Genomic DNA, 228,701 nt, shown 5'->3' with positions numbered 1-228,701 from the left:
CGACGGCCGGCTGGACCACGAGGGCCATGACGCGCGGCCAGACCTCGTCGATGCCGTGCTGGGCGAACGCCTTGCGGTGCTGCTCCAGAGTGGTGCGCGCCGCCTCGGGCGTGGTCGGGACGAGCGCATCGAGCGTCTCGTGCGCGCCGCCGGGTGTGGGCACCTCGGTACCGATCACGTACCGGATCCGCTCGGCCCGCTCGGGGCCGGCCGTCTCCTCGGCCACCCGGATCAGCCGCGCGGCGCGTTCGGCGACCACGTCGTCGGTCAGCGGCACGGGGTCACCGGCGCAGGCGAAGCTGCAGTCCAGGTGGATCTTGGCGAAGTCCGCCGCCACATAGGCGGCGACCAGGGCGTCGGCCCGCTCCATCGCCTCGTCGGGCGTCAGGGACTGCCACCGGTTCGGTCCGAGGTGGTCGCCGCCGAGAATCACGCGGTCCAGTGGCAGACCACTTTCGGCGGCGATGCCGTACACGAGGTCGCGGAAGTCCGCGGGCCGCATGCCCGTGTAACCGCCGTACTGGTCGACCTGGTTCGAGGTCGCCTCCACCAGTACATGACCGCCGGTCTCCCGTGCTTGCACCACGGCTGCCTCGATGACCAGTGGATGAGCCGAACACACCGAGGTGATGCCCTGCGGCTGTCCGGCCTTCTGGCGCCGGACCACCTCGCTCAATGGGCTCTGCATTGCCAACCCCTTACTCAACGTGCATATCAAGCCAATGTGCCGTCATGGCCTGCGGCTCATTCCGGACAGTACTGGTCTTATTTGGGGTCGTCAATAGTCTTATTCTGGTATGCATCTGGTATTGCACAGTCGAACCGGCAGAGCCACGGCGATCATCCAAGTCCGGTTGGTGATCGTTTAAGTCTGGTTGGTGATGGAGGCCCGGAACCGGTAGCGGTCCCCCCGGTAGACCTGGACGGTCAGTTCGATCGGGCGTGATTCCTGGTTCGACGTCAGCTGGGTCGCGACGAGCATCGGCATGGTCTCCCCGATCTCGAACAGCTCGATCTCCCGTGGCGTCGGGTGGCGGGCCTCGACCGAATAGTCGGCGATGCGGGGCAGCTGCGGCGGGTCGGCGGCGCGCAGGGTGGCGTAGAGCGAGGCCGTATTGAAGTCGGTCTCGGCCAGGGCAGGGCAGGCCGCCAGCGGAAGCCGGTTGTGCTCGAGCACGACGAGCAGACCGTCGAGGAAGCGCAGTCGGTGGAGGTCGAACAGGTCGGCGCCCGGAGCGATCCGGAGCTGCTCGGCCTCGGACACCGTGGCCGGGCGAACGGTGGCGGAGAGCACCTTGCCGGCCGTCTTCAAGCCGTTGACCTGCGCATAGTCGGCGAACCCCTGGACCTGCGGGGCCGCCGATGCGGACGTCATCGTCGCCTCGGGGAGCAGACCGAGCTCGGCGACGAACCACCCGCGCGACGACGACGGCCGCACGATGCCCCGCGACTCCAATTGCGCGAGGGCCGCTCGCAGCGTCACGCGCGACACGGCGTACCGCTCGACCAGAGCCCGCTCGGAGGGCAGCCGGTCACCGGGGCGGGCGGCAGCGGCGCGCAGGTCGTCGAGCAACTGCTTGGCTGTGCGCTCGTACAACGGGAGGACGTCGTCACCGAACAGGCCTCTGGGCATCGACGCGCTCGCATCTGTCATACCAGAAGCGTACCAATCCGATCGACGGCGCGAACCCTCGTTCAGGAGGCCTGTCCGTTGACATGCCAATCGAATACCGCTTACGTTCTCGAAGCAGACCACCTGATGATGGAGAAGTCGCCCGTGAGCGACCTTCCGTTTCGCCGTGCCCCAGCCACCCGCCGGTGATCGAGGCAGCGTTGTCGCAGGTCACCGAGGATGCCCGCCCGCTACCGCCGGAGGCGACCTCGCACTGGGGTCCCCGTTCGGATGTACGCCGTCCCCCGACCCCAGCCGACCCACTGCGAAAACCGGTAGTAAGACCAGGCATCGACCAGCCTTACGGACGGTCGCTTCGTCGCGAGCGTGCGGCTCGACTTTGACGATCCACAACGACGGACAAAAGGCGGCTGCCCCAGTCGGGCACGCACGACCGAAAGAGAGTTCGACATGACGGACATGAACCGGCGAAGCGTACTGAAGGTGGCACTGGGGGGTGCCGGCCTGGCCGCCTTCCCCGCCGTGGCCATGGGCGCCTCACCCGCGGCCGCCGCACCGAACTCGGATCCTGACCTCGTCGGAGTCGGCGACACCTCCATCACCCTGGAGTTCGACGACCAACTGCGCAGCCGGGTGGCGCTCAAGGGCGTCGACCTCACCCGCTTCGACGCCGGCGAAGCCCTGCTGGTGAGCGACAAGGCCATCGAGGCGTTCGCCTACCGCGGGCACCGGACCCGCACCACCCGGCACCCCCGCCACGGCGCGGGCGTCCGGGTGACGATCGAAGGCACGTCCAAAGAAGGCGTACAGAAGACGGTCGTGCTGACCTCCTTCGAGCGTCTTACCGGCATGATCGTGATGAAGGTGACCTACACCAACAGGTCCTCCACCGCGCTGAAGGTGACCGGGTGGCGCAACGGAGCCCACGAACTCCTGGAGACTCCCGGCGGCTTCTACACCTTCTCCGGTACCACGTACACGGACCGCCGCGACTGGGTGATGCCGGTGAAGGACGGCTATGTCCAGGAGAACTCGTTGGGGATGGACTCCTCCGACTACGGCGGCGGCACCCCGCTGGCGACCATCTGGCGCCGGGGCGCGGGCCTCTCCGTCGGACATGTCGAGCCCGTGGCGACGGTCCTGCGCATGCCGGTCCGCAAGACGGACGCCGGAGCGAGCATCGCCATCCAGGACGACACCGCCCGCACCCTGAAGCCGGGCCGTCGGCTCAGCACCGACACCACGTTCCTGACCGCCCTCCCGGGCGACCACTTCGTGCCGCTCCAGCGGTACCGCGACTACATGAGCGACATCGGCCAGCGCGCCCCCAAGGTCCCCGCCTCGGCCTTCGAACCCATCTGGTGTGCCTGGGGCTACGAGCGCGACTTCGCCACCGAGCAGATCACCGGAGCGCTGCCGAAGGCGCACGAGGTCGGTCTGCGCTGGGCCGCGCTCGACGACGGCTGGCAGACCAACGAGGGCGACTGGGACATCAACACGGCGAAGTTCCCGCGCGGCGAAGCGGACATGCGGGCCTTCACCAAGGAGATACGGGACGCAGGTCTGCGGCCGCGCCTGTGGTGGGCCCCGCTGGCGGCGGACCCCGACAGCAACCTGTTCCGGGACCGGCCCGACATGCTGCTCCTTGACCGCGACGGCAACAAGCAGTACGTCACCTGGTGGGACGCCTACACCCTCTGTCCGGCCTACCAGCCGACGGTGGACTACTTCGTCGAGCAGGCGAAGAGGTTCATCGGCGACTGGGGTTACGAGGGGCTCAAGATCGACGGCCAGCACCTCAACAGCGTCGCGCCCTGCTACAACCCGAAGCACCGGCACGCCCGCCCCGAGGAATCCACCGAGGGCGTGGCCCTGTTCTGGAAAGCGATCCACGAAGCCGCGCACGAGGCGAACCCCGACGCCCTCGTCGAGCTCTGCCCCTGCGGCACCGCCTTCGCCTTCCACAACCTGCCCTACGTCGACCAGTACCCCAGCTCGGACCCGGAGTCCTCCTACCAGGTCCGGAGCAAGGGCAAGTCGATGAAGGCGCTGATGGGCGCGGGCAGCAGCTACGCCGGCGACCACGTCGAACTGAGCGACGGCGGGAACGACTTCGCGTCCTCTTACGGGGTCGGAGCCGTCCTGTCGACCAAGTTCACCCTCCCCGGAACCGGAGCCCCGGACAAGGCGACCGACCTCACCCCGGAGAAGGAGGTCCTCTGGCGCAAGTGGGTATCCCTGTACGCGAAGAACATGCTGTCCACCGGCGAGTACCGCGGTGAGCTGTACGACATCGGCTTCGACAAGCCCGAGGCGCATGTCGTGGCCAAGAAGCGGACCCTCCACTACGCCTTCTACGCCGACCAGTGGGACGGGACGGTCGAGCTGCGCGGTCTGGGCCGCACGCGGTACCGCCTGACCGACCCGTTCACCGGCAAGTCACTCGGAACTGCCACTGCTCAGCACAACACCGTGAAGCTGTCCTTCGAGCGGTTCCAGCTCATCGTGGCCGAGCCCATCGGCTGATCAGCCGGGGCGGCCGGGCGGCCGGGCGGCCGGGCAGCCGGGCAGCCGGGCAGCCGGGGCAACACTCTTGATAATGCGAGTGGCGTGCCACCGGCTTGCCGGGCTCCCGCTTCTCCACCTGTGGCGTGGAGTCCCGCATGCCCCACCTGGTACCCGACACCCAGCCGCAGCGCGTCCTCGCGGCCACGAACTTCGTCTACACCATGGGCTACGGCCTCTATCTGACGGCCGGGGTGCTCTACTTCACCGAGGCGGTCCATTTCCGGCATGTCAGGTGGGACTCGGACTCGGCATGACCGGTGTGGCCGCGCTGGTCCTGGGCGTCACCGTCGGTCATCTGGCGGACCGGCACGGCGCGCGCGGCGTCTACGCGGTGACGCTCACTGTCCAGGCGCTGGCCACCAGCTGCTTCGTAGTGGCGGACACCTTCTGGCTGTTCGTGGTCGCGGTCTGCGCAGCCGCCGGGGCGAGGACATCCGGGGCAGCAGCCCGCTCACCGCCTATCAACTGATGGTCGCCGGCAACGCGATCGTCTTCCTCGTCGCCGCGGCGATCCTGTTCCATCTGCCGCCGGTCGCGCCAGCCCCCGCCCCCTCAACCGGGGACCGGTCCGTCGTCAGCCTGAAAGGCTGGTCCTGTGCCGGGCGGCGACCAGGCGCTCCGCGCTGGCTCGCCTTCGCCGCCTGACATGATGCAACCGGCCGGAGCGGCCGCGCCCGGGGCGCGGACCGCCCTCAACCGGACGGCGCAGACGAACTCCGCACGGACGGCAGGGTCGGGGGCGTCGTACGGGGCACAGTCCTCGACGCCGCCAACGCCCTCATCCTCGGGGCCCGCGAGCAGACAGACGACACGATCGCCCCCCGTGGGCCGCCACGGGGCAGAGCTCAATACACAGGCATTCGGGACCGATTCGCAGCAGGTGGCCGAGCAGTAATGCTGCTCGCGTTGGGCCTTCGAAGTGTCCACAGACGCCGTATCGGTGTAAACGGATCCAGCCCGCTGGCGAACGCTGAGGCCCCCTGCCAGCACCTAGCTAACGGGGGGCCTCAGCGACCCTCACGTGTCACGTTGCTGTCACCAACACCGTCGACGCACCTGGACCACGAAGGCCAAACCTGCATGAACGGCGTCGATCTGGACCACGTGGACATCAAAAGCTGCGGTCCCGAGTGGGGACCAGCGTGATGTAGACGGTGTCCTCCCGTCTCCGGCGAGCCGGAGAGATCGCCAGCAGCGGCGCCAGATGATCCAGGATCCGGTCCGCGGCCGACTTCGAGATCCCGAACAACGGCCCACCTGCCGCAGCGTCAGGTTCATGCGCCCGTAGGTGGCCACCAGCAACACCCGGTCGGCCAGCGGCAACCGCCAGGGCCGGCCCCGCTGGATGTCACCACCCCATCGCCGCACCAACGCGACGAGCCGGTCGAACTGCACCGGGCTCAACCCAACGAACGGCTCGATCCACTTCGGATCATCTGCTGAAATCACCCCACCCATGACAAGGCAACGCGCCAACAGGCACTTCAGTAACGGGACAACCTCTAGCGAGGTGCGCCAGTGGATGCGACAGGTCACGCAAGGCTGGATATCGCATTTATACGGGCAATCGCAATGTTTGTTATGCAGGGGCCGAGTACGAGCTCCGTTTCGGTGGGCCAGTGCCGTGGCTTCATGCCGGGGCCCGCACGAACCCATGGCACACGATCACCTGCGCACCGGCCATCAGCGCCAACTGCCTTACCAGCGAACTGTCCTGCCCCGCACCGAGCAACGCGACACCGTAGAGGGCCAGACCGCGGGGCGGTGACGCACACGAGACTCAAGCACCGATCTCGCCCATGCCTCCATGACTCACGCATGACGGGGCACATGCCACACCCGTGTCACCACCGCCTCCGGCCCCAACCAGCCGCCGCGGCGGGAGCCAGAAGGTCGGCGCAAGGTTTCCGCAAGGTCCTGGCAAGCCTTCCGTCCATCGACAGGGGCAGAGGTCCGGCAGATGGGGGTCGAACCGGCCCGCACAGACAACGGGGGACAACATGTCGGCGTTACGGAAGGGTACAAAGGCGTCGGTCGAGGAGCGGGACTGGCTGACGCTCGTGGAACGCAAGACGGTGCTGGTCGTCGTACACACCCTCACCTACGGAAAGCGGCTGGTGGACATTCTAGCGCTGCTGGAGGCCGACTTCAGGGTGCAGGTGGTGTTCACAGCACCGCCGCACGTCTTCGGCGACGAGGTTCCGCTCTTCCTCCAGGGACTAGGTGGCGCGGTGCTGCCCTGGGACGAGGCGGTGCACATGACGTTCGATCTGGCCCTCGCGGCCGGGCCGCGAGGCGTGGAGAGAATCTCCGCCCCGCTGATCACGCTGCCCCACGGGGCCGGTTATCTCAAGCGTCTGGTCTCGGGACAGCATCCGGGTGTGGCTGGACTGCGCAGACAGGATCTCGTACCCGGCGGCCGGCTGCCTGCCGCCGTCGCGGTGCCCCATCGGGCCGAACTGGCCGACCTGGAACGGCACTGCCCGGAGGTTCTGCCGCTCACCCACGTGGTCGGCGATCCCGCGCACGACCGGATCTCAGCCAGCCTGCCGCTGCGCGCCGGGTATCGCCGGGCCCTGGGCCTCGCCGACGGCGAACGTTTGGTGGCCGTTGTCTCGACCTGGGGTGCACGCTCGTCCTTCGGCCGGCTCGAGGCACTAATGCCCCGACTCATCACCGAGCTGCCCGCCGGGCAGTTCCGGTGCGTTCTCCTCGTACACCCCAACGTGTGGTCGGGGCACGGTTCCTGGCAGATCCGAGCCTGGCTGGCGCACGCTACCGCGATGGGTATCGCGCTCGTACCTCCGGAAGCGGACTGGCGCGCCGTGCTGATCGCCGCGGACTGGATCATCGGCGATCACGGTTCCGTGACGCTGTACGGCACGCTCACCGACGCGCCGATCCTGCTGGCCAGTTCTCCTGAGCAGGAGATCAACCTGGCCTCGCCTGCCGCCGCCCTTGCCGTGACCGCGCCGGCGCTCTCGCCAACCCACCCGCTCGTCCCCCAACTCCATTACACCGCCGCCGAGTACAGCCGGGAGGAGTACGCGGCGATCGCCTCGCGGATCACCTCGGAACCGGGTCGCTTCAACCGCAACATGCGGCGGCTCATGTACCGCCTGCTGAACTTGGGCCAGCCCGCCCATGAACCGGAGACGGTCCCCCTGCCGGAGCCACCGCCTCTGCACACGTGGACGCGGAGGCGCAGTGAGATTCCGGCGTGATGCGCTTCGTCTCCGTCCGGCTACGGGCGTCGCTGCCGTGTCCGTGGGCTCTACAGCGGAACGCTGTGCCGGGCCTGTTGCTCCGTGTACGGGCAGCCGGGAGGGATTACGACGTGCTGGCCTGGGTCGGTCTCACGGAGCCTGGCGGATCCCTGGGGGCCGACGGGACGACGGCCGCCGCCGACGAGCACTTCGCCGCGGACGCCGGCGTGTGCCTCAAGTGCCGGTGGTCGGCCTGTGTCGACGTACTGCACGACCGGCATCCGCGCCCGTTCGCCGACACGGTGCGCCGGCTGCACGACATCACGGCCGCCCATCCGGGATGCCGACTGGCTGCGGCTCCCTTAACCGAGGGAGGCTGGGCGGTGACGGAGGGGACCGACCCTACCGTCGTGCCGCTGGCCCGCCGAGTTCCCCCGGATCAGCCCCTGTTGGCGTCCTGTCTGCACGCCTGGCTGGTGGCAGGACACACGCTCCGGGATATCGAGGACATCCGTATCGTGCACGGCACGTAAGGACGGCTGTGCCTACGTTCGCCGGAGTCGGCGTGCGTCCGGCGGGCTGGTGGTCTCGTACAGGGCGAGGGCGCGTGCGTGGAACTCCTGGGCGGAGGCATCCTCACCCCGTTCACATGCGGTGTCGCTGAGCATCTCCAGGGTGCGGGCCTGCCAGTGGACCGCGCCGGAGGCGGTGAACACCGCGAGCGCCTCCTCCATCTGCGCGGTGCCCGTGGCTTGCTCGCCGGTCCGGGCCCGGGCCCGGCCGAGGAAGGCGAGGGCCCGGGCCGCGTCATGTGGGTCGGCCACGGCCAGGAGCCCTTCCCTGGCCCGGGCAAAGCAGGTGACGGCCCACTCGGGGTCGCGCTCGGCGAGAGCGACCTCGCCCAGCACGATCCGGGCGAGGGCCACCCCTCGCGGGTAGCCGCACCCCTCCCAGATCGTCACCGCGCGGTTCAGGTGCGCCACGGCCTCGGCGAAGCGCCCCGCGTCGTAGTGGCAGCCGCCGAGCCCGAGCAGCGCCTGTCCCTCGTCGCGCGCGTCCCCGGCCTCGCATGCCGCGGACAGGGATGCCGAGTACCACTCGATGGCCTCGTCGGTCCGGCGGGCGGCGCTGAGACCGATGGCTCCGGAGTTGAGCATCTGCCGTTCTGCCTCGCGGTGTCCGTGGCTACGGGCGGCCTCCAGACCGATGCGGTGGGCCTCGATCCACAGGTCGTAGTGGCGCAGCCGGAGGAACAACGGCCACATGGCGTCCACGAGTTGCCAGGCCGTGGCGTGCCAGCCGCGCTCGACAGTCAGGCGCAGGACCGTCATGAGGTGCGTGCGCCGGTCGTGCAACCAGCCGAGGGCACCGCGGTCGTCGGTGAAGGGGTCGGGCAGCTGGGACGGGTGCACGTAGGTCCGGGGCAGGGTGAACTGGATGGGTGTGATGCGGCTTTGGGCCGCGGTCGCGGTTTGGAGATACCAGTCGGCGACCCGTCGCAGGGTGCTTTCGCGGTCCGCTTCGCTGTCTGTCGCGGTCGCGCGGCCCTGGGCGTGAATCCGGACGAGATCGTGGAAACGGAACGCATCCGGGCCGATGTCCTCCAGCACATTAGCCTCGACGAGTTCGTCCAGTCGCTGCTCCGCCCACTCCAGGGACGCCGCGCAGGCCGCGGCGGCCGTCCGGGAGTCGAAGTCGGGCAACGGCAGCAGGCCAAGGGCCCGGTACATCCGAGCGGCCTCCGGGCCCAGCACCGCGTACGACGCGTCCAGGGCCTTTCGCACGGTCGCCTCCCCTTCGACTTCCAGTACGGCCAGCCGACCGGTGTCCGGTGCGAGTGCGTCCGCCAGTGCGGCGACGGGCTGTCTCGGCCGCGCGGCGAGCCGCGCAGAAGCGAGGCACAATGCAAGGGGCAGACCCGCGCAGAGGTTCACGACCTGGCGGACCGCTGCCAGGTCGCCCGAGACCCGGCCCTCGCCAGCACTGCGGATGAACAGCTCCACCCCGGCGGCGGGACCGAACACCTGCAGACGGTGGAACTCCGCTCCGTCCAGACGCAGTCCCGTCAGCCGGTGCCGACTGGTGACGACTACGAGACTACGGGATCCGCCCGGTAACAACGACCGGATCTGTGCCGCGGTGAAGGCGTTGTCCAGCATGACCGCGATCCGCAGATCCGCGGTGACGGACCGCCACAGGGACGCCTGCTCCGCCAGGTCGACGGGCACCGCCCAGGTGCCGAGCGCCCGCAGGAACCGGCCGAGGATCTCACCCGGGCCAGCCGGTCCGTCGGCCACGTGCCCGCGCAGGTCGGCGTACAACTGCCCATCGGGGAAGGCGGATTCGCGCAGGCGCAGCCATCGGGTGACCAGGGTGGTCTTGCCGATGCCGGCCGGGCCGTTCACCACGATCAGCGGATGCCGGACCCCGGCATCCGCGTGCCGTACAAGCACCCCGTCCAGGGCGGCCAGTTCGTCGTGTCTATTGGTGAAGTGCGCCGGCACGGGGAGAAGTTGCCGGGGTGTCGGTGGCGGCGGCGAGGCCGTCTGGACGTGGATACCTCCGTGGACGTCGCGGGCCTGGACCGTGGGTCCGTAGAACCGCGCCGAGCCGCCGATGGCATTGCTGCTCTCGTTCCCGCGGCCGTCGTTCCGTGCCGCACTCATACAGCCCATCCCCCTTCGATCAGTTGCCCGCCGCATCGATCTAGGCGGCCCTACCCCCGCCGCGCCCCGCTCGATGCGGTCACGAATGTCGGCTACGCCAAAGAGAAACGATTCAGCCAGCCCACCGGCATCCCGTCCCAATCAGCATGCAACCGCACCTGGAAACACTCTCCGCTCCCTGTCATGCTCGTCGGTCCATGGCATGTTCATTCCCCTCCGCCATGTTCGTCGAACTGGCCGGACCAGCGGGAGGCGCCGGTGGAGTTCCAGGTACTGGGCCCGGTGGGTCTCGAGGTGGACGGTCGGCGGGTGGAGCTCGGCTCGGACAAGGAGCGGGTCCTCCTGGCCGCGCTTGCGTTGGACCTGGGCCGACCGGTAGCTCTGGACATGCTCATGGACCGACTCTGGGACGGCGAACCGCCGCCGCATGCCCGCGAGAACGCACATAGCTATGTCTCGCGGCTCCGCAGGCGCTTACGGCTGGCCGACCCGTCGTCCGCGAGCGCACCCCGCATCGTCAGTCGAGCGCACACGTACACCTTGGAGGCCGCCCGCGAATCCGTCGACTGGCACCGCTTCCAGGATCTCGTGGCTCAGGCCGGTGCCGTCGCGGCGGGCGACGACGAGCGGACGGCCGCCCTCCTCGACCGCGCCGAACGCCTTTGGCGGGGTGAGGCGTTGGCAGGGCTGCCCGGCCTGTGGGCCGAGACCATGCGCCGGACGCTGGCGGAGCGGCTGCTCACAGTTACCGTCTCCAGGTTCGGCGCCAGTCTTCGGCTGGGCCGGTTCGCGGAGGTGAGCGCCGAGCTGTCCGCCCTCGTCGACCGGCATCCGGGCGATGAGACGCTAGCAGGTCAGCTGATACTGGCGTACTACGGCAGCGACCGGTACACCGAGGCGTTACGAGTGCACCAGGAGAGCCGTCAGCTACTGATGACGCAGTACGGCTCCCGCCCCGGCGCCGAGTTGAACCGCATCCATCGCGGGATTCTCGATCGTATACCGGCCGCCGATCTCGTTCTGGGCCGGCTTCCCTCACCCCGCCCGTCCACGGCCCCGCCGCCTGCACGTCCGCACCGGCCGAGGAACCTGCCGCATCAGCCGCCCCTGGTCGGGCGGCACGCGGAACTGCAGGCGCTGAGCACAGCGGTCGACGCCGCGGCCGGGGACGGCTCGGTGATCACCCTGGAGTGCGTCAGCACCGTCAGCGGCATGGCAGGAATCGGCAAAACCGCCGTCGCCGTGCACGGCGCGCACCAGCTCGCCGAGCGGTACCCCGCCGCCCAGCTTTACGTGGACCTTCGCGGCCACTCCCCCATCGGCGAACCGCTCAGTGCCGGCGCGGCCCTGACCACGCTGCTACGGCTGCTCGGCACACCCGCGGAGACCATTCCCGTCGAGCTCGAGGCCCGTACCGCGCTGTGGCAGACCACACTGGCCGAGCGCCGAGCCGTGATCGTCCTCGACGACGCAGTGAGCACCGACCAGATCCGCCCGCTGCTGCCGAGCGGTTCGCCCTCCCTGACAATCATCACGAGCCGCCGCCACCTGACCGGCCTGCCGCACGCCCGGCACATCCCGCTCGACGTGCTGCCGACCAACGACGCCATCGCCCTGTTCCGCGCGTTCGCCGGCAGGGAACGCGCCCTGGACATCCAGGAGATAACCAGAATCGTCCGGCTATGTGGCCATCTTCCGCTGGCGATCGAGCTGGTGGCGAGCCGCTTCCGCGCACACCCGGCCTGGACACTCACCACACTCACCGATCGCCTGACCCGCACCGAGGGCCGGCTGGGCGAACTCAGGGACACCGAGCGGGAGATGGGCCGTGCCTTCGACCTGACGTACCAGACGCTCACGGAGGAGCAGCGTGCAGCGTTCCACCGCCTCAGCCTGCTTCCCGGCCCGGACCTCACGGCGTACTCGGCCGCCGCCGCGCTCGGCCTGCCCCCGGCTGCCGCAGAACGCCTCCTGGAGTCGCTGCTGGCCTGCCATCTACTCCGCGAGCCGACCCCGGACAGGTATCAGTTCCACGATCTCCTGCGCGAGTACGGCCACCACAGGTCCCTCGCCGACGACACCGAGCAGGACCGCGCCGCTGCCCTCTGGCGTCTGATGGACTTCCACGTCGCCGCCGCCGAGCGCGCCGACCGTCTCGCGTACCCTCGCCGCAACAAGCCCGCGCCGCCGGGCGACAGCGGCCATGTCCACCTCCCCCACTGGCCCGACGCCCCAGCCGCCCGGTCCTGGTTTGCCACCGAGCGCGCGAACCTGCTGGCCACGGAGCTCCACGCCCACAACCGGGGCAACCACGGCACCGCCGCCCGACTCGCCTACGCCATGGCCGGTTTCCTCAACGAGGAGTGCCACTGGCACGACGCCCGGACCGTACTCCAGCACGCTGCCGACCACTGGAGCCGGACCGACGAACAGGCCGCGCTGTGCCGCACCCTGCTCCACCTCAGCGCCGTCCATGCGCACACCGCCCGCTACCAGGAAGCCGCCGAGAGCGGCGACCGGGCACTGCGGATCGCCCGTGCGACGGGAGACACAGAGGCGGAGGCCGAAGTGCTGCGCACGCTCGGCACCCTGAACTGGCACCTTGGCGACCACCGGGCCGCGCTCGCCCTCTTCCAAGATTCGTTCGCGATCAGAGCGCGGTCCGGTGACTCCCTGGACCGTGCGCGTCTGCACAACAACATGGCAGTCACCCTACTGTTTCTCGGGGAACACGACCGTGCACTCGGGCACTTCGAGAAATCGCTCAGCGGGTTCACAGAGGCGAGCGACCACACGGCACTCGGAAAGACACTTAACAATATCGGTGACCTATACATGCGTCGCGGAGATCTGAATTCGGCTCGTCGCTCGTTCGAGGAATCGCTTGCTTCTCTGGAGCACTCAGGCAACCGCTACGACCGTGCCACAGTACGCGGCAGCCTGGCCGACGCCCTCTCAGAATCGGGCGACACCACTGCGGCACTCGCCCTTTACCAAGAAACACTGACGGAATTCCATGAACTCGGTGACCGAAAGAGCCAAGCAGACACATTGATCGGCCTGGGAGAGGCGCATCGAAAAGCAGGTAACACCGAGAAGGCCCTACGGCAGCTTCAGGAGGCCCTAGACATCGCCCGCATGATCGGCGCGGCCCACCAGGAGATTCAGGCACTGCACCGCATCGGACAGGCCCATTTCGACGCCGGCCGATTCAACTCGGCAAGGGAGCACCTGGAGGACGCAGTTTCGCTCGCCGACCATACACACGACGCCGACGAGAAAGCGAAGGCCAAAAGCGTCTTGGCGGCGGTGCGACTGGCGGCGGGGGAGGCCACCGAGACCCAGACGCCAACGCAACGAACGTTCGGGATACCTGGCAGTAATTAAACCTGCAACCACTGGACTCGTTCAATTAGCAATATAAGCTGAAGATCGCTACGCTCCCCTCCGTCATGTTGATCCATCACGAAGGGGAACTTGTCCAGGTGAGCAAGATAGGCCGACTGACCATCGTCGGAGCCAGTTTCGTCGCCCTCGGCATCGTTGGCGTGAACACACCAACCGCTTCGGCGGCCGAACTCGCTTCGACCACAACGGTCACTACGAATCGTTGCATCATGTTCTGACCCTCTGAGGGTCAGTCGGCGCACCTGGGTGGCGGCACAAGCCGCCACCCACCCATCGAACACGAAAGGGCGGTGCGGAAGTTGGAGCCCATATCGGTGGCACTGTTGGCGGCACTGGCGGGGGGAGCCGGCGGCGAGGCGGGGCGGGAAGCCTGGGCCGCACTGAGCACGCTGATCCGCCGCCCGTTCCGGCGGGGCGGCAACGGAGTTGCTCCGACTGCGAGTTCAGGAGAGGCGGAGCTGGTCCGGCTGACAGAGTACCCGGACGACGCGACACGGGCACACGCACTGAGCACGGCACTTGCAGTGCGGGCAGCGCTGGACACGGAGTTCCAGGCCGGGTTGCGGCGGTGGAGCGAGTTGGTCGAGTCGCTGGACTCCGGCGACATCCGGAATGAGATAACGGGCGGCAGCTTCACAGGGCCGGTACTCCAGGGCCGAGACTTCTCCAGTATCACCTTCACGACTCAGCCCCCGCCGAAGGCCGACCCCGAACCGGACACTCCGCCCACGTCCGCGTGAAGCCCCTGGCACGCATCGACACGCGTCCACAAACACGCTCAGCCACACTGCCGTAGTCGGCAGGCCGCTAGTGAACACCGTCGGGACGACAGAACTTGAACCTGCGATCCCTGCTCCCCCGCCTGCTGCTGTACCCACAGCTCGCCTGGCTCAGCCTGTTCACGGAACACACCTGGTTCGCCCCCGGCCCCCGTCCCGTAACGCCGGACCACCTCGGCGACCGGAGCTCCATCGAGTACCTCAGATACCGCCCGGAACCGGTACTCCACCGTCCAGTCCTCGACATCCAGGCCGGTACGCTCCACGCCCTCGTTCATGGCCCGCACAGTGACGCACCGACTGTCACGGATGGGCCAGTACCGTCAAAGACCTCCCGCAACCGTCAAGGAAGACTCCCGACACCCGGGTCAAGCAAGTCCTGGGACTGCACACGTCACGCTCGAAGTGCGCGCCGGAATAGGACAGGTCACCGCTTGACAGTCGTCGGGTGAAGTACTCGACCAGCAGACTCACGGCGTTCTCGTCGTCCCAGTAGATCTCCGGGATCTGCAATCCGATCACTAGAGGCACCCAACTCCCCCGCGCACAGTGATAGGTCGGCGGACTGTACAGCAGTGAGATCAGACGGTGGCTCGGGCGGAATGCGTCCCCGACACGCGTGCCTGCGCTACACCGTTTTGAGGTGTGGGATGGCTTCTTGCACCGATCCCACCCACGCGGCGGCCGCGAAGGCCTGCTGCGAATAGGCTCGCATGTGGCTCGCCCTTGCCGACCAAGTGCACTGTGAGCAGCGGGGTTTCGATACCTATGACCGCATCCTCGGCGTCATCGACGGCGGGCTTTCCACCGGTAAGAGAGTCACCTGATGGCCAGCAAGCAGGCCACGAAGGGCCGGGACCCTGCGGCTCACTCAGTTCGGCACCTCCGGCAGCGCCGGCACCGTCGAGATGGACTGGATGGTGGACTCCCACTCCCCGGTCCGCGAGTTCTTGAACCGAAGATGCAGCACCTCGAACTCGTCTGGCACCCAGTCGAACTCGCCGACCTCGTCCTGGTCGAAGATCTGGTGCTCCGCGAACAGCTTGGCGAGCTCGATGTCCGCGGACGCCTGCAAGATGAACTTGCCAACCTTAACGACGTGCATCACCGGACGACCCTGCGCCTCCGCCACCCGGACGCTCTCCCAAAACGGCTCGTACCTCCTGGCGGACTTGGTCATCCCAACCCGCTCGTCGCGCCTGATCTCGCTCACTTCGGCGCCTCCAGCTTGCTCGTCGTCACCAGCGTCCAGCTCTGCACAGACTCCACCTTCAGCGCCTTCACGACCGCCAGGCGGATGACGTCCTGCACTGACTCCGCTTCCGCCTCCACGCGCAGCGCCGCGTGACCGTGCAGAGCCACCGTGTGTCTCGCGAAGTCTTATGCGGCCCACCGTCGCCTCTCGGAGCAGTGCCGAAGCTGTCATCGTCGTACAAGCACAACATGCGAGCAGCGCTCATCACCACGAACCTTCGAACCAAGATCCGGACCATACCCGGACCAGCCGTCCGCAACTCGTGGCGATCGGAGCTGTTTTCGCGGGTCAAACCGCATCTGAGCCGTGTACCACCAGCAGACGAAAAACCTCCTGGTGTCCTACTCCCCGAAGAAGCTCGGCTTCTTCTAAGCGCATGAGAAAAGGTCCGGCGCTTGGGTCTGCGGGTCCGGCTACCGGCGTCTGCGGGGCGCTAGCGGATCCCCATCGACGCCCACGTCCGCCTCGACGTCCACCCCACTCACTCCAGCGCCGTGACCGGCGTCCTCACCGGGCCCCAGGCCCGCATTGCTCTCATGGGTCTGGAGGCAGCCGAGCACCTGGCCGCCGAGGGGATCAAGCTGCTTTTGAACCTATGGGAGCGGACTCTGAGGGCACATATGCTGCTTTGGGCTGCGATCCAGACCGGTCGGAAACGCCTCATGGCCGGACGCGCCGGCGTCCCGCTCCTCCGGTACCGCATCGTACTGATCGCCCACCTACGCCGCCGCGATGCGGACCGGCCGTGTGACCTGCGGCACGACCACGCGTGAGCCCGTGAGACGGTTGCTGACATGACATTTTCCGCGCCGGGCGGCGAGGTTGCGCTGGAGACGAGTCGCCTGTTGCTACGACCTTGGCGGGTAGCCGAGGCCGTCGTCCAGCGTGAGCTGTGGACCGAACGTGATCCACGAGTGCCGCCGCACCGCCGAATCGACGCGGACGGACACCCCACGGTTGCAGAGCTCGAGGATTCGATCCGTACTGACCAGCTGTGGTCGATCGGGTTGCTGGCGATCGAGCGGAAGGCATCTCGTGACGTCATCGGCTACTGCGGGATGGTCGACAGTGAGCGAGGATCGGCAGGGGAACCAGAACTCGCATTCGAGCTGCTACGCCGAGTTTGGGGTCAGGGGTATGCGACCGAGGCCTCGTTGGCGGTTCTGGAATGGGCGAGATCGTCTGGGTGCGAACGTCTGTGGGCCACGGTCTGGGACTGGAACACCGCTTCTCGCCGTGTCCTGGCCAAGGTCGGCTTCACCGAGACCGGGCGGAAGGAAGTGGACGCGGTGCACGGGACCACCCTGTTCACCATGAGACGGCTCTGACACACCCGATGTTCGGCCTTGCGGACGGCTCCCTGCAGTGGTGGCAGATGGCAGCGGCTGCCGCGGGGATCACGGGACACGGGAGTGGGGCGTGAGCGCGGGGATCACGGGACACGGGAGTGGGGCGTGAGGTACCGGTCCGGAGCCCGCGGGTGGCTGTGGTCAATCGGTTGTGGCAGGCAGGGCGCGGAGCCGGAGGGGTCGCCCGACGAGCCGCAGCCGTTTTGGCTCGGCAGGGATGGGCGGGGGTGCGGGTTCGCGCCAATGGTCGGGGACAGGTTTGACCAAGCGGGCGGTGACCAGGGTGATCGTGGTCCAGGCGAGATGGGCCTCGGCTCCTGGACCACTTCGCACGCCTGTGAAGACGAGGACTCCTCCTGACGCCGTGGCCACGGGCTGCGGCAAGCCGCCGCCGGCCGGAACGGACGCGAGTCTTCCGGCTGCTTCCCCGTCGCAATCCGGCGGTGACCCGGTCAGATCCGACTCCCGGCGGGGCAGTCGCGGCGTTCGCCGGCTGTGCTGCGGCTGCGATGCCAGGCAACGGTTGACGGGCGCGGGTGGGCGCGGTATTTCCGGCGGTCCGGCCACCATTGACACACCGTGAGCCTCTGTCGAATGATGAGGCTTGCCCGGGTGATCCAACAAGGCCACGACCACCACGTCCCGCCGTGCGGCCCTTCTGCTCATGCCACCGTTCCGCTTCACCACGGAAATCCTTCCCTCCCGGCTTCACCGCAGCCGGCGCCGGAGCGTCGGCCGGTCGACCGCCGATCTGCCCGCTCCCGCGCCCCTCCCCCACTGTTCGGCCGCCCGGCCCCTCACCCCTTGGCCGGGCCGTCCGCACCGACGCAGAAGGGACACCCTTGTCGGCGACACGTACACCCCAAGGCGCCACTCCCGGCGGTCAACACTCCGGCTCACCAGCCCCGTTGTCCTTCGGACAGCAGCGCCTTTGGGCCATGGCTCAGGCGGACGGAGGCGGGACCGCGTACAACGAGGCGATGGCCTTCCGCTTGCGGGGGCCGCTGGACCGGGCGCTGCTCGCCCGGGCCCTGGATCTGGTGGTGGCCCGGCACGAGACGCTGCGGACCCGGTTCGTCGACGTGGACGGGGAGGCCCACCAGGAGACCGCTCCGCCGGAGGCCGGGTTCGCGCTGACGGTGGAGGACCTGAGCGGGTCCCCCGATGTGGCCGCCCGGCTGGCCGAACGGCAGCGGGCGGAAGGCGAGATCCCGCTCGATCTACGGAACGGCCCACCGGCCCGCGGACAGCTGCTCGTCCTCAGCCCGTCGGAGCATGTGCTGCTGGTGACCGTGCATCACTCGGTCTTCGACGGCACCTCCATGGCGATCCTGCTGAGGGAACTGGGCGCCCTCTACGGCGCGTTGATGCACGGCGATCCGGACCCGCTGCCCGAGCTGCCCGTCCGTTTCACCGACCACGCGCGCAGGCAGCGCGCCTGGGCCGAGAGCGAGGAGGCCGCCGCGCAGGCCGCCTTCTGGCAGGAGAATTTGCTCGGCGCACCGGCGCTGACGACTCCGCCGGCGGACCGGCCGCGGCCGCGGGAGCAGCACCACGAGGGGGGCAGGGTCGCGGTCCGCCTCGGGCCCGAGCTGATCGCGCCCCTGCGGGCCCTCGCCCACCGGGAGGACACCACCCTCTTCACTGCCGTGCTCACCGGCTGGCACATCCTGCTGTCCCGGCTCACCGCGGAGACCGACATCGTTGTCGGCATTCCAGTGGCGGGCCGCGGCACCGAGACCGCCGACCTGATCGGCTTCTTCGTCAACTCCCTCGCCATCAGGGCCGATCTGTCCGGCGACCCGACGGGGACCGAGGCGCTCCGCAGGCTCCGCACGGCGGTTCAGGGAGGGCGCGCGCACCAGGAGCTGCCGTTCGAACAGGTGGTGCAGGCAGTCAACCCGCGGCGCAGCACCTCCCACACCCCGCTGTTCCAGACGATGCTGGCCTGGGGTCCGGCGCGGCAGAATCCGCTGGAGTTGGCAGGTCTGGAGACCGAGCCGCTCGATCCGCCCTGCCCGCCCGCCAAGTTCGACCTCGCGCTGTTCCTGAACCGGGAGGGCGACGGCCTGGTCGGCCATCTGGACTACGCGCGGGCCCTGTTCGACCACGGGACGGTCCGGCGGTTCGTCCGCTACCTGGAACGGGTGCTGGCCCAGCTCGCGGAGAGTCCGGAGCGTGCCGTCAGCGCGCTGTCGCTGCTCGACGAGGAGGAGCGCGGCGCGCTGCTGGCGCAGGGCAGGGGGCGGGTGACCCCGGCTCCCGCGACCGGACTCGTGGAGCGCTTCGAGGAGCAGGTGCGGGTTCGGCCGGACGCCACCGCCGTGGTCAGCGAGGATGCGCGGCTGGACTACGCCGGGCTCGACCGGCGGGCCAACCGGCTCGCCCACGCCCTGCTCGCCCGCGGTATCGGTCCCGGCCAGGTGGTCGGTCTGCACTGCGGACGCACGGCGGAGCTGATGGTGGGGATCTGGGGGGTTCTGAAGGCGGGCGCGGCCTACCTCCCGCTCGACCCCGGCCAGCCCGCGGGCCGACTCGCCTCCATCGTCGAGGAGGCCCGCCCCGCGCTGATCCTCGGCGACGTGCCCGATCCGCCGGGCCCCTGGCTGTCGTTGACGGCCGTGGAGGCCGAGGGCGCGTCGCAGGAACGGCCGGGCCGCGGAAGCGTCCCGGCCCAACTGGCCTACGTGATCTACACGTCGGGCTCGACCGGCCGCCCCAAGGGCGTCGCCGCCACCCACGGCAATGTGGTCAATCTCCTCGACAACTGGCTTTTCCACTACGGCGCCACGCCCGGGGAGGCGTCCTCGGCCTGGGCGAGCACGGGCTTCGACGCTTCCGTGCACGAGCTGTTCCTGCCGCTCACCACCGGCGCCGCGCTTCATCTCGTGCCGGACGCCCTGCGCGGCGACCCGGCGGCGCTGCTCTCCTGGATGCGCGAGCACGCGATCGTGCACGCCTGGCTGCCTGCCTCCTACATCACCTGGATCGACGAGGACCCGAAGACCCGGCTGCACGGTCTGCGGCTGCGCCAACTGGCCACGGGTGCGGAGCCGTTGCCGGAGACGGCGCTGCACCGGATGCGGGAGGCCCTGCCGGGGCTGCGGATCGCCTACGTCTACGGGCCGACCGAGACCACGGTCTACAGCGTCACGCACAACGACCCGCAGGCGGTGGAGCGGTCGTGCCCCATCGGCCGCCCCGTGGACAACACCCGGATCTACCTGGTCGACGGGCGGTTCGAGCCGGTGCCGCCCGGCGTCGCGGGCGAGGTCCTGATCGGTGGCGCGGGGGTGACGGCCGGGTATCTGAACCGGCCCGACCTGACCGAGGAGCGTTTCCTGCCCGACCCGTTCCTGCCCGGGGAGACCGTCTACCGCACCGGCGACCTGGCTCGCTGGCTGGGGGACGGCGACATCGAGTTCCTGGGCCGGACCGACGACCAGGTGAAGCTGCGCGGGTTCCGGATCGAGCCTGGGGAAGTCGCCGCGGCGATAAAGGAGTTGCCCGGTGTGGTCGAGGCGGTGGTCCTCGCCGACAGTGACGAGTCGGGCGAGCTGCGGCTGGTCGCCGGAGTCGGCTGCGGCGACGGGCAGGCGCCGTCGGCCGACGGATGGCGTACGGCGCTGTCCGGGCGGCTGCCGGACTACATGATTCCCGCGCTGTTCGCCGTCTTCGACCGGCTGCCGCTGAACCGCAGCGGGAAGCTGGACCGCCGGTCGGTCCTCGACCGGGCCCGCGCGTCCAGGACCGACCAGGTCAACACCCTGGCTCCGCGAGACCGGGTGGAGATGGCACTGCACCGGATCTGGCGGCGGGTCCTTGTGCACCCCGGGTTCGGGATCGGGGACGACTTCTTCACGGTCGGCGGCACATCCCTGTCGGCGATCAAGGTGGCGCACCTGATCCAGGAGGAGTTCGGGACCGCCCTGCCGATCCGCGAGATACTCCAGCACCCGACCATCGAGCGTCTCGCCGCCCGGCTGCGGACCCGCGCGCCGGCACGGCCGGACGACGGTCTTGTGGAGTTCCGCGCGGGCCGCGGCGGACAGCGCCTGGTGTGCGTGCATCCGGCCGGCGGTACCGCCTTCTGCTATCTGCCGCTGGCCACGGCGCTCCCGGAGGAGATCGGGGTGCAGGGCATCCAGGCTCCGGGGCTCGCCCCGGGGGAGAGCCCGCTGCTGTCCGTGGAGGCCATGGCCGAGCGCTATCTGAGTCTGGTGCGGCCAGAACCCGGCGAGGCTCTGGTGCTGTGTGGGCTGAGCTACGGCGGCCTGGTCGCGCACGAGATGGGGCGGCGCCTTGCGGAGACGGGGCACAGCCGGGTGGCCGCGGTTCTGCTCGACACCTACGGCACGGACGACGCGGAGCTGCGCGCCGCCCTCGCGCCGGTGGACCGTGCGGAGTTCCGGGACAAGCTCGTCCGGTTCAACGGAATGTACCCGGGCATCGACGATGCGCAGATCGAACGGTACTTCCAGGTCTACAACCACAACCGCGCGGCCGCCCGGGAGTACGACCCGGGGCCGTCCCGCGCCCCGCTGGTGTTCGTCCAGGCAGCGGAGCAGGAGTCCGGCGACGCCGGGGCGGGTGAGGCGGTCCGCGGCTTCTGGCGGGACCGGGCACTGGGCGGCTTCGCCGTCGAGCAGACAGCGGGCGGCCACTGGGACGTGCTGGAGGGCGACGGGGTTCCGCACATCGCCGAACTGATCACCCGGCAGCTGGCGGCGCTGTCCCGCCCGGCGGCCGATACCGATACGACCACCCCGCGCGAGGTCTGATGCCTTCGACCACTCTTTCCGGCGGCCTGGCCCGGGCCGTGTACGAGCAGTCCCGCCGCAGCCCACGGGCGCCGGCAGTCAGCGACAGCGAGGTGACGCTCGACTACGCCGGTCTCGACGCGCGGGCCGCGAGCGTCGCGACCGCGCTCCGGGATCACGGAGTGCGGCCCGGGGACGCGGTCTGCGTCGGGGTGCCCCGCTCCTGGCAGTTGGTCTGCGTGATGCTGGGCGTGCTGCGGCTGGGGGCCTGCGTCGTTCCGGTGGATCTGGCGAGTCCACCGGTCCGGCGCGACCGCATGCTGACCGACTCCGGCGCCGGGGTGTTCATCCACGGCGGGGACCGGCCGCGGGAACTGCCCGCGGGGGTGCGGCCGCTGTTCGCGGAGGAGCTGCTCGCCTCCGGAGGCAAGACGCAGGACGTGCCCGAGCCACCAGTGACCGCTCCCGCCGTCTCCTTCCTCTTCTACACCTCGGGGACCAGCGGCCGTCCCAAGGGCGTGGAGGTCCGGGACGCGGGCATCCTGCGGCTGGCCCGGTCCGGCCTGCTCGTTCCGCGGCCGGGCGCCCGCTTCGGGTGTCTGGCGAACCCCGCGTTCGACGCGCTCAGCTTCGAGGTGTGGGTGCCGCTGCTGACCGGCGGCTGCTGCGTGATCCTCGGCGACGAGGAGGTCCAGACACCGGAGCGGCTGGCTGAGGTCCTGGTGCGCCGCCGGGTCGACGCCGCCTTCGTCACCACGGCGCTCTTCCACGCGGTCGTCGACACCGTGCCGGACTGCTTCTCCGGGCTCGAGCGGCTGTTCGTCGGCGGGGAGGCGCTCAACGCCCGGCTGGTGCGCCGCTGGTACCGGGACAACCCCGGCAGCCGCACCCAACTGCACAACATCTACGGGCCCACCGAGTCCACCACGTTCGCGCTGTGCCATCCGATACCGCGGGACTTCGACGCACCGGTGGTGCCGATCGGAGGCCCGCTGGCGGAGAACGGGACCGCGCTGGTGGTGCCGGACAGCACCCGGCCCGCGGCGGCCGGTGAGGTGGCCGAACTCCTGCTGTCCGGCGCCGGACTCGCCGCCGGATACCGCAACCTGCCGGAGGAGACCGCGCGCCGCTTCGTGACCCTCCCTGGGAACGACGGCGCTTGTGTCCGGCACTACCGCACCGGTGATCTGGTGCGCCGGGACGAGCACGGCGACCTCGTGTACGTCGGGCGTGCCGACCGCCAGGTGAAGATCCGCGGCTTCCGGGTGGAGCCCGGAGAGCTGGAGCAGCACATTACGGAACACCCGGCCGTACGGCAGGCGTTCGTGTGTACCCGGCGCTCCGGCGAGAGCGGTCCGCAGGAGCTCCTGTGCTACCTCGTGGTGGACGACGGGCTGTCCTGGGAGGAGTTCGACCGCCACCTGGCCGCGGGGCTCCCGGCCTCTCTGCGGCCACACCATCTGTACCGGGTGGCGGCACTCCCGCTGAACGCCAACGGCAAGGTGGACCGGGCCGCGCTGCTTGCCCGCACGGACCCGCCGTGGCGGCCGGCCTCCGACAGCACCGAGGCGGTAGGCGGTGTGCGGGGCGAGGTCCTGGAGCTGGCGGGCGCCGTGCTGGGCGTTCCGGATCCGGGAGCGGGTGACCGGTGGATCGCCTGCGGCGGAGACTCGCTCAAGGCCCTCCGGCTGCGCTTCGAGATCCGCCGCCGCTTCGGGCGCGAACTTCCGCAGAGCCTGGTGCTGCACGGCACGCTCGGTGACGTCGCCGAGGCGGTCGCGGCGGCGGACCCGGGGCAGGCGGACGCGGCGGGCCCTCCCCCGGTCACGGTGGCCGGTGCCCGCTCGGCCCCCGCGACGAGCGAGCAGCAGCGGCTGTGGCTGCTCCAGCAGCGGTCCCCGCGCTCGCGGGCGTACGACGTGCTCTTCGCCTTCCGTGTCGAGGGCGCCGTCGATCCGTGCGCGCTGCGGCGGGCGCTGGCCGGTCTTGTCGTCCGTCATCCGGCGTTGCGCACGGGGTTCGAGGCGACGGCGGACGGGCTGCGGCAGACCGTGGGGGAACCGTACGACCCGTGGACGGACCCTCCGGACGCCTGGGTCGCGCGGGAGCCGCAGGAGGTGCACGAGGCCTTTCGCGCCGAGCCGTTCGAGCTGGACAGGCCGCGGATGCTGCGCGCGTGCTGGCTCCCCGCGTCGGACGGGCGGCAAGAGCCCGAGGGCCAGGAAGGGGGCACGCTGCTGCTCCATCTGCACCACATCGCCGTCGACGGCTGGTCGACCAATGTGCTGTTGCGGGATCTGTCGGCCGGGTACGCCGCCGCGCTCGACGGGCGGGACGACACAGCGACGCAGCCGTCCGCCGCACCCACGCCTCTCGACTTCGCCGTCTGGCAGAGCAGTTGGCACTCCGGCCCTGGCTACGCGGCGCAGCGCGACGCGCTGCTGGCCCACTACGCCGCGCTCGGCGAGGACCCCGAACCGCTCCCGCCTGCCTACGGGGACGATCCGGCGTCCCCCTCCCCCGCCGGGCCCTCGCCCGCCACCCTGCTGCGTACATCCGTGGACCCCGCGGCCCGTACGGCACTCGACCGGCTGTGCGGCGAACTCGGCCTGACCCGCTTCCAGGTGCTGCTGGCGGTCTACTCCTGGGCGCTGTACGGGGTGACCGGCCGGACCCGGCCGCGGATCGCGGCGCCGGTCGCGGGGCGGCCGGTGCGGGAGTTCGAGGACAGCGTCGGCATGTTCGCCAACACCCTCCTGCTCCCGGTGACCGTGGCCCCGCGCGAGGATCTCCGGCAGCAGGTGCTGCGGCTGGGCGGGGAGGTCCGGCAGACCATGGAACAGCAGGACGTGGCGCTCGCCGATGTCCTGCGGGAGCGGACCGCGGCGAAGGGCGGCCGGCCGCCCTTCGACTTCCTGTTCGTGCTGGAGAACACGGACTTCGACGCGCTCTCCCTTCCTGGCTGCGCCTCCCGGCCGCTGTGGCCGGTACCGGCCGAGGCGAAGTGCCCCGTGACCCTCTCTGTGGTGCAGCGCCCTGACGGCCTGGAGTGCCTGTGGGAGTTTGCGGCCGAGCACCTCGACGAGGACCGGGCCAAGGCCCTTACGGGGCTCTTCCACCAGGCGCTCGCCGCCCTCACGGAAGACGGCGGCGGCACCCCGGCCGATCTGGTCGCCCCCTACCGCGCCCGCTGGGCCCGGCCGGGCGGCGACCCACCGGCCGTCCCCTCCTGGACGACCGTGGCCGAGGGATTCGCCCGGCAGGTGGCGCTGACCCCATCGGCGCCCGCTGTGGTGTCCGGCGGCGGGACGCTGGACTACGCCGCGCTCGATGCCCACGCCGCCGCGCTGGCGGCGGAACTGCGGGAGACCTACGCACTGCCGGACGGCCAACAGCCCTGCCACATAGCGCTGTTCCTCGAACCGTCCACCGAGCACGTGGTGGCGCTGCTCGCCCTCGCGCGGCTCAACGTCACCGCCGTACCGCTCGATCCCTCCTACCCGGCCGCGCTGCTGCGGCAGGTCCTGGAGCTGACCGATCCAGTCTGCGTGCTGCTGCCGCCGGGTGACCGGCCGGAGTTCGACGCGGTCGATCCGGGCGGAACCGCGCGGCACCCGGTGATCCTCTCGGATGCGGCTGTCCCGCCGCAGCCCGCGCATCAGGGGGCGCGGCCGCTCTACACCCTCTTCACCTCGGGTTCCACCGGAACACCCAAGGGGGTAAGAGTCTTCGACCGCACCCTGTGCAATCTCCTGTGCTGGCAGGCCGAGTCGGACGGTCCGGGTGCCCCGGCCGCCACCCAGCAGTTCTCCATGCTGTCGTTCGACGTGTCCTTCCAGGAGATCTTCGGCACTCTGTGCACCGGCGGCAGACTGCACCTGCTGCAACCCGCCTTGCGGCACGAGATGCCCGCACTGCTCGACCAGTTGGAGTCCGCCGGCATCGAGCGGCTGTACCTGCCCTATGTGGCGCTGCGGATGCTGGCCGAGCACGCCGTGCACCTGGGCCGCTACCCCGCCCGCCTCCGTGAGGTGATCACCGCGGGCGAGCAGCTGGTGTGCACCGACGCCGTGCGCCGGTGGTTCGCCGGGCTGCCGGAAGCCCGGCTGTTCAACCACTACGGCCCCACCGAGACCCACGTCGTGAGCAGCCTGTGCCTGGAGGGCGATCCTGCGCGGTGGCCGGACCGCCCCGCCATCGGCCGCCCGATCGGAGGCGCACTGCTGCGCGTCGTCGACGAGGCAGGGCTGCCGGTGCCGCCCGGCCAGGCCGGGGAGCTGCTGATCGGCGGCGTCATCGACACGCCCTGCTATCTGGACGACCCGCCGCTGAACCGGGAGCGGTTCACCGAACTGCCGGGCGAGGGACTGTTCCACCGCAGCGGCGACCTGGCCAGGTTCGACCGGGCCGGGCTGCTGCACTGGCTGGGCCGTGCGGACGAGCAGATCAAGCTGAGCGGTCACCGACTGGAGCCGGGCCAGGTCGAGGAGGCACTGCTGCGGCATCCCGCGGTCGCCGCAGCCGCGGTGGCGCTCGACGGTTCGGCGCTGGTCGCGTGCTTGGAAAGCCGGGGTACGGCGCCCGGTTCCGCGGCGCTGCGGGAGCATCTGGCGGGGCTGCTGCCCGCGCACGCCCGGGTGGACCGCTTCCGGCTGCTGACCCGACTGCCGCGTACGCCGAGCGGGAAGACGGACCGGCGGGCCGCGCTGCGCGCCCCGGGCACGGAACTGGGCGGCGGCCTGTCCGCCGCCCCGCCGCCCGCCGGGCGCGAGGCAGCGCTCGCCGCGCTGTTCACCGAGGTCACCGGCGCTTCCATCGGCCGGGACCAGACGTACTTCGCCGCGGGTGCCTCCAGCCTCGACCTGATGCGGTTCCACCTGCGCTGCACGACCGAACTCGGCCTGCGCTTCACCGTCGCCGACCTGTTCGAGCAGGTCACCGTCCGGGAGCTGGCCCGGTTCCTGGAGGATGTGCAGCCGGCCACTGCTCCCGACGGCTCCCCCGCCTCAGAGGCCGTGGAAGCCGTGGAAGCCGTAGATGCCGTCGAGGCCATCGCGGCCGGGGATCCGGTGGCGGTCATCGGGATGGCCGTGCGTACGGCGGGCGCTCCGGATCTGGCCGCCTTCTGGGACCTGGTGGTCACCGGGCGCAGCGGCATCGAGCACTTCGAGGCGGCGGATGGCCTGGTGGGGGCCAGGAGCCAGCCGGCCGGTCTGCTCGCCTTCGACCCGGAGCGGTTCGGCATCAGCCGCCGGGAGGCCCGGCTGATGGACCCCCAGCAGCGGCAGTTGCTGATGACGTGCGTCGAGGCGCTCGCCCACGCCGGGATCAGCGATCCCGCCGCCGTGCGGGCCGGGCTGGTGGCGGGAGCCGGGGAGAACACCTACTTCCAGGCCATGCTGCGCGAAGGCGACACCGCTCAGCTCCCGGACGGCTTCCAACTGGCCCTCCACCACGACAAGGACTTCCTCGCCACCAAGGCGGCCTATCACCTGGGGCTCACCGGCCCGGTCCTCACCGCCCAGACGGCGTGCTCCAGTTCGCTCGTGGCCGTGCACCTCGCGGCGGGCCTGCTGCGGCAGGGGGATGCCGGGGTGATGCTCGCGGGCGGTGTGCTCGTCGACACCGGAATGTCCGAGGGCTACCGCTACCGCCCGCAGCACATCTTCTCCGCCGACGGCCACTGCCGGCCCTTCAGCGACGACGCCGGCGGCACGGTCGGAGGCAGCGGCTCCGGAGTGGTCGTCCTCAAGCCGCTGAGCCGGGCACGGGAGGACGGTGACACGGTTTACGCGGTGATCAGCGGCTCGGCCGTGAACAACGACGGTGCGGCGAAGCTCAGTTACAGCGCCCCCTCGCTCGCCGGGCAGCGCGAGGTGATCCGCACCGCGCTGCGCCGCAGCGGCCGCCGCGGCTCCGACATCGGCTACGTGGAGGCACACGGCACCGGCACCCGGCTCGGCGATCCGGTGGAGGCGGGAGCCCTGCGCCAGGCGCTCGACGTCGCGGACACGGACCGCCTCGTCCTTTCCTCGGTCAAGAGCCAGATCGGCCATCTCGGCGCGGCAGCAGGCGTGGTGGGCCTCATCCGGGCGGTCCTCTCCGTCCACCACGGCGTCATCCCGCCGACGCCCGGTTTCCGGGCGCTCAATCCGGAGATCGGCCCCGGTCCGGCGGCGTTCCACGTTCCCGCCGAGTCCGCTCCCTGGCCCGAGGGCAGGGAGCGGGTGGCCGCTGTGAGCAGCTTCGGCATCGGCGGCACGAACGCGCATCTGGTGCTGGAGGCCGCCGACCGGGCGCCAGCGCCCGCTGCCGACGATCCGGTCCCGCTGCTCGTGCTCTCCGCCCCCGACGCGGAGGCGCTGCGCGCGGACGCGGCTCGTATCGCCGGCTTCCTGGAGCGCCGCCCCGACGCCTTCGGCCAAGTGCTGCGGCACCTCCAGGCCGGACGGCCGCAGGCCGGGCTGCGGATCGCCGGGGTGTGCCACGATCCGGCTTCCGCCGCCACTTGGCTGCGGTCCGCCAACCGCACCCCGGCCGACACGACGGGCTCGGCGGGGGCCGCCCAACCGGCCACGCGGGCGGCGGACCAACCCGCTTCCGCGCTCGCCGAGCTATGGCTGGCGGGCGGCACTCTCCTGTGGCCGGACGGTCCCGCGCAGGCTCCCTGGGACTTCCCGCCGCCCGCGTTCCACCTCGACGACTACGACTTCCCGCGCGCGGCTCCGGCGACCGCGGAGCACGCCCCCTCGGGACTTGCGCCGGAGCCCGCGCTCTCGGGACCCGTGCCCTCCCGGGCCGCCCCGGCATCCGAGGCACCGGAGGCCACCGGGGCGCCCGGTGTGCCCGCGCGCCGTCCGGAGCAGGAGTGGTTGCACCAGCCGCAGTGGGTCCGGCTGCGGAGCGCGGGACCGCCCCGCACCGCGACCCCACGGGTGCTGGTCGTCGTCGCCGAGGGGCCGCCCGATCCCGCCGTGCTGGAGGCCTTCCGCACGACGCACCGGCGCGTGATGTGGGTCGGCGCCGCCGAGGGCTACGCCCGGCTCGGGACCGACCTCTTCGCGGCGGACCCGGCCGATCCGGACCAGTTGGAGCGGGTGCTCGACGCCCTGGAGGAGGACGGCGCCGGCGGTATCGACTGGCTGCACACGCTGCCGCTGGGGATCGACGGGCCGGTCGGCACCAAGGCCCTCGACCGGGCGGTGTGGGCCTGTCTGGACACGCCCGCCGCGCTGGTCCGCGCGGTCGCTGGCCGCTCCCTGGCCGCACGGCTGCGGCCATGCTGGCTGTCCTGCGGAAGCCGGCCGGTGCACGGCACGGTCGAGCGGCCCGAGGCGGCCCTGCTCGCCGGCGTCACCGAGGTCGCTCCCCAAGAGGGTGCGCCGCCGGGCCACTGGGTGGACGTCCCGGGCCCGCACGCCTGGGCAACGCCGCTCGCCGCCCTGCTGTCCGAGGAACCGGACGAAGCGGAACCGCTGCCTCGGCAGTTGGCGCTGCGTCAGGGGCACTGGTGGGAATCGGTCACCCTGCCGGTGCGGGCCGCCGCCGACCCGCGGGTGCCTGCCGTGCTGGAGGACGGTGACCATCTGGTGCTCGGCGGCACCGGCGGCCTGGGTACCGCCGTCGCGGGCTGGCTCCTTGAGCACACCAAGGGCCGTGTCCTGCTGCTGGCCCGGAGTCCGAAGCTGCCCGAGGCGCTCGCCCGCTGGGCGGATCGGGTGGAGACGATCGAGGCCGATCTCGCGGCCGAGACCCCGAGGCGGATCGCGGACCGTATCGCCTCCCGCACCGCACGGCCGGTCTCGCTGGTGCACGCGGCGGGCGTCGCCGCCGGCGGGCTGATCGCCCGGCGCGACACCACGCCAGTGCCCGCCGCCCTCGCCGCGAAGCTCCGGGGGGCGCTGCTGATGGAGCTCCTCATCGAGCGGTACCGGCCCGCTCTCGCCCTGTACTGCTCCTCCATGTCCGCCGGTCTTGGCGGAGTGGGTCAGTTCGACTACGCGGCCGCCAACGCGGTGCTCGGCGCCTTCGCCCACCACGCCCCCGGGGAGGAGAGCGGCACCGCGCGGGTCGCCGTCGACTGGGATGTGTGGCGGGAGACCGGCATGGCGGTCCGCGCGCTGCCCACCGACCCCCGGCACCGGGCGCATCTTCAGGTGGGCCTCACCGTCGCGGAGGGACAGCGGGTCCTCGCCCGCGCCCTGGACCTGCGGCTGCCGCATCTGCTGGTGTCCACCACCGACCTGGCGGACTCGCGAGTCTTCTACACCGGAGCCGGTACTTCCCCCTCCCCCGCGGCCGAGGCGGCCGACGCGAGCGCGGACGTCCCTGGTCTGCTGACCGAACGGCTGTCCTCCTGGCTGGGTGTGGAACACCTCGACCCGGACCAGTCGCTGTACGACCTGGGGGCGGACTCCCTCACGCTGCTCAATCTGATCGAAACGGTCGACGAGCACTTCGGCGTCGAACTCGACCTCGCCTCCCTGAGCCACCGGGTGAGCCTGACGGAGGTCGTGACACGGCTGGACGAGGCGCGGAGCGCGGACCCCGGACAGCGGCAGGACCCGCGGACCGTGCCCCTGGAGGTGTGGCAGCGAGGAGCGGGGCGCGATGTGGTGTGCCTGGTGCATCCGGTCGGCGGCGACATCCAGTCCTACCGGTCCCTGGCCTCCGCGCTCAGCCCCGGTACGACCGTCGCCCTGATCGCCGACCCAGGGCTGCGGCAGCCGGACGCGCCCCGGTGGACACTCGCCGAGCGCGCCCACCGGTACGCCGAGGCGCTGCGGGCCCGCTTCCCCGACACCGAGTGGCGGTGGCACCTGGCGGGGTGGTCCTTCGGCGCCTGGGTGGCGGCGGAAATGGCCGCTTGGGCCGAGGCGGCCGAAAGTCCGGCCCGGTCCCTGCACCTCCTTGACCCGCCGCCTCCCGGCAGCGGTGCCGTCTTCCAGGCGTACGACGAGACCCAGTTGAAGACGGTGTTCGAGGCGGAAATCGGCCTCGGCGGCGAGAGTGCCCGCTCCTCGGAGCAGGCCGCAGGCTACGCAGACCGCCTCGCCCGCTGCTGCCGGGACAACCTGCGCAGCATGGCCGGACACCAGGTCTCACCGCTCACGGCGACCGCGACCCGGCTGTGGCTCGCGGAGCAGTCCACCGAAGGTCTCCCCTCGCTCGGCACCCCGCGCGAACAGCTCATGCGCTGGAGGACTTTCCTGCCGAAGACGGCGGAAGCGGAGGTGCTCCCGACGACGCACTACGGCGCGGTGCGGTCACCGCACATCGAGGCCGTGGCGGACGCGATCAACGCGGCGGCCGACGGACCGCCACCGGAGAACTGAGCCGCCGGACCCGCACAACCGCCGAACCGCCCACCACCGAGGAGGAAGCGATGGAACAGTACGAGCTGGACGCGCTCCAGGCCGTCACCACCAGGGAGCCGAGGGACTACCGACAGATCTCGGTGGCTCCGCTCACCCCCGTCATCGGGGCCGAGGTCTCCGGTGTGGACCTGTCCCGACTCACCGACGACCAACTGGCCGAGATCAAAACCGCGTTCCTCGACCACCATGTCCTGGTCTTCCGGGACCAGGACCTCTCCGTGGACGATCACAAGTCCTTCGCCTCGTACTTCGGTGAGCTGCGTCCGGTCAACCCTCCCCCGCCCGAGGGCGACCCGTACGTCCTGGAAATCCGGACCAGCACGGCCGCGGCGAACGTCGCGGGCAACGCCTGGCACGCCGACGGCACCGCCGATCTGGAGCCCTCCCTCGGCTCGATGCTCTACATCACCGAGATACCAGAGGGCGGCAGCGGCGGCGACACCCTGTTCGCCAACATGCACCTGGCCTACGAGATGCTGTCACCCACGATGCGCGGCCTGCTGGTCGGCCTGACCGCAGTGCACGACGGCGCGCAGAGCTTCAAGGGCTACGCCATCCCGCCGAACTACGAGGTCCCGGTCAGCGAACACCCGCTGATCGTGCGCCACCCCGAGACAGACCGGCCGATCCTCTACGTCAACCAGGCGTACGTGGCCCGCATCCCGCAGCTGTCCGCCGACGAGAGCCGGGCCGTCCTGGACATGCTGTTCACCACCGTGGCACAGCGCCCGCTGCTGACCTGCCGGGTCCGCTGGACCCCAGGGTCCCTGGTCTTCTGGGACAACCGCTGCGTCCAGCACCACGCGACGTACGACTACTACCCCCACACGCGCTACGGCCGGCGCGTCGCCATCAACGGCGGCCGCCTCAAGAGCTGACAGGCCATCAGGACGCCCCGGTGTGGTGGTCCAGCAGGCGGATGAGCAGTCCCGCGAGCTGGTCGTGTTCGGCCGGCTCAGCGGCGCGAGCAGTTCGTCGTGAAGGTCATCCCGGACCCGGTCGAGGCAGCGCAGGGGCCCGGTCGAGCCGGAAGCCGTCCTTGTGGTCGGTGCGCATCCGTCCGCCGACCGCATCGGATGCCTCCAGCAGCGTGACGCGCTGTCCGGCGCGCGACAGGTCCATCGCGCAGGCGCGGCCGGCGAGACCGGCACCGATGATCACGGTGTCGGATGCCGCGGGAGGACAGCCAACGCCGCAGCTAGACGCCGCGCGCGAGCAGCACTGATACAGATCGTCAACTGATCGGCTCTCACGGGGCTGGTCGCTGCGCCGGTCCTGCATAGGGTTTCAAGGAGGCGGCAGTGCGGCATTCGCGCACTCCGTCCACTGCCGCGCCGAGTGCTCAGGCGCATCCACGAGAGAAGGAAACACACCCATGCGCGCCCTTGTGGTCGATCACGGCGAGACCGGCCCCGTCCGCTTCGCCGATGTCGATGAGCCCGTGCCGTCCAGCGACGAGGCATTGGTCGAGATACGGCACATCGGTCTCAACTTCGGAGAGCTGAATTACGTGCGCCAGTGGCCGGCCGGCGCTGTGCACGGTCACGACGCGGCCGGCGTCGTGGTGCGCGCCGCATCCGACGGCTCGGGGCCACCCGAAGGTACGCGCGTCGCGCTGGGGATGACTTCCCACGCCTGGGCGGAGCGGGTGGCAGTCAGCCCCGCCTCGCTCGGCATCGTCCCCGAGGGCGTGGATCTGGCCGACGGTGCCGCACTGGGGATCGCCGGAGTCACCGCGCTGCGGGTGCTGCGCAAGCGTTCCCTGCTGGCGCGCGACGTCCTGATCACCGGCGCCAGCGGGGGCGTGGGGCATTTCGCCGTCCAGTTGGCGGCGCTGGCGGGCGCCCGGGTGACGGCACTGGTGGGTTCGCCGGACCGGGCCGCCGGGCTCCGCGAACTCGGGGCCGACAAGGTCCTGACCGACCTGGCCGAGACCGAGTGCCGGTTCGACCTCGTCCTGGACACGGTCGGTGGGCCGCTGGTGGCCCAGGCATGGAGTTCCCTCGCCGAGGGCGGCACCATCCACGTGGTCGGTTACTCCTCGGGGCAGGACACCACGTTCCCGTCAGGGGTCCTGTTCGGCTTCGGCGAACCCCGCAGCATCGCCACCTACGGCGACATGACGCCGACCAGCGGGGAGCTGACGGACCTGCTGAGGCTCATGGCCGCCGGGAGGCTCTCGGCACCGGTCGGACTGCGAGGCGACTGGCAGGACGTGAACGACGCCGTCCAGGCACTGTTCGCGCGGAAGGTGCACGGAAAGATCGTGCTTGACGTGGTCTGACGCCCGTCATGGTCCGACCCCCGTCGACGAGAATGGAACGATGGACGTACTCACGGAGGCCTTGCGTGTAGCGGGTGCGCGAGGGGCACTCGGGGTCGTGCTGAAGGCCGGAGGAACCTGGGGCCTGTGGCTGGACTCCTCTCCGGGAGCGGCACTGCACGTGGTGTCCCGCGGCACGATGTGGCTCCACGTCCCGGGCGAGAAACCCCTGGAGATGCAGGCAGGAGACGCCGTCCTGCTGCCGCCGGGCACCGCCCACGGGATAGCCGACGGGTCCAGTACGACGATGAGTCCCTGTGACCGGAAAGCGACGGACCAGGCCCTCACCGACGGCAGCCCCCTCCACCTGGGCTCGACGCCGGCGCAGACGGAGGTGCTCGTCCTGCGCTATGAGCAGGACCCGGAGGTGAGCACGCCGGTGCTCACCTCCCTCCCTCGGCCGATGCACGTCACGAGCCGGGAGAACACACAGCTCACAAAGACCGTCGAGCTGCTCACGGCGGAGCTCGCGCAGCCGCAGATCGGCACCACCGCCGCCGTCAACAGCATCGTCGACCTTCTGCTCATCCAGTTCGTACGCGTCTGGCTGGCCCGCCACCCGGAGGAGCAGTCCGGCTCATGGCTGGGCGCGATGCGTGATCCGGTCGTACGTGACGCCCTGGCATGTGTCCACGCCCGGCCGGAACACCCCTGGACCACCGAGTCCCTGGCGGCCGCGACAGCGGTCTCCCGCACGACGCTGTCCAGGCGCTTCCGGTCCGCGCTCGGACAGACGCCGGGCGCATACGTGACGCAGTGGCGCATGGACCTGGCGTCCGTCCGGCTCCGCGACACCGACGAGCCGGTCGAGTCGATCTCCGGCGCGGTCGGCTACGCCTCGCCGCACGCTTTCAGCCGTGCCTTCCGACGTGCCCGAGGCATGCCCCCGGGCGAGTACCGTTCCCGACTTCGCCGGCGCGAAGAAGGGGCAGAGCCCGTCGCCCGCCACCGTCATGCGGATGCTCCGCGAGCATGACGAGCAGGCCGCCCCAGCGGCCAGCACGTGATCATCCGGCTGCTTTGCGGCTGGTGTCTGAACTCTCTGTGAAGTGCCCTTTCTCCACTGCCGTGTTGAGCACCTCGCTGAACGCAGCTCGCTTGCGACGTCGTTACGGGCTGTCGCGGAAGACGGCCGCGAACCGGGTGGTGCGGATGCGTGTTCCGTCCAGGGCCGGTCGGCACCGTTCTCATGCCTGCGGAGCGGTCTGCGGCCGCCAGATCCATGGCGTGGTGTCGGGTGACATTCCCATAACCGACAAGGGGCCTCCGTGCGGGGCCAGGAGTGAGGGTGTGCCCACGGTGACCGGGCGGCCCGGGGCGGTCATTGGACGGGCGTCGACGGCAGTCCCGAACTGGATCTGGGCCTGGCCACCGTCGTCCAGGCCGAGCAGTAAAGGCACGGTCCTTCCTCCGCCGGGTTCTGTGGCTACATGTGCGGTGACGGGCTCGTAGCCGGTGAAGTGTGGCAGCGGAGTTCCAGCCGCGTGGGCCGAGGGACCGTATGTGTACGGCGTTGCCGCGGCCGGGGTGCGGTAGATGAGAGCGATGTGTCCGTCCGGTTCGAGCGCCGCGGCCGGCGCGCCGGCCGGGACCTGCGAGCCCGTACGCGGGCGAGCGGTGACCGGTCCGCCCGGCCGGTCCTGGGCCCAGTGGTGCACGGCGTCATGTCCGGCGGCGTAGACATGAATCCGTCCCGTCGTATCGAGGACGACGGTCAGTCCGTCCTGGACCTGTCCTCCGCCAAGGTGGTGCCAGGGGCCCCACCGGCCGGAGGCCTTTCGGATGCGTGTGGCCAGGTCCTGGGCGGCCGTGCGGGCGAAGAGGTGGACGCGGTGATCCGGGGTGGCCACGGCCACCGGGCAGCCGACCCGCCGTCCCCGCTCGGCGTCGGTGTCAGGAGTACCGAGCCGTCGCCAGGGCCCGAAGGTCCCGTCCGGCTCATGTTGCTCCAGGACGACGATCTCCCGTGTATCGGCACGGCCTTGGCCGTCAAGGGCGGAGAAGCGGAGCCCGAAGAGCAGGTGGCGTGCGGCCGCGTCGACCACCGCGGACAGGGTCGGCGCCAGCGGTCCGCCCCCGAGGTTCTGCGGGGTCCCGAAGTGCCCGCTGCCAAGCGCGGTCTCCCGCCAGCGGACGGCCTGGGTGCCGAGCACTCCGTAGGCGACGATCCGGCCTGCGTGGTCGGTGGCCGGCACGGCCAGCGGTCCCGGATAGCGCGGATGAGTGCTGCGGGCCCAGCCCTTGCGACTGGTGAGGGCGTGGGCGCCGCCCTGGCTGTAGTCGCCGCAGCCGGCGGGGTCGTGGCACTCCCACCCCGGGCCGCCCCCGTACGCCGCGATATAGCGAACCTTCCGCGCGAGGACGGTGGGCGGGAGGTTGTGCGGCCAACGTTGGTTGTAGTAGCCGCGGAAGGCCACAGTGGCGAAGCGCGGGGCGTGCCCGTCGCGCCGGTTGGAGTCGGCCACCCACTGGGACAACGCCTTCCAGGTGAACAGGGCCGTCGGGGTGTGGTCGCGGTGATCGGAAAAGTGCGGCTGGTCGCTGCCCTTCGGGTGGCTCGCGTCGTGCACCTGGTAGTCGGGATCGGGATCCATGGTGTGGACGACGGTGGGTCGGAAGCGGTCCATGAGCCGGGCAAGCACGTCGACCAGGGTCCGGTGGTCGTAGGCGTACACCAGGGAGACCGGGGAGTCGGTCGCCTCCACGGTGCGCATGACCGCGCCCGGGGTGTCCCACAGGGCGGGCAGGCGCACACCCCTGTCACCGCGCATGGCGATGTTGAGGAAGATCAGCCGCGCCCGGCGATCGCCCGCCGCGAGCCCGTCCGTCTCCGCTCTTACTCCGTGCGGCAGGGCCAGGACCGTGCGCTGCCAGAGGGTGAAGCGGTCCAGGCCGAGCATCTCTGCGTACGCCTGTCGCATGCCTTGTTGCCGGGCGCCGGAGTAGCCCGGCTTGTCGGTGGCCACCGGGGCGAGCTGATGAGGCACGCGGTTGCGGCCTGAGGACTCCCCTGCCGTGACCACGACGGTGACCACCGGCACCCCCGCGGACAGCAGTTGGCTGCACTGGGGGTTCATGAAGAACAGGTCGTCGTCGGGGTGGGCGATGACTTGAAGCAGCAAGCCCTTCCCCGCCGCGGCAAAGGAACCGGTCGCGTACGGGTCGACGGCGTGGACCGGCGCCACCGGGGCACCGGAACGCCCGCCGGGGCCGCACCCGGCGACCGTGGCGCCGGCGAGAGCACCGAGGCCGCTTGCGAGCACTTGTCGACGTGTCACCACATACGACGGCCCCGGCTTCGCCCCGTCATCCACCATGACCCCACACCCTCACCTGCCGCCGCGCGGCGCTCATCGGCCCCCAGAAGCGATTCCGCATCACAAAGAGGTGTCACCAGACAAGAATGCAAAACAAGTGACTCCCGGAACGGGGAACTTACCCATTTCTCATGAGTTCTTCGGGCCTGTCGGGCGCAGGGGTCCAGTCGGCATCCTGCTGGCGGGCGCGCGCATTTCCGGAATTTATTGCCCAGCGTGCGATCAGGAACGAGAAGGGCGTGGCGAGTACACCTGCTACCAGCGCCGTGATGTCCTTCCCCATTCCCAAGGAGTGCACACCCAGGAAGAGGAGCGCACCGCTGAACACCATATTGACGAGGCCCGACAGCGGGAAGCGGAAGAAGGCATGCCAGGTCGGCCTCGTACGGCAGGTGAGATAGGTATTCAGCAGGAATGAACCGAGGATACTGACCGCGAAGCCGATGCCGTGAGCGAAAAGGTATGGGATCCAACGGTTGAGCGAGACGTACACACCCATGTATACGGCGGTGTTGACGATTCCGATCGACGCGAAGACGAGGAACTGCCGCCGGGCGCGCAGGCCAGCGCGTCCGGGAACCGGGACCTTCGGCCGCGCGGCCGGGTCCACCAGGGGAGGTGGACTGCTTCCGGCGGCGGGAACGGTGCGCGCCCAGTGTGCGTTCTCGTCGGTCTCGCGCACCACGTAGAGCGGGCGGCGTTTCGTCTCCCCGTAGATGCGGCCGACGTATTCACCGATGACCCCGAGTGTCGCGAGCTGGATGCCCCCCAAGGCCACGATGGCGATCAACAGGGTGGCGAAGCCCGGCACTTCCACCCCGTGTACGACGACTTCTGCGGCGATCCAGAGTGCGTACGCGAACGCCGTGAACGCGAGGGTGAGTCCGACGTAGATGACCAGACGCAGTGGGCGGCTGTTGAAGGAGATGAGGCCGTCGATACCGTAGTTGAGGAGGCTCCGGCCGCCCCATTTCGAGCGCCCGGCGACGCGGTTGACGTTGTGATAGCTGAAACTGACAGTGTCGAAGCCGATCCAGGAAAAGATCCCCTTGGAAAACCGGTTGGCTTCCGGCAGAGCGAGCACCGCGTCGACGGCCCTGCGCGACAGGAGCCTGAAGTCGCCCTCCCCGTCGATGACATCGACATCCATGCACCGGCCCATGGAGCGGTAGTACGCCGAACTGACGGCCTTGCGCAGCATGCCCTCGCCCGAGCGGTCACGGCGGGCAACAACCTGATCGTATCCGTGGTGCCGCAGTTCCAGCATGCGGTGCAGAAGTCCGGGCGGATGCTGCAGGTCGGCGTCCATGAGGGCCACGGCGGCGCCGCGTGACATGCGCAGTCCCGCGAGCATGGCCGCTTCCTTGCCGAAATTCCGGCTGAAGGACAGGTAGCGCACGCGCTGGTCCGCAGCGGCGAGGGCACGCAGCTGGACACGGGTCGTGTCGCGGCTTCCGTCATCGACGTAACAGATCTCGAAAGATCGCTGCGTCTCTTCAAGGACCGACGTCAGCGCACAGTGAAAGGTATTGATCACTTCTTCCTCGTTGAAACACGGCACAACGACCGAGATCTGACACTCGTCCATTCGCCCCCCTGCGGGTGTGAGTGCGACCTTGCCGACCGCGACCGCCACGATTCCGTATTTTCTTAAGGGCACTTCAAGACGACGGTAAGAAAATGCTGTGCGTCGACGTGAGATCTGTACGCACGAGGACGCCAGGGGAGAGACTTTTCCTTCATCGGATCGCTGGAGAAGGGGAGCAGCCTGTGGTGCAAGCGCCGGAAAAGGCTGTCCAGGGCCAGCGCGCCGGAGAAATTCCGGATACCCGTGCGATGTGGCGGCGGGCCCCCGCGTGGCTGGGGCTCCTTTCGCTCCTGCCGCTCGCCGTGTTCGCCTTCGCGGTGTGGAACGCCCGGTGGGTGCGTCCCGGCGGAGACGACTGGTGTTTCCTGCCGGTGGTGCGCGACGGCGGACTCTCCGCGATGGTGGGGAAGTTCTACCTCCACGACAACGGACGCCTCGTCAACGCGGTGCTGGTGTGGTCCTACGCGCGGTTCGGCGATGCGGGCCAGCAATGGTTCGCACCCGTCAGCGGCGTGCTCGTACTCGCGCTCCTGTGGGCCCTGGTCACCACCGTGCTGCACGCGGCACGCAGCACAACTCCGCGGGGAGTCCCGCTCCTGGTGGCGTCCATGGTGACCGCCTTGTTCCTGTTCGGCTCGCCCAACACGTACAAGACGTTCTACTGGCCGGCCGCCTCCGTCTCGCACACCCTGCCCCCGGTGTTCGCCTGCGCCGCCGCCGTCCCCGTCCTGCGCGCGACATCTCGGCGGGCGAAGATCCTGGCCCTGCTCACCGTCGTCGTCACAGGAGTATCCCTGGGTCTCCTCTCGGAGGAGACCAGCATCGTCGCCTCGGTCGCCCTGGCGTGCGCGCTGCTGGTGAGCGGCCGTGCCTTCCCGGGAACACGTCGTCGCTTTCTCCGCGTGTGCTGCGCCGCCGGAATCGCGAGCATCGTCATCGGCGGCGTGTTCCTCTACACTTCGCCAGGCTCGCTGCACCGGCGGGAGAGGAAGCACGCGTCGACGATGCTCACCCCCGACTCGCTCCTCGCCTCCTTGCACGGGTTCGGCGAGATCACCTCCCAACTTCTGGCCACCTGGCCGTACTTGGGAGCCATCGCGGTGGGGGTCAGCCTCGGCCTGCTGAGCCGCTTCCCCCAAAGCCGTCCCGCTCCCGGCCGGACGGACGCCCTTGTGGCCGGGGCGGGCATCTGCGTCCTGCTCGTCTCCGGCTATCTCTGCACGGTGATCACCTACCCCGTCTTCGGGGAGACGGTGGTGACGTCGACGCGGCTGTGGAACGACTATCTGCTGCTCTACATCCTGCTCCTCGTGTACGTCGGCACCCTCACCGGCCGCGCCTTGCGGGGCCGAGTCCGACGCACCGGACCGGCCCTGGTCTGCGGGGCCGTGGTGTGCGCCGCCGTCTGTATCGCCCTCACCGTGTCACTCGGGGGCCTCGGATCCGACATGATCACCCATGCCCACGGCTGGGATCGTCAGAATCGCTGGATGCGGAGTCAGGCCGCGGCCGGCATCCAGGCCCTGCCGTACAAACCGCTGCCGCTCAGCAAGATGACCGAACCGTTCCGCCACGGCGGGCGCGCGAAGTGGCCCGCCTCCTGCATCGCCGACTACTACCAGGTGCAGCGCATCACTCAGGCTTCCGAGCTGCCCTGATCAGTGGGCTCTTTCAGCGGTGCCGCTCGTGAGTGAAGACGGCAGCGGCGACTGACGACAGCCGGGGGCACGGTCGGCGACAAGGGCGATCACGGCGGCGGTGCAGGCGTGGGCAGTGTCGACAGGGACCTGGGTGAACGTGTCGTGGCGGTGTAGGTCCATCGGGTCGACAGGGCAGGTTGGTGCGGCGGGAGATTGCCGCGGCGATCACCCTCGCGGGCAACGATGAGCGTGGTGAGCCTTCCCCTTGATCGTGGACACCTGGAGACTGGGGCCCGGACGCCCCAGCGGCGTCCTCGCTCACGCCGGCCCGCGGGATGAACAACAGCAGCGCGAGCGCCGTCCTGTTGACCACGGCGCTACCCGACGTCCTGACCGGTGCCTGCTGTTCCGGAACTGACCACCGATCCGACGGGGACAAGCAGGGTGAACGCGGTGGGCGCCGTGCCCGCCAGGAGGAGTCGGCCGCCGAGGCCGAGGGCCAGGTCGCGGGCGAGGGCCAGGCCGATGCCCGTCCCGGAACCGCCGCGGGTGTGCCCGCGCTCGAACAGTGCGGCCGGATCGCCGCTCAGCGTGCCCTCGTCGGTGACGTCGACGGCGAGGGCGTCATCGAGATCACGCACCGTGACCCGGACGGTGCCGCGCCCGTGAACGCGGGCGTTGTCGAGCAGAACTCCGAGGATCTCGGCCACCGGGCCGCCCGCGACGGCGAGGCCGGTCGACGCAGCGCCGCGCGCGTCGGTCTCCAGGCGTCGGCCGTCTTGGGCGAACCGGCCGTGCCAGTGCTGTGCCACGTCCTCCAGCACGTGGCACACCGCCCGGTCCGGGACCGCCGCGCGGCTCACAGTGGGCGCGTGGGCCAGGCGCAGCACCTCATCGACGGTGTCATTCAGGCGACGGGTGGCGGTGAGCGCCTCGTGCAGGGCAGGGCGTGGGTCGTCGTCGGCGAGTCCGGCCTCCAGGGTGAGTTGCAGGCCGGTCAGCGGAGTACGCAGCTGGTGGGAGGCGTTGGCAGTGAAGTCCCTTTCGCGGCGCAGGAGTTCGGTGAGGCTGTGCAACATGTCGTTGTGGGTGCGGGCCACTTGGTCAACCTCGGCGATGGCGCTGAGGGCGGCCCGCGCCGTGAGATCTCCGGCTTTGACGGCGCGGCAGTGCCGGGACAGGCCCTCCAGCGGGGCCGCGAGGAGCCGCGCCTGGCGGCGGGCCACCCCGATCGCAACAGCCAGGGCGAGCGCGCCGACGCCGAGCAGCACCGCCCAGACGGCCAGGACCCGGTCGCGTACCGCGGCGGCCGGCGAGGCCGCCCGCACCACACCGATGACGCGCTCGGCGTGCGACACCGGCACGGCCACCACGAGGTCGCCGCCTGTGCGGGAGCGGACGGCCTCGGCAGCCAGGGCCTGCCGGACGGGGGCGCCGCCGCTCGCGGGACCGTCCCCGGCGCGCAGCCGCAGGCGCGGGTCGTACAGGCCGAGCCGTCCACCGGCCGGAGCAGTGGGAAGTTCGACGGGGTCTCCGGCGGTGTAGTCGGGGCTGACGTGGACGGCCGCGCCCAGGGCCGCCCGCTCCAGGGCATCGCGCTGATCGGCGTAGAGCGAGGATCGGATGACCAGGGCCAGGGGCACCACCAGGAGGACCAGGGCGACCAGAACGGCCGTCACGGCCACCCGCACCATGCGCTGTCTCATGCCCTCATGATGGGTCGCGGGATCCGGCCCGCCGCAGTCGCGGCACACGGTTTTGCCGTCGTCTAACCCTCGTCGGGCCGGGCGTTGACCGGGCCGCACCTAGCGTCGATGACATGACCGACCCGTCACCTCGATGCCTGGGAGGGCAGTGGTCATGACTCAGCTACGTACGTCCGCGGTCGCCGCGACACTGTTCGTCGCGCTGGCGGCGGCCGGGTGCTCGGGATCGAGCGGCGGCGGGCACAGCACCTCACCCGCGCCCTCGCACACCGGTGGCAGCACGGGCGTGCCCTCACCCACGGGCAACTCCGCGGCGCCCACCGAGTCGAACCCGCCCGGCGACATCCCCGACAACCAGGCATTCGTCGCCTACCGGCCCGCCGGCGGCGCTGTCACCCACTTCACGGTGAAGGTGCCCGAGGGCTGGGCTCGCACCCAGCACGGCGCGACGACACGGTTCACGGACAAGCTGAACACGGTCCGCATCACCACGGCCACCGTCTCCGCCGCCCCCACGCCCGGCTCGGTGACGAAAACGACCGTTACTCAACTCCGCACCCAGGTGGCGAACTTCACCCGACCGCAGGTGTCCGAGGTGTCCCGGCACGCCGGGCGCGTCGTACGGCTCACCTACCAGGGCGACTCGGCCAAGGACCCGGTGACCGGCAAGGTGATCCGCGACGCTTTCGAGCGGTACGCGTTCTACCGGCAGGGCCATGAAGTGGACCTGATCCTGTCCGGGCCGGTCAACGCGGACAACGTCGACCCCTGGCGCATCGTCAGCGACTCCTTCACCTGGCGATGAACGTCGTGTCCCCGCAGCCGTACGACGAGACCCTCCGCGCCCGCGAGCTGTACCGCTTCTTCAGAGCGGGCGAGGAGGAGACGCTCGCGCTGCGCGGCGTCTCCCTGTCGGCGCGGCGCGGTGAGACCGTAGCCGTGGTCGGCCCCTCGGGTGCCGGGAAGTCGACACTCCTGGGCTGTCTGGCGGGCCTTGACGAACCCTCCGGCGGCGAGGTGCGGGTGGCGGGCGTCCGGCTCAGCCACCGGCCCGAGACGGAGCGGGCCAGGCTGCGGGCCCGCCACATCGGCGTCCTGCTGCAAAGCGGCAACCTGCTGGCCCACCTCACGGTGCGCGACAACATTCGCCTCGCGCAGCGCGCCGTACCCGGGCGGCCCGCGGTGTCCGCCCGCGACCTGCTGGACGGGGTGGGGCTCGGCCGCAGGGCAGGCGCACTGGCCCGGCAGTTGTCCGGCGGAGAACTGGCCCGGGCGGGCCTGGCCGTCGCGCTCGCCAACTCCCCCGCCCTCCTGCTGGCCGACGAGCCGACCGGTGAACTCGACGGCAGCACAGAGCAGTTGGTCCTGGACATGCTGCGCGATCACGCCCAGCGCGGCTGCGCCGTCGTGATCGTGACGCACAGCCCGCAGGCCGTACGCGTCGCGGACCGGGTGGTCGCACTGGACGACGGCCGGGTCACCGCCCCGGCGGGGCGGGAGGTGCGCGATGCGCGCCCGTGAACCGCTCGTGGTCTGCACCGATGCGGCGCTCAGCTTCGGCCGGGGGTCCGGCGCCGTGGTGGCGGTGCACGGCGCGAACCTGCGCCTGCGCCGTGGCGAGCAGCTCGCGATCGTCGGGCCGTCGGGTTCGGGCAAGTCGTCGCTGCTGCATCTGCTGGCCGGCCTGGAGCGCCCCACCAGCGGCACAGTGACCTGGCCGGGGCTGCCCGGGCCGGTCGGCATCGGGCTGGTCTTCCAGGCCGACAGCCTGATCCCCGCCCTCGACGTCCTCGAGAACGCCGCGCTGCCCCTCGTCCTCACCGGCCACACCCAGGCGATGGCCAGGGCCGCGGCCGGCCGTGCGCTGGCGCTCGTCGACGGCGCCGAACTGGCGCACCGGTTGCCGGAGGAGATCTCCGGCGGACAGGCCCAACGGGTCGCCGTCGCCCGGGTGCTGGCCCAGTCGCCCGGGCTGATCCTGGCCGACGAACCCACCGGCCGTCTCGACCACGCCACCGGCGGCCGGGTCCTTGACGCGCTGCTCGCCACCGCCCATCGGACAGGGGCGGCCCTGGTCGTGACCACCCACGACCCGGCCGTCGCCGCCCGCCTCAGCATGCGGCGCACCATGCACAACGGCCGTCTGCTGAAGGCCGATGACAGCTGAGGAGCCACCACCGAAGCGAGCAGTCGGCTGCCGCATCCGGCCCTCTACAAGGGCCCAACCCCCTGAGGGAGACGTCATGTTCACCGCATGGGCGAGCGGCCTCGCCCGCCACCGCACCGGACGCCTGCTGACCGCCATGGCGGGGATCGCCCTCGCGGTCGCTCTCATCGCCTCCCTCGGTTCGTTCCTCACCGCTTCAAAAGCCACGATGACCCAGCGGGCCGTGCGCTCGGTCGCCGTCGACTGGCAGGTCGAGGTCCAGCCCGGCGCCAACCCGGCCACTGCGCTGTCCCTGGTGCGCGCCTCGCCCGGCATCCGGACGGCGGTGCCGGTCGGGTTCGCACGGACCACCGGCTTCTCGGCCCGCGTCCACGGCAGCACCCAGACCACCGGGCCCGGCATGGCCCTTGGCCTGCCCGACGGCTACCGCCGCCTGTTCCCGGACGCGATCCGCACCCTGTCCGGTCGCACCGACGGCGTCCTGCTCGCCCAGCAGACCGCCGCCAACCTGCACGTGGCCCCCGGCGACACCCTCAGCGTGCAGCTCCCCGGCACCGGGCCCGCCCCGGTCAAGGTGGCCGGAATCGTCGACCTGCCACAGGCCGACTCGCTGTTCCAGAAGGCCGGCGCACCCGCACAGTCGCAGCCGACCGCACCGCCCGACAACGTCGTGCTGCTACCGGCCACCGACTTCGCCCGCCTGACGCGGCACGCCACCGGCGTCACCGAGCAGATCCACGTGGCCCGCGACGCCCGCTTGCCCGCCGACCCGGCCGCCGCCTTCACCACGGTCACCCGCGCCGCCCGCCACCTGGAAGCCGCATCCACCGGTGGCGCGCTGGTCGGTGACAACGTCGGTGCCGCCCTTGACGCAGCCCGCCAGGACGCTCTGTACGCGCAAGTGCTCTTCCTCTTCCTCGGCCTGCCGGGCGCCGTGCTTGCCGCCGCGCTCACCGCCGCCGTCGCCTCGGCCGGCACGGCACGGCGCCGCCGGGAGCAGGGACTGCTGCGCCTGCGCGGGCTGCGGCCCCGGCAGATTGTCGCGTTGAGCGCCCTGGAGGCGGCCCTCATCGGCGGCATCGGCTCCCTCACCGGGCTCGGAGCAGCCGCACTCAGCGGTCGAGTTGTCTTCGGCAGTGTCTCGTTCGGAGCGAGGGCAGGCAGTTGGGTCGGCTGGTACGGACTGGCATTCGCCCTCGGTGTGGCCGTGGCGGCGGTCGCCGTGCTCGTACCGGCCGTGCGTGATCTACGGGCGGTGACCATCGCCGACACCCGCAAAACGGTCCGGCCCGCCCGCTCCCCGTGGTGGGCGCGCTGCGGTCTCGACGTGCTGCTGCTGACCGGCTCGTGGCTGGTCTTCCGCGCCTCGTCCGGAAACCAGTACGCCCTGGTCCTGGCTCCCGAGGGCGTGCCGAGCATCTCGGTCTCGTACTGGGCCTTCCTCGGCCCGGCACTGCTGTGGGTCGGCAGCGCGCTGCTGCTGTGGCGCCTGATCCTGCTCGCCTTCTCCCACGGCCGCCCCCTGCTGACCTGGCTCGCCCGGCCACTGACCGGCCCGCTTGCCACCACCGCGGCCGCGATCATCGCCCGCAATGCCCGTCCGCTCGCCCGCTCGGTGGTGCTGCTGGCTCTCGCCGTGTCGTTCGCCGTCTCGACGGCCACCTTCAACGCCACGTACCGACAACAGGCCGACGTCGACGCACGCCTGACCAACGGCGCCGACGTCACGGTCACCGAACCCCCGGGCACCCGCGTCCCACCGACCGCAGGCGACTCGTTGAAGATCCCCGGCGTACGCCATGTCGAGCCGCTCCAGCACCGGTTCGCCTACGTCGGCTCCGACCTCCAGGACCTGTACGGAGTCCGCCCCGACACCATCGCGGGGGCGACCTCACTGCAGGACGCCTACTTCTCCGGCGGCAGCACCCGCACCCTGATGCACCGGCTCGCGCAGCGCCCCGACGCCCTGCTGGTCAGCGCGGAAACCGTGAGCGACTTCCAGCTCACCCCGGGAGACACCGTCAACCTGCGCGTCCAGGACGCCCGCAGCAAGGCCCTGCGCACGGTGCCCTTCCACTACGCGGGCATCGTCAAGGAGTTCCCCACCGCGCCCAAGGACAGCTTCTTCGTCGCCAACGCCTCCTACGTCACCCGGGCGACCGGCAGCGACACGGTCGGCGCGTTCCTCCTCGACACCGGCGGCCACCACCAACGCGGCATCGCCGCCCTCCTGCGCGACCACCTGGGCACCAGCGCCACGGTCACCGACCTCACCCAGACCCGCGGCGCCGTCGGCACCAGCCTCACCTCTGTCGACCTCGCCGGACTCACCCGCATCGAGCTCTCCTACGCGGTACTCCTGGCTGCCGGAGCGGGCGGACTCGTCCTCGCCCTCGGACTGGCCGAGCGCCGGCGCACCTTCGCCATCGCCACCGTCCTCGGCGCGCCCCGGCGCCGCCTGCGCGGCATGGTGCTGACCGAGGCCGCCCTGCTGGCCGGGGCCGGGCTCGCCGGCGGCGCGCTCATCGGCGGTGCTCTCGCCCGGATGCTGGTGAAAGTCCTGACCGGCGTCTTCGACCCTCCGCCCGCGACGCTGTCGGTCCCCGCCGCGTACCTGACTCTCACCGTCGGCGCAGCCGCAGCCGCCGTCCTCGCCGCCGCGCTCAACGGCGTCCGGCGCACCACACGCCCCGCGGTCGAAGAGCTGCGCGACCTGTGACCACACCGATCGCCACCACTGCACCGCACGAATCCGCGCACCTCTACGCTGCTCCCATGCGCACGCCCCCGACTCCTGCCCCGGGTCGCCACCGTGTCCTCATCGTCGAGGACGACGACACCATCGGACACCATCTCGAGATGGGGCTGCGCGGCAACGGCTACCTGCCCACCTGGTCCCGCACCGGCGCGAGCGCACTGGCCGAGGCCACCCACACCCCGTACGACGCCCTGCTCCTGGACCTCGGGCTGCCGGACCTGGACGGCCTGGACATCGCCCGCATGCTGCGCGCCCAGTACCCGGACCTGCTCATCATCATTCTGACCGCCCGCACCGACGACATCGATATCGTCGCCGGCCTGGACGCGGGCGCCGACGACTACCTCGTCAAACCCTTCAGCCTCACCGTCCTCCTGGCCCGGCTCCGCGCCCACTTGCGCCGTCACCCTAGCCCCGCCCCGGCCCGCGCACCGATCCGCCTCGGCGACCTTGTCATCGACACAGCAGCGCGCCGCTGCACCCTCCACGGGGCCGACATTCCCCTGCGCGCAAAGGAGTTCGACCTGCTCGCCGCGTTAGCCGCACGCGCCGGCGAGGCCGTCTCCCGCGAAACACTGATGGCCGAGGTATGGGACGAGAACTGGTTCGGATCCACCAAGACCCTCGACGTCACCATGGCAAGCCTGCGCCACCGCCTCACCACAGCGGCCGACACCACAACCCGCCCCGCGCGGCTGCCCGACATCGTCACATTGCGGGGGCACGGCTACCGTCTCGACGGTTGAGGACGCCAGGCAAGAGGACGGAAGGTACGGACTGACTGTGGACACCGGCCAACCGGCCGCATGCGAAGCAGACTTGACCGCCGCCAGGTGCACACGGCGTGCACTCCCCTGATGACGGCAGTCGTCTCTCTCACAGTTCATCCCGCTGGACGAGCCGATACTTTGCCCCTGCCTCGGCCTCAGTCCCCGGCAAACGGCGCTTTCTGCCGGCTGTCTGCCTCCGCTGCGCGGTGGCGGCGTTGAGGAGGGCGTTCACTCGGGGATTGCGTTCCCTCAGCTGTCGGAGCCCGAATCTGGTGCGGCCGACCTGCGCAGTGGCGTCGACAACGGTGGCTCCGAAAGCGAGAGCACGCAGAAACTGGTGCAAGGAGGCAGCTGAAAACTCTGTCTGGTCGATCTCCCCACCGGGCGTGCCCGCCATGGCGTGCGCGGAGGTCATGGCAGCGCGGAAGCCCGGGTTCTCCTCCAGCCAGCGATCGAGCAAGTTCCCTGAGACGCCTGCCACCGCGGCGCAGGCCGCAAGGGGCAGCCCCAGTGCTGCGGCGCGAACGGCGTCGGCCCGTCTGATCGCGTTCTCCTCGGAGACGACTGGGCTCCCGTTCAGCACCGTCACAAGGGCGTGGTCGATCGCCTCGCGGGGCGCGATGATGCCGGCCACGACGGATCGCGCCCACGCGTCGTCGCTCGGATCACCTTGCTGGAGTGTGCCCAATGACTTCCTCCCCCTTCGGTCTGTAGGCGGAATATGCCTACGCGGGCAGAAGGCGGGCAGTGGGACCGCTGCCGGTGATGTGGCCCGCGTCGAGCAGGTGGGTCGTGTTGGTGTAGCGGGCGACCAGGTCGTGTTCGTGGGAGACCACGACCAGGGTCATCCGGCGTTCTGTGCGCAGGCGGGTGAGGAGGTCCATGATGCCGGTGGCGGTGTCGGAGTCGAGGGCCGAGGTGACCTCGTCGCAGAGCAGGATGTCCGGGCCCGCGGCGAGGGCCCGGGCGATGGAGACGCGTTGGCGCTGTCCGCCGGACAGCTCGCCGGGGTGGCGGTCGGCGTAGTCGGCAGGGAGGTCGACCTGGGCAAGGAGTTCGGCGACGCGGTCGGGGCGAACGCTCTTGGGCAGGTCTGCGTGCAGGCGCAGGGGCCGGGCGATCTGCTGGCCGACGCTGTGCCGGGGGTTGAGCGCGGCAAGGGGATTTTGGGGAACGAGTTGGATGCGGCGCTGCTGTTCACGCGTACGGCGTTGCACGCGTCGGGCGAGTGGGCGGCCGTCGAGGGTGAGGTGTCCGGTGTGAGTGGGGTGAAGTCCGGCCAAGGCGCGCAGCAGGGTGGTCTTGCCTGATCCGGAGGGGCCGATGATGGCGGTGGCCGAACCGGGTGCGGCGCTGAATGCCACGCCGGTCAGGACGGGACTGTGCTGGCGGCCATTGCGGAAGTAGGCGTCGATCGCCTGGGCGGTGACTCCGTCGCCAACCGCACTGTCGTCAGGGCCAGTTGTCGCAGCCGGGGGCGCATCGGCGGTCAGGCGCGCCACAGGGGCGGACTTGGGTGTGAGCCGGATGGTGTGGTCGGCACAGGTCTCCACGAAGTGTGGGTCGTGGGTGGCGATGACGACGGCGAGGTTCCGGCTGATGGCGAGGTGGCGCAGCAGGTGGGCGACCTCGTCACGTACCGCGGTGTCGAGACCGGCGGTGGGCTCGTCCAGGAGGAGGACCTTGGGGGTGCGGGCGAGGGCGCGGGCGAGAGCGACGCGTCGTTGCTGGCCGCCGGACAGAGCGGTGGGCCTGCGGTCGGCGATCCCTGTATCGACGGGCAGGCGGCATTCGGCGAGCAACTCCAGGACCTTCTCCTCGCTCGTGTCAGTGGCGAGTTCGGCAACCAGGCGGCGCGCGGTCATGCGGGGGTTGAGGGCGGATCCGGGGTCCTGGCCGACGTATGCGATGGCGGTGCGGCGCAGCGTGCGCAGTTCGTCCGTCGGCAGCTGGTGCGGGCTCCTGCCCAGGACGTCGAGAGTGCCCGTGACCACGGCACCTGGGGGGAGGTGGCCGATGAGGGCGCGCAGCAAGGTGGTCTTGCCGGATCCGGAGGCGCCCATGAGAGCGGTGACCTGTCCTGCGTGAATCTGCGCGGTGGTCTCGTACAGGAGGACGGGCCCCTCGGGCAGCCGTATTTCGAGACCTCTGACGGCGACGTGAGGTGGCTGGGTCGTGCCCTTGGAGGTAGGGGCCGTGGGGTGGGCAGGGGAAAGGTTGTCGCTCATGAACGGGTCACCGCCTTCGCTGTGGTGTCGGGGGCCAAAGAGAGAGTGACCAGGTTGACGGTGACGGCCAGGATGGCGATGGCCAGACTGGGGGCGACGACGGCCCAGGGGTTGAGGAGGATGCCGGAGGAGTTCTCACGGACCATCAGCGACCAGTCGGAGGCGGGTGGTTGGGGTCCGATCTGGAGGAATCCGGCCATCGAGATGATGTAGATGGCCTCGACGAAACGAAGTCCGAACAGGGTCACGATCGTGGCGCGCAGATTGGGCAGGATCTCGCGCAGAGCGACGTAGACGGTGGATTCACCGCGGGCCAGGGCCGCTTCGACATATCCGGCCGTGCCGAGGGGGGATGCTGCTGCGGCCACGACCCGGACCGCATACGGGACGCCAAGGACGATGGCGGCGGCGATCACGGCCCAGCGTCCGCCGTCGGGCCAGGCGAGCGCGATGAGCATGATGCCCAGCAGCGGCGGCAGGAGGATCGCCACGTCCGCGCTGCGTTCGACGGCGCGGCCGAGGGCAGGCCGCAGCACCGCGACACAGCCGATCACCGTGGCGGCCAAGGTGACGGCGACAGCGACCAGCAGGGCGCCTGCGACCAGGAGGGCGCCGCCGGAGAGTATTCGACTGAGCACGTCACGGCCGAGCTGGTCCCCGCCCAGTAGGGCGTCGCCTCCGGGCGCGGCGAAGGGCGCGGTGACCGGCGTGTCGATCGGGTGCGGGGCGATCAGCGAACCGGCGAGGGTCATCAGCAGCGGCAGGCCCGCGATCAGCACCAGGGCGATGGTCTTCGCCCGGCGGGAGTACCGGGGTTCGGCCAGGGGCAGGGCGGCGGTCATACGCGGGCTCCCAGGACGGAGTGGCGGATGAGGTCGGCGGCCAGCAGGACGAGGCTGACGACGGCACCGGCGCAGATGACCACTCCGGCGATCAGCGGGGTGTCCCGTGCGGCGACCGCTCCGGCCAGGACGGCGCCGATGCCGGGATAGTTGAACAGGGTTTCGACCACGACCGCACCGCCGAACAGCAGGCCGGTGGAGGTGGCCATGCCGGTGGCGATCGCGGGGACGGCTCCGGGCAGCTGGTGGTGCAGCAGGACTCGGCGCGGGGGCAGGCCGTCCAGGTGGGCGGCTTCCACGTGCGGGGTAGATGCCTGGTCGGCCAGTGCGCCGCGCACGACACGGGTGTTCCAGCCGGTCTGTGGGATGACCAGGGCAAGGACCGGCATGATCAGCATGGTCCAGGTCGCGGGTTTTCCGTCACCGCCGGTCACCGTGACGGCGGGCAGCCAGCCCGTCCACAGAGACAGCACCATGAGCAGCACCGCTGAGACCACGAACTCGGGCACCGCGAACGCGGCCGTCGAGGTGTGCCCGATGATCCGGTCCGTGAGCCGGCCGGGGCGGGCTGCGGCCCAGCAGCCGAGCAGCAGCGAGAGCACAACCGTGATCGCGAACGCGGTCACGGCCAGGACAAGGGTGTTGGGCAGCGGATCGGCGAGCAGTTCGGTGACCTTCTGCCCGCGGGCGGAGGTGCCGAGGTCTCCGGTCGGCAGTGCGGTCATCCAGTCGGCGAACCGTTCCCACAACGGCCGGTCCAGACCCAGCAGATGGCGCCGGGCGGCGATGTCGGCTGCGCTCTCCCCGCGCTCGGCTGCGGCACCGGCCGCGTCTCCCGGCAGCACCTCAACTGCCGCGAACACCACGGCCAGCAGCACGATGAGCATCAGGATGCGGCGTCCGGCCGTCCCTGCGATCCGCAGCACGGTGTGTGCGGCCCGGCGTGCGGCGGTGGCCGCCCCCACGCCGGGGACGGCCACCGGGCCGGTCTTGGCCATCTGGCTCACCTCAGCCACACGCCTTCGAGCTGTACGCGTCCGTATCCGGGGAGCTCGGGCAGGTTCCGCACCTTGGTGGCGGCCAGGTCGATGCCGTCGGCCATGCCCCACAGCAGGTAGCCGGAGCGGTCGTACTCGATCTGCTGGAGATCCTTCAGCGCGACCGCGCGCTGCTCGGCGCCGGGGGTACCGATCACCTTGCGGTAGGCGGCGTCGAAACCGGGATCGCTCCAGCCGGACTCGTTCTGCCCGGCCTTGCTGACCATGGTCTTGGAGGCGAAGAAGATCACCGAGTCGTTGGTGCCCCAGTAGGTGGTGTAGAAGTCCCCGGTCTTCCAGGTCTTGTCCCAGAACGCGCCGGACTCCTGCTTGACGACCTTGATCTTGATCCCGGCCTCGCGGGCCTGGTTGGCGAACAGGGTCGCCGAGTCGGCGAGTCCGGAGATGTCCTCGGTGGTGATCAGCTCGTAGGTCTTCGAGAGGTCGAAGTCCGCTTCCTTCAGTAGCTTCTTGGCCTTGGCCAGGTCCCTCTTGCGCTGCGGGATGCTCTTGGCGTAGGCGGGATCGCCGGTGCCGAGGATGTCGTTGGCGACGGTGCCGTACCCGGACAGGACCTGCTTGACCATCGCCTCTCGGTTCACGGTCAGGCGTATCGCCTCGCGTACCCGCTCGTCCGCGAAGGGGCTGCCCTTGGCGGTGCGCATCACGATCGGCATCGCCATGTCGTCGGGGCGGCGCAGCACTTGGATGTCCTTGCGGGACTCGGCGGTGCGCGCGGCCACGGCACCGGCGTTGGAGGCCAGGTCGATCTGCCCGGCGAGCAGGGCGTTCGCCATGGCCTGCGGGGTCTCGAACATGGTGACCTCGATCGCGTCGAGGTGCACGGCCGGCCCGTACCACTTGTCGTTCTTCACCAGGCGCGCGTTGCCGTTGCGGAACCAGTCCAGCTTGAACGGGCCGGTACCGGGCGCCTTGGCGATCTCCGAGTCCTTGGTGCCCTTCTTCATCACGAAGGTCGTGAAGCGGGTCAGGACCGGCAGTTCGGCGTTGGCGTAGTCGGAGACCAGGACGACCGTGTCGCTGCCCTGGGCGCTGATGTTCTTCGCCTGGATGCCGGGCAGACGGGCCTCACCCGAGGGGGTGTTGCGCAGCCGCTTGAGCGACCACACCACGTCCTCGGCGGTCACCGGCGCACCGTCGTGGAACGCCGCGCCCTTGGCCATCTTGAACTTCCACGTCTTCAGATCGGCCGACGACTCCCACGAAGAGGCGAGACGCGAGACCGTGTTGGCCTTGTCGCCGGGGACGGTGAGGGTGTCGAAGACGAGGGCGAGGACGAGGTAGTCACTCTCGTTGGCCTGGGTGCCGTGCGGGTCACGGGTGATCGCGCTCGCACGCCCCAGTGCGCCTACTCGCAGGGTGCCACCGGCGCGAGGCTTTCCGGCTTCCGCACCGGAGGCTGCAGCGCCTTTGGAATCCCCGCTGCCGCCGCTGCAGGCCGCAAGGATTCCGGCCGCTCCGATGCCGGTGCCGGCCCACAGCAGCTGTCGTCTGGTGACGCCCACGTCTGGTCCTCGTCTCGGGTTCGCACTTGGTCGTTCTTAGGGTTACCTAACCGGATCCAGCCAGACTCCGCAAGCCATCTCATCCCGCCCCGACGGCTACCGACGTGACTCACGATCACGTCAACATGCCTGCCCAGTAAGGGTTTTGACGTCCAGTCAGATGGGTGCCGGATCGCCGAAAATGAGACTACGTTGATGTAGTCAATCACACCGGTTAGGGTTGCCTCACCTGAACGGCGTTGTTACGTTCCTGGTGTCCGGCGGCGCCCCGAGCCGCGCTGCGCCCGACCATTTCGCGTTCCTTTCTCCCCGCTTCCCCCCTCTGTTTCCCCCTGCTTTCGAGCCGGTGCGGCGATGCCGCATGCCCGCGCTTCGATTCGTCATGCCCTGGAAGGTGCCACCGTGCCCACCTGCCCTGCCCCGGTACGCCCTCTCGACGTCACCGCCGCAGCCGAACTGACCGCCGCCGCAGCCAAACTGCTGGCCACGCACGGGTCCGCCACCTCACCCGAACTCCTCGCCGCCCTCCCACAGGCGTGCGCCGGGCTCGGCGACACGATGCGGCACGCCCTGCGCCCCGTGGACACCGCCGACGGCCTCTTCGTGCTGCGCGGCCTGAACCTCGACGACGCCGACCCGGGCCCGACCCCCGGCCACTGGTCGACAGTCGGCGGAGCCGGCGCAGTGTGGGACGTGGCCTTGCTGCTCGTCTCCACCCTGATGGGCATTCCCATCGCCTGGGACGGCCAGCAGGACGGCCGGTTCGTGCACAACATCGTGCCCTCACCAGGTCACGAGAGCGAGCAGACCGGCGCCTCCAGCTCCGTCCTGCTGACCCCGCACACCGAGGACGCCTTCCACCCCGGCCGCGCCCACCTGCTCCTGCTGTGCTGCATGCGCAATCACGACAGCATCGCCACCACCGCGGCCAGCATCCGCCGTACCGCCCTCTGCGCAGAGGACGTCGAGCAGCTCAAGCGGCCGGTCGTGCCGATCCTGCCGGATGACGCCTACGAGGAGGCCCAGCAGTTCGCCGGACGGCCGGCGTCGGTGCCGACCCTGTTCGGCACTCCCGAGGGGATGACCATGCGGTTCGACCCCGCCTACACCCCGCTGGACGAGGCCGACGGCGCATGGCGTGCGGCGTACCGGCGCCTGGAGGACGAACTGGCCCGCGTCTCGGTCGCGGTCAGCCTCGAGCCTGGCGATGTCCTGGTCGTGGACAACGACATCGTCGTCCACGGGCGGGTGCCCTTCAAGGCCCGCTACGACGGTACCGACCGCTGGCTCAAGCGTGCCTCGGTACGCGTACCCGGCCGCCCCACCCGCCCCGCCGCCGAAGCCGAAGAGCACGGCTACGGCCAGGCCGCCCTCGAAGCACACGCCGGCTGACCCGTACCTCTGACGCGACAGGAGAACACCCCATGCCCGAGACACCCCCGGACCGCCGACTGCGGATCCTGTCCACCAGCGACCTCGCCGGTATCGACATATCCCTCACCGACGTGCTCGCCACGGTCGAGGGCGCCTACCGCACCCTGGCTGACGGTCTGTCGGACAACCCGCGCAAGCTCACCGTCAAGCCCCGTGACGGCCACTCAGTCTCCTACGCGATGCTGGGCAGGGACGGCACCCGCGAGGTCGTCGCCATCAAGACTTCGTACAAGCACGGCCTGGACAAGGGCCGCGAGGAACAGCACTACTACACGACGCTGACCCTCTACGACGATGTCACCGGCCTGCCGGTGGCGATGATGGACTGCTCCCGGATCGGTTCCCTGCGCACCCCGGCCGTGTCCGCTCTGCTGGCGCGCGAGCTGGCCGCCCCCGGTGCGCGCACGGCGCTGGTCATCGGCACCGGCACGCAAGGACGCCTCGCCCTGCCGTTCCTTCTGACCGCGCTGCCCCGGCTTGATCGCCTGATGGTCTCCGGGACACATCCCGACGGTCTGGCCGCCGTGAAGAAGGGACTGCACACCCACTTCCCCGACCGGGATGTCGAGATCGTCTCCGACCTGCGGGCCGCCGCAGCAGAGGCCGACGTCGTCGTCGCCACCGCGGGCGGGCACACACCGGCCGCCGTCGAAGCCGGCTGGCTCAAGGAAGGCGCCCTGTCCATTCTGGTCGGCCACGGCCTCGCGCCCTCCACCCTGCACGGCGCAGACCGCGTCGTGGCCACGAGCGAAGCCCAGATGAACGTCACCGGCACCGACATGGCCGACGCCGACGGCAAACTCCCCGCTGTCGACGCCGAGTTCCCCGCCGTCATCGCCGGATCCGCGGCCGGGCGTACGTCGCCCACCGAGCGGATCTTCGCCTACAACAGCGGCCTGGTCGTCACCGACATCGCCCTCGGGCACCGTTTCGCCCAGCTCGCCCTGGACGCCGGCCGCGGCACCGAGGTGGCGCTGTGGCAGTGAGCACGGAGAACTGGCCGTCCCTGCCGGTCCTGCCGGATGCCGCCACCGACGCGGTGGTGGCATCCGGGCTGCTGCCCGAACTGGCCCACGCGTTCGGCGGACCGTTCCACTTCCTGCTGCCCGACGCGTTCACCGCCAACCTCCGTGCCATGCGGACCACTCTGGCCGCGGCAAGGGTGGACGGCTTCGTCTACTACGCGAAGAAGGCCAACAAGGCGGCCGTTTTCGTCGAAGGGGCCGCCGAGAACAGCGCGGGGCTCGACGTCGCTTCTGCCGCCGAGCTGCGCGAGGCCCTCGGACACGGGGTGCGCGGTGAACACCTCATGGTCACCGGTCCCGCCAAGGATCCGGTCCTGCTGCGCCTGGCCGTGACGCACGGCGCGCTGCTTGCCGTCGACGCTCTCGACGAGCTCGATGCGGTCATCAGCATCGCGCTTTCGGGGCGAGTACGCCCCGCCCGGATCCTGCTGCGCGTCCTGCCCTCCGTGCAGCCGCACAGCCGGTTCGGCATGACCGATGCCGAGCTGGCCATCGCCATCGAGCGATGTGTGCGGGCGGGCGACGCGCTACGCATGGAGGGATTCAGCTTCCACCTGTCCGGCTACGCCCTCCAACCCCGCGCCGACCTCGCAGCCCGCCTGGTCGACCTGTGCCTCAAGGCGCGCGCCAACGGTCTGGAGGCCGGCCGCATCTCCATCGGCGGTGGCCTGCCCATCAGTTACACCGACGCCAGCTCCTGGCACGCCTTCCTCGAAAGCCAGCGTCCCGCCCACTACCACGCCGGAAAGACCTTCCACGGCGCCGACTTCTACCCGTACCACTCGCCGGTATCCGGCCCCCACGCCCTGGCCGCTCTGCTTCAGACCAGGCCCGAGAACCACCACGGCCCCCTCGACACCGTCCTGCGGGCAGCGGGAGTGGAGCTTCTCTTGGAGCCCGGCCGCGCGCTGCTGGACCAGGCAGGCGGCACGGTCTTCACCGTCCAGGGCGTCAAGGACCGCGACGGCTACCAGCTGCTGACCGTCAACGGCACCAGCCTGAGCCTGTCCGAGCAGTGGTTCAACAGCGAGTACCTCCCCGACCCGCTGCTCATCCCCCAGGACCAGGCCACCTCCTCCGGCCTGTTCCCGGCCGGTGTCGGCGCGGCCACCTGTCTGGAATCGGACATGCTCACCTGGCGCAAGATCGCCTTCCCGCAGCGGCCCCGCGCCGGGGACCTCCTGCTCTACCCCAACACGGCCGGGTACCAGATGGACTCCAACGAGTCCCCCTTCCACGACCTGCCGCTGCCCCCCAAGGTCGTCATCGACCACACCGACCGCCCCCGGCCGCGCTGGCGCCTGGACCGCCACTTCACCTGAGCAGCACCATCACGCCCCGCACCTCGCCGCGTCCCCCTCCACAGGAGTCTTCTGATGCCCGGAGCCCTTCAGCGCCCCGCCGTGGTCTCCCACCTGTCCGACCTGATCGGCTACACCCCGCTGCTTGAACTGGCCACCACCGAGACCGGCAGCCGTCTGCTGCTGAAGCTGGAGATGTTCAACCCCACCGGCACCGCGAAGATCCGCATGGCCCGCGCCATGGTCGACGCCGCCGAAGCCGCCGGAGACCTCCGAGCCGGCGGACGGATCATCGAATCCACCTCCGGCAACACCGGCCTGGGCCTGTCCGTGATCGCCGCCGAGCGCGGCTACACCTTCACCGCCGTCGTCGACAACCACGCGGCCGCCGACAAACTGCGCGCCATGAAGGCCCTGGGCACCGAACTCGTCTACGTCGTCGACGACGGCACCGAGGAACTCGCCACCGCCGCCCGCGAAGAACTCGCCGAGGACATGGCACGCGGCCAGGACAACACCGTCTTCACCGAACAGCACAACAACCCCGCCAACGGCGTCGGCTACTTCCCCGTCGCCCACGAACTCGCCGAGGCCCTCGACGGCGACATCGACATCCTCATCGGCGCCATAGGCACCGGCGGCGGACTGTGCGGTACCGGCCGCGAACTGGCCAAGCTCATCACCGACTTCACCGTCATCGGCGTCGAGCCCAAGGGCTCCATCGCCTTCGGCGGGCCCGCCCACGACTACCACCAGTCCGGCACCGGCACCCCCGAAGGCGCCGAGATCGGCGCCCTGGTCGACTTCGACCTCATCGACGAAGGCGTCAAGGTCGGTGACATCGAAGCCTTCGCCACCTGCCGGGCCGTGGCCCGCACCGGGCTGCTCATCGGCGGCTCCGCGGGCGGCGTCGTCCACGAGGCCCTGACCCGCCTGGCCTTGCTGCCGCCCGGCACCACTATGGTCGCCCTGATCAACGACGGAGGGGAGAAGTACATGGACACCGTCTTCAACGACGACTGGATGGCCGAACACAACCTCCTCAGCCCTCAGGCCGAACGCGAAGTGGACGAACACCTCACCAAGCTCCGCAGGAACCGGTAACCCATGCTGACCATCCTTCTCCGCGACAGCCGCGCGCTCGGCACTCTGGCCATCCCCCTCATCCTCACCCAGCTCGCCCAGGTCGCCCTGACGACCACCGACACGGTGATGATGGGCCTGCTGGGCACCACCGAACTCGCGGCCGGTGGCCTGGCCATCGTCATCTTCAACCAGATCCGCACCATGGGCGTCGGCCTGGTCACCTCCGTCGGAAACCAGATCGCCGCCGCAGCCGCCCGAGCCGAACAAGCCACCACCAGCTCGGACGGCAAGGACGGCACCGAGGCGCAGGAGGCGGCACACCGCGAGGTTCAGGGCATCGTCCGCGCCAGTCTGGCCGTGGCCACCCTCGCCGGAATCGCCGGCGCCCTCGTCATGATCCTCATCGGGCAGGGCCTGGGCTTGCTCGGCCAGGACGCATCCGTCGTCGGCCTCACGCAGACGATGCTCTACGCCCTCGCCCCCGGTCTGCTGCCCTGCCTGTGGTTCCAGGCCATCCGCCAGTTCACCGTCGGAATGCGCCGCCCCCAGGCCCTCCTCCAGATCACGCTCGCCTCCATCGCGGTGAACGCGGCGCTCAACTGGGCCCTCATCCACGGCACGTTCGGCCTGCCCCAGCTCGGCCTGACCGGCGTCGGTATCGCCACCTCCACCGTCTACCTGCTGTCTTTCATCGCCCTCTGTCTCGCCGCCAAGAGGGACAGCACGCTGGCGCCGCTCCTCACGCTCGACATCACCCGCGCGGATGCCGCCACCGTCAAACGCCTGCTCGGCCTCGGCATCCCGATCGCCGCCACCTACGGCTCCGAAGCAGGATTCTTCTCCGTCACCGCCCTGATAGCGGGCTCCTTCGGTCCGGACGCACTCGCCGCGCACACCGCCGTCAACCAGCTCGTCTACATCGTCTTCCAGGTCGCCGTCGGCCTCTCCCACGCCGCATCCATCAACGTCAGCCGAGAGCTCGCCCTGGGCAACCACGAAGGCGCCCGCCGCATCAAGAACACCGCCCTGGCCTGCGCCGCCGCCGTCATGACCGTCGTCGGCATCGTGTATCTCACCCTGCCCCGGCTCGTCCTGGCGCCCTTCCTCGAAACCGGGTCCGGCCAGGCACTCACCATCGCCACCCACCTGCTGATCGTCACGGCGTTCCTGCAGTTCTTCGACTGCGCCCAGAACATCGGCGTCGGCCTTCTGCGCGGCCTGGACGACACCAAGAGCGGCTTCCGTATCACCTTGATCGGCTACTGGGCCATCGGGCTGCCAGCGTCATGGCTCTTCGCGTACGCCCTGAACCTGGACACGCTCGGGATCTGGCTCGGACTCCTCACCGGCCTCGCCGCCACCGCCCTGCTCCTGCTGCGCCGCTACAACACCGCGCTCGCCGCGGCACAACCCGAGCCCGCCCCCTCCGCAGCCTGATCATCGAGCCCCGACGCCACACAGCGCGGACGGACTCGCCGCCTCGGTCTCAGCCACGCCGAGACCGCCGGCGACTCCGTCCGCACCTGTACGAGTACAGCAAGAAGCCCCCTTCATCAGCCCGCTGGACGCGGCCGACGAAGGGGACATGATCGATAGGCAGCACCTGGACCGAACTACGCGCCCAGCACACTCCACAAACTCGAGCAGCCCGACGGCGCGCCGATCAACTGCCGCGCGGCGTACTCCACGTACTCGTGCAGCCCGTATGCCAGCGCGACAGCCGCCACCGCCGCAACGACCACCGTCGTAGCCAGGGCAGCCGCGCCAACTCGCCCGGCACCCCCGCGCGGGACCACCGGCTCAGGCAGGAGCAGAGCCTGGACACGCTGCGGCACGGGCCCGCTCGTCGCCGACAACAGCGGATATCCGCTGACGCGGCCGTGGGACGCCCCGGCCAGCGCCGCTCGGGCGACAGCCGCAGCAGCCACCCGCCGATCACCCACGACCGCGGCAGCCTCCTCGTCCGCCCACCGCTCCAAGTGGAAGGCCAACGACTCCCGCAGGCCGCGCAGCGCCGGGTGCACGACAGCGGCAAGATCGACCACCGCCGACAGCAGATGATGACGCCCGGCCAGGTGCGCCCGCTCGTGCGCCAGCAGAACCTCGCGCTCCCCCGCCTTCAGCGACCGCACCATCCCGGACGTCATCACGACCCGACCACGGCGCCCCCGGTATCCAGGAAGCGCGAAGGCATCCACGTCACTTCCCGGGACCACCAGCAGGTCCCCGTCCCCCGTGCCCTCGCTCGCCGACAGCCAGGCGCGCTTGAGCAGCGAACGGTGCTGAATCCAACGCCGCACCAGCAGCACCACCTGCGCCAGCATGACCGCTCCGGCCGCACAGGCGAACGGCACCGCTGCCGGCCATTCCTCCAGCACGCGCGTGAAAGACAGTTGCTCCAGAGAGGCGAGGAACGGCACGTGGAACAAGCCGATCAGCGCTGAGATCGTTCCGCCGGCCAGCAGGACGGCAGCACCCGTCAGCACCCAGCACGCCCAACGAGGCGGCAGCACGCCGGCAAGACGCCTTGCGATGGCCGCCCCACCCCACGGGAAGGCGAGGGTCAGAAGGACCAAGACCAGCACATACGTCACTCAGAGCCGTCCTCGGCCTCACCAAGAAGGTGCCGCAGCGTCTCCTCGTCACTCTCGGACAGGGACGACACGAATCGCTTCAGCACGAGATCCCGCCGAGGCTCGCTCTCCAGCTCACGGCGCATTCGGCCCGCGACAAGTCCGGCCGCGTCCTCCACTGGTTCGTAGGCGAAACCGCGCACCACGGGGGTCCGGCGCAGCGTGCCCTTCTCATAGAGGCGGGTCAAGATGGTGGCCATAGTCGTCCTGGCCAGCCCCTTGTCGAGCGCGGCGTTGACCTGCTGCGCGGTCATCGGCTCACCGGCCTGCCACAGCACCGCAAGCACGTCCGCGACCAGCTCACCGTGCGGACGTCTCTCGTCCCGACGCTTGTCCGGCATTCTCTCCCGTCCTCCCTGGCCGTAGGCCTGACTACCACTCGCTCACGTCCGGATGCGGCTGCATGCCGCCAACGGAGACGCACACGGGTGTTGCACCAATTGGCGCGGCCCCCACCGCACTTGTCCAGCTGCCTACTTCAGGGCCTTCGCGAACTGGGGCACGACCTTGTCGAGGGCGTAGTTCACCGAGAGCACGGAGTCAGTGGCGAAGGCTTTGCTGGACGCAGACTTGAGGTCGAAGACCACGTCATGACCTGCCTTGGCTGCCGGGACCTTCTTGAACAGCGGGTCGTTGGTGACGTCCGACGCGGACATACCGATGGGCTCCATGACCATGAGGTCCGCGTCGAGCTTGTTCACGTTCTCCCGAGCGACGCTGATGAAGAAGCTGCCGCCTCCCTGCTTCTCGACCCAGGGGTTGTTCTTGAAGCCGAGCCGTTCCAGGAAGTCCACGCGACCGCTGCCCCGCACGTAGGCGCCGAAGCCGTCAGAGGTCAGCGAGCCGGACGTGACGGTTTTGCCCTTGAACTCAGGGTGCGCCTTGGCTGTAGCGGTGAACTTGGCCTTGGTCTTGGTGATGAGCTGCTGGCTCTTGTCGTGCAGTCCCAGAGCATCGGCAACCATCTCGGTCTGGTCCTGCCAGTCGGTCAGGTACTGGTCGCCGCCCTTGGGCACGCCCACCGTGGGCGCGAGCTTGCTGAGCTTCTCGTACCGCTTCGGATCGCCGCTCGACTTGGTGTCGAGGATCAGATCGGGCCGCAGAGACGCGATCTTCTCGTACTCGGGCTCAAGAGTGCCGATCTTCGTGGGGCTCTTGTCGTACTTGCCCTTCGCCCAAGGCCCCACCCCGTCACCACCGAAGTCGAGCCAGTCGCTGGCTCCGACCGGCTGTACACCCAGGGCGAGTGCAGTCTCCGCGTCGCCCCAGCCGAGAGCGACGACGCGTTTGGGCTGTTCCTTGACTGTGACCTGACCGAACTTCGTGGCGACCTTGGCGGGGAAGTTCCCCTTGGCGACAGCTCCGGCGTCGCTGTCGTTGCTACCCGAGCCGGAGCCGGACGAGCAGCCCGCGACTACGAGGACCGACGCGACCGCCACGGCACCCGCGGCAAGGCGCCGAGGGCGGAAGAACCCGGATACGGCAGTCGGCCGCGCGGAGATTGTCGAACGCTTGAGCATGAAGAAAGGCTAGCCTAACTATGCAGACGCGATAGCCGCAGGCAAAGCAGTCTCCGCCCGACCATGCAGCCGGCGTGTGCCGTGCTCGAGAAACACGAGCGCGTACACCCGGCGCGGATCTACGAGATCGATGTGGACGAAGTCGCGGAGATGATGGCCTCGGTTTGCGCGGTCAGGAACTCGCGCCAACAGAGTGCCGGAGCCGGACGAGTTGGCCTTGTGTCCGTCGGCAGCCCCAGTGCGGATTCTCGTTGGCGAGATGCAGCACCAGAGCCTTACCGCCCGCGCGGTCGACGGCCGACCGGTCCTGCTCCGGCGCTTGCCCTAGTCCCACCTCCGGGCGGTGGCGCGTCGCCGGTGGACGACCACCCGCCCACGTCAGCTCAGCATTCGCCCCGCCAGACCAGACTCGTGAGTGTCGCCCCCGCGCTGAAGACGTTCTGGTAATCCCCCGGGCCGGGGTTGTAGTGGAGGCACTTGCTGCCCGTGGACCCGCCGTACGTCCAGGTGACCTGGATGTGGTCGGCGCCCGGGTAGGCGACGCCGTTGTTGAACACCAGGCCGTTCCGGTCGCGGAACGTATGGGAGCCGTGCCAGTTGCCCTGTGTCTTGAAGGCCGTCGGCCCGGCGGTGCTCTCCCCGTTCCACACGCAGACGTATCCCTTGGGGCAGGACGGTGGGCTGGGTTCGGCGGAGGCCGTAGGTGCGACGGCGAGGACGCCGGCCATGGCTGTCGCTGCCGTGCCGATGACGAAGGAACGCGTCCGCATGACAGGTTTCCCCTTTCGTGGTTTCTCGGATTGCCGGCCGCGGAGTGCACGCGGCGATGTCAGCAGACGGCGGAGGCGGGGAGGTTGGCGTACTGGTCGCCCTTGAAGTAGACCGCGCTGCTGAACCCGTCGGCGAACCCGATCCAGATGTCGTTGGTGTAGCCGTTGTCCGTGATGGTCTCGCCGTGTGTCCAGCAGTACGCCTGGTAGGACCGGCCGGCCGTGAGGGTGGCCAGGTAGGCGCTGTCCTTCTTGGGCAGCGAGCGGACGTTGACGCCCGTGTAAGGCACCACGGTGTAACTCTGTTCGGGGGGCGCGGCCATGGCGACGGCTCCCGGGGCGAGGACGACGAATGCGGCGGCGAGCGCGGCGGCTACGACTGGCTTGCGGTAAATGATGGTTCCTCCCACCACGGACGGCACGCGCGAATCCCCCGCTCGCACGTGCCGTCGCTCCGGATGTTGTGACGGGGACAACCATCCTCACGGCAGGCAGGGGCGGCAATCCTTTCGTCAGGGCCCGAAACCATGGGTGGTGGAGGCCAGCAGCGCGGCGCCCAGGTGTGTGGTCGTGTGCAGGACCGCCTTGCCGTCGCGGCGGGTGGTGATCAGGGCGGCCCTGCGCAGCACGGTCGCGTGCTGGCTTGCCGTCGCGGGCGAGATGTCGAGGCGGCGAGCCAGTTCGGTCGTGCTGCAGCCGTCGGCCGCGGCCGCGAGCACGGCGGCCCTGGTCCGCCCCATCAGGTCGTCGAGCGAGCGCTCGGCGGGTCCCTCGGCGAACCAGTGCGCGGAGCCGTCCGTCCCCTCACCGACCGTGGGCAGGGCCAGGACGGGAGGCTGCTCCTGGTCCACGAGGTTCTGCAACACCTCCGCCTGCTGCGACGAGAACACCGTCGGCGCGATGATGAGCCCGCGCCCCCGCAGGTGGATGTCCGCGTCGCGGGGATGGCGCACTTCGAGCACGGGAGGCCGCCAGCGCACCAGCGGGTCGCACAGTGTCTCCAGCAGCCGCTCGACTCCGCCCTCGGCCATCGTGCGCACATAGCCTTCCCGGGCCGTCGCGAGGTCGGACCGCATCTGCTGCCAGTACGGGGCGATGGCCGCCCGATGGCAGGCCCGCAGCGCCCCGGCCAACTGGAGACGGGCCTCACGGTCGCCGTCGGCCAGGGTCCTGGCCCACGCACGATGGGCTGGATGGACGTCGAGGTACTCCACTTCGAGGCGCGTAAGGGCACGTGGAGCGGCCAGCAGGTTGTCGACCGCCTCGTCGATGCAGGTGGCGTCCCCCGCGAGGCTCACCACATCGATCTGAGGTCCGCGCGCGGGCATCAACGCGAGCAGGGGGCCCGCCTGTTCGCGCAGGCGTCCGCCCAGTTCCCTGCCCACCGAGGTGCGCCAGCGGTGGAAGGCCGGGGTGCCGTCACTCTCCCGCAGCCGTTTGATGCCGTCCAGGGTCTCGGCAGCCACACCAAGGGTGGTGGTCACCCTGGTCCGCGCGAGATCCTCCGCCGTGAAATGAATGCGCTTGGTCACCGATCGCCCCGTTTCCCCGCCGTTCCCGGTCCCGCGGCCCAGTGTCCCAGTCCCCCCGCGGCAAGCAGGGCGGCCGGGTGGAGGTCGACGGGGCGCGCGGGCGCCCTGGTACGCGGGCGGGCGGGCTCCGCTCGACGACGCCCTCAGCGACCAACCGCCGGGCCAACTCCCGGAACGACACCATGTCTGGCCCTGTGCGGGCCGGTAATTGGTCCGCACAGGTCAGCGTCCAGCTCAGCTCGCCCGCCCCTTCCGGCGCATGATCCCTCTTCACGCTCGCCCTCCAGTGAGCGAAGCGGAGAAGAGCCTCGTGCAGGCGCGGCTCCGGTCCGCTGCAGGCGTGCGTCCTTGGCGCATGTCAGCCCGACCTCGCTCCCAGGGAGCCCGCGCCCGGCAGGGCCGACGAGGCGGCGGATGCCCGTCGAGAGGCGCTGCGGTGGGCCGAGACGCCCAGGGCCAGCAGCCAGTAGCTGAAGAGCGCGCCCATCAGGGCGGTCGTGCCCCAGCCGTTCGCCGCGTAGAAGTGCGAGGGGGTGTTGCCGAAGAACAGCGACGGCACGAAGAACAGATTCAGGCCTGCCAGGACGTAGGCCGTGCGGCCGGTCCAGCGGGGCAACAGCCTCGCGAGGATGATGGCATGGCCCACGGCGGTCAGGAAGAGCGCGAGCAGGAGGCGGCCGATCGTCCCGTAGAGGACGTACGTGCCGCTGACCGTGATGGTCGGGTCGATCGGGCGGTCGGCGGCGATGACCGCGCCGGCTTCGAGGCCGCTGGAGACCAGGGTGATCGTCGCGTAGACCAGTCCGGCAGCGAAGGCCACCGTGCCGAGCCACTCGTAGGCGGGGGCCGCCGCTTTGACCAGCTCGCGGAAAATCGTCGTGAACACGATCAATGACGCCAGTGCGAGAATTCCGATCAGCAGCCTGGCCAGGACGTTCGCGTCCGGTGGCGGTCCGGAGTAGAGGAAGTACAGGGGTACTTCGACGATGAAGGCGGCTGCGGTGACGATGCCGGCGCGGCCCGTCAGTAGCCTGGCCGTGGTTTCGTTCATGGCTGTCCCCCTGAGAATGGTGAGATTGGGTCCGTGTCGGTTCGTGGCCGACGACATGTGCGCCGCCGCTTGCGTTCACTCCTTGCGGTGCGCCTCCTTGGGGCGCGCGCCCTTACGGTGTGTCCCCTTGGGGTGCTGATGCGGCTGGCTCTGTTCGGGCGGTTGCGGGGCCTGCCTGCCTGCCTGACGGGAGTTCGGCCTGCGCTCAGCCGAGCGTGTTCCAGAACGCGCAGTGGTGGCGGGTTGCCACCGTGCGGGTGGGGACGATGTGGTCCGGCGCCAGGGACAGCACCGTGTGGCGGGACCAGCGCGGTGACGACGGGCTGTTCGGGTCGCCGGTCCGGGCGAAACGGGTCCAGTAATCGATCATGGTGTCGGCCAGTCGGTGCTGTGCCGCGGTCAGGTCGCGAGGGCGGCCGCCCAGGTCGAAGAGGTAGGGCAGTTCGCTCGCGTGCGGTGCGCCCAGCGGAAAAGGCGGCGTTCCCGGGGTGAGGGGCGGAGCGTGCTCGTCGGCGAATTCGTAACGCCAGACGGGCACTTCAGCGGTGAGAAGCCCGGCGGTGTGTGCCGTCGGACAGGCGAAGTCGGCGTCGCCGATGACCGCGCCGAACACCGGTCCGCCGTCGGTGCGGTGCACCGGGTACGTACGGACGATCGCCTTCGCCTGCCCCGGTGCGGGGAAGAAGGATGCCACGACGTCGGGCCAGGTGTCCGGAGTGACGGGATGGCCGGCTTCGATGATCCCCGCAGCCCAGCCGTTTCCCTCGTCGTGGTTGCTGCCGATGAGGACGGGGACGCGAGGGAAGCGGCCGGCGGCGATCGCCGCCGCGGGGTCGTCCGGCAGCAACCGCGTCGCGTGCGCGGGGTGTTGATCGGTGTCCTGGACCGCGAGCAGACGGGACACGTCCACGCGCCGCAGGCAGGCCAGGACGTCGCGCCCGGAACGGCAGCCGACTTTCGACGCGAGGGCCGCGCCCTCGGCGCGGGCTGTGGGCAGAGGGACGGAGGACGGGGCGAACGGCCGGTCCGGCCGGCCGGTGCACGGACCGCTCTGGATGATCGCCCGGTCGAAGAGCCGCGAGGCGGTGGGCGAGGCGAGCTGGGCGCAGACGCTGTAGCCGCCCGCCGACTCACCGGCCAGCGTCACTTCGTGCGGATCCCCGCCGAAGGCACCGATCTCGGTGCGGACCCAGCGCAGCGCTGCCTGCTGATCGGCAAGGCCGAAGGTTCCGGAGCCGGTCAGGCCGCTGTGCGCGAGGAAACCGAGGGCTCCGAGGCGGTAGTCGACGGTGACGATCACGGCGTTTCCGCGAGTGGCCATGCGGTGGGCGTCGTACGAACCGCCCGCTCCGGTGGTGAAGCCACCTCCGTGCAACCACACGATCACCGGTCGGGGAGTCGTCGGCGCAGCGCCGTCGGGTGTCGTGATGTTCAGGTGGAGGCAGTCCTCGTCGGTGCTGCCGCCGGGCACCTCGCCTGCCGGCTGGGGGCAGGCGCTCGCGGGCCGCGTCGCCTCCCGTACCCCGGACCAGGGAACGACAGGACGGGGCGGTGCCCAGCGCAGCCGGCCGACCGGAGGCGCCGCGTAGGGGATGCCTTCGAAGGTGCGGTAGCCGCCGTGCTCGGTGCCTCGTACCAAGCCGTCGTGGGTGCGTACCGTCACGGCGGCGGGCGGGGCGGACTCGTTCGGGGGCGCCGACGCCCAGGCCGTCGCGAGTACGGCGGTCAGGGCGCAGAACGCAGTGGTCATAAAGCGGTGCGTCATGGTCGTCTCCCCGTGGTCAGCTGCCGCCCATGCCGCCCTGCGCGGCGATCATGGTCATCGGCAGATCGTGCACGGCTTTCGCCAGACCGGGCGCCAAGGCGGCGAGAGACTGCGTGCAGGCGTCGATACGGTCCCGGTGAGTCCTGCGATCCTGCCGTGAGAGAACCGTGCGGATGTCGCCCGCCGCGGCCAGCGCCAGCAGCGCGGCGTCCTCGGCAGGGATCTCCCGCACAGAAGTGTCCTCGTGCAGCGCCACGGACACGCGGGTGCGCACGTCGTCGATCACAGCAGGCCGCGTCACGGTCAGCCGCCGTCTGCCGAGACGGATGCGGGAGGTCCGCACGGCGAGCAGTCCCGCCTCCGCGAGCCGGTCCTCCACCTCCGTCAGGGTTCGCTTACGGTGGCGGCGCACGAGGCGCTTCCAACTGTGCCCGGCGCCGACGTCGCGCAGCACGCCGTCCAGGACGGGGTCTCCGGTCGGTTCCGCGCCGGCGCCGGACAGGACAACCACGCCGGCGTCCTCCTCAAGCCGGCCGCGCAGCCCGAGGTCGATCAAGGCGGCGGCGCGGACCAGCAGTTCCGTCCGGGCACGATCGTAGGGGCCCTCGGCGGCGTCGTCGTGGGCGAGCAGGTACATGGTGCAGGCCAGATCTTCGGTCACATCTCGACGGTAGGACCGAAGGCCCCGGGCACGGATCGGCCGCAGGAAGGGACCGGCACTGGGAGCACGGGGGGAACACGGGCCGGATCTCCGCCCTGAGGAGGAGGCCCGGCCCGTCAGGGGCGGCGCGGCTGGACGAGACCGTGGTCGTAGGCCGCGACGACGGCCTGCACACGGTCGCGCACTGCCAGCTTGCGCAGCACCGCGGTGACGTGGTTCTTGACGGTGGCCTCCGACAGGCGCAGCCGCTCGGCGATCTCCGCGTTCGACAGGGCCTGCCCGATCAGGGTGAGCACCTCCCGCTCGCGGGCGGAGAGCTCGCGCAGGGAGGGCGGTGGCGCCGGGTCGGGTGTGGTGCGCAGGAACCGGTCGAGGACGCGGCCCAGCACGGTCGGTGCCAGCAGCGCGTCCCCGCGCGCGGTGAGGCGGATGGCGTCGACGAGTTCGCCGGGGCGGATGTCCTTCAGCAGGAAGCCGCTCGCCCCTGCCCGCAGGGCGGCGACGACGTGCGCGTCGACGTCCCAGGTGGTCAGCACGAGCACGCGGGCCAGGCTGTCGGACCGCGCGATCTGCCGCGTCGCCTCGATACCGTCCACCACGGGCATACGCACGTCCATCAGCACCACGTCGGGCGCCAGCTCTCGCGTCAGTCGTACCGCCTCCCGGCCGTCGGCCGCCTCACCGGCCACCTCCAAGTCGTCCCGCGCGTCGATGATCATGCGAAATCCGGTACGGACCAGAGTCTGGTCGTCGGCCACCACCACGCGCAGTGTCATGACGCACGTTCCACGGGCAGCCGCGCCGACACCTCGAACCCGCCGCCGGGCCGCGGGCCGGTGCGCAGGCTGCCGCCCACGAGCCGTACGCGCTCCTTCATGCCCACCAGGCCACGCCCCGCACCTGCTGCGCGCCCAGGTGCAATCCCTTGCACCGCCCGTCCGTTGTCGATCACCGTCACCTGCACGCAGTCCCTCCCAGCCGTCACCCGCACGCTCACCTCGTCCGCGCCGACCGCGTGGCGCAATGTGTTGGTGAGGGACTCCTGGACGATCCGGTACGCCGCCTGGTCCACCGTCGCGGGCAACCCGGCGGTGGCACCCTCGTGGTGCAGGCGCACGGTCATTCCGGTGGCGCGCACGGTCTGCGCCAGCTCTTCCAGGCGCGCGAGCCAGGGCCCCGGATCGCGCTGCTCCCCGGTTCTGTGCCCATCTGCGTACCTCTCATCCGCATCCCCGTCATCTGCGTACCCGTCATCCGCGTACCCGTCCTCGTCCGGTCGGAAGGCCCGCAGCAGCAGGCGCAGTTCGCTCAGGGCCGATCGGGCGCCGGTCTCGATGACCCGCAGCGCCTGGCGGGCCTGCTCGGGCCGTTCGGCGAACACATCGTCCGCGGCGGCCGCCTGGATGACCATCACCGACAGGGTGTGTGCCACCACGTCGTGCACCTCGCGCGCGATGCGCGCCCGCTCCTCCACCACGGCCCGGCGCGTCTCCGCCCTCGTCCGCTCCCTCTGCGCTCTGCGCCACTGTCCTGCGGTCCACGCCAGGACCACTGTCAGCAGCCAGACCGTCACACCGGTCGCGCCGCCCGCCCCGAAGACCAGCGACGCCGGCAGACACATCGCCGCAAGCGCAAGGACGGACACCCGCCGCGGCCTGGTGGCCGACAGCACGCACAACGTGATCTGCGCCGCGAGCAGTGCCCCCGTCAAGGTCACCTCCGGCAGCAGCACCCACACCGCGAGTCCCGCCACCGTGTTCACGGCCAGTACGGTGACCGGGGCACGCGCCTGCCATCGCAGAGCACCTGCCTGGGCGAGCACCAAGGCGACGGCCACCGGCATCCGGCCGACGTGGTCGGCGCCGGCCACGGACACCGCCGTGCCGAGGACCGTGAGCACCAGACCGGCCGACGTCCACCACAGCGTCCGAGCCGCGCGAGGCGACAGCTCACCCCGCGTTTCCGCGGCGAAGGCGTCGTCCGGCTGTCCACTGCTGCGACTCACGGCTCGACCTTATCCAGCGGACAGGGAAGTGATCGCGCCACGGCACTGGTTCTGCTGCTGCCCATGGCTAATTCCCGCATGGACGCCTTCATTGCGGACCAGCGTCATCGAGCCGAGCACGGCCTGCTCGGCCTGCTCGGCCTGGGAATCCACAACCGCGCCGGGGGAATCACAGCCAGGCGCCGTCACCAAAAAGGGAACGCTGACCGACGTGTTCCCACCTCCGCCTGATCACGCGGCAGCGAGCGTTGCCCGCTCATGACGGCCTGGGCCACGTCGGCGAGCACCACTGGATCGGCGCAGACCGGAAGCTCCAGCGACCGGGTGGTGTCGGCGAGTCGTCGGCCACCGCGACCGGTGCGAGCGGACCGCCATCCGGTGTCACCCCAGTGGCCGTCAGATCTTGCGCCAGCGGGCGTTGGCCCAGGAGAAGACACCGAAGGCCGTGAGGCCGAGCGCGATGAGGACCAGCAGCCAGGGGCCGGCGGGGGTGTCGGTGAAGGAGCGCAGCGTGTCGTCCATGCCCTTCGCCTTCCCGGGCTTGTGCTTCAGCGCTGCGGCAATGGCGAAAGCACCCGCGACAGCGAAGACGGCGCCCCGGCACGCGCCGCCGAACACCCCGAGGAACATGACGACCTTGCGGGTTTTCGGCGACATCTCGGACATCTTCAGGTGCTTCTTGAACTTGCGCATGATCGCCCTGACCGCGATCCACACGCCGGTACCGGCCACCACCGCACCGGCGACGCCGACGATCCACTGCCCGCCGGGCCATCCCAGAACCTTCGCCGTGATGTCCTGGGAGTCCTTGTCGGAGCTCCCGCTGCCGCTGCCCTTCTCACCGGCCGCGTACGACAGCACGGAGTAGGCGACGAATCCGTAGAAGACGCAGCGGCCTGCGGCCATCGCCCTCTTGCTCGCCTTCTTGCCGTCGGGCCCCGCTTGCCCGAAGGCCGCCTCGGTCAGTCGCCACACCGCCATCCCCAGTATCGCTATGCCCAGCAGCCACAACAGAACGGTGCCGAAAGGCTTCTCGGCGATCTCGGCGATGGCGCCGCCCCGATCTGCCTGCTCACCGCCTCCGTCCGAAAAGGCGATCCGGAGCGAGAGCAGGCCAATGAGCAGATAGATGACCCCACGGGCCACGAAGCCCGCACGGGCAGCACCCGACACCGCTGTGCTGTTCGCCGCGCGCCGGGCCTGTCTGCGTCCGCGTGCTGTTGCTGATCCAGTTGCCATAGCCGCCTTGTGCCCCCAAGGGAGTATGCGATCCCTGAATCGGGCCTCCCTCTTTTGGTCTTCTCGCACGTCGTCCAGGAAGGTGCATCCATGACACACACGCAGAGCGCTCCCGCGGGTCCCACCGGAACGACCGGCATTGTCAGTTCATCCCCCTCTGCCAGGGCGGGAGATGAGGACATCGATGGCGTCCTTGATGAGAGGGCCCGACGCGCCAGACGTCGGTTGGAGAGACTCATAGGGGTGGCGGCGACCGAAGGCAACGCGCTGGTCCCGCTGCGCAACGGCGACGAGATCTTCGCAGCGATGCTGGACGGCATACGTTCCGCGCGGCACACCGTAGACATGATGACGTTCGTCTACTGGAAGGGCGAGATAGCCCAGCGATTCGCCGACGCACTGGCGGACCGGGCGCGGGAGGGGGTGCGGGTGCGCCTCATGCTGGACGGTTTCGGCAGCCGGCTCATCGAGAAGGATCAGCTGGAGGTGATGGAGCAGGCCGGTGTACAGGTGGCCTGGTTCCGCAAACCGCTCTATCTTTCACCGCTGAAGCAGAACCACCGCTGTCACCGCAAGGTCCTGGTCGTCGATGAGGAGACCGCGTTCACCGGCGGGGTCGGTATCGCCGAGGAGTGGTGCGGCGATGCCCGCACTCCGGACGAGTGGCGCGACACCCATGTGCAGGTGCGCGGTCCCGCCGTGGACGGACTGGCCGCCGCGTTCGCCCAGAACTGGGCCGAGTGCCACGACGAACTCTTCGACGACCGCGACCGGTTCATCAACCACACCCCGCAGGGCGACGCCGTCGTGCAGGTGGTGCGGGGCTCGGCCAGTTTCGGCTGGCAGGACATGCAGACCCTGTTCCGTGTGGTGATCGAGTCGGCGGAGGAGCGGATCCGGCTCGCCACCGCCTACTTCGCGCCCGACGCGTACTTCATCGAGCTGCTGTGCGCCGCCGCACGCCGCGGCGTCGAGGTCGAGATTCTGCTGCCGGGCCCGCACACCGACAAGAGGGTCTGCCAACTGGCCGGCCAGCGCTACTACGAGGACCTCACCGCCTGCGGCGTGAAGATCTTCCAGTACCAGCCGACGATGCTCCACACCAAGATCGTCACCGTGGACAGGACCATGGCACTCGTCGGTTCGACGAACTTCAACCGCCGCTCCCTGAACCATGACGAAGAGGTCATGCTCGCCGTCCTCGACCGCACGTTCACCGCCACCATTGACGGCCATTTCACCGAGGACCTCGAGCAGAGCGAGCTCATCAGGCCCGGACGCTGGAAGCGACGCTCCGCCGTCCAACGCGCCAGGGAAGCGGCCATTGCGCCGATCCGGCGCTTCCTCTGACCCGCCGGACCTGATCCCGCCGACAGCCGGGTGAAGGGCCGGTCAGCACGGACAACCCGCTCGACCAGGGAGAACTGGCCGAGCGGGTGCCGCACCTGTCGCTGGTCATGGCGCGGGGCCGTCCCGTGACCGACGCGTCGTGACCGTCAGGACCCTCAGGACCGTCAGGACCGTCAGGACCACGGCACCACAAGGGCGCCCCAGGCGACCACGGGGCCTGCGGCGACGATGCCGCAGGTGTAGCCGAGCACTTTGCGGTAGAAGCCGCGCCGTTCCACGCCTCGCGCATTGCTCAGCACCAACGCGCCGTTGGTGGAGAACGGTGAGACATCGACGATCGTGGTCGAGACCGCGAGAGCGGCGATGAGCCCGGTCGAGCTGAGTTGACTGGACAGCAGCAGGGGAACCGCGATCGGGATGATCGCTGTGAGGATCGCGGTCGAGGACGCGAAAGCCGATGTGACGGCGACCGTGAAACACAGGAGCAGGGCCACGACGAGCGGCGTTCCAAAGTCGGCTGCGTGCCGCGATATCTGCTCGATGATCCCGGCGTGCTCCAGCATGGCGATGTAGGTCATCATGCCGCCCACAAGGAGCAGGGTGTGCCAGCTGATGCCGTCCACTGCTTGCTCCTGACGCTTCATGTCGAGGAGGGCAAGGAGCGCGCCGGCGGCCAGGGCTAGGACGCCGATCTGCATCTGGAAACCCAGGGCACACACCACCAAGGCGGCGAGGGCGGCCAGAGTTGCCCACTGGTGCCAGGTGGCTCGCTCTGTGTCCGTCTGTGTGTCTGTGTCGTCGCCTGTCGTGGACTGCTCGACCTGTGTGGTCGGGTCAACCGCCATCGTGCGGCGGCGCAGCGCGGCGAAGGTGAGCAGTGACAGAAGGAGGTTGACGGCGAAGCTGGCGAAGAACAGGGTGGCCGGGGCAACAGACAGCTCGGTGTCGTCCACCATGCCGAGCACCAACGCGCCCGAGACAGCCATGGGAGAGAAGGCCCCCGCATGGGCGCCGCTGATCACCATCATCCCGGTCATGAGCGGGTTGATGTCGTAGCGGAAGGCGAAGTTCATCGCGATCGGCACCAGGATCGCCACGGCAGCGGGAGTGAAGGTGCCCAGCGAGGTCAGTACCCCGGCCAGCAGGAAGAGCACCCACGGGATCAGGGCGGTCCTGCCCCTCACCAGGCGGACTCCGGCGGCGACCAGCAGATCGACCGTCCCGTTCCGGCGGGCCACGGCGAACAGGTAGGTCACGCCGACGATGGTGAGGAAGAGCTCCACGGGGAAGCCCTCGAATATCTGCTCCTCCGTCATGTTCAGCGCGGTCGTACCGACGGCGAACGACGCGACGAAGGCGAGGATGCCGATGTTGATCGGCAGGACAGTGCCGACGACGAACATGACAAGCAGTGCGCCGACGGAGATCAGCTCAGGAGACATCATTGTCCTCTTTGTCCTGCGGGGCGGGGAGAGGTGGGGCAAGGGGCCTGATGGACGGAAGCTGCTTGCTCGCCGGAGCGGCAGATGTCAGGCAGCTGCCGGAAGGGCGAGATCTCGTACGAGAATGCGCGCCTGGCACAGGATGCGTGCGGCCCGGGCGACGGTGACCCGTTCGGGTCCGGCGGCCGTGGCACCCGAGGCACCCGAGGACTCCACAGCCAGGACACCTGCCGGGGTGCCGATCCGCAGAACGTGGCTGCCGGGCGCGGTGGAAGCCTGGGCCGGCACGGTGTCCTGGATGAGGTTGGCGGCCGCCACGGCGACGGCGGACGTGAGACCGATGGCCGGGTGGGGGGAAAGCATGGACAGCATGCGCACGGATACGTCGTACTCGTGCGCGGCCACGGGCTCGCCCAGGGTGGTGGTGTAGGCGCGGGGAGGGCCGACGAGCCCTGCCTTGGGCACCGCGTCGCCGGGCTCGGCGCCAGGTCGCACGAGGCCCATGCGGACGGCGGCGGCGTGCCGCGCCGCGCGCAGCCAGGGCACATCGGCGCGCATCTGCTCCAGGGTCTCGGCTCCGGTCATGTCGGCTCGCAGCGCGTCCACGAGGACGACCGGAGCACCGGCGTCCACCATGCTCACGTGCAGCAGACGCTCACCGACCGTCAGTTCTTGGACCGCTAGATCGGTCGGCAGGAGGAGGCCCGTCGCTGCCCCCGCGGGACAGCGGAAGGTGAGTCCCACCGGCACACCGCCGGCAAGGGTGCCCGGGACCGTTCGGTCGCCGAACTCCTGGACCCGGCCATCCGGTGTGTCCACCTCGGCTTCCAGTACCGCGCCCGTGTTGATGTTGCGCATGACCACCGGGGTGCGGTCCTTCTTGAGCGGCACCAGGCCCTCGGACACCGCGTAGAGGGCGATGGCCGTCGCGCAGTTGCCGCAGTTGCTGCCCCACTCGACCGTGCCGGTACCGATGCCGACCTGGGCGAAGAGGTAGTCGATGTCGACGCCCTCGCAGGCACTCGCACCCACTACGGCCGCTTTGGACGTAGTGGGGGTGGCGCCACCGATGCCGTCGAGCTGAACGGGGTCTGCGCCGCCGTAGGCGTCGACCAGGATGCGTTCGATCCGGTCGCGGTCGGTGGGCATGTGGACCTGGGGGAAGAGCCAGCACTTGCTGGTCCCACCTCGTACCAGAGTTGCGGGAACGTGCATGTCAGAGCGTCTTTCTCTCAGCGCATCGGGTGCGGGGCCGCTGCGTTGCGCAGACTCTCGCAGAGCCTTTGGCTTGAGCACAATGTCTGTTTTATTGAGTGGGGTTTAGCTGAGCTAAAGTCACTGCATGCTTAACGTTCGCCGACTGTTGCTCCTCGCTGAGGTTGCCGAGCGCGGCTCGCTCACCGCGGCCGCCGAGGCACTGTCCATGACCACCTCAGCTGCCTCGCAGCAGATGTCCCTGTTCGAGCGCGAGGCCGGACAACCGCTGATCGAGCGGCTGCCACGCGGTGTGCGCACCACCGCGGCGGGCGCGGCGCTGGTCGAGCGAGGCCGCGCCATCCGCCGTGAAATGCAGGCGGCGGAAGCTGATTTGGAGGCTTTCGGTCATCTGGACCGGGGTGTGGTGACCCTCGGCTCCTTCCCGACCGCCAGCGCCTCCCTGCTCCCGCTGGCCTTGACCCGCTTCCGCCGAGCCCACCCGCAGGTGCGCACGGTCGTGCGTGCGGGGGTCCTCGCGCAGCTGCGGGAGATGCTGCACATCGGCGAGGTGGAGCTGTCGCTGCTGTGGGACTACGACTGGAGCCGTGTCGACGACGACCAGTTGATCCTCACGCCACTTCTTGAGGACCCGACGGTGCTGGTCGTGCCGACCAGTTCCCCGCTGGTCGCCTCGGATCGCGTACGACTGTCCGACCTTGCGGACCAGGAGTGGATCATCCGCGCGGAAAATCATCCGGTCGCGGACGTGCTACGTCGGGCCTGCCGTCAAGCGGGCTTCGAACCGCGCATTGCCTACGCCTCCCACGACTACCAAGAAGCGCAGGCCATGGTCGCCGCCGGGCTCGGCCTGGCACTCGCCCCCCGCCTGGCCCTGACCAACCGACGCAGCGACGTACGTCTGCTTCCTCTGTCTCCCGACCCCCATGCCCATTCCCCTCAGGAGCAGGCGGCCGGTGCGGTCCCCCCTGTCCGCCGCATTCTGCTGGCCAGGCCGGCCCAACGAGCTGTCACCCCCGCGGCCCAGGCGATGGCCCGCGTGCTTCACACCGTTGCCCGCGGCTTCACCGATCCGGGCCTGGACCGCTCTCAGTTGGGCGCGGTGCGAGCGAGGTGACCGACATGGGCGTCAGCCGAGCAACCCCGCCTCCTGCGCAAGGACCGCCGCCTGGACTCGGTTGGCGCAGTCGGTGCGGGTGAGGATGCTGCTGATGTGGGCCTTGACCGTACCGGAGCTCAGGTGGAGCTGTGCGGCGATCCCGGCGTTGGAGAGGCCGCTGCCGAGCAGCCGCAGGACATCACGTTCGGCCGGTGTCAGGTCCGCGATCCGGCGTGCCGCGGCTTCGCTGTCGTGGCCCGACCGGGTCCGGAAGTCGATGAGTTGGCGGGTGACTTGCTGAGCGAGGACGGGTTCTCCGGCGGCGGCCCGGCGCACGGCGTCGATGAGGTCGCGGGGACCGGTGTCCTTGAGGAGGTAGCCGTGGGCTCCGGCGCGCAGGGCGCGGGTGACGCTCTGTTCCTCGCCGAAGGCCGTCAGCATCACCACCCGAGTGCGGGGCGAAAGGCGGATGATCTCGGCGGCGCCTGTGATGCCGTCGCCGGGCATGCGGATGTCGAGGAGGGCGACGTCGACGGGGTGGGCGCGGCAGGCTTCGACGGCCTCACGGGCGTCCTGCGCCTCGGCCACGATGCGGACCTCGTCGGCGTTCTCCAGGATCAGTCGGATCCCGGCGCGCATCAGCGCCTCGTCGTCGGCAATCAGCACTCGAATCATCGGTTCAGTGTAGAACCGCCATGATCAGCAGGATGATGGTGCCGCCGACCGTCGGCAGCAACACCAGCATCGCCGCGCAGCCGCCGCCCAGGAGCCGGGGCCACGTGAGGACCTCCGTGGACAGCGGGGGCCGGGAACCCGCCCCGTCGGACACCGGCTTGGACGAAGTGGCGTACACAGCCGGAATGCTGGGCCTGGCGGGTATGCGGGCGTAGAGGGCGAAGCCGCCCTCCCGGCGCGGTCCGGCGTCGAGTGTGCCACCGAGCAGGCTGATCCTTTCCTGGAGGCCGACGAGTCCGCTGCGGCTCCCGTCACCGGGCGAACGGGGCACCGGCGGGGCGTCGTTGACGACGGCGACCACCACCGTGTCCCCCTCGTCGTGGAACGTCACGCGGACAGGCGCACCGGACGCGTGCTTCAGCGCGTTGGCGAGTCCTTCGCGGGTGACACGGTGGACGGCCTGCCGGGTACGGGCGTCCGCGTCCGCAGGACCGGTCGCGTTCCAGTGCAGTTCGGCGTCGGCCCCCGCACTCCGGGAGTCCGCGACCAGGGCAGAGAGATCCTCGCGGCTCCCCCGCTCGGCGGTCTCCTCGCCGGAGTGGTGGCGCAGGACGCCGAGGATGCCGCGCAGTTCGTCCATGGCCGTCGCGGCGGTGGTGCGCAGGAGTTCGGCCTGGGGGGCCAGCGGGGGCGCCTGTCGTTCGGCTGCGAGCTGGAGGGCTCCGGCGTGCACCGAGATGAGGCCGATGCGGTGGCCGAGCAGATCGTGCATCTCGGCGGCGATGCGCGCCCGTTCCTCCATGCGGGCCGCCTCGTCGGTGAGGAGGCGGGCGTGCTCGAGGTAGGCGTTACGTTCCCGCAGCAGCCCGCTCAGCGGACGGCGACGCCCCAGCATCAGGCCGGAAAGGGCGGGCAGCAGGATGAACAGCGCGGCCACGCCCGCGCCGGCGGCCAGATACGGCATCTTCGGGAGCCCGCTGATGGATTGGGCGGCGATCGACACGAGCACGGCGCCGGCACAGCTCGCCCCGACCACCCCCCAGGCGCGCCGTGCGGGGGTGATGCGGCGCACGGCGGACCACACGACGCACGGCACCACCACCATGGCCCACACATTGTCTCCGGCGATCACCGGCACGCAGCACAGCACCGTGAGGGACGGGTACATCCGCCGCGCGGGCACGAGCAGCGCCGCCCACACCCCCAGGAGGGCCGCCGTCACCGGGTGGGCCGGCGGAACCAGCGGAAACGGCGCCAGCGCGCACAACAGGACAAGGCCGGCGAGTACGGACTCGGTGACGACCGTCCGCCGGGGCGCGGCGCGCACCGCATCCCGAATCGCGGCGGCCTCACGGCGCATCCGCCTCCACGGTCGCACTGCCGGGCTCATGTTCCGCTCCGCTTTCGCTCCGTGTGGGTGCCGTTCTCACCTGTGGGTGTCATTCTCAACGGCTCTTCTTGTTCTACGTGTTGGCCAACTGCGGCGACCTCAGGCAGCTTGTGCCGTTCCTCCTGGGACCTGGAGATCCGGCTCCGCCCGCAGTCCGGCGACGTCCACCCCGCTCTCGGTCAGCACACGCTCGATCTCCGCCGCGGACTCCGCGTCCGTCCCGGTCTCGTCCAGCAGGGCGGCAAGGAGGTGGGTCGTGCCGACCGTGGGCGAGCCCTGAGCGGAGGCGGTGAGTTGCGTGACGTGCAGGAGCCGCTGGTCGAAGCCGGCCGTGCCGGCGATCTCCGGGGGGTCCATCTCCGCGACCCCGGTGGAGGGAAGCAGCGCTCGGGCGACAGCATCCTGTCGTGCGCCGTATCGACGCAGGAGTTCCGCACCCTGGTTCGCTCCCGCCAGCTTCTCGGGCATCTCACGGCCCGCGACGGTCAACGACCGGTCAAGTGCCAGGATACCCAGCAGCACATCGACGGGTTCCATCTCCGAGGCCCCACGGCGCACCACCCCCCGTCGTGCCTCCGAGCGCACCACGCCCACGACCGCGGAGCCGAACCCCGCGCCGCCCCCGAGGACCCACGCCATGAACTTCCGGGTCAGCGGATTACCACTCTTCCCGAACGTCCCCGCCTTGCGCAGCCCCAACACCGAGGCGGGCTCCGGCACTTCGTCGCACCCCCGCAAGCCGTCGAGCGCGACCGAGGCAGCCGAGACGTCCAACTTCTCCACCACCATGGCCTCGCGGGCACGCGTATCGGGCAGCTCGAACATCGCGCGCGCCACATGACGGAGGCGCACCGAAATGGCGCCCTCCTCCCGTGCGGCCTCCAGCGCCTTGCGCAGACAGGCCCGCAACGCGCCGGTCATCGGGGGGAGTTCCATGCTCGCCTGCTTCTCCTCCTTCTCTTCCTCTCCCGCTTTCTCTCCCTCGTTCTCTCGCTCGTTCTTCTTCCGATTCTTCCAGCGCAGCCTCTTGGCCTCCTCGTCCCGGACCTCCCGCCAGAAGGCGTCGATCTCCCGCTCGTCGTCCTCGGTTCCTGTGATGTCGTCACCTGCGTCGTCACTGACCCACACCGATGTCCCCCGGCACCCGATCGAACCGCCGAGCGTGCCGGAGGCCTTCATTCCGGGGGCGATCGCGGAACCAGCGGCCGAGTCACCCGACACGAGCACGTACAGCACGCTTTCCGTACCGACGTCCTCGCGTTCCTGCTTGGCCACCGTCTTCATCGTCTCCCGCAACAGCTCGACGACGTCCCTCTCGAACTCGGTGGTCGCGCCGGCGTCACGGTCGGACGTTCGCTGTTCCATGGGATCTCCCTCTGCGTGGTGCCACCTGCCGAGAAGGACGCTAACCCGTGTTCTCCGGCTCCGCCTCGGCCGACCGGCCAGGCTTCCTGGCCGGTCGGCCGGGTTCTTCCCACCGGGCGGCAGGGTTCTTCCGACCGAGCGGACTCCAGAGCGGGCAACACCTCCGGGATCGCGCGCTACTCCCCCATCGCGAGGGTGAGTTGCTGTGGCATGCTGTCGGCATTTCGCCGGGTGGCTGTCCCGGTCGCGGGAAGGAACAGAGCGTGAGTGACGGTGCCAGGACCACAGGGATCGATACCAGCAAGCCGCATCCGGCACGGGTGTACGACTACTTACTCGGAGGGAAAGACAACTACCCGGTGGACCAGGCGGCCGGTGACGAACTCGTTTCCGCAGCACCGGAGGCACGCATAGGCGTCCGGGCGAACCGCGCCTTCCTGGAACGCGCGGTGCGATTCGCAGTCGGCAGCGGTATCCGCCAGATCCTTGATGTCGGAACCGGGCTGCCGACATCACCGAACATCCACGAGATCGCTCAACGCGTGGCCCCGGATGTGCGCGTTGCCTACATCGACAACGATCCGATCGTGAAGGCTCACGGGGATGCCCTGCTGAGCCGCTCCGGCACGACCAACATCGTGCTCGCCGACCTGCGTAGGCCGCAGGACGTCGTCAACCACCCCGATGTCCGTCGGCTCATCGACTTCGACGAACCAGTGGCCCTGTTCCTCGTCGCCATTCTCCACTTCGTCACCGATGAGGAACAGCCCGAGCAAATTGTCGCCACCCTCCGCGACGCGCTGCCTGCGGGAAGTCTCCTCGTGCTTTCACACGCCACGGCCGACTTCGCCGACCGCAAGGGCGCTCAGGCGGTCTACAACAAAGCCACCGCCACGTTGAACTTGAGGAGTCGCACAGAGATCGAGCAATTCTTCGACGGATTCGACCTCGTCGAACCCGGTCTGGCTCAGGCGCCGTTCTGGCGCCCCGACGGTCCGCCTCCCGACGGGTCCCGGGAGATCGGCTTCTACGCAGGCGTGGCGCGCAAGACTGACTGAGTTCAAAGCCCCCCTGTGGTGGCGGCGTTGCCCGGCGAGCGGCGGGCAACGCCGCCGCGGCCGGCGGCCGCCACTGGAGCTTTTGTCGGCGTCGGTGACGGTGACGGTGACGACGTCGGTAACGGTCAGCGCTGGTCGATCGCGAGTCCGCGTGCCTTGAGTTCGGTCAGGACGGGGTCACGTCGGCCTTGCAGTATCTGCCCGTTCATCTGCAGTGACTTGTTGAGCCGTCGCAACGACTTCATCTCGAGCAGGGGTCCGATCTCGGTGAGGGCGTGATGGCCGCCGAAGAGGAGTTCGGAGAGGTCGGGCAGGTCGGTCAGCGTACTGATGTCCGTCACTTCGTCCAGGTAGCCCATGCGCAGAGACTGGAGCGACGTGAGGCCTGCCAGGGGCGACAGGTCCCTCCAGAGCAGGCGGGAGAGGTAGAGCCGGGTCAGGGAGGGAAGGGCGGGGAAGTCCATCAGCTGCGGGATCCGCTCCACGCTCAGTACGCGCAGGTCGGGGCAAGTCTCCAGGACGCCGAGCGAGTCGAGGCTCGGGATGCTGTCGAGTGTCAGGTCGGTGACCGAAGTGCCTGCCATCCCGCTGATGTCCGTGAGCGCACGGCAATCCCGCACACTCACCTTGGTGAGTGCGGTCAGTCCGTCGAGGCGGCCGAGGTCGGTGAGCGAGGGAAGACTGCTGAACGCCAGTTCGCGCAGGGTCGGCAGATCGCCCAGGTCACCGGGGCCGCTCAGGCTGCCGGTATGGCTGACGGACAGTTCCTCCAGCGCACGATGGGAGCCAAGACCGGTGAGGTCAAGGAGCCCGGGGCACCTGTTGAGGCTGAGCCCGCGGAGGCCGGGGAGGGACGCGAACGGGGAGAGGTCCTGGATCAGGCCAAGACCGTCCAGGTGAAGCCGGTGCGGGGCGGTGAGGCCGGCCAGGTCCGCGAAGTCCGCCAGTGCGGGGCAGTTCTCGAAGGTGACCTTTTCCAGGGAGGGCAGGGGCCCGACTCCCGCGGCGGAGGCGAACCGTTCGCTGTCCGCGATCCGCAGCTCCGTCAAGTGTGTCAGCGCGGAGACTCCGCGCAGATCGAACAGGTCCGGACAGCCCTTGACCTCCAGCGTCGTCAGGAGGGGGTGGTGGCCGAAACCGCGGAAGGACTGGAAGCGAGGGCAATCCTCGATGACCAGCTCCGAGAGGTTCGCTGCCGCGGCGATGCCGGTCAGTTCACGAAGCTGCTTACAGCTCACCAAGCGCAGGGAGGCGAGTGCGGGCACGTTTGTCAGGCCGGTCAGGTCGCGGACGGCCGTCCAGCCGAGATCGAGGTGGGTGAGGCGGGTCAGGCCGGAGAGCTGCGCCGGGGATTTGAAGGATCGGCAGCCGCGCAGGTTCAGGTGCTCAAGCAGGGGGAACGCCGCTGCGAAATCGGTCACCGAGGTGACCCGGGTGATACTCAGGTCGAGGTGGCGCAGGCGGCTGAGGGCCAGCAGCGGCCTGACGTCGGACACGGGACGGCAGCGGTGCAGGCTCAACCGGGTGAGCTGAGTGAGACCGCTGAGGGGGGTCAGGTCCTCGACTCCCGCGCAGCCGTTCAGATCGAGGTGGCGCAGTTCGGTGAGCGCGCTGAGCTCCGCGAGGTCGGTTATCTCCTTGCAGCGATCTATCGTCAGCGTGCGCAGCATGGTGAGATGCCGCAGGCCCGACAGCGAGGTCACGCGCTTCAATGTCAGCTCCGTACGGCCCTCACGGCGGAAGGCCGGCGCCAGCAGAACTGCGGCGAAGCCGTCCGGGTCGCCGGCCGTAGGCCACAGCCGCAGCAGCGTGTCCAGGGCGAGGTCCGCGACCGGAGCGAACCGGGCCGCCAGCTTGAGCGCGGCGCCGTCGTCAGTGACCACCACCAGCTCACGCACCGCCTTGCGAGCCTGAGTCGACTTCGCTGTTTCGAGCAGGCCTGAGTAGGCCACCACGAGTTCGTCCGGTTCTCCGCCGTCGGTGATCGAAGTCATACCCGGAACCCTACAAGTCCGCTTCTGACGACCCTTGCACAGTGTCGCGAAGCCAGATGGCGACCACGGCGACGGTCAGGGGGCATCGCTCGGCGGCGCCATGACATCGGCACTGGGTCTTATCGAAGGCCGGGGGACTCCCACTCCCACTCCCACTCCAGCATCAATCCAGCACAGAACGGATGAGCAGGGATGAGGGCAGGTGACGACGGGTCAGAAACTCCAGCACGGACACAGATGCGGGTCAGGCCCGACACATGCCGGACCGGGAAGTAGGCGAAGCCCGCCCCTGGCGGTCTCGCCCAGCCTCCGGGACCTTGCTCAATTCACGATCGGTGTGCGATCTTAAATCTATTCGGTTCATGGAAACGTTTCCACAAGGAGGTGGGGCGGATGGCCACGATCAAGGACGTCGCCGCACGAGCGGGGGTCGCGCTCGGTACCGCGTCCCGGGTTCTCAGCGGCAGCAGTCAGACCTCGGCCGACTCACGCTCCCGGGTGCTCGCCGCCGCGTCGGAGCTCGGGTACATCGCCAACGGCCCCGCCCGTTCCCTGCGGCGCGCCCGCACCGAGGTGCTTGGGCTGCTCGTCTCGGACATCCGCAACCCGTTCTTCTCCGAGCTGGCGCACGCCGCCGAGCAGGAGGCACGCCGCCACGGATACACCGTGCTGCTTGCCAACGCGAACGAGGACGCCGAACAGGCCGACGCCTACCTCCAGACCTTCGCCTCGCAGCGCATCGACGGCCTGCTGTTCTCACCGCAGAGCAGCGTCTCGCCACAGCTCGCGGCCACGCTCGCGTCCGGACTGCCGCTCGTGTTCCTCAACCGCAGCATCGAAGGCGTCGACGCCCCGCTGTACGGCACGGACAACGCGCAGGGCGTGGAGCAGGTGCTCGCCTGGCTGCAGCGCCGGGGCCACCGTGACGTCGCCTTCATCGGCGGCCCGGACACGATCTCCACCGGCGCCGAGCGCCGCGCCGCCTACCTCGCCGGGCGCGAGGCGCACGGCATCAGCACCGACGACGGGCTGCTCGACGCGGGTGACTTCCTGGCGGGCGGGGCGGCCGAGGCCATGGGGCGCATCCTCGATCGCGGCGTCCCCTTCACGGCCGTGTTCGGCGCGAACGGTCCGACCACTCTGGGAGCGGTGCGCGCGCTGCGCGAGCGGCTCGGCGCAGAACAGGCAGCCCGCATCGAGATCGTCTCCTTCGACGACCTGGACTGGTTCGAGTTCGCGTCGCCGCCCATCAGCGCGGTCCGCAACGTCGCGTCCTCGATCGGCCGACTCGGTGTACGAGGACTCGTCGACCTCATCGCAGGCCGCCCCGCACCCGGGCAACGCATCCCCACCACCTTCACCGACCGGTCCTTGCCGGACACCCGATGAGCAGCCAGTACGCCGTCGACGCCACCGTCACCGCCGCCGAAGACGCCGACTCCCCCAGCCGTCCGCCCCACCTAGGCGAAGCTGATCTCCTCGCCCACCATCCCGGCATCTTCACTGCTGGGGTCACCTCATGCGGTACCCGGCGCCGAGCACGCGACCCCCGTCAAGGCCATCGTCCGCGCTTACGCCGTCGCACGCCCTGCGGCCAACGGCTGCACACCGCACTCATCGCCGCTCCCCCACCCGACCGAGCACTGCAACGTCCGTCCCCTGCCTGGCGAAACCGCAGTGCGCACTCCCTGAAAGGAACAGCCGATGAAGGTCGCCCTCGGCGCAGACCACGCCGGATACGCGCTCAAGGACACCGTCCGTCAGGCCATTGAGGCTCTCGGACATGAGGTGATCGACTGCGGCACGCACAGCAGCGCCCCTGTCGACTTCCCGGACATCACCCGCACCACCTGCGAGGCAGTACTCTCCGGCTCCGCCGATCGGGCCGTGCTCGTCTGCGGCACCGGCCAGGGCGCCGTCATGGCCGCCAACAAACTCCCCGGCGTCCGCTGCGGCCTCGCCCACGAGCCCTACTCCGCGCACCAGGCCGTCGAGCACGACGACGCCAACGCCATCGCCATGGGCGCCTGGCTCGTCCCGCACGCGCTCGTGCCCGACATCATCCGTGAGTTCCTCGGTGCCGTCTTCGACGACGACGAGGAGACCCGCCGCCGGGTGGCCAAACTGAACGCACTCGACGCCCTGGCCCCGGCGGCCCCTGCCCCGGCCCCCTGACAAGCCACCCACGCCCCCTCCACACACCTTCCCCTTGGGCGGATGAGCTCTCCCTTCCGCTGACACCGAACGCCTCACCCACGGACGACCGCGCCGGGTGCTTCCTCGGCATGCCGCAAAACACCCGGCCAACAGGCACGGCCCTCCGCTCCCCTCCCCTCGTACGCCCCCTCCTCCTCACTGCGCAGACGCCGGAGTCGATCCGGCGCCCTTTCAAGGAGAACTCCCATGTCCACCAGCGTCCCTGCCGGACGACGGAGCGTGCTCGGCTCCAAGGACCGCGTCAAGACCGCGATCGCCGCGGCCTTCGGCACGAGCGTCGAGAACTACGACTTCATCGCGTACGGCACCGCCTCCGCGCTCTACTTCGGAGCGGTCTTCTTCCCCGAGAGCGACCGGTTCGTCGGCACCCTGCTCTCCTTCGCCACCCTCGCGGTCGGCTTCGTCATGCGCCCGCTCGGCGGCGCCGTCGGCGGCTACTTCGCCGACAAGTACGGCCGCAAACCCGTCCTCGTCGCGGCAATGGTCGTCATGGGCGCCGCCACCTTCCTCATCGGCGTGCTTCCGACCTACGGACAGGCCGGTGTCCTCGCACCGATCCTGCTCGTGGCCATCCGCATGATCCAGGGCCTCGCGTTCGGGGCCGAGTGGGGCGGGGCCATCACCATGGCCTACGAGCACGCGCCATGGCACCGCCGCGGCATGTTCGCCGCGATCCCCCAAGCAGGCAACCCCCTGGGCATCGCCCTGGCCAGCGGCGTGTTCGCGTGGAGCTCCACCCTGGAGGGCGACTGGCAGTGGAGGACCCCCTTCCTGCTCAGCGCCGTCATGGTGATCGCCGCACTGATCGCGCGCTCCCGGCTCTCCGAATCCCCCGAATTCCAGGAAGCCAAGGCCAGCGGCAACACCGAGAAGAATCCGTTCATCGCCACTCTCGCCGACGACTGGCGCGGCATCCTGCGCGTCATCGCCCTGCGCGTCGTCGAGTCCTTCGCCTACTACTCCACCGCCACCTACCTGCTCAGCTACATCACCGAACGCCACCCCGACCTCAGGCCCGTCGCCCTCGGCGCGATCACCGCCGCCAGCCTCCTCGCCATCGTGGTCACCTTCCTCGCCGGGGCGCTCACCGACCGCATCGGACGCCGCCCCATCTACATAGCGGCCTGTACGGCGGCGATCCTCTTCGCCTTCCCGATGTACCTGCTCGCCAACACGGCCCAACCCGCCCTGGTGATTGCGGTGTTCATCATCGGCATCGGCCTCATCCACGCATCACTCACCGGAACCCAGGGCTCTCTGCTCACCGAGCAGTTCCGCACCGCGACCCGCACCTCAGGTGCCTCGCTCGGCTACCAAGTCGCCGCGGCCATCGGCGGCTTCGCCCCGCTGCTCGCCGCCGCTCTGGTCGGTTCTTTCGGCTGGCCGGGCGCCGCGCTGCTCTACCTCGTCGCGGCCGTGATCGGCCTCGGCGGCATCCTCGTGACCAAGGAGACCTGGGGGCGCGATGAGCGGGAGCGTGTCCTCGGCCTCGTCGCAGAGGAAAGGCGTACTCAGACCGCTTCAGAGGCACCGGCGAGCAGCGTCCCACCGCTCCCGTCCGAGTCTCGGTGAACTCTGCCCTCATGGTCGACCGCGCGATTCCGGCCGTGCTTCGCGGTCAGAGACGGTGCAGCGTGAACCAGAACGTCGGGACCGGGTTCGTACCGGGCGTCACGTCGGTCAGCCTCCACCCGGTGAACCTGGAGCGGAGTTCGTCGGCGGTGACGCCGGAGATCGGGTCGTCGAACGCTTCAGGGCCGTAGCCGAACATCAGCAGTCGTGCGCCGGGGGTGGCACGCTTCGTAAGACCTACGGCGTAGTCGTCGCGGCGGTGCGGTGGAATTCCGCAGTAGCAGCTGAGGTCGAAGAACAGGTCGTACGGGCCGTGCACGCCCAGCTCGTCGAGTCGGGTGGCGTCCCCGCACAGCACCGTGACGTCCGCTCCGGCCTCGGCTGCCTTCTCCCTCGCCTGCCGGACCGCACGGTCGACCAGGTCGACGGCCACCACGCGCCAGCCGTGCCGGGACAGGTACACCGCGTTGGTCCCGGTGCCGCAGCCCAGTTCGAGGACATGGCCCGGCGTCAGCGCGCCGGGCCCCTCCACCAGGGTCACGAGCTCGGGCGGCGTGATGCCGCTGTCCCACGGCGGCTTGCCCTCCCGGTAGAAGTCCTCCAACGCGCGGCGCACGGACGCCTCTTGCTCGAGTTCCGCATCCGATCGAGTCTCGCTCATCGCTACTCCTCCACATTATTAGAGTCGAACTCTAGTGACTGACTCTAGAGATAGACTCCCGCCATGGATGCGGTCAAGGGTTCCCACGGACACAGCGCCAAGCGCCCCGACAAACGGGCCGAGCGCTCGCGGCGCACCCGCGAGAAGATCGTCGCTGCGGCGTGGGACCTGTTCGTCGCGCAGGGGTACGGAGCGACAAGCCTTCAGGAGGTCGCGGACCGCGCGGGCGTCGCCGTCCAGACCGTGTACTTCGTGTTCCGCAACAAGCGCGCCCTGTTCAAGGACGTCGTCGACACCGCCATCGCGGGCGACGTCGAGCCAGTCGCCACGATGGACCGCGACTGGTTCCGCGCCGCGTGCGCCGAGCCCACCGCGGCCGGGCAACTACGCGCTCACGTGCGGGGTGTGGGCGACATCCTCGGCCGTGTCGCCCCGATCATGCCCCTGATCGCGGCTGCGGCGGCCACGGATCCGGAGATCGCCGCGCAGTGGCCTGCCGACCCCGACCCGCGCTACACCGTCCAGCACGCCGCAGCGAAGGCACTGACCCGCAAGCCCGACGCCCGCTCCGACGTCGATACCACCCGCGCCGCCGACCTCCTGTACGGGCTGCTCAGCCCGGAGTTGTACCTGGTCTTCGTCCGCGACCGGGGCTGGTCCCCGGAGGCCTGGGAGGAGTGGGCCCGCACGGCTCTGACTGCTCACCTCTGCACTGATCACCCCTGCACTGATCACCTCAGCACTGATCACGAGTAGGCCACCGCCCCTCGACCAGATTGGCGCGTTCGAGGAGTTGACGCGCCTTCACCAAGTGCATAAGAACTCTCCTTACAACGATGTAAGAGCGCGTCGGCAGATTCGCCTCTCTGTAAGGAACAGCGAGCACTCCACGTGCTCCAGCACCTCCGTTCCGCCGTCCTGCGGCCACCCGGCCGTGTCCTGCGACACGAGGAGCTCCGATGCACCACCAGTCCACTCGCCTCAGATCGACGCGCCCCGCGCGTCCGCCGTCGGTATCGCGACCGGGCCACACCCTCGGCATCCTGCTCAGCGTCCTCACCCTGCTCCTTTGCGGCGCCACCGCCCTGGCGCCCGCGGCCCAGGCTGCGGCCCCCACCGACTGGACCCCCAAACCGGCGCCGATGACGACGCCGTGGACCGACAAGGTCTCCCGGGACAATCCACTGCCGGAGTATCCGCGACCGCAGCTCACCCGCCCCGACTGGGCCAATCTCAACGGCATCTGGGACTTCGCCGTCACCTCGGCGAACGCCGGACAGCCGGCCTCCTTCACCGAGCAGATCCGGGTCCCGTTCGTCGCGGAGTCCGCGCTCTCCGGCATCCAGCGCAAGATCACCCAGAACGACAAGCTCTGGTACAAGCGCACGTTCACCGTGCCGTCGAACTGGAACGGGCGCCGCGTCCAGCTCAACTTCGGTGCCAGTGACTGGCGTACGACGGTGTGGGTGAACGGACAGCAGGCGGGCGCCGCCCACAGCGGTGGCTACGACGCCTTCGGCTACGACATCACGCCCCTGCTCAACGGCGGCACCAACACCATCGTGGTCTCGGTGTACGACCCGACCCAGACCGGCGGCCAGGCCGTGGGCAAGCAGCGCATCAACGACGTCACTCCGCATCCCGGCGGCGGCATCTTCTACACCGCCGCCTCCGGCATCTGGCAGACCGTGTGGCTGGAGCCCACGGCCCCGGCCCACATCACCCGCCTCGACACGGCGGCGAACCTGTCCGACTCGACGCTGCGGGTCACCGTCCGGGGCGACGGGATCAGCGGCCAGAGCGCACGCGTCACGGTCAGCTCCGGCGGCACCACGGTGGGCACGGCGACCGGCGCGGTCGGCGCGCAGCTGACGGTCCGCGTCACCAACCCGCATCTATGGTCACCGGACGACCCGTTCCTCTACGACGTCAAGGCCGACCTCGTCTCCGGATCCACGGTGTCCGACTCCGTCGGCAGCTACGCCGGTATGCGGTCGATCTCGCGCGGCACGGTCGACGGCAAGCAACGGCTGTTGCTCAACGGCAAGTTCGTGTTCCAGAGCGGCACCCTGGACCAGGGGTACTGGCCGGACGGCATCTACACCGCGCCCACCGACGACGCCCTCAAGTACGACCTGCAGAAGCACAAGGACCTCGGCTTCAACATGGTCCGCAAGCACATCAAGGTGGAGCCGCAGCGCTGGTTCTACTGGGCCGACCGGCTCGGCCTCCTCGTATGGCAGGACATGCCCGCGATGGACACCCGCACGCCGGACTCGGCCGCCCGCACCCAGTGGGAGGCGGAGTTCGACCAGATCATCGACGAGCACCGCAGCTCCCCGTCGCTCGTGATGTGGGTGAACCAGAACGAGGGCTGGGGCCAGTACGACCAGGCCCGCATCGCCGACAAGGTGAAGACTGCCGACCCCTCGCGCCTGGTCGACAACATGAGCGGTATCAACTGCTGCGGCTCGGTCGACGGCGGCAACGGCGACGTGATCGACAACCACGTCTACGTGGGCCCTGGGGTGACCAGACCGTCCTCGACCCGGGCCGCCGTCCTGGGCGAGTTCGGCGGCCTCGGGCTGCGGGTGCCGGGCCACGAGTGGTCGCCGGGCAACGGCTTCTCGTACGAGGATCAAGCCGACGCCGCCCATCTGAACAACCGCTTCATCGGCCTGATCGACGCGCTGCGCCTGCAGCAGATGCCGACCGGCCTGTCGGCGTCGGTCTACACCGAGATCACCGATGTCGAGAACGAGGTCAACGGTCTGCTGACGTACGACCGCCAGGTGGTCAAGGTCGACGCGACGCGGGTCAAGGCGGCGAACCAGGCCCTGATCAATGCCTCGAAGAGCCCGACGGCGCCGACAACCCTGCCCACCGGCCTCAAGTCGCTGCGGGTCACCACCCCCGGCTACACCGACCGCCATCTCCGGCACAAGGACGCCCTCGCGTACACGGAGGTCGTGAACAGCGGCAGCAGCGACCTGCTGAAGAACGACGCCACCTGGCGGATCGTGCCCGGTCTCGCCGACAGCTCCTGCTACTCCTTCGAGTCCCGCAACTACCCCGGCGAGTACCTGCGCCACCGCGAGTTCCGGGTGCACCGGGAGGCCGGTGACGGCTCGGCGCTGTTCCGCGCGGACGCCACGTTCTGCGCGGTGCCGGGGCAGGGCGGTGTCCGTCTGACGGCCCAGAACTACCCGGGTCAGTATCTGCGCCACTACAACTCCGAGGTGTACCTCGCCGTCCCCGGCGGGTCCCGCGCCGCGGACAGTCCGAGCAACTTCGCCGAAGACACGACCTGGGCCGTGGAGGCACCCTGGGCGCCCTGATCCCGGTCCTTCGGGGAGCGTGGGACTCGCGCCCTCTGCACCTCTGCCGAGGTGCGAGAAGTCGTGGACGACTGGCTCACAGCAGGTCCCGCGGGGTTCCGCGGACGCACCGCCTGTCTGCGGCCCGAGGCGACAGCCTCGGGCCGTCCAGCAGCGGTGTGGCGTCAGCCCTTGCGGCTGTCGAACCGCGCCTCAGTGGTCAGCAACGTACTGAGATCGGCGCCCGGCGCGTACTCCACAGGCTCGGCACCGGCGGTGAACAGCCGTGCCCCCGCCGCGATTCCGCCGAGCGTCAGCGCGTCACCGTCCCGACGGAGCCAGGTGCCCTCGCGCATTCCGAGGACGGGCACGTCGTTCTCCTCCAGGAACTGCGTCAGCCGCTCCTCCCGGGTCTCGCCCATGTGCGTCCCGGCGGGGTCGGGGTCAAGGTAGTGCGGGTTGATCTGGAAGGGGACAAGGCCGAGCGAGGCGAAGGACGCGGGCTCGACGATCGGCATGTCATTGGTCGTACGCAGCGTCGGGCAGGCCATGTTGGTGCCCGCGCTGGACCCCATGTAGGGCGCGCCCGCGCGCACCCGCCGCGCGATCGCGTCCACAAGGCCGCCGCGTTGGAGCGCGGAGAGCAGCCGGAAGCTGTTGCCCCCGCCGATGAAGATCGCCTGGGCCTGCGCAGCGGCCGTGCGCGGGTCGTCCGCCGTGTGTATGCCGCGTACCCGCAGGCCGATCTCCGTCATGAAGGCGGCGACCTTCGCGGTGTAGCCGTCGTGGTCGGCCAGAGCGTACGGAACGAACAACAGCTCCTGGACGCCGGTCAGATGATCCGCGATGACGTCACGAGCGTGTTCGAGGTACGCGTGCTCCGGCGCGGCGGAGTTGGACAGCAGAAGCAACTTCATGGGCGGTTCAGCCTTTCCGGGGGGATGTGCGAGGGGCCGGCGGGGTGGTGCCGGGGCGGCGGCCCCGCATCTGGCGCGGTGTGAGCAACTCACCGAGGGACTCCCCGATGGAGCGCAGAGGGACGAGCAACTCCTCCCTCCTGTCGTCGAGTTGCTCGTGCGGTCCGACGAGCGTGAGCGAACCGACCGGCTGCGAGCGCACCATCACCGGCACCGCGAGGCCGGCCGTCGCCGGGTCGTACTCACCCTGCGAGTAGGCGAAGCCGTCCGAGGGCACCCGGCACATCAGCGCCTCCAGTTCCGCCGGGTCCGTCACGGTCAGTTCGCTGAAGCTGGCCATGGGCCGCCCGTAGAGCAGCGCGGCGCGCGTCCCGGGCGCGAGCATCCCGAAGTACGCGCGCGAGGTGGCGCCCGCGTGCCCCGGATACAGCTCGCCTGTCAGCCGGTAGGCGCGAAGCGGCCCGGAGGTGCCGTCGGCCGATTCGACGCAGCGCAGATGCGTCCCGTCCGGTACGGCGAACAGGGCGGTCACCCCACTTGCCGCCGCCAACTGGCGCAGAGCGGGCCTGACGAGGCCGGCCATCCCGCTGTGCCGCTCCCAGGCGGTGGCCATGTGCCAGACGGCGGGGCCAAGGCGGTAGCGGCGGGTCACGGAGTCGGACACCAGGAAGTCGCGGTGCGCGAGGGAGGCCAGCAGCCGCTGGGCCACCGACTTGTCCCAGCCGAACTCCGCCGCCAGGTCGGTCACGCCCCACTCCTCCCTGTCGTGGGAGAAGGCGAGCAGGACCAGCAGCGCTCGGTCCGCGGTCTGAAGTGGTGCTCCTCGATCGGTGGTCACCACCGCACCCTACCCATGCGGATTCCCATATTGGATCCGGTATCTCGCATATAGGGAAACAGTTGCGCTCTGAAGGGCCTGGAGAGAGCGTGTGCGGATCCGCATCACATCGAGAGGCACCGCTTCTCAGCACCTCAGCTCAGTTCAGCACCACCACGCACGCACAGCGCCACTACGCACAGCGCCACTACGCACCAGGGAGCCACCGTGCTCAAGCACGTACTCGACGTCATCGAACTCCTCGACCGCCCCCAGGCCGACGGACACACGCTCGCCGCCCATCTGCGGGGCGTGCTCGACCGCGCGGCGAAGGAGGCGGACCACCCCGCGCCCGCCACCGTGTTCGAACAGGTCGAGGTGTCGGTTACCCGTGTGGAGGGCCCCAAGGGCGGCACCGACTTCGTCAAGGTCGTCGTTCCCGGCAGCGACGGCGCCCGCTCCGGTGGCGGCGCCCCCACCCTCGGCATCCTCGGCCGCCTCGGCGGCGTCGGTGCCCGCCCCGAGCGCACCGGCATCGTCTCCGACGCGGACGGAGCCGTCGCCGCCCTCTCAGCCGCCGCCAAGCTCCTCGACATGTACGGGCGCGGCGACGTGCTCCAGGGGGACGTGATCCTCAGCACCCACGTCTGCCCGGACGCGCCGACCCGGCCGCACGACCCGGTACCGTTCATGGACTCGCCGGTCTCGACCCTTGACTGCAACCGCCAGGAGATCGACGAGGCCATGGACGCCGTCGTCTCCATCGACACCACCAAGGGCAACCGGCTGCTCAACCACCGGGGCGTGGCCCTGTCGCCGACGGTCAAGGAGGGATGGATCCTGCGGGTCAGCGACGACCTGCTCGACGTCCTGGAGACCGTCACTGGCGAGGCCGCACACGTGCTGCCCATCACCACGCAGGACATCACCCCCTACGGCAACGGGGTGCACCACATCAACTCGATCATGCAGCCCTGCGTGGCCACCTCCGCTCCCGTCGTGGGCCTCGCGCTGACGGCCCAGTCCGCCGTCGCTGGCTGCGCCACGGGCGCCAGCCACGAGAGCGACATCGCTGCGGCAGGCCGCTTCGCCGTCGAGGCTGCCAAGGAGTACGGACGGGGAGTCGCCCGTTTCCACGACCCGGAGGAGTACGAGCGCCTCGTAGCCCTGTACGGCCCGATGACGCGCCTTCAGTCGACCGTCGGAATCACCGAGGGCTGAGACGTCCCCGCCGACAAGGCCTAGGTCCCACCTGAGCACGGAGCCCCCATGAGCAACACATCACCTCCGGCGGCACAAGCCGCGCAGGCCCGGTCACATCCCAGAGCCCTGGAACCCGTCACGCTGATCGTGACGGTGCTCCTCAGCGTGCTCGGCGCGGTCATCGGCCTGGTGCTGATCACCACTCTGGGCATCGCGCCCAACACCTCGGTGATCGGCGCGCTGATCGCCATGCTCATCGGGCGCATCCCCTTCGCCGCGTTGGCCAGAATGCGCGATCCGCACCGGCAGAACCTTGTCCAGTCCGCGATCTCCGGCTCCACGTTCGCCGCCGCGAACTCCCTGGTCACGCCGATCGCCGTGCCGTTCCTGCTCGGCAAGCCCGGCCTCGTGTGGCCGATGCTCGGCGGCGCGGTCATCGGTCTTGCCGTCGACAGCTGGGTCCTCTACCGGGTCTTCGACTCGAGGCTGCTCCCCGCATCGGCGGCCTGGCCCGCCGGCATCGCGGCGGCCGAGACGATCAAAGCGGGCGACGAGGGTGGCCGCAAGGCCAAGCTGCTGGGGATCAGCGCGGTCGTCGGCGTCGTCGGCTCCCTCTTCAAGCTGCCGATGAGCGCGGCGGGCGTCGCCTTCCTCGGCAACATCTGGGCGCTGCTGATGTTCGGCGTCGGTCTGCTGGTCGCGCAGTACGCGCCGAGCCTCCTCCACGTCGACCTGGGTGCGAACTACGTGACGCACGGAGTCATGATCGGAGCCGGTCTCGTCGCACTGGTGCAGGCGGTGCTCATGATGCGGGACCGCAAGTCGCGCTCCCGGGCAGCGGCACCGCAGCGCCCCCCGGTGGGGGCGGACGCCTTCGACGAGGAGACCCGTACGGTCGACGGGAGCCGTCTGCGGCGCGGACTCCTGGAGGGCCTCGTCCTGTTCCTGGTGGGCGCCCTGCTCGTCGCCCTGATGGGAGGTGTCGCCGCCGACATGGGCGGATGGGGCCTCGTGGGATGGGTGCTCCTTGCCGGCGCCGCCGCGCTCGTCCACCAGCTCATCGTGGGCCTTGCCGCGATGCACTCGGGCTGGTTCCCCGCGTTCGCGGTCACGCTGATCTTCCTGATCCTGGGGCTCGTCCTCGGCATCCCGATGGTGCCGCTCGCCCTGCTGGTGGGGTACGCCGCCTCCACGGGACCGGCCTTCGCGGACGTCGGCTTCGACTTCAAGGCAGGGTGGCTGCTGCGTAAGGGGGCCCTGCCGTGGCACCCGTACGAAATGGCGGGACGGCGCCAGCAGTACATCGCGCAGCTCGTCGGGTTCGCCGTCGCCATCGTGGTCGTCATGATCGCCTGGAAGCCGTTCTTCTCGGACGGCCGGGTGCCGCCCGTCGCTCAGGTGTACGTCGACACGATCAAGGCGGGCCTGACCGACACCCACGCGCTGACGATGATGGCGCTGTGGGCGATCCCCGGCGCGTTGATCCAGTTCTTCGGCGGCTCGTCCCGCCAGATGGGCGTGCTCCTGGCGACCGGCCTGCTCGTCGCCACCCCACAGGCGGGGTGGCTGGTGCTGGGTGCTCTCGCCGTCCGGGTCGCGTACTCCCGCTGGAAGGCACGCGGCAACGAGGACCCGTCGGCGAAGGCGAGCACGCAGCCCGACGCGGACAACGACCTTGCCCTGGTCGGCGCCGGCCTGGTGGCGGGCAGTTCCCTGAACGACGTGAGCCAGATCTACAAGGTTCTGTGAGACAAGGAGACGGTGAAGGCATGGGGACGACGGGCACGGAGACGACGGGGATGGGGACGACGGGGATGGGGACGACGGGGCTCGGAATGGTGACCATCGGTCAGGCTCCCAGGGCCGACCTGGCCGGGGACGTCGAGCCGTGGCTGGGCGGCCTGGAACGGTACGAGCACGGTGCTCTCGACGATGACGTGTTCGAGGGCGGGGCAGGGAACGCGACGCGCGACGCGCTGGCCCCCGAACCGGGTGAAGCACCGCTCATCTCACGGCTGCGAGACGGCACCTCCGTCCTGCTGGGCCACCGCGCGCTGGCCCCACGCATGCGGGACGCCGTCGCACGGTGCGAGGCGGACGGCGCGGCGGTGACGCTGCTGCTGTGTACGGGCAATTTCCCGCCCGTACCCGCGCGCCGCCCCCTCCTGTACGCCGAACCCCTCGTCCAGCAGGGCGTGCGTGCCCTCACCGGTGACGATCCCGTCGGCATCGTGTGCCCGCTGGCCGCCCAGCGGGAGGACGTGGAGCGACGCTGGTCGGTACTGCTGCCGGGCCGCGTGCGCGCCGAGCCGGGCGACCCGTACGCACCGGACGCGCACGCACAGGCAGCGTCGGCGGCCCGCCGCCTCGCCGAGGCCGGCAGCCGCTGGGTCGTCCTGGACTGCGTCGGCTACACGGAGTCGATGCGCCGCGCGGCGGCCGAGGCGGCGGGCCGTCCGGTCCTGCTGGCCCGCGCCCTCGCGATCCGGTTGGCGGCCGAGGCCGCCCACGGAGCGGCGTCCGTGGGAACAGCCCCGCGGGACTGAGCCCATGCCCGTTCGGTCATGCCGGGTCGCCTCGATCGTGTCGGTCCGGCGCGCGTCCAGATCGCCAGCCACCGGGGTAATGCCCCGGTCGGCGAGCGTGGTCGCGGCGGTGTCGGTGCGGGACAGACCCGTGACGGTGTGCCCGGCCCTGACCAGGTGCCGGGCGAGGGCGTCGGCGAACAGGACGGCGCCGTTGACGTGGGAACTGGCAGGGCCGACCAGGCACGAGACGATCTCAGCGATCTCGCCGGGGTCACCGGCACGGCCGCGTGCGTTTGGTCTTGTCGTTCAGCAGTTGCCACTTGTCAGCAATCTTCCGGTTTGGGCCGGGCGTCGGTTCCGTGTCAGCCGCGCTAGTGCGGATTCCCCAGGAAGGGGAAGTCCGTGCGAAGGTCGGTGTGAGGCCGCAGCCCGTCGTGGGGCACAGCGCCGTTGCTCAGCTGGGCGATCCCCAAGTTGATGACGTCGTCGGTGAGGTTACGGCCGTTGGGGAATCCTTCGGCGCTGGCGCAGTCATACGTCAGAAGGTCGGGGAGCAAGCTTTCCGCGAGTGCGTTGGCCCGGTCCTTGGGGTGGCCCGCGTGCTCGAAGACGTGCGCGAACTTGTCGAGGAAGCCCTCGCGATCGTGGGACGGCTCCTGTTGGTTCCAGACTCGCTTGTCGTCGTCATCCTGATTGAAGTTGTTGTCGATCCCGGGCCGCCCTGCCCGGTCGCCCTGGACCAGTCGGCCATCGTGCGGGACCAGGACTCGGGCCCAGACACCCACCTGCCGGTTCGGGCCGAGCGCGCTGTTCGGGACTTCCAGCACGATGCCGAACACGTTCTTGTCGGCGAAGAAGTCCTTGCCGGTCCACTGGAATTTACTGTTCGCACCGACCGGGTCGGCGAAGAAGGGGTCGCTGCGGAGCCCGGCGAAGAACCTGAAGTCGCCGGCCGCCGTGATCCGCGGCTCGGCGCCGAAGGTGACTGGTGCATCGAGAAGGATCGTGTCTCCCGCATCGAGGCTGGCCGCAGCCTCCCGGCCGGTCGCCAATTGCACACTTGCGGTCTGTGCGTGCTCCTGTACGCGTGAGAAGCGTATGCGGAAGGCGATGTCGGTGACCGCGTCGGCGTCGGTGTCCACGCCGAGCTCGTAGACCGACTCGTGGTCGACGGCGTCGTCGGTGATCGGCGAGGTCGGATTGACATTGATCACCAGGATCGTTCTGCTCGCATCGCCTGGCTTCTGAAATACGTAGAGGTCGGTGATGTGACTCCTGGGGTCCATGCTCGTGGGGCTGATGCCCAGGCCGGAGACGTGGTGTGCCATTTCGCGACTCCCATCAGGTGGCTGTACTGACCGAATTGCGCGGCGATGCGGTGGAGCCTTGGCGGTTCGTCGCGGGAATCGCAGCGTCTCGGCATTGCCCTCCCACCCGGGACGATCGCCCATTGCCGACCTATGTGCAGGTCATCGCATCCCTCATGGCTCAAGGAACGTCGAGAGCAACGATCTGCCTGTCGCCAGCGGCTGTATATCCGTCATCCGGCGTATTCGCGGTGGTCGGAGCTGCGCCGGGCCGGCCGTTGACGGCGCAGTGTCCGGCGGGTGCCAAGGGTCCCGAACCACTCCCCCGGCAGTCAGGACATCCCTGCCAAGCGCCCGCAGCACAGCCGACGATTCCCGGTTGGGGTAACCAGCGATCCTGACGACCATGGAAGCGCTGCTCCACCACGCCCATCACGAGCCTTGCCGTCCTCACCCTGCACCTCGCGCAGGCGGGAAAGGCTCAATGTGAGGCCGTCGAGAGACGTCAGTACAGGCTGCGGTGGAGTTCGGGTGGCCCGCCCCTGGTGTAGCGCAGGGAGAGCGGGGCGCTGCCGTCGATGTCGGTGATTCCCAGGTGCGCGCCCAGTTCAGCTCCGATCAGCGCCCTGCCGGAGAGCTGCATGAGATCGTCGGCCGCGTAGAGGGCCGCTACCACCCGGCCGGTGAACTGCGGGGATTCGCGCCTGCCGGGCGGTCTGGCCTCAGCGGGCAGCGCTGCGAAGTGCGCTCGCGCGCGCTCGGTGTCCAGGCCGCCCATCCAGATCGAGACAGCGGCGACGTTATGGGGGCGCAGGTCCTTGGCCATGTCGGCGGCCATCTTGTCGGCACCGGCCTTCTGGGCGCCGTAGGCGGGTCCCAGGTGATAGGACACAGCACCGTAATGCCCTGTATTGACGATCAGTCCGCGGCCGTTGGCGATGAGCAGGGGTGCGGCATGGAAGCTTGCGACATAGTGCGAGCGCAGGCCGACCGTGAGGAGATCGGCCGCATCCAGCGACTGTTCCCAGAACCTCCCGGCGGGAGCGGCGTTGACCACCTGGGCCGCGTTGTTGACCAGGATGTCCAGGCGGCCGTGATCGCGCCCTACCCGGGCGAACAGTTCCGCCACGGCTTCATCGTCGGAGTGGTCGACGGCCACAGCGACGCCTTTGCCGCCCGCTTCGTCGATGAGAGCAGCGGTCTCCGCGATCGTGCCGCCGTAGGGCGAGTCGGACGATCGGCGGCTGCGTCCCGTCACGTAGACCGTCGCACCCGACTGTCCGAGTGCGAGGGCGATGCCCTTGCCTGCTCCTCGGCTGGCTCCGGTGACCACCGCCACGTGCGGTCCGATGATCGACGCTGACATGGCTGACCTCATTAAGTTAGACGTAGGTCGAACACCGATAACTGTACGATGTCTATCGAACATGTCAAACAGAGGAAGGGGCCGCCATGACCGAGCCGGTCGCGCGCCGCACCAGAAGCCTGGTTCATGCCGACCCGACAGAGGTGAGCCTGCAGGACGCACTCGACGCCCTCTCCGACCCGGTACGCCGCTCGATCCTGCGCGCATGCGCCGGTGAACCGGACTTCAGCCGGGCGTGCGGAACATTCGACCTACCGGTTTCGAAAGCGACCGCAAGCCACCACTTCGCTGTACTACGCGCCGCCGGGCTTCTGGAACAGGTGGACAAGGGGGCGCGCAGACTCAACCGGCTTCGTCGGCCCGAGTTCGACGCACGGTTTCCTGGTCTGCTGGCGCTCGTCCTCGCAGAAAGCGCGCCGCCCCGGTCACCTCAGGGCTGAGAGAATCTCAGCTCGGCGGCGCGCCGGCCCAGTTCGTGGCGGGCCAGCGAAGCGGTGGGAAGCCTGCGCGAACTCGGCAGGTCGTCCAGGGAGATGTCGTAGCAGCCGCCGTGCTTCGCCGTGTGGCCGCAGGGGATGACGGTGACGTCGAGGCCGAACGCAGCCGCGGCGTCGAAGGCTCGGATGCGTTCGGCGTTGGACCCGGGCGAAGATCACCCACCGCGGAGACCGGACCGAGACGCATACGACGACCTCATCGCCCTGAGCCACGACACCGCCTCCCACACCAACCGCCTGTGGGCGCACCCCAACAACGGCTACGGATTCGCGTGCACCAAGTTCGTGGAGAGCGGTCACTCCCCGACGCGTACATCGCCGGGCGTCCGAGAATCGCGACGCGACGAACGGCAGGCCGGCGAGCGCGACTTGGTCGCCACCCGGCCCGGCATCGCTCGCCGCGTCGTCGGGAGCCCCCGTCTCGTGAGACATGCGAACCGCGAAGGACACGCAGGAGATCGCCCGCGCCCTCACGCCCGCGCCCTCACTCGGCCTTCCTGAACAGCTCCGACATCCGGTCCCCCTCCTCATGGCCGAGCAGCCCCGCCGAGTCCGCCCCGATCAGGCCGACCCGCCCGGCCAGTTCCCGGCCGTGGACGTCGACGGCGGCCTCGATGAGCCCGGCGAGCGCTTCCAGGGCGCCGCGGGCGCGGGAGCGGGCGACCGCCGCGCAGCCGACAGCGACCAGCGCGGCCGGCCACCACCAGCAGGCGAGCAGGGCGTAGCCCACGGCCCAGGCGGCGAGGCGGGCGGCGGCGCTGAAGGAGTCGTGCGCCGACTGGATGTGGCGTACGGCGGGTTCGGGGAGGATCAGCCACAAGCGGGGCCAGAGGGCGGCGAGGTCCACGCCGTAGGCGGCCTCTACGCGGTCTGCCGTCGCCTGCATGCGGTCGCCGTACCAGGTGGGGCGGGTGGGCTTGCGCAGCGCTACGCGGTTGCGGGCATCGGTGAGGGCCTGGATCTGCGCGAAGGTCGTGGCCGGGGTCGGCACCGCGTCGCCGTCCTCGGCATCGGTGCGAGTGACGGGATAGGCCGCATCGAGCTCCTGCTCCCTGCGCCCCCACTTCCGCCTGCGCCGGTCGACGAGAGCGTGCGACAGCGGATCGCGGGCGAAGCGCAGCCAGTACTGCTCGATCACGCCGCCGAGGAACTGCGCGGCGAGTGAGGCCGCGGTCGCGGTGAGCAGGACGAGGGCGACCAGGAGTGCGGCGGTCCCGGTGCGGTCGAGGGCGGGGCGGGTGGCAAGGTCGTCCAGGGTGGTGCGCAGCCGGTCGATGTCGTTCCAGTGGCGGTGGCCCAGGGTGGTGCCGACGGCCGTGGCGGCGAGGAAGAGGGCGCCGGGGAGAACCAGCAGGTTCAGCCAGCGTTCGGTGAGTTTGCCGCCCAGGGTGGCGAGGAGAGGGTTCATGCGGGCGGGGTCACCGTGCGGGTCCAAGGCGGCTCTTGCGCATGCGGGTGTCGTTGACGGCGCAGTGCGGGGCAGGGAGCAGGTCGCGGGCCCGTTCGACGCGGGCGCACTGGGCCGGTCCCGGGCATACGGCCACCTTGATGTGGGGTGTGATGCCGGGGGCTTCCCCGCCCCTGGAGTCGCTGACAAGGCCGCGTGCGTCCCCGGTCTGGCGCAGCAGCATGTCCAGGGCACCGAAGCAGGCGGCGAGTTCGTCGGAGTCCGCGCCTGACCGCAGCAAGTCCCGTGCCCGCTCGGCCGTCTCCCGGACCCCGGGCTGACGCAAGTCCTCCGGCGAGCCGAGCAGCGCGCACAGCGCCGCTGCCGCACCGCGGTCGGGTCGGGGGAAGTCGGGAGATGCGGTCATGGTCCAAGTGTGCCGTAGATCAGGCAGAGTTAAGGGGGAGTTGACACGCCGTCGGAGTAGACGGCCGGGGGGGAGCGAAGTCGTGAGGTACGACCGGGAGTGGTTCCTCGATGCGGTTCGCGTGCGTCTCGACCGGGCCGAGACGGCGGACGGGAGTGTGGACGCGGACGTGGTGTTCGGCCCCTTCGCGGATGCCGAACTCCGGGGACTGCTGAGGACCTGCGACACGAGGACCGACATGGAGGCCCGGCACGCGGCAGGCTGGTTCTGCGTCGCCCGCGCGATGGCCGCCCCGGGGGATGGCGGCGCCGTCCACGGGTGCATGGCCGGGACGCTGCTCTACCCGGTGTGGGTCGCCGACCCGGGTCTTGTACCGCCGGAGTTGGCGGCGAGTTACGCGTCCAACGATCCCGTCGTGCACCCCGACCCGGCGGACGCGGACGGCCCGCACGAGTGGGCGGCCCAGGTCGCCGCGTTCGAGATCGTCGTGGAGGGGCGGCAGCACAACCCGCCGCCGGACGCCTCCGAGGCCGTGCGCCGGCTCCACGAGTTGGCCGTGGCGCTGGCCGCCATGCCGCTCTCGCACGAGGTCCGGCTCGCGACCGTGATCGGGCTCGGCAGCCTCGCTGTCCTCGCGACACCGGAGTACGACCCCCGGTTCCCGGACCGGCTCAGAGGCGTGGCCGGCATCGTGCCCCTCACGGGGGCGACCTGGCCGTTCGGGGACCTGGCGGACGGGGATCCGGTCCGGTTCGTCCACGATGCTCTCAAGCGGATCCCGGCCGACTCCCCCGAACGGCCCCTCGTACTCCTAGGTCTGGGCCGCCAGCTCCTCAACCGCTACTTGGACTCGCACGATGCCGAGGACCTGCACGAGGCGGTGGGCATCGCGCGGGACGTACTGGCCCAACTGCCGCCCAGTGACCCGCATCTGCCCCACTGCCTCAGCGCCCTGGGAGCGGCGCTTGTGCTGTTGCGGCAGGTGGAGGGGGCGACGCCAGAGGAGTGCGACGAGGCGGTGGCCGTGTGCCGCCAGGCTGTCGCCGGCCATCCGAAGGGGCCCGCGGCGGCGGGCCACGACCTGGGCATGGCGCTCGTCCTCAGGGTGCACCACACCGGCCGCGTGGCGGATCTGGACGAGGCGATCGCCGTGTTCACCGAGGCCCTGCGGGCGGCAAGGGATCCGGGCGAGTCAGCCTCCCTGCGCAACGCACTGGGCAACGCTCTGCGCGCCCGCTCCGTCGCGACCGGCTCCCAGGCCGATCTGGACGGGGCGCTCGATCTCCATGACCGCTCCCTGGCCTCCGAGGAGACGGCGGACGGCCCGCGACTGCCGCTCATCGCTCCCGCGATGGCCCTGTACCACCGCTACCTGCGCGACCCGAAGGCGAACGGGGCGGATCTGGACGAGGCGGTGCGACAGCTGCGGCACGCCGAGGCGCTCATGCCGCCGGGCCACCCGGACCGTCCCGCAGCGCTCAACAACATGGGTCTGGTGCTGATCGCCTGCCATCAACGCTCGGGAACGCCGGAGGAGTTGAACGGGGCAGTGCTGGCTCATCGGGAGTCGGTGGCACTCACCCGGGAGGGGCACGGCTCGCTCGGACTGCGGCTCCTCAACCTCGGTGCCGCGTTGAGTCTGCGGCACCTGCTGACCGAGGACGGCGACGACCTGCGCGAGTCCCAGGAGTGCCGACGGCGGGCGTTCGATCTTCCCGGCATGGGCCCGGCGCACCGGGCGGCGCTGCTGAGCTCGACCGGGCTCAGCCTCATCGCGGGCTTCGAGCGTGTTCCCGACCCCGTGGCCCGACTCGACGAGGCGGTACGGCTCCTGAGGGAGGCGCTCGCCCTCACCCCGGAGGGCGACCCGATGCTGCCCCGGCGCCGCCACAACCTCGCCGCCGCCCTGATGATCCGCGTCTCGAAGACGATGCGGATCGACGAGGCGCGCGAGGCCCGCGAGCTGACCGCCGCGGTGATCGCGGAGCTGCCTCCGAACTCCCCCTACCTGCCCGGTGCCCTCACGGTGGCCGCGGGCGCACGGCTCCTGAGCCCCCGTACCCTGCTGTCGTCGGGCGGCCGGGACGAGGTGGTCGCGCTGTACCGCCGGGCGGTCGAGGCCACTCCGCCCGGCCACTCCACACGCACGCAGCGCCTGTCGAACCTCGGCGGCGCCCTGCGCGACCTGGGGCCCCGCCGCCGTCGCCGCCGGGCCGACCTGGTCGAAGCGGCCGAGCGGTTCCGGCAAGCGGCCCTGGAGCAGCAGTGCGCGCCCGTCCTGCGCCTGGACGCGGCTCGGTCCTGGGGCGAGGTCCGAGCGGAGCTGGGTGACTGGGGCGGTGCCCTGGACGGCTATGTCGTGGCGGTCGACCTGCTGCACTCTGTCGCGCCCCGCCATCTCGTCCGCGACGACCAGGAGTTCCTGCTGAGCCGCACCGTCGGCCTTGGCGCCGCCGCCGCTGCCTGCGCGGTGCGCTGCGGTCGGCCCGGGCTCGCGGTCGGACTGCTCGAACAGGCGAGGGGCGTGATCCTCTCCCACGCCTTCGACGCCGACAGCGATCTGACGCGGCTCCGGGAGAGCGCCCCCGGCCTGGCCGACCGCTTCGAGGAGCTCCGGGAGGCCCTCGACACGGCGACCGACAGCCAGGGGTTCGTGGCGGAGGAACCGTCCGGCCCCGTCGACGCCCGCGCCGATGTACGGCAGCGACTGGCCGCCGAGTGGCGGGACCTCACCGCCCGGATCCGCGCCGAGCACCCCGGCCTCGGCCTGCTGCGTCCGGTGCGGGACTGGGACGAGGACGAACTGCGCGCCACGGCCGCGGCGGGCCCGGTGGTCCTGGTCAATATCTCCCCGTACGGCAGCGACGCCCTGGTCGTCGCCGAGCACTCCATCGACGCCGTTCCGCTCCCCGGCCTCGATCCACGGACGACGGCAGCACGTCGGCAGACCTTCCAGGACGCGCTGATCCGCATCGAGGCACCCGGGACCTCCCGCAAGCAGTCGCAGCGCGCGCAGCAGGACGTACGGGAAACCCTCGCCTGGCTGTGGCAGGCGGTGACCGGCCCGGTCCTCGACCGCCTCCCCGCGGCAACCCGCGTGTGGTGGTCGCCCGGCGGCCTCCTCGGCACCCTGCCGCTGCACGCGGCGGCGCCCGCGGGCGGCGCTCCGGGCGCCCTGGACCGGGTGGTCTCCTCGTACACGCCGACCCTGCGCGCCCTGCACCACGCCCGCCGACGCGCCGCCCGCCCGGCGGGCACCGGAACCCTCGTCGTCAGCGTCGCGCAGGCCACCGGCCAGGCCCCGCTCCCCGGCGCACGCCGCGAGGCCGACCACCTGGCCCGCCTGCTCCCCCGGGCCACGCTGCTCGCGGACGCATCCGCCACACACTCCGCGGTCGTCTCGGCCCTGCACCGCCACGACTACGCCCACTTCGCCTGCCATGCCCTGGGCGACCTGGAACGCGCCTCAGGCAGCCGGCTCGTCCTGCACGACCACACCGAACGCCCGCTGACCGTCCGCGACCTGGCCCGGCTGCGGCTGCCGTCGGTCCGGCTCGCCTACCTGTCCGCCTGTGACACCCTGCGCACCAGCCCCGAACTCGCCGACGAGGCCGTCCACATCGTCAGCGCCTTCCAGATGGCCGGCTTCCCCCATGTCGTCGGCTCTCTGTGGCACGTCGACGACGTGATCGGGGCGGAAGTCGCGCTCCGTGTGTACGGCACCCTGAACAGCGGCGACGGCACACTGGACGTCGCCCGCACGGCCGAGGCCCTGCACCGCGCCGTACGCACCCTGCGCGACACCTATCCCCAGACGCCGAGCCTGTGGGCCTGCCAGGTACACGCGGGGCCCTGATGACTCGCCATCTCGACAGCCAGGCCCTCAATCCCGTCGGGCCGCCGCGCGGTACCGGGGAGCGAATTCTTCCTCGATGAAGCGTTCGATGGAGGTCGGGGTCGATGTGCGGGCGGTACGCGGCTGTTCCGTCCGCGTGTACCGGGAGTTGATGGCTTCGCCCACCTCGGCCATCATGTCCGCGACGTTGACGGACACGCCCTTGCTGCGGAGGTCCGCATGGAAGTCGGCGAGGCTGGTCTGCTCATAGGTGAGGGTGTGTGCACGCACAGCGTTCGCGATCACGCCCACGGCTTCCCGCAGGCTCACGTCGCGTTCCCCTTGGAGCTCCAGGACCTCCGTTCCGTGCCAGGTCCCGGTGGCGAGTTCCTCCCCGGCTCGGGCACCGATGTCGGCAGTGCTGATGAAGGGCAGGGGAACGTCGGGATCGAAGGGGGCGCTGATGCGGTGGTGCGCCCTGGCGGTGTCGATGTGGTCCAGCAGATTTTCCATGAAATAGCCGGCCCGCAGCCACAGCGTGTCGACTCCGGGGACGGCCGAAAGGCGCTGCTCGAAGCGGTGGAGCCCCATGACCGGTCCTGTGCCTTTGGGGTGCCGGGCTCCCCAGCTGCTGAGCCCGACGACCCGGGTTGCGCCTGACTCGGTGACCGCCTTGGTCAGCGAGGCCGCCGCCTCGTCCTGGAAGGCGCCGAAGTCGGGGTGGTCGGGAATGTAGTTGGGCTGGATCACCGCGTAGATGCCCTCCGCGCCGCTGAACGCATTCGTCAGCGCGGCCGGGTCCATCGGGTCGGCTTCCCACACCTCGGCGCCCCGTGCGGCAAGGTCGGAGAGCCGCTGGGCCGACCGGCCGACGGCTCGGACCCGGCATCCGGCTGCGAGCAGGTGCAGGGCAGCAGCCCTTCCGGTGCGGCCGCTGGCGCCGGTAATGACGAACATCGACGTATCTCTTTTCATTGGCTGTCTGTACTGGTGCCGGGAAGCGAGGCCGTAGCTCCGCTGACATCCGACTTCTCGGCAGGCGTTCGAAACGCTAGCCACCCGGCGAACCGGGCGGGTAGGAGCGATACACCCACCCGGAAACCCAGCCGTCCCGGTGAACGCCTCGTCCTTACGCTGGTGGCATGAAGGCTTCAAGGGAGCACAGCAGCGGCGGACCACTGGCGGCCTTCCTGCGCGCCCGACGGAATCAGGTGCGGCCTGAACATCACCGCCTTGCCCCCGGGGCACAACGCCAGGTGCCCGGACTGCGGCGAGATGAAGTGGCACTCCTGGCCGGGATCAGCACCGACTACTACGTGCGCCTCGAACAGGGAAGGGAACGCCGACCGTCCCACGCGGTGGTGCAGGGCCTGTGCAAGGCACTGCTGCTGGACGCCGTGGCAGCGCGTCACCTGCGCGAACTCTCCGATACAGGGGGTGCCGTCGGCACAGAGGCGGAGGCGCCCCGCATGGACACGGATCGCCTGGATGCCGTGCACCAACTCCTTGGCTCCATGACGGTGCCCGCTCTGCTGGTGAACCGATGGCTCGACATCGTGGACAGCAACGTACTCGGCGATCTTCTCCACGCGGGGTTGGAACCCCGTGACAATTACGCCCGCCTGGTCTTCCTCGCTCCCGGAGCGCAGGCGTTCTTCACCGAGTGGCCCGAACTCGCCCGCTGCATGGTGGCGGCCCTACGCGCACAGGCCGGATCTGAAGCGGGGTCAGCCCGCCTGACACCGCTTTTGCAGGAACTGGCCGCGCACAGCGATGTCTTCAGAAACGCCTGGGTCGAGCACCACCTCTACGAGAAGGCGATCGACCACAAACTGTTCCACCATCCCGGGGTCGGACCGCTCGCACTCGACCAGCACGTCCTGGAACTGCCGGGAAGCGAGGGCCACAGGATCTGGGCCTTCCACCCGGCGGACGGTGCGACCTCTGATGCCCTGCTCCGCCTGGCATCCCCGGCGCTGCCGTCCGGCCGTCCGGACCCGGAAACCGGCGGCTTCCGAACAAGGGTCTCATTGCCAGCAGGATGTGACGGGGGTTAACTGGATTCGTGTTCGCCATCCCTGGTGCGCTGGAGTCCTTCTGGCCCTCCCGCCGCGCCTATCTGTTCGACCTGTTCTGTCGCTAGGTCACTTCCGTGTGCCTGGCACGAGGCGCTCTTCGCCCGTGCCGCGCATCCCTGAAGCACCCCCAGGACGACACAGAAGAACAGGGGATCACCATGTCTGTGACCGATGAACTGCTGGCCAACAACGCGTTGTACGCGGAGTCCTTCTCCGGCCCGCTGCCTCTGCCACCCGCCAAGCATGTGGCTGTACTGGCCTGCATGGACGCACGACTCGACGTCTACGCGCTTCTCGGCCTGCACGAAGGCGAAGCCCACGTCGTGCGCAACGCGGGCGGCGTCGTCACGCAGGACGAGATCCGCTCACTCGCCATCAGCCAGCGTCTGCTCGGCACCACCGAGATCATCCTCATCCACCACACGGACTGCGGGATGCTCACCTTCACCGATGACGGCTTCAAGGACGAGATCCAGCGCGAGACAGGGATCCGACCGCCGTGGGCGGCGGAAGCCTTCACCGACCTGACGACGGATGTGCGGCAGTCCGTCGCCAGGATCAAAGCCGACCCGTTCATCGTGCACAAGGACGACGTTCGAGGGTTCGTCTTCGACGTGGCCAACGGCAAACTCAGCGAAGTGGTCTGAGGCCAGGCACATCTGAGAGACGCGCGAACCGCCGACTGGCCGGCTCCGGGCTCACCGAGAAACTCCCCCGAGACTCACCCGGCGTTCAGGATGGCGCCGGGACGGACTCCTGCTTCTCCTGGGCCTCCGCCGCCAGTCGGCGGCGGCGCGTGGCCGGGGCGAAGACGGCCAGCACGAGGGCTCCGACGATCCAGGTTCCGGCGATGAACATGAAGACCGCCTCGTAGCCGACGCCGTTGTAGATTCCGGCGATCATCAGCGGTCCTGCCGCGTTCGAAAGGCGTCCCAGGCCGTAGGCGATGCTGGTGCCGAGCGAGCGGCCCCGGGTGTCGAAGAGTTCCGGCGAGTACGCGTAGGCCAGGGCGGTGTAGCCGCGCTCGAAGAGGTTGACCATGAACCCGAACACGACGATGAGGACCGGGGTGAACGTCAGTCCGTACAGCAGACCGGACGCGGCGATGATCAGCCCGAAGACCACCAGGCACCATTTGCGCTCGAACCGGTCGGTGACCATCGCCGCGAGGAAGGAGCCGAGCGGTGCGCCGACCGTCGTCAGGGCCACGTAGAAGATCGAGTCCTCCACGCTGACGCCCTCGGCGGCCAGCAGTGTCGGCGCCCAGCTGGAGTAGCCGAAGAAGCCGATGGTCTGGGTGATCCACAGGACCGAGAGCAGGATCGTGGGGAACAGGAACTTTCTGTCCTTGAGCATCCCGAGACCGGTCCTGCCGACCGGACCCTGCGGCTGCGGCTTCTGCGCGGCGGGCAGCTCACCGTGCTCGGCTGCCGCACCCGCCTCGATGCGCGTCAGGATGGCATCGGCCTCCTCGTGGCGGCCGCGGGACTCGAGCCACTGCGGAGACTCCTCGAGTTTCCGCACGAAGAACAGGAACAGGAAGCCGATCGAGCCCCACAGGTAGACCAGGCGCCAGGACCAGTCGGACATGGGCACGACAGCGGAGGCGATGAGGTTGGTGACAGGGGTTCCGCAGATGCCGATGACGATGGCGTACGCCTGGAACTTTCCGCGCTTGGCCCGCGGGTAGAGCTCGCTGATGTAGACGACGGCGACGACGGTCATCGCGGAGAGGCCCGCCGAGGTCAGTACGCGGAAGACGCCCAGGGACCAGATGTCCCAGGCGAAGACGCACGCGAAGGACCACACGGTGTACCAGAACGTGGTCACGATGAGCATGCGCCGACGCCCCAGCCGGTCGGCCAGGCCGCCGGCGACGACGGCCCCGAAGAACATGCCGACGAAGGACAGCGAGGTCACATAGGCGATGTGATTGACACCGGAGCCCCACTGTTCGCGCACCACGGGGGCCGTGATGGCGAAGGTGTTGATGTCCGCGAACTCGAAGAAGTAGGCGAACGCCACCGCGTAGAGCGTGGTCTTGTGGAATTTCGAGATGGGCAACCGGTCGAGCCGGTTGGCCGCGTTGGTGGCGGGGGTGTGCTGCACTGCACGCTCCTGGGATGGGGACGCGGCACCGTTGCCGGGCCGGTGGATTACGGTCAGCCGGCCTCTTCGGGCCAGTACAGGCGCCGGGGATTGTCGACCAACAGGGCCTGCTGCCGGGCAGGGGTCGTGGCGACATGCGGGATGTGGTCGACCAGCAGACCGTCGTCGGGCATGTGGTTCTTGAGGTTGGGGTGGGGCCAGTCGGTGCCCCACAGGGCCCGGTCGGTGAACTCGTCGACGACCTTGCGGGCGAACGGCACGACGTCACGGTAGGCGTGGCGCTCGCCGTCCAGGGCGGGCGGTCCTGTGACGGTCAGGCGCTCGGGGCAGGAGACCTTGACCCAGACGTCGTTGGTCTCTACGAAGCGCAGGAAGCGGGCGAACTCCGGTCCTTCAGGACTCCGGGTGACGTCGGGGCGGCCCATGTGGTCGATGACGAGGGGAACGGGCAGGGAGGCGAAGAACGTCTCCAGGTCGGCCAGGTCCGGAGCCTCGAAATAGAGGACGACGTGCCATCCCAGCGGTGCGATCCTGCGGGCGATGGTCGCCAGGGCCTCGGTGGGCGCGGCGTCCACCAGACGTCGGACGAAGTTGAAGCGCACCCCTCGCACTCCCGCGTCGTGCAGGCGCCGCAGTTGCTCGTCGCTGACGTCGGGGCGCACGGTCGCCACCCCCCGGGCCCGGTCACCGGCGCTGTACAGGGCGTCCACCAGGGCGCTGTTGTCGGCGCCGTGGCAGGTGGCCTGCACGATGACGTTGCGCGCGATGCCCAGGTGGTCACGGAGGGCGAACAGGTCGTGTTTGGAGGCGTCGACGGGCGTGTACTTGCGTTCGGCCGCGAAGGGAAACTCGGCGCCGGGGCCGAACACGTGGCAGTGGGCGTCCACGGCTCCCGCAGGCAGGGCGAAGGCGGGCTTGGTGGGGCCGCGGTACCAGTCGAGCCAGCCGGGGGTGACGGCGAAGTCCTGGTCGAAATCCTGGTCGAAGTCCTGGTCGGTCATCGGGAGTGCTCCTCGTACTGTCGGTCGACCTGTGTCAGTCGACGTAGGTCAGGCCGTGCTCGGCGAGACGTCCGCGCATGGCGTACATGTCCAGGCCCAGCTCGCCCGCCTTGAACCGTTCCCGCTTGCCCTCCTCGGCGGCCTCGCGCCTCGCCGACGCCTCGGCCACCGCGGCGGCCTGGGCGGCGGGCACGACGACGACGCCGTCGGTGTCAGCGACGATCACGTCACCCGGGTTGACCAGCGCGTTGGCGACGACGACAGGAACGTTGACCGAACCGAGTGTGGCCTTGACGGTGCCCTTGGCGTTGATCGCGCGGGAGAAGACGGGGAAGTCCATCTGCCGCAGCTCGTCGACATCGCGGCAGCCGCCGTCGATGACAAGGCCCTTGGCCCCACGGGCGCGCAGTGAGGTGGCGAGCAGCTCACCGAAGAAGCCGTCCTCGCTCTCGGTGGTGCAGCCGGCGACGACGACGTCGCCCTCCCGCACCTGCTCGGCGGCCACATGCAGCATCCAGTTGTCGCCGGGCTGCAGCAGTACGGTGACGGCGGTGCCGCAGAGCTTCGCGCCCTCGTAGACGGGCCGGATGCAGGGACGCATCAGGCCGAGTCGGCCCATGGCCTCGTGGACCGTGGCGACCCCGAACCGGGACAGGGCCTCGACCGCCGCGTGGTCGGCCCGTTCGATGGTGCGGTGGACGACTCCGAGTTCGTGCATGGTGTGGCTCCTTGCGCTGTCGTGGGTGGTCGGATCGGGGGCGGAACCCGGCTGTGTGGAGGCGAGGGCCGCGGAGGCTCAGCGGCCCTGGGCGGTCAGGCGCGCGTCCAGGCGGGGATAGACACGCCTGGCGTTCCGTTCTTCGATCGCGGTCAGCTGTTCGTCGGACAGGCCCGCGTTCTCGACGTAACGGCGGGTGTCGTCGAAGTGGTGGCCGGTGTGCGGGTCGATGCCGCGGACGGCTCCGATCATCTCGGAGGCGAAGAGGATGTTGGCGTGCGGGACCACTTCAAGGAGCAGGTTGATGCCGGGCTGGTGGTAGACGCAGGTGTCGAAGAAGACGTTGCGCAGCAGTGACTCCACCGCCTCCGGCTTGCCCAGCGCCTGCGCCAGGCCCCGGAATCGGCCCCAGTGGTACGGCACGGCTCCGCCGCCGTGCGGGACGATCAGGCGCAGCTCGGGGAAATCGGCGAACAGGTCCCCGGCCAGCAGTTGCATGAACGCGGTGGTGTCGGCGTTGAGGTAGTGCGCCCCGGTGGTGTGGAAGGCCGGATTGCAGCTGGTGGAGACGTGCACCATGGCCGGCACGTCCAGCTCGGAGAGCTTCTCCCACACCGGGTACCAGGACCGGTCGGTCAGCGGTGGCGCGGTCCAGTGGCCGCCGGAGGGGTCCGGATTGATGTTGACGGTGACGGCGCCCAACTCGAGGACGGCGCGTTCGAGTTCGGGGATGACGGTGGCCGGATCGGCCCCCGGTGACTGCGGCAGCATCGCGCCGGGGGCGAATCGCCCGGGGTAGAGCTCGGCGACGCGGTGGCACAGGTCGTTGCAGATGCGGGCCCACGCGGAGGAGGTGGCGAAGTCACCGATGTGGTGGGCCATGAACGAGGCGCGGGGGGAGAAGACGGTGACGTCGATGCCTCGCTCGTCCATGAGACGCAGTTGGTTGGTCTCGATGGACTCGCGGATCTGGTCGTCGCCGATGGCGGGCCCCGCGGGGTCGGGCGCCTGTGCCGGGTCGGTGAGCGCGGCGGTCTGGGCCTGACGCCACTCCCCCAGCGGGGCGGGCGCCGTCGTGTAGTGGCCGTGGACGTCGATGATCACGCGGTGTTCTCCAGAGCGGTGGGGGTGGGGTCCCAGAGGGATCGGGGTATCAGCAGGTCGCCGGCCATGATGAGACGAGCGGTGCGAAGGAGAGCGGAGCGCGTGACCCGCTGGGGATCGTCAGGGGCGAGGCCGAGGGTGACGCTGAACTCTCCGGACGGGTGCTCTACGGAGACGGTGGGCTCCGTGCCGGACACATCCGCGGCACCGGACACTTCGGCGGCGACGTCACGGGCGACGCTGCCTTCGAGTACGCAGGCGGTCGCAGCCGTGACGGCGGCGAGCACGCCGATGGACTGGTGGCACACCCGTGGGATGAGGCTGCGCGTGGAGAGCGTGCCCCCGTGGCGCGGCGGCGCCACCAGCGTCATCTTCGGGTAGTTCTTCTCCGTGACGTCGCCAAGGCCCATGGCTTCGCCGCAGATCAGGCGCAGCGCCTCGACACGGGCCTTGAGCCCGCCGTCGGCGTCGATCTGTGCCGGTGTCTCGTAGCCGGTGGCGCCCAGGCGCTCGGCTGCCACGATCACCAGAGGCTGGCCGTTGTCGATCAGAGTGACATCGACGGCGCCGCATCCGGGAACCTCGACGGTGTCGCGCGTACGCCCGGTGGGGAGCAGGGATCCCGCGACGGAGCCGGCCGTGTCCAGGAAGCCGATCTCGACCGGAGCGGCGGTGCCTGGGACACCGTCGATACGGACCTCGCCCTGGTAGTCGACGTACCGCGTCCCGTCCGTGCCCAGTGGGGTGGCGACAGTGATCTCGGCGACCATGCCGGTGTTGCGGGTACGCACACGGGCGGTGGTGCGGTCGGCGTCGGGGACGACGATGCCGGTCTCGACGGCGAACGGCAGCACGGCGGCCAGCATGTTGCCGCAGTTGGCGGAGGTGTCGGCGGCGTTCCCGCCGGGCTGTATCTGGACGAAGGTCCACTCCACGTCGACGCCGGGTTCCGTGCCCGGCCCTACGATGCCGGCCTTGCTGGTCAGCGGGTGCCCGCCGCCGACACCGTCGATCTGGCGCGGGTCGGGTGATCCCATCGCAGCGAGCAGTACGGCGTCACGGAGCCCGGTGTCCTCGGGCAGCGCTCGCGCGTCGAAGAACGGCCCCCGCGACGTTCCGCCTCGCATGAACAGGCACGGAATCGCGGTCTGGGAGCCGTGGCGGCGCGCCCCGCGGGTCCGGGCGACTGCTTCGGCAGGCATCGGCACTCCTTCGTCGACTGGGGATACGCAGAGGAAACTAGATCATCAACCAGATTGTTGACAAGATGTTTGATGAAATTACAAAAGAAGTCCCCCAGGGCGCGCCCTGAGCCCCCACGGCTCTAGGCTTCACCTGCACAGACCTGCCGATGAAAGAGGTCGAACGAGTTGACGGACAAGCTGACGGGCGCCGCCGCACGCCAGTACGTGGCCGACGCCATCAGGCATTCCTTGCGCTCCGGGGACCTGGTACCCGGGCAGCGACTTGTGGAGAACGACCTCGCCGAGTCCTACGGGACGACCCGCAGCGCCGTCCGCGAGGCCCTCCAGGACCTCGCCGCCGAGGAGATCGTCGAGATCATCCCCCGCCGCGGCGCCCGCATCCGGGTGGTCTCCGTGGACGAGGCCATCCAGATCACCGAGTGCCGCTCCGCGCTTGAGCAGCTGTGCGCCACGAAGGCCGCCACGCAGGCGAACGAAGCGCAGCGTACGGAGCTGCGCCGGATCGGCACGGAGATGCGGCAGGCCGTCGCGGACGGAGCGGTGCACACCTACTCCGCCCTCAACCAGCGCCTGCACGAACTGGTGGTCGAGGCCAGCGGTCAGGAGGTGGCCAGGCGCCAACTCGAGCGGCTCAACGGACCGATGGTGCGTTTCCAGTTCCGCCTTGCCCTGCGCCCCGGCCGTCCCGCCCAGTCGTTGCAGCAGCACCTGGACATCATCGACGGCATCGTCAGCGGGGACGCCACAGCAGCGGCGCGCGCTGTTGCCGCGCACTTGGGCGACGTGGTCGAACAACTGCGGTCGTCGGCCGCCGCGTCGGCGGCACAGGCACCGGCCCGCACATCAACAGCCACCGGCTGACAGACGTACGAAGAGCGGCCGAAGCCCGTTCAACGGGCTTCGGCCGCTCTGTGACGTCACGAACCGCGTCAGCTCTCGTCGACCGTCATCTCGCCGAGCAGCGACCAGTCGTCCTGGGGCACCTTCACGTTGACGATCCTGGGCGTCGCGGCGAGATGGGGCGGCAGGCTCTGCTGCGCCGCCTTGAAGTGCGCCGAGCCGACGTGCGCCGCACCGGCCTCGTCGTCCCTGAAGGCCTCCACCAGAACGTATTCCACCGGGTCCTCGATGCTGCGGGACCAGTCGAACCACAGGCACCCCGGCTCGGCCCGCGTCGCCCGGGTGAACTCCTCCACCACCTCGGGCCAGCGGTCGGCGTGCTCGGGAAGGACGCGGAACTTCACGGTGATGAAAATCAAGGGGCCACTTCCTTACGTCGTTCGAGACGGGGTCGATAGGGGCGGGGTCACGGGGTGAGGATCGCCCGGCCCCGGATCCGGCCGCTCTCGAGATCGTCCAGGGCGTCCTGGAAACGGTCGAGGGGATACTTGGCGGTGTGCAGGCGCACGCGGCCCTGAGCGGCAAGGACCATCAGCTCGCACAGGTCGTTGTAGGAGCCGACGAGGTTGCCGATGAAGTTGATCTCGGCGGAGATGATGTCGATGGTCGGTACGTCGATGTTCTCGCCGTAGCCGACCACATGGTAGTCGCCCGCCTGGCGCAGCATGCCGACGCCGTCCTTGGTGGAGCCGCCCTCACCGACGAAGTCGATGACCGTCTCCGCCCCTTGCCCACCGGACAGTTCGCGCACCCGGTCCACCTGGCCGCCGTCGGCGACGACGCCGTGGTCGGCCCCGATGGAGACGGCCAGGGCCACCGCATCCGGGTTGCGGTCCACGACGACGATCTCGGCGGCAGTCATCGCCTTGAGGACCTGTACGCCGATGTGCCCGAGCCCGCCCGCGCCGATCACCACGCAGCGGTCACCCGGCCGCAGCTTGCGGGCCGCCTTGGCCGCTGCGTGATACGCCGTGAGGCCCGCGTCGGCGAGAGCCGCGACATCGGCCGGTTCGAGGGAGTCGTCGATCCGCACGACACTGCGTGCGGAGGTCTTCAGGTACTCGGCATAACCGCCGGCCGTGTCGATGCCGGGAAAGAGGTTGTTCTCGCAGTGCACGTCGTCACCCGCCCGGCACGCCCGGCACAGTCCGCAGGTGATCAGCGGGTGCACGATGACCTTGTCGCCCTCGCAGACATTGGTGACGGCGCTGCCGACCGCGTGGACCCAGCCGGCGTTCTCGTGCCCGATGGTGTAGGGCAGTGTCACCCCGGACTTCTGCGCCCACTGGCCCTCCAGGATGTGGATGTCGGTGCGGCACACACCGGCACCGCCGATCCTGACGATCACGTCGAACGGTCCTGTGACCTCGGGAGCCGGGACCTCGGCCATGGTGAGGTTCTGGCCGTAGCCGACGACCTGGACTGCTTTCACGAGACGTTCTCCTTCGGTGAAGCGGTGAGATGGAGGAGCTCCCGCGTATGCATGGGCTCCCCCGCGTGTACGGACTCCACCGCACGCGGGGACTGGTCGGCCCCTGACTGCGGATACCGGGTGCGGAGCAGGCCCCGGCAGAAGTGCGCGTTGCCGTCGATCGACACCCGGACCGCACGGGCGAACCGCAGCCGGAGCGGGATCTCACCCGGCGGGTAGCGCCGCCCTTCCTCGTCGACCAGGACCGGGTCGGACGGTGCCACGCCGAGACCCAGCGCCGCCCGTCGCCGCAGCAGCGCACCGGACGTCGCCACGTCGGGAAGGTCGCCGATGACCGTGTCGTGGAGGTCCTCCTCTGTGAGGTCCGGGTTCTCGCGGAGGACGAGCGCCAGTGCCCGCTCCATCGCCGCGGCATGGGCCTTGCGGCGGAACGTCAGCCGCAGCGCTTCGAGATCCTTCTCCGCCTCGGCCCCGAACGTGCCGCGGTAGCCCGCGTCCGCGGCGAGGCCGCGGTTGATCAGGTCCGAGTCGTGGTGGTCGTCGAGCAGCACCACGACATCCTGTGTCCAGGGCAGCGCCGTCAGCGCGTCCTTGGAGTCCGAGGCCATCAGATACGCGAAGTTCGGCGAGCAGAATGAAGTGGGAAGCCTCAGGCGGACGGTGAGCGCGCCATCAGGGGTCACCAGCACGGAACGTACGAACCCCAGGTCGGTGATCGGCTCGTCAAGCTCCGGGTCGAAGACCGTGTCAAGGGCCGCGCGAGCGGACCGCTCCCGTGTATCAGCCGTGTCGGCGGGCATGTCAGGCCACCACCGGTTCGGTGACGCCAAGACCGGCCGGGACCTCGATGTCGTACATGGCGGCCGCGTTGAGGCCGAGGATCTTCTTCTTCTGCGCCAGGGTGATCGGCGCGTACTCGGGCGTCATGTCCTCGGGGATCTGGAAGTCGACGAACCGCTCGATCAGCCACCGGGGCGTCCACAGCGCGTAGTCGCTGGAGAACTGGATGCGGTCCTCGTCCAGCCAGTAGAGCAACTCGCCGATGATCTGCGCGAAGTACCGCGGACGGCTGTGGATGAAGGGCATCGCGACCGCGAGACCCGCGTGCACGTTGGGCTCCTGCGTGGCGATCCAGCAGAAGTCCTCGAGGCGGGGCAGGCCGCAGTGCTCGACGACGAAGTTCATCTCGGGGAACCGCGTGGCCGCCTTGTCGACGTCCGCGACATCGAACGCGTCCCGGTCCAGCGGCCGGATCGTCGGCCCCTTGTGGATGTGGATGTTGTTGATCCCGAGTTCCTGACAGGCTTCGAGATAGCGGTACGTCCACGGGTCGTCGAGTTTGTAGCCTCGGCTGTCGCCCTTCCACTCGGCGGTGTACAGCTTCGCGCCCTTGAGCTGGAACCGCTCCGCGTCACGCCTCAGTTGGTCGAGTCCCTTCTGCTCGTAACGCGGGTCCCAGGAGTGGTTGTACGTGAGCTTGTCGGGATGCCGCTGGGCGAGCGCGAAGGATTCCTCGGTCTGCCCGAAGCCGTTGCGGTAGAACGCTCCGAGCCGCGCGGGCTGGAAGATGGCGTGGTCGACGTACCCCTCGACGAAGAGGTCCTTCATCAGACGTTCGCCGCCGTAGTAGAGGTACTCCTCGTACGGCCACAGTTCCGATTCCGGGCTCAGGTTGCGGTGGTAGTCGTAGAAGCAGTCGATGAACTGCTTTCCGTGGATGTTGAGTTGGTTCTCGGGGCGCGCGTCCCAGAGCGCGACGTGCGCGTCCACGATGAAGTAGTTCTCGCCGTCCTTGGAATACATCTCTCTCCTCAGTTCCTCAGATCGCGATGGGTGGTTGAGCGAAGGGGAGCTCGACGGCGCCGCGCGTCAGGAGAACTGGATTCCGCCGTCGATCATGACGGACTGGCCGGTCATGTAGTCCGAGTCCCGCGAGGCCAGATACGAGACGAAGGACGCGACGTCCGCGGGCTCCTCGACCCGGCCGAGCGCGATCGCCTCCGCGTACTTCTTGATGGCCCGTCCCTTCTGCAGACCCTCGGCCTCCGCGAGGCGCTCGTCGATCAGGTCCCACATGTCGGTGCCGACGATTCCCGGGCAGTACGCGTTGACGGTGATGCCGTGCTGCGCCCACTCCATGGCCGCGGCCTGGGTAAGACCACGTACGCCCCACTTCGACGCCGAGTAGGTGCCGAGCAGCGCGAACGGGCGGTACGCGACGATCGAGGCCGCACCGATGATCTTGCCGCCGCTGCCCTGGGCGATCATCTGCCGTGCCGCGGCCTGGTAGGAGAGGAAGATGCCGCGCAGGTTCACGGCCATGACCTGCTCGAACTCGTCGAGCCCGGTGTCGAGCAGCGGGGTGACCCTGGCGATACCGGCGTTGGCCACATAGACGTCGACCTTGCCGAAGCGGCCCGCCACCTCTTCGACGAGTGCGTCGGTCTGCTCCTTGCTGGACACATCGGCGTGCACGGCGAGGGCCCGGCGGCCCGTCTTCTCGATGCCGGCCGCGACCTCGCTCAGCTCCTCGCTCATGCCGGGGAGGTCGGCCACCGCCACGTCAAGTCCGTCGCCGGCCAGCCGCTCCGCGATGCTGCGGCCGATGCCGCGCGCGGCGCCGGTGACGATCGCGGTACGGGTTCCGTTGTCGGTGGAAGTCATAGGTGCTCCTGTGCTCGACGGTGAGCCGCCGCACCCTTCGTGCGGTGCTGACCATCAGCGTGGGGGCGGGGAGTGCCGTCGAGTTTTTCAATGTGGAACACACCCGGTTCTCCCCTGTGGAACACACCCGACGCGTCCCTTCGATCAGGGCGCGGCGAACACGGGAAGAAGCCGCGGGGAACCACCCGTTGACAGCTGCAAACGCGTTCGTAATATGGCGGAAACACGCTCATCGGAGGCGCCATGCTCAGTGATCGCACAGCGCAGGACCAGAACATCGCGCGAGCACGCCTGCAGTTCCTCACGAACACCGACCCGCCTGCGACGATCGTGCCCGAAGGCATCCGCAACTCCTGGCAGCGTTCCAAATACCTGGGGGTCGGCACGGACGAGGTGGTCGTCCCCTACCAGCCGGACTACGACCGGGAGAGCCGTTTGGTCCGCGCCGCCACGCCCGTCCTTGACCGCCTGGAACAGGCTCTGGCAGGTTCGGACGCCTGCGTGATCGTGACGGACCGAAAAGGCTGGGTACGCGATCGCCGCGTCGGGGAGGAGCGGCTCTCGGCACACCTGGACCGGGTCCACCTGGCGCCCGGCTTCAACTACGCCGAAGAGTTCGTCGGCACGAACGGCATCGGGGTCGCTCTGGAGGAGCGCCGGCCCAACGTGGTCCTGGGCACCGAGCACTTCAACGAACGCCTGCAGAACGTCTCCTGCGCCGCCGCCCCGATCCGTAACTCGGTCACCGGGCGGGTCGAGGGAGCAATGAACCTGACCTGCTGGAACGGCCCGGCGCGCACCCTCATGGCAGCCCTAGTGCAGGAGGCCGCCGGTGACATCGAGCGCGTGATGTACGAGTTCAGCAGCTCGCACCAGCGCGCCCTCCTTGAAGCGTTCCAACAGGTGAACCACTACGGCGACCGGCCCGTTCTCTGCCTCGGCCAGGATCTCGTGCTCGCCAACTCCGCCGCCTCCGCACGGCTCACCGGCGACGACCACCGGCTGCTGCACGAGGCCGCCGCCGAACTGGGGCACGCGCCGCGCACCCGCAAGCAGGTGCAGTTGTCCGGCGGAGAGACCGTCCTGATGCGCTGCCGCCAGGTCGACAGCTCCGCGGGCGCGGCCGGATACCTGCTGGAGCTGGCCTTCACGGACCGCCTCTCCGACCCCTCCGCTCCCTCCGACCAGGCCCGCCCCCGTACCGGACTCAGCTACGGCTCCCGCTCCCGGGAGGCGCAGGACGCGGCCCGGCCGTGGCCGCTGCCGGGCCTCGCCGGAACGGACCCGGCATGGAACACCGTCTCCCGTACGGTGTCCCGCTGCGCCCGCGAACGGACGCCGCTCCTGCTCCACGGCGAGAGCGGAACAGGGAAATCCGCGCTGATCAGTGCCACGCACGCGCTGACCGGGGCGGCCTCGGCTCCCGTCATCGTCGATGCCATGGCCGTCCGGGGCGACGCCGGGACCGACCTGCCGACCGACCTGCCGACGGCCCTGCGCGAGGTGCCGACAGGGCCGGGCCGCGCCCTGGTCCTGCGGAACGTCGACGCCGTGGCCTCCGAGCAGGGACCCGCCGTCGCCCGGGCACTGGACGCCGCGGCGGCACAGGGTACATGGATCGTGGGCACGCTCCACCGCGCACCAGGCGTACCGGAGCCTCTGAGGCGCTGTTTCGTCGAAGCGGCGGCCGTTCCCGCCCTGCGGCACCGCCTCACGGACATCCCGGCCCTGGTCGGCTGTCTGCTGCAACGCATCGGCGCGGACGTCGAGTGCGCACCGGAGGTCCTGCCTCTGCTGCGCCGGCACGACTGGCCCGGCAACATCCGCCAACTGAACTTCGCCCTGCGCGAGGCCGCCGCGGGCCGCCGCACGTACCGGATCGAGCTGCGCGACCTGCCGCCGTCCCTGCACAGCGCGGGCAGCCGGTCTCTGAGCGCCTGGGAAGCATCCGAGCGCGACACCCTGGTCCAGGCCCTGCTTGAGGTGGACGGCAACAAATTGCTGGCGGCACAGCGGCTCGGCATCTCCCGTACGACGATCTACCGCAAGATGAGGTCCTACGGCATCACGCTTCCCGCACGCCACTGAGACGGGCCGGGGTCCGACGTGCCGCGCGGTCACACAGCACCGTCACAACGGCCACAGGCCATCAGAAGCGCTAGAGGCCCCGTGGCCGCACCGTCATCCGGATCCCGTCCCGCGCCCACAGCACGAACCGTTCCACCGGCGTCACTTCGTGCCCCGGCGCGGGGCGAAAGCGCAGGCGCTTGAGGAGGACGGCCAGGACGAGCTGGGCCTCGACCGTGGCCAGCGCGGCGCCCTCGCAACTGCGTGGCCCGATCCCGAAGGGGACATACGCGAGCCTCGGCCGCTTGGCCACCTCCTGCGGCGTGAACCGCTCGGGGTCGAACCGCTCCGGCTCGGGCCAGTGCTCGGGGTTCAGGTGCACCGCCCAGAACGGATAGAACACCGTCGTCCCTGCCGGGATCTCGTACGGGCCGAGAACCAGGTCCTCGGTCGTCTCGCGTGCGCCGTAGGGGCCGGGCGGGAACAGGCGCATCGACTCCTTGAGCACCATGTCCAGATACGTGAGCCGCCGCAGATCACCGTAGTCGGGCGTGGCGCGCTCGCCCAGCACCTGGTCGAGTTCGGCGGCGACGCGCTCGGCCACGTCGGGATGGCGGCCCAGCAGGTGCAGCGTCCACGAGACGGCGACGCCGGTGGTGTGGTGAGCGGCGAGCAGCGTCACCATCACGGTGTCCCGGATCCGCGCCGGGCTCTCACCGGCCTCGACGAGCGCCCCGATCAGGTCACTGCTGTCGGTGCGGCCGTCCGAGCGGTGCGCCGCCACCACGCGGTCGACCGTCGCGCGCAGATACGCGAGGGCCGCCTCGGCCCGCTCCGCCGAGCCCGGGTCGGCCCTCGGCGCCTGGTAGAGCCGCCCGAGGTACTCGGTGAGCACCTCCTCGAACGCGGCGACGACACGGTCCGTGTCAGTTTCCGCGCCGCCGAGCGCGAACCCGCAGATCATCCGGAGCGAGAGCGCGGTCAACTCCCCTTGCAGTTCGACGGGTTCGCCGTCGGCCTGCCCGGCCCAGCGGTCCGCGAGCTCTTCCGCCAGCTCGGTGAAGTGCGCGAAGTGCCGCTCGTGGGCAGGACGCCCGGCGAGCACCGAGAGCAGTAGTCGGCGCCAGGGGGTGTGCTCGTCGGCGGGAAGGACTTGCAGGTTGCCCGCCTCGCACAGCGGGTCCAGGAACGCGAACAGCTCCGCGGGCCGCTTGTCGATGTGCGCCGTGGCCTCCAGAAGTACGGGATCGGCGACCGACACGGCCGTGTCCGCGCCCGGCAGTTGGAAGCGTACGACGGGTCCGTGCGCCTCGTGCAGACGCAACTGGTACCGGTGCAGCCCGCCTGCGGCCGCAACGGCGCTCAGCCCGCCGTCCTCCTGGTGCTCGGGTCCGGGGATGCGCATGACCGTGCCTCCTGTCCCAAGGTTCGGCCCTCGATCGAAGCTGTCCGAGGGGCCCTCAACTCGCCCTTGCATCAGTCAGTTTCTCCCGCCTCCACTCCGACGGCGGCCGTTCCGAGGGATCAGGCCCTCTCCACCCCAGAACTCCGCACCGCGCCCCCGACATCGTTGTCGGAGGCGCGGCCCGCACGGATCGTGGCCTTACGGCGTGTAGACGGCATCACTGCCGTAGAGCTCCCTGGTGAACGCGGAGACATCGGCGCTGCGGTCGGCGCCGTCGAGGTTGTACGTCAGATAGACGCCGTACCCCTCGCTGACGGTGCGGCGGGCGAGGCTGGTGACCGTGCTCTGTGAGGTACCGCCGATCTCGACGGCCGCCGGCGACAGCTTCGACTTGGGCAGTGCGATGCCGGGGACCTGCCAGCTGCCGTAGTACGGGTTCCAGGCGTAGTCGAACTTGGACGAGACGTCGACGCCGCCGTAGGAGAGGCGCGTCGCGGCCGGGCCGATGTTGTAGAGGCTGATGATCTTGTTGGGCATGTTCGCGCGCAGCGCCGTCACCAGGTGCACGAACGAGCTGGCGTTGGGCTGGCCGGTGCCGTTGTTGCCGTACTCGGCGTACTCGTCGTCGAAGTCGATACCGTCGAGGCCGTATTTGGTGACGGTGTCCGACATTTGTTTCGCGAACGCCGAAGCCGCCTCCTTGGACGGGAAGTTGGCGAAACCCGCGCCCTGGTGGTTGCCGAGGACCGAGAGGACGACCTTGATGCCCTTCTGCTGCAACGGCCGTATCTCCGTGGCCGCGTTGTCGAGGACGCGCTGCACGTTCTCGTTGAAGTGCAGGTATGCCGCCTTCTTGCCCGTGTCGTAGTTGATGTTCGCCGCGAAGATCACAGCGACGTCGAAGACGTTGCCCCCGCCGTTGGCGAGGGAGTATTTACCGACGTTGCGCATGCTGTTGTTGTTCACCTCGACGTACGCCACCGAGGTCGGTCCCTGTTTCGTGGGAGCGGGGGCGGGAGCGGGGGCCGCTGCCGCGCCGGTCGTGGCGGTCGTGCCGAAGGTGAGGGCCGCGACGGCCGAGAGCGCGAGTGCGGCCAGCCGCACTCTGCTCCGTACCAGAGTGAACATCGTTGATCGGTCTCCCATCGCATGGGTCGGCGCCCGACCTGTTCGAAAGCGCCGAGTGAGCCCTCCGAGTTTTCCTCTCCCGTCACCGAATCCCAAGAATCGCGCGCAAACTCTTCACGACTCCCACGCACCTCACGTCACAGCCGGGCGCCTGGACAAGGGAGTTGATGCGGATAATTTTTCGAGGTTCGCCCACGGCAGAGCACTCTGGCACCCGAAAGTTCCGTTCTGCGGAGACTGTACGGCCGTATCCCCGATGATGGGATCGCCCAGGAACGGATCACGCAGCGCGGAGAGGCACGTACATGGTGGCGGAGGCCGGCACACAGCAGGATGAGCGCGTCGCGGGGCGGGTGTGGACGGTGCGCCTCGACCCTTACGGTCGCCTTTCCGCCGGTGCGGTCAGGCTCTCCTGCTCCCGCCCGGCCTGCGCGGAGCAGCGCTTCCCCGACGGAACCACCGCAGGGCGCAAGGCCGCGATCGGGCATGTCAACACGCACCTGGCCCACATCCGCACGGGCGGCGGGCCGCGCGGCGAGGCGTGGTGCGCCTGTCGCGCCGCCGACTGCGCGTGGCACACCCCCGATCCCGAAGCGGGCCGCCGGGGCGGGTCGCGGCAGCCGGACGCGGTGCGGTGCGGGGGCCCGGTGGTCCTGACCGTGTACGCGGACCGCGCCGGACGGCTGTGGCGGATCGCGGAGATGTGCGCGCGCTGCGCGGCCGCCACCCCCAACTGCCGGGTCCTCGACACCGCACCGCCCCCGGCAGGGCCGGACCAGGCGTCGAAGAGACCGGATGCCGGGCCCCCAGGAACGGGCGGCGGCACGGTCGAGGACGGTGTCGCGGCGGTGTTCTCCGATCACACCCCCCTCTCCCCTGCTGCCGGGACTTCACCGGCCGCCGCACCCGCGCCGGTCCCTCGCGCCCGCGCCGCCTCACCAGGGGCAGCGCCCCGGCGGGCGAAGCGGTGGGGGAAGATCGCGCAGCGGACCGTGCCGCACGACCTCGAGCCCGATGTCCTGCGCCTGGAGCTCATCGAGCTCGGGGACGCGTTCCGTGCCTACCAGGAGCGCCCGGAGCCCGACCTCGTCCTTCTCGCCGAGCTCCACGAACGCAAGGCCCGCGCCTTCCGCCTGTGGGCCGACGTGAGCGGCGACGGCGCGCTGCGGCACGAGGCACAGCGTGCCGAGACGGCCGCGCAGACCACCCGGGAGATGCACGCCAACCGCAACGGCCAGTTGGTCGGCGACATGGACGGCGCCGACGGGCCGGTGGTGGAACGGCTGCTGACCCGGGGCCAGGGCGTGCACGCCCGCACCGTCCTTGACCATGTCGCCGCGCACACCCCGCACCCCGAGGCCGAGGTGCGCCTCGCCGTGCTCATGCTCACCCTGCGGGCCGCCCGCGCCGGTACCGGGAACGCCACCGGCCAGGACCTGACCGGCTGGCTCCAGGACGATGCCGAACGCGTCCTTGAACAGCTGGTCGTGTCCGACTGGCTCCAGCTGCCCGAGACCCGCACCGTCGCCGACATGTTGGCCGCCCGCTCCGAGGACCCCACCCCGTTCACGGTCCCCACGCTGCTGCCCGATCAGCCCCGCCCCTTCACCTTCGGCAAGAACAACCGCTCAAGGATCTCCGGCTGGGCCCAGAAGATCGTGGGCGACCGGAAACTCCGCAAGAAGAAGGCCACCGCGACCACCCGGCTCCTGGCCCTGCACACCGCCGCCCACACCCGCCCCGACGGCCGCATCGGACGTCCCGAGGACGGTGGCGGGCTGCCCTTGGAACAGGTCGCCGCGTTCTGTGCCCTGACCCCGGAACAGGTCACCGAGCACGCCGAACTGCTGGTCGCCGCCGGCTGGCTCACCGAAGCCGACACCGCTGAGGGACGGCTGCGCGGGCAGCTCACCGAGCGCGTCCTGCCGCTGAGCGGGCTGCTGTAACAGGACCGCAAGGCATGCTGAACGTTCAGATCAAACTGAATTCAGCGGCAACTCATGGAACCGCGCCCGAACGGATGATCGTCTTGATCAAGTGAAGGGCCCCGGTGCGCGGATCGTCGTTGCACCGGCGGCCGAATTCCGAGGAAAAGAGCCACATGCAGGTCCGCAAGATCGCTTACACGCTGTTCGCCGCGACCACTCTGGCCATGGCCGGGGCCGGTGCTGCCCATGCCGCCGACATCGCCCCGGGCTGGGAGCGGTACGGCGTGTACTCCACCGATGGCGAGTGCCAGGGCAAGGCCAACGAACTCACCAAGGCAGGCAAGATCAACGGCGCCGAGTGCTACGCCGAAGGCCGTGGTCACGCCCTGGACGTCCACTACAAGTAGCGAGAAGGCCCGCCCTGGTGCGAACCGCCGCCCCGCGACGTCGCGCACCAGGGCGAGAGCCCGCGTCCGGTCGAGGCGGAGAACGCGGCCGCTATCCGCGCCGTCGGCCCGGTCCCGTCACGGCTTCGCCATACGCAGTTCGGCGCCGCTCGCGCGTACTCCCTCCGCGGCGGCGTCGGCCAGTGCGGTGTCGGTGATCACCGTGTCGAACGCCGTCAGCGGTGCGACGCGGTACTTGCCGAAGGTGCCGAACTTGGACGAGCCCGCGACAAGCACCGAACTCCCCGCGGATTCCATCGCCGCCTGTTTGACCTCGACCTTCGGTTCCGACGGTGTCGTCACCCCGCGCAGCAGGTCCCAGGAACTGGTGCTGATGAACGCGAAGTCCAGGGCGAGTTGACGCAGCGTCGCCGCGGCGAGGCGGCCCACGCTCGAGCGGTTGGCCACGTCGATCCGGCCGCCGATGTGCACGATGTCGAGGTGCGGTGCGCTCATGAGCTGGTCGGCGGTGGTGAAGTCATTGGTCACCACCGTCAGGGATTCAAGGCGGGCCAGTGCCGGAACCATCGCGAGAAGCGTGGTGCCCGCGTCGAGATAGACGGTCATCCCTTCCTGGACGAGACCGGCGGCCTGCGCGGCCATGGCCTGCTTCTCGGGCTGCTCGACGAGCGACTTGTCCTGGAAGCTCGGCTCGGTGTTGACGTGGCTGGCGATCCTGACTCCGCCGGGGACCGAGAAGACCAGGCCCTGGCGCTCCAGTTCGGCGATGTCCCGGCGGACCGTCATGTGGGAGACACCGCAGAGCTGGGTGATCTGCTGAACGCTCAGCACCCCTTCCTTGCGCAGATGCCGCAGGAGTTGTTCGCGCCGTTGGTCCGGAATGAGCGGCAGGGGTTCCTGAGCGGTCATCGTCTGTCTCCTCGTCTTCTCTTTCCGTACGCGACGGTAGCCGATGATCTTCTTTTCCGGCCCGCGCGCGTCAGCCTCCGACGAACGTGCTGAGCAGCAGGACGCCGCCGAGGCTGAGCAGCGACTGCAGGGACAGCATCAGGGTCCAGGTGCGGAACGTCTGCGACACCGACAGCTGGAAGTACTCCTTGAACAGCCAGAAGCCGGAGTCGTTGACGTGCGAGAGCATCACCGCGCCCGATGCCGTGGCGAGCACCATCAGTTCCGGGGAGACACCGGGGTAGGCGGTGAGCAGCGGAGCGACGATACCGGTCGCCGCGGCCGTGGCCACCGTGGCCGAGCCCAGGCAGATGCGAAGCAGTGCGGCCACCAGCCAGGCGAGCAGCAGCGGCGGGACCGACCAGTCGACCGCGTAGTCCGAGATGATCTGGTCGATGCCGGTGGCGGTCAGCATCGCCTTGAGGCCACCGCCCGCGCCGAGGATCAGCACGATCGCACCGACCGGACCGAGCCCCTTGCCCGCCATCTTCTGAAGCTGCGTAAGGCCGAACCCGGAGCGGACCCCCAGGGCGAAGAACGCGAAGATGACGGCCGCGAGCAGGGAGAGCACCGCGGAGTCGCAGGCCTCGAAGAAGTAGTACGGCAGTGTGCCCTTGGCGGTGTTGGCGGTGCCGAGCGTACCGATGAGCATGAGCACCGGCGGCAGCAGAACCGTGATGAGCGCGAGGGTGAAGGAGACCGGGCGCCGCTGGTTGTCCGGCACCGGGTCCGGCTGGGGCACGGGACCGCGGTCAAGGTCGGGCGCGGGGCCGAACCACCGTGATGCCACCTTCGTGAGCAGCGGCCCGGTGAGGACGGCCAGCGGGATGCCGATGATGAGCCCGTACATGATGGTGAGGCCCGTGTTCGCCTCGTACGCGGAGACGGCGAGCGTCGGCGAGGGGTGCGGCGGCAGCAGGCCGTGCGAGACGTACAGGCCCGCGGCCAGCGGCAGGCCGATGTAGAGGAGATGGGTCCCGGTGCGCTTGGCGACGGCGTAGACCAGCGGCACGAGCATGACGAAGCTGACGTCGAAAAGGTGCGGCATGCCGATGATCAGGGCGGCCGCGGTGATCGCGGTGGGGATCCATTTGACGGGCCGCGCGCCGATGAACTTGGTCGCGATGCGGTCGGCGCCGCCGGACCCGAGCAGGATGCCGCCGAGCAGGGTGCCGAGACCGATGGTCGGTCCGCTGCTGGCGAGGGCGTCGCCGAAGCCCTCCTGGAAGTGCTCGACGGTGGCGCCCGGCGCGATGCCCGCGGCGAGTCCGAGTCCCAGCGCGGAGAGCGCGAGGGCGAGGAAGGGGTGCAGCTTGAACTTGGTGATCAGCACGACGAGTACGGCGACGGCGGCGGCGCCGAGCAGCAGGTGCTGGACGTCGGCGCTCACGAGCGGACCGCCCCGGTGGCGGTGGTACGGGTGGCGCGGTCGGCCGGACGGGCGGCGCGGCCCGCGGTCCAGGCCTCGCTGAGTGCTTCGTCGGCGTCGGCGAGGTCGCCCAGGCGGATCAGCTCGCCCGCTGCGACGGGGCGTGCGAGGGTGGTGTGCGCGGCCAGGTAGAGCGGGGCGATGTCGTCGGGCGTGTCATCGGCGCGCAGCAGGACCGCCTGCACTCCGGTGACGTCGTGGTGGTGACCGCCCATGTCGAGGAGGGTCCCTGCGGGCAGGTCCTGGCGTGCGCGGCCCGCGAGAGCGGCGTGTCCGCGCGGGTCGACGCCTCCGGAGGGGCGGTGGTGCAGCACCGCCGAAAGCAGGGAGAGCGGGGTCTCCACTCCCATCAGGTGGTACGGGAGATAGACGGCCGCGTACCCGCCGTCCTGGCTGACGACGTGCCCCTTGCCGCGCAGCGTCTCCCAGGTCACGGAGTCACCGGTACGCACGACGACGAAGACACCGCCCGCGAACGACGCCTCACCGGGCAGCCGCAGCGCGCTGAAGACATCCACCGCGCCGGACTTGTGAAGTACTCCGCCGTCCTCGCGCAGCCGGTAGACGTCGGCGAGTTCGGCGATCCGGGCGACCGGGTAGTGCAGCAGCTCGATGTCGGGCTCGAAGCCGGTGTTGGTGGCGACGACCGCCATCTCGCAGTAGTCGGCGGTCGCACCGACGGGCAGCGCGGACACCGCTTGCGCTCGGGCCTCCAGCGTGGCCGGTACGTCGTCCCCGAGGGTGAGCAGTTCCGCGAGCCCCGGCGCATCGACAGTGGTGTCGAGCTGGGTGACGGTGCCGCGCTCCGGATCGAACACGAGGTCGTACTCGCTGGACTTGCCGATCGCCACGATGTCGAGGCCGATGAACTGCGCCCAGGTCACCAGGCCGATGAGGTTGGCGGGCTGGTCACCGTCGGCGGTGGTGTAGACGACGCCGGCCTGTTCGGCCAGGTCGGCCAAGTGCAGTCCGGCGACCGAGTCGACCTCCTTGCTGACCATCGCGACGTGCCGGCCGGCCTCGATCGCCGCCTTCGCCATCGCGTAACCGTGCACGGGGCTGCCGGTCGCCTCCACGAGGATGTCCCACGCCGCCGCGCCGAGCAGAGTGCTGTCGGCGACCAGGGCGATACGTCCGTCCCGCTCGGCGCGCGCGACATCGGCGGCGCTCTCGCAGTCGGCGAGGCGCGCCGTCTCGTAGCCGAGCTCGGCGAGCATCACGCGCAGCCCCGGCAGGTCGCGGTCGCAGAGCACCGCGGGCCGGAGCGCGGGGCCACGCAGGGTCTGGGCGAGGAGCGTCCGGGCGAAACCGCCTCCGGCGCCGGACAGTGCGTAGTGCACGGTCCGGCCCTCGGTGGCGGCGAACAGGTGGTGCAGGTTCATGGGCCCTCCTCGATGAGCGCTCATACGCAGTGGCGGCTCGCATGAGTGGCTAGAAACAGTCCGCCGATTAACAACATGTATCAGGTACGCTCACACGAGTAAAGCTTGTTAACATTTTTTCACATCTCCGGATGCCGAAGACCCACCCGCCGATACCGCGCCAACAGAAAGAGGGAGGTCCGATGCCGCTCATCGGAGCCATCGCCGACGACTTCACCGGAGCCACCGATCTCGCCACCATGCTCGTCGCCCGCGGGTTCCGGACCTTGGTGGCCATCGGTCCGCAGGCTCTGCGCCACGACGGGCCCGCCGCCCGCGAGGTGCGAAAGGCCGACGCGGTGGTCGTCGCGCTCAAGTCCCGCACGGCACCGGTCGCCGAGGCCGTCGAGGCATCACAGGCCGCTCTGCGCGCGCTCCGCGAGGCCGGTTGCGAGCGCTTCTACTTCAAGTACTGCTCGACGTTCGACTCCACACCTCGGGGGAACATCGGCCCCGTGGCCGACGCGCTCCTGGACGAGCTCGGTGAGCGCTCGACCGTCGTCGTCCCGGCCTTCCCCGCCACCGGCCGCACCGTCTACAGGTCACGGCTCTTCGTCCACGACGACCTGCTCGACGAAAGCCCGATGCGCGACCATCCCCTGACGCCGATGCGCGACTCCCACCTCGGGCGGCTCCTCGCACCGCAGACCCGCCGACCCGTGCGGAGCATCGGCCTCGACACCGTCCGGGAGGGCGCCGACGCCCTGCGCGAGACCCTCGCCGCACCGGAGTACACCGACGCCCTCACCGTCATCGACGCCACCAGCGACGACGACCTGCGCACCATCTCCGCCGCCACCTCGGAGCTGCGTCTCGTCACGGGCGCGGCGGGACTCGCCCTCGGCCTCATCGGCCCGCACGAGGGAGCGGCGCGGGCTGGGGCGGCGTCCCGGCCCACCGACGTCGGCGCCGTCCTGGCCGGGAGCGCCTCTGCGGCCACCCGCGCCCAGGTCGCCCACGCCCGAGAACACCTGCCCTACCGCAAGCTCGACATCACCGCACTGCGCTCGGACCCTGCGGCGGCCGTCGCCGAACTGGTCGACTTCGCCCGCGCGTGCTGGCAGAGCGACCCGGAGCGCCCGCCGCTCATCTATGCCGTCGACTCTCTGGACGACCTCGAACAGGACGCACCCGAGGGCCAGGCACCCGCCGCCCAGCTGATCGAACAGGCCCTGGCCGCCTGTGCCTCCGAACTCGTCCGCGCCGGTGCGCGCCGCCTCCTGGTCGCGGGCGGGGAGACCTCCGGCGCCGTGGTCACCGCACTCGATGCCCATACCCTCGCCATCGGCGCACAGATCGCCCCTGGCGTCGCCTGGGCCCGCACACAACCAGGCGTGGGCGGGAGCGCCGACGGCATCGATCTGGCCCTGAAGTCCGGCAACTTCGGCGGCACGGACATCTTCACCTCGGCCTGGGACGAACTCGCGTGAGCGCGGCCCGCCACGACCTCGCAGCCGCGGGCGCCCGCCTCGCGTCCCTCGGTCTCAGCCCCGGCTCCTCCGGGAACCTGAGCATCCGCGAGGGGTCCCGGGTCCTCATCACCCCCACCGGCACGGACCTCGCCGCGATCGACGCCGACGGCCTCACCGTCCTCGACCTGGACGGCACCCATCTGGACGGCCCCCGCCCGTCCAAGGAGTTCCCCCTGCACACCGCCTTCTACCGGCGTGACCCGGCCGCACAGGCGGTTGTCCATCTGCACTCCCGCCACGCGGCGGCGGCCTCCTGCCGCCCCGCCTGGTCGGAGCACAGCGCGCTCCCGCCGTTGACGCCGTACTTCGTGATGCGTGTGGGCCAGACTCCCCTGCTTCCCTACGCGCCTCCTGGCGACGCCCGACAGGCGGCGGAACTGGAGCAGTTGTCTTTCCCCTTCCGTGCCGCCCTGTTGCAGAACCACGGCCCGGTGGTGTCCGGCACCTCTGTCACGGCGGCCGTCGACTCGGCCATCGAGCTGGAGGAGACGGCGGCACTCGTCCTGGCCTTGGGGCAGTTGCCTGCGCGGCTGCTCACGGCTGAGGAAGCACGTGCGCTGGCCGACAAGTACGGCACTCCGTGGAGCGGTTGAGACGCAGATCAACCGCTGTGGTCACAGCGCAGGCGGGCGCCCCCACGGCGCTGCCCGTTCCAGCTGCGCGGCGAGCGCGAGCAGTACGCCCTCCTCGCCGAGGGGCGCGGCGAACTGGACGCCGAGTGGCAGGCCTTCGCTGTCGTGTCCGAACGGGACCGACATCGCGGGCATGCCGGTGACGTTGTGGACGCTGGTGAAAGCCGCGTACACCGAAGCGTGTTCGTAGATCGTCTCCGGGCGGGTGGTGTCGAGGGTGCCGAGCCGGGGTGTCGGGCGGGCGACGGTCGGGCTGAGCAGCACGTCGCACTGGCGGAACGCGGCGCCGACCTCCCAGCCGATCTCCTGGGCGCGGCGCAGCGCACGGCTGACGTCGGCCGCGGGCAGGGCGCTGTAGGTCTGGTACAGGACGCGGGTGAAGGGCTCGATGTCGTCGTCGGCAAGGGGGCGGCCGAGCCGGTCGAGGCGGGCGTCGATCTGCGCCACGAGGTCGGCGCCCATCAGAACGCCGGATGTCCGGCCGACGTCCTCGGGGCGGTAGCGGGCAGTGGTGTCGACGACGTCGTGGCCGAGGCGCTCGCACAGCAGCCCTGCGGCGCGTGCGGCCGCCGCGGATTCCGGGTGGACCTCGGGGCCGTCCGGCAGTTCGGTCAGCAGGCCGATCCGCAGCCTTCCCGGGTCACGGCGCGCGAGTTCGGCGAACGGGGCGGAAGGTGCCGGCGCCGCGTACGCGTCACCGAGGAGCGGGCCCGCTGCGACGTCCAGGAGCAGGGCGCTGTCCCGCACCGTCATGGTGACGGCGTGGTGTCCGGAGACGAGGCCCGAAAGGGTGGTGGGCCGTGGGGCGGGCGAGACCCGGCCACGGCTCGGCTTGAGGCCGAAGAGGCCGCAGGCCGCCGCCGGGATGCGGATCGATCCACCGCCGTCACTGGCGTGCGCGACGGGCACCAGACCGGCGGCCACCGCCGCGGCCGAGCCGCCGCTGGAACCGCCCGGCGAGTGCGCGGGGCTCCACGGGTTGCGGGTGGGGCCGTACAGAACCGGTTCGGTGGAGGCGTTCAGACCCAGCTCAGGTGTGTTGGTGGTGCCGAGGATGACCGCGCCCGCGCGCCGGTAGCGGGACACGAGCTCGCTGTCGCGCCGAGCGGTCACCTCGGCGAAGAGCCGGCTGCCGCCGGTCGCGGGCAGGCCGTCGACCTCGGTGCCGAGGTCCTTGACGAGGATCGGTACACCGCGCAGCGGGCCGTCCGGCAGTCCCGCCGCAACCTCGGCGCGGGCCGCGTCGAACCGGGTGTGGATCACCGCGCCGAGGCCCGGCTCACCGTCCTCTATGCGGGCGATCGCCTCCTCGGTGACGGTACGGGCGTCGAGCTCACCGCCTTTGACGGCCTCGGCCGTGGAGACTGCGTCCGGGATGCTCACGCCACGTACCCTTCGGGCTTGCCCCAGCTCTGGCGTCGGGTGGTGCCGCGGTCCACGAGGACGCAGCGGGTTCCGGTGAAGTTCGTCGGCATGCACTTGTTGCAGTGGATGCACAGGGACGGCGTACTGGCGTCCTTCTGCAGGCGGTTGATCAGGTCGGGTTCCCGCAGCAGGGACCTGGCCATCGCCACGAACTCGAAGCCCTCCCGCATCGCCAGATCCATGACCGGCTTGTCGGTGATGCCTCCCAGCAGGATCATCGGCAGGTCCACGGCGGCCCGTATCTGGCGGGCGTCCTCGAGGAGATAGGCGTCCCGGTAGGGGTAGCTGTGCAGGAACCGCTTGCCGACCGCCTTCACACCGAGCTTGATCGGCTGCGGCATCACATCGGCGAACTCCTTCAGAGGGGCGTCGCCCTTGAAGAGGTACATCGGGTTGAGCAGGGAGCTCCCTGCCGTCATCTCCAACGCGTCGACGCTGCCGTCCTGTTCGAGCCACTGCGCCACCGGGATGGCCTCGTCCAGCCAGAAGCCGCCGGGCACCCCGTCGTCCATGTTCATCTTGGCGATGACCGCGATACGGCCGCCGACCGCGTCCCGTACCGCCCTCATGATCTCGCGGGCGAACCTGGCACGGTTCTCCAGGCTGCCGCCGTAGGCGTCGGTGCGGTGGTTGAGCTTGGGGCTGAGGAAGGAACTGGCCAGGTAGTTGTGACCGAGGTGCACCTCGACGGCGTCGAAGCCCGCCTCGATCGCGCGGCGGGCCGCCTCGGCGTGGGCCTCGGTGATGCGCCGGATGTCCGCGACCGACGCCTCCTGGGCCCAGCTCAGCGAGGTGGCGTGGAAGTGCTTCGACGGGGAGAGGGCCGGGAGGCCGTTGGCCTTGGGGCTGGCGACGGGGCCGCCGTGGCCGATCTGCGCGGAGACCGCGGCGCCCTCGGTGTGCACGGCGTCGGTGAGACGGCGCAGACCCGGCATCGCCTCGTCGGTCCAGTAGATCTGGTGCCGGTCGGTGCGCCCCTCCCTGGCTACCGCGCAGTACGCGACGGTCGTCATGCCGACGCCGCCCCGCGCATAGGCCGCGTGGAACTCCAGGAGGTCGCGGGTGACCAGGGATTTGTGGCTGAGTCCCTCGTAGGTCGCGGCCTTGATGACCCGGTTACGGAGCTGGAGGGGGCCGAGTGTGGCGGGGGCGAGCGCGTCGGGGGCAGAACCGGCGGGCTGATCGGGCCGGGGGCGGCCGGGCTGCTGGGGGTTGGTCGTCACGTGAGGCTCCTGGGGGACTCGATGTGGTGGCAGGCGATCCGGTGCCCCGGGGCGATCTCCCGGAGGACGGGTTCCTTCTCGGCGCACCGGTCGGTGGCCAGCGGGCAGCGGGTACGGAACCGGCAGCCCGATGGCGGTTCGATAGGCGAGGGCAACTCGGCCGCTGCGGCGGCCGGTTCATCCGGCTCTCCGTCGTCCGCCGAGGCGGCGCCGGTGCGACCGCGCTGGGCCTCGGGCAGTGAGGCAAGGAGCAGACGGGTGTAGGGGTGGGCCGCTGCGAGGTGCAGGCCGTCGGACGGCAGCGTCTCGCAGACCTTGCCGAGGTACATGACCATGACCTGGTCACTGATGTTCTTCACGACGGAGACGTCGTGGGCGATGAACACCATGCTGAGGCCGCGTTCCCTGGTCGTGGTCTCCAGCAGGTTCAGGATCTGGGCCTGTACCGACACGTCCAGGCTGGAGACGGGCTCGTCGCAGATCAGCACCTCCGGTTCGAGCATCAACGCCCGTGCGATGCAGACCCGTTGGCACTGTCCACCGGACAGTTCGTGCGGCCTGCGGTCCCGTACGGTCTCCGGGTCGAGGCCGACCGCCCGCAGGATCGCGTCGATCTCGGCGTCCTTGTCCGCCACGGTGCGCCCCCAGATCGACGGGCCCTCCCACACCAGGTCCTTCACCTTGCGGCGAGGGTTCAGGGCGGAGACCGGGTCCTGCATGATGATCTGGATGCGGGCCCGCGCCCGGCGCAGCGCCTCGGGGCCGAGAGCGGTGAGTTCGTCGTCACCGAGCCGTACCGTGCCGGAGTCGGGGGGAGGCAGCTGGATGAGGGCGCGGCCGACGGTCGACTTGCCGCAGCCGGACTCGCCGAGGATGCCGAGGGTCCGGCCCGCGGGCAGATCGAGGTCCACACCGGAGACGGCGTGCACCTTCTGGCCGCGGCCCACCGGGAACTCCACGACCAGGCCTCGGGCGCTGAGCGCGGGGCGGGCGGACTCCGGCACGACGGGAGCAGGGGCGTCGAGCGTCATACCGTTGCCTCCTTGGGCGCGCCCAGCGGGTGGTGGCAGGCGACCGTGCCGCCGGAGTCGTCGCCCGTGCGTCCCGTGAGCACGGGCGGCTCCGACGTGCAGCGGTCCGTGGCCGCCGCGCACCGGGGAGCGAACCGGCAGCCGTGAGGCGGGTGGAGCAGATTGGGCGGGCGTCCCTCGATGGTGGGCAGCAGCGTGTGCGGGGGCAGGTCGAGGTGCGGGATCGAGTCGATCAGAGCGCTGCTGTAAGGGTGCCGGGGGTGGCCGAACACCTCACTGGTACCGGCGTGTTCGACGAGACGGCCCGCGTACATCACCGCGACGCGGTCGGTCCGTCCGGCGATGGTGCCCAGGTCGTGACTGATCAGGATGGTCGCCATCCGCAGCTCCTCGCCGAGGGACTGCAGCAGGTCGAGGATCTGCTTCTGCACGGTGACGTCGAGTGCGGTGGTGGGTTCGTCGGCGATGAGGAGCCGGGGTCCACAGGCGAGCGCCATGGCGATGACCACGCGCTGGCGCATGCCGCCGGAGAGCTCGTGCGGATACTGTCCGGCGCGCCGGGCCGGTTCGGGGATCCCGACCTGGCGCAGCAACTCCACGGCCCTGTCACGGGCTTCGGCGCGGCTGAGGCCGAGATGCAGCCGGACGCTCTCCGACAGATGCCGTCCGACCTTCTTCACCGGGTTCAAGGAGGTCATCGGGTCCTGGAAGACCATGGCCACCTCCGTGCCCCACAGGGCCCGGCGTCCGGCAGGCGTGAGCGCGTGCACGTCCTGGCCGCCCAGGAGCACGGAACCGGAGACCGAGGTACCGGATCCTTCGGTGATAAGGCCCATCAGGGTGCGGCCGAGGACGGACTTGCCGGAGCCGGACTCCCCGACGATGCCCAGGGTCTCCCCACGGGCCAGGGACAGCGAGACTCCGTCGACGGCCCGCATGGCGCCGCGCGGGGTGTGGAAGACGGTGGCCACGTCGGTGGCCGAGAGCAGGGGCGCGTCGGTGGCCTCGAGCAGCGGCGCGGATGCGGAAGTCACAGTTTCACGCTCCGGGAGTCCCACCGCTGACGAGCCTTCTCGCCGACGATATTGAAAGCGAACACAGTAAGGAAGAGAAACGCACCCGGCACCAGGACGATGTGGGGATGCGCCTCGAAGGCGTCGCCCTCCCCTTCGGCGATCATGTTTCCCCAGGTGGGCTCGGGCGGCTGGATACCGAGCCCGAGGAAGCTCAGGGAGGCCTCGGCGACGATCAGGACCGAGATCATCACGACGGCGAGCGACATGATCGGCAGAAGGACGTTCGGCAGCAGCTCGCGCGCCATGATGCGCGAACGCTTCGCGCCCATGGCCCGTGCGGCGGTGACGAACTCACGGTTCGCGTACGCCACTGTCGTCGCCCGGCTCAGACGCACCATGCCGGGGATGGTGAGCAGGGACAGGGACAGGGCGACATTGCGCAGCCGCGGTTCGAGGACCGTCGCAAGAGCGATGAGCAGGATCAGCGGGGGCACGGCAAGGAGCGAGTTCGTGGCGATGCCCACCACCCGGTCCACCGACTTGCGGAAGTAACCGGCGACGATCCCGACGAGCCCGCCGACGACCGTCCCCACGACGACGGCGGTCAGCGAGATCAGGAGCGAGGACCGCGCACCGTACAGGGACCGGGCGAGCAGATCGAGGCCGAAACCGTTCGTGCCGAGGGGGTGTGTTCCGGAGAACGTCGGGGTGCCGAAGACGGGTTCGGTGACGGTGGCCGCGACGTCCCGGTCCTCGGCGAGTGGCAGCCATCCCGCGAAGGCGATGGCCAGGGCGAGCAGCACAAGCCAGGCCGTCGCCGCCCAGAAGACCACGTCGAAGGCCGGTCCGGCCAGCATCTTGCCGATCCGGGAGGCGCCGTTCAGGAGCAGGCCGATGCCGAGCAGTGCGAGGGCCGCCCTCGCCGGTGCGATCAGTACGGGGGTGGTGGCGCCGAACACCAGCAGGGCGAGGCCGATGAGGGTGACCGCCGTCGCCAGCAGGACGGGCGGAGCAAGTGCGTTCCGCGTGCGCGGAGCGATCTCAGACATGGACACGTCGCGTCCTCGGGTCGAGGTAGCCGTAGGAGAAGTCGATCCCGGCGTTGATCACCACGTAGAGGACCGCGATGGTCAGGACGGCGCCCTGCACCATCGGGAAGTCGCCCTGGTTCGCGGCGTTGACGACGAGCGATCCCATGCCGGGCAGCGAGAAGAGGTACTCCACGATCACGGTGCTGCCGATCAGCCGTCCCAGGCTGAGGCCGAGCAGCGTCACTAGGGAGAACGAGGAGGGGCGCAGGGCGTCGGCGAACAGGATCCGCAGCGGACCCATGCCCTTGGCGCGTGCGGCGAGGATGTAGTCCTCCCGGAGCGTGACGATCAGATCGCCGCGCAACACCCTCGCGAACATGGCGAGTTCGACCAGAGCCACGGTGAGCGCGGGCAGGAAAGCGTGGTGCAGATTGCCGAGGAGGTCCCCGTCGCCGATCCGCACCCACTCGGATCTGGGGAACAAGCCCAGCGAGTTGACCATCACAAGGACCAGCAGCAGACCGGCCAGGAAACTGGGCACCGACAGGACGGCGAAGGTGCCCGCCCCGATGATCCGGTCCGCGATCCCGCCCTCGCGGTACGCGGACCACATGGCCAGCGGAACGGCGATCAGCAGGGCGATGAGCAGGCCGAGAACCGCGATCTCGAGGCTCACCGGCAGTGCCGAGACCACCCGTGCGCTCACGTCGCTCTGCGGCGGCACGACCGACTGGCCGAGGTCACCGGTGAGGACGCCGCCGAGCCAGTCGAAGTACCGGATGTGCAGCGGCTGGTCGAGGCCCATGTCGTGGCGGAGTTCGGCGTACTCGGACGGCGGTCGTCCGGCGCCGAGGATGTCGATCGCGGGGTCGCCCGGCATCAGGGCCACCAGTGAGAAGACCCCGACGCTGACGATGAACAGGACTCCCGCCAGTTCCAGCACCCTCAGGGCGAGGCGGCGCAGTGCGGCGGCGCTCATGGTTCCTCCAGGTCTGCCGGTGCGCAGGGCCTCACTTGCTGAGCCATGCCTCGCCGAACAGGGCCATGTACTCGTCGGTGGGCACGATGCCGTGCACGTCCTTGCCCCAGGCGGTGAAGGCCGCGCTGGCCCCCAGGTTCGCCACCGGCACCGTTTCGTTGACCCGCCGCTGCACCGCGTCGAGGACCTTCTGCTTCTCCTGGTCGCTCGCCGCGGCCTGCAACTGGACGAGCAGCTTGTCCATCCCGGGATCCGCGTAGCCGCCCGGGTTCCCGTAGCTCTTGGAGTCGAGGACGCTCTGCAGACGGTGGAAGGGGTCGCTCTCGGAGACGCTGGCCGCGCCTCGGCTGAGGTCGAAGTCGTGGTCGACGTAGGTCTTGGACACGCGGTCGGCCGTCGAGGAGACCAGGTCGAGCTTCACCTTGAAACCGACGCGTTCCAACATGGCCTTGGTGATGACGGCCTTGGAGCGGGCCACCGGGTCGGTGCCGTCCATATAGGTGATGGTGCCGTCGTAGCCGTCCTTCTCCGCCGCGGCCAGGAGTTTCTTCGCGGCGGTGAGGTCGACGCCGAGGGGCTTGACCTTCGAGTGCCATCGCGACTCCGGCGGGAACAGCGCCTGCCCCGGCAGCCCCTTGCCCTGGTAGCTGCGCTTGGTGTCGAGCACCGGGTCGAGGGCGAGGGCGACGGCCTTGCGGACCCGGATGTCCTGACCGGGGCGTCCTTTGCGGGTGTTGATGGTGACCATGTTGCCCAGGCCGGTCAGGGTGAGTTCGCCGGGATGCCCGGCCTTCACTGCCTCGTCGACCACGTCGGGGCTGCGCACGTAGGTGACGTCGGCGCTGCCGTCCTCGAGCGCCTCCAGTTTGGCCCGGTCCGAGTTCGGCCAGGTGAACCGCAACGCGTCGAGATAGGGCTCACCCTTCCAGTAGTCCTTGTTGGCCTTGAGGACCATCTCCTCCTGGGGAGCGTGCTTCTGGAGGGTGAAGGGGCCGGCGCCGATCGGCTTGAACGTCTTGCCGGCCCGTGCGGCGGGCGCCACGATCATGCCGGGTGCCTGTGCGAGCCTGGCCGGGAATCCGGCCCAGGCCCTGCGCATCGTGAAGACCACGGTGTGCTCGTCGGGGGCGCTCGTCCCTGCGATGTTCGCGGCGAGCAGGGTGGCGTCGGCGCCCTTGTTCTCCTGGTACCACTTGATGCTGCCGGTGACGGCCTTCGCCTCCAGCGGAGTGCCGTCGGAGAAGGTGACGCCCTCGCGCAGGCGAAGGGTCCAGGTCTTGGAGTCCTTGCTGCTCGTCAGGGATTTCGCCAGCCAGGGCTCGTACTTCTCGGCCTCGGTGTCGTAGCGCATCAGTACGTCGTAGACGGCGGCGAGTGCGGATCCGCCGGACGCGCCCGTGGCGTAGGTGGCGGCCGGGCTGAGGCTGCGGGTCTCGGTGTAGTCGGCGAAGTTCAGAGTGCCGCCGCGTACGGGCTTGCCCGCTTTGCCCTGGCTCCCGGTCATCCCGAACTCGTAGCGTCCGCGTTCGGCCTTCTGCTCCTTGCCGCTGTCGTTCTCGCCGGGCGACACGCACGCCGAGGCGAGCAGGCCCACGGCCACGAGAGCCGCGGCGGTGCGGGCGTGCACCCGTGGTGCTCGCTTCATTTCTTCCTCCAGTAGTCCTGGGCACACGGTGGGGAAGGGGCCGGGCGGGCGTCACCTAGGCCCGGGGCCGCATCAGGTGGGGGGACGCTACGACCGGCGAATCCGGCCTACGTGACGCATCCCACTCACCGGGAACCCTCACCGTCGGCGGTGCGTGCGACCGTCCGCGGAGAGTGGCCCTGACGCCTCGTCACACCGCCGTCCCAGTGACCGGTACCCGGCGGGGGCCGATGCCGCAGGTCTGGCCGACACTGGCTGGACCGCGATCCCAGTGGAGTCCCCCGACGCCCCAGAGGAGCCCTCGATGTCCAGCGCCATGGACCGCCGCACCACCGCACGCGCCGTTCTCGACGAACTCACCGGACCCGGTGGCAGGTTCGAACTCGCCGACGCGGATGTCCTTGGCACGCGCCTGCCGGTGTTCACGCACCGGCGGCGTGCGCTGCACGAGGTGCTGCACGAGTCCGCCCGCCACGGCGACCGTGACTACATCGTCACCGCCGACTTCCGGATCACCTTCGCCGAGCACGCGGCCCGGGTCGCCTCGCTGGCACGCGTCCTGCGCGAGGAGTACGGGATCGCCAAGGGCGACCGGGTCGCGATCGCCGCGGCCAACTCCCCCGAGTGGATCCTGACGTTCTGGGCCACCGTGTCGATCGGCGCCGTGTCCGTCGGCTTCAACGCCTGGTGGTCGTCACGCGAACTCGCCTACGGGATCGAGAACGCGGCACCGTCCCTGATCGTCGCCGATGCGAAGCAACGGCCGAAGCTCGACGGCTGCCAGGTGCCGGTGCTGTCCCTGGAGGACGACATCCACCGGCTCTCCACCACGTACGCCGAGGAGCCGCTGCCCCACGCCGATGTGGCCGAGGACGATCCGGCCGTCATCCTCTACACCTCCGGAACCTCCGGCCGTCCCAAAGGCGCGGTCCACACCCACCGCAATCTGCTGTCGGTCGTCGAATACCACCGGCTCAACGACGCGCTCCTTGCGGAACTCGGCGACCCGCTGGCCGCCGAGAACCGCGTCTACCTGCTCGTCCTGCCGCTGTTCCACATCGCGAGCCTGCACAATCTCGCGGTGCCCCGGCTCGCGACCGGCAGCCGGATCGCGCTGCACCAGGGCGCCTTCGACGTCGACGCGGTCCTCGGCATGGTGGAGCGCGAACGCGTCACGAACTGGGGCGCGGTGCCCACGATGGCTCACCGGCTGCTCGAGCACGGCGGCGCGGACGCGTACGACACGTCGTCGCTGACCGCCTTCTCACTGGCCTCCGCACCGTCGTCCACGGAGTTCAAGGAACGGCTGCGCAAGCAGCTGCCGTTCGCCAAGAACTCCCTCGTGGACAGCTACGGCCTGACCGAGTCCTGCACCGCGATCGCCGCCGCGTCCGCACAGGACCTTCAGGAGACCCCGGGCACGCTCGGCCGACCGGTCACCGGCGTCCGTCTGGAGATCCGCGACCCCGCCGGGCAGGTGCTTCCCGACGGCGAGGAGGGCGAGGTCTGCGTCCGCAGTGCCTTCAACATGCTGGGTTACTGGGGTGATCCCGGGGCCACCCAGGACGCCGTCGACGCGGACCGCTGGCTGCGTACAGGCGACCTGGGCCGCCTTGAGGACGGACGGCTGTACCTGGTCAGCCGCCGCTCGGATCTGATCATCCGGGGCGGCGAGAACGTCTACCCGGCCGAGATCGAGACCGTCATCGCCGAGCATCCCGGAGTACGCGAGTGCCTGGTCGTCGGCGTCCCGCACCCGGACCTGGGTCAGGAGGTGGCCGCCGTGGTGGTGACCGAGCCCGGCACCGGCCTCACCGAGGAGACCTTGCGGGCCCATGTCGCCGACGAGTTGGCCTACTTCAAGGTGCCCAAGCGCTGGCGCCTGACGACCGAGAACCTGCCGCGCAACGCTACGGGCAAGGTGCTGCGGCGGGCCGTGGAGCCGTGAGCGTCAGTGGTAGGTATCGGTCGTCAGGCGCCAGTCGTAGGCGTCAGAACACCGAGGGGGCACGCAAGGTGGTCTCGGCGCCGCCATCCACGTACAGGACCTGTCCGGTGATGTGGGTGTTCGACTCCGAGGCCAGGAACGCCACCGCGCGGGCCACGTCCTCGGGCTTCAGATAGCCGTTCAGCGGCATGGGGACCGCCGCGTCCATGACCTTCTTCATCTCGGGGTCGTCGAAGAGGCCCGCGCTCATGGGGGTGAGCACGATGCCGGGCGCGACGACGTTCACCGGGATGCCCGCGTCGGCCCACCCCTCGGCCACCGCGGTGCGCCGGGCCCACTGGGCGAGCGCCGACTTGGAAGAGGGGTAGAGCTGCCGCTCGCGTCCTTCCGCGATCGCGGTGCGGGCGTGCTGGAGGGCGTCTTGCTCGTCGGCGGCGAGGAGGGCGGCGACCACGGACTCGTCGGCCGGCTGCGTGCCGGAGATGGAGCCGATCACGACCACCCGGGGTGCGGTGGAGGCGGCGAGCGCCGGGCGGAGCGCGGTCACGAACTCGGTCGTGCCGAAGTAGTTGACGGTCACCATGCCTTCCCCCGGTACGGAGGTACCGGCGCAGGTGATCACGGTGTCGACGACTCCCCCGGTGGCGGCGGAGACGTTCTGCGCGGCCTGAGCGCGGCCCTCGGGCGTGGCCAGGTCGGCCTCGATGTCGGCGCCCCGCAGATCCACTCCGACGACCTTGTCGCCCTCCGACCTGAGCAGGGCGGTCACAGCGGCCCCGATTCCTGATCCGGCTCCGGTGACGACGGCACAGCGCGGCATGGCTTCTCCTAGGTTCGGGTGATCTTCGCACTCCACGCTAGGTCGGGCCGCCCGGTATCGGGCCCGGGCTCCCGGTCACCGGAACGGTTGGCGACCGCGAACGGGTCAGGAGCGGCGGTCGGCGAGGACCGGTCCCAGCAGCAGACTGCAGGCGAGGCGGATGCCCTCGTGCGCGTCCGCGACCGACGACCTCTCGTAGAGCACGGTCGTGAGAAGCCCGTACCAGGCCTGTTCCAGGATGCGCACCGCCCGCACTTCACGCTCGGTGGGGTCGGTGACCGAGGCGGTGCGCAGCAGCAGGTCCCGGACGATCTCGTCCGTCTGCCGGACGGCGGTCCCGTCGCCGACGCTCGCGGCGTTGTTGGACTGCATCATCGCGAGCGCGAGCAGGGGCTGCTCGAAGAGCTGGCCGCTGGCCTTCACCAGGAGCTGCACCACAGCCTCCACGGGGCTGAGCCCGGGCGGCGGCGACGGTCTTTCGGCGTCAAGGCGCAGGATCCGGTCGTGCATGAGCGCGGCGAACAGGTGCGTCTTCGACGGGAAGTAGCGGTAGAGCGTGGCGATCGCGACACCGGCCTCCCGCGCCACGTCGTGCATCTGCATCCGCTCGAGGCCGTGCTGTGCACCGAGCCGCCCGGCGGCACGCAGCATCCGGGCGTACCGCTCCTGCTGCCTGGCCGAGTTGGGCTCGGCGGGCTCTCGCACCCCGGGCGGTCTGCGCACGGTCATCCTCTTCCGCTGACCTGTAGTTGAGCTGACTTGCAGCTGAGCTCTACACGATCGTCGCCGCCTCCCGCGCCAGGCGGCGAGTTCCCGGTGAATGGGACCCGACCAGCGCCGGTCCCAGGCCCGGTCGCCGGATTCCCGCCCACCGGGACGCGCGCCGCGCGGGACCGGAGACACCCGATGGGATGGGCCCGCCCACCCGCCCAGATCCGCCCCAGATCGCCCCAGAGAGGTGTCCATGCGGCTCGGAATCACCAGCCCCGTCGTCACGGCAGTCCCGGGTGCCCACTCCCCGTGGGAGCTCACCGCCGGTATCGAGGAACTCGCGGCGATCGCCGAGGCCGCCGACCGGCTCGGCTTTCATCACCTGACCTGTTCCGAACACGTCGCGGTCCCCGCGGACGTCGCCGAACAGCGGGGAGGAACCTACTGGGATCCGCTGGCGACCTTCGGCCATCTTGCCGCCCGCACCAGCCGGATCCGCTTCGCGACCCAGGTCCTGGTGCTCGGCTACCACCATCCGCTGGCCCTCGCCAAGCGCTACGGCACCTTGGACCGGATCTCGGGCGGTCGCCTGATCCTCGGTCTCGGAGTCGGCAGCCTGCGGGAGGAGTTCGAGCTGCTCGGCGCGGCCTTCGAGGGCCGGGGAGCGATCGCCGACGACGCCATCGCCGCGTTGCGCGCGAGCCTGTCCCGCCGCGAACCCAGCTACCGCGGCGAGTACTTCCGCTACGAGGGGTTCGTGGTGGAGCCGCACGCCGTGCAGGACCGGGTGCCGCTGTGGATCGGGGGCCGTACCCCGCGCTCGCTGCGCAGGGCCGTGGCCCACGGCGACGGCTGGGTGCCCTTCGGCCTGTCTCTCGACCGGCTGCGAGAGATGCTCGACGCCGCGGATCTGCCCGAGGGCTTCGAGGTGGTGCTCGGCGCCGGCCGGCCGCTGGATCCTTCGGGGGACGCGGGGCGGACCTCGGCGGCGCTCCACAGGGCCGCCGATGCGGGCGCGACGCTGGTGAGCGTGTCGCTGACCGCCGAGTCGGCGGACCACTACATCGAGCAGGCCGAGGCACTCGCCACCCTGGCCGCTCCCCTGTCCTGAAGCCGTGTCCCCCTGCCCGCACCTAGGAACGACCGCGACTCAAGAAGACGAGGCCCCGTGACCGACCATCCACCAGCCGCCCCGCACAACCCCCTTGACCTCGCCGCGCTCGAGACGCGGCTGCGCCGACTCGAGGACGAGCGCGACATCGCCCGCCTCATGGCGTCGTACGGCCCCCTCGTCGACAGCGGTAGCGCCGCCGAGGTCGCCGAACTCTGGGAACCGGGCGGTGTCTACGACATCGACGAGCTCTACCTCAGTGGCCGGGACGAGATACGCGCCATGGTGCGTTCCGTCGCACACCAGGGGTGGATACGGGCAGGCTGCGCGCATGTGGTCGGTCCCCCGCACATCACGGTGGACGGGGACACCGCCGTCGCCGTGTGCCACTCGCTCATGGTGGTGCACGACGACGGTCGTTACATGGTCCGGCGGGCCACCGCCAACCACTGGCAGCTGCGCCGGTCAGGCACCGGCTGGCTGGTCACGGCCCGCACCAACCGGATCCTCGACGGCCGCCCCGAGTCGCCCGCTCTCCTGTACGACGGGGTGCGGCGCGAACCGGCCGACGGCTGACGGGGTGTGCTGCGGTCACCGTCACCGTCACGGGCGGGCTTCCTTGGGCAGGCCCAGGACACGCTCGGCGATGATGTTGCGCTGGATCTCGTTCGATCCGGCGTAGATCGTGTCGGAGCGGGAGAACAGGAACAGCCGCTGCCAGTCGTCGAGGTCGTAGGGCCCACCGGCCGCGACCATGCCACCGGCTCCGCAGACGTCCATGGCGAGTTCGCCAAGGTCGCGGTGCCAGGTGGCCCAGAAGATCTTGCCGATGGAGGCCTCGGGCCCTGGGGCGCCCGCGGCGACGCCGTCGAGCATCCGCAGGGCGTTGAAGCGGATGGTCTCCAGGCCCGTCCAGGCACGGGCGAGCCGGTCACGGATCAGCGGGTCACGGGCGGCGCCGTTGCTCCGGGCCAGGGCGAGCAGTGCCTCCAGTTCCTGGCGGAAGCCGACCTGCTGGCCGAGCGTGGAGACCCCGCGCTCGAAGCCGAGGGTCGCCATGGAGATCTGCCACCCCTCGCCGGGGGCGCCGACGACATGACCGGCGTCGGTGCGGGCGCCGTCGAAGAACACCTCGTTGAACTCGGAGGTGCCGGTCAGCTGCACGATCGGCCGGATCTCGACGCCTGGCTGGTCGAGCGGAACGAGGAGATACGACAAGCCGTGATGGCGCCGGGAGCCGGGTTCGGTGCGGGCCACGACGAAGCACCAGTCGGACTCGTGCGCGAGCGAGGTCCAGATCTTCTGGCCCGTCACCACCCACTCCCCGCCGTCCCGTTCGGCCCGGGTCCGGACGTTCGCCAGGTCCGAGCCCGCGTCCGGCTCGCTGTAGCCCTGGCACCACAGTTCCTCGACCGCGACGATCCGCGGCAGGAAGCGGGCACGCTGCTCCGGCGTGCCGAAGGCCACCAGGGTGGGCCCGAGCAGTTGCTCACCGATGTGGTTCACCCTGGCGGGGGCGCGGGCCAGTGCGTACTCCTCGTGGAAGGCGACCTGTTGCTCCAGGGTGGCTCCCCGGCCCCCGTACTCCTTCGGCCACCCCACGCAGGTCCAGCCGTCGGCCGCCATGTGGCGTTCCCAGGCGAGGCGTTCGTCGAACGCCTCGTGCTCCCTGCCGGGGCCGCCACGGCCGCGCAGATCCGCGAATTCGCCGGTGAGGTGGGTGGAAAGCCAGCCGCGGATCTCTGCGCGGAACTCCTCAACGCTGCTCATGGCGGTACGCTAATCTACCAAACACTTGTTAGGGAAGGAGCGACGGATGTCCGCTGCCCACGACGGATCGGTGCGCTACGAGAAGCGGGGACCGGTCGCGACGGTCACCATGGACCGGCCCGAATATCGCAATGCCCAGAACTCCGCGATGACCTACGCCCTCGACCGGGCCTTCTACCAGGCCGCCGACGACTCGGACGTGAAGGTCGTCGTACTCGCAGGAGCGGGCGAGCACTTCTCCGCCGGGCACGACATCGGCACCCCCGAGCGCGACGCCCATCAGCCCTTCGACCGCAAGGCCGGACTGTGGTGGGACCACTCGGACAAGGCGGGTGCGGAGAGCCGCTTCGCCCGCGAGTCCGAGGTCTATCTCGGCATGTGCCGCCGCTGGCGCGAACTGCCCAAGCCGATGATCGCGTCGGTGCAGGGGGCGTGCGTGGCGGGCGGTCTGATGCTCGCCTGGGTGTGCGACCTGATCGTCGCCTCCGACGACGCCTTCTTCGCGGACCCCGTCGTCCGCATGGGCATCCCTGGGGTCGAGTACTTCGCCCACCCCTGGGTGATGCCGCCCCGCATCGCCAAAGAGTTCCTGTACACCGGCGACCGGATGAGCGCCCGCCGGGCGTACGAGGTGGGCATGGTGAACCGGGTGGTACCACGGGAGGAACTGGGCTCCGCCGTCGAACAGTTGACGGCCCGCATCGCCGAGATGCCGCGGATGGGACTCGCCCTGACCAAGCGCGCCGTCAATCAGGCCGAAGACCTCCAGGGCCTGCACACGGGGATGGACTCGGTGTTCGGCCTGCACCATCTCGCACACGCGCACAACGCGGAGACCGCACCCGACGCGCTCGGCGGAATGGACATCCGCGCGATGAAGAAGGCGGGAACCTGAGGTGAGGCCGACGGAGGAGCAGGAGGAACTGCGATCCGCCGTACGGATGCTGCTTGAACGCGAACGGGGCGCGGCGGCCTGGCGCCCGCTGGCTGAGCAGATAGGCGTGGCGGGCCTTGCCGTGCCCGAGGAGTACGGCGGCGCGGGCGGCGGAGCACGGGACGTCCAGGTCGTCATGGAGGAGTTGGGGCGGAACCTGAGTCCCGTACCGTTCCTCGGCTCGTCGGTGCTCGTGGCGGGGGCACTGCTCGCCTCAGGTGACGAAGCGGCGTGCGCCCGGCTGCTGCCGCCGCTCGCGGACGGCCGCTCGGTCGGGCTGCTCGCCTGGGCCGAACAGGGGTCCTGGGACCCGGAGGCGATCTGTGCCGAGGCGGTGCCCGCACCGGGCGGCGGCTGGCAGGTCACCGGGGTCAAGGAACACGTCCTTGACCCCGGCGGCGCCGATCTGCTGCTCGTCGCGGCCCGCACCGGGGCCGGAGCCTCGCTCCTCGAAGTGCCGGTGGACGGGGCCGGTGTCCGCCGTGAGCCGGTGGTGACGATGGATCAGACCCGGGAGCAGGCCCGGTGGGTGCTGTCCGGCGCCGAGGGGCGGCTCGTCGGTACGGACGGCGACGGGCGGCGGGTGCTCTCCCGGGTACGCGATCTCGCCTGTGTCGCGCTGGCCGCCGAACAGACCGGGGCCGCCGAGCGATGCCTGGAACTGACCGTCGAACACGTCCTGCAGCGCGTTCAGTTCGGCCGGCCGATCGGCTCCTTCCAGGCCGTCAAGCATCGCCTAGCGGATGCGTACGTCCTGGTGGAGTCGGCGCGTTCGGCGGCCATCGGCGCGGCGTTCGCCGCCGACGAGGATCCTGCCGCGCTGCCGCGCCTTGCCGCGGTCGCGGGGTCCGTGTGCTCCGAGGCCTTCTCGGCGGTGGCGGGCGAGATGATCCAGTTGCACGGCGGTATCGGCATCACCTGGGAGCACGACGCCCACCGGTACTTCAAGCGGGCGCACGGCTCGTCACACCTCTTCGGCTCGGCGGCCCGGCACCGGGAACGGCTAGGCGCCCAGCTGGGCCTGCTGTCCGTATGACAGGCGCGCGGCCGGACGCAGTGGCGGGGCCACACCCTCCGATCGATACAGAAGGGCATGGGCATCATGAACACCGGCAGTTCGCTGGACTTCACAGGACGCGTGGTGCTGGTCACCGGCGGCACCAAGGGAATCGGCGCGACGATCGCCGAGGCGTTTCTCGACGCCGGTGCGGAGGTCGTCGTCTGCGGGCGCGGCGCTCCCCCGTCGCCGCCCCGCGGGGGCGGGCGGGAGGCGGTGTTCCTGCAGTGCGACGTCCGCGATCCCGCGGCGGCGGCCGGTCTGGTCGCGGGCACGGTGGACCGGTTCGGCCGCCTCGACGTGCTCGTCAACAACGCGGGCGGCTCACCGGACGCCGACTCGGCCACCGTCTCGCCCCGCTTCGTCGAGAAGATCGTCGCACTCAATCTGCTCGCCCCGTTCTACGTCGCGCAGGCCGCCAACAAGGTCATGCGGGAGCAGGGAAGCGGCGGCGCGGTGATCAACATCGGCAGTGTCTCGGCGCACGACCCGCAGCCGGGCACCGCCGCCTACACCGCGGCCAAGGCCGGACTCCTCGCGCTGACCCGGGCGTTGGCCCTGGAGTGGGCACCACAGGTGCGGGTCAACCACATCACCACCGGCCTCATCCGCACCGAGAGCGCCGCCGCCGTCTACGGCGACGACGGCGGCGCGGCCGTGGCCGACGTCATTCCCATGGGGCGGATGGCCGTCCCCGAGGACGTGGCGCGCGCCTGCCTGTTCCTCGCCGGTGACCTGTCCGGATACGTCAACGGCGCGGACCTCGCGGTGCACGGCGGCGGAGAGGTCCCCGCCCGTTATCTCGCGGCGCGGCGGCAGAATCCCGGCTGACGTGCGCGGACGACGACGTCAGGATCGGGCGCTGCCCGGCGGTCAGACCAGGTTGTCCTCGACCACCAGGCCGAAGGCACCACGGCCGTACATCGCAAGGGCCCGTTCCACGTCGTTGGCCACATGGACGCTGCCCGCGTGCGCGTCGCGCCAGGCCCGTTCGATGGGATTGCCGCGCCGCAGCGAGTGACCGCCCGCCGTCTTGAACAGCAGGTCGATCGCGGCCACCGCCCGCTCGGTGCCCCTGACCTGGTCCCGCCGGGCCCGCAGCCGCAGCTCCATCGGGATCTCCCGCTCAGCGGAGGCGAGTTCGGACAGCTCGCGCAGGTTGCGGTCCATCTGCAGGACGGTCGCGTCGATGTCGGACGCCGCCCTGGCGATGGCCACCTGGGCGAAGGGGTCCTCGGCGAACCGGCCACCGCCCATGCTGAGGCGTACCCGCTCCTTCATGAGCGCGACATACGACTCGTATCCGCCGGAGACGGCGCCGATCACCGGCGCGGTAACGGCGCTGGTGAAGATCGCACCGAACGGCAGCCGGTAGAGGGGACCCTGGTTGATCTTCTGGCCGGGACCCTTCAGCTGTGCCTGCTCGTAGTTGCGGATCACCCGGTGGGCCGGGACGAAGGTGTCGTCGACGAGAATGTCGTTGCTCGCGGTGGCGCGCAGACCGACCACGTCCCAGACGTCATCGATGCGGTAGTCGGACCCTGGCACCAGGACCGTGAGGAAGTCCACCGGCCGCCCCTGCGCGCCGACGACGAGCGCGCCGAGCAGCGCCCAACGGGCGTGATCGCAACCGGAGGAGAAGCTCCACCGGCCGGTGAGCCGGTAGCCGCCGTCGACCGGGGTGAGCCGTCCCACCGGGGCGTAAGCGGAGGACACCAAGGTGTCCCGGTCCTCGCCCCACACCTCGTCCTGGGCGTGCTTGGTGAACAGGCCGAGCTGCCAGGGGTGCACGCCGAGCACCGACGCCACCCAGCCGGTGGAGCAGCACACGGCGGAGATCGCCCGCACCACGGCGTAGAAGTCCACCGGATCGCTCTCCAGGCCGCCGTAGCGGCGGGGCTGGAGCATCCGGAAGACGCCGGCGTCCGTGAGTTCACGGATCGTGTCCTCGGGGATCCGCCGTGACTCGTCGGCGGCCACCGCCCGCTCCGCGAGAGCGGGGAGCAGCGTACGCACCGATTCCAGAACCTCATTGCCCATCGTGGCGACCTCCGTGTCCGTGCGGTGTCCGGGTGCCCGGCGCGCCGTCATGGGTGCTTCAGCCCCGCCTTGTGGATCTTCCCGGAGGCGTTGCGGGGAAAGGACTCGACGACGAGGACCTCGCGGGGAACCTTGAAGTTGGCGAGCCGCGCCCGGCAGAAGCCGATGAGTTCGGCGGCCTCCGGGGCCGCTCCCGGGCGGGCCGTCACGTAGGCGCGGCCGACCTCGCCGAGGCGGGGGTCGGGGACGCCGAGCACGGCGGCCTCCGCGACGGCGTCGTGCCGGGTGAGGACCTGCTCGATCTCCGCCGGGTACACGTTGAACCCACCGACGACGAACATGTCCTTGGACCGCCCGGTGATCGTCAGATTGCCCCGGTCGTCGAAGCGCCCGATGTCTCCGGTGGCCAGCCAGCCGTCGGGGTCGACGGGCGCGGGGGCGTCAGAGGGCTGGTCGAGATAGCCGAGCATCACGTTGTAGCCGCGGACCAGGATCTCGCCGTCCTGCCCGACGGGCATCCGCGCGCCCGACGTGTCGACGACCGCGACCTCGACGCCGTCCAGGGGGCCCCCGGCGGTTCCGGCCACGGTCTCGTCGTCGTCACCCGCCGAGCAGGCGGTCACGGTGCCGCAGGTCTCGGTCAGGCCGTACGCGGTGAGCACCTCGGGGAAGAGTTCGGCCCGCATCCTTTGTACGAGAGCGACGGGGACCACGGCGGATCCTGTGACCGCGAGGCGCAGCGAGGTGAGGTCGAACCGGTCGCGCCCGGGGGCGTCGAGGAGCGAGGTGTAGAGGGTCGGCGGGCCCGGCAGGACGCTGATCCGCTCGGTCTCGATCAGGGACATGGCCCGGTCGGCGTCGAAGACGGCCTGGAGCACCATCGTGGCGCCTTGCAGGACGCAGGCCAGGACACCGGCCTTGTAACCGAAGCAGTGGAAAAGGGGGTTGATGATCAGGTAGCGGTCGTCGCCGTGCACTCCGGTGCGCCCGCACCAGGCCCGGTAGGTCGACAGGTTCTGCCGGTGGGTGGTCAGCGCGCCCTTGGGGCAGCCCGTCGTCCCGGAGGTGTAGAGCAGGTCCGATGCGTCGTCGGGGGCGACGGCCGCCGAGCGGGCCGCGACAGTGGCGTCGGAGATCGCGCGGCCCAGGTGCAGGAAGGCGTCCCATCCCGTCGTGCCGGGGGTTTCGGCGCCGCCGAGCAGCACCACGTCGGTGAGGTCCGGCAGGCCGGGGACCGGGGCGGCGCGGTCGGGTCCCGCGCCCAGCATGGTCAGGTAGTCGTGGCCGAGGAATCCGTTGTCGACGAGGAGCAGGCGTGCCCCGCTCTTCGCCAGGACCCAGCGGGCTTCGTCACCCTTGTAGCGGGTGTTGACGGGGACGAGTACCGCGCCGACGCTGCTCGCGGCCAGTGCCGCCACCACCCAACGGTGGCCGTTGGGCGCCCAGAGCGCGACGCGGTCGCCGTGCGCCACGTCCAGCGCGACCAGGGACGCGGCGGCCTGCCGCACGGCCTCGTCCAACTCCCCGTACGTCAGCCGCACTTTGCCGTCGACGAGCGCCTCACCTCCGGGGCGGTCCGCGACCGCACGGGCGAGGGCGCGGGGAAGAGTCAGCGGACCGTCGGCCGCCCGGTCCATCACTTGTCCCCGGCGGGAAGCAGGCGGCGGGACGCCTCGTGGGCGCCGCGCACCAGTTCGGCGCGGGGAAAGCCGCTGCGCCGCTCGGCCGTGCCGGCGTTGCCGCCGGCCACCCACACCGGGCCGTCCGCGAGATGTTCGAGGCCTTCACGGGCCACGTCGTCGGGCTCGGCGACCCGGAGTCCCGGCAGATCCATGCGCAGACCTGCCCGCTCCATGGCGGGTGTGCGGGTCACGCCGAGCACGAGCTCGAGGACCTGGACTCCGTACGGCTGGAGTTCGAGCCAGAGCCCTTCGGCGAAGACCCGGCTGAACGCCTTCGCCGCCGAGTAGACACTGATCGTGGCCTGCCCGAGATAGCCCGAGAGGGAGCCGACCAGCATGATGCCGCCTCGCCCGCGGTCCTTCATGAGGGCGCCGAAATGGTGGGCGAGGGCGAGTTGGGCGGTGATGTTGAGGTCGAGGACCCCTTGGACGCGCTCCAGCTCGCCGCTGACGAACTCGTGTCCGTAACTGTTGGCGCCTGCGTTGAAGATGAGCAGGCCGACCTCGAGGTCCTCGGTCGCCGTGCGGATCCGTGCCGTCGCGTCCGGGGCGAGCAGGTCCAGGGCGAGGGTACGCACCTCGACACCGCGGGCCCGTGCCTCTTCGGCGGTCCGCCGCAGCGGCTCCGGCTTGCGGGCGACGAGCACCAGATTGATTCCCACGTCCGCCAGTTGACGGGCGAACGAGGCACCGACGCCCTCGGACCCTCCGGCGACGACGGCCCACGGCCCGTAGGCACCTGTGTCGAGCATCGGCTTCCTCTCTCCGTCCCATCCCTGTCGCCGCGAACATAGAACCGGCCCGCGCGGCCCCGGCCCCGGGATCCCACTGGACGGGATGCTGGTGCGGCGGGGCTGCGGCGGAGGGTCAGCGATGCGCCGGGGTGACCTCACGCGCGGCCCGCGCCATGTCCCCCGCGGCGAGCGACGCGAACACCATCGCCGAGCCGATCGGGACGCCGGGGCCGGGATAGACGTGCCCGGCGAACGAGGCGCTGGTGTTGCCCGCCGCGTAGAGGCCGCCGATCGGACGGCCCGCCCTGTCGAGGACGCGCCCCGAGACGTCCGTGCGGAGTCCGCCCTTGGTACCGAGGTCGCCGAGCTCCATGCGCACCGCGTAGTACGGCGGCCGGTCGAGCGGTACGAGGCAGGGGTTGGGCCCCGTCTCCTCCCTGCCTGCGAAGAAGCGGTCGTAGGGGTCCTCGCCCCGGTGGAAGTCCTCGTCCGCCCCGACGCCGGCGAAGGCGTTGAACCGTGCGACGGTGCGCTCCAGCGTCTCGGCCCGTACGGAGATGAGGCGGGCGAGCTCGGGCAGCGAGTCCGCCCGTACCCAGGCGTCGGCCGCCAGGTGGTCCTGCGTCGGACAGTCGGGGACGGTGATGGCGGGCGGCCTGCCGCCGGAGCGCGCGTCGAAGACGAAGTACGCGGGGCCCGGACGGGCGGCCAGCGCACGGCCCATCCGGTCGTAGGGCAGCGACTCGTTCGCGAACCGCTCCCCCGCGCCGTCGACGACGAGTCCGCCGCGCAGGCCGAGTGTGAACGCCGGATGCCCGTCGGTCCTTTCGAGCACCGGGCACCACCAGGCCTCGTCCATGAGGTCGGTGTCGGCACCGGCCTCGACGGCAGCGCGGATCGCGTCCCCGGTGTTGGCCCCGCGCGGCGCCATGGTCCGGTGTGCGCTGCCCGGGACGCCGTGCTCCGACCGCATCTCCGCGTCGCTCTCGAAGCCCCCTGCGGCAAGGAGCACTCCGTGGCGGCCCCGCACCCGGACCGTGCCGTCCGGCCCGTCCGCCTCGACGCCCGTCACCCGGCCGCCCGGTTCCGTCACGAGCCGGGTCATGCGCAGCCCCGTACGGACCTGTCCGCGTCCGGTCGCGGTGAACGCGAGCAAGAGGCGGCCGATGAGGGCGCGGCCCGCGGTCAGCGGACCGTCCGGGTGGCCCTGGGCGGCGCGGTCGCGGTCGACGGCGGGCCGGACCGGCGGCAGCAGGCCGCCGAGCCGGTCGGCGGGCAGGTCCAGCGGCACGAAGGAGCGTCCGGCCGGCATCCGTCCGGGGGCATCGAGGTAGTCGGGGAAGGCGCGCCACTCGAACTCGACGGCCGGATCGCGCTCCAGCCGGGCGACGAGTTCCGGGGCGTGGGCGAGGAAGGCTTCCTGCCTGTCCCGTTCGCGGTCGCCCAGCAGGGCCCGCAGATAGGAGCGTGCGGCTTCGGTGGAGTCACCGATCCCGGCCCGCTCCTGGACCTGGGTGCCGGGCAGCCAGCAGGCGGCTCCCGAGTAGGCCGATGTGCCGCCGAGCAGACCGGTCCGCTCGATGACCACCGTGTCCAGGCCGTCCGCGGCGGCGCGCAGGGCCCCGGTCATCGCTCCCGCGCCCGAGCCGACCACGACGACATCGTGCTCTGCGTCCCACTGCGACGCACTGCCGTCGTGCCCGGTGTCCCCCCGCTGTCGGCTGTCGCGCACATCGTCTCCTTCGGGCCGGTGATGTATCCGCTCAGCTCAGCGCGCGGCGGCCGACGGAGGCGGTTCCGGTCCCACTGACCGGTACGGCGGTACCGGTGGACCGGCCGCCGTCCGGCAGGTCGCGCGCGCCCCTGAGGGAGGCGGCGACCTGACGTGGCGGGTGCGGCGGGCGTAGGGTCGGGGATCGTTCGTCGACCGGAGTCCGGGGGTGCGGTATGCCGAGAATCGCCGAGGCCAGGGCGGGTGCCGAGCCCAGCTCTCCGAGGCAGCACGCGCGGCGTCGACGCATCCTGAAGTCGGCCGCGGCCATCGCCGCGGAGACGGGCCTCGATCGTGTGCAGATGCACGAGGTGGCCAAGTCGTCGGGCGTGGCGATCGCCACGCTCTACCGCTATTTCCCCTCGAAGACCCACCTGTTCACGGCCGTGATGGCCGATCAGATCGAGGAGTACGGGGCGCGCCTGCCAGGTCGCGAACCCGAGAGCCCGCCACGGGACGCCGTGTTCGCCGCTCTGGCGGGCGCCACCCGCAATCTGCTGCGCAAGCCCGAACTGGCCACCGCGATGATCCAGTCGGCGAACGCGGCACGGGCCACCACCGTCCCCGACCTCGCGCGCGTCGACACGGGCTTCCAGGACCTGCTGCTCAAGGCCTGGGGCGTGGCGGAACCGACGGAGCGGCATCTGAGCCGCATCCGGCTGCTCACCCTGCTCTGGTACGGCGTCCTGCAGTCCCGGCTCAACGAACGTTCCTCGCCCGCCGAGGCGGACGCCGACCTGCGCATGGCCTGCGAGCTGCTGCTCGCGCCCGAGGAGGACACGGGCTGAGCGGCGACGGGCGGGCGCGCAGGTTCAGCTCCCGCAGCTTCCGCTCAGCGGGCGCCGGTGGGCTGTGTCCCCGTGGTGTCGAGGTCGGCCACCGAGTAGGCCGCGTACGTCCGGTACGGGTCCCGGCCCTTGAAGTGGGCCGTGAGCTGCTCGTCGAGCTCCTCGGCGGTGAAGACGCCGTCGGCCGCGGTGAACTTCCGTTCCACGGTGGGGGCCGCCATCAGCGCGACCATGTCGCCGTAGACGACGAACACCTGCCCGTTGATCTCGCCCGACGCGGGCGACGCCAGGTGCGCGACGAAGGTGCCGACCCGCTCCGGCGCCATGATGTCGAGCCCGTCCGCGGCGTCCTGGTGCCCGGCGCCGAAAGCCTCCGCCGTCATCGCGGTGCGGGCGCGCGGGCAGATCGCGTTGGCCCGTACGCCGTAGCGGGCGAGGCCCTGCGCGGTGGCAAGGGTCAGGGCGGTGATGCCGGCCTTGGCGGCCGAGTAGTTGGGCTGGCCGGCGGCACCGAACAGGAAAGCCTCGGAGGAGGTGTTGATGACCCGGCCGTACACCGGGCCGCCCGCGGCCTTGCTCGCCGCGCGCCAGTGCACGGCCGCTGCCCGTGAGACGGCCGCATGGCCCTTCAGATGGACCCGGATCACGTCGTCCCAGTCGGACTCGGTGAGGTTGAACAGCATCTTGTCGCGCAGGACACCGGCGTTGTTGACCAAGATGTCGAGGCCGCCGAAGGTGTCCTTCGCCGCCTCCACGAGCCGATCGCCCATCGACCAGTCGCCGACGTCTCCCGTGACCGCGACGGCGCCGCGGCCCAAGGCCTTGATCTCGGCCACGACGTCGTCGGCAGCCGGACCGACGTCGTTCACCACCACGTCTGCGCCCCTGGCCGCGAGGGCCAGTGCCTCGGCCCTGCCGAGTCCGGCTCCCGCGCCGGTGACGATGGCGGTACGCCCCTCCAGGCTGTGCCCCTCCAGGCTGTGCGTCGCGCTCATGCTGCGGCTCCCTCTCTCCTGCGTACGGGATGACGGGTGATCGGTGACGAATGATCACCGGGAGCGCAAAACTAGTACCGATTCTAGTTTCGGCCGGAGGGCTGTCCCGCTGAGTGGGGCACACCCCGCCGACGGCCGCGGCGACTCCCCTACGTGGACTACGTGAACCTCACCGCCACGGAGCCGAGCCCCCTGAATTCGGCCCGGAAGACGTCACCCGGGCATGCGTCGACGGCCCGGGTGCAGGAGCCCGGCAGCACCAGGTGACCGGCCTCCAGGCGGACGCCGAACGACGCCACCTTGCGGGCGAGCCAGGCGACCGCCTCGGTCGGGTCTCCGAGCACGGCGCTCGTGTTGCCGCGGGCGATCTCCTCGCCGTCCTGGTAGAGAACAGCCCCGATGTCGGCGGGATCGAGGTCCCCCGGGGCGACGCGGGCATCGCCCAGGATCACTCCGGCCGACGAGGCGTTGTCGGCGACGGTGTCGGCCAGGCCGATCCTCCAGTCGGTGATCCGGCTGTCGATGAGTTCGATGGCGGGCACGATGTACTCGGTGGCCGCGAGCACGTCCGCCGCCGTGCAGCCCTCGCCCGGCAGGGCCTTGCCGAGGACGTAACCGATCTCGACCTCGATGCGCGGGAAGCAGTAGCGGGCCGTGTCGACGGATGCCCCCGACAGGACCATGTCGTCGAGCAGATGGCCGTAGTCCGGCTCGTCGACGCCCATCATCTGCTGCATGACCTCCGAGGACAGCCCCACCTTGTGGCCCCGCACCGCGGCTCCGGACGCCAGCCTCCTGCGGATGTTGAGCAGCTGGATCTCGTAGGCGTCGACCACGTCGATGTCGGGGTACGTACCGGCCAGGGGTGGGACCGGTGACCGGTCGCGCTCCGCGGTCCACAGCAGTTCGGCGGCAGCGGCGCGCTGCGCGGGGTCAAGCATCGGGGTTCTCCTTCTGGGTCGGGGGTCCGTCCGTGGGCGGGGCGGACCGGAAGCGGGCCCGGCCGCCCGACAGCGCCTCACGGCCTGCGGCCGACGCCTCGAAATGTGCCGCGTCGCCCCCGGGACCGTCCGCGTGGAATGAGTGGAATGACACGTCGAGGCTGTCCCCCGGGAACACCGGAGCGGTGAACCGCGCCTCGAGCTCCACCAGTTCGGCCGGGTGCGCACCCAGCGCGGGGGCGAGCACCAGCGTGGTCGCGGCGAGGCTGCACAGGCCGTGCAGAAAGGGCCGGGACATGCCCGCGGCCCGCGCGGCGTCCGGATCGATGTGCATGGCATGGCGGTCGCCGAGCAGCCGGTACAGGGCGGCCTGCCGGTGGTGGGTGTCGACGGTGAGCCGCTGGGCCGGGATTCCCTCGCGGTGAGCGGGCGCCGAGGGACCTCGCTCGCCGCCGAAGCCGCCGCAACCGGGGGCGAAGAGCGACCAAGTGGCCACGAAATAGTCCGAGGTCACCTGCACCTCGAACACGGCGGCCGATCCCTTGTCCCACACCTCGGCCACCCGGGCATGCGTGGTCAGCTCTCCGGATCGCGGCAACGGGCCGCGCACCAGCAGGCGTTGAGCGCCGTGCACGGCTGTCGTGACGTCGAAGGCACCGAGCGCGCCCAGGGCGTCCGGCGCCCACTGGGCCAGGGTCAGGGCGAAGGTGGGCAGCACCCGCAGGCGCTCTTCGTACACCAGGTCCAGATCGCTCGCCCGCGCGCCCACCGCGAGCGCGTAGAGGATCGCGTCCCGTTCGGTGTAGGCGACGGTACGGGTGCCGAGGTCGTGGCCGCGCCACGGGGAATCGGTCACCGGTCCGCCCCGAGGACGAGGCCGCTGGTCGGGACTCCGGTGCCCGCGGTGACCAGGACGTGTCCGACGTTCGCGGGCTGGTTCACCGACGTGCCGCGGACCAGGCGTACGCCTTCGGCGATGCCGTTCATGCCGTGCAGATAGGCCTCGCCCAACTGCCCGCCGTGCGTGTTGAACGGCAGCCTGCCGCCGAGCTCCAGATGGCCGTCCGCGATGAAGTCCTTCGCCTCGCCCCGTCCGCAGAAACCGAGCTCCTCCAGCTGCGGCAGCACCAGCGGCGTGAAGTGGTCGTACAGGATCGCGGCGTCGATGTCGGCGGGGGTGAGCCCGCTCTGCCGGTAGAGCTGCCGGCCGGTCAGGCCCATCTCCGGGATGCCGGAGATCGTGGGCCGGTAGTAGCTCGTCATCATGTGCTGGTCGGCGCCGAGCCCCTGGGCCGCGCCGCGGATCACGGCGGGCGGACGGGGCAGATTCCGGGCGCGCTCGGCCGAGACCACCACAAGGGCCTGGCCGCCGTCGGTCTCCTGGCAGCAGTCGAGCAGCCGCAGCGGTTCGGCGATCCAGCGTGAACTCTGGTGGTCGGCCAGGGTGATGGGACGTTCGTGGAAGTACGCGGCGGGATTGTTCGCCGCGTGGGCGCGGTCCACGACGGCGACCCGGCCGAAGTCCTCCGTGGTGGCGCCGTACTCGTGCAGATAGCGGCGGGCGAACATGGCCACCCACTGGGCGGGGGTGCTCAGCCCGAAGGGTGTCATCCAGGCGTAGGCGGCACGGTCGGCGGAGGTGTCCATCGGCCGGTCGGCCTGGCCGAGGCCGTAACGCTCCCCGGAGCGCTCGTTGAAGGCCCGGTAACAGACGACGACCTCGGCGGCGCCGGTGGCGACGGCCATGGCTGCCTGCTGCACGGTGGCGCAGGCCGCGCCGCCGCCGTAGCCGATGCGGGAGAAGAACGTCAGCTCGCCCATGCCGGTGTTGCGCGCGACGTGTATCTCGGCGTTGGTGTCCGCGGTGAAGGTGACCAGACCGTCGACGTCGGACGGCTTCAGGCCCGCGTCGGCGAGAGCGGAGAGCACGGCCTCACAGGCGAGCCGCAGTTCGCTGCGCCCGGAGAACTTGGAGAACTCGGTCGCGCCGATCCCGGCGACGGCGGCGGTGCCCGACAGGGGGTGCGTGGTCATCGGGGCTCCACCGCCTGCGGCAGGCGCAGCGAGACGGTGCCCGTGACGTGGGCACCCAGGCTGTTGGTGCCGGTCACCGCGATGTCGACGCATCGGTCCTCGTCGCGCTTGGCCGTCACCTCACCGCTGAGCACCATGGTGTCGCCCGGATGGTTGGGGGCGCCGAGGCGGATCCGGATCGCCTTGACGGCGGCGGCAGGTCCTGCCCAGGCGGTGACGTACCGGTCGACAAGACCGTTGCTGGTCAGAATGTTCATGAAGATGTCCTTCGCACCGCGTTGCCGGGCGAGTTCGGGGTCGTGGTGCACGTCCTGGTGGTCACGGCTCGCGAGGGCCGTGACGACGATCAGAGTGCGGGTCAGCGGGATCTTCAGCTCGGGCAGCGGGTCGCCGACGCGCACCTCGTCGTACGTTCTGGTGGGCGGCGGCGTCATGACGCGACCGTTCCGCCGGTCAGGAACCCTCCGAGCCGGGCGAGGTCCGCTCGGGCGCCCCCCAGCGTGGACGAGAGCTGCTTGCCCCACAGAAAGTGCCGGTGCACGGGGTAGTCCGTGTCCACCCCGATGCCTCCGTGCAGGTGCTGGACCCGGTGCACGGTGTTCAGACCCGCCTCCGAGGCCCACCATTTGGCGACGAGTACCGCGGTCTCACCCGCCGCCTCGCTCGTGCCCCCTGCCAGGGCGTCCACCGCGTGCCAGAGCGTCACGCGCATCGCGTCGATGTCGATGTAGCAGTCCGCGAGCTGATGCTGCACGGCCTGGAAGGTGGCAAGGGGGCGGCCGAACTGCTGCCGCTCACGCAGATGGTCGGCCGCGTGAGCGAGGGCGCCCTCGGCCACGCCCAGTTGGAGCGCGGCCAGGGCGGCGCGGGCGTGCCGTACGGTCCACTCGACGACGCCCGTGCCGGGGGTGCCGATCGCCTCGGCCGGGACGCCGTCAAGAGTGAGGTGGCCGCTCAGATCGTGGCTGGTGGTCTCGGCGTACTCCCATGTCGCGCCGGTGGCGTCGGACGCGACCAGGAAGAGCCCGGTGCCGCTCGCCGTGCGGGCGCTGACCAGGACGTGTCCGGCGCCGGACGGAGACGGTACGACGGCCTTCGTCCCGGTCAGGCGCCAGCCCGGGGAGCCGGACGCGGCGTCCGTGCTGTGGTGAACTCCGTTCCCTGTGGCCGTCGTTGGGGTTGCCGTGGCCTCGGGCTCCCCCGGGTCAGCGGGGCCGAACTCCTCCAGCGCCACGGTCAGACGGTCGGTGCCCGCCACGAGGGGCGGGAGCAGCCGGGCCCGCAGATGCGGGTCGCCGTGCGCCGCGACCGCGAGCGCCCCGACGAGCGCCGGCCACACCGGCACCGGCGCCACCCGTCGGCCCTGCTCCTCCAGGAGCACGCACAGACCGGCCACACCGAGCCCGGCGCCGCCCACCTCGTCGGGCAGGGCCACGCCGAGGAGTCCGGCGTCGGCCAGAACGCCCCAGAGCCGGTCGTCGACACGGTTCACCCCGGTCTCCACGGCGCGCAGCCGGTCGGGGGACGCCCGGTCGGTGAAGATCTCACGCGCCAGGTCCCGTACTGCTTCGAGCTCTTCTCCCAGGGAGAAATCCATCAGTTGGTCTCCGTCGCGGCGGGCCGGAACACCGGCAGGGACAGGTCGGGATCGGCGTCGAGCCAGTCGAGGACCACCGGCATCCCGATCGCCACGTCCTCGGGCGAGACACCGGCGAGGTCTGCGATGAGCCGGGTGCCCTCGTCCAGGGCGACGACCGCGACGAGATGCGGGAAGTCGAAGGCGGGATGCCGGGGATGGTGGTTCACCACGAAGCTGTAGACCTGCCCGCGTCCGGAGGCCTGGACGGTGTCCCACTCCAGGGAGCCGCATTCCGGGCAGCAGGGGCCCGGCGGATGACGCAGTACGGAACAGGCCGCGCAGCGCTGGACGAGAAGGCGGTGTTCGCGCGCGCCCTCGAACCAGAAGGCGTTGTCCCGGTTGACGGCGGGGCGAGGCCGCAGCGGCTGCGGCTCCGGCACGGGCTTCGACTCCGGCTCCGGATCTGGCTCTAGCTCTGGCTCTGGCTCTGGCTCTGGAGGGCGGAAACGCAGGGTCCGCCAGCGTTGCGTCGCGACGGTCGCGCCGTCCTGGTCGCTGTAGGTCTTCAGCGTCGTGACGAACCGTCCGGAGCCGAGCCCCGTCCGCTTCTCGGCCGAGATCGACTCGACGACCTCGTGTACCGCGACGTGATCGCCAAGGGCCAGTTCGCGGACGAACTCGAACTCGGAGTCCGTTGCCACGACCGAGGTGTAGCCGCCCGCGTCGAGCAGTCCGACCAGTTCGTCGAAGCCTCGTCGGCCTGCCGCGAGGTCGGCGGAACCGCCGTCTCCGCCGTAGCCGCGCATCGTCCACGCCTGCACCATGGACGCCGGAGCGACCACTCCGGCCCGTCCCGTGGCCCGGGCCGCCGCGCCGTCGGTGTACACCGGATTCGAGTCGCCCATGGCCGCCGTCCAGTGCCGGATCATCGGCTGGTTGACGGGATCGGGGCCCGGGGTGCGCGCTTTCAGCTCCCGTCCGACGAACGACTGCAGGCGCTCCTCGTAGTCGGAGCCGTCAACGACAGCGTCCTTCATGCGCCACGCCCCGCCCGGGGCAGGCCGAGCCCCTGGGTGGCGACCATGTCGCGCAGGATCTCGTTGACGCCGCCGCCGAAGGTGTTCACGATGCCCTGCCGCGAAAGCTGCTCGACCTGTCCGGCGAGGGCCGCCCCGGGTGACTCGGGCCTGATGCGCCCGGCCGCGCCGAGGATCTGACCGAGCGAGCGCTGGACGTGGATGTGCGTCTCGGTCCCGTACACCTTCGCGGCTCCCGCGTCGGCGCCGGTCAGCGTGGACGCGGCGACCGCCGCCGTCATCTTCCAGTTCATCAGCCGCATGGCCTCGAGCCGGGCGTACGTACGGGCGAACTCGTCGCGGACCCAGGGCAGTTCGACGGCGCCATTGGCCTCGGCCCACTCCAGGACCCGTTCCCAGAGCTGGATCATGCGTCCGCCGAGCGCGGCGAGCCCGATGCGCTCGTGGTTGAGCTGTGCGGTGATCAGCCGCCAGCCGCCGTCCACTTCGCCGACCACGTCCTCGACGGGCACCCGGATGCCGCTGTAGTAGGTGGCGGTGACGACCATGCCGCCCACCGTCGGCAGCGGGCTCCAGGAGAAGCCGTCGGCGTCGGTCGGCACGATCAGGATGGAGATGCCCCGGTGCTTGGGGGCGTCCGGGTCGGTCCTGGCCGCCAGCCAGATGTAGTCGGCCGTGTTGGCGCCACTGGTGAATATCTTGCTGCCGTCCACCACGAAGGACTGCCCGTCAGGGTCGAGCCGTGCCCGGGTGCTCAGCGAGGCGAGGTCGGTGCCCGCCCCGGGTTCCGTGTAGCCGATGGCGAAGACGATCTCGCCCGCGAGGATGCCCGGCAGGAACCGCTTCTTGTGCTCGTCGGAGCCGTGCGCCATCAGCGTCGGGCCCACGGTGTTCACGGTGACGAACGGGAAGGGCAGCCCGGCGCGCTGGACCTCGTCGAAGAACACGTACTGGTCCTCGGCGGACCGGCCCTGGCCTCCGTACTCGGTGGGCCAGCCGATACCGAGCCAGCCGTCGGCGCCGAGGCGGGCGACCACCTCGCGGAAACGGTCTCCGCCCACGCCTTCCTCGCCCGCCCGACGGCGCTCCTCCTCGGGCATCAGGCCCGAGAAGTACGCCCGCAGTTCCCGGCGCAGCTCTAGCTGCGCGGCGCTCTCGCGCAGTTGCATCTGGTTCTCCTTGGTCGTCACGTCGCGCTCAGGGGCTCGGGAGCTCAGGGGCTCAGAGGCTCAGGGAAGGAAGCGCCCGCGCCCGTTCGCGTGGAACTCGTCGCGCAGCGCCGCCTTGTCCTCGTCGGTCATCGGGGCGTACGCGGGCCTGCCGCGGCCGGTCCAGCGGTGGACGGGGTCGTCGGTGCGCCACCCGATGAGCTGCATCTCCTTCTTGCGCAGCTTGTTGGAGCCGGTCGTCGGCAGGGCGTGCGAGACGCGGACGTAGCGGGGCGCTCCCTTGGTGCCGAGGTCCTCCTGCCGGGCGAGGAACTCCGGCAGGTCCAGGTCCTGGAAGCGGGTCCCTTCGGCTATCTCGATCGCGGCCATCACCTGGTCGCCGGAGCGCGGGTCGGGGACGCCGAAGACACCGGCGGCGAGCACGCCGGGGTGCCTGCGCAGGATCCGTTCGGTGTGGAGCGCCGAGGTGTTCTCACCGTCGACCCTGATCCAGTCGCCGGAGCGGCCCGCGAAGTAGAAGTAGCCGGCCTCGTCGACGTAGCCGAGGTCGCCGGTCCAGTACCAGCCGTGGCGTACGCGTTCGGCGTTGGCCGCCTCGTTGTTGTAGTAGCCCTCGAAGCGGGCGGCGCCCTCGGTGTCGACGATCTCACCGATGGCGTCCTCGGGGTTGAGGACCCTGCCGTGACCGTCGAGCACGGCGGCGGGGCAGCGGGCGCGGCTCACCGGGTGCACGATCCTTACGCCGTCCCGTGCGGGCACCCCGAGCGCGCCCGTGGGGGCGTCCGGCGCCCGCCGGAGCATGCCTGCGCCCTCGCTGGATCCGTAGCCCTCGACGAGCCGGCAGCCGAACCGTTCGAGGAACGCGGCGGCGTCCTCCGGGGACGCCTCGGTGCCGAAGGCGTGGGTCAGCCGGTTGTCCCGGTCGTCGTCCGTCTCCGGCCGGGCCAGGATGTAGCCGATCGCCTTGCCCACATACGTGAAGTAGGTGGCGGAGAAGTGCCGTACGTCCGGCAGGAATCCGGAGGCCGAGAACCGTTCGGTGAGGGCGATGGTGGCGCCCGCGGTGAGCGCCGGGGCCCAGAGCGCCATCAGCGCGTTGCCGTGGAAGAGCGGCATCGGGCAGTAGCAGACGTCCGTCCGGCCGATGTCGTACTTGGCGCTGTTGGCCGCGCCGAGTGCGGCGAGCCGTCCCTGGGAGCAGATCGCGGCCTTGGAGGTACCGGTCGTCCCGGAGGTCAGCAGGAGCAGCATCCGGGTGGCGGCGGTCACCTCCGGGTCGCGGACCGGCTCCGAGGCGTACGTGGCGAGCCGGGCCGCGTACTCCGGAGTGTCCACGATCAGGAAACGGTCCCGGTCGACGCCGAAGTCCAGGCCGTCGAGCAGCGCCAGGCCTGCCGCGTCGGTGACGATCAACTGGCAGTCGGTGTGCCGCACTTCGCGTTCGAGTTCGGCACCGCGTCGGGTGGGATTGATGCCGACGACGGCCGCGCCGCCGAGTGCGGCGGCGCCCAGCCAGAAGACGTACTCGGGGACGTTGTCCAGGAGTACCCCGATATGGAACGGATCTCCGGTGCGCAGCTCGCCCGCCCAGGCGGCGCGGGCGGCGCTCTCCCTGACGACCTCGTCCCAGGTCCAGTCACGCTCGCGGGTGCGCAGTCCCACGTGGTCGTCCCCGGCGCGCGCGAGCAGCAGGTCGGCAATGGTCTTCTGTGGCACGGTCGGCCCCTCTCACCCGGCGGCCGGGGTGTGACGGATACGGATGGGGAACGGAGCGGTGTCCGCCACGCCCGGCTGTGGCGGATCCGGTTGCGGCGTGGCGCGCGCCGTCCGTCAGTCGAAGTTGGCCTGTCCGCCGTCGAGCGGGACGGTCGCGCCCGTGAGATAGCGGGCGTCCGGGCCGCAGAGCATGACGACGGCGCGTCCGATGTCCTGCTCGCAGTCGCCTACGTAGCCGAGCGGAATGGAGGCGCAGAACTCGGCTGCCTCCTGCGGGTGCTCGGCCTGCCACTTCTCGTACGACGGCGATGTGGCGTGCGGGGCGATCGCGTTGACCCGGATGCCGTCGCGGCCCCATTCGCCCGCCGCGCTGCGGGTCAGGGAGCGCAGGGCCACCTTGGCCGCGGCATACGCACCGTACGTGCGCAGGTCCCAGCGGACCATCGCGGAGGTGACCAGATTGACCACCGATCCGCCGCCGTTCCGCTTGAGATGCGGATGGCAGGCCTTCATGAGGGCGAACGCGGCGAACGGGCCGCTGCCGAAGCCCTTCTGGAAGTCCGCGTCGCTCATCGTGAGCAGCGGGCCGTAGGAGCCGGTGTAGGCGTTGTTGACGAGGATGTCGATGCGGCCGAAGCGCTCGGCGACTGCGGCCACGACCTCGGGAGCGCGCTCGGTGTCGAGGACGTCGAAGATGAAGGGTTCCGCCTCGACGCCTCGGGCGCGCAGTTGTTCGCAGACGCCTGTCAGCTTCGACGGGGTGCGTCCGAGCACGGCGATGGAGGCGCCCTCGGCGGCCAGGGCGAGAGCGATACCGCGGCCCACGCCCTGCCCGGCTCCGGTGACGAGCGCGACTCTGCCTTCGAGGCTTGGCATCCCTCTCCCTTTCGCTGGCGACCGCCGCTTTCCCTCAGGGGGGCGGCTGCTGCTTTCCCTTTCGGTGGCGGCTGCGCGCGCCCCGGATCCGACCATCCTTGGCGCGGTCCCGGACCGGGCGGTGTTCCGCTCCCGCTCAGTGGTACGGACGGGCCGGGCTCTTCGCCCTCAGTCGGGGCGCGGCAGGTGCTTGTTGATGAACAGTCCCTCCGCCGTGACGCACTCGCGGCCGCCGGCCGAGATGGCGCCGACGGTCCGGATCCGGGAACCGTCCACGGAGACCTGCCGGGCCGTGATCGTGAGCGGCTCGAACAGCGGTGTGGGCCGCCGGTAGCGCAGGGTCAGTTCCGCCGTCATGCCCGAGGGGCCGCCCCAGTGGTTCGCCACGCCGAGGGTGTGGTCGAGCAGGAGCGCGGACACACCTCCGTGGACGTGCCCCGGCGGGCCCTGGTACGGCAGGCCGAGGGTGACCGTGCCCTGGATCGAGCCGTCGTCCCTGCCGTGCAGGCTGAGGGGCGGGGCGAGGGCGTTCTCGGGTCCGGTGACCGGATCGTGGCGGGTCACCCCTGCGCCCTGCCACATCACGGCCATGCGGGCCGCCCGGTCGGGGACGTGCTCGTCGAGGTGGTCCGCCACGGCGTTCAGCTGTGCGGTGACGGCGGCCAGGTCGAGGCCGATCTGGTCGCCCACGGCGAGCAGCCCCTCGATCACCCGGCGGGCGGCCACGACCGCGGCGTCGACGCCGTGGTCGTGGGGTTCGGCGACCAGGAGCGGCGGCGCGTCCCGGCCGCCCGTCCGGGCAGGCACGCCCGTCTCCCGCGTATCGGCGTTCATGCGCGGACCGTCGCCGTCGCGTGGGTGAGCACCGGCGCGTCCGCCCGCTCGGGACAGGTGGAGCGCAGCACGAGCCGCTCGGCCCCGTCCGCGTCCGTGCCCGCACCGCGCCAGACGGAGGTACGGATCGTCTCCCCCGGGCTCAGCGATCCGGCGAACCGTACGCTCAGGCCGGTCAGCCGCGTCACGTCACCGTCGAGCATTCCGTCGACGAGTGCCTTGCAGACCAGTCCGTACGAAGCGAGCCCGTGCAGGATCGGACGGTCGAACCCGGCGGCCTTCGCGAACTCCGGTTCGGCGTGCAGGGGGTTGAGATCGCCGTTGAGCCGGTACAGGAGTGCCTGCCGGGGTGAGGTCGGTGAGCTGAGGACGAGATCGGCGGGGCCATCGGGCTCGGCCGGGGTTTCCTCCGGGCCCGGCTCGCCGCCGAAGCCGCCCTCGCCCCTGGCCCAGATGCGGGTGGTCGAGGTCCACAGGGCCTCGCCACCGGGAGTGGTGGCGGCCGACTCCAGGACGATCAGGGCAGCCTTGCCCTTGTCCCATACGTCGGCGATGCGTGAGGTGAGCGTCGCGGTGCCGGACGGCGGCAGTGGGCGGTGGACCGTGATCCCCTGTCCGGCATGCAGCATGGACCGCAGGTCGATGTCGATGCCGGGCATCACGTCACCGACGGCGGGGGTGTCGCCGGCCGAGGGGCCGGATCCCGCGACCACGGCGAAGGTCGGCAGGACCGTCAGGCCGTGTTCGTAGGTGAGGTGCAGTTCGGGGCCGGTCGCCTCGTCGGCTCCCGCGCCCAGGCTGAGGTGGTAGAGGAGCACGTCACGGGTGCTCCAGCTGATGTCGCGCCGGGACGGTTCGGCGCCGAGCGCCTTGTGCCGGTCGATGGGCATGAACGGCCTTTCAGGATAGGGCAGTTGGGTGGAGGTCAGGCCTGGCGGGTGCGCTTCGGCGCGGGTTCGGGGTCGCGCGGCAGGCCGAGCAGCCGCTCCCCGATGATGTTGAGCTGGACCTCGGTGGTGCCGCCCGCGATGGACAGGCAGCGGGAGTTGAGGAACATCCAGGTGGGGTCGTGGCGGTGGCCCTCGCCGGTCAGCGCGGCGGTGCCCTGCCACTCCACGCACATCTCCCAGACCTGCTGCTGGTGTTCGACGCCGAGCAGTTTGGCGATGCTGGCCTCGGCGCCCGGCTGCTGCCCGGCGACCGAGCGCAGGGTCGTGCGCAGACCGAGCAGGGCGCCCGACTGCCCGTCGCACAGGGCGCCGCCAAGATCGGTCAGGCGTGCGTCGTCGACCATGTCCGGTGTGGCCGCGGCCATCTCCAGGAGCGTACGGGCGCCCGAGCCCACGGTGTCGTCGGAGAGCGCGACCCGCTCGTTGGCGAGGGTGGTGCGGGCGAGTTTCCAGCCGTCGCCGGGTCCTGCGACCAGCATGTCGTCGGGGATGAACACCTGGTCGAGGAAGACCTCGTTGAACTCGGCCTCACCGGTGATCTGCCGCAGCGGCCTGATGTCGAGGCCGGGGCTCGTCATGTCGAGGAGGAAGTACGACAGGCCCTTGTGCTTGGGTGCGTCGGCGTCGGTGCGGGCAAGGAGGACACCCCAGTGGGCGTCCCGGGCCATCGAGGTCCACACCTTCTGCCCGGTGATCAGCCAGCCTCCGTCGGTCTTCTCGGCGCGGGTGGTAAGACCGGCGAGGTCCGAGCCCGCCCCCGGCTCGCTGAACAGCTGGCACCACATCAGGTCCCCGCTGAGACTCGGGGCGAGGAAACGCTCCTGCTGGGCGGCGTCTCCGTGGGCGATGAGCGTCGGTACCACCCAGCCGCCGATGATCATGTCCACGGGTGTCAGGCCGGCGGCCCGCAGTTCCTCGGCGATGACGAGCTGCGTCACGGCGTCGGCCCCCTTGCCCCAGGGGGCGGGCAGGTGCGGTGCGGTGTAGCCGTCGGCGGCGAGCCGGGTCAGCCGCTCTTTGCCCTCCAGAGCGGCTGCGGCACGGAGTTCGGCCCGTACGGAGGCCCGCGCGGTCTCCGCCTCCGGTGGCAGCTCGACGCCCAGGGTCCTGTGTGCGCCGTCCAGGGTGAGACGGGCGACGCGGCGGCGCCAGTGGGCCGTCGTACCGAGGGTGACACGCAGGGTCTGGGCCCGGCGCAGTGCGAGGTGCGCCTCGTGCTCCCAGGTGAAGCCGATGCCGCCGAGGATCTGGATGCAGTCCTTCGTGGTGGCGAACCCCGCCTCCACGCTGGTCGCACCGGCCACGGCGGCGGCCAGCGCCGCCTCCCCGGGGTCGGTCACCGCGCCGGGGTCCGCCGCACGCGCCGCGTCCCAGGCGCAGGCCCTCGCCTGCTCGGCCTGGGCGAGCATCCGCGCGCAGCGGTGCTTGACGCCCTGGAACTGGCCGACCGGGCGCCCGAACTGCTCGCGCACCCGGGCATAGTCGGCGGCCGTGGCGACAGAGCGGTCGGCGATGCCCGCGGCCTCCGCGGCGAACAGCGCCGCCGCCAGGTCGAGCGGCCCGTGCTCGTCGATGTCGAGGATGTCGGCGTCCTGCACCGTGACGTCCCGCAGCCGCAGCCTGGTCGAGCGCCTGGTGAGGTCATGGCTCGCGACGTCGTCCGCCTGCACGGCGACGCGCGGCAGCACGATCCAGGCGAGACCGCCGCTGTCGCCGTCGCTGGCACTGTCGCGGACCGGCAGTACGAAGAGGTCGGCGAGGTGGCCGCCGACGACGAGTTCCGATGCGCCGGAGACGCTCGCCGTGCCGTCCTCGGCGCGGGTGAGGCGGAGAGTGCCCGGAGCGAGGCCGATCGCGCCGACGCGGGTTCCGTCTGCGAGCGCGGCCAGTGGCCCTGTGTGTCCGGCCCGGTGCAGTACAGCGGCGGTGAGAGTACTGGGCAGGAAAGGCCCCGGCGTCAGGGCACGCCCCAATTCCTCTACCACTACGGCCAGTTCGAGCAGACCGTAGCCGGATCCGCCGTGCTCCTCGGGCAGATGCAGGCCGAGCAGACCCTGCCCTGCGAGCTCGCCCCAGTACGGCGGCAGGGTCTCGTCCTTGGCGTCGACGGCCTGACGGACGGTGTCCTGGGTGATGTGCCGCTCGACGAGGGTGCGTACGGCGTCGCGCAGGTCGCGGTGTTCCTCGGTGAGTCCGATGGTCATGACGCCCCCTCAGACGCGTTCGATGATGGTGGCGGTGGAGTGTGCGCCGCCCGCGCACATGGTGATCAGGGCGGTGGACCGGTCGGCGCGCTCCAGTTCGTTCACGGCCTGGGTGATGAGCCGGGCGCCGGTGGAGCCCACGGCGTGGCCGAGGGCGATGGCGCCTCCATTGACGTTGACCTTGTCCATGTCGGCGTCGTGGACCTGCGCCCAGGAGAGCACCACGGAGGCGAACGCCTCGTTGATCTCGACCAGATCGATGTCGTCCAGCGTCATGCCCGCCCGGCGCAGCACGTGCGCGGTGGCCTCCACGGGCCCGTCCAGGTGGTAGTACGGATCGGAGCCGACCATGCCGGAGGCGACGATCCGGGCACGGGGGCGCAGCCCGAGCCGCTCGGCCCGCTGTTCGCTCATCAGCAGTACGGCGGCTGCTCCGTCGCTGATCTGGGAGGAGTTGGCGGCGGTGTGGATGCCGTCGGGGAGCACCGGCTTCAGCGCGGCGGCCTTCTCCGCCGTAGTGGCGCGCAGCCCCTCGTCACGGGTGACCCGGGTGGTCCCGCCGGTCGGCCCGTCCGGTCCGTGCACGGGGGCGTCGATCTCGATGATCTGCCCGTCGAAGCGCCCCTCGGCCCAGGCGGTGGCGGCCTTGCGCTGCGAGGCGACACCGAAGGCGTCCACGTCGGCGCGGGTGATGCCGCGCTTGCGGGCGATCCGCTCGGCGGCGTTGAACTGGTCGGGCATGTCGAGGTCGAAGTCCTCCGGCACCGGTGACCCGGTGTCCGGGGTGAGCGCCTGGCCGAGGAAGACCCGGCTCATCGACTCCACGCCGCAGCCGATGCCCGCTTCGATCGCACCGGAGGCGATGAGCCCGGCGATCAGGTGCACGGCCTGCTGGGACGATCCGCAGGCGCAGTCGATGGACGTGCACGCGGTGGTGTAGGGCAGTCCGGCATGCAGCCAGGCGTTTCGGGTGACGTTGTTGGACTGCTCCCCCGCCTGGGTGACGCAGCCGCCGATCACCTGTTCGACCACGTCAGGTGCGATGCCCGAGCGGTCGATGAGCCCTCGCTGGGTCAGACCGAGCAACTGCGCCGGATGCAGGGCGGACAGGGCACCGCGGCGCCGGCCGACCGGTGTGCGTGCGGCGTCGACGATGACGGCCTCGGCCATGGTTCTCCGTAGGGATGAGGCGGCCCGCCGACCGGTGAGGGGCCGGGCGGGCTCGGCTGACCACCGGATCCGGGCGGGGCGGTGGCTGACGCGAGAGGTCCGGAGGGATGTCCGGGGCCCGCGTCACATCCAAAAACTAGAATTGGTTCTCGCAAGAGGCAACCGTCAGTCCCGCTGAGTGACTTGACCGGGCTACTGACGGACGGGCCCACCTCAGACAGGGGAGACACCGGCGATCTGGTCCGCCCGGACGGCCGGTTCCGGTCAGTGGGACCGGCGCCGCCGGACGCCCGTGGCCCGCCCTAACGTCCGGACCTTGGAGAAGTCGCGTCCTGAGGGGATGAGATCAACGTGAGCGCAGTCGAGTCAGAGCACGACGCAGTCCGGTCCATCGAGGCCGGGGCAGCGCCGACCCGCTTCGCCCGCGGCTGGCACTGCCTGGGCCTGGCCGAGAGGTACAAGGACGGCAAGCCGCACTCGGTGGAGGCCTTCGGCCAGAAGCTCGTGGTGTTCCGGAGCGGCGACGGCACGCTGAATGTCCTCGACGCCTACTGCCGGCACATGGGAGGCGACCTCTCTCAGGGCACCGTCAAGGGTGACCAGGTCGCCTGCCCCTTCCACGACTGGCGCTGGGGCGGCGACGGCCGCTGCAAACAGATCCCGTACTCCCGGCGAGTGCCCCTGCGGGCCCGCACCGCCGCCTGGCCGACCCTCGACCAGGACGGGATGCTGTTCGTCTGGAACGACCCCGAGGGCAATCCGCCGCCCTCGGATGTGACCGTTCCACGCATCGAGGGCGCCACGAGCGAGGGCTGGACCGACTGGGTCTGGTACGAGACCGTGGTGGACGCCAACTGCCGTGAGGTGGTGGACAACGTCGTGGACATGGCGCACTTCTTCTACGTGCACTACTCGTTCCCGACGTACTTCAAGAACGTCTTCGAGGGCCACACCGCCACCCAGTACATGCACGGATCCGGGCGGCCGGACGCCCGGCCGCAGGAGCAGGACGGCAGTCGCCCGAAGACCACGGGCAGCGAGTCGGTGGCCAGCTACCACGGCCCGTCGTTCATGATCGACGACCTCACCTACCACTTCGAGACGGGCGATGTGCAGTCGGTCCTGATCAACTGCCACTATCCGGTGAGTGCCGACAAATTCATCCTCCAGTACGGCATCATCGTCAAGCGCTCGGACACGATGACGGGCGAAGAGTCCGACCAACTCGCATCGAGCATGGCCGAGTTCATCAAGCTGGGTTTCGAGCAGGACATCGCGATCTGGAGGAACAAGACCCGGATCGACAATCCGCTCCTGTGCGAGGAGGACGGCCCGGTCTATCAACTGCGCCGCTGGTACGAGCAGTTCTACGTGGACGCGGACGCGGTGCGCCCCGAGATGACGGACCGCTTCGAGTTCGAGCTCGACACCACCCGGCCCGTCGAGGCCTGGCAGCAGGAGGTCGAGGACAACCTCGCCCGCAAGGCCGCAGCGGCGAAGATCCCGGCCGTCTGATGCCGCCCGAGGACAACCGCCTCACCGACGGGGCGCCGATGCGCCCGGTGTCCTGCCAAGAGTGCGGCGGCCGGGTGCTGGTGCGCAAGAGCAGTTGGCACCAGACGAGCGTGCAGTGGAGCGGCGATGCCGTGCGCGGCTGCACGCGGCGCACGGCCTCCACGACCGGTTCCGCAGCGCCCGGCGGCTTCGAGACATGCCCCGCGCTCAGGGCCACCATTCGCGAGGCGGCCCTGAGCGGCACACTCGAAGTCCTGGACGACGACCGCACGGCCTGAACACGGAAGCGGGCCTTCCCTGCGAACTACCCCTGCCATACGGGGAGTTCGCAGGGCAGGCCCGCTTCGTCGCGCTAACGGCTCCCGACAGCGGCGGCTCGGCCCGCCCTGCGCCCGAAGAACGTACCGTCGCCGAGCGACGTACCGCTCACATAGCCCGCACCATGGATCCCGGAGGACGCCCGCCCCGCGGCGAAGAGGCCGGGTACGGCACGGCCGGACTGGTCGGCGACGGCGCCGTCGACGTCGGTGCGCAGTCCCCCGAGGGTGAATCCGGAGACACCGGTGCCGGGTCCTGTCCGGTCGCCCCCGTGGAAACCGAGACGCGGATCGATCGCGGCGAAGGGGCCCTTCAAGGGGCGCAGCCAGCGGGTGTCCTTGTGGAAGTACGGGTCGTCGCCGCGTTCGGCATGGCGGTTGTAGGTGGCGACGGACGACTCGAGTGCGCCCTCGGGCATGCCGAGTTCGGCCTCCAGAGCCGCCAGGGTCTCTTCGGCGAACCGGGGCAGGACTCCCCAGCGCTCTGACTCCGGTACCGACTCGTAGCCGTCCTCGTCGACGATCACCCAGTACGGTCCTGGCTGGGTCAGCACCGCGGCCACGCTGAACAGGCCGGGGTAGACGTCCTCGTTGATGAAGCGCCGGCCATGGCCGTTGACCAGCATGCCGCGGGCGGCCAGGGCCGGCAGGGCGGTGAGGGCGATCTCGGTGACCGCCATCCGCCGGGTCGCGGCGCCCACGGCGGCCGCCATCCGGATGCCGCTGCCGTCGTCCAGGCCGTCGCTGACCTTGCCGTGGCCGAGCAGATGGGGCGCGTGGTCGGCCAGCATCTCCTCGTTGTCCACGAATCCGCCCGTGGTGAGGACGACACCCGTGCGGGCCCGATGGGCGACGTCCTCGCCGTAGCGCCGTGCGGTGACACCGACGACCCGGCCGTCGTCGTCCACGATCAGCGCCGTGGCCAGGGTGTCGGTGTGGCACCGGGCGCCCGCGTCACGGGCGGCGGCGACGAGCTTCTCCATCACCAGCCAGCCGCCGAACGACTCGGTGGCGGGCCGGTGTCCACGCGGGGCCGGGCGGGCCACGGTGGTGTAGGGCCAGGCGTTCTCGCCGAGCCACATCAGCCCGTCCTTCGACGTGGGCATCCAGGTCGGGGCGTCCCACAGGCTCGGCTCGAAGGTGAGCCCCCGGTCGGTGAACCAGCGGAAGTGCTCGGTGCTCCCCTCGCAGTACAGCCGCAGCTTCTCCTCGTCGGCGCCCGGTCCGAGCGCCGCCCTGAGGTAGGCGAACATGTCGTCCGCCGTGTCCTCGAAGCCGCAGGCCAGCTGAACGGGAGTGCCCCCGCCGAGGTACAGCTCGCCGCCGGACAGTGCCGACGAGCCGCCCGCGGCGCCCGCGCGCTCCAGTACGAGCACCTCGGCGCCGGCCTCTGCCGCCTCGAAGGCGGCAGCCGCGCCCGCGCAGCCGAAACCGACCACCAGGACGTCGGTCTCGGTGTCGTACCGGGTCACCGAGTCCGCGCGGACCGGAGCAACGGGCCGCGCGGTGCTCACGCCTTCGTCCCTGACGGGGTGAAGGCCGCGAGCGGCTCGGAGCCCGACCAGTCATGACCCCAGTAACTGTCGGCGGTGATCTCTTCCGCCGTGTAGTGCGTCTCGTCGACGAGCATGCCCTCGCAGCCGTACTCCAGGTCCCAGCCGCCGGGCGCCCGCACGTAGAACGACACCATTTTGTCGTTGGTGTGCCGCCCCAGGGTCGAGGACAGCGGAAAGCCGAGCCGCCCCACGTTGTCGAGGGCGCGGCCCACCGCGTCCAGGGTGTCCACCTCGACCATCAGGTGGACGAGGCCCGGCGCTTCCCCGTGCGGCGCGGGGCACACGGCGAGGCTGTGGTGACGCTGGTTGACGCCCATGAAACGGACGCGGCGCGGCGGAGCGTCCGGGTCCTGCTTGCTGATCTTGACGGCGCCGCGCGGCAGGAAGCCGAGCACCTCGGTGTAGAAGGAGACGGTCTCCTCCATCTGCGTGGTGGGCAGCACCACATGGCCCATCCCCTGGGCTCCGGTGACGAAGTCCTGGCCCAGGCCCGTGAGTACCGGACTGTGGTCGAGCTCGGGCGCGAAGAACACCTCGACCGGGACGCCCGCGGGATCCTCGAAGGCCAGGGCGGACTCCACTCCCCGCGCGTCGGTCTCCGCCCGGGAGAGCTCCTTGACCGCCGTGCCCGAGGCCTCGACGGCGCGTCCGACCGCGGCAAGGGCGAACTGGTCGCGCACTTCCCAGCCGACGGCCAGGACCCGGTCGGTGTCCCCGGGCAGGACCACGAGCCGGGCCCTGCGTTCGTCCATGCGCAGGTGCAGGGCGTCCTTCTCGGGGCCCGACCCCTCGGCGAATCCGAGCGCGTCGACGGTGAGTTCGCGCCAGCGGCCGATGTCGCGGCTCTGGACCCGGAGATAACCGAGTCCGCGGATCTGGGGCATACGTGTCTCCTGTCTTCTCGTCCATCAGATGTCTGGTCCGGCAGAAGGTGCTAGATCATGGAGCGCATGGGGCCCTGCGGCGGGTCGACACCGAGTTCGGTCAGAGCCGACGCGTGGAAGACGGACCCGGGTACGTGGATGGCGTGGGCGAGGCCGGTGTGCGCATCGCGCCAGAACCGCTGGATGGGGTTGTCCAGGCGCATCGCGTTGCCGCCCGAGCGCGCGACGATCTCGTCGACCGCACGGACCGCACGCCAGGCGGCCGCGGCCTGGGTGCGCCGGCCGACTGCCCGCCGCTCGAACGTGACCTCCTTGCCCGCCGCCACCAGGTCGTACAGCTCACCGATGTTGCCCAGGAGCGCGGACCGGGATGCGGCGATCTCCGCCGCCGCGTCGCTCACCGCGTACAGGACGTAGGGATCGTCCTTGACGGCCTGACCGGTGATCTGGACGCGGTCGCGCTGGTAGGCGAGGTGGTGGGCGAGCGCGCCTTCGCAGATGCCGATAACGGCGGCGGTGATGCCGAGCGGGAAGGCGGCGGAGAACGGCAGCCGGTAGGCGGGGTTGGTCAGACCGGCCTCCTCGGCAAGGCTGCCGTCGACGACCTTGGCGTACTCGATGACGCGGTACGCGGGCACGAAGGCGTCGCGGACGATCACGTCCTTGCTGCCGGTGCCGCGCAGACCGACCACGTCCCAGGAGTCCTCGACGATCTCGTAGTCGGCACGCGGCAGGATGACGTGCACGGACTGCGGCGGCATAAGACGCTCTCCTGCGGCGTCGGCGAGGAAACCGCCGAGGAAGATCCACTCGCAGTGGTCGGTGCCGGAGGAGAACTGCCAGCGGCCGTTGAACACATAGCCGTCGTCGACCGGCTTGAGCACACCCATCGGCGCGTAGGGAGAGGCGATCCAGGTGTCGGGGTCCTCGCCCCAGACCTCCTGACGCACCCGCGGGTCGGCCATCGCCATCTCCCAGGGGTGCACGCCGACCACGCCGGTGACCCAGCCGGTGGCGCCGTCGCAGGCGGCGATCCGCATGACGGTCTCGGCGAACTCCCGCGGATGCAGTTCGAGTCCGCCGTGCGCCTTCGGCTGAAGCATGCGGATCGCGCCGGTGTCCCGCAGGATCTTGGCCGCCTGGTCGTCCAGCTTGCCGAGGGCCTCGTTCGCCGGGCCGAGCGCGCGGATCTCGTCGGCCCGGGTGAGGACGGCGTCGAGTACCGGATTGGACATGTCAGTTCTCACTTCCGTGCGGAGGACTTCTCGGCGAGGGTCACGGCGATCTCGATCAGCTGGTCCTCCTGGCCGCCGACGAGCTCGCGGCGGCCGGCCTCCAGGAGGATCTCGGCGCCGGACACCCCGTACTTCGCCGCCTGCCGGTCGGCGTGCTTGAGGAAGCTGGAGTAGACGCCCGCATAGCCCATGGTCAGCGACAAGCGGTCGAGCAGGCATTCGCCGTCCATGACGGGCCGTACGACGTCCTCGGCCGCGTCGATGATCTTCAGTACGTCGATGCCGGTACGGATGCCGAGCTTCTCGGCGACCGCGGCGAAGGCCTCGACGGGGGTGTTGCCCGCGCCCGCGCCGAAGCGGCGGACCGAGCCGTCGATCTGCTGGGCGCCCGCGCGCACGGCGAGCACCGAGTTGGCGACGCCGAGGCCGAGGTTCTCGTGGCCGTGGAAGCCGACCTGGGCGTCGTCGCCGAGTTCCGCGACGAGCGCCGCGATCCGGTCACTGGTCTGCTCCATCACCAGGGCGCCCGCCGAGTCGACGACGTAGACGCACTGGCAACCGGCATCGGCCATGATCCGGGCCTGCGCGGCAAGTGCCTCGGGCGGTCTGCTGTGCGACATCATCAGGAACCCGACGGTCTCCAGGCCGAGTTCACGGGCGAGCCCGAAGTGCTGGACGGCGATGTCGGCCTCGGTGCAGTGGGTGGCGATGCGGCACACTGAGGCGCCGTTGTCCGCGGCCTCCCGGATGTCGTCCTGCAGGCCGAGGCCGGGCAGCATCAAGAAGGCGATCTTCGCCCGACGGGCGGTGCGCACGGCCGCCTTGATGAGTTCCTGTTCCGGGGTGTGGCTGAAGCCGTAGTTGAAGGACGACCCGCCGAGGCCGTCGCCGTGCGTGACCTCGATGACGGGCACCCCGGCCGCGTCGAGCGCCGCGACCATGGACGTGACGTGGTCGACGGTGAACTGGTGCTGCTTCGCGTGCGATCCGTCTCTGAGGGACGAGTCGGTGACACGGATGTCCAGGTCGGAGCTGTAGGGCATGGCTGGTGAACTCCTTGGGTTCAAGGCGTGGTGCGCCGGGAGACGATCCGCTCGGCGAAGCCCTCGCCGACCTTGGTGGCGGCGGCGGTCATGATGTCGAGGTTTCCTGCGTACGGAGGCAGGAAGTCCCCGGCGCCCTCGACCTCGATGAAGACGGCGACCCGGGCCGGCGAACCGCTGACCGCGGTCGGCTCGTCGAACTGCGGTTCGGCGCGCAGCCGGTAGCCGGGCACGTACGAGGCGACTCGCTCGACGATCGCGCGCACCGAGGCGGTGATCGCCGCCCGGTCGGCATCGGCGGGGATCGCGCAGAACACCGTGTCCCGCATCAGCATCGGAGGTTCCGCGGGGTTGAGGATGATGATGGCCTTGCCCCGGGCCGCGCCGCCGATGGTCTCGATGCCCCGGCTGGTGGTGAGGGTGAACTCGTCGATGTTGGCCCGGGTGCCGGGCCCCGCGGACGGCGAGGCGACACTGGCCACGATCTCCGCGTACGCCACTTCGGTCACCCGCGACACGGCGTGCACGACGGGGATCGTGGCCTGTCCCCCGCAGGTGATGAGGCTGACGTTGGGGGCGTCGAGGTGCTTGCCCAGGTTGACGGCGGGGACGACCGCGGGGCCGAGGGCGGCGGGTGTCAGGTCGATTGCCTGGATGCCCAGTTCCGCGTACTTGGGGGCGTTGGCCCGGTGCACGTATGCCGATGTGGCCTCGAAGACCAGGTCGGGCTTCTCGTCCTGGGCAAGGAGCGGGTCGACCCCTTCGGCGCCGGTGTGCAGTCCTTCCTCGGCCGCGCGTTTGAGCCCTGGGCTCTGCGGGTCGACCCCGATCATCCAGCGCGGTTCGATCGCCTTGGACCTGAGGAGTTTGTACATCAGGTCGGTTCCGATGTTCCCGGAGCCGACGATCGCGGCGGTCGCCTTGGTCACTGTTCGAACCTCATCCGAATCGTGGGGTGTGGGCGGCACGGAGGCCCACTGGGGCGTGTCGGGTCAGCCGTCGTACGTGATGCGGAGCCGGTCGCTGACCGGGAGCGCCTGACAGGCGAGCAGCATCCCGTCGGCCAGGTCGGCCGCGTCGAGCACTTCGTTGCGCTCCATGGCGGCCTCGCCCTCGACGACCACACAGGCACAGGCGCTGCAGTTGCCCTCGCGGCAGGAGTAGGGGACGTCGAGACCCGCGGCGAGCATCACGTCGAGGAGCTTGCTCTCGCGCGGCCAGGACAACGCCCTTGTTTCACCGTCCAGTTCGACCTCGACGGTGCCGGAGCCCGCGCCGGACACCAGCTCCGGCGCGGGCTCCGGCGCGGGCTCCGGCACCGCGAAGGGGTCGGACGTCAGGGAGACGAACCGTTCGAGAGTCACCCGGTCCGGCGGTAGTCCCAGCCGGGCGAGCGCGTCGGTGGCGAGGTCCATGAACGGTCCGGGACCGCAGACGAAGGCCCGGAGGGCGGCGTACGGACGGGCGAGCGCCTGAAGCCCGGTCCGGGTGGGTCGGCCCTGGACGGACTCCAGCCAGTGGACGACGGTGAGCCGCTCCCCGTACTCCCGGCACAGGGCGGCGAGTTCGCCCCCGAAGATCACGGACTGTTCGTCGCGGTTCGCGTAGAGGAGCGTGACGGCGCCGGTCCCGGCGTGCAGGCAGGAGGTGAGGATCGACATCACCGGGGTGATGCCGCTGCCCGCGGCGCACAGGAGCAGGTCGTCGTCGAGCGAGTCCGGGGTGAACGTGCCTGCGGGGCGCAGTACTTCGAGGACATCGCCCTCGGTGACCCGGTCGCAGATCCAGTTCGAGCCGTAGCCGTTCGCGGTGCGTTTGACCGTGACCTTCAGGTGGTCGTCGCGCATCGGGGAACTGCACAGGGAGTAGCAGCGCGCCACTGATCCGCCCGCGCGCTCCGAGGGCACCCGGATGGTGAGGAACTGGCCCGGCTTGTAACGGAACTTGTCCGCACAGCCTTCCGCGGGTTCGAGGACGAGCGAGTGGGCGTCGGCGGTCTCCTTGACGACCTTGACGACGCGGACCGTGAGCGGGGTGCGGGACGTGGACGTCATGGCGCGTCCCCCGCGGCCTCTCCCCTCGCGGTCACCACCGCGTCGGGTGCTGCCGCCTCGGATCCTGCCGCGTCGGGTCCTGCCGCCGACGCGGCGTGCCGGGCGGCGAGGTAGCCGAAGACGATGGAGGGGCCGATGGTGGCGCCGGGTCCCGCGTACTCGCCGCCCATCACGGGCGCCGATGTGTTGCCGGTGGCGTACAGGCCCCGGACGGCGGAACCGTCCTCCCGCAGCACCCTGCTGTGCTCGTCGCAGACGAGGCCGCCCTTGGTGCCCAGGTCGCCGACCTCGATGCGGATCGCGTAGTAGGGCGCCTTGTCGATCTCGTCCAGGTTGGGGTTCTTCAGGGTGGGGTCGCCGTAGTAGCGGTCGTAGGCGCTGTCACCGCGGCGGAACTCGGTGTCGTCGCCGGTGCGGGCGTGGCCGTTGAAGCGCTGGACGGTCTCGGCCAGCGTCTCGGCGGGCACCCCGATCTTCTCGGCGAGTCCGGCGACGGTGTCCGCCCGGTGGACCGTGCCGTTCTCGTAGAACGCCTTGGGAAAGGGCATGCCCGGCAGGATCTGGGCGAAGGGGTACCGGGCCCGCGCCTTGGCGTCCATCACGAACCACGCGGGCACGTGTCCGCCCGTCAGCTGGTCGTGGACGAAGTTCACGTACGGCGAGGACTCGTTGGTGAAGCGCCGGCCTTCCGCGTTGACGATGACCGACGGGGGGATGCACCGCTCGGAGACCAGCGGGATCGTCGCGCCCGCGGGGTGATGGACGGACGGCATCCACCAGGCGTCGTCCATGAAGTCGAGGGCGGCGCCGACCGACTGACCGGCGGCGATGCCGTCCCCCACGTTCTCCACGGCGCCCGCGCTGTGGATGGCGCGCCCTCCGTCCGGCAGGTACTTCTCGCGCATCTCCTGGTTGTGGTCGAAGCCGCCGGTCGCCAGGAGCACACCGCGCCGGGCCCTGATGCGTGTCTCCCGGCCGTCGTGGGTGGCGACGATGCCGGTGACGGTGTTCGAGTCCTCCGGGTCCACGACGAGGGACGACATGGGCGTACGCAGCCGGAGCGGGACCCCGGCGTCCTTGAGCGCCATGCGCAGCCGCGCCACCAGGGCACGGCCGCCGGTCGCCATGTGCCGGCGGCGCACCACGTTGGACGACACCCGCCAGGCAGCCACCACCGAGGCCCAGCGTCCGCGCCAGGTGCGCTTGACCATGGCCAGATCGCGGTAGTCCTTGGCGGTGATCCAGAGGCCGAGCGGGCCCTTGAGGCTGTTGGGCCGCTGGAACCGCTCGTCGGGACCGAGCTTGCGGGTGTCGAAGGGCAGCGCCTCGATGGACCGGCCGAGCGGCCTGCCGCCGTCGTACTCGGGGTGGTAGTCGGCGTAACCCTTGACCCAGAAGAAGCGCATCCACCGGCTCTCGCCGAGGAGTTCCATCGCGGCCGGGCCGTGGTCGACGTAGGCGTCGAGGCGGGCGGCGGGGACGCGGCCCTCGGTGAGGAGGTCGAGATAGCGCCGTACCGAATCACGGCTGTCGTCGTGTCCCTCGGCGCGCAGGGTGGGGTTGTTGGGGACCCAGATGCCGCCGCCGGAGATGCCGGTCGAGCCGCCGAACTTCCGGCCCTTCTCCACGACCACGACCGACAGGCCGCTGTCCGCGGCCGTGAGCGCCGCCGCCATGCCGCCGCCACCGCTGCCGACGATGACGAAGTCGTACTCCTCGTCCCATTCCGTGCCTTCGCCGCGGGCGCTCACGAGGCGTCCTCGCGGGTCAGGAAGGCCAGGACCGCGCTCTCCCAGGCCGCCTTCTGCTCGATCATCACCCAGTGGCCGCAGTCCGGGAACACGTGCAACTCCGCGTCGGGGATGGTCCGCATGGGCAGGATCGACATGTCGACGGGGCTGACGCGGTCGTCCCGGCCCCAGGTGAGCAGGGTCTTCGCCCTGAGCCGGTGCAGCGTCGCCCAGTACGGCGCCTCGTCGGAGACAGCAGCGGCGGCCGCACGGGCGGCAAAGGCCTTCGAGCCGTACATGCGGCGGGCCGAGGCGAGCGTGTCCGGGTCCGTGGCCTGCGCCCACCGTTCCTCGATGAGCTCCTCGGTGACCAGGGCCGGGTCGTACACCATGGAGTGCAGCCAGCGCGCCAGGCCTTCCCGCGTGGGGTTGTCGGTGAACTCGGTAAGGAGTTTGATGCCTTCGCCGGGGCCGGGGCTGTAGAGGTTGCGTCCGATGCCACCGATGGTGACGAGCCGCCGCACACGACCGGGGTGGCCGAGGGCGAACCGGGTACCCACGATCCCGCCCATGGAGTTCCCGATCACGTCGACCTGCTGGAGACCGAGGCCGTCGAGGAAGCGGACGACCGCGTCACCCGCGGTGGCCATGGGGTGGCCGTCGGACGGGTCGCTGACCCCGAAGCCGGGGAACTCCAGGACCAGGCAGCGGAAGTGGGGTGCGAACGCGGCCAGGTTGTCACGGTAGTTGCGCCACCCGGTGACACCGGGGCCTGAGCCGTGCAACAGCAGCAGAGGAGGCCCCTCCCCCGCCTCGTGGTAGCGCAACACACCCTGGTCGGTCGCGAGTTCGCGCCGTGTCGAGTCGTGACTCAGCTCCGTCATCATTCCTGCCCTGTTCCTGCCATCGGTTGACCCGTGATCGGCTTCTGCGGGACCGGCTACCGGCACTGGTCCGCGACCGGTTCCCGGACCGTAGCCAGCGCCGTCGGACCCGAGCCGTGGGCGTCTCGGTCAGCGGGACGCGGCGGGAGCGGGGCCGTCGAAGCCCGGGAAAAGGGCGCGCCCTGGCGGGAGTTCCACTCATCGGGAGCGCGCTCCGGCCGCTCCGGAGGCTGTCCTACGTTCGGCCCGTGCCCGTCCCGGGGCACCCCGCCGCACCGGACAAGTCGAGGTGAACCGATGACCGCCCACTCCTTGACCCCACCCGTGGCCCCCGAGGAATCGACCCCCACACCGCAGCGGATGCGGCAGGCCCTCGGAGCCTTCGCGACCGGCGTCACCGTCGTCACGGGCCTCGCCCCGGACGGCGATCCCGCGGGCTTCGCCTGTCAGTCCTTCGCCTCCGTCTCCCTCACGCCGCCCCTCGTGCTGATCTGCGTCGACCACCGGGGGCGCGCATGGCCGAGCATCAGGGAGTCGGGGCGCTTCACCGTGAACGTCCTGGGCGCGGAACAGACGGACCTGTGCAGCCGGTTCGGCTCCAGCAAGGGCCGTAAGTACGAGGGCCTCGACTGGGAGTTGTCCCCCTGGGGGACGCCGTCCCTGCCCGGGGTCCTCACCCGGGTCCACGCCGAAGTCCATGACGTGCGGGGTGCGGGCGACCACGATGTGGTGACCGGCCGGGTGCTGGGTCTGGAGCCGGTGTCCGAGGACCTCCCCATGCTCTTCTTCCGGGGCGGCTTCGGCATCGAGAGTCCCGCGGCACGGACGGCCCCCGGTCCGTGGGGGTGGGGCGACCGCTGGGGGTGAGATCCCCGGTGGCGCGCCACCCACCGCCGCCTCAGTACCGCCTCAGTGCCGCATCACTGCCGCATCACTGCCAGTCGCCGTACTGCCCCGCAGCGAGCAGCCGGTCCATGGTCTGCGGTGACCAGGTCTCCTCCGGAGCGACCGGGGCCGCGGTCGCGGCCGACCGGCGCGGCGTCCGGTCCGGTCCGCCCGGAGCAGGGAAGAGATCGGCCGACACCTGGCGCGCCGCGTCCGCGACCAACGGGGCGACCTTCTCCAGCGGGGTGGCCGCGTCCCCGACCAGGGATATGGCTGCGACGGGCCCCTCGGGACCGCGGACCCCCGTCGCCACGCAGGCGATGCCGGGAAAGCACTCGCCGCGCTCGAAGGCCAGACCGCGGCGCTGCCGGATGCGGTTGAGCTCCTGGTGCAGGGTGCCGATGTCGGAGATGGTCCGCTGGGTCTGGCGGTTGATGGTGTCACCCGCCCGCGACTCCACCTCTTCCGGTTCGAGCCAGGCCAGCATCGCCTTGCCCAGTGCCGTGCAGTGGGCCGGGGCGCGGCCGCCGACCCGGGAGGGCACCGCTGAGGCGAAGCGGCCGCCCACCTTGTCCAGGTAGTAGACCTCCGCGCCGTCGAGGACAGCGAGGTGGACGACCATGCCGGTACGCATCTGCAGATGGTGGAGCCAGGTGGCCGCGGCCTCCCGTATACGACTCTGGGAGCCGTCGCCCCCGCCGAGGCCGAGTGCACGCCGACCGAGCCCGTACCCGAATCCGTTGTGCTCGAGCCAGCGCAGCCGGACCAGTTGGTCGAGGATCCGATGGGCCGTGGAGCGGGGCAGGTGGGTGCTGCGGGCCACGTCCTCCAGGGACCGCCGGGCGGTGTGGCCTTCGAACACGTCCATGATCAGCGTCATGCGCTCGACCATCGACGGTGGCAGCTCCCGGCGGGCGGACGGGTCCACGCCGGGAACACCTTCGACAACCGTCACAGATACCTCCAGTCACAGACTGAAATGAATTCTTGTTTTCTGGACGGTAACAGCGCGCCTCGAAGGCAGGGAAGACATGCGCACCGGCTCTTTGCCGACCACCTGCGGGTGGCTCACGTCATCGGCGTGAATTCGGGCAGGGTGAGGGCCGAGTGGGCCGGTCGTCCCTCCGCGGGAGGCATGGCGCTGAGGTTGCGCAGCATGTCGTTGCGCTGCTCAAGGGCCCGGGCGGTGGTCGGGAAGAGAGCGGCATCACCCTTGCCGACCTGCTCCTGATTGACGGTCACGAACTCACGGGTGTTGTGTTCGTAGGCGGCGAAGCCCGCGGCGTGGTCCCGGTCGGCCAAGGAACCGGCGAGCATGTACGCGCCGACGAGCGCGAGGCTCGAGCCTTGTCCGGTGAGGAACGAGGGCGCGTACGCGGCGTCGCCCACCAGCGCGACCCTGCCACTGGACCAGCGGGGCATGCGGATCTGGCTGACCACGTCGAAGAACAGGTCATCCGCCTCGCGCATGGCGGCGAGCATGCCCGGGACCTCCCATCCCGCGTCGGCGAAGACCGCGGCGACCAGGTCCCGTTGGGCTGCCGGGTTACGGAACGCGTCGAACGGCGGCTCCGGGCGGGCGAAGTTCAGGAAGCCGTGCACATCGCCGTTGCCCCCGACGGCGTAGAGTGCCGCGGCCCTGCCCGGGGTGTTCCACATGATGACCTCGTCGGCGAGTCCGAGGGTGTTGGGCAGGGTGAATCCGGCGAAGCAGTAGCCGAGGTAGCGGTGGAACTGCTCTTCGGGGCCGAACAGGAATTCACGGGTACGTGAGTGCAGACCGTCCGCACCGAACACCATGTCGAACGTACGCCTGTCGCCCCCGCGGAAGGTGACGTCGACCCCGTCGCCGGACTGGTCGAGGGTGTCGATGGAGTCGTCGAACAGGAACTCCACGTCGTCACGGACCGCCGTGTAGAGAGCGTCGGTCAGATCCCCGCGCCGTATCTCGAGGTCCTGTCCCGCGACACCGCCGGTGAGGGCATGGGGGTTGACCGATGCCACCTCGCTGCCGTCCCCGTCGAGGAAAGTAAGGCGGCGCAGGTCGATGTGCGCGTCCCTCAGCCGCGGCAGGATTCCCATCCTCCGGACGACTTCGAGTGCGGTGCCGCGCACGTCGATGGGGTAGCCACCGCCACGAAGTGCGCTCGCCTTCTCCACTACCGTGACGGCGAATCCGTAGCGGTTCAGCCAGAACGCGAGGGCGGGCCCCGCGATGCTGGCCCCGGATATCAGGACCTTGCGCTTGGGCTTACCACGGACACCCCTCAACAGGTCGGTGCGGCTCATTCCTTGACTCCTTTGCTCATGGTGCGGGCGACAAGCAGGGACAGGGCCGTGACTGCGCCGGCTATGACGAAGCCGACGACGAAGGCCGATTCGGCCGGGACATCCGACCCGGAGGGGGTCCCGGCGGTGAGGAGCGCGCCACTGACCTGCACTCCGACGGCGAAGCCGAGCACGCGAGTCACCAGGACCAGGCTGGTGGCGATACCGGTGTCACCTTGGTCGACGGATGTGGCGGTGTTGGTCACCATCGCCGTGACGCACAGGCCGTTGGCGAGCGCGATCATCATCTTGCCGATGACGAGGTGCCAGACCTCGGTGTGCACGGCTGCCAGGGCGAGCAAAGCGGCGACCATGATGACGATCCCGGCGGTGACCACGGCACGCGAACCGAAACGGCGCGCCCCGATCCCACCGATCGGCCCGGCAAGGGACGCGGCAACAGCGCCGGGCAGCAGGAAGAAGCCGATCTCGGTGGCACTGGCCCCGAATCCGTACTCACCGGCGGGCACAGCGAACAGTTGCGGGACGAGATAGACCGGCACCGAGGTACCGACGCAGATCACGAAGGTCAGCACACACGACTTCCACACCGCGGGCCGCGCCAGCATGGCCAGATCGACCACCGGCGATGCCGCACGACGCTCGACGGCTATCCATCCGGTCACGAACGCGGCCAGAACCACGATGAGGGCAATGAGTACGAGTGGCTGCGAGGCGATGTCGGGTGCGAGGGCGAGTACGAGCATGAGCGTGACCAGGGTCCCGCTCAAGAGGAGAAGGCCGGGCCAGTCGACCCCGGCGCCGTCCGACCGGCCGGGCGGATCATGCGGCATCAGCCTGTTCACCAGGATGGTGGCCACGATGACCGCGATCGTCGGCAGGGCGAACATCCAGTGCCGGGAGAGCCCTTCCGCCACGGGCCCGGCCGACAGCGTTCCCGCCATCCCGCCCCCGACGAACAATCCACTGACCGTCCCGATGGCCACCTTCGACTCACCCGCGGGGAGGTGTTTGCGCACCAGGATGAACGACAGGGGCAGCGCACCCACCATCGCTCCCTGTAATACCTGGCCGAGCAGCAGCACCGGCAGGTTCGGCGCGAGGGCGGACACCAGACCACCGGCGCAGACCACCGCCATCAGCCGGATCAGGACCCGTTTTCCGCCGTAGCGGTCGCCGAACTTGCCTGCGACCGGCGTGACTAACGCGCCGGTGATGAGCAGCACGATGCTGAGCAACGCCCCTTCGGCCGGACTCATGTCCAGCTCGCGTTGCAGGAGCGGGAGCGTCGGCGTCACCACCGACTCCAGGGCACCGGTGGCCAGTGCCAGCATGCCGAGGGCCCAGACGGCGGCCTTACCGATGCGGACCGGGGGAGCCAGAGTTGCGGTCATGGACGTCCTTTCCATCGTTGCCCGGCTCCTGCGGGGCGAACCCCTTTAAGCCGTAACCGAGTTGGCGCATGCACGGCGGCACGCGCCGATTCGATCATTACACTACACCGTGCAGTGTAGATGGAGGGGAAGCTAAGATGTGCCCATGCCGACCACGAAGACACTGCGCGAGGGATCCACACGGAAGCGGGCCGCCATCCTCACGGCGGCCCGGGAACTGTTCCTCGCCGACGGCTTCGACCGGTCAAGCGTCGACGCGGTCGCCGCCCGGGCCGAGGTGTCCAAGCGGACCGTCTACGACTACTTCGGCGACAAGCGGACGCTTCTGCAAGCAGTCGTCGACGCCGTCGGCCAGTCACTGATCATCACGATCCGGCGCACCCTCGACGACACGCTCACCGGCCTCACCGAGGACGCCGAACTCGAGGGCGCCCTGATCGCTTTCTCGATGCGCATCGCGACCGACATGCTCGGCTCGGCGGAGTACGCGACGCTGCAACGACTGGTCCGGGCGGAATCCGGCAACCTGCCGCACCGGGACTACAACTCCATGGCCGACACCCCCGACGAGGCGATCGCCGAGCGGTTCGCCGCCTTCGCCGCGGCCGGGCTCCTCGAGGTCCCCGACCCCCGACTCGCGGCCGACCAGTTCATCGCGCTGACCTTCGGCGTCGCCCTTGACAGGCTCGGCTCCGCGAACGCCACGGAGGACACCCGCGTACGCCCCCTCATCGTCGAGGGAGTGCGGACCTTTCTCCGGGCCTACCGAACCAGGTAGGAGCCCGGAGCCTCTCTCCAGGGCTCCGGGCTCCTTGGGCACGCAGAGGGGTCAAACGGCTGCCGCGGCCAGCCGGTTCAAGAGACCCGCCACGAGCGCGACCCGGTCCGGGATGTCGTCGACGAGCACGTGCTCGTGGCGGGCGTGGGGGCCCGCGCCGCTGCAGCCGAGACCGTCGAGGACCGGCACGCCGAGCGCCGCGATGAAGTTCGCGTCGCTGCCGCCGCCGACGCTGATCGGCTCGAGGGGCCCGCGCAGCTCGGTGGCGACCTCGTCGACAAGGCCGAACAGGGCCTCGCTCGCCGGGGTCAGGCGCATCGCGGGGCGGTTCCACTCCCCGCCGATCCGCACGTCGACGCGCGGATCGCCCGGCCGCAGCGAGGCAAGGACCTCGTCGACGCGGTCGGCTTCGTCCTGCCGGGTGATGCGGACATCGACGAGGCAGTGCGCACGGCCCGCGACGACGTTGCGGGCCGTGCCGCCGTCGAAGGTGCCGATGTTGATCGTGGTCCCGGCGTCGGGGTCCTGAGCCGCGGCGAGTTGGGTGACCAGTTCGGCGAGGGCGTGGACCGCGCTGGCGCCGCCCGCGGGATCGTTGCCGGCGTGGGACTCGATGCCGGTGGTGGTGATGCTGAAGGTGCCCACACCCTTGCGTTCGGTCTTGGCGTCCCAGCCGATTCCGGGTTCGAGCACCAGCGCCGCCGCGCAGTGGCGTGCCGCGTCCTCGATGAAGGGTCGCGACTTCGGGCTGCCGAGCTCCTCGTCACCGGTGAACACGAACGTCACCGTCGGGTGGGGCAGCCCCAGTTCGCGCAGGGCCCGCAGCGCCCAGACTCCATTGACGAGCCCGGCCTTCATGTCGTAGACGCCCGGCCCCCTGGCGATCCCCTTGTCCACGGTGAAGGGCCACTCGGCCAGGGTGCCCGCCGGCCACACCGTGTCGTAGTGGCAGATCAGGAGCACCGGCTTCCCCGGGGTTCCGGTTCCGGGGTAGGTCGCCGTCAGGACGTCTCCGTGCTCCGCCTGCTCGTGGCGGATCCACTCGGCCGGCGGGCCGAGACGGTCCTCCACCCAGGACCTGATCGACGCGGCGGCGGTGTCCAGCAACACCTTGTCGGAGCTGGGAGATTCGAGGCCGACGAGCGCCGACAGATCGCCGAGCAGGTCGTCGAGGTGGGTTCGGGTCCAGGTGGACAGCGGCTTCGCGGACAAGAGGTGCGCCAATCTGTGTGTGGGGTGTGGGATTTAGCGGACGGGGACGCCGGGGCCGAGTGGTATGCCAAGGGCGTACCAGGCGAGGAACATCGCCAGCCATACGACGAGGTTGACCACGGCGAGCGGCAGGACCAGGGACATCAGCGTGCCGATCCCCGCGGACGGCCGGTAGCGGCGGATGAACCCCAGCGCGATGACGAAGTACGGACTCATCGGGCTGAGACTGTTGGTGGGCGCGTCGGCGATACGGAAGAGCGCCTGGGTGGTCTCCGGCCGGATGCTCAGGAGCATCAGCATCGGCACCAGGACCGGTGCGACAAGCGACCACATCGCCGAGCCGCTGGTGAGGAACAGGTTGAGCAGACTGACGAGCAGCACCGCGCCGACGAAGATCACCACGGGTTGCGCGCCGAGCGAGTCGAGCACCTTGGCGCCGGAGATCGCGATGACCTGCCCGATGTTGGTCCACTTGAAGTAGCCGAGGAACTGCGAGACCGCGAAGAACAGCACGAGGACCGGGACCAGTTCGCGCAGACCTCTTCCCATCAGGTCAGGGATGTCCTGCGCGGCGGTGATCGTGCGCACGGTCAGTCCGTAGACAGTGCCGATGATCATGAAGAACACCATGAGCACCACGGCGACGTTGTCGAGCAGCGGCGATTCGACGATGGAACCGCCCTCGCCGCGCAGGGGCGAGCCGGTGGGCAGCGTCGCGAGGACCACCGCGGCCACGTACAGCGCTCCGGCGGCGATCGAGCGGCGTACGCCCTTGTGCTCGTCGTCGGACAAAGTCATGTCGGGCAGTTCGTCGACGTCGGTCAGTTCCGGCTCGACGGCGTTCATCGCGGCGACCCGGCGCGCGACGACGGCTTCGGTGACGAAAGTGATCACGACCGCGAGCAGCAGACAGGACGCCGCGGAGAAGTACCAGTTCGACACCGGGGTGACCGAGTAGGACGGATCGATGGTGTGCGCCGCCGATGTGGTCAGGCCCGCAAAGATCGCGTCGGATCCCTCGATGACCGGGCTGACGCTGCTCGCGCCGCCCACGGCCACGTACGACACGACCGCGCCGATGATCGGGCTGCGGCCCACCGCGCGGAACGCGATCATGCCGAGCGGGATCATCACCACGAACGCGGCGTCTCCGGCCACGTGGGAGAACATGCTGGTCAGCGCCACGGCGAAGGTCACCATTTTGGCCGGGACCCGGGCGAGCGCGGCGCGCATCAGTGCGGGGAGCAGACCCGTTCCGTCCGCGATCGCGACGCCGAGCATGACCACGACGATCAGCCCGAGCGGCGGGAAGTTCACGAAGTTCGTGATCAGGTCGCCGAGGACCATCTCCACACCGGCGTCGGACACGATGCTCTTGACCCCGATGACCTTGCCGTCGGCAGGTGAGACCACCGAGACGTCGAGCGTGGCGAGCAGCCAGCTCGCCACCACTATCAGCCCGCTCAGGATCACGAACAGCCAGAACGGGTGCGGCAGTTTGTTGCCTGCCCGGTCCACGAAGTCCAGCACACGCAGGATCACCGTCGTCGGTGAACGCCGTCGTTTCGTCGTCACCTCGGTCATGAGAGCCTCCCGCTGCTGTTCAGTGGCGTTATGGCTCGCCATAAGACAGCGCGACGCTTCTTTGTGTCAAGCATCAGATGCCTAACGACAGAATCGCTCTGTGTAGGCTGTGTGCATGCAAGAGATGGAGCATGGGCTCGATGACGCGGACCTCGATCTGGTGGCCGCGCTGCAGATCGCGCCCCGAACGCCGCTGAACACGGTCGCCGACATCCTGGGCACCTCGGCCAGCACGGCGGGGCGGCGCATCCAGCGGCTGCAGCAGCTCGGGCTCCTGCGCTTCATCGGCACCGTGCACTGGTCACTCCTCACCACCGGCAATCCCTACGTGGTGTGGATCAAGTGCAGGCCGGGTGCCACGGCCGACGTCGCGAGGGCCATTCAGAAGGTGCCGCAGGCCCAGTCGCTCATCACCACCACCGGCGACTCCGACATCTACTGCACTCTCTATCCCCTGCCAGGTACGGACACGCGCCGCCTGCTGACCCGGACGCTGCCCGAGATCCCCGGCATCGCGTCCATCCAGTCGCACCTGGTCCTGCGCTCCGCCCGCGAGGCGTTCACCTGGCGGCTCGACCGGCTCACCGCACGGCAGACGGAGGAGTTGCGCCAGCAGGCCGACACCCTCCCCGATGCGGCCCCCACCAGCGTCGGGCCCCTCAACGAGATCGAGTTCCGCACGCTCAAGCTCCTTGTCGAGGACAGCCGGATCTCCGCGGCGCAGGTCGCCCGCGAACTCGACGTCAGCCGGTCCACCGCCTACCGGACGATCCAGTCGCTCCTGGAATCAGGTGCCGTCCGCCCCCGGGTGGAGATCGAACCGGCCGTCCTCGGGTTCCCGATCACCGCGCTGTTCACCCTCGACGTCCAGCCGCGGCACATCCCCGCCGTCCTGACCGCACTCGGTGAGCACTCCTGCGCGCGGTTCACCGTCATGACCGCAGGGCCTGCCTCGATCCTCCACCACGGCGTCTTCACCGACGAGGACCACCTGTCCAGGTTCGTCACGGACGACCTCGGCGCGCTCCCCGGTCTCAACGGCGTCAACACCCTGATCGCCCTGTCCGTCCTGCGCCGCCAGTGGATCGACCGCGACGACGATCTCGTACTGGGGCACAGGGCCCACGACATCCTGTCGCCGAACCACCAGACCCGGTGACGAGGTTCAGCTCTCAGGCAAGTCCCGCGTGCAGCAGGCGTTGAAGCGGCTTGCGGGCGGCGAACAGTGCCAGGCCGACACCGATGCCGATCACAGCGGTGATCGTGAAGTAGGAGGCGTTGTCGATCGCGGTGAACAGCTGGCCGAGCAGACCCGCGAGCGATGAACCCAGGGCGAGCGTGAGGAAGTTGAGGCCGACCATCTGGGAACGGAAGGCCTCAGGACCGATCCGCGTGGCCAAGGACAGCCCGATGGGGCCGACGAAAACCTCCGAGGAACCGGCCGCCATCATGAAGAGCAGGATGAGGAAGAGCGGGATCTCCGCGTTGCCGGTGGCTTCGGACAGGACGAGCAGGAACAGATAGGCGCAGCCGATCTGGACCAGGCCGATGGCGACCTTGGTGACCGGTCCCGGCTGGCGCTCCCCCAGGCGGTTCCACATCCGGGCGATGAGCGGCGTGATGAGGACCGCCGCGAGCGGACTCACGGTCGTAATCCAGGCGACGGGGAAGGTCCAGCCGCCGATGTGCAGGTCGATGCGCTCGGTGATCAGGATCGAGATCGCCGTGAACTTCTGGAAGAGGAAGCCGAAGTACACGCCGGAGGCCAGGAACAGCGGCAGGTAGCCGAGGATGCGCCGGCGTTCGTCGCGCGTGACCGTCTTGGACGTGGTCATGGTCAAGAAGTACGTGGCGGCCGCTACCAGCGCCGACACGGTCACCACCGTGGACAGGTTCTCCGCCCGCAGCAGCCCGGCGGCAACAGCGGCGCCAACGGCCAGAAGGAAACCCAGGGCACCCACGGCGAGCAACGGCCGACGCCTCGCCGGGAGAGGGTTGTTGACGATCCGGGCCCGCTCGGGAAGGTGCCTCATCGACACCACGTACTGCCCGAGCGCAACGGTCATGCCGATGGCGGCGAGCCCGAAGCCGTAGTGGAAGCCGAGTTCGTTCTGGGCGAGGCCGGTGGTGAGCGGGCCGACCACCGCACCGATGTTGATGGCCATGTAGAAGTACGAGAACCCGGCGTCCCGATACCGTTCGTCGGGATTCTGGTCCAGGACGAAGCCCACGATCGAGGTGATGTTCGTCTTCAGCGTGCCGGTGCCGAGGACGATGCACACAAGACCGGCGCCCAGGCCCGCGAGGCCCGGCGCGAAGGCGAGCACCACATGTCCGGCGGTGATGACCACGGCGCCGTACAGCACCATGTTCCGCGGGCTGGCAAGGCGCTCCCCCATCCAGGCACCGAGGAGCTGTGACAGGTACACCGCGCCGCCGTACGCGCCGACGACGCCCGAAGCCACGGCAGGATCGAGGGCCAGGCCGCCGTCCGCCACCTCGTACAGCAGGTAGAAGGAGAGGATGCCCTGGAGCCCGTAGAACGAGTAGCGCTCCCACAGCTCGGTGAAGGCCATGCTCCACAGGCCGCGCCGCAGGGAACGCCCGTTCGCGTCGGCCGGGGTGGTCGGGTGGGTGCCGTCGCGGTGTTCCGTGGACGGTGCGGGGGTTCCCCTCATTCGCTGAGTCCTGCCAGTCGGGAGCCGACACGGGCGATGAGCGAGGTGTTCTGGGAGTGCCGCTTCTCCTCCCAGCGGTCGGCGACGCCGAAGAGCCGGTACATGGCGTGCACGCCGACCCAGCGCAGGGGTTCGGGTTCCCAGCGGCCGGAGTCGTGGTCGTTCCAGGGCAGCCGGGTCAGGTCGGTGTCACGTCCGTCGGCGCGGTCGAGCAGGGTGCGTGCCGCGAGCTGTGTGGCCGTGACGCCGTGGCCCGCGAAGCCGCGGACCACACCGATCCGCGTGGCGGGGTCGAAGGTGACACCGGCACACCAGTCGCGGGTCACACCGATGGCACCTCGCCAGGCGTGCTCGACGGTGAACCGCGTGTCGGGGAAGAAGAGCTGGAGCCGCTCGCTGAGGGTCCGCACGGTGCGGGCGTCCACGCGCCCCTGACCCGGGGTGCCGGAGTTGAAGGCGTAGGGAGTTCCGCGTCCGCCGATGGCGATGCGGCCGTCCTCGGTGCGCTGTGCGTAGACGAAGGTGTGGGCCGCGTCGCCCAGACATTCCCGGCCCTGCCAGCCGATCTGTTCCCACACGTGGTCGGGGAGCTGGTTGGTGACGACCATCGAGGAGTTGACCGGGATGACCTCGCGGGCGCCGAGAGCGCGGACGTCGCTGTCGACCTGTCCCGAATAGGCCTCCAGGCACGTGAAGATCGTCGTGCCGCGCACGGTGCCGCGTGACGTGGTGACGGCGCCTGGCGCGATACGGGTGGCGCGGGTGTGCTCCAGGATGCGTACGCCCTTTGCCGTCACGGCATCGGCGAGGCCGTGGACGAGCTTGGCCGGGTCGACGCGGGCCGTGGTGCGGGTGAGCAGGCCACCGAGCGCCGGACGGACGGCGATCCGCTTGTTGACGGCGTCGGCGTCGAGGATTTCGAGGTCGTCGGCGCGGTAGCCGTTCGCCAGGTCCGCGGCGTGGGTGAGTTCGAGGCGTTTCATCGCCGCGGGGGTGGTGGCCACGCGCAGGTGTCCGCCGCGCTGCTGGTCCGCCTGGATCCCCTCTTTCTCAAGGATGTTGAGGGTGTCGTCGACGGCTCCGTCCATCGCACGCTGGAAGGAGGCGATGGCGGCGGCACCGTCCTGACCCCGCTTGCGCGCGGCTTTCGCGTACACGGCCCGGTTGCCCGGGATGAGCGGGGAGAGCCAGCCGCCGTTGCGTCCTGATGCCCCATAGCCCACCTCTTCCGCCTCCAGGACGGTGATCTTCGCGGTGGGGTGCGCCGAGGCGGCGTGGTAGGCGGCCCAGAGTCCGGTGAGACCGCCGCCGACGATGACGAAGTCCTGTGTCTCGTCGGGTAGTTGAGCGTCCCGTTCCCGTTCGAGCGGAGCGCCCGGGGTCCGGGATGCTCTCATCCAGTGCGATATCTCGCCGTTGCGGTAGGCGGCCATCCGGGGCTCCTTGGGCATGCGGTGGTGCGGCATTGCGGCGGCGCGGTGACGCGGGACGCGAGTTCGTCAGGGGGGGGCGGAACAACGCGTGCGCTCAGTACGTGGGAGGCGCCATGGTCCACAGCACCCTGGCCTCGTCCGTACCCGTGGCCTCGGCGACGCGGTGGGGGTCGCTGCTGCGGTAGTGGATCGAGTCGAGGGCGGAGAGCCGGTGCCTCTGATCCCGCACCCAGACGTCCACCTCACCGGTCAGGACCAGGAGCAACTCCTCGGAACTGCCGTGGGTGTAGGGATCGACTCCGGTGGAACCACCTGGCGTGAAGTGGCCGAGGAGTACTTCCAGGTGGTCGAAGGATGCGGGGGTGAGCTTGATCTTCGTGGCGCCGTCTCCGAACGACATGCCGTGGGTGTCACGGAACCGCAGGACGGGGCCGGCCGCGCTCCCCCCGTGGTCGAACAGGTCACCGACGTTCAACTTCAGGACCTCGCACAGCCGTTGCAGGGTGCGCACGCTCGCGTTGGCCTGATCGCGCTCGACCTGGGAGAGGTGTCCCTCGGTGAGTCCACTCTGCTCTGCCACTTCCTTGAGCGTCAGATGCAGGGCCTTCCTGCGGCGGCGCAGGCGCGCGCCGACCTCGGCCGGAGAACTGGAGTGATCTTTCGCCATGGCCGGAAACGTAGCAACGATGCACCGCTGCCACAATGGTCTATCGCAGAATCATATTTTTCTTTGATGAGTGGGGAGCTTGCCGCCACTACCGGAGTTGCTGCCAGTGCGCGGCCCGGAGTCCTGCCGCCCGGCCGCCGGGGTTCCACAGCACGAAGACACCCGGCGGCTCACAACACCACGGCGATTTACAGGTGGCGGCCGATCGCGGGCATCAGGTCCTGGAAGGTGCGGCCGGTCGCGGGCTCACCGATGGCCGTCAACCGCCAGCCGCCGTTGACCCGTTGGACCTTCGCCATGATCTGCGCGGTGTGGCTGCCACCACCGGCGAGCGTATAGCGGGCCAGCTCCTGGCCCGTCGTCTCGTCGAGCAGACGGCAGTAGGCGCTGCTCACCTCGGCGAAGGTCTGGCCCGTGAAGGAGTTCACGGTGAAGACGATCTGGTCCACCTGCGGGGGAACGTGCTGCAGGTCCACGGCGATGGATTCGTCGTCGCCCTCACCACTGCCGCCGACCAGGTTGTCGCCGCTGTGCCGCACCGAGCCGTCGTTGCTGACCAGGTGACGGAAGAAGACGACGTCGGCGTAGCTCTGCCCGGCGAAGAGCACGGCCGACGCGTCGAGATCGATCTCTCGGGAGCCGGTCAGCTTGGCGAAGAACCCCTTGCGGGGCGCGGCCTGCCAGCCAAGGCCCATGCGGACGACGGTGAGCGCGGGACCCTCGGACTTGCTCAGACTGATCTGCTGGCCCTTGGCCAGGTTCACGGACATGCGGGTGATTTCTCCTTGGTCAGTACGGTCGCGCGAGGCACGGATGGTCAGGTGGCCCGCCGCCCGGTCCGCTCACGCGAGGAGGCGTCGGGACGGTCGGGCGACGGGCCAGGGATGGGTCAGAGGCGGGTCAGAGGCAGGAGCGGATCAGACGTTCACGCCGAAGTCGGACGCGATGCCCGCGAGCCCCGACGCGTAGCCCTGACCTACGGCACGGAACTTCCACTCTCCCCCGTGGCGGTACAGCTCACCGAAGACCATCGCGGTCTCGGTGGAGGCATCCTCGGACAAGTCGTAGCGAGCGATCTCGGCGCCACCCGCCTGGTTCACGACGCGGATGAAGGCATTGCTGACCTGCCCGAAGCTCTGCCCGCGCGACTCGGCGTCGTGAATCGACACCGGAAAGACGATCTTGTCGATCTCGGCGGGCACAGCGGCGAGGTTCACCTTGACGCTCTCGTCGTCGCCCTCGCCCTCACCGGTGAGGTTGTCGCCGGTGTGCTCGACCGAGCCGTCCGGGCTGGTGAGGTTGTTGTAGAAGACGAAATGCTGGTCCGACACGACCTTGCCGGACCCGTTGCACAGCAGGGCGGACGCGTCGAGGTCGTAATCAGCACCTGTGGTCGTACGCACGTCCCAGCCCAGGCCGATCAGCACCGCGGTCAAGCCCGGTGCCTCCTTGCTGAGTGACACGTTGCCGCCCTTGGCCAGGGAAACTCCCACTGCGATTACCTCCATCGTTCGAGCCGTTGTTCACGGCGTGTTCTTACCCGGGACAACGTCGCCGGGGCAGCAATGGTTCCATGGTTGCGCAATAGATTAAGTATGGGTGGCGATGGCGCGCCACACCGTCAGGCAAGGAGTGCCGGATGTTCGCGGACGTGGGGCCCATGGAGCTGATCACGATCGCGGTGATCGGCGTGCTGCTGTTCGGTCCTGACAAGCTGCCGGAGTTTCTGCAGAACGCGGCGCGCACGGTGCGTAAGATCCGTGAGTTCTCCGAGAGCGCACAGGACGAGATCCGCTCCGAACTCGGCCCGGAGTTCAAGGACTTCGACGCCCGCGATCTGCACCCGAAGACGTTCGTGCGCAAGCACGTACTCAACGGCGAAAGTGACCTCGGTCGCGAACTCACCGACATGCGGGACGCGCTCGACCCCCGACGCGAACTGGCCGCCACCGCCGACGCCCTGCGCGATGCCGCCACCGCCGAACCGGCCCGTGGCACCGGAGCCACGCCGCGACCCGCCGTCAATCTGGCGAAGCCCATGGCGGCAGCATCCGGGCGCGCGCACGCCGCCTTCGATCCTGACGCCACCTGATCGCCCCCCCCACACACATCACACCGACTCAAGGATTGCGCAATGCTCAAAGCCACGTCCACGCCCACGTCTACGTCCACGTCCTCGGACAACCACGGCCAGGCGGTCCGAGAACTCGCCGTGCTCGATGGCGGACCCGCCCATGGTCTGCGCCTGCACGTCGCGGACAGACCGCCGGTGGTGCAGGTCACCCGCCCCTGCGACGTGGAGGAGGCAGGACCGGACGGCCTGCGGGCCGAAGCGCTGTACGTGTACCGGCGCGACCTGCGCGTGCAGGACGAACCGCTGCGGTACGGGTTCGACGGGGCGAGCCCGTGAAGGCGTGAACGTCCGGACCTCAACCTCACCGGGCGGTACCGATATCGGTACCGGTCACCATCACACTCGCCACCGAATCGCAGTTTTTGTGCCGGATCCGTGCCGTGTGCGACTTCACACGCCTCACCGGCGCACCCGTCGCCGCATCCATGCTGAACTGCGAGCCGTCCCGTGTCTTTGTGGCCGATGACGACCAGCACGCCATGCGATCCCACCCGCAACACAACGGCTCGACGAAACAGAGAAGGCGAGAAGCGTCCATGAATGTCAGTGCGCACATCGAGGCCGTCCACGCGCAGGTCCGCCGCCGCGACCCCGGTGAGGCCGAGTTCCATCAGGCGGTCACCGAGGTCCTCTCCTCCCTCGCGCCGGCCCTTGAACGGCATCCGGAGTACGTGGAGACAGGGATCGTCGAGCGACTGTGCGAGCCCGAACGGCAGTTGGCCTTCCGGGTCCCATGGGTCGATGACCAGGGTGACGTGCGGGTCAACCGCGGCTTCCGGATCGAGTTCAGCAGCGCACTCGGCCCGTACAAGGGCGGCCTGCGGTTCCACCCGAGCGTCAATCTCGGCATCGTGAAGTTCCTCGGCTTCGAGCAGATCTTCAAGAACGCGCTGACCGGCATGGCCATCGGCGGCGGCAAGGGCGGCGCGGACTTCGACCCCCGCGGGCGCTCGGACGGCGAGGTCATGCGGTTCTGCCAGTCCTTCATGACCGAACTCCACCGCCACGTGGGCGAGCGGACCGACGTGCCGGCCGGTGACATCGGCGTGGGCTCCCGTGAGATCGGCTACCTCTTCGGCCAGTACAAGCGCATCACCAACCGCTTCGAGGCGGGCGTCCTGACCGGGAAGCCGGTCGCCTGGGGAGGTTCACACGCCCGTACCGAGGCCACCGGCTACGGCACGGTCTACTTCGCCCAGGAGATGCTCGCCACCCGCGGCCACGACTTCGACGGGCGCCGCGTGGTGGTCTCCGGCTCCGGGAACGTCGCCGTCTACGCCATCGAGAAGGTGCACGCCCTTGGCGGTCGCGTCGTGGCCTGCTCCGACTCCTCGGGCTACGTCGTCGATGAGGACGGCATCGACCTGGAGCTCCTCAAGGAGATCAAGGAGGTGCGCCGCGCCCGCCTGTCCACCTACGCCGAGGCGAAGCCCACCGCACGCTTCTCGGCCCGGGGCACCGTGTACGACCTTCGCTGCGACATCGCCCTGCCGTGCGCGACCCAGAACGAGTTGGGCCGCGAGGACGCCGTCGCGCTGATCAAGAACGGGGTGCTCGCCGTCGCCGAGGGCGCGAACATGCCGTGCACTCCCGAGGCGGTCCAGCTGTTCCACGAGGCCGGGGTCCTCTTCGGCCCGGGGAAGGCGGCCAACGCGGGCGGAGTGGCCACATCGGCCCTTGAGATGCAGCAGAACGCGGCGCGCGACCAGTGGGCGTTCGAGGAGACCGAGAGCCGCCTCGCCGCCGTCATGCGCAACGTACATGCCGAGTGCCGCCAGACCGCCGAGGAGTACAGCGGGACACCGGACGACTACGTTCTCGGCTCCAACATCGCGGGCTTCCTGAGGGTCGCGGACGCCATGTCCGCCCAGGGCATCGTCTAGATCGCCACCGTGGAGGGGCGGCCGGCCCCGAGCTGATTCGGGACCGGCCGCCACTTCGGGGCAGGGAATGGTCAGGCCGGGGCAGGGGATGGTCAGGGGCCGTCGGTCAGGCGCCGTCAATGATGTCGATGGCGGCCGCGGGGCAGACCGCGGCGGCTTCGCGGGCCGTGGTGTGCTGCTCCTGCGGCGGCGTCGGGTCCAGCAGGATGACGATGCCGTCCTCGTCGCGCTGGTCGAACACCTCGGGGGCGATCAGGACGCACTGGCCCGCGCCGCAGCACTTGTCCTCGTCGATCGTGAGCTTCATACGGGTTTCTCCCTGCGTCGGGGCGGTGGGGATGGCTGAACGAGGCGGCCCGGCGGCCGTGTTGGGGTGAGGCGTCCTGGCGGAAGTCACCAGCGCACCGGGACGGTGCGCAGACCGCCGACGAGCAGCCCTTCCACCCGTTCCAGGTCTTCCGTGGCGACGGCCAGTTCGAGGGCGGGCAGTTTGCGCAGCAGGACTTCCAGGACGACCTGGAGTTCGGTGCGGGCCAGTGACTGGCCCAGGCAGGAGTGGGGTCCCGCGCCGAAGATGAGGTGAGGGTTGGGGCTGCGGCCCAGGTCCATGTCCTCGGCGTTGTCGAAGACGTCCTCGTCGCGGTTGGCGGCGGGCATGCTGCAGATCACGGTGGTACCGCTCGGCACCGTCCGGCCGCCGATCTCGGTGTCCTCGGTGACGTAGCGGCGCAGGCCGAATCCGAGGTTGGTGTCGAAGCGAAGCGCCTCTTCGACGGCGGTGCGCACCAGCGAGGGGTCGGCGAGCAACTGCTCCCACCGGCTCCGGTCGGCCAGGAGCATGGCGATCATCTTGCCGATCATGTTCGCGGTGGTCTCGTGTCCCGCGACCAGGAGACCCATGGCAGTCGCGAGGAGTTCCGCGTCCGAGAGCCCTTGATCGGCAGCCGTCGCGGAGTCTTGGATGAGGGTGCTGATGAGGTCGTCGGTCGGCTTCTCGCGCTTGGCGGCGATGTGCCCGGACATGTACTCGACGAACTCGCGCTGGGCCCGTTCGGTCTCCTCCCGGGTGAACCGGGTGATGCTCAGGAGCGCGTCGGACCAGTGGGAGAAGCGATCCCGGTCCGCCGCGGGCACGCCGAGCAAGTCGCAGATGACGTAGACGGGCAGCAGGAAGCCAACGTGCGCCTTGAGGTCGGCGGGTGCGCCGACGCTGACCATGTCGTCGACGAGCCGTTCCGCGGTCTCTGTCATGCCGGGCCGCAGAGCCGTCATGCGCTTGGCGGTGAACCATTTACTGACCTGACGGCGCCACTGCTGGTGCGGCTCTCCCGTCGTGGGCAGGGAGAGCGCTCCCGCACTGCCGGATGCGATACCTCCGCCGCCCTCGCCCTCGGGTGCGAGGCGGGCAGCGCCGTCCTCGGCAGTGGGGCGGGCGAAGCGCGGGTCGGAAAGGAGCGCCTTGACGTGCGCGTGGCGGGTGAGCAGCGTCGCTCCGTCGCCGCTGGGCAGTTCGACCGCCGCCACAGGGCACTGGCTGCGCAGCCGCTGCCAGTCGGCGGGGGCGTCCAGCGCGCCCTGCTGGGGCAGCGGATAGCGCACGGTCTCTTGGCTGTCGCTATGGCTGCGGCCGTTGCTCTGGCGCTTGCTCTGGCTCTGGCTCTGGCGCTTGCTCTGGCTCTGGCTCTGGCTCTGGCGCTTGCTCTGGCTCTGGCTCTGGCTCATGACTGAACTCCCTCGGAAATGTGGGGCTTTCGTCCGGTCGTCGCGGCGGGCGCTGTAGGTGCGGAAGCGCTCACGCTTATGCACGGTACACGCGAAAAGCATCATGCACATGCATTGCATGATGCTCTTCATGGGCATGATGCACACGCGTTGGCGTAAGGTGCGGGTGTGCAGACGGTTGAGCCGGAGGTGGCCGAAATGGATGCCCAGCAGGCAGGGGAACAGATCGAGCGGGAGCTGCTGATCCTCACCCGACACCAGGAGATGGCTTCACCGCGCCGCCTGGCCGGCACCGAGGCGCTGGACCGCAGCGCATACGTGCTCCTGAGCCGGATCGAGGTGCAGGGGCCCATGTCGATAGCCGACCTCGTGACCGCCTTCGGCCTGGCCGCCTCCACGTTCAACCGGCAGACGACCACCCTCCTCAAGGACGGCCTCGTCGAGCGGACGCTCGACCCGGACGGAGGCGTCGCACGGAAATTCCGTATCACCCAGTTGGGCAAGGACCGACTGAAAAGCGACCGCGACATCGTCGTCGACGGACTGTCCGAAGTGGTCACCGAATGGACCCCCGAACGCCTCGACACCTTCGTCGCCGACCTCCAGCAGTTCAACAAGGACATCGAGCGCCTCACCGGTCGCCCCTGGCCCCGCTGATCACATACCGACTCTCATGAACGGGTCGGCCTCGCGTCGACGATGCGCAGTGCGATGTCGCCGTACTGGTAGGCGAGTTGGTCCACCGAGAACTCGCCGCCCTCGTGGAACCAGCTGGCCACGCCGATGCCCATGTCCAGGATCGAGTACGAGGCGATTCTGGCCGACCGCACCTGGAAGACTCCCTCGGTCGCTCCCCGCTCGATGAGTTCGCGGTAGCGGCGTTCGTAGTCGCTGCGGCGGCTGAGCACCCGCTCCTGGTCGGGCTGTTCCAGATTGCCGATCTCACGGTTGCCGACGAACGCCTCCAGGCGGTGGCGGGCGTGGTAGCGGATGTGCGCTTCCACAGAACGACGCAGTTGTTCGCGTACGTCGTCGGTGCCGGAGACGGCCGCGATGTTGTCCGCGATGAGCTGCTCCATCGTGCCGACCATGATCTCGGTGAGGAGCTCGTGCTTCGAGGCCACGTGCTTGTACAGGCTCGGGCCGCGCATGCCGACGGCGGCGCCGATGTCCGTCATCGTCGTGGACCGGTAGCCCTGCGCGGCGAACAGCCTCAGCGCGGCCAGCCGGATGCCCGACCGGCGGTCCACCGGGGACTCCTCTTCGGGCCGTGCGGGGCGGTGGGGGCGCTCGTACGGTCCGCCTGGCACCGCGTCCACGTATCCCTCCGGCTATGAGTCATTAGCCACACCCTCTGTGTGGCGATTCGAGCATAGCTGGCCCCACTCCCTTGACATGGACGTCAACCTCCCCTGTCATGGCTAATGGTCACTAGCTGAACTGAATTCAGGAGGGTGCGTGTCCATCTCCTTCGAGATCGACGAGAGAGCGGCCGTCATCGCGCGGCGCACCGCGCGGTTCGTACGGGATGTGGCGATCCCCGAGGAACAGGCGTGCGACGGGAACATTCACGCCGGCCCTGAACCGCTGCGCCGCCGCCTTCAGGACGCCGCTCGCGCGGCAGGGGTGTTCGCCCCGCACGTCGGTGCCGAGTGGGGCGGCCTCGGGCTCGATCTGTGCGGGCAGGCGGTGGTGTTCGAAGAGGCCGGGTACTCGTTGCTGGGGCCGCTCGCGCTCAACTGTGCGGCGCCCGACGAGGGCAACATGCATCTGCTCGACGTCGTCGCCACCGAGGAGCAGAAGGAGCAGTTCCTCCGCCCCCTGGCAGCGGGCGAGGCGCGTTCGTGCTTCGCGATGACCGAGCCTGCTCCCGGTGCCGGATCCGATCCCCGTGCGCTCGCCACGACCGCCACGAGGATCGACGGCGGCTGGCGGATCGACGGCCGCAAGTGGTTCATCAGCGGCGCGGACGGGGCGGCCTTCGCCATCTGCATGGCCCGCACCAGCGGCACGGCCGGGGACGCGGGCGGCGCGACGATGTTCCTCGTCCAGGGCGAGAACCCGGGCATGAAGATCGTCCGGAACATCGACACCCTGGACCAGGGCCTGTTCGGCGGGCACAGCGAGGTGGTGTTCGAGAACTGCGAGGTAGCCGACAGCGCCGTCCTCGGCGAGGTCGACAAGGGCTTCGCGTATGCGCAGGTGCGCCTCGGACCCGCGCGGATGACCCACTGCATGCGCTGGCTCGGAGTGGCGCGGCGTGCGCAGGACATCGCCCTCGAGCGTGCGGCGGACCGCTCGGCCTTCGGACGGCCGCTGGCCGAACTCGGCATGGTGCAGCAGTTGTTGGCCGACTCCGAGATCGACATCGAGACCAGCCGAGCGGTGCTGTGGCGTGCCTGCTGGGAGCTGGACCAGGGCCGCTCGGCCGCCCAGCACACCTCTATCGCCAAGACGTACGTGTCCGAGGCGGTGAACCGGGTGGTCGACCGGGCGGTGCAGGTGTGCGGCGCGCTCGGCATCTCGGGCGATGCCCCGCTGTCGCGCCTGTACCGGGAGGTGCGTCCGTTCCGTATCTACGACGGGCCTTCCGAGACGCACCGCTGGGCCATCGCCAAGCGCGCGGTGCGGGCGGCCCGGGAGCGGCGGGCCGAGCGGTGAGCGCCTCCGATGCGACCGTGCTCGGCGTCGAACTACCGGCGCTGCAGCGCTACTTCGAGGCCCACGTCCCAGGATGCGCGGGACCGCTCCGGGTCGAGCCGCTGCACGGAGGGCGTTCCAATCTGACGTACCGCGTCAGTGACGGGACGCACCGGTGGGTGTTGCGGCGGCCACCGCTCGGCGTCCTGACACCGACCGCCCACGACATGCACCGCGAATACCGCGTCGTCGCCGCCCTCTCCGGCACCGGGGTGCCGGTCGCCGACGCCGTCCTCTCGTGCCGGGACCCGGACGTGATAGGAGCGCCGTTCTGCGTCGTCGCGTTCGTGGAGGGGACGGTGCTGCGCGACGGCGACGAGGCCGCCGCGCTGGCGCACTCCGACGCTCAACATGCGGCCGAAGCACTCGTCGACGCCCTGGTGGCGCTGCACTCGGTCGACGCCAGCGCCATCGGGCTCGGCGACTTCGGCCGTCCCGAAGGCTATCTGGAGCGGCAGGTGCGCCGGTGGCGCGGGCAGTGGGACAAGGTCGCCACCCGGGCACTGCCCGACCTCGACGCCCTGAACACGCGGCTCGCCCGCGCCCTGCCCGCGAGCGGCGCACCGGCGATCGTGCACGGCGACTACCGTCTGGATAACACCCTCCTGGCACCCGGTGACTTCGGGCGGATCGCGGCGATCGTGGACTGGGAGATGGCCACGCTCGGTGATCCTCTCGCCGACCTCGGCATGCTGCTCATGTACTGGGACCCGGCCTGCGAGCCGGTCCTGGGGGCGCGTCACGTCCCGACCGCCAATCCCGGTTTCCCCGCCGGGCGCGAACTGGCCGAACGGTACGCAGCGGCATCCGGCCGGGACATCACCTGCCTGCCCTACTACCAGGCTCTCGCCTGTTTCAAGCTCGCCGTGATCGCCGAGGGCATCCACGCCCGCTTCCTCGCGGGACAGACGGTGGGCACCGGCTTCGAGCACGTCGGCTCCGCGGTCCCGGCGCTCCTTCGCTCGGGGCTGCGACTCCTGCCGTGACCACCGCACATCACCGCATCGCCGCACCACGAACGAAGGAGAACCCCGTGTCCGACCGACTGTCCGCAACCATCGCCCTGGTCACCGGTGCGACCGGCGGGATAGGTGATGCCGTTTCGCGCAGGCTCGCCGCCGAGGGGGCCACGGTGGTGGTCACCGACGTGGACGCCGACCGCTGTGCGGAGCTCGCCAAGGAGCTGACCGCCGACGGAGCGCGGGCGCTCGGCATCGCCCTCGACGTCAGTGACGAGGATGCCTGGCGTGACGCGATCGAGCGGGTGGTCGCCGACCTCGGCGGTCTGTCGCTGCTCGTCAACAACGCGGGCATCGCCGAGATGCGGACCGTGGAGACCGAGACCCAGGAATCCTGGGACAAGGTCATCGCGGTCACCCAGGGCGGCGTCTGGCTCGGAATGAAGCACGCCGGGCCCGCGATCGAGCGCTCAGGAGGCGGCTCCATCGTCAACATCGCGTCGATCTTCGGGACGGTCGGCGGCTTCGGCAGTCAGTTCTCTTACCACGCCGCGAAGGGAGCCGTACGCCTGATGACGAAGAACGCCGCACTCCACTGGGCGACGCGCGGCGTCCGCGTCAACTCCGTCCACCCCGGCTTCATCGAGACGCCCCTCTCACGTGAACTGTGGCGCGGCACGCCCCGGCACACCGCGATGCTCGAGGGCACCCCGATGGGACGCCTCGGCCGGCCCGACGAGGTCGCGGGGGCCGTGGCGTTCCTCGCTTCGGACGACTCCAGTTTCGTCACCGGCTCCGAGCTGTACGTGGACGGCGGCTGGACCGCCCGCTGACAGGCGAGGACACGCAAAGGAAGGGGAGGGCTCGGCAACTGCCGCGCCCTCCCTGCCTCTTGTCCCGATCCCGATCCCGATCCCGTACGGCGTCACCGCACGCGCGTGTACTGGTCCACCCCGTCCTTGTGCACCAGGGTGACCCGCCCGCGCAGCACGAGGACGTCGAGGTGCGCCGCCGTCTCGTTGACCGCGAGCATCTGGTTGAACGCGCCGAGCTCGCCGAACGGCACCTCCCGGCGCGTCCAGCCCAGTTCGCGCGCCACCGCGTGTGCGTCCAGCGTGCGCTCCCCCAGCGCCTTCAGGCTCTGGGAGAGGCGGTTGTCGTGGTGCGTGAGCAGCTCGGCGACCCGGGTGTGCGAGCTGCTCGACACCGGGCCGTGCGCGGGCAGCAGACGCGTGTCGGCGTACCGGGTCATCAGCCGCAGCGAGTCCAGGTAGTCGGCGAGCGGACGGCCACCGGGCTCGGCGAGCTCGAAGCCGATGGACGGGGTGATGTGCGGCAGGACGTGGTCCCCGGAGAACAGCAACCCGCGCTGTTCGTCGAGGAAGACCACATGTCCTTTGGTGTGTCCGGGAGTTGGCACGACGTGCAGCTCGCGGTCGCCGAACCGGAGAGTCTCAGCGCCGAGCCACTGGTCGGGCGCCTCCCACACGCGTGGGTCGTAGCCGCCGTGGTCCATCTCCTGTACAAGGTCGGCCAGTTCGCCCGCACCAGCCCTGCGCAGCGTCTCCAGCGAGCCTGCCGGTACGTCGCTGCGCAGCCGGTGGAGTATCTCCATGCCCGGCCGTTCGCCTGCTCCCAAGTACACGCGCGAGCCGAGGAGTCGGCGCAGCTCCACCGCGTTCGTGTAGTGGTCGCTGTGAATGTGGGTGACCAGGATGTGGCTGATGTCGCCGAGGTCCCGGCCGATGGCCGCCATCGCCTCCTCCAGCGCCTTGCGCGCCTCGGGGATCGCCCAGCCTCCGTCGATCATGACGATGCCGTCGTCGTCCGCCAGGTTCTCCAGCAGATAGACGTTGACGGCGTGCAGGCCGTCGTTGGGCAGCGGCAGGGGGACACGGTGCACCCCGGGCTGCACGGTCTGGATTCCGGCTTCGGCCCACGGGCCTTGGTCGAACCGCTTTGTCATGACTCTCCTTCGCTGTCGCTCGCTGAACCGCCCTGGTCCGTCGTGGTGCGGGCCGCACCCTGCTGCCGCACGCAGGTCGCACGCAGCCGATGGGCAAGTTCGCGGGCCCCGGACCTGTCCAGCTTGCCCACCTTCGTCTGGGGCAACTCTTCGATGTCGTAGACGAATTCGGGCCATTTGGTCTTGGCGAGGCCGACGCTCTCCAGATGCCCCGTCACCTCCGCCAGGTCCATTCCGGCGCCGTCCTCGGTGACGACGAGCAGCGCGATGCGTTCGCCGAGCACCTCGTCCGGGACGGCGGCGACGCAGGCTCTGGCCACGCGCGGGTAGGCGGCGACGGCCCGCTCGATCTCGGTGATGTCGATGTTCCGGCCGCCGCGGATGATGATGTCCTTCTCGCGGCCCATGATGGCCACGGTGCCGTCCTCGTACGTCATCAGCAGGTCCCCGGTGGGGAAGTAGCCGTCCTGCGTGAGGCCGGGCGGTTCGACGGCGCCGTCACGGGCGTAGCCGAGGAAGAGGGAGGGACCGCGGACCTGCGCCCGCCCTGTCACGCCAGGAACCGCCGCCCCGCCGTCCGGGGTGAGCGCGCGCAGTTCCGTACCGGGGAAGGGCCGGCCGTCCCTGCCGAGCCGGATCTCCTCGGGGTCGTCGGGGCTCGGCGAGGTGTGGCCCAGACACTCGGACATGCCGAAGACGCGGAGGATCTTCGTACCCAGGGACTGTTCGGCGCGGGCGAGCGCGCCCCGGTCCATCGGGCCGCCGCCCACGGTGATCGCGCGCACTCCCCCGAGGGCACCGGAGCCCGCTGCCGCCGCGCCCATCTGGAGCGCCATGGTCGGTACGCACATGGTCCAGCGGACGGCGGCGTCCGCCATGCGCCGCAGGGCGGCGGCCGGGTCCCACCGCTCCGTCAGGACGAGCGGCCCGCCGAGGAGAAGGGACAGGTGGACGCCGAAACAGTACGCGGCCGTCGACGACAGCGGCACGATCGCGGCCACCGCGTCCCCGCGGTGCAGTCCGTTGATCTCGATGGTGCTCGCGCCCGCGTAGCGCAGGGCGGCCTCGGACTGCACCACGCCCTTGGGGCGGCCGGTCGAGCCGGAGGTCAGTCCGATGAGCACCCCGCCCGCCCAGCGCGACACGTCGTGCGGCCCGGGTGCGGACCGGCAGGCCCAGCCGTCGAGGACCTGGCCCGCCCCGCTCTCCGGCAGCAGCCCGGTCACTCCCCATTCGTGCATCGCCGACGGCTCGGCCACGACGGCGTCCGGGCGGATGTCCGCGAAGGCCGCGGCGAACTCGGCGCGTGTGGTGTGCCGGTTGACCACCGCGAGGACCCCGCCGGTGAGGCCCACGGCGAGTGTGCCGGCGATGGTGCGCCATGAGTTGTCGGCCTGGAGCATGACGGTGCCGCCGGCCCCGTCGGGGAACATCACCTCCGCGAGCCGGGTCGCCTCGGTCAGCAGTTCGCGCGCCGCATGAGGACCCGCGTCGTCAATGACGGCGACGAAGTCCCCCTGCTCTGACTTGTGTTGGAACTCCTGCGCTACCTGTCGCATCCCGCTTCCTCGCTACGCTTTACGGAACTCCGTGACCATCTCAGTGCGGCGCTATCAGCCGGTGAACATCTCCGCCTCGTTGCCCATCACCGCGATACGGCGGCCCTTCATGTCTCCCACCTGTGCGACCGCATCGGCCCACTCCTTGCTCGCCAGGGCCTTCTTCAGGTCCTCGGGCGAGTCGAAGCTGAGCACCGATAGCCCGTCCCAGCCCTCGGAGCGCGGCTCCAGAGCCCTGTCGATCTCCGTGTGCCGCCAGGCGCGGAGTCCTGGCAGGCGGTAGGTCAGTTCCGCGTGGTCGCCGCGCCACCATGCGATGAACCGCTCGTGCGTCCATTCCGGTGGCCGGGCTGCCAGCAGGACGAGGTTGTACATAACTGCCCTCCGTGGATTGCAAGTTGAGGGGAGACGCGTAGTCAGGGGAAGTGAATCTCGGACGATCGGCCGATCAGCAGGCGCTGCAGCCGGTTGTTGTCGTCCACGCGTCCGGCCGCGACGAAGCTGGCCTCGGGCGCGCCGTCGCGGCGCACCTCGCCGAGGAAGAGCTCGTCCTGTCCGAGGGTGGTCGCGGACAGGAGATGGTGAGTGCGCGTGCCCCGTTCGCGCTGTTCGAGGTAGCCGACCAGCGCGGCGCGGTCCCCGGCGAAGTCGGTCGCCCGGCCGTCACCGGTGGAGAACAGGATGGAGAGGGAGAAGTCGTCGCTGACCAGGTCGAGGATCCGGTCCGGTTCGTCGCTGTCGAGGATCTCGAACCACGCGGTCAGGAAAGGTGCGGGAGCGGCTGCGGGGGCGGTGGCTGTGGACGCCTCGGTCATCTCTGCCATGTCGGCTTCCTTCGGCTCGGTGCGGCATAGCCTGCCGTGGGTGCCCGGACGCACTCACTCCGGCAGGTCGATGAGGTCGTATGTCGTGGTGAAGTACGACTGGTAGCGGGCCATGCGCCCCTCGGGCGTGACGACGGCCGCCGACAGGAAGGACCCGACGCTCTTCCCCGACTCGGTCACCACTCCGTACACGGTCTCCAGGTCGCCGTCGGAGCTGTGCCGGAGGATCCTGTGCTCCCTCGCGACGGCGTTGCGGCCCGCGATGTAGGCGGCGAAATCCTCCTTGGACCGTCCGGTGGCCTCGCCGCCCGGCAGGGCGATGAGGAAGCGGAAGTCCGGTTCGAGGAGTTCGAGCGCCCGCTCGGGGTGGTCGCTGTCCATCCGCGCCATGTAGGCGGGCAACACGCTGGCCATGAGGGTCCTTTCGCTGCGGGGTGCGGATGCAGGGTGGGAGGTGAGGGGGAGGGGGGCAGGGATGTCAGTCGCGTACAGGAGGCGTGAAGAAGTCGCCCTGCGACTCCCAACGACCGTCCCTGACGACGACCTTCTGTACGTCACGGGTGCCGAGGTGTCGGCCGACGCCGAAGTCGAGAACCGGAGCCACTCCCGTGTCGACGTGGCGTGCGTTCTTGTAGGCCTTGGTCAGCGACTCGCTGGTGACGGGCCCGTCGATGGTCTTCGCGACCTCGACGAACGCCTTCGCCGCGGCCCAGCCCCACAGGGTGATGAAGTCGGCCGGGTGCCCCCGCTCGTACTTCGCCATCGCCGCGCGGAACTCCTTGATGTCCGGGTCGTCGTCATTCGGCGACTTGACCAGTTGCAGCGCCTTGAGCCCGTCGGCCGCCTTGCCCGCCAGCGTCAGCGTGGCCTGTGCCGCCACGGGCGCGTAGCCGTACGCAGGGGCTTCGAGCCGCTGCAGCTTCGCTTCCTTGAGGTACGACGCGGTCTCGGCGGCGGTGAGGATCAGCACGACGGCGTCAGGCTCGGCGGCCTTGACCTTGCTGATCACCGGGCTGTAGTCGGTGGTCTGGTACTTCACCGAAAGACGTTTCACCCGCACCGACGGATCGGTCTTGCGGGCCGCGGGCTCTATCTCCTTGCCCACGTTCACGAACGCCGCCGGATCGCTGTGCACGACGACCACTCTCTTCGCTCCGTCACGCACCACCCACTCCCCGAGGGCGGCTGCCTGGTCCTCGTACAGCGTCTGCAGACCGAACAGGCCGTCGCGGGCCGGCTCGTACCAGGACGCGTCGCCGCCCAGCGTGTTGAGGACCGGCACCTTCGACTGCTGGAGCACGAAGGGGAACGTGGCCTGGGTCTGGGAGGTGCCGTTGGTCGCGACGATCGCCACGACCCCCTCCTGGTCGACGAGCCGACGGGCGATCTGGACGGTCTGCTGCGGGTCGTTGGCGTTGTCCTTGACGACCCAGTCGATCTTGCGCCCGTTGATCCCTCCCCGTGCGTTGACCGACTTGAAGTACGCGTCGGCGCCGGCCCTTTCAGGGATTCCGAACGAGGCAAGGGGGCCGGTGAGCGGGAACCACGCGCCGATCTTGATGACCTTGTCGCCCCCCGCCGACGGACCTCCGGTGCTGCACGCGTTCGCCACCAGGGCAAGCATCGCGGCGAGTGCGGCGATGAGCGTGCGTGTCGTACGTGGTCGCATGCCCCTCCTCAGATCAACCTGAGTCAAGTTCAGTTCAGTTGATACGGATGCTAATCCCGGAGAAACACGCCTGGCAATGGCCGGTCACGTCCCGATCGCCATCGGACAGCACAAGGCCCCCTGACGGTTGTCCGTCAGGGGGCCTTGGCGAAGGGGAGAAGGGAGAAAGGAGAAGGGGGGAAGGGGCGGGTCAGCGCGTCGGCCGCGCGAGCGCCGTACGCGTCAGCTGGCGACCATGCGCACGCAGGCGCCCTCGATCAGCTCGCTGATCTCCGGCAGCGGGGTCGGGCCTGACGGCCGGTACCACCGCCACACGCTGACGATCAGACCGAGCACACCCGCTCCGAGCAACTGGGCGTCCCGCAGCGGGAACGCACCCTGCGACATCCCCTTCACCAGCAAGTTCGTCCAGTCCCGCTCGACGACCTGGACCAGCTGGCGGGCCGCCACGCGCTCGGCCTCCTCGCGCTTGGACCGGCGGGATCCGGAGAGCAGGTCCATGTGGTTCTGCAGGATGCGCATCTGCAGGACCTCCTGCTCCGAGACCTCGTAGGCCGCGCGCACCGCCGCCCGAAGCGCCTCGACCGGCTCCTCCACGTCCTTGGTCGCCTCGGCGAACCGTTCGTGCGAGCGCTCCAGTTCGAGCCGCATGATGGTGAGCAGGCAGTGCGCCTTCGACTCGAAGTAGTGGTAGAGCGCGGTCTGTCCGATGCCTACCCGCTCGGCCACGGTGGACCACTTGGTGGCCTCGAAGCCGACCTCGCCGAAGCAGTCCACGGCGGCCGTGAGAATGGCGGCGCGCTTGGAGCGCGGCCCCGCCTCCGGTTCAACGATCCTCGTCATTGCATCTCTCCTGGCCGTCACCTGCCGTGGTCGTACCCGAGAGTAAACCCAACTTGAACTCAGTTGCCAACCGACGGCTCCCCCCCCCACCCCCCACGGATCACCCGCGCTCGAGCACGGTGGCGTTCGCCATGCCGCCGCCCTCGCACATCGTCTGCAGACCATAGCGGCCGCCGGTCCTGCGCAACTGGTGGACGAGCGTGGTCATGAGCCGGGCGCCCGTGGCCCCCAGCGGGTGCCCGAGCGCGATCGCGCCTCCGAAGGCGTTGACGCGCTCCGGATCGGCGCCGGTCTCCTTCTGCCAGGCGAGTACGACGGAGGCGAAGGCCTCGTTGATCTCGATCAGATCGATCCGGTCGAGGCCGAGACCGGCCTTGTCCAGGACCTGCTCGGTGGCGGGGATCGGTCCGGTCAGCATGTGGATCGGGTCGGAGCCGGTCACGGCCATGCTGTGCACCCGCGCGAGCGGGGTCAGGCCGTGGCGGCGTACCGCCTCCCCGGAGGCGATGAGGAGGGCGGCGGCGCCGTCGGAGATCTGGCTGGCGACGGCGGCGGTCAGCCTGCCGGCCTCGGTGAGGCTCTTCAGGCCCGCCATCTTCGCGAGCGTCGTGTCGGCGCGCGGCCCCTCGTCGGCAGCGAGCCCGAAGGCCGGGACGATCTCCTCGTCGAAGGCGCCATCGGCCTGTGCGGCAAGGGCCCGCTGATGGCTGGTGAGCGCGAACCGCTCCATGTCCTCGCGGGTGACGCCCCACTTCTCCGCGATCAGCTCGGCACCGCGGAACTGCGATACCTCCTGGTCCCCGAACTGTTCGCGCCAGCCCTCGCCCGCGAAGGGACTGCCGAAGCCCGCCTGCTCACCGACGAACATGGGGCTGGCGATGGGCACCAGGCTCATCACCTCCACCCCGCCTGCCACCACCAGATCGGCGGCGCCGGATCCCACGGCCTGCGCGGCGAAGTGGACGGCCTGCTGGGACGAGCCGCACTGCCGGTCGATGGTGGTGCCGGGCACGTGCTGGGGCAGGCCCGCCGACAGCCAGGAGGTGCGGGCCAGGTTTCCGGTCTGCGCGCCGATCTGGCTGACACATCCGAAGTACACGTCGTCGACCGCGCCGGGGTCGACGCCGGTACGTTCAAGGAGGGCACGCAGCACATGTGCGCCGAGGTCGGCGGGGTGCACGCCGCTGAGCGTGCCCTTGCGGCGGCCGACGGGGGTACGGACGGCTCCGACGATGAAAGCTTCCGATGCCCTCGATACTTTCGATGTTGTCGATGTGTTCGACACGGCGGGCTCCATGGGTTCGGTGTGAGCGGGTCAGTGCTGGGGCGCGACACGCGGGAATTCGGGCGCCCGCTTGCCGAGGAAGGCGGCAACGCCCTCGCGTCCCTCGTCGCCGCGGGCGGCGGTGGCGAGCGAGCGGGCCTCGCGGTCCAGGTGCGGGCCGAGGTCGGAGGTCAGGCCCGCTGCGACGAGGCGACGGGTCGCCCCGAAGGCCGCGGTGGGTCCGCGACGCAGGGCGTCGGCCGTGCGCGACGCCTCCGCGGCCAGTTCGCCGGGGGCGACGGTGCGGCTCACGAGGCCGATCGCCTCGGCTTGTGACGCCGTTGTCCGACGGTTCGTCAGGAGCAGCTCCAGGGCCCGCTTGGGCCCGACGAGACGCGGCAGGAACCAGCTCACTCCGGCGTCGGGCGAGTAGCCGATCCCGGTGTACGCGGCGGTGAACGAGGCGTTGTCGGCGGCGAGCGTCACATCGGCGGCCGCCGCGAGGCCGATGCCCGCACCGGCGACGGCCCCTTGCACGGCGGCCACCATGGGCGCGTCGAGCCGGGCGAACGTACGCAGGGCCTCGTGCAGCGCGTCCGTGACCGCGTAGATGTGCTTCTCCAGCGCGTCGCCGCTCAGCCTGGAGAACTCCGCGAGGTCGCCGCCGACGCAGAAGGACTTCCCCTCGGCGGTGAGGAGTACGGCCCGTACGCCCTCCTGCGCGCAGGCCCGGGCCGCGTCCTGGAGCCCGCGCGCCATCTCCAGGTCGATGGCGTTGCCCGCGTCGCCCCGGCGCAGGGTGATCTGTGCCAGGCCGTCCTCGCGTATCTCGATGCCGACCCTCGTCGTGCCGACCCTCATCGCGCCGTCCATCCGCCGTCGACGGTGAGGACCTGCCCGGTGCAGTACGTGGAGGCGTCCGAGGCGAGGAAGAGCAGCGCGCCGTCGAGCTCTTCTCCGTCGCCGCCCCGGCGCAGCAGCGTGTTGCGCTCGACCCAGCGGCGCGAACGCTCGTCGCCGAAGAGCTCAGCGGTCATCTCGGTGCGGAACCAGCCGGGCGCGAGCGCGTTGACGCGAGTCCCTGCGCTGCCCCACTGTCCGGCCAACTCCCTTGTCAGGCCGATCAGTCCGGCCTTGGACGCGGAGTAGCTCGCGCCACCCAGCGGGGCGCCCGATACGAGTCCGAGGATGGAGGAGACGTTGATGATGCTCTTGCCCGTATCGGTGGCGGGAGCCTCGGCGGTGAGCCGGGCGAGGTGGAAGGGCGCGGTGAGGTTGACGCCGAGTACGTCCGCGAAGGCGTCCGGGGTCTCGTCCTCGGCACGCGTCTCGCCGGACATGGCCGCGTTGTTGACCAGGATGTCGAGACGCCCCGTGGCGGTGAGCGCCGCATCGGCGAGACGCGTCCGGTCGGCCTCCAGCGAGACATCACACGCGACCGGGTGGATCCGTGCGTCGGAGCCGGCGAGCTCCTTCAGGCGGTCGGCCCGGCGGGCCGCGGCGAACACGGTGGCACCGGCCTGCGCGAGGACGGTGGCGAAACGCGCGCCGAGGCCTGCGGACGCCCCGGTGACGACGGCTGTCCTGCCTTCGAGCGAGAACAGTTCGGCGGCGGTTCGTGGCGTGCTCACTCGTCCACCCCGGTCTCGTCCACGCCGATGGGCAGGGCGGTGGCGCCGCCGTCGAGCACCAGCGTCTGGCCGGTCATCCACGAGGAGGCGTCGGACGCCAGGAACAGCGCCGCGTTCGCCACGTCCTCCACAGTGCCGAGGCGCCGCAGGGGCAGCTTGGCGGTGAGGACGGGCTCGCGGACCTCCCACACCGCTCGCGCAAGCTCCGTCTTGACAAGGCCGGGCGCGATGGCGTTCACCCGGGCCCGTGGCCCGAGTTCGTAGGCGAGCTGCCGCGTCATGTGCAGCATGGCCGCCTTGGTGGCGTTGTAGTAACCGATGTGCGGGTCGACGATAAGACCGCCGACGGAGGCGATGTTGATGACCGCTCCCCCGCGTTCGGCCATCCAGGCCCGCCAGGCGGCCCGGGTCCAGGCGATCATGCCGTACTGGTTGACGCGTACGGTCTTCTCCGCGCGCGGCAGGTCCAGGTCGAGCAGATCACCGTTGTACGGGTTGGTCGCCGCGTTGTTGACCAGGATGTCGAGACGCCCGAAGCGCGTCATGGTCTCGTCGACACAGGCTTCGGCCTGGTCGAGTTCGCCGGCGTTGGCGACGACTGTGTGCACATCGCCGTCGCTCTTGACCCGCAGCAGTTGCTCGCGCGCCTCGGCGAGGCCGGGGGCCTTTCGGGCGGCGATCACGACGTGTGCGCCGGCCGCCCGGTAGGCGGTGGCGATTCCGAGGCCGATGCCGCGCGAACCGCCGGTGATGACGGCGACCTTGCCGTCGAGGGTGTCGGTGCTCACGCGGCCCCTGCCTTCGTATCGGTCTTCGCTTCTGTCTTCGTGTCGGTCTTCTGGTACTTGGCGAGTTCCTGACGGGCGACGGTCCGCAGATGCACTTCGTCCGGGCCGTCGGCGATACGCAGCGCGCGTGTGATCGCGTACAGCCGGGCCAGTACGGTGTCGTCGCTGACCCCTGCCGCGCCGTGCGCCTGCACCGACCGGTCGACGACCTTGTGGGCGACGTCGAGCGCCGCCACCTTGATCGCGGCGACCTCCATCCGGGCGGCCGCGTTGCCGACGGTGTCCATCAGCCACGCCGACTTCAGTACGAGCAGGCGTAGTTGCTCGATCTCGATGCGGCTGTGGGCGATCCACTCGCGGACCACGCCCCGGTCGGCGAGCGGCCCGCCGAAGGCGACGCGTTCGGTCGTGCGCTCGCACATGAGCTGGAGGGCGCGCTCGGCGAAGCCCACGGCGCGCATCGCGTAGTGCATGCGTCCAGGGCCCAGACGCCCCTGGGCGAGGGCGAAGCCCTCCCCTTCCCCGACGAGGATGTGATCCACCGGCACGCGGACGTTCTCGAAGAGGACCTCGCCGTGTCCGCACCGGTCGGTGTATCCGAACATGGGCAGGTCCCGTACGACGGTGACGCCCGGGGTGTCACGGGGGACGAGCAGCATGCTCTGCTGCCGGTAGGTGGGCGCGCCGGGGTCGGTCTTGCCCATCAGGATGATGAGCTCGCAGTCCGGGTCGAGGATCCCGGAGGTGTACCACTTGCGGCCGTTGACCACGTAGTGGTCACCATCGCGGGTGATGCGCGTCTGTATGTTGCGCGCGTCGGAGCTCGCGACCTCGGGTTCGGTCATCGCGAAGCACGAGCGGATCTCCGCCTCCAACAGCGGCTTCAGCCAGCGCTCTTGCTGCTCGGGGGTGCCGTACAGCGCGAGCAGTTCCATGTTGCCGGTGTCGGGCGCCGAGCAGTTGAACACCTCGGGGCCGATGATCGAGCGTCCTGCCAGCTCCATCAGTGGCGCGTACTCCAGGTTGGTGAGCCCGGCGCCCCAGTCGCCGTGGGCCATGAAGAGGTTCCACAGGCCCTCGGCGCGGGCCTTCTCCTTCAGCTCGGTCATCACCGGCGGCAGTGCGTGCGGGTCGTCCGCCTCGGCGAGCTGCCGGTCGTACACCGCTTCCGCTGGAAGGACGTACTGCTCCATGAACGACCGCATACGGTCCTGGAGTTCACTCGCGCGCGGCGAGAATCCGAAATCCACGAGGGCTCCTGATGTGGTTCTGGGGTCAGCCGAGGATGTCGCGCGCGGTGCGGATCATCGCGGCGATGGTGGGCGGCAGTCGCTCCTGGTCCGGGTCGTGGTGCTTGCCCTCGCGGTGCCGACGCAGGTTGTGGCCCATGATCGCGGCCATCTTCATGCGGCCGAGGGCGCGGAACCAGTCCATGGCGGGCAGCGCGGGCCTGCCGTCGAGGTAGGCGTCGAGCAGGTCAGGGTCGGTGGGCAGGCCGGGCACCGCGCGGCCGAGTTCGGGGAAGTTGCGGTGGTCGGCGAAGAGCAGGAACCAGCCGAGGTCGATGCGCGGGTCGCCGACGCTCCAGATCTCCCAGTCGACGACGGCGACCGCGCGCTCCTGGACGCACAGCACGTTGCCGAGCCGGAAGTCGCCGTGCAGCAGCACCGGCGGGAGGCCGTCGGGCACTTCGCCGCCGAGGCGCTCCAGCAACTCCGTTCCTCCCGGCCGCAGTTCAGCTGGGACCGCGTGCAGAGTGCGGCTCCAGCGCGCCAGCTCACCGGCCGCGTCGAGCGGTGCGGGCGCGTCGAGCCCGGGAGCGTCGGCATCGGTGTCGTGCAGCCGTCGGAGCACGGAGGCGATCTCCAGCATCCGGGCCCGCGCCGTCGCCTCCGGGATCTCAGCCTTGTCCAGTACCGGCTCCACCGCGTCCCCGTCCGCGAAGTCCATGGCGAACCAAGCGGGTTGGGCCTCGTCGACAACAGCGAGACCCGGCACCGGTACGGCGGATCCGGCGAGCGCGGCGAGCACCCGCGCCTGACGCAGCACGTCATTGCGGCCGATGGGCCGCTGTCCCGCCGGCACGGCCTTGACGACATACTTCGCGTCCCCTGCCGTCACCGAGTACGTCAGTCCGGAGTGACCTCCCGGCAGGACCTTCAACTCCCCGACGGACGCCCCCGGATGCAGGCCCGCGAGTCCGGCGCGGACCCGCCCCGCCAGTTCCGTCTCCTGGGTCGCCGTGCTCATCGGGCGGGCTCCTTGGGCAGGCCGAGCACGCGCTCGGCGAGGATGTTGTGCTGGATCTCGTCGGTGCCGCCCGCGATGCTGTAGCCGGGCGCGCCGAGGAGGTGCTCGGTCCAGGCGTACGTGCCCCACTCCCCCGTGTCGGCGACCAGGCGGGGGCCGAGCAGTTCGGAGACGAGGTCGCTGGTGCGCCGCATGGTCTCGGTGGCGTACAGCTTGCCGACCGAGGCTTCCGCGCCGGGTTCGCGCCCTGCGGCGAGGGCGCCGGTCACGCGCAGCCCGATGAGCCGCTGCACCAGTGCTCGTACGTAGAGGTCGGCGGCCTGCTGCCGTTCGCCGCCGGTGAGCGGGCGGGGCAGGTGCCCGGCCAGTTCGAGGGCCCGGTCGGCGTTGTCAAGGCCGAGGTTGCCGGAGTCGAGGCGTTCGGCGGCAAGGACGCTGAGGGTGACCCGCCAGCCCTCGCCGACCGGTCCGAGCCGGTCGGAGTCGGGGACGACCACGCCGTCGAGGTAGACCTCGTTGAAACTGGCGCCGCCGGTCATCTGCCGGATGGGCCGTACGGTCACGCCTGGCGTGTCCATGCGGACCAGGAAGACGGTGATGCCCGCGTGCTTGCGCACCTCGGGGTCGGAACGGCACACGGCTACGCCCCAGGTCGCGACGGTGGCGCCCGAGGTCCACACCTTGTGGCCCTGGAGCACCCAGTGGTCACCGTCGCGCTCCGCCCTCGTACGGACCCCGGCGAGGTCGGAGCCCGCCTCGGTCTCGGAGAAGAGCTGGCAGGCCAGTTCGTCGGTGCGCAGCAGGGGCGGCAGCCAGCGGCGCTTCTGCTCATCGGTGCCCCAGATGCCGATCGCGGGGGCGACGAGCTGCTGTGTCACCGGGAAGATCTCGGTGCGGCGCGGCACGTCGAAGGCGGCTTCCTCCGCGCGGTAGAGCTGCTCGTAGTACCCGGGCAGGCCTCGCCCGCCGTACTCCGCGGGCCAGTTGAGCGCTCCCCAGCCCTGCTCGTGGCGCACGCGCTCCCACTCCTGGGTGCGGGCGGTGTGCGCGCGCTCCTGTTCGTCGGACCAGTTCTCGAACACGGCGACGGAGTCGGAGCCGCTGCCCCACTCTTCGTCGGCGGGGCGTCGTGGTGCGGCCGTCTCGAGCCAGCGCCGGGCCTCGGTGCGGAACTCCTCGGGTTCCGGGATGCCGTTCATCTCTTCGTGCACCTCCATTCAAACCGGAAAGCTCAGCCGGACAACTCAGTCCGACAACTCAGTTGGACAACTCAGCGGGTAAGCACCGTGCAGGCGCTCACGCCCGGCGCGCCGTACACATGGGTGAAGCCGATCCGGGGCGCGCCCGGGACCTGGCGGTCGCCTGCCCTGTCGCGCAGTTGCTGGACGATCTCGTAGACCTGGCGCAGGCCTGATGCGCCGATGGGTTCGCCGTTGGCGATGCAGCCGCCGTCGGTGTTGACCGGCAGCGCGCCGCCGATCTCCGTGGCGCCGGAGGCGATCAGGTGCTCCTGCTCGCCGTCCTCGCACAGCCCGCACTCGGCCATGTGCATGACCTCGGCGCCGCTCTCGGTGTCCTGAAGCTGGCACACGTCGATGTCCGCGGGATCGATCCCCGCCTCCTCGAAGGCGGCGGCCGCGGCGGCACTGCTGACGCTGGTCGGTTCACCCGCGGCGATCCAGGGGCTGAACACCTCGAAGGAGCCGTAGCGCCGGGTCCGTACGGCCGCCGAGCGCAGGGCGACCGACGGGCCCTGAAGGGTGCGGGCGACCTCGGGCGAGCAGAGCACAAGGGCTGCCGCGCCCGCTCCCGGGGAGCAGAACATGAAGCGGGTCAGCGGGTCGCTGACCATGCCGGATTCGAGGACTTCGGCGGCGGACACCGGCTCCCGGCGCCACGCCTCGGGGGTGAGACCGCCGTTGCGGTACGCCTTCTCGGCCACGAGCGCGAGCGTCTGCGGGGTGATCCCGTGATCGTGCATATAGCGCCGGATCTTCATGCCGAAGAACTGCGTGGTGACCATCAGCCCGTCGCTGCCGTACTCCTCACCGAGGCCCCAGTCCTCGGGCCGCGGGTCGAAGGCGCCGCGCGGGTGTTTGTCGAAGCCCACCGCGAGAACGACGTCCGCCGAGCCGGAGCGGATCGCGTTCACGGCGGAGACCAGCGCGCTGCCCCCGGTGGCGCAGCCGTTCTTGACATTGATGAACGGCAGTCCGGTCAGGCCGAGTTGGGACACCAGGGTGTCGGCGAGCCCGGCACTGTCGCTGCCGCCGAACGCGGCCCGCACCCGCGACCACTCGATCCCGGCGTCCGCGAGCGCGGCATGGACCGCGCTCACGGCCAACTGCCGGCCGCTCGCCTCCGACCGGCCGAACGCGGTCCGTGCGGCACCGCAGATCAGCACGTCGGCGCTCATGAGCCCTCCTTGCCTGTCGTCGTGGGCCTGGCCCTCGGCACGCCGTCACCGGCGGTCACCGTGAGCGGCATGCCGATCCGGATGCCGTCGGGATCGTCGATGTCGTCGACGTCCAGTACGGCCGCCACCCGCACGCCCACGTCGAGCTCGACGTAGCCGACCGCGAACGGCTCGAAGCCGCCGGACGGGGCCTGGTAGGGCGGGGACTTGGGTGCGTACCGCTGCACCGTCCAGGTCCACAGCGTGCCCGCGCCGCCGAGGAGCGCCCGCTCGGCAGGACCTCCACAGCGCGGGCACGTCTCGTCCGCGGGGTAGACCGCAACCGAGCAGCCGCGGCAGCGTGCGCCCTGGAGCCCGGCGGCCGGACTCCGCGGAACCGTGGTCATCCGGATCAGCGCCCCTGCCACTTGGGCTCGCGCTTCTCCAGGAACGCCGACACGCCCTCGTTGGCGTCCTCGGAGTTGAGCGCCACGCCCACGGCGAGGTGCTCCATCACCATCAGCGACTGGGTGTCGGCGTCCAGGCTGCGGTCGATCGTCATCTTGGTGAGCCACATCGTGAACGGGCTCTTGTCGGTGAGGTGGGAGATGAACTCCTCGACCGTCTCGTCCAGCTTCTCGATCGGCGCGTGGTCGTTGATCAGGCCGAACTCGGTGGCCTCGATGCCGGAGAGCAGCTTGCCGGTGAGCATCAGCTCCTTGGTCTTGCGGATGCCGATCATGCGCGGCACCCGGTAGATCGGCCCTGCCCCGCCGAACAGCGCACGGCGGATGTGGAAGTCGCCGATCTTGGCGTCGTCCGCGGCGATCGCGAAGTCGCAGGAGATCATGATCTCGAAGCCGCCCGCGGTGACATGGCCCTCAAGGACCGCGACCGACGGCGTCTTCATCGAGTAGAGACGGTCGCACACCTTCGCGGACTTGACCGCGACATCGATGGCGTTCGACTTGCCGACGTACTCCGCCTTCAGGCTGTCGAGGTCGAAGCCCGAGCAGAAGGTGCCGCCACGACCGCGGAACACCAGGACCCGCAGCTCGGGGTCCTCGTCGACCTCGGTGATGATCTCGTCGAGCCGGTCCAGGATCGGCACAGTGACGCAGTTCTTCTTCCACGGGCGATTCAGCCAGACGCGGGCGACATGGCCGTCACGCTCGAACTGGATCTCGTCTTCCACTGCCATCTCTGATCCCTCTCGCTCAAACTGAACTGAATTCATTCCGATTCTGGGGAGCCTCTGATCCACTGTCAACCCTCAGACTGAGATCGGTTCAGTGAGAGGTGGGGGTGTCTGCCGGGCCGGCCGAGATGGCCGAGACGTCAACGAGCACCTTGACCCGCCGGGCGTCGCGCACGTCGTGCAGCCCCTCGACGGCGTCCGCGAGCGGGATGTGGTCGAGCCAGCCGTCCGTCGGGAAGCGGCCGGCCGCCATGTGCTCGATGACCCGCTCGAAGACTCCGTCGGGATACGCCTCCGAGCCGAGCAGGGAGAGTTCGGCCAGGCGCACGACGGAGGCATCGACGGTGACCGCGCCCGAGTAGAGGGCGACCATCACGACCCGCCCCTGTGCGGCGGCGGACCGGATGCAGGCGTCCAGCGCCTCATGCCTGCCCGCACACTCGACGGCGGCATCGACACCCCGGCCCCGGGTGTGCCGCAGCACTTCCGCGGCCACGTCCACCGCGCCGGGATCGAGCACGCGGGCGCCGTGCCGTTCGGCCGCGGCCCTGCGGGACGGCGAGGGCTCCACCACGATCACGTCGTCGACGCCGTTCGCCCGCAGCGCGAACAACACGCCCATGCCGACCGCGCCCGCACCCGTCACCAACGCGCTGCCACCGGCCGGTACACCAGCCCGTTCCACGGCGTTCAGAGCCACGGCCATCGGCTCCACCAAGGCGCCCTGCTCAAGCGAGAGCCCGTCGGGCAGCCGGTGCACGGAACCGGCCGGCACGACCACGTACTCGGCGAGTCCGCCGCCGGGCGAGGTCACCCCGATCGCGGCAAGTGCCGTACACAGATGGGACAGTCCGGCCGTGCACCGCGGACACACACCGCAGGTGCGGATCGGCCGTACGCAGACGCGGTCGCCGGGCGTCGCCCGGTCAGCTCCCTCGCCGCAGGCGACCACCGTCCCGGCGAACTCGTGGCCGAGGGTCTGCGGCAGGGTGGCCCCGGTCAGCGGGTTGGGCGTGTGCGTGGCACGAGGCGTCTCGAAGTACTCGTGCACATCGGTTCCGCAGATCCCCGCGTACGCCACGCGGATCTTCACCTCGCCGGGGCCCGGCTCGGGTTCGGGCATGTCCTCGATCCGCAGATCCTTGGCTCCGTACAGCCTGGCGGCCAGCATCGTTCCTCCTGGGAATCGCTCCTGCACGACACATCGAGCGACGCATCGAGCGATACCGAGACTGCCACCGAACTGAACTGACTTCAATCCATTCTCGTACGAAGGAGCCTCAGCGATCAGGCGGCGGACCCGGAGGAGGCGAGACCGATGAGTTCGGCGACTCGGGCCCGGTGCTGGTCCGCCGTGCCGAACAGCACCTCGCTGCTGCGTGCCCGCCGCACGTACAGGTGGGCGGGGTGCTCCCAGGTGAAGCCGATCCCGCCGTGCAACTGGACGTACTCCGCCGTCGCCAGGCGGAAGGTCTCGGAGCAGACCGCGGCAGCGGCACTGGCGGCCACCGGCAATTGTGGCGATGCGATGGCCACGCAGGCCGTCGCGTACGCGGACGCCGAACGCGCCGCCTCCAGTGCGACCAGCACGTCGGCAAGACGGTGCTTGACGGCCTGGAAGGACCCGATGGGGCGCCCGAACTGACGTCGCTGTGCCACGAATTCGACCGTCGCGTCCAAGGCGTGGCCGCTGCCGCCCACCTGCTCGGCGGCGAGCGCCGCCCGCCCCGCGTCGAGCGCCGCCGCCACCTCGCCCGACTCCCCCACGGGCGTGGCGGGCACGCCGTGGAACTCCACCCGTGCCTGGCGGCGCGTCTCGTCCAGGACGCGGTGCGGGGTGCGCACGCAGGTGTCGGGGGTGGGTTCGCAGGCGAACAGCCGCAGACCGTCGGCGGTTCGGGCCCGTACGAGGATCAGGTCCGCACCGGCGCCGTCGAGCACGAAGTCCCCCGACCCGAGCAGCACCGGGCCCCCGGCGCCGGGCTCAGCGCTGATGCCGGGCTCGTCGTCGTGGAGCCCCGCCACGGTGGCGGTGAGCGTTCCGTCGGCGATCCGCGGCAGGTAGCGTTCGCACGCCCGCCGGTCGCCGCTGCCCAGCAGGGCATGCGCGGCGAGGACCACGGTCGGAAGGAGCGGGGCGCAGTACAGCGCCCGCCCGGACTCCTCAAGGGCCACGGCGAGTTCGGCGAAGGTGAAGCCGGAGCCTCCGTACTCCTCGGGAATCGCGAGGCCGTGGACACCGATCTCGCCCGCGAGCCGCGCCCATACGGCCTCGTCGTATCCGCGTGGGGTGGCCAGGTGCTTGCGGACGTCCTCGGGTCCGCTCGCTTCGGTGAAGAAGTCCCGTAGGACGGTGCGCAGTTCCCGCTGTTCATCGGTTTCGGACAGCAGTTGGGGATCGATCTCGGGGTGACGGCGGTGCATGGGGTCTCCAACGTAGGACGCAGGCAGGGCTCAGGGGGCCGGCCGGTGGGGCGCCAATGACGCGGCGGCTGTCTCCGCCGCCGTCAGTCCGAAGACGAGGGCCGAGGCGAGGCCGCCCGCGTAGGCGCGGTGCCACAGGCCGCCGGTGTCCGAACCTGCGGCGAGGAGCCCTGGGAGAGGCCGGGCGTCCTCGCTCAGGACGCGGGCCCTGTCGTCGATGCGCACGCCGTGGAAGGGGAACGTGATGGCCGGTGTCGTCTCGATGACGTAGTACGGCGGCTCGTCGAGCGGCAGGCGGTCCAGCTTCCGGCCAGGATCCGGCTCCACCCCTGCCGCGGCCTGCGCGTTGAACAGCTTGACGGTGTCGCGTACGGCCTCGCCCTCGTAACCCCACTCTTCGGGCAGGCAGGCCAGCTCGTCGAGGTCTTCGGCCAGTCCGACACGTCCACCGCGCTTGTCGGCGAGGGCGTACTTGTCGACGGCTACGGCGCCTTCCACGTACGAGCCGACGATCCAGTCCCGGAACACCCGGGCATCGGCGATGAGGAGGCCGCGGCTCTCGGGCTCGTCGAGGAGGGCCATGGCGGTGAGATGGTCGCCCAGCGTCTCGTCGACGAACCGCTCGCCCCGCAGATTGAGCAGCAGGGCGTGCTCGCTGTAGTACAGCGACATGTCGACGAAGTCCGCCGGGTCGGCGAAGGGGATGCCGCTGGGGATGAGGTGTCCGTAGAAGCCCGCGTCGTCGGGGCCGGTGGCCGCGCCGACTCCGGTGGCGAGGCGGTAGCCGCCGCCTCGGCTGTGGGTGTGGGAGCGCAGCTGCATACGGTCGGCATGCGGGTGCACATGGGCGGTGCGCAGGCCGATGTCGCCCTGGAAGCCTCCTGTGGCGACGAGGGTGCTCGTGGCGCGTACACGTCGGCGTACGCCGTCGGCAGGCCGGACGTCGGCGCCGACCACGGCGCCCTCCTCGACCACGAGCCGCTCGGTCTCTGTCTCGAGGAGCAGCTCGCCGCCGCCTTTCAGGATCAGTCGGCGGCAGGTGTCGACGTAGTGGTTGGTGTCGAACCGGTGGCCGCGGCCGAAGCTGAGAACGGGCTGGGCATCCTTGGCCTCCACGCCCAGGGACCGGATCCAGGAGATGCCGTCCGCGAACCGGTCCACCAGGGCGTCTTTGAGTACGCGTTCTCCCCGTGGATTGTGCCGGTCCATGGTCTGGCGGTCGGGCGCGGTCCACGCGTACCCCGCGTATCGCGCGGAGCCGCCCACGTCCGGGGCGACCTCGACGACCACGACGGTGAGGCCGTCACGGACCGCTCGGGCGGCGGCCGTAAGACCGGCCATGCCCGCGCCGATGACAAGCAGGTCAACGCCTTCTTGGCACATGGAATCCTCTCCTCGATCCAGAGATCGGTTGTCCGCCTCAGCCCTGTGCGGCGACCACGGGCGCATCCTCTTCGCCGTCGAAGTAGGCCTGCTCGGCGTGGGCGAGGAACACGGCGTCGGTGGGCTCGCCACGGGTGGCGATGCGGCCGTCGTGCAGCACGACCACTTCGTGCGATGCGGACGCGGCCCGGCCGAGCGACTGTTCGAGGAGTACGACGGTCATGCCTTCGCGGGCGAGTCTGCCGAGGCGGGCGTACACCTCGTCGACCATCGCCGGGGAGAGCCCGAGCGTGGGCTCGTCGACGATCAGGAGTTCGGGTCCTGCCATCAGGGCCCGGGCGATCGCCAGGATCTGCTGTTCACCGCCGGAGAGCCCGGCGGCGGGTACGCCCATCCGCTCGCGCAGCCGAGGTGGCAGCCACTCGCTCGTCTCCGCGAGTCGCGTGCGCAGGTCCGCGCCCTTGAGGCCCGCGGCGTACGCGGCGACCTCCAGGTTCTCCCGCAGGGAGAGCGTCTTGAACAGTGCACGGCCCTCCGGCACCAGTGCGCTGCGCAGATCGCCGTCGACCTCGCGCCGGCCGTGGGTCGGCGCGAGTGTGCCGTGCAGGATGCGGCCCAGCGTGCTCTTGCCCGCGCCGTTGGCTCCGACGACACCGACGACGCTGCCCTGCTCGACGGCGAGGTCGATCCCGCGCAGGGCGGTGATCCCGCCGTAGGCGTGGTCCACGCCGGTGAGGCGGACAGCGACGCGTTCGGTGCCCTGCCGCGGCGGGGGCTCGCTCCGGGCGCCGCCCTCGCCCAAGTAGGAGGACCGCACCCGGGGATCGTCAAGGATCTTGCCGGGTTCGCCCTCGCCGATCGGCCTGCCGAAGTCGAAGGCGACCACGCGGTGGGCGACGGCGAACAGGTCGTCGAGAACGTGGTCGATGATCACGACGGCGGTGCCGCGCTGCTGCTGTCGTACGATCTGCCGCGCGAGCAGCGTGCGTTCGGTGGCGTCGAGGCCGCCGAACGGTTCGTCCAGGATGAGCAGTTCGGGCTCCTCGGCGAGTGCCCTTGCCAGGTCGAGGCGCTTGTGGAGGCCGAAGGGCAGTTCGGCGGGGTAGCGGTCCGCGACATGGGCGAGGCCGATGTCGTCGAGGAGTTCTACGGCTCTGGCGCGGTGCTGCGGCGTGCTGCGGCGCCGGGTGCAGAGCACGTTCTCCAGGACTGTCAGTTCGGGGAACGTCTCGGCGTGCTGGAACGTGCGCCCGATGCCGATTCTTCGGCGCGCTGTGGCGCGGGCCTTCAGCAGGGGCTTGCCGTGAAAGCTGGCGCCGCCTGCCACTCGTCCGCCTCCGACGAGCCCCGACAGGACGTTCAGGAGCGTCGTCTTTCCGGCGCCGTTGGGGCCGATGATCGCGAGGGTCTCGCCCGCCCGTACGGTCAGGGACGCCCCTTCGAGCGCCTTGAGACCGCCGAAGGTGACCGCCACCTCGTCAAGTCTCAGTATCTCGGGGGCGGTTGTCCCGGGCGGGGGCGCCGGTCGCGCGGGCTCATCGGGCAGTTCCGCGGCGGCCGTGGCCTGCGGCGCGGGCCGTCGCAGCAGTCGGCGAGCCATGCGTGCGAGGAACAGCACCACTCCGCCGGGCAGGAACAGCAGTGTGGCGATGAGTACGACGCCCTGAAGGATGGGCTGTGGCACTCCCGCGCTCTCGGCGGCCGTAGGCGCCCAGGTCAGGTACGCGCCGCCGACGACCGCCCCAAGGAGGGTTCCTGCGCCGCCGAGGACGCATGCGGCGATCAGCGAGATCGCCAGTGCCAGCGAGAACGGGTCGGGGCTGACGAATCCGACGACCAGGGCAAGGAGTACCCCCGCCAGGGCCGCGAACGCGGCGCTGACCGCGAAGGCGAGCGCCGACTGGAGCTCCGGCGCGATGCCGATCGAACGTGCCGCCATCGGGTGGGACTTGGCGGCGACCAGTCGCATGCGCAGGGCGGTCGGCCGCGCGAGGGTGCCCACGGCGAGCGCGACCCCGGCCGCACCCACGGCGATGTACTGCGCCTGTGTACCTGCGCCGGCCAGCGTGCCGAGCCCCAGGGCACTGTGCAGTCCCTCCACCGGCAGGCCCTGGTCCCCGCCGGTCACGCTGATCCACTGGCCCATCACCTCCATCGCCACCATGGTGAACGCGAGGGTGAGCAGAGCCACGTACAGCATGGAGAACCGGGCCCCCGCGCTCCCCAGGAACGCCCCGAAGGCGGCGCTGCAGCCGAGCGCCCCGAGCAGCACGAGCTCGACCGACCAGCCGTGCCCGCTGCCGTACGCCGCGAAGTAGGCGCCCAGGGCGAAGAACGCGGGGTGGGCGATCGACCAGATGCCGGACCAGCCCGCGAGCAGGCCGACCGAGAGGACGAGGACGGTGTAGACGGCCGCGAGCCCCACGGAGTAGGCCTGGTACGGCGGCACGGCCCCGGAGCTCAGCAGGGCGATGAGCGCGGCCGCGGCCAGCGGCCCGAGCATCGCCTTGCCGAGGTGGGAACGAGTGACGAAAGGCATGGACCGCTCCTTCAGACCCGCTGGAACGTGCGCACGCCGAACAGCCCCTGAGGGCGGATCAGCAGCACGAGGATGGTGAACGTGAACACGAAGGTGTCCCGGTAACCGGCCGAGACGTAGCTCGCGGCCAGGTTGTCGAGGACACCGACCGTCAGGCCGCCGATGACGGCGCCGTACATGCTGGTCAGACCGCCGAGGAAGATTCCCGCGAAGGCGCGGAACAGCGGTGCGCTGAGCACGGTGGGTATGAGCCCCGCCCGGGGCGCGTAGAGGACCGCGGCGAGCACCGCGAGGCCGAGTCCGAGCGCCCAGGCGATCCGCGCGATGCGCTGCGAGCCGAGGCCGAGGATCTGCGCGGTGTCGGCGGACTCGGCGACGGCGCGCATCGCGGAGCCGATGGTGGTGCGTCCGAAGAGATACGCCACAAGGGCCATCGCGACCGCCGCGACGGCGATGGTCAGCAGACTCTGCTTGGGTATCGCCGAGCCGCCGAACGAGACGGATCCCTCCACCAGGCTCGGGAAGAGCCGTGGCTGGTCGTCCCAGATCGTGCTGATGACGCTCTCCGCGATGAGCGAGACGCCCATGGTCATGACGAGCGCGGAGAGCAACTCCCCCTGTGCGAGGGGCCTGATCACCGTTTCCCGGACGGCAAGGCCGACCGCGATGCTCACCGCCATCGCGGCTACTGCGGCGAGGACGAGTGGCAGTCCGCGGTCGTACAGCGTGAGCGCGCCGTACAGTCCGACGGTCGCCAGGCTCGCGAGGGCGAAGTTGACCACGTCCGTGGCCCGATAAATGATCACAAGACCGAGGCCCATCAGGCCGTACACCGCACCGCTGGCGAGACCACTCACCAGGACGAGCAGAAACTGATCCACGTCGACCGTCTCCTCGTGCCGGGCGCCCATACGCCCCGCACCTCGGCACCACTTGACACGAACTGAACTCAATTCATGCACGGTAAGCAGCCGTGGGCCGGGCAGGCAAGACCTCTGCACCGGTTGTTTCGCCCACCGGCAACCGGGGTGTCAGCTGGTGAAACGGCCACCGTTGGCCAGGAGTACCGCGCCGACCAGGTTCGCGGCCGCGTCGCTCGCCAGGAACAGGGCGATGTCGGCGATCTCCTCGGGCGTCGCGTACGGGCGTACGCGCGGGTCGGCGAATCCGCTGCGCAGTTCGGGCGGCGTCCGCGCCGCCATGCCGGTCTCCGTCGGTCCTGGTGCCACCACGTTCACCCGGATCCCCGAGGCGATGACCTCCTTGGCGACGGCCTGACTCAGGGCGTGCACGCCCGCCTTGGACGCGGCGTAGTGGGGATAGCCGACGGGGGTGTCGAAGGCGGAGGAGGACCCGATGACGACGATCGCCCCCGCCCCCACCGGCCGCATCGCCCGCACCGCGGCGCGCAGCACATAGAAGGTGCCGTCCAGGTTGATCCGCATGACACGACGCCAGGCCGCGTCCCCAAGCCGGTCCGTCACTTCCGGCTGACGGCCCGCCGCAAGGGCGGCCGCGATCTCACGTTTGGCGTCCGGGTCGTCGACTCCGGCGGCGTGCACCAGCACGTCGAGGCGTCCGTACTGCCGCACGACGTCCTCGACGGCCGCATCGACAGCGGCGGCGTCCGCCACGTCGAGCGGGACCACGCTCGCGGCGCCGATCCCTTCGGCAACGCCCTTGGCGCTGTCGGCGTTCACGTCGGCAAGGACCACGGCTCGCGCCCCCTCTGCGGCCAACTGCCGTGCGACTGCCGCACCCATCCCCGACCCTGCCCCGGTCACCATCGCGACCTTGTCGTCGAACCGGGCCCCGACCGCTCGCCGCGCATCGCTGTGCATGCGGACCTCCTCGCCATAGATTGATACTGAACTGACTTCGTCTCTGTTACCGTGACCGGCGTCGTGTCGGATTGACAAGAGCCTGGACGGTGAACATGAGGGCGGTGCGGCTCACGGCCTGGGGGCGGGAACCCGTGCTCGACGAAGTACCGTGCCCGGAGCCCCGCGAGGGCGAGGTCCTCGTGAAGGTGGAAGCTGCCGGGCTCTGCCATTCGGACGTGCATGTCGTCGACGCGGCAGCGGGCACGCTCCCCTACCGCCCGCCGTTCACCCTCGGGCACGAGGTCGCGGGACATGTCGCTGCCCTCGGGCCCGCTGCCGACGGCACGCGGGTCGGTGACCGCGTCGTGGTCCACGGCCCGTGGGGCTGCGGGTCCTGCGCGCAGTGCGCCGTGGGCCGTGACAACTACTGCGACCGGCGCGGCGGTCTTTCCTGGCACGGAGTCGGTCTTGGCAGGGACGGCGGGATGGCCGAGTACGTACTCGTCCCGTCCGCCCGCCATCTCGTGCCGATCGGCGATCTGCCCGCCGAACAGGCGGCGCCGCTCTCCGATGCGGGCCTGACCTCCTTCCACGCGATCGCCGGACTGCGGCACGCGCTCGGCGAAGGCACCACCGCCGCGGTCATCGGCGTCGGCGGTCTCGGGCACCTGGCGGTCCAGATCCTGCGCGCGACCACCCCGAGTCGTGTTCTCGCGGTCGACATCCGCGACGAGGCACTCGCCCTCGCGGACCGGTCCGGCGCACACCTCGCCACG

The 228,701-nt window shown here is 70.3% G+C and carries 194 protein-coding genes and 2 pseudogenes (2 of these 196 running past the window's edge); 67 read left to right on the top strand and 129 right to left on the bottom strand.

The genetic code is table 11. The features are described 5' to 3' along the window. Both ACWFRJ_RS03865 and ACWFRJ_RS03860 read right to left on the bottom strand, forming a co-directional pair. A protein-coding gene (locus tag ACWFRJ_RS03865; protein ID WP_453524580.1) for a D-tagatose-bisphosphate aldolase, class II, non-catalytic subunit crosses the window boundary here: on the bottom strand, window positions 1–688 show its 5' portion. It extends 608 nt beyond the left edge of the window; 688 of the gene's 1,296 nt are visible here — the first part of the coding sequence; the start codon lies at window positions 686–688; its stop codon lies off the left edge, out of view. Between the two features lie 177 nt (window positions 689–865). Next, window positions 866–1,654 carry a GntR family transcriptional regulator gene (locus ACWFRJ_RS03860; RefSeq protein WP_453524579.1) on the bottom strand — a complete coding sequence of 263 codons (789 nt, stop codon included), beginning with the start codon at window positions 1,652–1,654 and terminating at the stop codon, window positions 866–868. A gap of 429 nt (window positions 1,655–2,083) precedes the next feature. Here ACWFRJ_RS03860 and ACWFRJ_RS03855 point away from each other — a divergent pair, with 429 nt between their 5' ends. The 4 genes from ACWFRJ_RS03855 (at window position 2,084) to ACWFRJ_RS03840 (ending at window position 4,846) form a co-directional block, all read left to right on the top strand. Continuing rightward, window positions 2,084–4,159 carry a glycoside hydrolase family 36 protein gene (locus ACWFRJ_RS03855; protein WP_453524578.1) on the top strand — a complete coding sequence of 692 codons (2,076 nt, stop codon included), beginning with the start codon at window positions 2,084–2,086 and terminating at the stop codon, window positions 4,157–4,159. A 137-nt stretch (window positions 4,160–4,296) separates the two neighbouring features. Next, window positions 4,297–4,455 (top strand): hypothetical protein, encoded by a 159-nt coding sequence (locus ACWFRJ_RS03850; RefSeq protein WP_453524577.1) that lies wholly within the window; start codon window positions 4,297–4,299, stop codon window positions 4,453–4,455. Beyond that, window positions 4,452–4,670, top strand: a complete 219-nt coding sequence (locus tag ACWFRJ_RS03845) for a hypothetical protein (protein ID WP_453524576.1) — start codon at window positions 4,452–4,454, stop codon at window positions 4,668–4,670. The genes ACWFRJ_RS03850 and ACWFRJ_RS03845 overlap by 4 nt, the downstream gene beginning before the upstream one ends. Beyond that, window positions 4,670–4,846: a hypothetical protein gene (locus tag ACWFRJ_RS03840; RefSeq protein ID WP_453524575.1), complete on the top strand. Its 177-nt coding sequence runs from the start codon at window positions 4,670–4,672 to the stop codon at window positions 4,844–4,846. The genes ACWFRJ_RS03845 and ACWFRJ_RS03840 overlap by 1 nt, the downstream gene beginning before the upstream one ends. 472 nt (window positions 4,847–5,318) lie before the next feature. Here the strand turns inward: ACWFRJ_RS03840 and ACWFRJ_RS03835 are convergent. Next, window positions 5,319–5,659, bottom strand: a pseudogene (locus ACWFRJ_RS03835) (helix-turn-helix domain-containing protein); the annotation flags it as partial. 542 nt (window positions 5,660–6,201) lie between these two features. On the opposite strand from ACWFRJ_RS03835, the gene ACWFRJ_RS03830 reads away from it, so the two are divergent. Continuing rightward, window positions 6,202–7,425 (top strand): hypothetical protein, encoded by a 1,224-nt coding sequence (locus tag ACWFRJ_RS03830; protein ID WP_453524574.1) that lies wholly within the window; start codon window positions 6,202–6,204, stop codon window positions 7,423–7,425. Between the two features lie 113 nt (window positions 7,426–7,538). Then, window positions 7,539–7,940 (top strand): hypothetical protein, encoded by a 402-nt coding sequence (locus ACWFRJ_RS03825; protein WP_453524573.1) that lies wholly within the window; start codon window positions 7,539–7,541, stop codon window positions 7,938–7,940. Window positions 7,941–7,952: 12 nt separating this feature from the next. On the opposite strand, the gene ACWFRJ_RS03820 is transcribed toward ACWFRJ_RS03825, so the two are convergent. Beyond that, entirely contained in the window at window positions 7,953–10,073 is a 2,121-nt protein-coding gene (locus ACWFRJ_RS03820; RefSeq protein WP_453524572.1) for a tetratricopeptide repeat protein, read from the bottom strand. Between the two features lie 258 nt (window positions 10,074–10,331). On the opposite strand from ACWFRJ_RS03820, the gene ACWFRJ_RS03815 reads away from it, so the two are divergent. The 3 genes from ACWFRJ_RS03815 (at window position 10,332) to ACWFRJ_RS03805 (ending at window position 14,221) form a co-directional block, all read left to right on the top strand. Beyond that, window positions 10,332–13,460 carry an AfsR/SARP family transcriptional regulator gene (locus ACWFRJ_RS03815; protein WP_453524571.1) on the top strand — a complete coding sequence of 1,043 codons (3,129 nt, stop codon included), beginning with the start codon at window positions 10,332–10,334 and terminating at the stop codon, window positions 13,458–13,460. 65 nt (window positions 13,461–13,525) lie between these two features. Continuing rightward, window positions 13,526–13,699, top strand: coding sequence for a hypothetical protein (locus tag ACWFRJ_RS03810; RefSeq protein WP_453524570.1), 174 nt, complete (start codon window positions 13,526–13,528; stop codon window positions 13,697–13,699). Between the two features lie 96 nt (window positions 13,700–13,795). Then, on the top strand, window positions 13,796–14,221 hold the full coding sequence (locus tag ACWFRJ_RS03805) for a hypothetical protein (protein WP_453524569.1): 426 nt from the start codon (window positions 13,796–13,798) through the stop codon (window positions 14,219–14,221). A gap of 910 nt (window positions 14,222–15,131) precedes the next feature. Here the strand turns inward: ACWFRJ_RS03805 and ACWFRJ_RS03800 are convergent. Both ACWFRJ_RS03800 and ACWFRJ_RS03795 read right to left on the bottom strand, forming a co-directional pair. Continuing rightward, complete coding sequence (locus ACWFRJ_RS03800) at window positions 15,132–15,473, bottom strand: hypothetical protein (RefSeq protein ID WP_453524568.1); 342 nt, start codon at window positions 15,471–15,473, stop codon at window positions 15,132–15,134. Beyond that, the gene (locus tag ACWFRJ_RS03795; protein ID WP_453524567.1) at window positions 15,470–15,622 is read right to left on the bottom strand and encodes a hypothetical protein; all 153 of its coding nucleotides are present in this window, start codon (window positions 15,620–15,622) and stop codon (window positions 15,470–15,472) included. Before ACWFRJ_RS03795 ends, ACWFRJ_RS03800 begins: the two co-directional genes overlap by 4 nt. Window positions 15,623–16,309: 687 nt before the next feature. Here ACWFRJ_RS03795 and ACWFRJ_RS03790 point away from each other — a divergent pair. From ACWFRJ_RS03790 to ACWFRJ_RS03775, 4 genes are all read left to right on the top strand, one after another. Continuing rightward, window positions 16,310–16,843, top strand: a complete 534-nt coding sequence (locus ACWFRJ_RS03790; RefSeq protein WP_453524566.1) for a GNAT family N-acetyltransferase — start codon at window positions 16,310–16,312, stop codon at window positions 16,841–16,843. A gap of 959 nt (window positions 16,844–17,802) precedes the next feature. Continuing rightward, window positions 17,803–21,645, top strand: coding sequence for a non-ribosomal peptide synthetase (locus ACWFRJ_RS03785; RefSeq protein WP_453524565.1), 3,843 nt, complete (start codon window positions 17,803–17,805; stop codon window positions 21,643–21,645). Beyond that, window positions 21,645–30,959 carry an amino acid adenylation domain-containing protein gene (locus tag ACWFRJ_RS03780; protein ID WP_453524564.1) on the top strand — a complete coding sequence of 3,105 codons (9,315 nt, stop codon included), beginning with the start codon at window positions 21,645–21,647 and terminating at the stop codon, window positions 30,957–30,959. Before ACWFRJ_RS03785 ends, ACWFRJ_RS03780 begins: the two co-directional genes overlap by 1 nt. A 50-nt stretch (window positions 30,960–31,009) precedes the next feature. Further along, on the top strand, window positions 31,010–31,879 hold the full coding sequence (locus ACWFRJ_RS03775) for a TauD/TfdA dioxygenase family protein (RefSeq protein WP_453524563.1): 870 nt from the start codon (window positions 31,010–31,012) through the stop codon (window positions 31,877–31,879). 139 nt (window positions 31,880–32,018) lie between these two features. Here the strand turns inward: ACWFRJ_RS03775 and ACWFRJ_RS03770 are convergent. After that, window positions 32,019–32,162, bottom strand: a pseudogene (locus ACWFRJ_RS03770) (FAD-dependent oxidoreductase); the annotation flags it as partial. A 214-nt stretch (window positions 32,163–32,376) separates the two neighbouring features. Between ACWFRJ_RS03770 and ACWFRJ_RS03765 the strand changes: the two are divergent. Both ACWFRJ_RS03765 and ACWFRJ_RS03760 read left to right on the top strand, forming a co-directional pair. Beyond that, window positions 32,377–33,285: a zinc-binding dehydrogenase gene (locus ACWFRJ_RS03765; protein ID WP_453524562.1), complete on the top strand. Its 909-nt coding sequence runs from the start codon at window positions 32,377–32,379 to the stop codon at window positions 33,283–33,285. A gap of 40 nt (window positions 33,286–33,325) precedes the next feature. Continuing rightward, window positions 33,326–34,300, top strand: a complete 975-nt coding sequence (locus ACWFRJ_RS03760) for a cupin domain-containing protein (protein ID WP_453524561.1) — start codon at window positions 33,326–33,328, stop codon at window positions 34,298–34,300. Between the two features lie 211 nt (window positions 34,301–34,511). On the opposite strand, the gene ACWFRJ_RS03755 is transcribed toward ACWFRJ_RS03760, so the two are convergent. Further along, the gene (locus ACWFRJ_RS03755) at window positions 34,512–36,641 is read right to left on the bottom strand and encodes a PIG-L family deacetylase (RefSeq protein ID WP_453524560.1); all 2,130 of its coding nucleotides are present in this window, start codon (window positions 36,639–36,641) and stop codon (window positions 34,512–34,514) included. A gap of 118 nt (window positions 36,642–36,759) precedes the next feature. Beyond that, the gene (locus tag ACWFRJ_RS03750; protein WP_453525059.1) at window positions 36,760–38,229 is read right to left on the bottom strand and encodes a glycosyltransferase; all 1,470 of its coding nucleotides are present in this window, start codon (window positions 38,227–38,229) and stop codon (window positions 36,760–36,762) included. A gap of 185 nt (window positions 38,230–38,414) precedes the next feature. Between ACWFRJ_RS03750 and ACWFRJ_RS03745 the strand changes: the two genes are divergently transcribed. Further along, on the top strand, window positions 38,415–39,887 hold the full coding sequence (locus ACWFRJ_RS03745; protein ID WP_453524559.1) for a DUF6056 family protein: 1,473 nt from the start codon (window positions 38,415–38,417) through the stop codon (window positions 39,885–39,887). Window positions 39,888–40,246: 359 nt separating this feature from the next. Here ACWFRJ_RS03745 and ACWFRJ_RS03740 read toward each other — a convergent pair whose 3' ends face one another. Beyond that, window positions 40,247–41,575 carry a histidine kinase dimerization/phospho-acceptor domain-containing protein gene (locus tag ACWFRJ_RS03740; protein WP_453524558.1) on the bottom strand — a complete coding sequence of 443 codons (1,329 nt, stop codon included), beginning with the start codon at window positions 41,573–41,575 and terminating at the stop codon, window positions 40,247–40,249. 154 nt (window positions 41,576–41,729) lie between these two features. Here ACWFRJ_RS03740 and ACWFRJ_RS03735 point away from each other — a divergent pair, with 154 nt between their 5' ends. The 5 genes from ACWFRJ_RS03735 (at window position 41,730) to ACWFRJ_RS03715 (ending at window position 47,246) form a co-directional block, all read left to right on the top strand. Continuing rightward, window positions 41,730–42,380 (top strand): hypothetical protein, encoded by a 651-nt coding sequence (locus ACWFRJ_RS03735; protein ID WP_453524557.1) that lies wholly within the window; start codon window positions 41,730–41,732, stop codon window positions 42,378–42,380. Continuing rightward, a complete protein-coding gene (locus ACWFRJ_RS03730; protein WP_453524556.1) occupies window positions 42,377–43,096 on the top strand; it encodes an ABC transporter ATP-binding protein in 720 nt (239 codons plus the stop codon). The genes ACWFRJ_RS03735 and ACWFRJ_RS03730 overlap by 4 nt, the downstream gene beginning before the upstream one ends. Beyond that, entirely contained in the window at window positions 43,083–43,742 is a 660-nt protein-coding gene (locus ACWFRJ_RS03725) for an ABC transporter ATP-binding protein (RefSeq protein ID WP_453524555.1), read from the top strand. Before ACWFRJ_RS03730 ends, ACWFRJ_RS03725 begins: the two co-directional genes overlap by 14 nt. 76 nt (window positions 43,743–43,818) lie before the next feature. Next, window positions 43,819–46,461 carry an FtsX-like permease family protein gene (locus tag ACWFRJ_RS03720; RefSeq protein ID WP_453524554.1) on the top strand — a complete coding sequence of 881 codons (2,643 nt, stop codon included), beginning with the start codon at window positions 43,819–43,821 and terminating at the stop codon, window positions 46,459–46,461. Window positions 46,462–46,517: 56 nt separating this feature from the next. Beyond that, the gene (locus ACWFRJ_RS03715) at window positions 46,518–47,246 is read left to right on the top strand and encodes a response regulator transcription factor (RefSeq protein ID WP_453524553.1); all 729 of its coding nucleotides are present in this window, start codon (window positions 46,518–46,520) and stop codon (window positions 47,244–47,246) included. A gap of 130 nt (window positions 47,247–47,376) precedes the next feature. Here ACWFRJ_RS03715 and ACWFRJ_RS03710 read toward each other — a convergent pair whose 3' ends face one another. Genes ACWFRJ_RS03710 through ACWFRJ_RS03690 form a run of 5 tightly spaced genes read right to left on the bottom strand, consistent with a single transcriptional unit; the run spans window position 47,377 to window position 52,903 of the window. Beyond that, complete coding sequence (locus ACWFRJ_RS03710) at window positions 47,377–47,958, bottom strand: hypothetical protein (protein WP_453524552.1); 582 nt, start codon at window positions 47,956–47,958, stop codon at window positions 47,377–47,379. 37 nt (window positions 47,959–47,995) lie between these two features. After that, window positions 47,996–49,498, bottom strand: a complete 1,503-nt coding sequence (locus tag ACWFRJ_RS03705) for an ABC transporter ATP-binding protein (protein WP_453524551.1) — start codon at window positions 49,496–49,498, stop codon at window positions 47,996–47,998. Beyond that, on the bottom strand, window positions 49,495–50,340 hold the full coding sequence (locus ACWFRJ_RS03700) for an ABC transporter permease (protein ID WP_453524550.1): 846 nt from the start codon (window positions 50,338–50,340) through the stop codon (window positions 49,495–49,497). The genes ACWFRJ_RS03705 and ACWFRJ_RS03700 overlap by 4 nt, the downstream gene beginning before the upstream one ends. Beyond that, entirely contained in the window at window positions 50,337–51,338 is a 1,002-nt protein-coding gene (locus ACWFRJ_RS03695) for an ABC transporter permease (protein WP_453524549.1), read from the bottom strand. Before ACWFRJ_RS03695 ends, ACWFRJ_RS03700 begins: the two co-directional genes overlap by 4 nt. A 5-nt stretch (window positions 51,339–51,343) precedes the next feature. After that, on the bottom strand, window positions 51,344–52,903 hold the full coding sequence (locus tag ACWFRJ_RS03690) for an ABC transporter substrate-binding protein (protein WP_453524548.1): 1,560 nt from the start codon (window positions 52,901–52,903) through the stop codon (window positions 51,344–51,346). A gap of 402 nt (window positions 52,904–53,305) precedes the next feature. Here ACWFRJ_RS03690 and ACWFRJ_RS03685 point away from each other — a divergent pair, with 402 nt between their 5' ends. Genes ACWFRJ_RS03685 through ACWFRJ_RS03665 form a run of 5 tightly spaced genes read left to right on the top strand, consistent with a single transcriptional unit; the run spans window position 53,306 to window position 59,186 of the window. Beyond that, window positions 53,306–54,295: a TauD/TfdA family dioxygenase gene (locus ACWFRJ_RS03685; RefSeq protein WP_453524547.1), complete on the top strand. Its 990-nt coding sequence runs from the start codon at window positions 53,306–53,308 to the stop codon at window positions 54,293–54,295. 32 nt (window positions 54,296–54,327) lie between these two features. Then, complete coding sequence (locus tag ACWFRJ_RS03680; RefSeq protein WP_453524546.1) at window positions 54,328–55,323, top strand: ornithine cyclodeaminase family protein; 996 nt, start codon at window positions 54,328–54,330, stop codon at window positions 55,321–55,323. Then, complete coding sequence (locus ACWFRJ_RS03675; RefSeq protein WP_453525058.1) at window positions 55,320–56,684, top strand: Y4yA family PLP-dependent enzyme; 1,365 nt, start codon at window positions 55,320–55,322, stop codon at window positions 56,682–56,684. Before ACWFRJ_RS03680 ends, ACWFRJ_RS03675 begins: the two co-directional genes overlap by 4 nt. Before the next feature lie 54 nt (window positions 56,685–56,738). Further along, the gene (locus ACWFRJ_RS03670; protein WP_453524545.1) at window positions 56,739–57,767 is read left to right on the top strand and encodes a cysteine synthase family protein; all 1,029 of its coding nucleotides are present in this window, start codon (window positions 56,739–56,741) and stop codon (window positions 57,765–57,767) included. A gap of 3 nt (window positions 57,768–57,770) precedes the next feature. Beyond that, a complete protein-coding gene (locus tag ACWFRJ_RS03665; RefSeq protein ID WP_453524544.1) occupies window positions 57,771–59,186 on the top strand; it encodes an MATE family efflux transporter in 1,416 nt (471 codons plus the stop codon). A gap of 176 nt (window positions 59,187–59,362) precedes the next feature. Here ACWFRJ_RS03665 and ACWFRJ_RS03660 read toward each other — a convergent pair whose 3' ends face one another. The 13 genes from ACWFRJ_RS03660 to ACWFRJ_RS03600 form a co-directional block, all read right to left on the bottom strand. Further along, on the bottom strand, window positions 59,363–60,343 hold the full coding sequence (locus tag ACWFRJ_RS03660; RefSeq protein ID WP_453524543.1) for a M56 family metallopeptidase: 981 nt from the start codon (window positions 60,341–60,343) through the stop codon (window positions 59,363–59,365). Further along, window positions 60,340–60,723 carry a BlaI/MecI/CopY family transcriptional regulator gene (locus tag ACWFRJ_RS03655; RefSeq protein ID WP_453524542.1) on the bottom strand — a complete coding sequence of 128 codons (384 nt, stop codon included), beginning with the start codon at window positions 60,721–60,723 and terminating at the stop codon, window positions 60,340–60,342. The genes ACWFRJ_RS03660 and ACWFRJ_RS03655 overlap by 4 nt, the downstream gene beginning before the upstream one ends. 132 nt (window positions 60,724–60,855) lie before the next feature. Next, window positions 60,856–61,902, bottom strand: a complete 1,047-nt coding sequence (locus ACWFRJ_RS03650; RefSeq protein WP_453524541.1) for an iron-siderophore ABC transporter substrate-binding protein — start codon at window positions 61,900–61,902, stop codon at window positions 60,856–60,858. A gap of 383 nt (window positions 61,903–62,285) precedes the next feature. Next, window positions 62,286–62,672 carry a peptidase inhibitor family I36 protein gene (locus ACWFRJ_RS03645; protein ID WP_453524540.1) on the bottom strand — a complete coding sequence of 129 codons (387 nt, stop codon included), beginning with the start codon at window positions 62,670–62,672 and terminating at the stop codon, window positions 62,286–62,288. Window positions 62,673–62,731: 59 nt separating this feature from the next. Further along, window positions 62,732–63,094 (bottom strand): SH3 domain-containing protein, encoded by a 363-nt coding sequence (locus tag ACWFRJ_RS03640; protein WP_453524539.1) that lies wholly within the window; start codon window positions 63,092–63,094, stop codon window positions 62,732–62,734. 90 nt (window positions 63,095–63,184) lie between these two features. Further along, window positions 63,185–64,204, bottom strand: a complete 1,020-nt coding sequence (locus ACWFRJ_RS03635; RefSeq protein WP_453524538.1) for an ArsR/SmtB family transcription factor — start codon at window positions 64,202–64,204, stop codon at window positions 63,185–63,187. Between the two features lie 358 nt (window positions 64,205–64,562). After that, on the bottom strand, window positions 64,563–65,255 hold the full coding sequence (locus tag ACWFRJ_RS03630; protein WP_453524537.1) for a hypothetical protein: 693 nt from the start codon (window positions 65,253–65,255) through the stop codon (window positions 64,563–64,565). 205 nt (window positions 65,256–65,460) lie between these two features. Next, a complete protein-coding gene (locus tag ACWFRJ_RS03625) occupies window positions 65,461–67,020 on the bottom strand; it encodes a carboxylesterase/lipase family protein (RefSeq protein ID WP_453524536.1) in 1,560 nt (519 codons plus the stop codon). A gap of 16 nt (window positions 67,021–67,036) precedes the next feature. Next, complete coding sequence (locus tag ACWFRJ_RS03620; RefSeq protein WP_453524535.1) at window positions 67,037–67,681, bottom strand: GOLPH3/VPS74 family protein; 645 nt, start codon at window positions 67,679–67,681, stop codon at window positions 67,037–67,039. 116 nt (window positions 67,682–67,797) lie between these two features. Continuing rightward, complete coding sequence (locus ACWFRJ_RS03615; RefSeq protein WP_453524534.1) at window positions 67,798–68,457, bottom strand: response regulator; 660 nt, start codon at window positions 68,455–68,457, stop codon at window positions 67,798–67,800. Further along, entirely contained in the window at window positions 68,454–69,686 is a 1,233-nt protein-coding gene (locus ACWFRJ_RS03610) for a sensor histidine kinase (RefSeq protein ID WP_453524533.1), read from the bottom strand. The genes ACWFRJ_RS03615 and ACWFRJ_RS03610 overlap by 4 nt, the downstream gene beginning before the upstream one ends. Before the next feature lie 9 nt (window positions 69,687–69,695). Continuing rightward, window positions 69,696–69,839, bottom strand: coding sequence for a hypothetical protein (locus ACWFRJ_RS03605; protein ID WP_453524532.1), 144 nt, complete (start codon window positions 69,837–69,839; stop codon window positions 69,696–69,698). A 243-nt stretch (window positions 69,840–70,082) separates the two neighbouring features. After that, on the bottom strand, window positions 70,083–70,925 hold the full coding sequence (locus ACWFRJ_RS03600) for a DUF1206 domain-containing protein (RefSeq protein ID WP_453524531.1): 843 nt from the start codon (window positions 70,923–70,925) through the stop codon (window positions 70,083–70,085). 90 nt (window positions 70,926–71,015) lie between these two features. On the opposite strand from ACWFRJ_RS03600, the gene ACWFRJ_RS03595 reads away from it, so the two are divergent. After that, window positions 71,016–72,275, top strand: a complete 1,260-nt coding sequence (locus ACWFRJ_RS03595; protein ID WP_453524530.1) for a phospholipase D-like domain-containing protein — start codon at window positions 71,016–71,018, stop codon at window positions 72,273–72,275. Between the two features lie 173 nt (window positions 72,276–72,448). Here the strand turns inward: ACWFRJ_RS03595 and ACWFRJ_RS03590 are convergent, their stop codons facing one another. Continuing rightward, the gene (locus ACWFRJ_RS03590; protein ID WP_453524529.1) at window positions 72,449–73,717 is read right to left on the bottom strand and encodes an SLC13 family permease; all 1,269 of its coding nucleotides are present in this window, start codon (window positions 73,715–73,717) and stop codon (window positions 72,449–72,451) included. 87 nt (window positions 73,718–73,804) lie between these two features. Then, window positions 73,805–74,932: a PrpF domain-containing protein gene (locus ACWFRJ_RS03585; RefSeq protein ID WP_453524528.1), complete on the bottom strand. Its 1,128-nt coding sequence runs from the start codon at window positions 74,930–74,932 to the stop codon at window positions 73,805–73,807. A 127-nt stretch (window positions 74,933–75,059) separates the two neighbouring features. Between ACWFRJ_RS03585 and ACWFRJ_RS03580 the strand changes: the two genes are divergently transcribed. Beyond that, complete coding sequence (locus ACWFRJ_RS03580) at window positions 75,060–76,049, top strand: LysR family transcriptional regulator (protein WP_453524527.1); 990 nt, start codon at window positions 75,060–75,062, stop codon at window positions 76,047–76,049. Window positions 76,050–76,061: 12 nt separating this feature from the next. Here ACWFRJ_RS03580 and ACWFRJ_RS03575 read toward each other — a convergent pair whose 3' ends face one another. The 3 genes from ACWFRJ_RS03575 to ACWFRJ_RS03565 all read right to left on the bottom strand — a co-directional run bounded on the left by ACWFRJ_RS03575 (window position 76,062) and on the right by ACWFRJ_RS03565 (window position 79,461). Then, a complete protein-coding gene (locus ACWFRJ_RS03575; RefSeq protein ID WP_453524526.1) occupies window positions 76,062–76,706 on the bottom strand; it encodes a response regulator in 645 nt (214 codons plus the stop codon). 4 nt (window positions 76,707–76,710) lie between these two features. Then, on the bottom strand, window positions 76,711–78,096 hold the full coding sequence (locus ACWFRJ_RS03570) for a sensor histidine kinase (protein ID WP_453524525.1): 1,386 nt from the start codon (window positions 78,094–78,096) through the stop codon (window positions 76,711–76,713). Between the two features lie 99 nt (window positions 78,097–78,195). Next, window positions 78,196–79,461 carry a hypothetical protein gene (locus ACWFRJ_RS03565; protein WP_453524524.1) on the bottom strand — a complete coding sequence of 422 codons (1,266 nt, stop codon included), beginning with the start codon at window positions 79,459–79,461 and terminating at the stop codon, window positions 78,196–78,198. 263 nt (window positions 79,462–79,724) lie between these two features. Here ACWFRJ_RS03565 and ACWFRJ_RS03560 point away from each other — a divergent pair, with 263 nt between their 5' ends. Beyond that, window positions 79,725–80,519, top strand: a complete 795-nt coding sequence (locus ACWFRJ_RS03560) for an SAM-dependent methyltransferase (protein ID WP_453524523.1) — start codon at window positions 79,725–79,727, stop codon at window positions 80,517–80,519. A 125-nt stretch (window positions 80,520–80,644) separates the two neighbouring features. Here the strand turns inward: ACWFRJ_RS03560 and ACWFRJ_RS03555 are convergent, their stop codons facing one another. Further along, window positions 80,645–82,513 (bottom strand): leucine-rich repeat domain-containing protein, encoded by a 1,869-nt coding sequence (locus ACWFRJ_RS03555; RefSeq protein ID WP_453524522.1) that lies wholly within the window; start codon window positions 82,511–82,513, stop codon window positions 80,645–80,647. Between the two features lie 393 nt (window positions 82,514–82,906). Here ACWFRJ_RS03555 and ACWFRJ_RS03550 point away from each other — a divergent pair, with 393 nt between their 5' ends. From ACWFRJ_RS03550 to ACWFRJ_RS03540, 3 genes are all read left to right on the top strand, one after another. Next, on the top strand, window positions 82,907–83,902 hold the full coding sequence (locus ACWFRJ_RS03550; RefSeq protein WP_453524521.1) for a LacI family DNA-binding transcriptional regulator: 996 nt from the start codon (window positions 82,907–82,909) through the stop codon (window positions 83,900–83,902). Window positions 83,903–84,217: 315 nt separating this feature from the next. Further along, complete coding sequence (locus ACWFRJ_RS03545) at window positions 84,218–84,688, top strand: RpiB/LacA/LacB family sugar-phosphate isomerase (protein WP_453524520.1); 471 nt, start codon at window positions 84,218–84,220, stop codon at window positions 84,686–84,688. Window positions 84,689–84,916: 228 nt separating this feature from the next. Then, window positions 84,917–86,302, top strand: coding sequence for an MFS transporter (locus ACWFRJ_RS03540; RefSeq protein ID WP_453524519.1), 1,386 nt, complete (start codon window positions 84,917–84,919; stop codon window positions 86,300–86,302). A 46-nt stretch (window positions 86,303–86,348) separates the two neighbouring features. Here ACWFRJ_RS03540 and ACWFRJ_RS03535 read toward each other — a convergent pair whose 3' ends face one another. Beyond that, window positions 86,349–86,963: a class I SAM-dependent methyltransferase gene (locus ACWFRJ_RS03535; protein ID WP_453524518.1), complete on the bottom strand. Its 615-nt coding sequence runs from the start codon at window positions 86,961–86,963 to the stop codon at window positions 86,349–86,351. 63 nt (window positions 86,964–87,026) lie between these two features. Here ACWFRJ_RS03535 and ACWFRJ_RS03530 point away from each other — a divergent pair, with 63 nt between their 5' ends. Both ACWFRJ_RS03530 and ACWFRJ_RS03525 read left to right on the top strand, forming a co-directional pair. Further along, window positions 87,027–87,719: a TetR/AcrR family transcriptional regulator gene (locus ACWFRJ_RS03530; RefSeq protein WP_453524517.1), complete on the top strand. Its 693-nt coding sequence runs from the start codon at window positions 87,027–87,029 to the stop codon at window positions 87,717–87,719. Between the two features lie 203 nt (window positions 87,720–87,922). Then, window positions 87,923–90,301, top strand: coding sequence for an AbfB domain-containing protein (locus ACWFRJ_RS03525; protein WP_453524516.1), 2,379 nt, complete (start codon window positions 87,923–87,925; stop codon window positions 90,299–90,301). A 164-nt stretch (window positions 90,302–90,465) separates the two neighbouring features. On the opposite strand, the gene pepE is transcribed toward ACWFRJ_RS03525, so the two are convergent. Both pepE and ACWFRJ_RS03515 read right to left on the bottom strand, forming a co-directional pair. Then, window positions 90,466–91,197 (bottom strand): dipeptidase PepE, encoded by a 732-nt coding sequence (gene pepE, locus ACWFRJ_RS03520; RefSeq protein ID WP_453524515.1) that lies wholly within the window; start codon window positions 91,195–91,197, stop codon window positions 90,466–90,468. Window positions 91,198–91,204: 7 nt separating this feature from the next. Next, window positions 91,205–92,035 (bottom strand): IclR family transcriptional regulator, encoded by an 831-nt coding sequence (locus tag ACWFRJ_RS03515; RefSeq protein WP_453524514.1) that lies wholly within the window; start codon window positions 92,033–92,035, stop codon window positions 91,205–91,207. Window positions 92,036–92,242: 207 nt separating this feature from the next. Between ACWFRJ_RS03515 and ACWFRJ_RS03510 the strand changes: the two genes are divergently transcribed. Genes ACWFRJ_RS03510 through ACWFRJ_RS03500 form a run of 3 tightly spaced genes read left to right on the top strand, consistent with a single transcriptional unit; the run spans window position 92,243 to window position 95,763 of the window. Further along, window positions 92,243–93,235, top strand: a complete 993-nt coding sequence (locus ACWFRJ_RS03510) for a DUF1177 domain-containing protein (protein WP_453524513.1) — start codon at window positions 92,243–92,245, stop codon at window positions 93,233–93,235. A gap of 48 nt (window positions 93,236–93,283) precedes the next feature. Continuing rightward, window positions 93,284–94,966: an OPT/YSL family transporter gene (locus tag ACWFRJ_RS03505; protein ID WP_453524512.1), complete on the top strand. Its 1,683-nt coding sequence runs from the start codon at window positions 93,284–93,286 to the stop codon at window positions 94,964–94,966. A gap of 20 nt (window positions 94,967–94,986) precedes the next feature. Further along, complete coding sequence (locus tag ACWFRJ_RS03500) at window positions 94,987–95,763, top strand: AroM family protein (RefSeq protein WP_453524511.1); 777 nt, start codon at window positions 94,987–94,989, stop codon at window positions 95,761–95,763. A 353-nt stretch (window positions 95,764–96,116) separates the two neighbouring features. Here the strand turns inward: ACWFRJ_RS03500 and ACWFRJ_RS03495 are convergent, their stop codons facing one another. Continuing rightward, a complete protein-coding gene (locus tag ACWFRJ_RS03495; RefSeq protein ID WP_453524510.1) occupies window positions 96,117–97,073 on the bottom strand; it encodes a DUF4331 family protein in 957 nt (318 codons plus the stop codon). Window positions 97,074–97,557: 484 nt separating this feature from the next. Beyond that, window positions 97,558–98,418 (bottom strand): SDR family NAD(P)-dependent oxidoreductase, encoded by an 861-nt coding sequence (locus ACWFRJ_RS03490; protein WP_453524509.1) that lies wholly within the window; start codon window positions 98,416–98,418, stop codon window positions 97,558–97,560. 86 nt (window positions 98,419–98,504) lie between these two features. Here ACWFRJ_RS03490 and ACWFRJ_RS03485 point away from each other — a divergent pair, with 86 nt between their 5' ends. Further along, the gene (locus ACWFRJ_RS03485; RefSeq protein WP_453524508.1) at window positions 98,505–98,858 is read left to right on the top strand and encodes an ArsR/SmtB family transcription factor; all 354 of its coding nucleotides are present in this window, start codon (window positions 98,505–98,507) and stop codon (window positions 98,856–98,858) included. 541 nt (window positions 98,859–99,399) lie between these two features. Here ACWFRJ_RS03485 and ACWFRJ_RS03480 read toward each other — a convergent pair. Continuing rightward, window positions 99,400–100,323, bottom strand: a complete 924-nt coding sequence (locus tag ACWFRJ_RS03480; RefSeq protein WP_453524507.1) for a hypothetical protein — start codon at window positions 100,321–100,323, stop codon at window positions 99,400–99,402. Window positions 100,324–100,333: 10 nt separating this feature from the next. Then, window positions 100,334–100,729, bottom strand: coding sequence for a hypothetical protein (locus ACWFRJ_RS03475; protein WP_453524506.1), 396 nt, complete (start codon window positions 100,727–100,729; stop codon window positions 100,334–100,336). 82 nt (window positions 100,730–100,811) lie between these two features. Between ACWFRJ_RS03475 and ACWFRJ_RS03470 the strand changes: the two genes are divergently transcribed. Next, the gene (locus ACWFRJ_RS03470) at window positions 100,812–104,585 is read left to right on the top strand and encodes a CHAT domain-containing protein (RefSeq protein ID WP_453524505.1); all 3,774 of its coding nucleotides are present in this window, start codon (window positions 100,812–100,814) and stop codon (window positions 104,583–104,585) included. 27 nt (window positions 104,586–104,612) lie between these two features. Here the strand turns inward: ACWFRJ_RS03470 and ACWFRJ_RS03465 are convergent, their stop codons facing one another. After that, window positions 104,613–105,521, bottom strand: coding sequence for an NmrA family NAD(P)-binding protein (locus ACWFRJ_RS03465; RefSeq protein WP_453524504.1), 909 nt, complete (start codon window positions 105,519–105,521; stop codon window positions 104,613–104,615). A 185-nt stretch (window positions 105,522–105,706) separates the two neighbouring features. Here ACWFRJ_RS03465 and ACWFRJ_RS03460 point away from each other — a divergent pair, with 185 nt between their 5' ends. Next, the gene (locus tag ACWFRJ_RS03460) at window positions 105,707–106,621 is read left to right on the top strand and encodes a helix-turn-helix domain-containing protein (RefSeq protein WP_453524503.1); all 915 of its coding nucleotides are present in this window, start codon (window positions 105,707–105,709) and stop codon (window positions 106,619–106,621) included. Window positions 106,622–106,800: 179 nt separating this feature from the next. Beyond that, entirely contained in the window at window positions 106,801–107,289 is a 489-nt protein-coding gene (locus tag ACWFRJ_RS03455) for a beta-class carbonic anhydrase (RefSeq protein WP_453524502.1), read from the top strand. An 85-nt stretch (window positions 107,290–107,374) separates the two neighbouring features. Here ACWFRJ_RS03455 and ACWFRJ_RS03450 read toward each other — a convergent pair whose 3' ends face one another. From ACWFRJ_RS03450 to ACWFRJ_RS03430, 5 genes are all read right to left on the bottom strand, one after another. Continuing rightward, window positions 107,375–108,751, bottom strand: coding sequence for an MFS transporter (locus ACWFRJ_RS03450; RefSeq protein WP_453524501.1), 1,377 nt, complete (start codon window positions 108,749–108,751; stop codon window positions 107,375–107,377). A 53-nt stretch (window positions 108,752–108,804) separates the two neighbouring features. Then, entirely contained in the window at window positions 108,805–109,752 is a 948-nt protein-coding gene (locus ACWFRJ_RS03445; protein ID WP_453524500.1) for an amidohydrolase family protein, read from the bottom strand. Window positions 109,753–109,786: 34 nt separating this feature from the next. Beyond that, window positions 109,787–110,470 carry a 4-carboxy-4-hydroxy-2-oxoadipate aldolase/oxaloacetate decarboxylase gene (gene ligK / locus ACWFRJ_RS03440; protein WP_453524499.1) on the bottom strand — a complete coding sequence of 228 codons (684 nt, stop codon included), beginning with the start codon at window positions 110,468–110,470 and terminating at the stop codon, window positions 109,787–109,789. A 78-nt stretch (window positions 110,471–110,548) separates the two neighbouring features. Further along, window positions 110,549–111,574, bottom strand: coding sequence for an amidohydrolase family protein (locus ACWFRJ_RS03435; RefSeq protein ID WP_453524498.1), 1,026 nt, complete (start codon window positions 111,572–111,574; stop codon window positions 110,549–110,551). Next, on the bottom strand, window positions 111,571–112,776 hold the full coding sequence (locus ACWFRJ_RS03430) for a 4-oxalomesaconate tautomerase (RefSeq protein ID WP_453524497.1): 1,206 nt from the start codon (window positions 112,774–112,776) through the stop codon (window positions 111,571–111,573). The genes ACWFRJ_RS03435 and ACWFRJ_RS03430 overlap by 4 nt, the downstream gene beginning before the upstream one ends. A 168-nt stretch (window positions 112,777–112,944) precedes the next feature. Here ACWFRJ_RS03430 and ACWFRJ_RS03425 point away from each other — a divergent pair, with 168 nt between their 5' ends. Then, on the top strand, window positions 112,945–113,640 hold the full coding sequence (locus tag ACWFRJ_RS03425) for a GntR family transcriptional regulator (protein ID WP_453524496.1): 696 nt from the start codon (window positions 112,945–112,947) through the stop codon (window positions 113,638–113,640). Window positions 113,641–113,708: 68 nt separating this feature from the next. Here the strand turns inward: ACWFRJ_RS03425 and ACWFRJ_RS03420 are convergent, their stop codons facing one another. The 5 genes from ACWFRJ_RS03420 to ACWFRJ_RS03400 all read right to left on the bottom strand — a co-directional run bounded on the left by ACWFRJ_RS03420 (window position 113,709) and on the right by ACWFRJ_RS03400 (window position 117,775). Next, window positions 113,709–114,038, bottom strand: a complete 330-nt coding sequence (locus ACWFRJ_RS03420; protein ID WP_453524495.1) for a putative quinol monooxygenase — start codon at window positions 114,036–114,038, stop codon at window positions 113,709–113,711. 47 nt (window positions 114,039–114,085) lie between these two features. Next, entirely contained in the window at window positions 114,086–115,111 is a 1,026-nt protein-coding gene (locus ACWFRJ_RS03415; protein ID WP_453524494.1) for an NAD(P)-dependent alcohol dehydrogenase, read from the bottom strand. Further along, window positions 115,108–115,911 carry a metal-sulfur cluster assembly factor gene (locus ACWFRJ_RS03410; RefSeq protein WP_453524493.1) on the bottom strand — a complete coding sequence of 268 codons (804 nt, stop codon included), beginning with the start codon at window positions 115,909–115,911 and terminating at the stop codon, window positions 115,108–115,110. The genes ACWFRJ_RS03415 and ACWFRJ_RS03410 overlap by 4 nt, the downstream gene beginning before the upstream one ends. 1 nt (window position 115,912) lies before the next feature. After that, the gene (locus ACWFRJ_RS03405) at window positions 115,913–116,914 is read right to left on the bottom strand and encodes an amidohydrolase family protein (protein WP_453524492.1); all 1,002 of its coding nucleotides are present in this window, start codon (window positions 116,912–116,914) and stop codon (window positions 115,913–115,915) included. A 66-nt stretch (window positions 116,915–116,980) separates the two neighbouring features. Next, on the bottom strand, window positions 116,981–117,775 hold the full coding sequence (locus ACWFRJ_RS03400; RefSeq protein WP_453524491.1) for an acetoin reductase: 795 nt from the start codon (window positions 117,773–117,775) through the stop codon (window positions 116,981–116,983). 243 nt (window positions 117,776–118,018) lie between these two features. Here ACWFRJ_RS03400 and ACWFRJ_RS03395 point away from each other — a divergent pair, with 243 nt between their 5' ends. Beyond that, window positions 118,019–119,863 carry a sigma-54-dependent Fis family transcriptional regulator gene (locus tag ACWFRJ_RS03395; protein ID WP_453524490.1) on the top strand — a complete coding sequence of 615 codons (1,845 nt, stop codon included), beginning with the start codon at window positions 118,019–118,021 and terminating at the stop codon, window positions 119,861–119,863. A 70-nt stretch (window positions 119,864–119,933) separates the two neighbouring features. On the opposite strand, the gene ACWFRJ_RS03390 is transcribed toward ACWFRJ_RS03395, so the two are convergent. Together ACWFRJ_RS03390 and ACWFRJ_RS03385 are read right to left on the bottom strand one after the other, a co-directional pair. Next, window positions 119,934–121,247: a cytochrome P450 gene (locus tag ACWFRJ_RS03390; protein WP_453524489.1), complete on the bottom strand. Its 1,314-nt coding sequence runs from the start codon at window positions 121,245–121,247 to the stop codon at window positions 119,934–119,936. A 198-nt stretch (window positions 121,248–121,445) separates the two neighbouring features. Continuing rightward, window positions 121,446–122,375, bottom strand: coding sequence for an endo-beta-N-acetylglucosaminidase H (locus tag ACWFRJ_RS03385; RefSeq protein WP_453524488.1), 930 nt, complete (start codon window positions 122,373–122,375; stop codon window positions 121,446–121,448). 305 nt (window positions 122,376–122,680) lie between these two features. On the opposite strand from ACWFRJ_RS03385, the gene ACWFRJ_RS03380 reads away from it, so the two are divergent. Continuing rightward, window positions 122,681–124,321, top strand: a complete 1,641-nt coding sequence (locus tag ACWFRJ_RS03380) for a hypothetical protein (RefSeq protein WP_453524487.1) — start codon at window positions 122,681–122,683, stop codon at window positions 124,319–124,321. Window positions 124,322–124,476: 155 nt separating this feature from the next. Further along, entirely contained in the window at window positions 124,477–124,710 is a 234-nt protein-coding gene (locus ACWFRJ_RS03375; protein WP_453524486.1) for a hypothetical protein, read from the top strand. Window positions 124,711–124,827: 117 nt separating this feature from the next. Here the strand turns inward: ACWFRJ_RS03375 and ACWFRJ_RS03370 are convergent, their stop codons facing one another. The 3 genes from ACWFRJ_RS03370 to ACWFRJ_RS03360 all read right to left on the bottom strand — a co-directional run bounded on the left by ACWFRJ_RS03370 (window position 124,828) and on the right by ACWFRJ_RS03360 (window position 128,469). Then, window positions 124,828–125,619: a DeoR/GlpR family DNA-binding transcription regulator gene (locus ACWFRJ_RS03370; RefSeq protein ID WP_453524485.1), complete on the bottom strand. Its 792-nt coding sequence runs from the start codon at window positions 125,617–125,619 to the stop codon at window positions 124,828–124,830. 70 nt (window positions 125,620–125,689) lie between these two features. Then, a complete protein-coding gene (locus tag ACWFRJ_RS03365) occupies window positions 125,690–127,048 on the bottom strand; it encodes a GntT/GntP/DsdX family permease (RefSeq protein WP_453524484.1) in 1,359 nt (452 codons plus the stop codon). Continuing rightward, a complete protein-coding gene (locus tag ACWFRJ_RS03360) occupies window positions 127,045–128,469 on the bottom strand; it encodes a homoserine dehydrogenase (RefSeq protein ID WP_453524483.1) in 1,425 nt (474 codons plus the stop codon). The genes ACWFRJ_RS03365 and ACWFRJ_RS03360 overlap by 4 nt, the downstream gene beginning before the upstream one ends. Window positions 128,470–128,651: 182 nt before the next feature. Between ACWFRJ_RS03360 and otnK the strand changes: the two genes are divergently transcribed. Next, window positions 128,652–129,938: a 3-oxo-tetronate kinase gene (gene otnK, locus ACWFRJ_RS03355; protein WP_453524482.1), complete on the top strand. Its 1,287-nt coding sequence runs from the start codon at window positions 128,652–128,654 to the stop codon at window positions 129,936–129,938. After that, on the top strand, window positions 129,935–130,573 hold the full coding sequence (locus tag ACWFRJ_RS03350; RefSeq protein ID WP_453524481.1) for a class II aldolase/adducin family protein: 639 nt from the start codon (window positions 129,935–129,937) through the stop codon (window positions 130,571–130,573). Before otnK ends, ACWFRJ_RS03350 begins: the two co-directional genes overlap by 4 nt. Before the next feature lie 21 nt (window positions 130,574–130,594). Here the strand turns inward: ACWFRJ_RS03350 and ACWFRJ_RS03345 are convergent, their stop codons facing one another. From ACWFRJ_RS03345 to ACWFRJ_RS03315, 7 genes are read right to left on the bottom strand one after another with little or no spacing between them, the layout of a single operon-like run. Continuing rightward, window positions 130,595–131,995, bottom strand: coding sequence for an amidase (locus ACWFRJ_RS03345; RefSeq protein WP_453524480.1), 1,401 nt, complete (start codon window positions 131,993–131,995; stop codon window positions 130,595–130,597). Further along, window positions 131,992–133,260 carry an NADH:flavin oxidoreductase gene (locus tag ACWFRJ_RS03340; RefSeq protein WP_453524479.1) on the bottom strand — a complete coding sequence of 423 codons (1,269 nt, stop codon included), beginning with the start codon at window positions 133,258–133,260 and terminating at the stop codon, window positions 131,992–131,994. Before ACWFRJ_RS03340 ends, ACWFRJ_RS03345 begins: the two co-directional genes overlap by 4 nt. Beyond that, window positions 133,257–134,291, bottom strand: coding sequence for an oligopeptide/dipeptide ABC transporter ATP-binding protein (locus ACWFRJ_RS03335; RefSeq protein WP_453524478.1), 1,035 nt, complete (start codon window positions 134,289–134,291; stop codon window positions 133,257–133,259). The genes ACWFRJ_RS03340 and ACWFRJ_RS03335 overlap by 4 nt, the downstream gene beginning before the upstream one ends. Next, window positions 134,288–135,325 carry an ABC transporter ATP-binding protein gene (locus ACWFRJ_RS03330; protein ID WP_453524477.1) on the bottom strand — a complete coding sequence of 346 codons (1,038 nt, stop codon included), beginning with the start codon at window positions 135,323–135,325 and terminating at the stop codon, window positions 134,288–134,290. Before ACWFRJ_RS03330 ends, ACWFRJ_RS03335 begins: the two co-directional genes overlap by 4 nt. Further along, entirely contained in the window at window positions 135,322–136,356 is a 1,035-nt protein-coding gene (locus ACWFRJ_RS03325) for an ABC transporter permease (protein ID WP_453524476.1), read from the bottom strand. The genes ACWFRJ_RS03330 and ACWFRJ_RS03325 overlap by 4 nt, the downstream gene beginning before the upstream one ends. Further along, complete coding sequence (locus ACWFRJ_RS03320) at window positions 136,349–137,317, bottom strand: ABC transporter permease (protein ID WP_453524475.1); 969 nt, start codon at window positions 137,315–137,317, stop codon at window positions 136,349–136,351. The genes ACWFRJ_RS03325 and ACWFRJ_RS03320 overlap by 8 nt, the downstream gene beginning before the upstream one ends. A gap of 31 nt (window positions 137,318–137,348) precedes the next feature. Further along, the gene (locus tag ACWFRJ_RS03315; RefSeq protein WP_453524474.1) at window positions 137,349–138,962 is read right to left on the bottom strand and encodes an ABC transporter substrate-binding protein; all 1,614 of its coding nucleotides are present in this window, start codon (window positions 138,960–138,962) and stop codon (window positions 137,349–137,351) included. 304 nt (window positions 138,963–139,266) lie between these two features. On the opposite strand from ACWFRJ_RS03315, the gene ACWFRJ_RS03310 reads away from it, so the two are divergent. After that, entirely contained in the window at window positions 139,267–140,910 is a 1,644-nt protein-coding gene (locus tag ACWFRJ_RS03310) for a class I adenylate-forming enzyme family protein (RefSeq protein ID WP_453524473.1), read from the top strand. A 43-nt stretch (window positions 140,911–140,953) separates the two neighbouring features. Here ACWFRJ_RS03310 and ACWFRJ_RS03305 read toward each other — a convergent pair whose 3' ends face one another. Continuing rightward, window positions 140,954–141,730: an SDR family oxidoreductase gene (locus tag ACWFRJ_RS03305; RefSeq protein ID WP_453524472.1), complete on the bottom strand. Its 777-nt coding sequence runs from the start codon at window positions 141,728–141,730 to the stop codon at window positions 140,954–140,956. Between the two features lie 105 nt (window positions 141,731–141,835). Next, window positions 141,836–142,453: a TetR family transcriptional regulator gene (locus ACWFRJ_RS03300; RefSeq protein ID WP_453524471.1), complete on the bottom strand. Its 618-nt coding sequence runs from the start codon at window positions 142,451–142,453 to the stop codon at window positions 141,836–141,838. 241 nt (window positions 142,454–142,694) lie between these two features. On the opposite strand from ACWFRJ_RS03300, the gene ACWFRJ_RS03295 reads away from it, so the two are divergent. Both ACWFRJ_RS03295 and ACWFRJ_RS03290 read left to right on the top strand, forming a co-directional pair. Beyond that, window positions 142,695–143,552, top strand: coding sequence for an LLM class F420-dependent oxidoreductase (locus tag ACWFRJ_RS03295; protein ID WP_453524470.1), 858 nt, complete (start codon window positions 142,695–142,697; stop codon window positions 143,550–143,552). A 57-nt stretch (window positions 143,553–143,609) separates the two neighbouring features. Further along, entirely contained in the window at window positions 143,610–144,128 is a 519-nt protein-coding gene (locus tag ACWFRJ_RS03290) for a nuclear transport factor 2 family protein (protein WP_453524469.1), read from the top strand. A 27-nt stretch (window positions 144,129–144,155) separates the two neighbouring features. Here ACWFRJ_RS03290 and ACWFRJ_RS03285 read toward each other — a convergent pair whose 3' ends face one another. Further along, window positions 144,156–145,322 (bottom strand): acyl-CoA dehydrogenase family protein, encoded by a 1,167-nt coding sequence (locus tag ACWFRJ_RS03285; protein ID WP_453524468.1) that lies wholly within the window; start codon window positions 145,320–145,322, stop codon window positions 144,156–144,158. A gap of 46 nt (window positions 145,323–145,368) precedes the next feature. Here ACWFRJ_RS03285 and ACWFRJ_RS03280 point away from each other — a divergent pair, with 46 nt between their 5' ends. The 3 genes from ACWFRJ_RS03280 to ACWFRJ_RS03270 all read left to right on the top strand — a co-directional run bounded on the left by ACWFRJ_RS03280 (window position 145,369) and on the right by ACWFRJ_RS03270 (window position 148,144). After that, the gene (locus tag ACWFRJ_RS03280; protein ID WP_453524467.1) at window positions 145,369–146,217 is read left to right on the top strand and encodes an enoyl-CoA hydratase; all 849 of its coding nucleotides are present in this window, start codon (window positions 145,369–145,371) and stop codon (window positions 146,215–146,217) included. Window position 146,218: 1 nt separating this feature from the next. Further along, window positions 146,219–147,292 carry an acyl-CoA dehydrogenase family protein gene (locus ACWFRJ_RS03275; RefSeq protein ID WP_453524466.1) on the top strand — a complete coding sequence of 358 codons (1,074 nt, stop codon included), beginning with the start codon at window positions 146,219–146,221 and terminating at the stop codon, window positions 147,290–147,292. A gap of 66 nt (window positions 147,293–147,358) precedes the next feature. Then, window positions 147,359–148,144 (top strand): SDR family oxidoreductase, encoded by a 786-nt coding sequence (locus ACWFRJ_RS03270; RefSeq protein ID WP_453525057.1) that lies wholly within the window; start codon window positions 147,359–147,361, stop codon window positions 148,142–148,144. A 42-nt stretch (window positions 148,145–148,186) separates the two neighbouring features. On the opposite strand, the gene hsaA is transcribed toward ACWFRJ_RS03270, so the two are convergent. The 4 genes from hsaA to ACWFRJ_RS03250 form a co-directional block, all read right to left on the bottom strand. After that, entirely contained in the window at window positions 148,187–149,404 is a 1,218-nt protein-coding gene (gene hsaA, locus ACWFRJ_RS03265; RefSeq protein WP_453524465.1) for a 3-hydroxy-9,10-secoandrosta-1,3,5(10)-triene-9,17-dione monooxygenase oxygenase subunit, read from the bottom strand. Continuing rightward, a complete protein-coding gene (locus tag ACWFRJ_RS03260; RefSeq protein ID WP_453524464.1) occupies window positions 149,401–150,990 on the bottom strand; it encodes a FadD3 family acyl-CoA ligase in 1,590 nt (529 codons plus the stop codon). Before ACWFRJ_RS03260 ends, hsaA begins: the two co-directional genes overlap by 4 nt. Further along, window positions 150,990–151,787, bottom strand: a complete 798-nt coding sequence (locus ACWFRJ_RS03255; protein ID WP_453524463.1) for an SDR family NAD(P)-dependent oxidoreductase — start codon at window positions 151,785–151,787, stop codon at window positions 150,990–150,992. Before ACWFRJ_RS03255 ends, ACWFRJ_RS03260 begins: the two co-directional genes overlap by 1 nt. Before the next feature lie 115 nt (window positions 151,788–151,902). Next, a complete protein-coding gene (locus tag ACWFRJ_RS03250; RefSeq protein WP_453524462.1) occupies window positions 151,903–153,501 on the bottom strand; it encodes an FAD-dependent oxidoreductase in 1,599 nt (532 codons plus the stop codon). Between the two features lie 215 nt (window positions 153,502–153,716). Here ACWFRJ_RS03250 and ACWFRJ_RS03245 point away from each other — a divergent pair, with 215 nt between their 5' ends. Continuing rightward, on the top strand, window positions 153,717–154,328 hold the full coding sequence (locus tag ACWFRJ_RS03245) for a TetR family transcriptional regulator (RefSeq protein ID WP_453524461.1): 612 nt from the start codon (window positions 153,717–153,719) through the stop codon (window positions 154,326–154,328). Between the two features lie 44 nt (window positions 154,329–154,372). Here ACWFRJ_RS03245 and ACWFRJ_RS03240 read toward each other — a convergent pair whose 3' ends face one another. From ACWFRJ_RS03240 to ACWFRJ_RS03175, 14 genes are all read right to left on the bottom strand, one after another. After that, window positions 154,373–155,323 carry a 3-oxoacyl-ACP reductase gene (locus ACWFRJ_RS03240; protein WP_453524460.1) on the bottom strand — a complete coding sequence of 317 codons (951 nt, stop codon included), beginning with the start codon at window positions 155,321–155,323 and terminating at the stop codon, window positions 154,373–154,375. Between the two features lie 158 nt (window positions 155,324–155,481). Further along, entirely contained in the window at window positions 155,482–156,264 is a 783-nt protein-coding gene (locus ACWFRJ_RS03235) for a 2-keto-4-pentenoate hydratase (protein WP_453524459.1), read from the bottom strand. Then, window positions 156,257–157,120 (bottom strand): MaoC/PaaZ C-terminal domain-containing protein, encoded by an 864-nt coding sequence (locus ACWFRJ_RS03230; RefSeq protein ID WP_453524458.1) that lies wholly within the window; start codon window positions 157,118–157,120, stop codon window positions 156,257–156,259. The genes ACWFRJ_RS03235 and ACWFRJ_RS03230 overlap by 8 nt, the downstream gene beginning before the upstream one ends. After that, window positions 157,117–158,298 carry a lipid-transfer protein gene (locus ACWFRJ_RS03225; protein ID WP_453524457.1) on the bottom strand — a complete coding sequence of 394 codons (1,182 nt, stop codon included), beginning with the start codon at window positions 158,296–158,298 and terminating at the stop codon, window positions 157,117–157,119. Before ACWFRJ_RS03225 ends, ACWFRJ_RS03230 begins: the two co-directional genes overlap by 4 nt. Beyond that, complete coding sequence (locus ACWFRJ_RS03220) at window positions 158,295–158,732, bottom strand: MaoC family dehydratase (RefSeq protein ID WP_453524456.1); 438 nt, start codon at window positions 158,730–158,732, stop codon at window positions 158,295–158,297. The genes ACWFRJ_RS03225 and ACWFRJ_RS03220 overlap by 4 nt, the downstream gene beginning before the upstream one ends. Further along, complete coding sequence (locus tag ACWFRJ_RS03215) at window positions 158,729–159,895, bottom strand: acyl-CoA dehydrogenase family protein (RefSeq protein WP_453524455.1); 1,167 nt, start codon at window positions 159,893–159,895, stop codon at window positions 158,729–158,731. The genes ACWFRJ_RS03220 and ACWFRJ_RS03215 overlap by 4 nt, the downstream gene beginning before the upstream one ends. Beyond that, on the bottom strand, window positions 159,895–160,914 hold the full coding sequence (locus ACWFRJ_RS03210; protein ID WP_453524454.1) for a bifunctional MaoC family dehydratase N-terminal/OB-fold nucleic acid binding domain-containing protein: 1,020 nt from the start codon (window positions 160,912–160,914) through the stop codon (window positions 159,895–159,897). Before ACWFRJ_RS03210 ends, ACWFRJ_RS03215 begins: the two co-directional genes overlap by 1 nt. Beyond that, window positions 160,911–162,083, bottom strand: a complete 1,173-nt coding sequence (locus ACWFRJ_RS03205) for an acyl-CoA dehydrogenase family protein (RefSeq protein ID WP_453524453.1) — start codon at window positions 162,081–162,083, stop codon at window positions 160,911–160,913. Before ACWFRJ_RS03205 ends, ACWFRJ_RS03210 begins: the two co-directional genes overlap by 4 nt. Window positions 162,084–162,143: 60 nt before the next feature. After that, complete coding sequence (locus tag ACWFRJ_RS03200) at window positions 162,144–163,799, bottom strand: AMP-binding protein (protein ID WP_453524452.1); 1,656 nt, start codon at window positions 163,797–163,799, stop codon at window positions 162,144–162,146. 114 nt (window positions 163,800–163,913) lie between these two features. Next, window positions 163,914–164,675, bottom strand: a complete 762-nt coding sequence (locus tag ACWFRJ_RS03195; RefSeq protein WP_453524451.1) for an SDR family NAD(P)-dependent oxidoreductase — start codon at window positions 164,673–164,675, stop codon at window positions 163,914–163,916. A gap of 168 nt (window positions 164,676–164,843) precedes the next feature. Beyond that, complete coding sequence (locus tag ACWFRJ_RS03190) at window positions 164,844–165,509, bottom strand: PaaI family thioesterase (protein ID WP_453524450.1); 666 nt, start codon at window positions 165,507–165,509, stop codon at window positions 164,844–164,846. After that, entirely contained in the window at window positions 165,506–166,399 is an 894-nt protein-coding gene (locus ACWFRJ_RS03185; RefSeq protein ID WP_453524449.1) for a MaoC/PaaZ C-terminal domain-containing protein, read from the bottom strand. Before ACWFRJ_RS03185 ends, ACWFRJ_RS03190 begins: the two co-directional genes overlap by 4 nt. Before the next feature lie 35 nt (window positions 166,400–166,434). Next, window positions 166,435–168,663, bottom strand: a complete 2,229-nt coding sequence (locus ACWFRJ_RS03180) for an acyl-CoA dehydrogenase (protein WP_453524448.1) — start codon at window positions 168,661–168,663, stop codon at window positions 166,435–166,437. 9 nt (window positions 168,664–168,672) lie between these two features. Further along, the gene (locus ACWFRJ_RS03175) at window positions 168,673–169,833 is read right to left on the bottom strand and encodes a steroid 3-ketoacyl-CoA thiolase (protein ID WP_453524447.1); all 1,161 of its coding nucleotides are present in this window, start codon (window positions 169,831–169,833) and stop codon (window positions 168,673–168,675) included. 351 nt (window positions 169,834–170,184) lie between these two features. Here ACWFRJ_RS03175 and ACWFRJ_RS03170 point away from each other — a divergent pair, with 351 nt between their 5' ends. Next, window positions 170,185–171,348, top strand: a complete 1,164-nt coding sequence (locus ACWFRJ_RS03170; RefSeq protein ID WP_453524446.1) for a Rieske 2Fe-2S domain-containing protein — start codon at window positions 170,185–170,187, stop codon at window positions 171,346–171,348. Continuing rightward, window positions 171,348–171,626 (top strand): ferredoxin, encoded by a 279-nt coding sequence (locus tag ACWFRJ_RS03165; protein WP_453524445.1) that lies wholly within the window; start codon window positions 171,348–171,350, stop codon window positions 171,624–171,626. The genes ACWFRJ_RS03170 and ACWFRJ_RS03165 overlap by 1 nt, the downstream gene beginning before the upstream one ends. Window positions 171,627–171,700: 74 nt before the next feature. On the opposite strand, the gene ACWFRJ_RS03160 is transcribed toward ACWFRJ_RS03165, so the two are convergent. The 8 genes from ACWFRJ_RS03160 to ACWFRJ_RS03125 form a co-directional block, all read right to left on the bottom strand. Continuing rightward, on the bottom strand, window positions 171,701–173,179 hold the full coding sequence (locus ACWFRJ_RS03160; RefSeq protein ID WP_453524444.1) for an FAD-dependent oxidoreductase: 1,479 nt from the start codon (window positions 173,177–173,179) through the stop codon (window positions 171,701–171,703). Further along, the gene (locus ACWFRJ_RS03155; protein ID WP_453524443.1) at window positions 173,176–174,105 is read right to left on the bottom strand and encodes a VOC family protein; all 930 of its coding nucleotides are present in this window, start codon (window positions 174,103–174,105) and stop codon (window positions 173,176–173,178) included. Before ACWFRJ_RS03155 ends, ACWFRJ_RS03160 begins: the two co-directional genes overlap by 4 nt. Window positions 174,106–174,155: 50 nt before the next feature. Continuing rightward, window positions 174,156–175,340, bottom strand: coding sequence for an acyl-CoA dehydrogenase family protein (locus tag ACWFRJ_RS03150; RefSeq protein WP_453524442.1), 1,185 nt, complete (start codon window positions 175,338–175,340; stop codon window positions 174,156–174,158). Between the two features lie 8 nt (window positions 175,341–175,348). Then, on the bottom strand, window positions 175,349–176,383 hold the full coding sequence (gene dmpG / locus ACWFRJ_RS03145; protein ID WP_453524441.1) for a 4-hydroxy-2-oxovalerate aldolase: 1,035 nt from the start codon (window positions 176,381–176,383) through the stop codon (window positions 175,349–175,351). A 20-nt stretch (window positions 176,384–176,403) separates the two neighbouring features. Further along, complete coding sequence (locus ACWFRJ_RS03140) at window positions 176,404–177,312, bottom strand: acetaldehyde dehydrogenase (acetylating) (RefSeq protein WP_453524440.1); 909 nt, start codon at window positions 177,310–177,312, stop codon at window positions 176,404–176,406. 63 nt (window positions 177,313–177,375) lie between these two features. Further along, the gene (locus ACWFRJ_RS03135) at window positions 177,376–178,437 is read right to left on the bottom strand and encodes a 2Fe-2S iron-sulfur cluster-binding protein (protein ID WP_453524439.1); all 1,062 of its coding nucleotides are present in this window, start codon (window positions 178,435–178,437) and stop codon (window positions 177,376–177,378) included. Continuing rightward, on the bottom strand, window positions 178,434–180,188 hold the full coding sequence (locus ACWFRJ_RS03130) for an FAD-binding protein (protein WP_453524438.1): 1,755 nt from the start codon (window positions 180,186–180,188) through the stop codon (window positions 178,434–178,436). The genes ACWFRJ_RS03135 and ACWFRJ_RS03130 overlap by 4 nt, the downstream gene beginning before the upstream one ends. Beyond that, entirely contained in the window at window positions 180,185–181,051 is an 867-nt protein-coding gene (locus tag ACWFRJ_RS03125; RefSeq protein ID WP_453524437.1) for an alpha/beta fold hydrolase, read from the bottom strand. The genes ACWFRJ_RS03130 and ACWFRJ_RS03125 overlap by 4 nt, the downstream gene beginning before the upstream one ends. 297 nt (window positions 181,052–181,348) lie before the next feature. Between ACWFRJ_RS03125 and ACWFRJ_RS03120 the strand changes: the two genes are divergently transcribed. Next, window positions 181,349–181,918: a flavin reductase family protein gene (locus tag ACWFRJ_RS03120; protein WP_453524436.1), complete on the top strand. Its 570-nt coding sequence runs from the start codon at window positions 181,349–181,351 to the stop codon at window positions 181,916–181,918. 64 nt (window positions 181,919–181,982) lie between these two features. Here ACWFRJ_RS03120 and ACWFRJ_RS03115 read toward each other — a convergent pair whose 3' ends face one another. The 3 genes from ACWFRJ_RS03115 to ACWFRJ_RS03105 form a co-directional block, all read right to left on the bottom strand. Further along, window positions 181,983–182,828, bottom strand: a complete 846-nt coding sequence (locus ACWFRJ_RS03115) for an IclR family transcriptional regulator (RefSeq protein ID WP_453525056.1) — start codon at window positions 182,826–182,828, stop codon at window positions 181,983–181,985. A 176-nt stretch (window positions 182,829–183,004) separates the two neighbouring features. Further along, window positions 183,005–184,225, bottom strand: coding sequence for an FAD-dependent monooxygenase (locus ACWFRJ_RS03110; RefSeq protein WP_453524435.1), 1,221 nt, complete (start codon window positions 184,223–184,225; stop codon window positions 183,005–183,007). After that, window positions 184,222–185,619, bottom strand: coding sequence for an MFS transporter (locus ACWFRJ_RS03105; protein ID WP_453524434.1), 1,398 nt, complete (start codon window positions 185,617–185,619; stop codon window positions 184,222–184,224). The genes ACWFRJ_RS03110 and ACWFRJ_RS03105 overlap by 4 nt, the downstream gene beginning before the upstream one ends. Window positions 185,620–185,764: 145 nt before the next feature. Here ACWFRJ_RS03105 and ACWFRJ_RS03100 point away from each other — a divergent pair, with 145 nt between their 5' ends. Beyond that, window positions 185,765–186,397 (top strand): TetR/AcrR family transcriptional regulator, encoded by a 633-nt coding sequence (locus ACWFRJ_RS03100; protein WP_453524433.1) that lies wholly within the window; start codon window positions 185,765–185,767, stop codon window positions 186,395–186,397. 51 nt (window positions 186,398–186,448) lie between these two features. Here ACWFRJ_RS03100 and ACWFRJ_RS03095 read toward each other — a convergent pair whose 3' ends face one another. Further along, the gene (locus ACWFRJ_RS03095; RefSeq protein WP_453524432.1) at window positions 186,449–187,609 is read right to left on the bottom strand and encodes a M20 family metallopeptidase; all 1,161 of its coding nucleotides are present in this window, start codon (window positions 187,607–187,609) and stop codon (window positions 186,449–186,451) included. Between the two features lie 33 nt (window positions 187,610–187,642). After that, window positions 187,643–189,193 (bottom strand): AbgT family transporter, encoded by a 1,551-nt coding sequence (locus tag ACWFRJ_RS03090; RefSeq protein ID WP_453524431.1) that lies wholly within the window; start codon window positions 189,191–189,193, stop codon window positions 187,643–187,645. Between the two features lie 115 nt (window positions 189,194–189,308). On the opposite strand from ACWFRJ_RS03090, the gene ACWFRJ_RS03085 reads away from it, so the two are divergent. Then, entirely contained in the window at window positions 189,309–190,352 is a 1,044-nt protein-coding gene (locus ACWFRJ_RS03085; protein ID WP_453524430.1) for an Lrp/AsnC family transcriptional regulator, read from the top strand. 13 nt (window positions 190,353–190,365) lie between these two features. On the opposite strand, the gene ACWFRJ_RS03080 is transcribed toward ACWFRJ_RS03085, so the two are convergent. The 5 genes from ACWFRJ_RS03080 to ACWFRJ_RS03060 all read right to left on the bottom strand — a co-directional run bounded on the left by ACWFRJ_RS03080 (window position 190,366) and on the right by ACWFRJ_RS03060 (window position 195,464). Then, entirely contained in the window at window positions 190,366–191,871 is a 1,506-nt protein-coding gene (locus ACWFRJ_RS03080) for a peptide MFS transporter (protein WP_453524429.1), read from the bottom strand. Further along, window positions 191,868–193,304 (bottom strand): NAD(P)/FAD-dependent oxidoreductase, encoded by a 1,437-nt coding sequence (locus ACWFRJ_RS03075; protein ID WP_453524428.1) that lies wholly within the window; start codon window positions 193,302–193,304, stop codon window positions 191,868–191,870. The genes ACWFRJ_RS03080 and ACWFRJ_RS03075 overlap by 4 nt, the downstream gene beginning before the upstream one ends. 94 nt (window positions 193,305–193,398) lie before the next feature. After that, a complete protein-coding gene (locus ACWFRJ_RS03070; protein ID WP_453524427.1) occupies window positions 193,399–193,971 on the bottom strand; it encodes a helix-turn-helix domain-containing protein in 573 nt (190 codons plus the stop codon). Between the two features lie 188 nt (window positions 193,972–194,159). Next, the gene (locus ACWFRJ_RS03065; RefSeq protein WP_453524426.1) at window positions 194,160–194,741 is read right to left on the bottom strand and encodes a TerD family protein; all 582 of its coding nucleotides are present in this window, start codon (window positions 194,739–194,741) and stop codon (window positions 194,160–194,162) included. Window positions 194,742–194,888: 147 nt separating this feature from the next. Next, the gene (locus ACWFRJ_RS03060; RefSeq protein ID WP_453524425.1) at window positions 194,889–195,464 is read right to left on the bottom strand and encodes a TerD family protein; all 576 of its coding nucleotides are present in this window, start codon (window positions 195,462–195,464) and stop codon (window positions 194,889–194,891) included. Between the two features lie 146 nt (window positions 195,465–195,610). Between ACWFRJ_RS03060 and ACWFRJ_RS03055 the strand changes: the two genes are divergently transcribed. From ACWFRJ_RS03055 to gdhA, 3 genes are all read left to right on the top strand, one after another. Continuing rightward, window positions 195,611–196,063, top strand: coding sequence for a sec-independent translocase (locus ACWFRJ_RS03055; protein ID WP_453524424.1), 453 nt, complete (start codon window positions 195,611–195,613; stop codon window positions 196,061–196,063). A gap of 42 nt (window positions 196,064–196,105) precedes the next feature. Then, complete coding sequence (locus ACWFRJ_RS03050) at window positions 196,106–196,381, top strand: hypothetical protein (protein ID WP_453524423.1); 276 nt, start codon at window positions 196,106–196,108, stop codon at window positions 196,379–196,381. 260 nt (window positions 196,382–196,641) lie between these two features. Continuing rightward, on the top strand, window positions 196,642–197,988 hold the full coding sequence (gene gdhA, locus ACWFRJ_RS03045) for an NADP-specific glutamate dehydrogenase (RefSeq protein WP_453524422.1): 1,347 nt from the start codon (window positions 196,642–196,644) through the stop codon (window positions 197,986–197,988). Between the two features lie 106 nt (window positions 197,989–198,094). Here the strand turns inward: gdhA and ACWFRJ_RS03040 are convergent, their stop codons facing one another. Both ACWFRJ_RS03040 and ACWFRJ_RS03035 read right to left on the bottom strand, forming a co-directional pair. After that, complete coding sequence (locus tag ACWFRJ_RS03040; RefSeq protein ID WP_453524421.1) at window positions 198,095–198,295, bottom strand: ferredoxin; 201 nt, start codon at window positions 198,293–198,295, stop codon at window positions 198,095–198,097. A gap of 86 nt (window positions 198,296–198,381) precedes the next feature. After that, a complete protein-coding gene (locus ACWFRJ_RS03035) occupies window positions 198,382–199,710 on the bottom strand; it encodes a cytochrome P450 (RefSeq protein WP_453524420.1) in 1,329 nt (442 codons plus the stop codon). A 198-nt stretch (window positions 199,711–199,908) separates the two neighbouring features. Between ACWFRJ_RS03035 and ACWFRJ_RS03030 the strand changes: the two genes are divergently transcribed. Beyond that, the gene (locus tag ACWFRJ_RS03030; protein ID WP_453525055.1) at window positions 199,909–200,367 is read left to right on the top strand and encodes a MarR family winged helix-turn-helix transcriptional regulator; all 459 of its coding nucleotides are present in this window, start codon (window positions 199,909–199,911) and stop codon (window positions 200,365–200,367) included. Between the two features lie 14 nt (window positions 200,368–200,381). On the opposite strand, the gene ACWFRJ_RS03025 is transcribed toward ACWFRJ_RS03030, so the two are convergent. After that, window positions 200,382–201,029, bottom strand: a complete 648-nt coding sequence (locus tag ACWFRJ_RS03025; protein ID WP_453524419.1) for a TetR/AcrR family transcriptional regulator — start codon at window positions 201,027–201,029, stop codon at window positions 200,382–200,384. A 139-nt stretch (window positions 201,030–201,168) separates the two neighbouring features. On the opposite strand from ACWFRJ_RS03025, the gene ACWFRJ_RS03020 reads away from it, so the two are divergent. From ACWFRJ_RS03020 to ACWFRJ_RS03010, 3 genes are read left to right on the top strand one after another with little or no spacing between them, the layout of a single operon-like run. Next, a complete protein-coding gene (locus ACWFRJ_RS03020; RefSeq protein WP_453524418.1) occupies window positions 201,169–202,371 on the top strand; it encodes an acyl-CoA dehydrogenase family protein in 1,203 nt (400 codons plus the stop codon). Beyond that, window positions 202,368–203,396: a phosphotransferase family protein gene (locus ACWFRJ_RS03015; protein WP_453524417.1), complete on the top strand. Its 1,029-nt coding sequence runs from the start codon at window positions 202,368–202,370 to the stop codon at window positions 203,394–203,396. The genes ACWFRJ_RS03020 and ACWFRJ_RS03015 overlap by 4 nt, the downstream gene beginning before the upstream one ends. A 47-nt stretch (window positions 203,397–203,443) precedes the next feature. After that, a complete protein-coding gene (locus ACWFRJ_RS03010) occupies window positions 203,444–204,202 on the top strand; it encodes an SDR family NAD(P)-dependent oxidoreductase (protein WP_453524416.1) in 759 nt (252 codons plus the stop codon). 92 nt (window positions 204,203–204,294) lie between these two features. On the opposite strand, the gene ACWFRJ_RS03005 is transcribed toward ACWFRJ_RS03010, so the two are convergent. The 23 genes from ACWFRJ_RS03005 to ACWFRJ_RS02895 all read right to left on the bottom strand — a co-directional run bounded on the left by ACWFRJ_RS03005 (window position 204,295) and on the right by ACWFRJ_RS02895 (window position 227,943). Next, window positions 204,295–205,335, bottom strand: coding sequence for an MBL fold metallo-hydrolase (locus ACWFRJ_RS03005; protein ID WP_453524415.1), 1,041 nt, complete (start codon window positions 205,333–205,335; stop codon window positions 204,295–204,297). Continuing rightward, complete coding sequence (locus ACWFRJ_RS03000) at window positions 205,332–206,894, bottom strand: class I adenylate-forming enzyme family protein (protein WP_453524414.1); 1,563 nt, start codon at window positions 206,892–206,894, stop codon at window positions 205,332–205,334. The genes ACWFRJ_RS03005 and ACWFRJ_RS03000 overlap by 4 nt, the downstream gene beginning before the upstream one ends. A gap of 54 nt (window positions 206,895–206,948) precedes the next feature. Further along, window positions 206,949–207,269, bottom strand: a complete 321-nt coding sequence (locus tag ACWFRJ_RS02995) for an EthD family reductase (protein ID WP_453524413.1) — start codon at window positions 207,267–207,269, stop codon at window positions 206,949–206,951. Window positions 207,270–207,310: 41 nt separating this feature from the next. After that, window positions 207,311–207,718, bottom strand: a complete 408-nt coding sequence (locus ACWFRJ_RS02990) for a hypothetical protein (RefSeq protein WP_453524412.1) — start codon at window positions 207,716–207,718, stop codon at window positions 207,311–207,313. A gap of 54 nt (window positions 207,719–207,772) precedes the next feature. Continuing rightward, window positions 207,773–208,132, bottom strand: coding sequence for a nuclear transport factor 2 family protein (locus ACWFRJ_RS02985; RefSeq protein WP_453524411.1), 360 nt, complete (start codon window positions 208,130–208,132; stop codon window positions 207,773–207,775). A 64-nt stretch (window positions 208,133–208,196) separates the two neighbouring features. Continuing rightward, complete coding sequence (locus tag ACWFRJ_RS02980) at window positions 208,197–209,387, bottom strand: ABC transporter substrate-binding protein (RefSeq protein WP_453524410.1); 1,191 nt, start codon at window positions 209,385–209,387, stop codon at window positions 208,197–208,199. Window positions 209,388–209,609: 222 nt separating this feature from the next. Further along, window positions 209,610–210,230, bottom strand: a complete 621-nt coding sequence (locus ACWFRJ_RS02975; protein WP_453524409.1) for a TetR/AcrR family transcriptional regulator — start codon at window positions 210,228–210,230, stop codon at window positions 209,610–209,612. Between the two features lie 100 nt (window positions 210,231–210,330). After that, window positions 210,331–211,515: an acetyl-CoA C-acetyltransferase gene (locus ACWFRJ_RS02970; protein ID WP_453524408.1), complete on the bottom strand. Its 1,185-nt coding sequence runs from the start codon at window positions 211,513–211,515 to the stop codon at window positions 210,331–210,333. A gap of 30 nt (window positions 211,516–211,545) precedes the next feature. Further along, window positions 211,546–212,355, bottom strand: a complete 810-nt coding sequence (locus ACWFRJ_RS02965) for an enoyl-CoA hydratase-related protein (RefSeq protein WP_453524407.1) — start codon at window positions 212,353–212,355, stop codon at window positions 211,546–211,548. After that, window positions 212,352–213,125, bottom strand: coding sequence for an SDR family NAD(P)-dependent oxidoreductase (locus tag ACWFRJ_RS02960; RefSeq protein ID WP_453524406.1), 774 nt, complete (start codon window positions 213,123–213,125; stop codon window positions 212,352–212,354). The genes ACWFRJ_RS02965 and ACWFRJ_RS02960 overlap by 4 nt, the downstream gene beginning before the upstream one ends. Beyond that, window positions 213,122–213,913 carry an SDR family oxidoreductase gene (locus tag ACWFRJ_RS02955; protein ID WP_453524405.1) on the bottom strand — a complete coding sequence of 264 codons (792 nt, stop codon included), beginning with the start codon at window positions 213,911–213,913 and terminating at the stop codon, window positions 213,122–213,124. Before ACWFRJ_RS02955 ends, ACWFRJ_RS02960 begins: the two co-directional genes overlap by 4 nt. Next, window positions 213,910–215,163, bottom strand: a complete 1,254-nt coding sequence (locus tag ACWFRJ_RS02950) for an acyl-CoA dehydrogenase family protein (RefSeq protein ID WP_453524404.1) — start codon at window positions 215,161–215,163, stop codon at window positions 213,910–213,912. Before ACWFRJ_RS02950 ends, ACWFRJ_RS02955 begins: the two co-directional genes overlap by 4 nt. Before the next feature lie 25 nt (window positions 215,164–215,188). Then, window positions 215,189–216,163, bottom strand: a complete 975-nt coding sequence (locus ACWFRJ_RS02945) for a phosphotransferase family protein (protein ID WP_453524403.1) — start codon at window positions 216,161–216,163, stop codon at window positions 215,189–215,191. Then, window positions 216,160–217,362 carry an acyl-CoA dehydrogenase family protein gene (locus tag ACWFRJ_RS02940; protein ID WP_453524402.1) on the bottom strand — a complete coding sequence of 401 codons (1,203 nt, stop codon included), beginning with the start codon at window positions 217,360–217,362 and terminating at the stop codon, window positions 216,160–216,162. The genes ACWFRJ_RS02945 and ACWFRJ_RS02940 overlap by 4 nt, the downstream gene beginning before the upstream one ends. Before the next feature lie 71 nt (window positions 217,363–217,433). Then, window positions 217,434–218,579: a thiolase family protein gene (locus tag ACWFRJ_RS02935; protein ID WP_453524401.1), complete on the bottom strand. Its 1,146-nt coding sequence runs from the start codon at window positions 218,577–218,579 to the stop codon at window positions 217,434–217,436. Next, window positions 218,576–218,965, bottom strand: coding sequence for a Zn-ribbon domain-containing OB-fold protein (locus tag ACWFRJ_RS02930; RefSeq protein WP_453524400.1), 390 nt, complete (start codon window positions 218,963–218,965; stop codon window positions 218,576–218,578). Before ACWFRJ_RS02930 ends, ACWFRJ_RS02935 begins: the two co-directional genes overlap by 4 nt. A 5-nt stretch (window positions 218,966–218,970) precedes the next feature. After that, entirely contained in the window at window positions 218,971–219,759 is a 789-nt protein-coding gene (locus tag ACWFRJ_RS02925) for an enoyl-CoA hydratase/isomerase family protein (protein ID WP_453524399.1), read from the bottom strand. Between the two features lie 88 nt (window positions 219,760–219,847). Further along, entirely contained in the window at window positions 219,848–220,927 is a 1,080-nt protein-coding gene (locus ACWFRJ_RS02920) for a 2,3-butanediol dehydrogenase (RefSeq protein ID WP_453524398.1), read from the bottom strand. A gap of 116 nt (window positions 220,928–221,043) precedes the next feature. Next, on the bottom strand, window positions 221,044–222,180 hold the full coding sequence (locus ACWFRJ_RS02915) for an acyl-CoA dehydrogenase family protein (RefSeq protein ID WP_453524397.1): 1,137 nt from the start codon (window positions 222,178–222,180) through the stop codon (window positions 221,044–221,046). A gap of 30 nt (window positions 222,181–222,210) precedes the next feature. After that, entirely contained in the window at window positions 222,211–223,563 is a 1,353-nt protein-coding gene (locus tag ACWFRJ_RS02910) for an FAD-dependent oxidoreductase (protein ID WP_453524396.1), read from the bottom strand. Between the two features lie 37 nt (window positions 223,564–223,600). Beyond that, window positions 223,601–226,102: an ATP-binding cassette domain-containing protein gene (locus tag ACWFRJ_RS02905; RefSeq protein WP_453524395.1), complete on the bottom strand. Its 2,502-nt coding sequence runs from the start codon at window positions 226,100–226,102 to the stop codon at window positions 223,601–223,603. A gap of 11 nt (window positions 226,103–226,113) precedes the next feature. Then, window positions 226,114–227,013, bottom strand: a complete 900-nt coding sequence (locus tag ACWFRJ_RS02900; protein WP_453524394.1) for a branched-chain amino acid ABC transporter permease — start codon at window positions 227,011–227,013, stop codon at window positions 226,114–226,116. 120 nt (window positions 227,014–227,133) lie between these two features. Further along, complete coding sequence (locus ACWFRJ_RS02895) at window positions 227,134–227,943, bottom strand: SDR family NAD(P)-dependent oxidoreductase (RefSeq protein WP_453524393.1); 810 nt, start codon at window positions 227,941–227,943, stop codon at window positions 227,134–227,136. Between the two features lie 95 nt (window positions 227,944–228,038). On the opposite strand from ACWFRJ_RS02895, the gene ACWFRJ_RS02890 reads away from it, so the two are divergent. Next, window positions 228,039–228,701, top strand: the 5' portion of a protein-coding gene (locus tag ACWFRJ_RS02890) for an NAD(P)-dependent alcohol dehydrogenase (protein WP_453525054.1). Its footprint extends 375 nt past the window's final position; 663 of the gene's 1,038 nt are visible here — the first part of the coding sequence; the start codon lies at window positions 228,039–228,041; its stop codon lies beyond the right edge, outside the window.

Source organism: Streptomyces sp. NPDC055239 (assembly GCF_053606205.1).
The sequence above is the reverse complement of the archived record's forward strand: the minus strand, read 5'-3'. Positions and strand labels throughout refer to the sequence as shown.

Coding starts and splice junctions, on each gene's coding strand:
- ACWFRJ_RS03225 (WP_453524457.1), bottom strand. CDS start 158,298: ATGACCACGCACCCCCTGTCGGGCACCGCCGCCGTCGCCGGGATCGGC.
- ACWFRJ_RS03335 (WP_453524478.1), bottom strand. CDS start 134,291: ATGACGCTCGACGCCCCTGCTCCCGTCGTGCCGGAGTCCGCCCGCCCC.
- ACWFRJ_RS02915 (WP_453524397.1), bottom strand. CDS start 222,180: ATGCACCGCCGTCACCCCGAGATCGATCCCCAACTGCTGTCCGAAACC.
- ACWFRJ_RS03030 (WP_453525055.1), top strand. CDS start 199,909: ATGGATGCCCAGCAGGCAGGGGAACAGATCGAGCGGGAGCTGCTGATC.
- ACWFRJ_RS02995 (WP_453524413.1), bottom strand. CDS start 207,269: ATGTACAACCTCGTCCTGCTGGCAGCCCGGCCACCGGAATGGACGCAC.
- ACWFRJ_RS03105 (WP_453524434.1), bottom strand. CDS start 185,619: ATGACCGCAACTCTGGCTCCCCCGGTCCGCATCGGTAAGGCCGCCGTC.
- ACWFRJ_RS03650 (WP_453524541.1), bottom strand. CDS start 61,902: ATGCTCAAGCGTTCGACAATCTCCGCGCGGCCGACTGCCGTATCCGGG.
- ACWFRJ_RS03115 (WP_453525056.1), bottom strand. CDS start 182,828: ATGGTCGAGCGCATGACGCTGATCATGGACGTGTTCGAAGGCCACACC.
- ACWFRJ_RS03380 (WP_453524487.1), top strand. CDS start 122,681: ATGGTGGCGGAGGCCGGCACACAGCAGGATGAGCGCGTCGCGGGGCGG.
- ACWFRJ_RS03375 (WP_453524486.1), top strand. CDS start 124,477: ATGCAGGTCCGCAAGATCGCTTACACGCTGTTCGCCGCGACCACTCTG.
- ACWFRJ_RS03205 (WP_453524453.1), bottom strand. CDS start 162,083: ATGCAACTGCGCGAGAGCGCCGCGCAGCTAGAGCTGCGCCGGGAACTG.
- ACWFRJ_RS03715 (WP_453524553.1), top strand. CDS start 46,518: ATGCGCACGCCCCCGACTCCTGCCCCGGGTCGCCACCGTGTCCTCATC.
- ACWFRJ_RS03155 (WP_453524443.1), bottom strand. CDS start 174,105: ATGCCCCAGATCCGCGGACTCGGTTATCTCCGGGTCCAGAGCCGCGAC.
- ACWFRJ_RS03360 (WP_453524483.1), bottom strand. CDS start 128,469: ATGAACCTGCACCACCTGTTCGCCGCCACCGAGGGCCGGACCGTGCAC.
- ACWFRJ_RS03750 (WP_453525059.1), bottom strand. CDS start 38,229: ATGGACGAGTGTCAGATCTCGGTCGTTGTGCCGTGTTTCAACGAGGAA.
- ACWFRJ_RS03255 (WP_453524463.1), bottom strand. CDS start 151,787: ATGCTCGACACAGGTGCCTACGGGCCGTGGGCCGTCGTCGCCGGAGGG.
- ACWFRJ_RS03855 (WP_453524578.1), top strand. CDS start 2,084: ATGACGGACATGAACCGGCGAAGCGTACTGAAGGTGGCACTGGGGGGT.
- ACWFRJ_RS02990 (WP_453524412.1), bottom strand. CDS start 207,718: ATGGCAGAGATGACCGAGGCGTCCACAGCCACCGCCCCCGCAGCCGCT.
- ACWFRJ_RS03075 (WP_453524428.1), bottom strand. CDS start 193,304: ATGGCCGCCTACCGCAACGGCGAGATATCGCACTGGATGAGAGCATCC.
- ACWFRJ_RS03545 (WP_453524520.1), top strand. CDS start 84,218: ATGAAGGTCGCCCTCGGCGCAGACCACGCCGGATACGCGCTCAAGGAC.
- ACWFRJ_RS03725 (WP_453524555.1), top strand. CDS start 43,083: ATGCGCGCCCGTGAACCGCTCGTGGTCTGCACCGATGCGGCGCTCAGC.
- otnK (WP_453524482.1), top strand. CDS start 128,652: ATGCCGCTCATCGGAGCCATCGCCGACGACTTCACCGGAGCCACCGAT.
- ACWFRJ_RS03125 (WP_453524437.1), bottom strand. CDS start 181,051: ATGACGGAGCTGAGTCACGACTCGACACGGCGCGAACTCGCGACCGAC.
- ACWFRJ_RS03505 (WP_453524512.1), top strand. CDS start 93,284: ATGAGCAACACATCACCTCCGGCGGCACAAGCCGCGCAGGCCCGGTCA.
- ACWFRJ_RS03405 (WP_453524492.1), bottom strand. CDS start 116,914: ATGTATTCCAAGGACGGCGAGAACTACTTCATCGTGGACGCGCACGTC.
- ACWFRJ_RS02935 (WP_453524401.1), bottom strand. CDS start 218,579: ATGAGCGCCGACGTGCTGATCTGCGGTGCCGCACGGACCGCGTTCGGC.
- ACWFRJ_RS03810 (WP_453524570.1), top strand. CDS start 13,526: ATGTTGATCCATCACGAAGGGGAACTTGTCCAGGTGAGCAAGATAGGC.
- ACWFRJ_RS03185 (WP_453524449.1), bottom strand. CDS start 166,399: ATGCCCATCGACCGGCACAAGGCGCTCGGCGCCGAACCGTCCCGGCGC.
- ACWFRJ_RS03310 (WP_453524473.1), top strand. CDS start 139,267: ATGTCCAGCGCCATGGACCGCCGCACCACCGCACGCGCCGTTCTCGAC.
- ACWFRJ_RS03760 (WP_453524561.1), top strand. CDS start 33,326: ATGGACGTACTCACGGAGGCCTTGCGTGTAGCGGGTGCGCGAGGGGCA.
- ACWFRJ_RS03325 (WP_453524476.1), bottom strand. CDS start 136,356: ATGTCTGAGATCGCTCCGCGCACGCGGAACGCACTTGCTCCGCCCGTC.
- ACWFRJ_RS02910 (WP_453524396.1), bottom strand. CDS start 223,563: ATGTGCCAAGAAGGCGTTGACCTGCTTGTCATCGGCGCGGGCATGGCC.
- ACWFRJ_RS03210 (WP_453524454.1), bottom strand. CDS start 160,914: ATGAAGGACGCTGTCGTTGACGGCTCCGACTACGAGGAGCGCCTGCAG.
- ACWFRJ_RS03665 (WP_453524544.1), top strand. CDS start 57,771: ATGCTGACCATCCTTCTCCGCGACAGCCGCGCGCTCGGCACTCTGGCC.
- ACWFRJ_RS03585 (WP_453524528.1), bottom strand. CDS start 74,932: ATGCACGTTCCCGCAACTCTGGTACGAGGTGGGACCAGCAAGTGCTGG.
- ACWFRJ_RS03110 (WP_453524435.1), bottom strand. CDS start 184,225: ATGAGCCGCACCGACCTGTTGAGGGGTGTCCGTGGTAAGCCCAAGCGC.
- ACWFRJ_RS03575 (WP_453524526.1), bottom strand. CDS start 76,706: ATGATTCGAGTGCTGATTGCCGACGACGAGGCGCTGATGCGCGCCGGG.
- ACWFRJ_RS03495 (WP_453524510.1), bottom strand. CDS start 97,073: ATGGCACACCACGTCTCCGGCCTGGGCATCAGCCCCACGAGCATGGAC.
- ACWFRJ_RS03645 (WP_453524540.1), bottom strand. CDS start 62,672: ATGCGGACGCGTTCCTTCGTCATCGGCACGGCAGCGACAGCCATGGCC.
- ACWFRJ_RS03500 (WP_453524511.1), top strand. CDS start 94,987: ATGGGGACGACGGGCACGGAGACGACGGGGATGGGGACGACGGGGATG.
- ACWFRJ_RS03085 (WP_453524430.1), top strand. CDS start 189,309: ATGCAAGAGATGGAGCATGGGCTCGATGACGCGGACCTCGATCTGGTG.
- ACWFRJ_RS03100 (WP_453524433.1), top strand. CDS start 185,765: ATGCCGACCACGAAGACACTGCGCGAGGGATCCACACGGAAGCGGGCC.
- ACWFRJ_RS03050 (WP_453524423.1), top strand. CDS start 196,106: ATGCTCAAAGCCACGTCCACGCCCACGTCTACGTCCACGTCCTCGGAC.
- ACWFRJ_RS03320 (WP_453524475.1), bottom strand. CDS start 137,317: ATGAGCGCCGCCGCACTGCGCCGCCTCGCCCTGAGGGTGCTGGAACTG.
- ACWFRJ_RS02920 (WP_453524398.1), bottom strand. CDS start 220,927: ATGCTGGCCGCCAGGCTGTACGGAGCCAAGGATCTGCGGATCGAGGAC.
- ACWFRJ_RS03570 (WP_453524525.1), bottom strand. CDS start 78,096: ATGAGCCCGGCAGTGCGACCGTGGAGGCGGATGCGCCGTGAGGCCGCC.
- ACWFRJ_RS03070 (WP_453524427.1), bottom strand. CDS start 193,971: ATGGCGAAAGATCACTCCAGTTCTCCGGCCGAGGTCGGCGCGCGCCTG.
- ACWFRJ_RS03305 (WP_453524472.1), bottom strand. CDS start 141,730: ATGCCGCGCTGTGCCGTCGTCACCGGAGCCGGATCAGGAATCGGGGCC.
- ACWFRJ_RS03780 (WP_453524564.1), top strand. CDS start 21,645: ATGCCTTCGACCACTCTTTCCGGCGGCCTGGCCCGGGCCGTGTACGAG.
- ACWFRJ_RS03180 (WP_453524448.1), bottom strand. CDS start 168,663: ATGACCATCGGACTCACCGAGGAACACCGCGACCTGCGCGACGCCGTA.
- ACWFRJ_RS03705 (WP_453524551.1), bottom strand. CDS start 49,498: ATGAGCGACAACCTTTCCCCTGCCCACCCCACGGCCCCTACCTCCAAG.
- ACWFRJ_RS03630 (WP_453524537.1), bottom strand. CDS start 65,255: ATGAACGAAACCACGGCCAGGCTACTGACGGGCCGCGCCGGCATCGTC.
- ACWFRJ_RS03315 (WP_453524474.1), bottom strand. CDS start 138,962: ATGAAGCGAGCACCACGGGTGCACGCCCGCACCGCCGCGGCTCTCGTG.
- ACWFRJ_RS03845 (WP_453524576.1), top strand. CDS start 4,452: ATGACCGGTGTGGCCGCGCTGGTCCTGGGCGTCACCGTCGGTCATCTG.
- ACWFRJ_RS03220 (WP_453524456.1), bottom strand. CDS start 158,732: ATGACGCCGCCGCCCACCAGAACGTACGACGAGGTGCGCGTCGGCGAC.
- ACWFRJ_RS03765 (WP_453524562.1), top strand. CDS start 32,377: ATGCGCGCCCTTGTGGTCGATCACGGCGAGACCGGCCCCGTCCGCTTC.
- ACWFRJ_RS03065 (WP_453524426.1), bottom strand. CDS start 194,741: ATGTCCGTGAACCTGGCCAAGGGCCAGCAGATCAGTCTGAGCAAGTCC.
- ACWFRJ_RS03830 (WP_453524574.1), top strand. CDS start 6,202: ATGTCGGCGTTACGGAAGGGTACAAAGGCGTCGGTCGAGGAGCGGGAC.
- ACWFRJ_RS02925 (WP_453524399.1), bottom strand. CDS start 219,759: ATGGCAGTGGAAGACGAGATCCAGTTCGAGCGTGACGGCCATGTCGCC.
- ACWFRJ_RS03700 (WP_453524550.1), bottom strand. CDS start 50,340: ATGACCGCCGCCCTGCCCCTGGCCGAACCCCGGTACTCCCGCCGGGCG.
- ACWFRJ_RS03120 (WP_453524436.1), top strand. CDS start 181,349: ATGACCGCCCACTCCTTGACCCCACCCGTGGCCCCCGAGGAATCGACC.
- pepE (WP_453524515.1), bottom strand. CDS start 91,197: ATGAAGTTGCTTCTGCTGTCCAACTCCGCCGCGCCGGAGCACGCGTAC.
- ACWFRJ_RS03580 (WP_453524527.1), top strand. CDS start 75,060: ATGCTTAACGTTCGCCGACTGTTGCTCCTCGCTGAGGTTGCCGAGCGC.
- ACWFRJ_RS03190 (WP_453524450.1), bottom strand. CDS start 165,509: ATGAACGCCGATACGCGGGAGACGGGCGTGCCTGCCCGGACGGGCGGC.
- ACWFRJ_RS02905 (WP_453524395.1), bottom strand. CDS start 226,102: ATGCCTTTCGTCACTCGTTCCCACCTCGGCAAGGCGATGCTCGGGCCG.
- ACWFRJ_RS03785 (WP_453524565.1), top strand. CDS start 17,803: ATGGCTCAGGCGGACGGAGGCGGGACCGCGTACAACGAGGCGATGGCC.
- ACWFRJ_RS03270 (WP_453525057.1), top strand. CDS start 147,359: ATGAACACCGGCAGTTCGCTGGACTTCACAGGACGCGTGGTGCTGGTC.
- ACWFRJ_RS03245 (WP_453524461.1), top strand. CDS start 153,717: ATGCCGAGAATCGCCGAGGCCAGGGCGGGTGCCGAGCCCAGCTCTCCG.
- ACWFRJ_RS03260 (WP_453524464.1), bottom strand. CDS start 150,990: ATGGACCGGGCGGCCGACGGTCCGCTGACTCTTCCCCGCGCCCTCGCC.
- ACWFRJ_RS03280 (WP_453524467.1), top strand. CDS start 145,369: ATGTCCGCTGCCCACGACGGATCGGTGCGCTACGAGAAGCGGGGACCG.
- ACWFRJ_RS02930 (WP_453524400.1), bottom strand. CDS start 218,965: ATGACCACGGTTCCGCGGAGTCCGGCCGCCGGGCTCCAGGGCGCACGC.
- ACWFRJ_RS03055 (WP_453524424.1), top strand. CDS start 195,611: ATGTTCGCGGACGTGGGGCCCATGGAGCTGATCACGATCGCGGTGATC.
- ACWFRJ_RS03860 (WP_453524579.1), bottom strand. CDS start 1,654: ATGACAGATGCGAGCGCGTCGATGCCCAGAGGCCTGTTCGGTGACGAC.
- ACWFRJ_RS02945 (WP_453524403.1), bottom strand. CDS start 216,163: ATGAGCACGGCGACCCAGGAGACGGAACTGGCGGGGCGGGTCCGCGCC.
- ACWFRJ_RS03215 (WP_453524455.1), bottom strand. CDS start 159,895: ATGGATTTCTCCCTGGGAGAAGAGCTCGAAGCAGTACGGGACCTGGCG.
- ACWFRJ_RS03775 (WP_453524563.1), top strand. CDS start 31,010: ATGGAACAGTACGAGCTGGACGCGCTCCAGGCCGTCACCACCAGGGAG.
- ACWFRJ_RS03695 (WP_453524549.1), bottom strand. CDS start 51,338: ATGGCCAAGACCGGCCCGGTGGCCGTCCCCGGCGTGGGGGCGGCCACC.
- ACWFRJ_RS03080 (WP_453524429.1), bottom strand. CDS start 191,871: ATGAGGGGAACCCCCGCACCGTCCACGGAACACCGCGACGGCACCCAC.
- ACWFRJ_RS03535 (WP_453524518.1), bottom strand. CDS start 86,963: ATGAGCGAGACTCGATCGGATGCGGAACTCGAGCAAGAGGCGTCCGTG.
- ACWFRJ_RS03555 (WP_453524522.1), bottom strand. CDS start 82,513: ATGACTTCGATCACCGACGGCGGAGAACCGGACGAACTCGTGGTGGCC.
- ACWFRJ_RS03135 (WP_453524439.1), bottom strand. CDS start 178,437: ATGACGTCCACGTCCCGCACCCCGCTCACGGTCCGCGTCGTCAAGGTC.
- ACWFRJ_RS03035 (WP_453524420.1), bottom strand. CDS start 199,710: ATGAGCCAGAGCCAGAGCCAGAGCAAGCGCCAGAGCCAGAGCCAGAGC.
- ACWFRJ_RS03165 (WP_453524445.1), top strand. CDS start 171,348: ATGCCGCCCGAGGACAACCGCCTCACCGACGGGGCGCCGATGCGCCCG.
- hsaA (WP_453524465.1), bottom strand. CDS start 149,404: ATGACGGCGCGCCGGGCACCCGGACACCGCACGGACACGGAGGTCGCC.
- ACWFRJ_RS03730 (WP_453524556.1), top strand. CDS start 42,377: ATGAACGTCGTGTCCCCGCAGCCGTACGACGAGACCCTCCGCGCCCGC.
- ACWFRJ_RS02895 (WP_453524393.1), bottom strand. CDS start 227,943: ATGCACAGCGATGCGCGGCGAGCGGTCGGGGCCCGGTTCGACGACAAG.
- ACWFRJ_RS03625 (WP_453524536.1), bottom strand. CDS start 67,020: ATGACGCACCGCTTTATGACCACTGCGTTCTGCGCCCTGACCGCCGTA.
- ACWFRJ_RS03655 (WP_453524542.1), bottom strand. CDS start 60,723: ATGCCGGACAAGCGTCGGGACGAGAGACGTCCGCACGGTGAGCTGGTC.
- ACWFRJ_RS03040 (WP_453524421.1), bottom strand. CDS start 198,295: ATGAAGCTCACGATCGACGAGGACAAGTGCTGCGGCGCGGGCCAGTGC.
- ACWFRJ_RS03735 (WP_453524557.1), top strand. CDS start 41,730: ATGACTCAGCTACGTACGTCCGCGGTCGCCGCGACACTGTTCGTCGCG.
- ACWFRJ_RS03755 (WP_453524560.1), bottom strand. CDS start 36,641: ATGGTGGATGACGGGGCGAAGCCGGGGCCGTCGTATGTGGTGACACGT.
- ACWFRJ_RS03485 (WP_453524508.1), top strand. CDS start 98,505: ATGACCGAGCCGGTCGCGCGCCGCACCAGAAGCCTGGTTCATGCCGAC.
- ACWFRJ_RS03295 (WP_453524470.1), top strand. CDS start 142,695: ATGCGGCTCGGAATCACCAGCCCCGTCGTCACGGCAGTCCCGGGTGCC.
- ACWFRJ_RS03285 (WP_453524468.1), bottom strand. CDS start 145,322: ATGAGCAGCGTTGAGGAGTTCCGCGCAGAGATCCGCGGCTGGCTTTCC.
- ACWFRJ_RS03820 (WP_453524572.1), bottom strand. CDS start 10,073: ATGAGTGCGGCACGGAACGACGGCCGCGGGAACGAGAGCAGCAATGCC.
- ACWFRJ_RS03445 (WP_453524500.1), bottom strand. CDS start 109,752: ATGACCGACCAGGACTTCGACCAGGATTTCGACCAGGACTTCGCCGTC.
- ACWFRJ_RS03455 (WP_453524502.1), top strand. CDS start 106,801: ATGTCTGTGACCGATGAACTGCTGGCCAACAACGCGTTGTACGCGGAG.
- ACWFRJ_RS03490 (WP_453524509.1), bottom strand. CDS start 98,418: ATGTCAGCGTCGATCATCGGACCGCACGTGGCGGTGGTCACCGGAGCC.
- ACWFRJ_RS03410 (WP_453524493.1), bottom strand. CDS start 115,911: ATGCCCGCCGACACGGCTGATACACGGGAGCGGTCCGCTCGCGCGGCC.
- ACWFRJ_RS03565 (WP_453524524.1), bottom strand. CDS start 79,461: ATGGAACAGCGAACGTCCGACCGTGACGCCGGCGCGACCACCGAGTTC.
- ACWFRJ_RS03475 (WP_453524506.1), bottom strand. CDS start 100,729: ATGACCGCATCTCCCGACTTCCCCCGACCCGACCGCGGTGCGGCAGCG.
- dmpG (WP_453524441.1), bottom strand. CDS start 176,383: ATGCCCTACAGCTCCGACCTGGACATCCGTGTCACCGACTCGTCCCTC.
- ACWFRJ_RS03590 (WP_453524529.1), bottom strand. CDS start 73,717: ATGTCTCCTGAGCTGATCTCCGTCGGCGCACTGCTTGTCATGTTCGTC.
- ACWFRJ_RS03005 (WP_453524415.1), bottom strand. CDS start 205,335: ATGACAAAGCGGTTCGACCAAGGCCCGTGGGCCGAAGCCGGAATCCAG.
- ACWFRJ_RS03550 (WP_453524521.1), top strand. CDS start 82,907: ATGGCCACGATCAAGGACGTCGCCGCACGAGCGGGGGTCGCGCTCGGT.
- ACWFRJ_RS03525 (WP_453524516.1), top strand. CDS start 87,923: ATGCACCACCAGTCCACTCGCCTCAGATCGACGCGCCCCGCGCGTCCG.
- gdhA (WP_453524422.1), top strand. CDS start 196,642: ATGAATGTCAGTGCGCACATCGAGGCCGTCCACGCGCAGGTCCGCCGC.
- ACWFRJ_RS03235 (WP_453524459.1), bottom strand. CDS start 156,264: ATGCTTGACCCCGCGCAGCGCGCCGCTGCCGCCGAACTGCTGTGGACC.
- ACWFRJ_RS03680 (WP_453524546.1), top strand. CDS start 54,328: ATGCCCGAGACACCCCCGGACCGCCGACTGCGGATCCTGTCCACCAGC.
- ACWFRJ_RS03195 (WP_453524451.1), bottom strand. CDS start 164,675: ATGCCAAGCCTCGAAGGCAGAGTCGCGCTCGTCACCGGAGCCGGGCAG.
- ACWFRJ_RS03460 (WP_453524503.1), top strand. CDS start 105,707: ATGAAGGCTTCAAGGGAGCACAGCAGCGGCGGACCACTGGCGGCCTTC.
- ACWFRJ_RS02985 (WP_453524411.1), bottom strand. CDS start 208,132: ATGGCCAGCGTGTTGCCCGCCTACATGGCGCGGATGGACAGCGACCAC.
- ACWFRJ_RS03850 (WP_453524577.1), top strand. CDS start 4,297: ATGCCCCACCTGGTACCCGACACCCAGCCGCAGCGCGTCCTCGCGGCC.
- ACWFRJ_RS03240 (WP_453524460.1), bottom strand. CDS start 155,323: ATGAGCGCGACGCACAGCCTGGAGGGGCACAGCCTGGAGGGGCGTACC.
- ACWFRJ_RS03090 (WP_453524431.1), bottom strand. CDS start 189,193: ATGACCGAGGTGACGACGAAACGACGGCGTTCACCGACGACGGTGATC.
- ACWFRJ_RS03670 (WP_453524545.1), top strand. CDS start 56,739: ATGCCCGGAGCCCTTCAGCGCCCCGCCGTGGTCTCCCACCTGTCCGAC.
- ACWFRJ_RS03600 (WP_453524531.1), bottom strand. CDS start 70,925: ATGGCAACTGGATCAGCAACAGCACGCGGACGCAGACAGGCCCGGCGC.
- ACWFRJ_RS03150 (WP_453524442.1), bottom strand. CDS start 175,340: ATGTCCAATCCGGTACTCGACGCCGTCCTCACCCGGGCCGACGAGATC.
- ACWFRJ_RS03395 (WP_453524490.1), top strand. CDS start 118,019: ATGCTCAGTGATCGCACAGCGCAGGACCAGAACATCGCGCGAGCACGC.
- ACWFRJ_RS03530 (WP_453524517.1), top strand. CDS start 87,027: ATGGATGCGGTCAAGGGTTCCCACGGACACAGCGCCAAGCGCCCCGAC.
- ACWFRJ_RS03790 (WP_453524566.1), top strand. CDS start 16,310: ATGACATTTTCCGCGCCGGGCGGCGAGGTTGCGCTGGAGACGAGTCGC.
- ACWFRJ_RS02975 (WP_453524409.1), bottom strand. CDS start 210,230: ATGACGAGGATCGTTGAACCGGAGGCGGGGCCGCGCTCCAAGCGCGCC.
- ACWFRJ_RS03840 (WP_453524575.1), top strand. CDS start 4,670: ATGGTCGCCGGCAACGCGATCGTCTTCCTCGTCGCCGCGGCGATCCTG.
- ACWFRJ_RS03370 (WP_453524485.1), bottom strand. CDS start 125,619: ATGACCGCTCAGGAACCCCTGCCGCTCATTCCGGACCAACGGCGCGAA.
- ACWFRJ_RS03480 (WP_453524507.1), bottom strand. CDS start 100,323: ATGAACCCTCTCCTCGCCACCCTGGGCGGCAAACTCACCGAACGCTGG.
- ACWFRJ_RS03400 (WP_453524491.1), bottom strand. CDS start 117,775: ATGACTTCCACCGACAACGGAACCCGTACCGCGATCGTCACCGGCGCC.
- ACWFRJ_RS02900 (WP_453524394.1), bottom strand. CDS start 227,013: ATGGGCGCCCGGCACGAGGAGACGGTCGACGTGGATCAGTTTCTGCTC.
- ACWFRJ_RS03430 (WP_453524497.1), bottom strand. CDS start 112,776: ATGCCTGCCGAAGCAGTCGCCCGGACCCGCGGGGCGCGCCGCCACGGC.
- ACWFRJ_RS03000 (WP_453524414.1), bottom strand. CDS start 206,894: ATGCGACAGGTAGCGCAGGAGTTCCAACACAAGTCAGAGCAGGGGGAC.
- ACWFRJ_RS03615 (WP_453524534.1), bottom strand. CDS start 68,457: ATGACACTGCGCGTGGTGGTGGCCGACGACCAGACTCTGGTCCGTACC.
- ACWFRJ_RS03740 (WP_453524558.1), bottom strand. CDS start 41,575: ATGAGACAGCGCATGGTGCGGGTGGCCGTGACGGCCGTTCTGGTCGCC.
- ACWFRJ_RS03465 (WP_453524504.1), bottom strand. CDS start 105,521: ATGTTCGTCATTACCGGCGCCAGCGGCCGCACCGGAAGGGCTGCTGCC.
- ACWFRJ_RS03595 (WP_453524530.1), top strand. CDS start 71,016: ATGACACACACGCAGAGCGCTCCCGCGGGTCCCACCGGAACGACCGGC.
- ACWFRJ_RS03175 (WP_453524447.1), bottom strand. CDS start 169,833: ATGGCCGAGGCCGTCATCGTCGACGCCGCACGCACACCGGTCGGCCGG.
- ACWFRJ_RS02980 (WP_453524410.1), bottom strand. CDS start 209,387: ATGCGACCACGTACGACACGCACGCTCATCGCCGCACTCGCCGCGATG.
- ACWFRJ_RS03390 (WP_453524489.1), bottom strand. CDS start 121,247: ATGCGCATCCCCGGACCCGAGCACCAGGAGGACGGCGGGCTGAGCGCC.
- ACWFRJ_RS03720 (WP_453524554.1), top strand. CDS start 43,819: ATGTTCACCGCATGGGCGAGCGGCCTCGCCCGCCACCGCACCGGACGC.
- ACWFRJ_RS02965 (WP_453524407.1), bottom strand. CDS start 212,355: ATGAGGGTCGGCACGACGAGGGTCGGCATCGAGATACGCGAGGACGGC.
- ACWFRJ_RS03540 (WP_453524519.1), top strand. CDS start 84,917: ATGTCCACCAGCGTCCCTGCCGGACGACGGAGCGTGCTCGGCTCCAAG.
- ACWFRJ_RS02940 (WP_453524402.1), bottom strand. CDS start 217,362: ATGAACGGCATCCCGGAACCCGAGGAGTTCCGCACCGAGGCCCGGCGC.
- ACWFRJ_RS03385 (WP_453524488.1), bottom strand. CDS start 122,375: ATGTTCACTCTGGTACGGAGCAGAGTGCGGCTGGCCGCACTCGCGCTC.
- ligK (WP_453524499.1), bottom strand. CDS start 110,470: ATGCACGAACTCGGAGTCGTCCACCGCACCATCGAACGGGCCGACCAC.